Genomic DNA, 211,383 nt, shown 5'->3' with positions numbered 1-211,383 from the left:
AGGTAGCTCGTCAGGCTCATAACCTGAAGGTCGCAGGTTCAAATCCTGCTCCCGCAACCAGAGATACAGACCAAGCCTCCGCAAAAAGCGGGGGCTTCTTCGATTCCGACGCCCCCAAAGCCATCAGACCAGCCAATTCCCCAACAAGTTCAAGCTGATGGCCCCCGGGTGCGTCTGCGTCCGGAACCATCCGCACTTCCGAAATCAGCGCCCGCAGCGATGCTGTCGCCTCCCGCTTCACCTCCGGCGCATTCAGGGACCCGGCCAGGTCCCCGATCAGCTCCCGGTACCGGGATGACAGGCTGGGATGAAGCCGCAGGGGCGCGCGCGCTGGTTCAGATGCACCTGGCGCCGGGCGCAACAGTCCGGCCAGATCCCCCTCCAGCGTAAGATCCAGGCCAACGCCCTCCGCCGCAGGCGTCAGCACGATCCGCTCCACCAATGCGCGCAGCGCTTCCCACCGCACTCCCGGAGCGATCAGGGATACGCCAACGCCCAAATCAGACGCCACTTGTTTGCGCCTAAGTCCGCTAGTTAACGCGAGCCGTATTGCATCAGCGCGGAATTCGTCCGTCCGTTTGGTTCCCATAGCGCGTCTCCTTTGCTGCAATAAATGCTATCAAAGGAGCGGCAACAAACCGCGACACGTCCAGTTCCCGGTGCGAAGTAGGTCCGTCGCCCGTTGCCGGATTTTGCCGTGCAGCCCGGCCAAGAAGCCGGCCCGTCAGCTCAACCCGGTAATCACGTTCGTCTGCGGGAGGCTAGAACTCCGGACTCCTGTATGATCTCAGAGACCTGATGCTCCTTTCGGTACGCCATGACATGCACGCCGGACACGCCGGCGATGTCACGCATCTGCTGGATAAGCTCGACGCAGATTCTCTTGCCTTCCTGCCCGGGTTTACCGGCTTTCTCCATCCGGTCGATAACTGCATCCGGAATATGGATGCCTGGCACGTTCGAGCGCATCCAGCGCGCCGCCCGCGCCGACGCCAGCGGGCCGACACCAGCCAGAATGAAGACCTTCTTGTCCAAGCCCATATCCCGCACCCGGGCCATGAACTTTTCGAACAGGGGCACGTCGTAGATATAGTTAGTCTGAATGTATTCCGCTCCGGCCTCGACCTTTTTGGCCAGGCGTTCCGGGCGCCACTCATAAGGCGGGATACAGGGGTTTTCAGCCGCGCCCAGAAATAGCAGCGGCGGATTGGTAATGGTGCGCCCTGACAGGAACTTCCGCTCATCCCGCATGGTCCTGATAGTGCGCAGAAGCGACAGCGAATCGAAATCGAATACCGGCTTGGCGCCGGGCTGGTCGCCCACGCCGACACCATCACCCGTCAGGCACAAAACATTGCTGACCCCCATGGCAGCGGCACCCAGCACATCGCCCTGAATGGCGATCCGGTTCCGGTCCCGGCAGGAGATCTGGTAAACAGGCGAATATCCCGCCCGTGTCAGCAGCGCGCTGATCCCTATGGAGGACATATGGCAGTTCGCCCCTGACGCGTCTGTTGCATTGATGGCATCGGCAACCTCCCCCAGCGGCCGCGCGGCGTCATAGACATCCGCAGGGTCCGCGCTGTCGGGCGGGTTCAGCTCTGCCGTGATAGCAAAGCGGCCGGACCGCAGCACCCGTTCCAGCCGACTGTGCGAAACATGGCCTGCGGGCGGCGGAGAGTAGGGTTGGGGTAAACTGTGGTCCATCATTTTGACCCTTTCTGAGCCTGTGCGGGCTCCTCCGCCAGCGGTGCCGAAGAGGGCTCATTCCTGCGGGCGCCGGGAAAGGCGTCGGCGATGACCGTGCGGCGTTTTTCTCTGGCTTCACGCAGATGGGCTGCTTTTTCACGGCTCACCCGCAGCCAGGACGATGACCCTTCGAGGTTGCGTTCGACCGGCGGCAGCACAGTTGCGATCTGCGCACCCCCCTTCATCCGCGACGCACCGTCCCAGGCCAGCGCCCAAACGCATTTCATCTCCGGTTTGACCTCACAAAACCCGCCTGGCCGCACCCCGCCGCACGGGCCGTTGCGCAGCTGCTTGGGGCAATTCATCGGGCAGGACATTCCGGTCGAGGACAGCACGCACTGCCCGCACATCTTGCAGTCAAAGAGAACCGTCTTCACGCACTTCTCGACGAAGGCGATGGGGCGCTCGACCCGGTCATAGCCGATTTTTCCGAGGACTGGGTCGAGGGTGATCATGACTTGCTCCACCCGCTTGTATATCCACTCAAAGCTGCGGGAGTGACGAATAGCGAACAGGCGAATCCGGTACATTGATTTTTCCCTTTCTCCAAGCGTTTACAACGCCTTGTCCATTTGTGCAGGCCGCACTGACATCAAAATAATCTGTGCGCCCCCGGTCTTGGTGTTTTGTCCTGTACCCGGATCGGTCAGGCCCGCAGGATCTCACTGTTACGCCTCCGCTGCCGCGGACCGCTGCAAGCCAAGCCTGCGGCTGTATTGGAAAGACTTGAATAATTGTTAGGGCATGAACGGCCTTCGGTCCATCGCGGCGATGGACCAGGCCGTCCCGGCTTGACTGGCAAGGGCCGTCGCCTGCTGCCGCGTCTGAACTTCCTGTTGAGGGCTATGGAATTGGCAGACGTCTTCCCTGGTCAGGACTGTGGGGCCGCGCGGCAGTACTAAAACAGCACTGCATTGACATGAATAATGATTCATGTTTCATATTAGGCAGGGAGTAACCAGGGAGGAGCCCTTATGTTGCGCGTGTTTGCGTTGATGGCTGCTGGTGCGCTGATGGCGTCCGCAGCCTCTGCCGATATCCGGATTGCCCATGTCTATGGCAAAACCGGGCCGTATGAGGCCTATGCGGCCCAGTCGCATAACGGCCTGAAATTGGGGCTGGAATATGCCACCGGCGGCACCATGGAGATCAATGGTGAGAAGATCGTCGTGATCGAGAAGGATACCCAGCTGAAGCCAGATATCGGCCGTGCCCAGCTGGAAGAAGCCTTTGGCGATGACGGTGCGCATATTGCCGTTGGCCCGGTGAGTTCCGGCGTTGCGCTGGCAATGCTGCCTGTGGCCGAGGAATACGAGCGTGTGCTGATCGTCGAGCCGGCGGTAGCGGATTCGATCACCGGCGCTAACTGGAACCCCTATATCTTCCGCACCGGCCGCAATTCCTCGCAGGACGCGATTGCAAACGCCGTTGCACTGGGCGGCGAGGGTGTGACCATCGCAACCCTGGCGCAGGACTATGCCTTCGGCCGGGACGGGGTGGCCGCGTTCAAGGAGGCGCTGGAAGCCACCGGCGCAACCATTGCCCACGAGGAATATGTGCCCACCGATACCACCGACTTCACCGCCGCGGCGGAGCGGATCTTCACCAGGATGGGCGAAGTTGAGGGCGACAAGAAGCTCTTCATCATCTGGGCCGGCGGCGGCAATCCGATGGGCAAGATCAACGCCATGGAGCCTGAACGCTTCGGCATTGAGATCGCGACTGGCGGCAACATCCTGGCTGCGCTGAAGTCTTACAAAGAACTGCCCGGCATGGAAGGCGCCACCTATTACTACTACGAGATACCGCAAAACCCGGTGAATGAATGGCTGGTGAAAACCCATTTCGAACGTTTTGACAGTCCGCCGGACTTCTTTACCGCAGGCGGCATGGCCTCCGGGTTGGCGATTGTCGAGGCGATCAGGAAGGCCGGCGGGGCAGAAGACACCGATGCGCTGATCAAGGCGATGGAAGGCATGACCTGGGAGACACCCAAAGGTGCCATGCAGTTCCGTGCCGAAGACCATCAGGCGCTGCAGACGATGTACCACTTCCGGACCGAGATCCAGGATGGCAAGGATTACGGCGTGCCGGTTCTGGTGCGCGAGATCGGCATGGATGAAATGACCATCCCGGTCCGCAACAACTAAGCGGCGGAGTGTTTCCCGCCACTTCCGGGATGGCCTTGGCCGTCCCGGAGAGGAAAGAGACCAATGACCCAGACACTTCTAGAAACAGAAACGCTGACCGTGCGTTTTGGCGGCCATGTGGCGGTTGACGCGGTGTCCTGCAGCTTCCGCGCGGGTGAACTGACGGCCATCGTTGGCCCCAACGGTGCCGGCAAGACCACCTATTTCAACCTGATTTCGGGCCAGATCCCGGCCAGCGCCGGCAGGGTGAAGCTTATGGGCGAGGACATCAGCCGAATTGGCGTGGCAGGCCGCTGCCGCCGCGGTCTGGGCCGGGCTTTCCAGCTCACCAACCTGTTTCCCAGCCTCCCGGTGCTGGAAAACATTCGCCTTGTGATCCAGTCGCGCCGGCACAAGGGGTTCGGGTTGTTCTCGATGGCAGACAGCCATACCGAATTGACGGTCGCAGCGATGGCCATTTTGGAACGGGTCCGTCTGGACAGTCAGAAAGATCAGCTGGTGTCAGAACTGTCGCACGGGGATCAGCGTAAGCTGGAGGTGGCACTGCTGATCGGCCTCGATCCCATGGTCTACATGTTCGACGAGCCTACGGCGGGGATGAGCGTGGATGAAGCGCCAGTGATCCTGGACCTAATCGCCGAGATCAAGGCCGACCGTGAGCGAACAGTTCTGCTGGTAGAGCACAAGATGGATGTGATCCGCAGCCTCGCTGACCGCATCATCGTCCTGCACAATGGCGCACTGGCTGCTGACGGCCCGCCGGCTGAGGTCATGACCTCAGCCGTGGTGCAGGAGGCTTACATGGGCAAGGAGCTGGATCATGTCTGAACCGATCCTGTCGCTGAAGGCGGTGCATACCGACATCGGACAATATCACATTCTTCAGGGTGTCGACCTTGCCGTGCCGCGCGGTCAGGTGACCATGCTGCTGGGCCGCAACGGCGTCGGCAAAACCACCACCCTGAAAACCATTATGGGTCAATGGACCGCCAAGGCAGGAGAGATCCTCTATGACGGTCGGGATGTTGCCCGGCTGCCGGTTTCGGCGCGGGCAAGGGCCGGCATCGGCTTTGTGCCTGAAGATATGGGGATCTTCAGCGACCTGACTGTCGAGGAGAACATGGTTCTGGGCTGCACCTCCGGCCCGCTGGATCCGAAACGCAAGGAATGGCTGCTGGGGGCATTTCCGGCCCTGGGCACCTTCTGGCACAGCGAGGCGGGCAACCTGTCTGGCGGGCAGAAGCAGATGCTGTCGATTGCCCGCGCAATGGTTGAGGACAGGAGACTCTACTTGATCGACGAGCCAACCAAGGGGCTGGCGCCAGCCATCGTCTCGACCATGGCGCAGGCGCTGCGGGAGCTGAAGGCACAGGGCGCCTCGATCCTGCTGGTGGAGCAGAACTTCTCGGTCGCCAAGGCGCTGGGAGACAGTGCCGCCGTGATGGATGACGGCCGGGTGATCTGGGCCGGTGCCATGGGTGAACTTGCGGAAAACAAGGACCTGCAGGAACGCCTGATGGGTCTCAGCATGGAGACGCATTGAGATGACGGCAGCCCCTGATCACAGGCCAACCTTCGCCAGCGTCAGCCTCGCGGAACGGCTGGACGCCGCAATGCCGCTGCTGCTGGTTCCAGCACTGGCTGTCCTCGGCTTCCTTGCCATCGGTGCGCCGTCGTCCTGGCTGACGCTGACCGTCTCCGGCCTCGCCATGGGAATGATGATCTTCATCATGGCCTCGGGCCTGACCCTGGTTTTCGGCCTGATGGACGTGATCAACTTCGGCCACGGGGCGTTTATCTCCGTCGGTGCTTTTGTCGGCATCTCAGTGCTCATCGCCCTGGGCGAGTGGACCGGCGCAACCTCCCTGCTGTTGAACATGTCCGCCGTGTTCCTTGCTGTTGTGGCCGCTATGGCCGTGACCGGCGCATTGGGCTGGGGGTTCGAGCGGGTGATAGTTAAACCTGTTTACGGCGCGCACCTGAAGCAGATCCTTGTGACCGTCGGCGGCCTGATAGTCATTGAACAGCTGATCCATGTGATCTGGGGACCGGATGAGATCTTCATCAACCGCCCTGAGACCCTGAAAGGCGCGGTGACATTTGCTGGTGCGGCGATGGAGAAATACCGCCTGCTGGCCGTCGGCATCGGGCTGATCCTGTTCCTTGCCATGCGGATGGTCCTGCGCCGCACCAAGGTCGGACTGATTGTGCGTGCAGGGGTGGATAACGGCCCGATGGTCGAGGCACTGGGCTACCGGCTGCGCCTGGTCTTTGTCGGCGTGTTCATCGCCGGATCCGCGCTGGCTGGGCTGGGTGGCGTGATGTGGGGGCTCTACCAGGAGGTCATCACCGCCGGTATGGGCGAAAAGTTGATGGTTATGGTTTTCATCGTTGCCATCATCGGCGGGCTGGGCTCGGTCGAAGGCGCCTTCATCGGCGCGCTGCTGGTCGGGCTGATGCAGAACTACGTGGCCTTCCTGGAACCGAAGCTGGCGCTGGTGTCGAACATTGCGCTGATGACTGCAATCCTGATGTGGCGGCCGCAAGGCATGCTGCCTGTTGTGAAGGCGAAATGAGATGATCGTCAAATTTCTGTCCGGGGATCAGCCGCGCTCGGCCGTTCTGACTGCCCTGCTGCTGGCGATCGTAATCTGCCTCGCCGGAGCGCCCTTTATCTTCGACGGCGTGCGTCCGCTGGATACCGCCGCGCGGATCTGCATCTTTATCTTGCTGGTGGCGAGCTATGATTTGCTGCTCGGCTATGCCGGCATCGTCAGCTTTGCCCATACCATGTTCTTCGGTCTCGGCGCCTATGGCGTGGCGCTGGCATCGACCCATATGGACCGCGGTTTTGGCGCGCTTTTGCTCGGGTCGGTGTCCGGCACACTGGCAGCCGTTGTCCTGGCACTTCTGATCGGCTTGTTCAGCCTGCGGGTGCGGGCGATTTTCTTCGCCATGATCACCCTGGCTGTGGCTTCGGCGGTGGCGGTGCTGGTCTCGCAGTTCTCCGGCCTCACCGGCGGCGAGGACGGGCTGACTTACAAGATTCCAAGGGTGCTGACCTCGGCCAACCGCATGGGCGAAGTTATGGGCACGAAGATCAGTGGCAAGATCCTGAACTATTACCTGGTGTTCACCGCGTCGCTGATCCTGTTCCTGCTGCTGCTTCGCATCGTCAATTCGCCTTTCGGCCGGGTGCTGCAGGCGATCCGCGAAAATGATTTCCGCGCTGAAGCGATCGGCTACCGCGTGATCTGGTACCGCACCGCCGCCACCTGCCTGTCGGCTGCCACCGCAGCATTTGCCGGCAGCCTGTTTGCGATTTGGCTGCGCTATGTCGGGCCGGATACCACGCTCAGCTTCGAGATCATGCTGGACATTCTCTTGATGGTGGTGATCGGCGGCATGGGCACGATGTATGGTGCGGTAATCGGGGCGACGCTGTTCATCCTGGCGCAGACCTACCTCCAGAACCTGATGGGCAGCGCATCCGAGGCAACTGCCGGCTTGCCGCTGATCCCCGATCTGCTGGATCCGGACCGCTGGCTGATGTGGCTGGGCATATTGTTCATCCTCAGCGTCTACTTCTTTCCGGCCGGCATTGTGGGCCGCCTGCGCGAGCGCCGCGCGTCATGAGCGTTCCTGTCCTTTTCCTGCATGGCTGGGCCATGAACGGGGCCATGTTTGATGACGTGGCAAGGCGGCTGGGGTCGGCGTTCGACTGCACTGCGCCTGACCTGCCCGGTCACGGCAGCCGGGTGAAGGATGAGCCAAGCCTAGACGCTTGTGCTGCACTGGCCAAGCGGAGGATCGACCGGCTGGACCGCCCTGTTCTTGTCGGCTGGTCCATGGGGGCTGCGGCCGCTTGGCGCTATGTGTCGCGCCACGGCACCTCCGCCCTGCGCGGGCTGGTCACCATAGACATGAGCCCCCGGATGCTGCCGGCCGCGGATTGGCATTTCGGGCTGACGGGGCAGAGCGCAGAGGCCATTCTGGCAACCTCAGCCAAGATCGTGCCGGAGTGGCCGCGCATGGCGGGCAGCATCGTGCGCAACATGTATGCCTGCTCCAGCGAGCCTGTCCCGAGCCGTGAGGCTGTGAAAGACCTGCTGCTGGCGCAAGATCCCGCACGCCTGCGCCCGCTTTGGGATGATCTGACTGCCATGGACGAGCGCGAGACGATTTCCAGGATCGATATCCCCTACCTTGTCTGCTCCGGTTTGCAGAGCAGGCTTTACAGCCAGGACGCGGCGCGATGGATCGCGTCGCAAGCCAAACAGGCACGCATGAAATGTTTCTGGCATTCGGGACACTCTCCCCATCTGGAAGAACCGGAGGCCTTCTGCGATGCCATCCGCCATTTTGTTACGGCAGAAGGGCTCGAAACTGCAATTCAAGATCAAGAAGCAACCTGATGACCAAGCCGACAACTGCCAAGCCCAAGACCAAGCGCGGAATGGAACGACGGGCCAAAATCCTTGCCGCAGCCGAACAGGTGATTGGCGAAAAGGGTTTTGCCGCCGCCTCCATCGCCGATATCACCCGCGCTGCTGACACCGCGCTGGGCACCTTTTACATTTATTTTTCCGGCAAGGACGAAGTCTTCCGCGAGCTGGTGCAAGAGATGGGCCACGCCACCCGGTCCCAGGCCGCGGAGCGGATCGCGGGGGCGGAAAACCGGCTAGAGGCCGAGCGCGCCGGTTTGGAAGCCTATCTGACCGTCGTGCGCGACCGGCCCTTGCAATACCGCATCGTGGAAGAAGCCCGCTTCGTCGATCCAGAAGCCTACCGCGAGTATTACACCGCCTTCGGCAAGGCCTATGCCGATCAGTTGGATCAGGCCGTTAAAAATGGAGAGATTTCACCTGGCGACGCCGAGGTGCGCGCCTGGGCTCTGATGGGCATCGCAAAGACCTTGGGCGAACGTTTTGTGCTCTGGGAAGGCGAGGCCGACCTCAAATGGGTGGTTGACGAGGCCCATAAGTTCATTTGCAACGGGCTGGCACCATGAGCGGCCTGGTCACCTGTGGCACGGCGGATCTGCCAAACGGGGAGTCCTGTTTCCGGATCGCAATGACGGCCCCGCGTGCCAATGCGCTGGAGCCCGGCCTTCTGGCGGAACTGCACCGGGGTTTTGACGCGCTGGAGCGGTCAGGCGTTCAAAAGGCCCTGATCACCAGCGGGCGGAATTTTTCAACCGGCGGAGATGTCGGACAGTTCTTCGAGGCGGCTCAACAAGGCCGCGCAGAGAAATACGCCGATCAGGTCGTCCCGGTACTGCAAGACCTGGTCATGCGGATGATCGAGGCGCCCGTTGTGATCGCTTCGGCGGTGCGCGGGGCTGCAACAGGCGGGTCGGCCGGGATTGTCTTTGCCTCGGATATGGCCGCCGCGGCTCCGGATGGTTTTGTGCAGCCTTACTACGGTGTCATGGGATTCGCTCCTGACGGCGGGTGGACCGCCCTTCTGCCCGAACTGATCGGGGCCGGGCCGGCGCAAAGCTGGCTGATGGCCAACCACCGGCACGAAGCGGCGGAATTGCAGCAGCTCGGTCTGGTTCAGGCGGTTGATGCAGACCCGGAAGCCCGCGCAGCTGCCCTGCTGGCCGACGTCGATGGGGGGGCTGCCCTGGCAGCCAAGTCTGTGATCTGGAACGGGGCGCGGCTGACCGCCGTCCGCGCGGGACTGGACGCGGAAACAGCTGCTTTCCGCGAATTGATCGGTCGGCAGGAAACCCTGTCGCGCATGGCAGGTTTTCTTCAATCAACCGGATAGATGCGATGTTTGATGTAGTCCCGGATATGGCGGCAAAACGGGCGGAATTGACCCCCGGCGCCCTGGCTTTTCATGATATTTCCACCGGGTGCGACTGGAGCTTTGCCCGGATCAACGACGCTGCAAACGCCGTTGCGGCGGGTTTCCAAGCGCAGGGGCTGAAAGAAGGCGATCGCGCTGCCATCATTTGTCAGAACCGGGTGGAGTTCTTTATCGCGCTGTTCGCCTGCCAGAAAACCGGGATCATTCTGTGCCCGCTGAACTGGCGGCAGCCTGCGCCCGAACTGGTGGAAACCCTGCAGCCGGTCGGCATTTCATTGCTGTTGACGGACGCGGAGTTTCAGGCCACGGCGCTCGAAACTGCCGCAGGCGTTGGTGCACCGGTCCTGAAAATCGAAGAAGACCTTGCCGGCTGGATCAAGGACGGCGGCCCGCCCCTGACAGCGCCCGTACCGGCCGAAAGGCCCTGGTATCTGCTGTTCACCTCCGGAACCACAGGCCTGCCGAAATCTGTGATCCAGACTGCCCGCATGGCCTGGGCCAACACGGTGAACATCGGGCAGGCCATTGACATAGCGTCAACCGACCGCGCGGTGTGCTTTCTGCCCCTGTTCCATACCGCGGGCATCAACCTCTACACCCTGCCGGTTTTCCTGTCCGGCGGCAGTTCCGCCATTCTGCCGAAGTTCGAGGCGGAAGCGGTGCATCGCCTGCTGGCCTCCGGGAGGATCAACCAGTTTTTCGCGGTGCCGGCGGTTTACCAGGCGCTTTCGCTGATGCCGGGCATCGGAGAGCTGGATTGGCAGTCGATCCGCTGCGGCTGCGGCGGCGCGCCGTTGCCCGAACCGCTGATCCGCTTCTTTGCCGGCAAGGGCGCGAAGGTGCTGAACGGTATGGGTATGACCGAAACCGGCCCAACCGTTTTCCTGATGGACCCTGCCCATGCTGATGAGAAAATCGGATCCGTTGGAAGGCCGCAGAGTCTGGTTAACGTGCGATTGGCAGGTGTGGCGGACAGCGTCGAAGGAGCGGGTGAGTTGCAGCTTCGCGGCCCGGGGGTCACGCCGGGGTATTTTGGCAATCCTGAAGCAACGGCCAAGACCTTCACTCTAGATGGCTGGCTGGCCACCGGCGATGTCGCGCGCCGGGACAAGGATGGCTACTACTACATTGTCGACCGTATCAAAGACATGTTCATTTCAGGCGGAGAAAACGTCTACCCCGCCGAGGTCGAGAGGGTGCTGAACACTCACCCCTCTATTCTCGAAGCCGCGGTTGTGGGAGTTCCCGATGCGAAATGGGGTGAAGCTGGGGCGGCTTTTGTGATGCTGCGCCCCGGCCAGACTGTTGAGCCGGAGACCTTGCGCCTGTGGTGCCGGGATCGGCTTGCCGGATATAAGGTGCCCGCCCATGTGCAAGTCGTCGAGGACTTCCCTCGCACGGCCGCCGGCAAAGTATGCAAACCCAAGCTGCGCGAGGAATTCAACAATGATTGACCTGGAGGAGCACTGGACCCCAACGCAAGCAGAGTTCGATGCCTTTGCGGAAGTGTCCGGCGACGGCAACGCGATCCACGTGGACCCCGGGTTTTGCGCCAAAACGGCCTTTGGACAGACGGTGAGTCACGGAATGCTGATCTATTCCAAGTTATGGGGAATGCTGAAGCGGCATGACGCTGGAATATCACAGGTTAGCCAAAGCCTCATGTTCCCGAATCCGGCTTTCGCCGGTGAGGAGCTTCGCTTGCGGATAGCGGAAGATGCGTCTGGCCGCGTCAAGATGTTGGTCACGCGGGTGGCGGATGGCGCAGAATGCTTAGTCGGAGAGGCAGAGATCAGATGCTGAAGGTCGGACAATCGGCGCGAATAATACGCAGCTACACCCGGGAAGATCTTGCGGCTTATGCGGCGTTGAGCGGGGCCAGTTCTGCAAGTGTGCCAGAACCGCTGATCGCAGCGTTGTTCTCCTATCTGCTCGGGGTGGAACTGCCGGGATCGGGTACCAACTATCTGAAACAGGATCTGGTGTTTAAATCGGCTGCACCGCTGAATGCTGCACTAGAGGCTAAAGTTGAAATCACCCGGCTGCGACCGGAGAAGCATCTTGTGGATCTTTGGGCCAGCTGCACCGCGGCAAACGGCGCAGTGATATGCGAAGGGCGCAGTCTGGTGAAAGCGAAGGACGGGCCGGGATCCCTTTTCGGTTGATCTTAACCGGATAATCCCGATTGGAGAGGCCCGCAATGATTACAGTTGCTTGGCAGCGGTTGCAACGAATGGCGGCCGACAGCGCACCCGAGATTTACCGGGCTAAAATGAAACAGTGTCCAAGTCCTGCTCCCGCAACCACCGTTTCCGACCAAGCCCTCGCCGCCAGCGGGGGCTTCTTCGATTCAGGCTGACTCAAAGACATGATCCCTGCCAGTTCCCCAACAAGTTCAAGCTGATGACAGCCCGGCGCATCCGCGTCCGGAACCATCCGCACTTCCGAAATCAGCGCCCGAGGCGACGCCGTCGCCTCCCGCCACACTTCCGCCGCGTTCAGGGCGCCAGCCAGGTCTTCGATCAGCTCCCGGTACCGCGACGACAGGCTCGGATGCAGCCCCAGGACAACCTGTCGCCGGAGAAGATCAGCTTCCGCAAGGCGGGTCTGATCACGTCAGTCTTTACGCTGGTGATCGGCGGCTTCCTGTTCGGGCTACAACTGGGTGATCGGCGCTATCCTTGGCGGTGCGATCTACCTCAGCCTTGCCAAGGACCAGGTGAAGGTCTGAAGGCAATCCAAAGAAGGCGGCCGGTGAAGCAAAGACTTCACTGGCCTTGATTTCGCCACGCTGAAAGAGATTCTTGGGAAAAACTTCTGAAGCCCGGTTCAAGGAGACGCGCCGTGGACTGGGCCAGAAGGAGAAGAGCTGCTCGCAACGGCGGGCTTGTGCGCTGGCCGGGATCGATCCGCGTGAGTACCGGCGGCGGCCGGCCAGCCCGGAAGATAGCGCAATGCGTCAGCGATTGAAGGAGTTTTCTGGCGAGCGCAGACGGTTTGGCTATCGGCGCTTGCACATTCTGCGGAAGCGGGAAGGCTGGGAGCTGAACTGGAAAAAGCTCTACCGGATCTACAGGGAAGAGGGGCTGACGGTGCGCAAACGGGGCGGCCGGAAGCGCGCAATCGGAACCAGGGCGCCTATGGCGATCCCGCAGGGGCCGAATCAGCGGTGGTCGCTGGACTTCGTCTCGGACAGCTTGTCCGATGGCCGCCGTTTCCGGGTGCTCTGCGTCATAGACGACTTCAGCCGGGAATGCCTGGCCATGGCCGTGGATGCATCACTGTCGGGCTTGCGGGCCGCCAGGGAACTGGGCAGGATCGCCGATCTGCGTGGCTATCCCTGCTTGGTGGTGTCCGATCGAGCCATTGGAACGCCATTGGTCCGAGAGACAATGGCGAGGGGCACCGAACTGACCAGCAACGCGATCCTGAAATGGCAGCAGGACCGGCAGGTCGAATGGCACTGCATCGCGCCCGGCAAACCGACGCGGAACGGCTTCGTGGAGAGCTTCAATGGCCGCCTTCGGGATGAGTGCCTGAACGAGCATTTGTTTGCGAGCCTGCGCCATGCCCGTCACCTGATCCAAGCCTGGCGCGAAGACTGCAATCACCACCGCCCGCATTCGAGCCTCGACGGGCTAACCCCGCGGGAGTGTCACAAACGGTCAAGAGAGGACCAAACCCTGAACAGAGCTAACTGAAAAACGCGGCCTCTTAGGGGAGCAAGTCACCGGCCGTGATTTCACCTGCGGGGAACTTCAAAAAATATGTTGCAACGAGGCCTGTGGATTTTCGCAAGGGAATGGACGGGCTGGCGGCTATGGTCATGAATGAGTTCGACCTGGATCCATTTACAGGAGCGATTTTCGTTTTCCGTTCCAAGCGGGCGGATCGAATGAAATTGATCGTCTGGGATGGAACGGGCCTCGTGCTCGTCTAAAAACGTATCGAGGGCAGTGGCTTCGTCTGGCCGAAGGCGCAAGATGGCATAGTCACTCTTAGCAAGGCTCAACTTGAGGCATTGTTCGAGGGATTGGATTGGAAGCGAATAGTGGCAGCCAGACACATAAAGCCAACTGTTGTCTGATCCCGCGCCATGGGGAGGATCAGTAAGCCTTCATAAAGGTCGCCGAACTGGTCGCGCTCGTCGGTAAACCATTGAAGCTTGTCGATCTGGTCAACTAGGTCCTTGAGGTTCGCTGGTTCACGCAGGAAAGTTGCCGAGTTGGCAAAATGGCCTGGACGGTACTCGGCAGCGGATCGGCCTTGTCATATGCCCTCTGGCGATTTTGTGCCTCGTCGCTGGTAATATCCTTCACTGGGGCTTCAACAATATTTCCCTCTTTGTTGACCCGTGTTCTGAGATTGCCGAGCACGGTGAGCATTTCGCGATAGAGCTGTAGCTGATCGAGCCCGTTTTCGCCAACGAGACCAGCCCAGCGCATGCCCTTGGGGATGCAAATGATTTTGCGGTCGTTGCGGACGTCTTCCTCCCTGCCTAGTTCCCTCATCATCTTGAGGAACAGGAGGTAGGTCAGTTCGGTGACATATTGCTGACTAGGTGATGCCGTCCTTGCGCAGGATGGAGCACATTCGCCAAAGCTTGCCGACAATGTCATTCGCGTTCATTTGCACACTCCCCGCCGAAACCTCAACGCCATAAGCGACGAAAGAACCACAGCATTTGCCAACAAATGCACAACTACAAGCTCGCCGTATATTTACCATTGAAAAGGATCGCAATCGCCATGTCGAGTGAGGACATGTCTAATCAAACGTAGGAAATATGAAGGCACCGCGTCGTCACGAGGTTATCGCTGTGTTTCGGCGGACTTGGTTGGCTTCTGCCAAATCTTGGTAGGGGTCGGTCACGGGAAGAAGCAGTCTATTTGGCGTCGAGGTGCAGATAAGCAACGAGAAGGCTCAGTAGCTTCAATCTGAAGTGACGTAATCTAAAGGCGGCTTTGAGCCGGGCAGGTTGGCACAGACCTCCTGCCGGTCCCAAATTCGCAAAGTTCGGAAAAACGCTTATCCGACATCAGTCGGTTAAACACGGCAGCAAAGCCGTGTTCTGCAACGGTGGTTGCGAGCTCGCGCAACCAAAATAAAAAAACAATTTTAGACGATAGCGCCCCAGGGGGCGCTTCTTGCGTGCGGCAACTGTGGAAGCACAAGGAGGGGAATGGGATTGGAAAACACGTTCTCCATAGAAAAATATTTGCCGAGGCGCTTCAGTCCTGGCGCGCCTATTTTGGTAGACGCGCCAGGCTTACGCTGCACCTGCGAATGCAGGCGCAGCGGGAGGAGACCTAGGCCCTGTTGTGGAAGATGAAGCCGATGAAGTTCAACAAGAGCTGCGCGGCCAGGATCTGGGTGCTCTCAGCCGGATCATAGGCCGGGGCGACCTCCACCAGGTCGATCCCCACCACATCGCCGCGCTTGGACAGGCCCTGCAGGATCTCCAGCACGTCATAATACTGGAAGCCGCCGTGGCTGGGGGTGCCGGTGCCGGGCGCAATCGAGGGGCAGAATGCGTCGATGTCAATGGTCACGTAATAGCGTGCGCCTTCGGGGATGCGCTCCAGCACGGCGTGCTTCCCCAGCTTGCGCACCTGGCGCACCGACAGGATGTCAGAGCCGCGCTCGCGGGCGTCGATGTAGCCTTCCTTGGCGGTCGAGGACACGTTGCGGATGCCCAGCTGGGTCATGCCGGAGACGTAGTCCTTCTCGATCGCGCGGCGCATCGGGTTGCCGTGGCCATCGGTGACGCCCTTGCGCTCGTCGACGAAGTCGAGATGCGCGTCGATTTGGATCACGTGGATCGGGCCGTTCTTTTCGCAGTCCTCGGCATAGGCGTTGATGCAGGGGATGTTGATCGAATGGTCGCCGCCGATGGTGACGGGCAGCGCGCCCGCGTCCAGGATCTTCTTCACGCCGTATTCGATATTGGCGTGGCTCTCCTCGGTCTTGGTGTGGATGATGTCAGCATCGCCCAGATCGACGATCCGCACGTCCGCGCCCAGATAGGTGGCGTCGTCCTCGTGGTCATAGGCGCCGGCGTGGCCGAAGCTGAACAGCGTCGAGGCCTCACGCACCGCCCGCGGGCCGAACCGCGCGCCGGAGCGGAACTGGCAGCCGAAGTCAAACGGCGCGCCCAGGATCGCAACGTCGGCGTCGATGTTGTCCCAATCCTCGACATAGGGTTTCTTGCCGAAGGTGGCGATGCCGACAAAGGGCAGGTTCAGGCGGCCGGATTCGTAACCGTGTGCAGACATGTTGATTCTCCGTTTTTCTTAACGATAGGCCAGTTCCGGCAGGAACAGGGCGATTTGCGGGAAGGCGACCAGCAGGCCGGTCACGAGCAAGAGGATGACGAGGAAGGGCGGCACGCCCCGCACCACCTCGACAAAGGGGCGGCGGAACACCGCGATGGCGGTGAACAGGTTGCAGCCAAACGGCGGGGTTGCGGCACCGATGGCGACCTGCAGGGTGATCAGCACACCGACCAGCACGGGGTCGAGGCCAGCCGCTTTGATCATCGGGGCAAAGATCGGCACCAGGATCAGGATCACCACGATCGAGTCGACGAACATGCAGCCGAGGAAGAAGGCGAGGTTCACCGCCACCAGCACCATCAGCGGCCCGGCCTCATCCAGCCCCAGCGAAGCGATGATCTGCTGCGGCACCTGGGCAAAGCTCAGTGTCCAGCTGAAGGCCGCACCCGCCGCAATCAGGATGAACACCACCGAGGTGATGGCGCCGGTCGACAGCGCAATGTCCCAGAGGTCGCGCAGTTTTACGGAACGGAAGATCAGCACCTCCAGCACCGCCGCATAAAGCACGCAGATCGCAGCCGCCTCGGTGGGTGAGAACACCCCGCCATAGATGCCGCCCACGATGATCGCCGGAAAGCCCATCGGCCACAGCGCCCGGCGCATGGCGGTGAAGCGCTGGCCCCAGCCCTCGCGCGGCAGCACCGGGATGTCGTGGCGGTAGGCGTAGACCATGCAATAGGCCGAGAACAGCACCACGATCAGCAGCCCCGGCACGATGCCCGCGATGAACAGCTGCGAGATCGAGGTGCCCGAGACCACGCCATAGATGATCATGCCGATGGACGGCGGGATCAGATAGGCCAGGTCCGCGGCATTGACGATCAGGCCGATGGCAAAGCTGTCCTTGTAGCCGGATTTCAGCATCCGCGGGCGCATCGCGCCGCCGATTGCCACCACGGTCGCCTGGGTCGAGCCGCAGACCGCGCCGAACAGCGCACAGGCCGAGGTCACGGAAATCGCCAGGCCGCCCTTGATATGGCCCATGAAGCTCATCACCACGTCGATAAGACGGTTGGCGGAATGGCCGCGGGTGATGATGTCGGCGGCCAGGATGAACATCGGCACCGCAATCAGCGCCGCGGGCTTCACCCCGCCGATCATCTGCTGGATCAGGATCTGCAGGCTCATGTCCGGGAAGTAGACGAGGAAGCCCAGCACCGCGGCCGAGATCAGCGGCATCTTCATCGGAAACCCTGACAGCAAGAGCAGGATCATCACGGCAAGCATCAGTTCGGTCATGGCTTTTTCTCCCCGCCGGCCTCTTCATAACGCTGGATGGCTGCGGCGGTTTCCGGGTCTTCGTAGCTGTCCACCTCCAGGTAGGAGACATAGATTTCCGCTTCTGAGAAGTTCATGTTGCGCAGCGCGGTCAGCAGGTACTGCAGCGCGGTCAGCGCCAGCCCGACCACCACCCAGACATAGGTGAGGTAAAGGGGCAGCTGCAGCGCCGGGGTGATACGGCCGCGGCTGGCGACCTTCTGCACATATTCCAGCGCGTACCAGGCCAGCAGTCCCATCATCACCGCGGTGGTGGAAGCGATCACCACCATCAACGCCTTGCGCATCTTCACCGGCAGCGCGTCATAGACCGCCGACATGCGGATATGGATGCCCTTGCGGGTGGCATAGCCCAGCCCCATGAAGGTGACGATGACAATCAGGAACTCGTTCAGCTCCTCGGAAAAATAGATCGACTGGTTGAACACGTAGCGGCCAAAGACATTGGCGATGGTGTTGCCGGCCATCAGGATGATCCCCCAGCCCAGGATCCAGACTTCGGCACGCCCGATGGCGCCATCAATCTTGCCCAGAAGGCCGAAGGGAGCGGGTTTGGCATGTAGCATGATATCCTCCCCTGGATTGGCCCCGCGCAAAGCGGTGCGGGGCCGGAAGCGGGCTCAGCTGCCCGCCAGTTCCGCCTGCAGCGCGTCCAGCAGCTTCTGGCCGCGGGTGCCTGCGGTCTCGACATAGGCCCCTGCGGTATCGCCCGAGCGGGCGCGGAAGGCGTCACGCTCTTCCTCGGTCAGCACCACCAGGCCGATGTCCGGCTTGGCGTCCTTGATCACGTCCAGACGCTGCTGGTTGAAGTCGGTGACCACACCGTTGATGTAGCCGGTCATGCCCGCCATGGTGTCGCGCACCAGTTGCTGGCGGTCGGGGCTCAGGGTGGCAAACCAGTCGGAGCCTGCGACCACGGTGGTCACCAGTTCCTGCTCGCCGGCCCAGATCAGATGGCTGGTGACTTCATAGAACTTCATTTCCTCGATGGTCGGGATCGGGTTCACCTGACCGTCCACCGCGCCAAGCTGCAGCGCGCCGAACACCTCGCCGAACGGCAGCGGGGTCGGGCTGGCGCCCATGTTCTTGTAGGTTTCCAGCAGGATCGGCGACACCATCACCCGCATTTTGAAGTTCTCGAAGTCCTCCGGCGTGCGGATCTCGCGGTTGGTGGTCCAGACCTGCGGGCCTTCGGAATACATGGTCATGATTTCCAGGCCGCGTTTCTGGAAATCTTCGTTCAGCGGGCCGTAGATGGTGTTCGAGTTGCTGAGGATCTTCGAAATCGCCGCCGGATCGGAGGGCAGCAGATAGGGCAGCAGGAACACCTGGCTTTCCGGCACGATGGTGCCGAGGTTGCCGATCGACACGTTGGTCAGCTGGATGATGCCATCGGCGGCTTGCTCCACCGTCTCGGTCGGGGTGCCGAGCGTGCCCATCGGATAGACGGTCACGGTCACATCGCCATCGGTCGCTGCCTCGATGCGCTTTTTGAACTCCTGCGCATAGGCGTCCATGATCGAGCCCGGAATCTCTTCGATGGCGAATTTCCAGTCCTCGGCAAAGACGGCGGCGGGCGCCAGGCTCAGCAGCGCGGCGGCGGCGGTGGTTTTCAGGTGTTTCAAGCTAAGGGCCATGCGGGTCTCCTCCCAGTTGGCATGGTTGACGGGAATGGAGGACACCTCAGCATGAGCCGAATGTTTGAAAAATATTACATTGATTATCTTCGCATAAGAAATTTTCATGTAAGCCAGCGTCAGCCACAAAAGAGCCGTGCCATGAAACTGTTGCGCAACACACTGCTGGAGACCTTTGTCACCGTCGTTGAGTGCGGCGGTTTTTCTGATGCGCAATACGCCCTTGGCGTCACCCAATCCGCTATCAGCATCCGTATCCGCGACCTGGAAACCTCGCTGGGCTACCGGATCTGCGAACGTGGCCGTGGTGGCTTCCGCCTGACGGAACGCGGCGAGATCGCCTATCAGAAAGCCCGCGACATTCTGCGCAGTGCGCGCGACTTCGACGCCGAGTTGCTGGAACTGAGGAATACCATCGCCGGAGATCTGAGGATCGGCATCGTGGATGCGATCGACAGCCTTCCCAGCCTGAAACTCGTGAATGCTTTGCAGCGTTTCCTCGCGCGCCCGAATGAAGTCAGGATCGAAATTGTTGTGGCGTCCCCCGCGGACCTGACACAGCAGCTGATCAGCGGTGAATTGAATGTTGCCGTGGCGCCATTCCGAAACCAGGTGCCAGAGCTGGAGTATTCAGAACTATGCAGTGAAGAGCACAGACTCTACTGCGCGCAGGGACATCCTTTGTTCGCCGAACCGGACAGTGAAATCGGTCTTGAAACCATCGGCCGGTATCAGCTTTGCCAGCGTTCATATGATATGCTGGTATCGCCGGAACTCGGATCGCCTGAACCGATGGCGGTCGTGGCCAACATGGAGGCCATGGCGATGCTCATCGAAACGGGTCATTTTCTGGGACCATTGCCAACACATTTCGCCCTCAGACGGGTTGCAGAAGGCAAGTTCCGGGAAATCAGGAACAGCCAAATGCGATGGAACTCGGCCTTTTATCTCGCAACCCGCCGGGTTCATGTTCTCAGGCACGCAGTGGACCTGTTTGCCCAAGATTTGCGGTACGCCTGCCTTGATGAAAGCAAACCTCTGGAGTAATGCGCTGCTGCGTACACCAGGTTGAAGCTGGACGGCAGCCCTGTTGCGAATACCACCGCGGCATCAGATGAAGGCCAATTGTTAAAAGGTAAGGCGCGAAGCAGATTTCCGAGACAGTCCAGGCCGCAAACGCAGCAAACGGCCGACCGGTCCCGCGTCTAGCTTCTTTGACCAAGCTGCCGCAAATTGGCGGTTTGAAATCCGCCCTTCAGCGTGGTTCCGAAGGACCGTTTGTAGTGAAACCCGCTGCGCCGCTGCCCAAGCTTGTCCAGGCCCTCACCAGCGCGAGCAATGCGAGCACCCTGATTGCCGAGGACGAAATCCGGCCTTCGAAAAGAAAGGCCCGGACCGGAAGCTGAACGAAATACAGTTGTTTGATCTCCCGCCTCACCTCCGGCGCGTATTGCGACCGGACGTGGTTCGCGATCAGCTCCCGGTAGCGCAGGGAGAGGCTGGGGGCAGCCGCGGGGCAGGCGCTTCAGGGGGATCCGCCAAACGGCAGGTTCGGGCCGGATGTGAAGGCGGCTCTGGTCCTTAGTTTTCTACTCAAGAAAATCAGGAAGTGGCGGCCAATAGAAGGCATTGCGCTATCAAGCCCTGGCACCCCAGCATAGTTGGCTGGGGCGCCGGTCGCATTCAGTTCCTTATGCGCGGTCACTGCGCATAGTCTGGGCTTTGCTTGTCGAGCATCCGGATCAACCCAGCCCATTCAGTCCGGCCGTCGTAGTTGTAGTGCTCGGATTTTGCCATCTGGTCCTGGTAGCGCGCGACCTTTTGCGGGTCGATGAGGTGCAGCTCCCGTCCCATGGACAGGGTCTTGATCTGCGTTGAACAGGTCTGGCGCAGGAAATACGCCCGGAAGAACGCTTCTGCTGCCGTGGTGCCAAGCGCGTAGTACCCGTGATTGCGGCTGATCAGGATCTGGTGCCGGCCGAGGGTCTCCACGAAATGCTCGCCGAAGGCATCGTCTTCGTCGAATTCGTACTCGATGTATCCCGTTAGGTTGCCTAGGTAAATCGCGGGCTGGTTCAGCGGCAGCAAGCCATCCTCGATGGAGCCGACTGCCATGACTTCTTCCTCATGGCCGTGGACAAAGAACATGGTTTCAGGGCGGGAGCCGAAGATCCACTGGCACAGGTTCTGCACCCCGTCGTTCAGCCATGGCCCGTCCGGGTCCACGGGCAGGCTATCCGGGCCGATCTTGATCATCGCCGATGCGGCCGCCTCTTCCCAGAACATGCCGTAGGGGTGGACGAGGCAGTGATCGGGCTGGTCTGGCACGCGGGCTGCGACGGCGCCATTGGCAAGGTCGGACATGCCGTAGCGGGCCAGGATGCGGAATGTGGCGGCAAGCTCCACGCGGGCCTGCCATTCGGCCTTGCTGCACGAGGCCGGGGTTACATTGGCTGCAATGTTCATGTTGTCTTTTCCTTGGAGAGTGAACGTTCAAGCGACCGGATGGCAGAAAGCAGATCGTCCCGGTCCGAGTAGATGCCCTCGATGAAGCGTGTGCCGCCGCGGGCGTCATAGCCGTTACGCCCGTGCAAAGCCCGGCGGTTGTCGAAGGCCAGGAGATCACCGGGCTTGTAAGCGAACTTCATCTGGTACTTCGGGTCCTGTGCCCGCGCTGTGAAGGCGCGGTAGCTGCGATAGGCCCGGTCCTGGTCTGCCAGCGAGGCAACCAGCGGCGCGCGCAGCCAGGTGTTGTAGCGGATACCGGTGATCCGGCCGGACTTGCTGCGCTCGATCACCGGACCGGTGGCCTTGTAACTGCTGGTCCTCGACCGGTTGTTGTAGGTCCAGCCGATTTCGCAGAGCGCCTTGAAATGCTGCGGCTCTTCCGCGGCAAGGTCGGCGGCAATGCGGTAGGCATCGGTATAGATGCCCTCACCGCCGCTGGTCGTGTTATCCCGGCAGAACAGGAACTGGACCCCATGCGGGCACTCCCGCGTCGGCATGTCGATATGCTGCATCAGGGCAGCGGAGGTGAAGGCATTGCTGTCAGGATCGTCCTTGATTTCCAGCGTGTACATGCGCCCGAAGTTCGATTCCCGCACCGGGCCGATGCGTTCGGCGATGCGCATTAGCAGCCCGTCCTCATTGGGGAGGTTTTCGAGCCGGGCCACACCGTAATCTCTCAGCGCAGTCAGCCAATCCAGCAATGCCGAGGGATCACGCAGGGCTTCCGGGCCGTCAAAGGTCGGCGGTTCGGGCTGATCTGCGGCGGTCCAGAGCACCTCTGTCACCGGCTCAGTTTCGTCGCCGAACCAGCCATTGCCGCGCAACCAGCCCGGATGGAACCGGCTGGCGGTCCGGCCGTGGGACCAATGCACCACGATTGCGCTATCCGGTTCGATTTCCGCGGAGAGGGCGGCCAGATCTGCGGGCAGGTCGAGCGGAGAGAGCGTGGTTTCCCGCGACAGCGGGTGCAGCGTTTCCGGCGAGGGATCATTCTCGGCCAGAAAAAACGGGTGATACCGGCTGACCTTACCGTCAGACCATTCCACCGCAAGAGCGCCGTTCTCTGGCCGGGCTGCCACGGGCGGGACCGTCACCGGCCAAACGTCGAAATCGGGTGTGATTGGATGCTGTTCCATGTCCTTCATGCACAAACCTCCCTTGCATGAATTGAGCATACGGGCTGCAGACCTCATCCGCTTGATACCAGATGACGTAAACCTCGCAGCAGATTACAGTTGCGCCATGGTCAAAGTTGCGCTCCTCCTGGCGGACAGGTTTCCGATCCTGTCACTCACGCTCATCACGGAGCCCTTGCGGGTCGCAAACCGGGAGCTTGGACGCCAAAGCTTTGAATGGCTGGCCGTTTCGGATAAGGGCGGCATCTGCCAGTCCTCCAGCGGCATCCCGTTGGACACCACCGCCCTTCCCGGGGAGGCCCCGGATGCCGCCATCCTCCTGTCCTCTTACAAGCCGGACCGGTCCTCGACGGTTGAGGCCCTGTCCTGGCTGCGCGGTCTGGACCGGAAAGGATGCCTGCTGGGCTGTGTCGATACAGGGGCGCTTGTCTTTGCCAGGGCCGGATTGCTCGGGGTCAGGCCCGCGGCCGCACATCCCGAAGCCATTGCCGGCTTTCACCGGCAGTTCCCAGACAGCCTGTTTGTGGACCGGATGTTCGATTTTTCCCCGCCGAGGTTCTCGAGCGCGGGCGGGGTCGCAACTCTGGATATGACGCTTGCCCTGATTGCGCATTTCACCAGCCAGCGCCTGGCGCAACGGGTTGCGCAGATCCTTACCTATGATCCTCCGGTGGCTGGCTGGATGCCGCAGGCGATCCCGCAGAGCATTCCGCAGGAGGCTCGCGACGCGGTGGCCATCATGCCGTCAAACCTGTCGCGGGGGATGCGCATCTCGGAAATTGCGCGCGAGTTGGAGATTCCGGTGTGGAAGCTCAACCGGCTGTTCAATAGGTATCTTCACAGCTCACCGACGTCATATTTCGTGCGGCTACGACTGGCTAAAGCCCGCGACATGCTTCGCAACACGACACTTCCTGTTGGGGACATCGCGACGGAGTGCGGCTATGACAATGCGGAGGTCTTCAGCCGCGCCTATCGGTCACGATACAGCCGATCGCCGAGCCAAGACAGAGATTTGTAGTGGTAGGAGATTTGAAGTCAGCCTCAATGCTGAGTCTTGAGTTCGGGCTTGTTAACACTGTCATTTCAGTACCCTAGCCTGCAACTGACTTTGGTCTCACGCCCAAGGATTGGCGGAATGCAGCTGCCGGGATCGCCCAGGTAAAAGAGCTGATTGCTGAGCTGCGAACCCAGGATCACCGGAGTGGACGCGCGCAATTCGGCTGCCTTGTCCCGCACTGATGTCACTTGATGACTGAGAGATCGCCGTGTGGACCAATGTCCTCTTCAAGCAACTGCAGCGCAGCATCGCGAGGTTAGGGCGAATGTCTGCTTGAGGCCGCAGGAGACCATAGTTCAAGCCAGGGTTAAGGACCTAACACTCTCAGTTCGCTGTTCACTACACCGTTCCAATAAACCATATACAGTTCATGCAGCACGACCTTGACCACTTTGAGAAGATCGCTCGCGCCACTTTAGCTTCTCTGCCCAGGGCATTCCGGCCTGCTGCAGAAAACGTCATTCTGCGCATAGCCGAGTGGCCTGAACCCGACATGCTGGACGATCTGGGTCTTGCGGATCCGTATGAACTGACAGGGCTCTACGAGGGCATTCCCATGACCGAGAAATCGGTTCTCGACATGGCGCCGCCTCCGGATGTTGTTTGGCTTTTCCGGCAGCCGATCCTGGCGGAATGGCAGGATCGCGGCAATGTCGAGCTGGACGATTTGATCGCGCATGTTGTTATTCACGAATTCGCCCATCATTTCGGGTGGACTGACGAGGAGATTGCAGCCATCGGCCAATGGTGGCTCTGAGCCTTTGTTCACTACCTATGGGGAGCTGCCGATTAGCGGAAGCGCATCAATCATTGTCAGGCAGGCTGGATGCCACAGGTGTAAACGGCAGAACGCAGCCCAAACCGGCCCCGGACTTATCGGTGGCGCTGCTAAGCACATCCGGCAGGAATGCGCGTAAGGCAGCCTTTCACGGCGTTCGCATGTGCAGCCCTGCGCAGGAAACATGGGAAACCGAATTGCATTGCCTCAGGTGATTTCAAGCATGCCCGGCTGTTCCCGGCCTAACCCGCATCAGGAGGCTGCGCGTCCTGGAGCAGGAGCACTGTGGCTATGGACATGGGCAGCGTCTGCGTCTTGGCCTCGCCATATGATAGAGCTTTATTAGGCGCTTCGTGCAGTTGAGCCCTTCGCACCGGCCGCAATCCGCAATAGCCCGGCCAAATCGCCAGCAAGCTCAAGGTTATGGCCACTAAAAGCATCCTGCAATCCAACGGGGGGGGCCGTGGGCAGAGAATGCCTGCAGGAGGCGGCTCGATACGAGGCTGCTCAGATCGGCAGCGCCATGCCCACCTTGGTTCGCTCCATCGCAACCGAGGTGCGGAACCGGCGGACATTTGAGTTCTCGAAGAACAGCCGGTGGGTCAGGGCCTCAAAGTCCTGCATGTCCTGGGCGGTGCAGATCAGAATGAAATCAGCGTCCCCGGTCACATAGTAGCATTGCTGCACCTGGGGGTCGGCCTTGGCACGCTTGCGGAAGTGATCCAGCTGATCCAGCGACTCCCGGTCCAGTTCGACCAGAACAACAAAGGTCATCTTGTAGCTGAAGCGGGCCGGGTTGAGGATTGCGACCTCCTGCTGGATCAGATCCGACTCCCGCAGTTTCTTCAGGCGGCGCTGCACGGAGGGGACCGACAGGGAACAATCCTGCGCCAGCTGTTCCAGCCCGATTCGGCAGTCTTTCTGGAGCAGGCGCAGGATGGTCAGGTCGGCGTCATCCAGATTGGTCGTCATGAGTCAAACCCGCCGTTGTTGCCATCCCATTAGAGAATTTTTCTCGACCATACCGCTGTTGATGAAAAATTCAAGCAATCGGCCTGTGGTAATTTCCTGGCTATGGAACATGCAGAAACTCTCAGCTTTTCTCCGGCCTTCGACCGCGCACTGGAATTTTTCCGGGCGCAGGAGAATTACGAAGTATCGCCGCTGCGCTCTTTGCGCGGCCCGAATGACGTCACCGTCCTGGCCAAGGACGAAACCGGCCGGATGGGGCTTGGCGCCTTCAAGGCGCTTGGTGCACCTTATGCCGTTGCACGGATCCTGGCGCAGGCCTGGCAGCAGAAGACAGGCGAGGCGCTGGCACTGGAACGTTTGAAGGACAGCGATGTCCGCGCCTTTGCCGCCGCTCATACCTTTGTCTGCGCAAGTGCCGGCAACCACGGCATGGGCGTTGCAGCAGGTGCGCGTGCGATGGGTGCCAAGGCGCGCATCCATCTGGCAAAGACCGTTCCGGACAGCTTTGCCGGGCGCCTGCGGGAACTGGGTGCCGAAGTGGTGCGCTCCGGTGATGTGTACGATGAAAGCGTTGCCGCGGCGATTGCCGACGCCGAGGAGAGCGGTGCGGTGCTTCTGGCTGACGGAACCTGGGAAGGCTACACCGAAATTCCGAAATGGGTGATGGAAGGCTATTGCGTCATCGCCGAGGAAATGCGGGCTGAGTTCGAAGCCTCCGGCAACTGGCCCACCCATGTCTATCTTCAGGCAGGTGTCGGCGGCCTGGCTGCGGCCATGGCCTATATGATCCGCCACAACTGGGCGCAGCAGCCCGAGCTAATCGTGGTCGAACCGGAAGCCGCATCCTGTCTTCAGACGAGCCACAAGGCCGGCGCGCCAACCCGTGCTGACGGCCCCGACTCCAATATGGGGCGGCTGGATTGCAAGGAACCCTCGATCGTGGCCTGGCAGGCGTTGGAAAAGGCCGGCGTGTCCTATGTGACGCTGTCGGAGGAAGAAGGCGAGGCGGCTGCCCGCGCGGTCACTGACCTCGGCATCGAAACCACCCCTTCGGGCGCTGCCGGATACGCCGCGCTGTGCAAGGCTGCACTCCCCGATACCCACGGCAAGGATTTCCGCCCCCTTGTCATCATCTCAGAAGGCGCCGCGTGAGCGGACATCAAAGGACCCCAATATGACCAATTTCACCCGCAAGCTGCTGTCCTCGGCAGTGCTGATTGCCGGCCTGGCAACCGCTGCTGCAGCAGACACCTGGAAATTCGCCTCCGAAGAGGACAAGGGCGACGTCCAGGATATCTTTGCCCAGGCCTTTGCCGACAGCATCAAGGAGCAGTCGGACGGCGACATCAAGGTGCGCATCTATTACTACGGCCAGCTGGGCACCGAAAATGACATCGTTGAGCTGACTTCCAAGGGCACCGTGCAGTTCGTGTCCGTCGGCACCGGCCACCTCGGCTCCTACGTCCCCGAGGCGCAGGTCCTGGATCTGCCCTATGTGCTGGGCGGCGACACCGATGTGATCCGCAAAGTGCTGACCACCAGCCCGACGATCTATGAAGGCCTGAGCGAGAAGTTCGAAAAGGTGAACCTCAAGCTGCTCACCATGATCTCCGAAGGCGAGATGGCCTGGGGCGCAAACAAGCCGATCCGCTCCCCGGAGGATTTCGACGGCCAGAAGATCCGCACCTTCACCTCAACCATTCCGGTGGAAACCTACAAGGCTTTCGGCGCCAACCCGACGCCGCTGTCCTGGGGCGAAGTCTATGGCGCGCTGCAGCTGAAAACCGTCGATGGCATGGTGAACCCTGTCTACTTCATCTACAACGCCAAATGGCACGAAGTGCAGGACTACCTGATCTTCCCGGGCCAGCAGCCATATGTTGGCACCGTGTCGACCAACAGCGAATGGTTCAGCGGTCTGCCGGCCGAGCAGCAGGAGATGGTCCGCACCGCGATTGCTGCAGCGGAACAGGCGGCGCATGACTACCAGATCTCCATCAACGCCGAGAACATGGAGAAGATCAAGGCAGAGCGCCCGGACCTGGAAGTTGTCGTGCTGACCGAGGAAGAGCGTGCAGTGTTCGAAGAGCTGAGCACCACGCTGCATGAAACCTTCTACACCGTTGTCGAAAACGCTTACGGCGACGCAGAGAAAGCCAGCGCCCGCGACGGCGCCAAGGCGATCCTGGAAGGCGTGCTCGCAGACGTCGCGGCCGCCAACTAATACGGTTTTCTGAAACTGGAGGGCGCGGCTTCCCGGGGAGGGAGGACCGCGCCTTTCCTTGGAGTGCGCGTCCCCGGCGGCGCGCGGGGGAGAGAGAAATGAAAACCCTGCTGCTTGCCCTGAGCAAAGGCACCGAACTCATCGAAAAGACCGTCATCATCCTGGCAATCCTGCTGATGATGCTGAATTCCACCGCCAACGCCATTGGCCGCTACGGCTTTGGCAAGAGCCTGTTCTTCTCGGAGGAGCTGAATCAGTTCCTGATTGTCGCGGTGACCTTTGTCGGGTTCGCCTATGCGGTGCGCAAGGGGCGCAACATCCGGATGACCGCGGCCTACGACACCTTGCCGCCGCGCGGGCGCAAGATGCTGATGATGCTGATCACCTTCACCACCAGTGCGCTCCTGCTGTTCCTGGCGTACCAGGCGGTGTTCTATGTTCTGGAAATCAAGGCGGTGAACCGGCTGAGCCCGGCGCTGCAGTTCCCGGTTTACATCATTTATGCGGTGATCCCCGTCGGCCTGGCGATGGCAGGGCTGCAGTACCTGATCGCGTTCCTGATGAACCTCACCCACGAGGGCACCTGGCTTTCATACGAAATCAAAGACGGCGAAGCCGAAGAAATCGGGGTCTGATATGGACTTTCTGAACGATATCCTTGCGGGTGAGCTGGATACCTATGTCATCACCGCGGCGCTGGTGGCGCCGATGGTTCTGCTGCTGTTCCTCAGCTACCCGATGGTGGTGCCGCTGGTGGCGGCGACGCTGATCGGTCTGGTCCATTTCTCGCAAAGCGACACAGGTGTGGTGATCCAGCAGATGGTGACGGGGATTTCCCCCAATGCGCTGATTGCGGTGCCGATGTTCATCCTGGCCGCCGACATCATGGCGCGGGGCCATACTGCCAACAACCTCCTGGGGCTGATCCAGGCTTATGTGGGCCACCGCCGCGCAGGGCTGCCGATCACCGCCTGTATTGCCTGCACGCTGTTCGGCTCGGTCTCCGGATCGACCCAGGCCACCGTAGTGTCGATCGGCCAGATCATGCGGCCGCGGCTGCTCAAGGCCGGCTACAAGGACAGTTTTGTCATGGCGCTGATCATCAACGCCAGCGACATCGCCTTTCTGATCCCGCCCAGCATCGGCATGATCCTTTATGGCACTCTGGCCAATACCAGTGTCGGCGAGCTGTTCATCGCGGGCATCGGCCCTGGCATCGTGCTGGCGCTGCTGTTCTCGGTCTACTGTTACTTTTACAGCGTTTGGCAGGGCGACCTGATCTCGCTGGTTCCCAAAGCCTCTGGCGCTGAGCGGCGGGCGGCGATCAAGAAGGCGATCCTGCCGCTTGGCTTTCCCGTTCTGATCGTCGGCGGCATTTATTCCGGCGCGGTGACGCCAACCGAGGCGGCGTCCTTCTCGGTGCTTTATGCGTTGATCGTGGAATGCGTGATCTACCGGGAGCTGAAGCTGAATGACGTGCTGGATTCCGCTCTCAGCACCGGTCTGATTACCGCTGTTGTCTTCATCCTGGTGGGCGCAGGGCAGGCTTTCTCCTGGTACATCTCCTTTGAGCAGGTGCCGCAGGGGCTGCTGGAGCCGCTCAATCTCGACGGCGCTTCGCACGAGTACATCCTGTTCATCATTGCGCTGTGCTTCTTCGTTGGCTGCATGTTCGTCGACTCGCTGGTGGTGCTGGTTATCCTGACGCCGATTTTCGTGCCGATCATCGACGCCTCCGGCCTGGATCCGGTGCTGGTGGGGGTCATGATCACGCTGCAGATGGCGATCGGATCGGCAACGCCGCCGTTCGGATGCGATATCTTCACCGCGATTGCGATCTTCAACAAACCCTACTTGCAGGTAATCCGCGGCACGCTGCCTTTCTTCCTGATCCTGGCGCTGATGACTGCGCTGCTGATCTACGTGCCCGGGATTGCCCTGTTCCTGAGGGACCTTGCGGCCTTGTAGAACCGGGATACAAGCCTTCCAAAAAGGCGGAGCGTTTGCTCCGCCTTTTTTGCTGTGCCCGGATAATGTCAATGCGGGCAGGACCGGCACTGCGCAGGGAACTGCACAGAAGCCGGTTAAGCCGTCTGTACCGGTTACTAGTGCATAGCCGGGCTGCCTCGAACCGGCCCGCGGGTATCGGGAAGGAAAGTCTGCTTGCGGTCTTGAACCGGTGTGACGCCGTAGAACTTGCGGTAGTGCAGCGTCAGCGTCGAAGAGCTGGCATAGCCGACAGCATGGGCGATGTCTGAAATGCTGTCCCAGGAGTACTGCACCATTTGCCGGGCCGCTTTCAGGCGCTGGCGGCGGTAGTATTCGCCCGGGCTGAGACCGGTGGCGGTGCGGAAGCTGCGCTCCAACTGCCGGGGTGAGATTCCGGCCATGCGGGCGACGTCGCGGATGCCGACAGGTGTTTCGACGTTTTCCGAGAATATCGACATCGCCTGTTTGACCGCTGGCGGCATCTGATCGACGGTGCGGCCGCTTTGCAGAACCGGGACTTTCTGCCGGACGCTGCCGCTGCGGATGACAGGGTGCTGGAACAGGCAGGCAACCTCATTCATTGCCGCCTCGCCCAATGCTTGGCAGATCAGTTCCAAGCAGAGGTCGAACATCGCCGAAGCTCCGGAAACCGTGTGAACCGCACCGTCGCGCACGGCCAGCCGGTCCACCGCAGTGCAATCCGGAAAGGCAGTTTCAAAGGCAGTCCGGTAGCACCAGTGGACAGCGCAGCGCCGCCCGGACAGAACTCCGCTTCGGGCCAGCGGGAAGACACCGCCGGACACCCCGCCGAGCGTGACGCCGTGGCGGGCCAAATAGCGCAACCGGCCGGGGCTTGAGACCGGGTCTTCAAATTCCGCTTCCGGGCCGGACAGCAGGAACAGGCAGTCCAGCCCATCAGTGTCTGCCAGGCTGGAGTCTGCGACAAACGGCATGCCTGCGGAAGCCGCTGTCTGCGCGCCGGTCTCAGTCACCAGGGCCCAGGAGAACACCTGGTGCCCAGCGATTTCATTGGCAGCCCGAAGGGGCTCCACGGCTGCGGTCAGGCAAGCCATTGGAAAGCCGGGGAACAGCAGGAAGCCGATGCGGCGGAGCGGGGCGGGGCCGAAGTCGCTGGAATGAACGGTCATGACCTTACTCCAGTCCCAGCGCTTCTTTCTTGGACCGCGCCCAAGTGGTCACCAAGTGGTCCACCATCAGCCCCATAAAGGCGACGGCCAGCCCCAGCACCAAGCCTTTGCCCACATCGGTTGAGGACAGCGCCCGCTGCATTTCCTGGCCCAGATCCTGGGTGCCGATGAAGGCGGCGATGATCACCATGAACAGCGAGAACATCACCGACTGGTTGACACCGACCATGATGGTCGGCAGCGCCATCGGCAACCGCACCTTCCACAGGGTCTGCATCCGGGTGGCACCGGACATGTCGGCAGCCTCGATCAGGGTTCCCGGCACCTGCCGCAGCCCTTCGATGGTGTAGCGCACCAGGGGCACCGCGGCGAACAGGACGACTGCGCCGACCACGGCCACGTCATTGACGCCGAACAGCATGACCACAGGGATCAGGTAGATGAAGCTGGGGAAGGTCTGCAGCGTATCGCAGATCAGCAGCGCGATGCTTGCGCGCTTCTCGTTGAAGGAGCCCCAGACCCCCAGCGGGAAGCCCATCACCGCGGCGATCGAGACCGCGACCACCACGGTGTAGACGGTGATCATGGCGCGGTCCCACCAGCCAGAGATGGCGATGAGCCCAAAGAAGGTCAGGCACACCAGCGCCGAGCGCAGGCCGCCAATGGCCCAGCCGGCCGCCGCCAGCAGCGCCAGCACGGCGGCATAGGGCATCCACAGGAAGGCATCGCGGATCGGGATCAGCACCCAGGTGATCAGAAACCAGCGCAGCCACTGGGTAACCGGGTCGATCAGCACGATGAACCAGTCCGCAACCGCGTCGATCGGTTTGGAAATGGTGAAGGCATCCCGGCGGCCGATCTGGTCCATCAGCGGGATGAACTGTGCCAGCACCAGGCAGGCCAGCGACAGGCCCGCGCCGATCAGCAGGAACTTGTTGCGGACGGCAAAGGAGGTGCCCTTCTCGAAATGCTCGGGCTGTTTGGTCGCCCAGGCCTTGGTGCAGCGGTCGAGCATGACGGCCAGCAGCACGATGGTGATGCCGATCTCGACGGAGCGGCCGATCTTCAGGGCTTGTAAGAGCTGAAGCAGCTTCTGGCCGAGGCCGGGCATGCCGATGAAACTGGCCAGCACCACCATGGCGAGGCACTGCATGATGACTTGGTTCACACCAACCAGGATCTCGGTTCGGGCGGTGGGGATACGGACGTGTCGCAAAAGCTGCCAGCGTGTGGAGCCGCACATATGGCCGCTTTCGATCACCTCGTGCGGGACTTTGCGCAGGCCGAGCAGCGACATGCGGATCATCGGCGGCACCGAGAAGATGATTGTGACAATCGCGCCTGCCTTGGGGCCGACGCCGATGAAGACCACGACCGGGATCATATAGGCGAAATGCGGCAGGCTTTGCGCGATGTTGAGGACCGGATTCAGGATCCGCTCGAAGGTCTTGGAACGCCACGCGAGGATGCCCATGATCAGTCCGAACAAGATCGAGAAAGGCGCGGCGACGACGATCACGGAAAGGGTCTCCATCGCCCATTTCCACTGCCCCATGACGGCAATCCAGACAAAGGTGCCGCCGGTAAGCAGTGACAGGCGCCAGCCCTGCAGGGCATAGCCGATGACGAAGCCGATGCTGGCAATCGCGGTCCACGGAATGGGGCCGACGCGGGGCCAGCGGTTCTTGCCATAAAGCAGGTTGGCGGTCACATCGAGCAGCCATTCGACCCCATCTGCAAAGGCGCGGGTCAGGTAAAGAAGGCCCAGATCATCGCGGACAAAAACAAAGATCGCGTTTATCCAGTCTGCGAAGGGCAGGATCAGCCACTCCGGCGGACGCACCAGCCCTGCGGGCAGAATAGAATTGCCGAGGGCCAGCAGGCAGGCAGTGGCGAAGATAACCCAGCCCGTCCTCGCCCGTGTCCAGGTCTGGGGCTTGCCCGCGAGTATCATCGTCTGGTCTGTCATGATCCTTCTCCCAGCAGCACGTCGAGTGCTTCCTGCCGGTTCATGGCGCCGACCAGGGCACCCGCATTGTTGGCCACGGGAAGGAAGTCGCGGCTGTCATTGACCAGTAGCCGCGCGAGTTCGGAAATCGTCTGCTTGTCGCCGACCGGTGCGCCTGTCAGGCTGTGGCCGTTCACCTCGCGCGCCAGCACGCCAGCGTGAACCACGCGGGATTTCTCAATTTCCTCGGTGAACTTGGCGACATATTCCGTGGCCGGGTTCAGAACGATTTGGTCGGGGGTATCGCATTGCTCGACAACACCGTCCTTCATGATGGCGATGCGGTCGGCAAGGCGCAGCGCCTCATCGAAATCATGGGTGATGAACACAATGGTCTTGCCCAGCATCTCTTGCAGACGCAGGAATTCGTCCTGCATCTCGCGGCGGATCAGCGGGTCCAGCGCCGAGAAGGGCTCGTCCAGGAACCAGATATCGGGTTCGATCGCCAGGCTGCGGGCGATGCCGACGCGCTGCTGCTGACCGCCTGACAGCTCGCGCGGGAAATAGTCCTCGCGCCCGGACAAGCCGACCAGCTCAATCACTTCCAGTGCGCGGGCACGGCGTGCATGCCGGTCCTGTCCGCGCATTTCCAGCGGGAAGGCGACATTATCCAGCACAGTGCGGTGCGGCAGCAGCCCAAAGCTTTGAAACACCATGCCCATTTTGTTGCGGCGCAGGTCGATCAGCTCTTTTTCGGTCATCTCGCCAATGTTCTGGCCTTCGACCTTGACCACGCCGCCGGTGATGTCGATGAGCCGCGAAAGACAGCGTACAAAAGTCGACTTGCCGGAGCCGGACAGCCCCATGATTACCAGCATCTCCCCCTTGGCAATATCCAGGGAAACGTCCCGCACCGCGGCGATGTAGCCGGCCTGGCGGATTTCATCAAAACCCGGGTTGCCGGTCAGAGACTTCAGGTACTGTTCCGGGTTGGCGCCAAACAGCTTCCAGACGTTCTTGCAGGAAATGACAGGGGTGGCGGCGGTCATGGCTTAACTTTCTTTAGCAAAGACGCCGGGGCAGCAGACCGCCCCGGCACACAGGAGGAAGGTGAGGGGCTTATTCGGTCCAGGGCTTCCAGACGTCTTCGTTGGCTTCCAGCCATTCAGCGGCGGCGTCCTCCGGCTCCATCTCGTCAATATCGACCAGCTTGGCCATTTCGGCGATCTGCGGATTGGTGAAGCTGATTTCGGTCAGGGTTTCATAGGCGGCCGGCCATTTGTCCTTCATGCCGTCCCAAGCGGCCTTCTTGAGGTAGCCGTTTGCCGGGTTGCCGCAGTCATAGGTGGCATCCGGGTTCGGCCCGACGGCTGGATCCTTGTCGCAGCCGTCTTCCCATGCCGGGAACTCGACAAATTCGCCGGGCCAGACGGCTTCAGCAAAATTCGGGGTCCAGTTGAAGATCACCACCGGTTTCTGGGTCTTTTCGGCCGCAGCGACTTCAGCCCACAGGGCCGATGCGGAGCCCGCATTCACCACGGTGAAGTTCATGTCCAGCGCTTCGACACGCTCGGCGTCATGTTTGAGCCAGTCGACGGGACCGCCCAGGAAGCGGCCCTTGTCACCGGTTTCCGGAGTGGCAAAGGCGGCGGCGCAGTCGTTCAGCGCTTCCCAGCTCGGCAGGCCGGGGCAGGCTTCCTTGGTCCAGGCCGGATACCACCAGTCCTCGCGGGTGACGGCGTTGTGATCACCGGCGTCGTGGATGCCGCCCTTCGACAGGGCTTCGTTGAAGGATTTGCCGAAGGCGCCTTCCCAGACTTCCAGTTCCAGAGTGACGTCGCCCAGACGCACCGATTCATAGACCGCCTGACTGTCGGTCGAAACGTATTCGACGCTATTGCCCATCGATTCGAAGATCTGGCCGACAACGTGGCTCATCACGATCTGGCTCGACCAGTTGTGGATGGGAATGATGATGGGATCAGAGGAATCCTCAGCCATCGCCATCGGAGCTGCCATCGCCATGGCTGCCGCACTGGCCATCAGGTGTTTCCGAAATTTCATGTGTGTCTCCCTGTTTTCGCAGCCCCGGTCCAGGTGGCCTGAGCCTCTTTGCTGTTTGAAAGCCGTGCTTTCGGGAACGGAGGCTAGGCAGCAGATGTGAACAGGTCAGCCCGGAGGGATGAACAGGCTGGCTATTTATGTTAAAATTTGTTAACTGGCGGGAAAATTGACAGGGCGGGGCCTGCATGGCGCATATTCTGATAATCGAGGACGAACCGGTTACCCGGAGCACCCTCGCCAGCTACCTGGATGCGCAAGGCTATTCAGTTTCCCAGGCTGAAACCGCCGAGGAGGCGGAACGGATACTGCAAGCAAGGGACGTTGACCTGCTACTGGTCGACATCAACCTGCCCGGCAAAGACGGGTTGCAGATTACCCGGGAACAGCGGGCCAAATCCGAGATGGGGATCATTCTGGTGACCGGCCGGGATGACGAAGTCGACAGAATAGTCGGGCTGGAGCTTGGCGCGGACGACTATGTCTGCAAACCGTTCAACCGGCGCGAACTTCTGGCCCGGCTGAAGAATCTGCTGCGCCGCACGCAAGAGGCGCGGCGCTTGGCGCGACGGGTTTATACGTTCGGCAATTTCCGGTTCGACGTTGCCGCGCGGCACCTGCAAACCGTAGAGGGTGACAGCGTCCCGCTGACCCGGGCGGAGTTCGAAGTGCTGGACATGCTGATCAGCCGGGCGGGCGAGGTCGCGTCGCGCGACGCCTTGATGAGCCGGGTCACCCATCGGCAATACGGCGCCAACCCGCGAACCGTGGATGTGCTGATCCGGCGCCTGCGCGGTAAACTGGAAGAGGAGCCGGCAAACCCGCGGATCATCACCACGGTGCATGGCGAAGGTTACGTGTTTACAGCCCCCTTGGGCTGATGGCCGCAATCGCGCAAGACGCCAGACAGGACCTCCAGCACTTGCGGAGCCAGTGTGTTCAACTCGCGCATGCACTCCGCGGCGGCTGACCGGTGGCCATTGGCGGCAGCTTCCTCCAGTTTTGCAAGGAGACTGGCCAGGTCCTGCTGCCCGAAGCTACTGGCGGCTCCTTTTGCACGGTGGGCTTCCTTCGCCAAACGGGCAAGATCCTGCGCCGCCTGGCCCGCGTTCATCTTCTCGACGCTCCTGGGCAGTTCCTGCTGGAAGAGTGCGGCTATTTCTAAGGCCCGCTCCGCACCCAGGTCCTGTATGTTCTCCTGCATCTGCCGCAGCAGGCTGGCGTGCCTGTCCTGTTCGGGAGGCGCCTGGCGGGCTGACAGGTAGACCGCGCCTTCGCGCCCCTGGATGACGCTTTGCAGCGAGTTAGCGAGGCGTTCCGGGGAGACCGGCTTGGCCACAAAACCATTCATCCCAGCCTGCAGGTGGGTTTCGATTTGCTCTTCCTGCACATGCGCAGAGATTCCGATGACAGGCAGTTTGGACAGCCGCGGGTCCGGCATTGCGCGCAAGCGGCGGGTGGCTTCGGTGCCGCTGATGCCGGGCAGATTCACGTCCATCAGCACCAGGTCGAACTGGTTATCCGGCAGCAGCGCCAGTGCCTCTTCCGCGCTCCCCGCGCATTGGCAGCTGTGGCCCATACGCTCCAGATACCCGCGCGCGACCATCTGGTTGATCTCATTGTCCTCCACGACAAGGACCGACAGCGAGTTCCCGGAGTGTCTGATCGGAGCCGGCGGATCCTCCGGCGTCAGATCCGCAGGGTTGCCGGGGGTCAGCTCAACTGCCAGGGTAAACACGGAGCCGACATTCTTGGTGCTTTCCAACGACAGGCGGGCGCCGATGGCCTGAGCGAAATGCCTGCTGATCGCCAGGCCCAGCCCGGTGCCTCCGAACTTGCGGGCGGTTTCCGTGTCCTCCTGCTCAAATGCCTCGAAGATGCGCGTCTTGGCTTCTTCCGAGATACCCTTGCCGGTGTCGCTCACTTCAAAGGTCACCCGGTGGTGTCCGCCGGCATCGCCATTTGTGCGAAGCCGCAGGATGACCTCGCCTTCATCGGTGAATTTCAACGCGTTGGACAGGAGGTTGAAGAGGATTTGCCGCAGCTTGGCAGCATCACCCTCCACCACGTCGGGCACCTCTTCCGGTGCGTCGAGCCATAAGGGGACGCCCTTGGCATCAGCGCCGGGCCGCAACAGCACGACGATGTCGCTCACCAGTTCGCGCAGCGAAAAAGTTGTGATCTCAGGCTTCAGCGCACCGCTTTCGATCTTCGAATAGTCCAGGATGTCGTTCAGGATTTTCAGCAGGTTCTGGCCGGAAGTCAGCGCCGCCCGCAGACGCTCCATCTGCTTGGGCGGCAGGCCCTCGTCCGAAAGGCTGCGCAGCATGCCCAGCACGCCGTTCATCGGCGTGCGGATTTCGTGGCTCATCATGGCGAGGAATTCGGACTTCGCCTGATCAGCCGCTTCCGCCTTTTGCCGCGCTTCGTCATGGGCTTCGACCTCCTCCTGCAGACGCTCGGTCTGCTCATTCACAAGGGTCTGCAGGTTGTTGCGGTGCTCCCTGAGCTCCTGTTCGTTGCGGTCCCGCACCCGTTCCAGTTCCAGTTTTTCGATTGCTTGCTGGCGGAAGACTTCGACGGCTTCTTCCATGCGGGCGATTTCATCCTGGCCCCGGGGGCGCACCGGATGGTCCAGCTGGCCGCGCATCAGCGCTGCCATGGTTCCTGCCAGCTGGTTGAGGCGGCGGGTGAGGCTGCCGCGCACATAGAACCACAGGACGGCCAGCGACAGCAGGAACCCGGTGATGGCAGCAAACCCGTTGCGCAGCTGTGCCCGCTGAATGTCCGCGGCGGCGGCATTGCCCGAGCTGATCGCCCGCGCCTGCGCCTGATCGGCGACGGCAGAGGCCTCGTCTCCTAGCCGCAGCGCGGTGTTTTGCAGTTCCCGCTTAAGCGCGGTGATGCGGGCCTCAGTGGTCAGAATTCGGGCACGCAGGCCGAATAGGCCGGCGTCGCCTTCCGGCACGGTCTGCAGTTGTGTGGCATAGCCTCCTGCCTGCTGGCGGCGGCCGGGATCGCGGATCGCCTTGATCCGCCGGGCAACGATGTCCAGGCGGCTGGTCAGCGCAGACTCAATCTCCTTCAGATCAATTTCGGTACCGGCCTCTTCGATCCGGTTGATCAGCAGCCCGATTTCCGCGGTCTGCGACCTGAGTTCGAACATCAGGCCTAGCTGGAACAGGTCAACTTCGATCAGCTTATCGAGCAAGTCGGTGCGGGCCTGCTCTTCAACAGTTGAGCGGCCCGGGCTGTACAGGCTTGAGATGACAGCCGTTGTTCCCATTTCGGCGTTGGCAACCAGGGTGTCAGCCATGCTCAACAGGTTGTTCGCGGCGGTCAGGTTGCGCTCTGTCAGCTGTTTGAGCCGGCTGTGCAGCGCGATGCGGGTTTCCACCAGTTCATCGAGCAGCGCAAGCACCCGTGCCGCATCTTTCACCGTATCCCGCAGACGGCTGGACCCGGCAATGCCGCCGCGCTCCAGCGCGTCCAGCCGCCGGGTGAGCGCTTCGACCTGATCGGAGAGAAACTGCGCCCGGTTCGCCCGTTCCGCCTGGGTTGTGACTGCGGCTAGTTCCGGGGCGATGGCAATGATACGGGTGCTTTCCTCTGCCATGCCGCGTACTTCGGCAATGGCCGGTATGGTTTGGCTGATCACCTCTGCCTGGCGGCGCGCTAGCACCCGCAATTCGACCAGGCCAAGAATGCCGGCAAGGGTCGGCAACCCCGCAATGACAATGAATGCGAGACTCAATTTTCCGCCAAGGCCGAGCTTTCCCAACATCTGGGAACTTTCGCCCGCATTTGCGGATTTCGCAAATTTGAATTTCCCTTTTACGCCCCGCTGCCTATCCTCCGTGCCGGGAAAAGGGGTCTTCATGCGCGCATTCTGGCTACTGCTATTCACGTGTTTCAGCACGCCAGCAGCTGCGGACAGCTGGCAGGTGCAGGTGCCGCGGACCGCCTTTGACTACGGCAGCGGGCTGGAGGCCGTGGAATACACTCCGCTCGAACAGGCAGCGCAGGAATGGCGGCTGTGCGTCGCCTATCCGCACTTGAAGGACGCCTACTGGCTGAGTGTGAACTACGGGATGGTGGCAGAAGCGGCCCGGCTGGGGGTGTCGTTCAAGCTGGTCGAAGCTGGCGGTTATCCCAACCTGCAGCGGCAAATTCAGCAGACAGAGGCATGTGTTGCCGAAGGGGCCGACGCGCTGATCCTTGGCACCGTATCTTTTACCGGGCTCACCAGCACGGTGGAACGGATTTCGGCCTCTGTTCCGGTGATTGCGGCAATAAATGATATTTCTGATGCCGGTGTCACCGCCAAGGTGGGGGTGTCCTGGACGGAAATGGGCGCCGAGGCGGGCAGGATCATTGCCGCGCGCCACCCCATGGGCACTCCTGCGGTCAAGGTTGCCTGGTTTCCGGGTCCTGAGAATGCGGGCTGGGTTACCTTTGTCGAGCAAGGCTTCCGGGCCGCGCTTGCGGAAAGCTCTGCCGTGATTGCAGTGACTAAATACGGCGATACCGGACGCGAAATCCAGGTGCGGCTGGTCGAAGAAGCGCTGGATGAGGTGCCGGACCTGGATTACATCGCCGGGTCTGCGCCCGCTGCAGAGGCCGCGGTGTCGGTGCTGCGTGCCCGAGGATTGCAGGGACAGGTTCAGGTCGTGTCAGACTATATGACCCATGCGGTCTACCGCGGGGTTCTACGCGACCGCATCATTGCTGCGCCGACGGATTTTCCCGTGCTGCAGGGTCGGCTGGCGGTTGAAATGGCAGTGCGAGCAATAGAAGGCAGTCTGCTTGTCAAACATGCAGGACCAGCCATCAGAATATTCGACCGCAGCACATTAACGGAGGACCTGCTGGATCAGACCCTAGCGCCGGCAAGTTTTGTCCCGGTTTTCGATTTCCAGCCGCAGCAGTAGACGTAAAAGGCGCTGGGCGGTGTCCATGGGGCTGCCATGTTATTGACCGCCAGTCCGCGGCCGGCCATCCTTTGGGCATGTCCGTCCGCTGCCGTCTGGCCGTGGCGGGCGTCCCGTGGCGGTCATGACAGTGAGGCCAGCCAGATGCCCAAGGCACAGAAGAAAGGCTATCTGCACGACACTCACCGGCTGTGTGATCCAGCGCAGACGCTGGCTGCCGTGGGTCCGCTTTTGGCGGACATGGGCATCACCCGGATTGCCAATCTGACCGGGCTGGACAGGGTCGGACTGCCCACGGTTATGGTCACGCGCCCCAATTCCCGGTCTGTTTCCGTATCTCTAGGAAAGGGGCTGACTCTGGAAGCGGCCCAGGCCTCCGGCGTGATGGAGGCCATCGAGTCCTGGCATGCGGAGCGGATCACCCTGCCGCTGAGATCAGCCAGCTTCCACGATCTGCAGAGGGAGGCGCTGGTTGCAGATGTGGGGCGGCTGCCGCGTGTGACCGGCGCCAGTTTTAACCCGCAACGCCGGATGCTGTGGATTGAAGGCACCGACCTGGCAACCGGCAGGCAGCATTGGCTGCCCTATGAAATGGTGGACACCGATTATACCGCCCCACCCAATGGTGGTCAGGGAGCGTTCCCGCGCACCACCAACGGGCTGGCGTCTGGCAACAGCCTGGCGGAGGCCGCCTGCCACGCGGTTTGCGAGTTGATCGAACGGGATGCGATCACTCTGTGGCACCACGCCCCGCCAGGCCCGCGGGTTGACCCGGTCACCATTGATGATCCCCGCTGCCGGGCAGCGTTGGACCGGTTTGCCGCGGCCGGGCTTGAGGCCGGGGTATGGAACATCACCTCCGACATCGGCGTCCCGGCGTTTCATTGCATGATCTGCGACGCAGGCAGCCGTCCCGGCCATATCGGCATTGGCAGCGGCTGCCATCCGGACCGGGGAATTGCCTTGCTGCGGGCGCTGACGGAGGCAGCGCAGACCCGGCTGACCTATATCTCCGGAGCGCGCGATGATCTGGACCCGGACGAATTCACCCCTTCTGCCGCGGCAGAGCGCGCGCATTACGTCCGCCGCCTGCTCTCCCGCACCAGGGCGGCCGCCCGGTTTAAGGATTGCCCGTCTTTTTCCTCTGCGTCTTTCGAAGAGGATCAGGCCTGGCTGCTGAACCAGCTGGAAGCGGCTGGAATGGGGCAGGTTCTGGCCGTCGATCTGTCGCGCCCCGGTTTGGGAATATCCGTGGTGCGCGCGGTGATCCCGGGGTTGGAAGCACCGCATGACGATCCTGATTTCGTTGCTGGCGAGCGGGCAAACAAGGCAGCGGAGGCAAGCGTTTGACAGCGGTGGTGTTTGCCGGGCCGACGATCGCAGCGGAGGGCGTGCAAGCCTTGCTGCCGGGTGCCATCGTTCTGCCGCCTGCCGGTCAGGGAGATATCTATCAGGCGGCCCGCCGGGGCGCCAACGCCATCGGGCTGATCGACGGCTATTTCGACGGGGTGCCCTCAGTCTGGCACAAGGAAATCCTCTGGGCGATGGAGCAGGGGATCGCCGTTTTCGGAAGTGCCAGCATGGGGGCCTTGCGGGCGGCAGAGCTGTCCGGGTTTGGCATGATTGGCGTTGGCCGGATTTACGATTCCTATGCGTCAGGCATGATCATCGACGATGACGAGGTCGCTGTTCTGCATGGTCCTGCCGAATTGGGTTATGCACCGCTGAGCGAACCGATGGTTTCGATCCGCGCGACGGTGGAGCGCGCGGTCAGCAGCGCGGTTCTGGACGCAGCGCAGGCGGCGGCGGTCCTGGAGGCCGCCAAGGCGCGGTTCTATCAGCAGCGGACCTGGAAGCAGATACTGGCGGATATTTCCGAGGCGTCCTGGCTGGACCGGTTTTCGGCATGGCTGAAGACGGGGGCGGTGGATGCCAAACGCGATGACGCGCAAGAGATGCTGGCACGGATGGCCACGTTTCTTAGCGCTGAGGGGAGGGATGCCACCCAAGCGCGTGGCGTGATGGAGCACACGCTGGCCTGGCAAGGACTTGTGCGCCGGGCCGAAGCGCAGGACCGCAGTCTGCAGGATACGGACCGGCGGGTGCTGGACGAATTGCGGCTCGAACCGGAGCGCTTTGCCGCATTCCAGGACCGCGCGGTGCTGCGTTTTCTGGCGCTGCAAGAGGCGCGCAGGTCAGGTGCGCAGGCCGGGCGCGAAGCCACGCTGGCACAGCTCAACAGCCACCGGCAGGCGCATAACCTGTTACGCAGCAAGGACCTGCAGGCGTGGCTGCAGGCCAACGGTCTGACAGCTGCGCAATATGAGGCGGACCTGGGTGAGGCGGCCCAAACCGCCGCGGCTGTAAGCAGTGTGCAGGATGAGCTGGGGCCCTACCTTCTGGCGGAGCTCCGATTTTCAGGCGATTTTGCCGCGCTGAAAGCACGGGCCGATGCAAAGCATATGCAGATCGACGGGCATGCGCAGCGAGACGGCCCCATGCAACAGGCGGAACGGTTGCGAATGACGGCCTGGTATTTCGGAAACTGCCTGCAACAGGAAATTCCGGATGATGTGGAGGCCCATGCCGCGGCCATCGGGATCGGGGTAGAAGAATTCTTTGAGCTGATCCGGCGTGAATTCATGTATCATCAGGGGTGCAAAACACGGCCCGCGCCGGGCGGCAGGGACGAGGCAGGACAAGACGGGTGAAACCTCCGCAGGATTGGAGGCCCTATGGACGATCCAAACGAGGCGGCTGAGGAAGCTCCGGGAACGCGGTTCCTGCTGTTTCCGCAATCGCCGTTCAGAACTGAAGATCCGGTGCTGGAGCTGGTCGAGATTTCCGCGCCGCCGGGCACGATTGGCCCGGGGCCGTCGGGACCGCGGATGTATACAGTCAATGCGCTGGGCAAGGTGATCCCCTATGGCGCGATTGTGCAGGGGCCTGCCGGGCCGGGCATGTATCTGCCGCCCTGGCAGGGAGAGCTGCATGCGCCGCCGGAGCCGGATGACGATGGTCATTTCCTTCATATCCGGCCTTTTGATCCGGGTTTCGAAGCCGCGCATTTGTTTGCTGCGGCGCATTTCACCCTGGATGTGTGGGAGGCCTATTTCGGCCATGAGATCCCGTGGCATTTCGCCCGCGATTACGACCGGCTAGAACTGTCGCTGCTGCCAAGCCTCGATAACGCCCATATCGGATGGGGGTTTCTTGAGACCGGCGGCACCAGCGAACACGGCGGAGAGTACCGCGCCTACAGCCTGAACTTCGACGTGGTCGCCCATGAGATCGGCCATGCCATTATCTACAGCGTCGCGGGAATGCCTGTTTCCGATGAAGTCCCTGGCGAATATTACGGTTTTCACGAGTCCGCGGCGGACATGGTTGCGCTGATTGCCTCCCTGCATTTCGGTTCGGTGGTTGAGGAGCTGCTGGAAAACACCAAGGGCAATCTTTACACCTTCAACCAGCTGAACCGCTTTGCAGAACTTGCCGGGAACGCGCAAATCCGAATGGCGGCGAATACCCGTACACTTCAGGATTTTGCACGTGGCTGGAGCAGCGAGCACGCGCTGTCGGAACCCTTGACCGGGGCGATGTTCGACATCCTGGTAGACATCTTCCATGAGCGGTTGCTGGTTCATGACCTGATCACGCCGGAAATGGAGGATCTGTCCGACCAGCTGGAAGAAAGCCCCTATTATGGCGAGGTTATGCAGGCCCTGTTCGATACCCGCTATGATGCTGATCCTGAAGGATTCCGCGTGGCGCTGCTGGAAGCGAGGGATATCCTGGGCTCTTATCTGGCAGCGGCGTGGAGCATGCTGGATGCAGAAACCCTGACCTATGCGGCGGTGGAGCAGGCGCTGCTGCTGGTCGACCGCAAATCAACCGGCGGTGCGTTTCACTCGATCATCGAGGGCAACTTCAGGATGCGTGGCATCGGCCTGGTTCAGGCCGGGCCGCGTCTGGGTGATGCAGGCGAGGACAGCCATGCCCATTCCGTGCGGACACGGGTGCCGGACGGTTAGGCTGCGTATTGGCTGTGAATTTTTTCCATTTTGTGATACTTTCATCCTGAGGGAGAGTTTTGTGGAAACTGGCAGTTGCAGTTTGCTGCCAGGACCGCTGCAAAAAGATCTTCTGGTGTTTGGTTCCATAGCCACAGGAGTGAGTAAGGTGGCAGAAACGTTACTCAGTTTTTCAGAAGTGTTACTGTTCGGACGACAGGTTGAAGACCTGAAAATCAGGGATGTAAAACGCGGGGATAGGCGGGGCGCCAACGGGCTTCTGGCCAAGCAGCTTCAGGACAAGAGATCTCCCAGGTTCGCCCGCATCTACGGGTTCTCTTACGAAGGTGAGTTTTTTCAACTGCCGGAGCCAATAATACTTCTGGTGCATGGCAAAGGCGAGAAAGCCTTCGCAAAGAGCGGGGCATTTGCAAGAGCTCCGCTGGAGCCGTCGGTATCCGGCGTTGCGGCGGCGGATTTCCAGATGTCCGATGACATTAGAGTCTGGGAATACGACAAGGCCGATTACACGATCCGCATGGATCTGATGACCGGAATGTTCGAGCAAGTTCTGCTGGATGTCTATTTTGGCGGCGGTCCCGGTGTCAGTGGCGCAAAGGTCAGAGGTGCTAAAGTCAGCGGAGCAAAAGTCAGCGGCGCGAAGGTAAGCGGTGCCAAGGTCAGCGGAGCAAAGGCGCGCGGCTCCGGCGACTGAACCGGCTGATACGAGAATGGCAGAAGAGCGCTGGCGGGGATGAACACCCTCCGCCGCCGCTCCGTTTCAGAACCCCGCCTTCTTCAACCCTTCAACAAAATGCTGCGTGTCTTCGACCAGACGGTCGGGCTGCACCTTGGCCCAGCGGTCCAGTGAGAAATTCGGGTGGGCCTCGCGGTGCTGCGCGGCCATGTCCCGCGCCAGTTCCATCTTGCCGAGTTGGGCATAACTGGCGGCCAGCATGCGCTGACCCTCGGTCGGGTTGTTCATCTTCGTCAGCGTGTCGATCACCGCATCATATTCCTTGAGATTGTAATAGGCGCCGCCCAGGTGCCACAGATACTGATCCGGGAAGTAGGGGTTGAGCCGCATGGCCTGCTTCAGGTTGCTGATCGCGGTTTCATTGTCGCCGGAGTGTGCCAGCGCATCAGCGTAGTCAGACAGCAGATCGGCGTCATTCGGGTTGAGCGCAAGGGCGCGCTGGTAGGCGCCGATCGCGGCATCGTGCTCCTTGCGGTACAGGTGAACGAAGCCCAATTCGCCAAAGCCGCGGGCGTCTGTCGGGTCCAGTTCCACCGCTCTTTGCGCAAACGCCAGGGCCGTATCCAGCGCGTGGTCCGCATCCTTGGCCCAGGAATACCGCCAATCGATATTCATCGTTCGGGAGATAGCCGCCGATGCCCGGGCATAGTCCTGATCCCGGGCCAAGGCCCTTTCGTATAGCGTTTGCGCTTCGTGATTGTCTTGCCGCGTGTAGCGGAAGATGTACTGCTGCCCGCGCAGAACATAGCCATAGGCGGCAAGGTCGGCAGGCGCCGCTTGCGACATCCGCTTGCGCTCCTGCGCTTCGATCAGCACGGCGGTAGCAGCGACAATGGCGTCGGTGACTTCATCCTGGATGGCAAAGATGTCATCGATATCCCGGTCGTAACGCTCGCCCCAAATGGTACGGCCGGAGTCCGCGTCGATCAGCTCAATGGCGATCCGGATACGGGACGCCGCCCGCCGGACGCTTCCCCGCGCTACATAGCGCACTCCCAATTCGCGCGCGGCTTCCTGCGGCGGCATGGAACGCGCCTTGAAGAAGAAGGCGGAGTTTCGTGCGATGACAAAGAGATTCTTGAACTTGGACAGGTTCAGGATGATGTCTTCGGTCAGCCCGTCCGCAAACCAGCTGTCGGATTGGTCCCCGCCCAGGCTTGCAAATGGCAGAACGGCAACAGAAGGGATGTCCGGCTGTTGCGGGAGAGCGGGCTGGTTTGCCGGGCGCAGGGTGGCAGCCATCGCCGCCCCCTCGATCTCGCTGCGGACGCAATAGACCGGAACCGGTTCGGAAATGTTCTTGAGCCGCTGCGGGCCCAGAAATTCGAAGCCAAAGCGCAGCCGGTTGCGGATCTGCTCATAAACGGAGGCACTGACATACACGCGGCCCGGCTCAGCGATTTCCTGCAAACGGGCGGCTATGTTGACGTTGTCGCCGTGAATGCCGCGGTCGTCGATCAGGATTTCGCCCATGTGCACGCCGGCGCGGAACCGCAACTGCTGGTCTTCCGCCCGGGAGTTGTTGTTCTGCTCCGCGATCCGGTGCAACTCGACACCGAATTTCACAGCGTCGGTGGCCGTCTCGAACAAGGCCAGGACGCCATCACCGCGGACTGCAACGACTTGTCCGTCATGCGCCTGGCAAGCCGCTTCGAGCTGCTCCAAGAGCGATTTGAGGGCGCTGTAGGTATCAATTTCATCATTGCCCATCAGCCGCGCATAGCCGACCACGTCGGCAAACAGCACCGCTCCAAGCTGCCGCCGGACCGTCGATGTCTTGTCTTGGCCGCTCACAAGCTGTCCTCCTCCTGTGAGAATGGCTGAAACCGGCTGCGGCCCGGATCGGTGCCGTGCGGTGCCGGGCAGGCTGACTATGCTCAGCCTTCTGGCGGATCCTGCGGGCCGGGCGGCCAGGCCCAGCCAGAAACGGCGGCGCCGCGGAAACTGGCGCTGCAGGCCGCATCCAGGTCCCCTGCCAGTGTCTTGCGCCGGGTCTCCCATTCACGGCGTAAAAGCCCGACGCTGACCATGTCGTAGTACCGGCCTTCAGCGAACCATGCTTCCCTCATCCTGCCTTCAGTGGTAAATCCGGCGCGTGACGTCATCTGCTGGCTGCGCGTGTTGTCGGCCCGGTAGAAGGATGTAACGCGATTTAGCCCGATCTGGCGGAAGGCAAAGTCCAGAACCAGCGCCATTGACCGGATTCCGATGCCTTGCCTGCGCCAGTGTTCGTCAATGAACAGCGCGATAACGGCATCACGGTTCACGGCTGAAATGCTCTCCAAACCGGAAACTCCGCATAGCTCGCCAGATTCTGCATTGATGGCGAACCAGCACTTGGTGGGGTTTATCGCCGCATCCGCGGCCGGCTCCCAAGTGGCTTGCACGCGCGTGGCATTGAACGGCGCCCTGGCGGAACGGTCAAAACGGGCTAGGTCAGCCACATTTTCGAACCAGCCTGCCATTTGGGTGAAGTCACCCGGTTCCAGCGGCCGGAGCCGGAATACTGCTGACTGGCTCTCAGGCATCCGCCGCCTCCCTTGCCTAGACGTGTTGCCGTTCCGGTGTTTTTTGCAGCCGGAAGAAGAATGCTTCACTGACAATACCACATTTTCCGGCGGTTTGGGGTGCCCGCAGTCACCGCCTTTGCTAGAGGTTTTGGTACCGGGCCCCCAGACAGGCGGGGAGAGAGCACCGGGTAGAATGCTGCTGGTTCTGACCCAGGCACGCTTTGATGGCGGATGCAGGGCAAGAATCTTTGAACGCAGCATCTTTTGGGGTTGCGGCCTTGTGGCAGTATGAGTAAACCCCGCCGCAGTGGACCGATAGCTCAGCTGGATAGAGTACTTGACTACGAATCAAGGGGTCGGGGGTTCGAATCCTCCTCGGTCCGCCACTTTCCAAATTGTCGGGCGACACATAGTTTTGCCATTTTCGACAGAACCTTTCCTTTTTCGTGTCTCCAACATCCCCGTTCGCGCCTCCTGTTCCGCCAATGGCGAAGCCTTCCCTGATTTTCACTTCGGAAGACCTCGTGTCTTCCGGAGGGCAGGCGGGCCAATCAAACGGAAAATGCCGGGCACGCTAGAGCGGAGGCGCGGCTGACTTCTGTGCAAGTGATCGCGGTCTCGTCCGCGATCACCATTTGCGGAAAAGGAAGGCTGGCCAGTCAGGATCAGCAGCTACGCGCGGAAGGCACCGTACTTCAAAGTTCTCTACGGCTGCTTCACGCACAAGACACCCCTGGCAATGTCGCGTTGGTTGCAGCGTTCCCGCGGGCAAGCTCGGCCTTAACCGGACAATTACTTTGGGCACCGATGCCGCCCCGCAGCTTCACTGAACCGGACGTTGCTGGATCCCGCAGCGTTTGAAGGGCACCGATTGACCAAAGCGCGGACATTGCTGCCGGCCGCTGCCGCTGCGGTTTGGCCGGTCCAAACGGTGTTAATTCGCAGTGCGCGCTGCCACCCGCTGAGCGGCAGTCCGACCGGCTGACCTCCTTTCTACGCGATCGCGCGCAATGTGCTATATTATCTTTGGGCGTCTCAAGATTTTGCCCTCAGGGAGCGAAAGATGATGCAAAGGGAGGTTTGTCATGAACATTTCCGAAACCGCAGGACCCGAGCCGGTTAACGTTGCGGTGGACCTCGAGTGGCAGGATCTGCGTGCGGCAATCAAGGCAGGCTGGGCCGATTTCAAGGCGATGCCGGTTTACGGTCTTTTCTTTGCCCTTTTCTACATGCTGGGCGGGATTGCGCTCTACTTTGGCTTGGTGTCGAAAGGGCAGCTCCTCTGGTTCATCGCCGCAGCCGCCGGCTTTCCGTTGTTCGCGCCATTTGCAGCCATCGGGATTTACGAGGTCAGCCGGCGCCGTGAAGCGGGAGAAAGCGTAAGCTGGCCAGCTGTCCTGGGGGCGCTGCGTGGCCGGGGCAATGGCCAGCTCTCAGCAATGGCCGTGACGGTGCTGATCGTCTTTGGTTTCTGGGTGGTTCTTGCGCGCGGAATCTTCGCAATATTCTTCTCACAGTCCGGGATCGGGCAGGAAACGGCCGGCATGCTGCTTTCGGGGCAGGGGCTAGCCATGCTGGCGGTCGGAACTGTTGTCGGCGCGTTGATTGCACTTGCGCTGTTTTCGGTCACTGTCGTCAGCTTGCCGATGCTGCTTGACCGGGACGTGGATTTCGTGACGGCAATGATTGCCAGCCTTGAAGTGGTGCGCCAAAACCGGAAGGCGATGATGAAATGGGCGGCATTGATCGCGGTGGTGCTGTTCGTGTCGATGCTTCCGGTCTTTGTCGGGCTTCTGATTACATTGCCGGTGCTGGGGCATTCAACATGGCACTTGTACCGGCGCGCTGTACCAGCAGACGGTTAAGAAAAGGCGGGGCCCGCGGCGATTAGGTGCAGCCAAGGGGCGAACCTGACCTTTTGCTGACGGCGCTGAAACGGAAAGGATCTCGCGGACTGTTGGCAAAGAGCCGTTGTCAGCCGAAAACACTTGCAACATCAGGGGAAGCTGCAATTTTCCTAAGCTGGCCGAACGGCCCGTTCCTGCCGTGCGACGAGCGTAGGAAATGCTGCTGCGCGGCCCGTCAAACCTGCCGCTGACTCTCAGCGCAGCATTTCCTCAGCAGGAGTGACTGCGTCGCAGGACTTTCCGGACATTCGCTGCAGTAGCGAGAGCTCAGCGGTTGCCAGCACTGCCATTCCTCGCAAAGGGCGGGAAGTGTGAATTCACTGCATCTGCTGGTACGGCCCTTCCATCTGCGAAAGCTGTCATTCACAGTCCCGAACGCAATATTTGCAATACTTCAGTTATCACCAAGATCAACAATGCTAGAAGGAATGCCAACTTGTTTTGACCAAATTGAACAGCGTGGCCCATCCAGCCTGTCAGGCCGCCATTCCCGACAGCCATAGCCGTTCCAAAAGTGCGAAAGCACCAGCTCAGGAGTAGCGCTATGAGATGGCGGAGAACCGGTTTCGGCGGGGGCAGTAGCAAGTATTGATCTGGTCATGCGCGGCGAGAAACCTCTGCGCCTGCTGGGGGGGGCATCGCCCCAAGATCTTTCGCCCTCGGGTTGGCCTGTGTGATCCTTCAATCCAATTGTCGAAAAATTTTAGAGCACAGTGACCAGTGCCGGGTGCAAACCTAGGATCGGTTCAAAATAGCTCCGAAACTGGCGCCGTGACCATCTTGCGCCCAACAAGGCTTCGGCCAGGTTCTTCTTTACGGAGCCCCCCAAGAACCTCGACCGGCGAAATCCAGAAATTTGCCCTGAGAGAGCAAGCAAGGGGTATTGCGTCTGCCTGTCGGCGCTAGATTCGGACAGGTGCCTTCAATACTCTACAGGGAGCGGCTTGCACTGGCGCCTCCCTGTACCAGAACCCTGTTCAGGGTTCGATGCGGCTGCCGTCCCAGGCTATGCAGCGCCCGCTGTCAGAGGGTTTCAGCCTTTCGATCACAGAGATCATCCGGGTGACGGAAGATTGTGGCGAAAACAACTGCCCGGAGGCGAGGTTCCGTTGAAACGGGAGTGACAGCTTGCTGTCCACGGTGCCCGGATGCAGCCCCGCGGCAATGGCCTGCGGATATTTGCGGCGTATTTCGATTGCGGCATTTCGGATTATCATGTTGAGCGCCGCCTTGGACGCCCGATAGGAATACCAGCCGCCAAGGCGGTTGTCTGTAATGCTGCCAACGCGGGCGGAAAGGGCAACAAAGACTGCGCGCCTGTCACTCGGCAGCAAAGGCAGAAAATGCTTTGCGGCCAGGGCCGGAGCGACCGTGTTGGCCGAGAATAGCGCCAGAAGTTTCTCAGCACTTACGTCTCTTAGCGACTTTTCCGGCGTGATTGGCCCTTGATGCAAAATGCCGCCCGCCAGGACTACCAATTCAACGGCCCCTTTCCCGGCGATCTGCTCAGCAGCAGCTTGCAAGCTTTCCTCGTCAAAATAATCCACCTTAACCGGGTGAACGCCGGCAGGGGCTTGGGCAGCCGGGCTGCGGGACAGGCTGTGGATGCTGGCTTGCGGGTACTTCCGAGCCAGTTCACTCACGAAGGCTGAACCTATTGCTCCGGACCCGCCGCTGACAATAATATTCTGCATGTCTGGTCTCTTTCTTGCCGGGGGTCTTATGTGTTACGGCCCGCAACCGGACTTGGATCAGTTCTTAGCGCCCTAGCCATTTGGCGGGACTTCCTAGCGGCGCAAAAAATAGCGGTTGCCCATGATCCAACTTCCACACCGGTCCGTAACCGGACTATGCTGACACTAAATTTGGACAGGCCGCCCGATAAAAACACCGTGCTTCGGGCATCCCCTGAGGGCAAAGCAGTAGTGTCAAGAGAGCAAACCTATTCGCAGCTCACCGTCTGGCTGCTCGCTGTGCGCAATCAACGGGACCGCGCGGCGTTCGGTGAAATGTTCGACTACCTGGCACCGCGCCTGAAGGGGTTTGTCATTCGCTGCGGCGCGCGGCCGGCGCTGGCAGAGGAGATTGTCCAGGACGTCATGCTGACGATCTGGCGCAAGGCGGCGATGTTCGATCCGCACAAGGCGCAGGCGTCGGCCTGGATCTACCAGATCGCCCGCAACCGCCATATCGATATCGTCCGCAAGGAAAACCGCCCCGTTCCCGATGAGCTGGGAGAGGCTCCTGGAACCGAGCCCGACGCCAGCCAGATCCTGGCTCTGGAGCAGGAGACCCTGCACTTGAAACAGGCGATCGAGCAACTGCAACCCGATCAGAAGGAGATGATCGAAAAGGCTTATATCGGCGATCTGACCCACCAGGAGATCAGCACCCAGACGGGCTTGCCCTTGGGAACCGTAAAGTCGCGTATCCGCCTTGGCCTGGGGCGGCTGCGCAAGGAACTAAAAGGATTGCGTTGAATGCCTGCAATCACACATCACATCCCCGATCCGATGATCGCGGCCTATGCGGCGGGCAGCCTGCCGCACGCCTTTTCGATGGTTGTCGCCAGCCACCTGTCGCTGTGCCGCGACTGCCAGGCAGCACTTGGCGCGCATCAGGCCGTCGGCGGTGCGCTGCTGGAGGAGACCGCCGGCGTGGCAATGTCGCTGGATGCGAAATCAAACCTGATGGCGCAGCTGGATCGGCCTGCAGCGCCGGAGCCGGTCTATGACTCCAAGGGGATCTACCCGGGGCCGGTGATGCAGTCCCTGAAAGGTCAGCCGCCGCGCTGGAAAACGCTGGGCATGGGGGTCAAGCAAAACATCCTATTCGAGGATGACTTCGGCTCTGCCCGGCTGCTGTACATTCCTGCAGGTCAGGCGGTGCCGGATCACAGCCACAACGGCCTGGAGCTGACCCTGGTGCTGCAGGGCAGTTTCAGCGACGAGACCGGGCGGTTTGGTGTCGGGGATGTCGAAATCGGCGATGAAACCCTGGAGCACACACCGGTTGCGGATGCCGGCGATCCCTGCATTTGCCTGGCCGCCACCGATGCGCCGCTGCGTTTCAAGGCGTTCATGCCGCGTCTGCTGCAGCCCTTGTTCCGGATTTGACCACGGCGGCAACGGGCTGCCGGCCTTACTTGCCGCGGTAAACCAGCCAATCGGGCAGAAGGTTAAACGCCTTGATCGCGTAGGAAAAAGGACGGGGGAAATCCGTTCGTAACCGGCGCGATTGCATCGCCGCAACCACATGTCCGGCAGCGTCCTCCGGGTCCATCAGCTGCGGCATCTGAAAGCTGTTCTTGTCCGTCAGCCGGGTTTTGATGAACCCCGGGTTGACCATGCGCACGGTGACGCCGCTGTCCTTCAGATCATGCCGCATGGTTTCCGCAAGGCTGATCAGCGCCGCCTTGCTGGCGCCATAGCCGATGGATGCGGGCAGCCCGCGGTATCCGGCCAGGGAACCGACCAGCGTGATATCGCCCCGGCCCGCCTTGACGAATCCGGGCACCACTTGCCCGAGAACCCGCAGCGCGCCGGTGAAGTTCACATCGCTCATCCCCAGCACCGCGCTGCTGTCCCAGTCCTGGGTGCGCATCGGCTCATAGGCGCCTGCGTTGTAGACGACGCCATCCAGCGGCCCGGCAAGACGGGCGGCCTTTCTGACAGAGTCCATATCGGTGACATCCACAGGCACCGGCTTTGCCCGGCGCAGCTCATGTGCCAACGCGTCCAGCGCATCCTCTGACCGCGCCGACAAGACCAGCCTGGCGCCAGACTGGTCCAGCTGCCGGGCAACTTCGCGCCCCAGCCCGTGGCTCGCCCCGACCAGCCAGAAGGTCTTGCCTGCAAACTGCGTCACGCTTTGCCCCCCGAAAATGTCGAGCTGTCGGAAATCAGCGGTTCCGGCGGTTCCGGCTTCTTCAGAAACGGTGCGCGCTTGATCCAGAGCTTGAGCGCCTGCCAATAGATCAGCGCCACCACGCGGGCGGCGCCCAGCGGCCTGCGCAGGGCAGTCCGCAGCAGACCGCCGGTGGTCACCGGGCGGCGGAGACCATTCAGCGTCGCCAGCACGCCCTCGCGTCCGTTGGTGTAGGAAATCCGGATGTTGAAGGCGCGCTCTGTCATCTCGAAATTGAATCGGTAGCGCCCGGCCACCTGCTGAAACGGGGAGACATGCATCAGCTTCTCCGCTTCGATCACCTCGCTGCGCTGGACCGGGCGGAAATCAGGATGGGCCGCGAAATAACAGTGGCGGTGGCCGAAGGTGTTGTTCACCTCGGCAATGAAGGCACGAGGGCTGCCATCCTTGACCGCGATCCAGAAGCTGACCGGGTTGAAATGGAACCACAGGAAACTTGGCTGTGTCAGCAGCAGCAGCTGTGTGCCCTCCAAGGGAAACCCGCGCCGCTCCAGCTCCTCGCGAAACCAGGCAACGCCGCGCCCGTTGCCGCGGGGGCCGCCGTGGCGGCGGTCATGGATCGAGAACAGGTTGAAGCGGTTGCGCGACAGCAGCGGCGGCGCGCCATCAGTCATGTCGGTCAGAATGTAGTCCACGCCGTAACGGAAGGCGTTCTTCAGCCGCCCCCGGCGCGCGTGAAAAGTCTGTGCTGCAATATGTTCGATCATGCACCGATTACGCAGCCGCAGTCCCCCCGGATCACCCGCAAGCACAGTTTTATCGGGAAAGAAGTGATCCGCATTCTTGCCTGCGGCGTATCCGCTCCAAACAACAGCAAGGGAAAACCGACGCATGCTGGATCAAACTCAGGGGCCGCGCCGCAAGATTGCCATCGTGGGAGGCGGTATTTCCGGGCTGTCCGCGGCGTATTATCTGGCTGGCAGCCATGACGTCACACTGTTTGAAGCCGCCCCCCGGCTGGGGGGACATGCGCGCACCGTTCTGGCCGGAAAGAACGGCGATCAGCCGGTGGATACTGGATTCATTGTCTTCAATTATGTCACCTACCCCTACCTCACGCGGCTGTTCCGCGAGCTGGATGTGCCTGTGATCAAAAGCGAGATGAGCTTTTGCGCCAGCATAGACGACGGCCGCCTGGAATACGGGCTGAAAAGCCTGCGCATGCTGGCGGCTCAGAAGCGCAATCTGATGCGCCCGCAGTTCCACAAGATGGTGGCCGATATCGTGCGCTTCGGCAAACGGGCCGAGGCCGCCGCCACCGATGATGACAAGACCATCGGCGAATTGGTTGATGAGCTGGGCCTCGGCAGCTGGTTCCGCAACCACTACCTGATGCCGATGTGCGGCGCGATCTGGTCGACACCGGTCAGCGACGTCGATGCCTTTCCGGCAAAATCGCTGGTCCGCTTCTTCCGCAACCACGCGCTGCTGGCGGGCACCGGCAAGCATCAGTGGTGGACGGTCAAGGGCGGCAGCGTCGAATACGTCCGCCGCCTGGAGGCGGCGCTGATTGCCCGCGGCTGCGAGATCCGCACCGGCAGCCCCATCCGGCACGTCACCCGGCAGGCGGGCGGTGTTTCGGTGCGGGCAGAGGGCGAAGACGCGCGCCTGTTCGAAGACATCATCCTCGCCTGCCACTCCGATCAGGCGCTGGTCATTCTGGGGGCAGATGTCACACCTGCCGAGGCCGCGGCACTGGGGGCAATCCGTTATCAGCCGAACACGGCAGTTCTGCACTGCGATGAAGGCCAGATGCCCAGACGGCGCAGCTGCTGGTCCAGCTGGGCCTACCGCAGCCAGGACGGCGGCGTCGGGGTCACCTACTGGATGAACCGGCTGCAAAGCATTCCGGAAAGCGATCCGCTGTTCGTGACCCTGAACCCGTCCCGGCCCATCCCTGCGGACAAGGTCTATGACCGGGTGAAGTTTTCTCACCCGGTTTTCGACAAGGCGGCCCTTCACGCCCAGCGCCAGATCCGGGCGATACAGGGGCAGAACAACACCTGGTTCGCGGGCGCCTACAACCGCCACGGCTTTCACGAAGACGGCATCGCCAGCGCCATGCGGATTGTCCGCATGATGAATTCTCTCACCCCTTACCCGGCCAAAGGAACAGATCATGGCATTCACGGACAAAGCCCTTCAGTCGGAATTTCTGACGGTCTGCGCGCGACTGCGTGAGGGCCGACTGACGCTGCGCACCCCGGATGGCGCGCGCTACGAATTCGGCGACCGTGGCCCCGAGGCGGAAATGCAGATCAACGACTGGGCCGCAGTCTCCGCAATGGCGGCGCACGGCCAGGTCGGGCTGGGCGAGGCCTATGTGCAGGGCCTGTGGGACACGCCGTCGGTCGACGGGCTGATGCAGCTGGCAATGCGCAACCGCGAGCATCTGGGCAGCTACGACCAGGCCAGCCCGCTGAACCGCGCCAAGTTCCGCATTGTCGACACCCTGCTGCGGGCGAATTCCAAACGCGGCGCCCGCAAGAATATCCGCGCCCATTATGATGTCGGCAATGAATTTTACCAGCTGTGGCTGGATGACGGCATGACCTATTCCTCGGGGCTGTTTGGCCCGGAGGGCGACGATCTTGCCCAGGCGCAAACCCGCAAGAACGCCCGCATCCTGTCGCGTCTGGGGGACGGCGAGCGGGTGCTGGAGATCGGCTGCGGCTGGGGCGGCTTTGCGGAACAAGCCAGCGCCGAAGGCCGCGATGTGACTGGCGTTACCATCTCGCGCAACCAGCACAGCTATGCCGAAAGCCGCCTAGACGGGCGCGCCGACATCCAGCTGCGCGACTACCGCGATATCGAGGGCAAGTTCTCCAGCATCGTCTCCATCGAGATGATCGAGGCCGTGGGCGAGCGGTATTGGCCCAGCTATTTCGCCAAGCTCAAAAGCAGCCTTGCCGAAGGCGGACGGGTGCTGCTGCAGGCGATCACGGTGCGGGATGACTTCTTCCCGACCTACCGGATCTCCTCCGACTACATACGCCAGTATGTCTTTCCCGGTGGCATGCTGCTGTCCGATCAAGTGATTGCGCAGCAGGCAAAAACCGCCGGTCTGCATGTCGCGGACAGTTTCGCCTTCGGCCAGGATTATGCCCGCACCTGCCGGATCTGGGCGCGTCGTCTGGCCGCGCAGAAGCGCCGGATCATGGATCTGGGATATGGCGAGGCCTTCTTCCGCAACTGGCAGTATTACCTGGAGATCTGCGCCGCCTCCTTTGCCATCGGCCACACCAATGTTGTGCAGGTGGAGCTCGCTCATGCGTAGGCTGCTCCTGACCCTCTGCCTGCTAGCAGTCCCAGCGGTCGGCTTTGCCTCTCCGGTTCAATCCCTGCTGCCGGGGGCCGAACAGCGTGGCGCGGCGACGTTCCGGCTGCTTGGCCTGCCAGTTTACCAGGCCCGGCTCTTCACCAAGGGTGCCGCGCCTTTGGACTGGTCGCAGGATTTCGGAATCGAACTGACCTATCAGCGAAAACTGAGCCAGGATGACTTGGTCGACGCAACGCTGCGCGAGATGCGGCGCCTTGGGTATTCCGCGCCCGGCCGCACCCGGTTCGAGGCCTGTTTCAAAGGCGTCTCCCCCGGCGACCGTTATCTGGCCGTGAGCCAGGGTCCGGACCGGGTCAGGTTTCTGCGCAATGGACGCACCGCCTGCACGCTGAACCAAGCGGGTATCAAGCGCAGCTTCATGTCGATCTTTGTGGGCGAAAACACCCGCTCCGCCCGATTCACCCGCGCGCTTCTGGGCTAATGATGCTGTATCCCCGAGTCAGCCTCTATGCGATGATGCTCGCCTCGGCGGGAATCCCTCTCTACATCCACCTGCCGCAGTTTGCCTCGGTGAATTTGGGGATCGGCCTGGGGGCGCTTGGCGGCATCCTGTTGGGGATCCGCCTGTTCGACCTGTTGCAGGACCCGCTGATCGGCTGGGCCATCGACCGCTGGCCCGGGGCGCAGCTTTGGTTCGCGCTGATGGCAGCGGGTGGTCTGGCAATAGGCTTTCCGCTGCTGTTCGGCCTGACGGCAGGCCCCCTGGTGGTGCCTAAGCTTGTGCTGATCCTGCTGCTGCTGTTCTCGGCCTACAGCCTGGGCATGATCCTGCTCTATGGCCGCAGCGCCACTTTAACCAAACGCGCTGCCCCGCGTGAACTGCTGACGCTGGCGGCCTTCCGCGAAGCGGGCATGCTGAGCGGTGTGATCTTTGCCGCCATCGCACCCGGCGTTCTGGTGGCGCTTGGAGCCGCGGGTCAAGGCTATGCGGCCTTTGGCCTTGTGCTGGGAGGCTTTGCCCTGTTCACCGCGGCTGCAACCCGGCCGGTCTGGATGCGTCCGGCAGTCACCGGCCAGCCGCTGTCGGCGATGGCCCTGACACAGGCTGGCGCGCTGCGCCTCCTGTGCTTGGCGGTGCTCAACAGTCTGCCGGTGGCGCTGACCTCCACCCTATTCCTGTTTTTTGTCGAGGACCGGTTGCTGCTTCCGGGCTATGCCGGGCCATTGCTGGTGCTGTTTTTCCTCTGCGCCGGACTCAGCGTGCCGCTGTGGGCGAGCCTCAGCCAGCGGATCGGACCGAAACAGACATTGCTGATCGCCATGCCGCTGGCCATTGCCAGTTTTGCAGGCGCTGCTGTCCTGGGACCGGGCAGCCTGCTGGGCTTTGCGGTGATCTGCGCGGTCTCGGGCGCCACACTGGGCGCCGACATGGTGCTGCTGCCCGCCATGTTCAGCATCGCGTTGACCCGCGCGGGCCTCAACGCCTCCGCCGCCTTCGGCATCTGGTCCTTTGCCGGCAAGCTGGCGCTAGCGCTGGCCGCCGCCCTGGCGCTGCCGCTGCTGGAGCAGCAGGGCTTCCGGCCCGGAACGGACAACAGCCAGCAGGCGCTCAGCGCCCTTGCCCTGGCCTATGCCGTCCTGCCCTGCGTTCTGAAAACCGCTGCCTTCGCCTTTGCCCTGACCCTGCCATCAGAAAGAGCAACCGCATGAAACTCCTGACCCTCGTCCTCGCCCTCATCGTGCTTGTGATGATCGCGAAAACCTACCTGTTCAGCTTCCGCTTCCAGTCGCCGCAGGATTATGCGGACACCGGTCCGCAGTTCATCCTGACCGAACACCTGTCCGGTGAGATCCTGTCCGAAGGCGTGATCTTTGGCCCTACCGGTAAGATGGCCAACAGCTTTACCGCCAGGATGGTGGGCGAATGGGACGGCAGCACCGGCACGCTGAGCGAAGAGTTCACCTATTCCAACGGCGTCACCCAAAACCGCAAGTGGTTCCTGACCCTTGGCCCCGGCAACACATTCACCGCCACAGCCGATGACCTGGTGGGGGAGGCTCAGGGCATCGTGTCCGGCTCAACGGTGCAGCTCCAATATAAAATCATCCTGCCCGAAAGCGCCGGCGGGCACACCCTGAAAGCCACCGATTGGCTGTACCTGACCGCTGACGGGGTGATCATGAACAAGTCCGAAATGCGCAAATTCGGCCTCAAGGTTGCGGAACTGGTCGCCACCATGCGGCCTGCCAGTTAAACCCTGAAGGTGACATCCGATGCCCACCTGTGACGATGAATCCGGCGAACGCAACCTTATCCTTATTCTGGGCGATCAGCTCAGTCGGAATATCGCCTCTCTTCAACAGGCTGACCGGTCACGTGATATCGTTCTGATGGCGGAAGTTGCGGAGGAGGCCGGTTATGTCCAGCACCACAAGAAGAAGATCGCCTTTCTTTTCTCAGCCATGCGCCACTTTGCCCTGGAGCTGCAGGCGAACGGTTGGCAGGTACGCTATGTGCAATTGGACGACCCAGAAAACTCCGGCAGCCTGACCGGCGAAATCGACCGGCTGCGCGCGGAGCATCCGACGGCCCGCGTGGTGGTCACCGAACCCGGCGAATACAGGCTCAAGTCCGCGCTTCTTGACTGGGCGGAAGAGGCGGGCGCCGCTTTGGACATGCGGCAGGACAGCCGCTTTCTCTGTTCCCATGAGCGGTTCCGCACCTGGGCGGAGGGGCGCAAGCAGCTGCGCATGGAGTATTTCTACCGCGAGATGCGCCGCGAAACCGGGCTGCTGATGGCCGGCGGTCTGCCCGTGGGCGGCAAGTGGAATTTCGACCACGAAAACCGCAAGTCAGCCGAGGGCGGGCTGTTCCTGCCGCGCCCGCTGGAAACCCGCCCGGATGCCATCACGGAGGAAGTGCTGGAGCTGGTCGAAGCCCGGTTCGGCAACCATTTCGGCTCCCTGCGGCCGTTCTGGTTTGCGGTCACCCGGGACGGCGCGCTGCAGGCTTTGGAGAATTTCGTAAAGCTGGCTCTGCCAGGTTTCGGAGACTATCAGGACGCGATGCTGGAGGGGGAGCGGTTTCTCTATCATTCGGTCCTATCGCAATATATCAACGCTGGGCTTTTGGAACCGCTGGAGGTCTGCCGCCGGGTGGAACGGGCCTTTTACGAGGGGCACGCGCCGCTCAATGCGGCCGAAGGCTTCATTCGCCAGATCATCGGCTGGCGCGAATTTGTGCGCGGGATCTATTGGCTCAATATGCCGGGATACACAGCACAGAACTTCTTTGAGGCCTCCCGCCCGCTGCCCGGCTTCTACTGGACCGGCGAGACGGATATGGCCTGCCTTGCGGCTGCCATCGCCCAGACCCGGGACGAGGCGTATGCGCACCACATTCAGCGCCTGATGGTGACCGGCAACTTCGCCATGCTGGCGGGCGTCGACCCGCGCGAGGTGCATGAATGGTATCTGGCGGTTTATGCCGATGCCTATGAATGGGTTGAGGCACCCAACGTGATCGGGATGAGCCAGTTCGCCGATGGCGGCCTTCTGGGATCAAAACCCTATGCTGCCAGCGGCAATTACATCAATAAGATGTCGGACCATTGCGCGGGCTGTATCTATGAGGTGAAACGCAAGACCGGTGCTGGGGCTTGCCCGTTCAATCCGCTCTATTGGGACTTCCTGGCACGCAACGCGGACAAGCTGCGCGAAAACCCGCGTCTGCGTCAGGTCTACCGCACCTGGGACAGAATGAGTACCGGACAGCAAGTCAAATATCGGGAAACTGCCCGGCAGATCCTGGGGCGGCTTTTTGAAGAATAACTTTGCCGCATGTCACTGTGCCTTTAGGCCCGGGAATGATGGACCGCGTGCCGATCTGAAACTCAGAAAGTATTGGGGAAATGACCTTCTAGCTATTCAGTCAAAATACTCGCGTCTTGAATGCTGACACTGCCAGGGGCGAGTTTTTCGTCAAATCCTCCGGGTCGTGGCAAGGACTGATTGTCAACGTTATTTCGATCCCGGAAACTGACTGGTCCGCAGAGCTTATTGGCTTGCAGGCGCGCAACAAACCACCGATCCATCAATGATTAGCCAAGCGGTTCCCCGTATTAAACACTTCAGTTCCGGGCACCCTGAACAATACCGGAAGGGCCACAGGTGATATCTTTGCAGATGCGTCCCTTCCATGCGCCGCCTTCGGCGCATGACCGCCTAGCATCGCCGGAACTGCCGGACGCAGCTTGAAGCTCCGGCAGCCTTTCATATAACGCGCGTCATGCCTGCTAAGATTTTTTTGATGGAGGCGCGGGAGGATGGCGGTGCCCGGCTCGCGCTCAATTTAAAGCACGCCAGCCGCAGCGGCATCCAGCGTATTTCCTGTGATCTGCCGCTGGCCGGCCTTCAGCAACTGGTGATCTTTGCGGAAGCTCTCAGCCTGCGCAAGCGCTTAGGTCATTTGGTTGAGACGGATGTGTCCATCGATGGGCTGGAGATGTCCTATGATCCGGCACAGCGGGAACTGCAAGTCGCGCGGCAGGCCGGTTACTCAAGGCAGACCGCACGCATGCCGGTTGAGATGTTTCTGACCGAAATGGCGGAGATGACAGACATCTGCATTGTCCGGGCCGAGGCATCAAAGCACGGGCCTGCCCTGAAGTGCCTTCTGGCCGCGTGCGCGGCACCTGCAGAGCTTGAAGGGCTGCTGAGGGAGGATGAGGCCGATCTGGCCATGCATCAGCTGCGGGAAATCGCGTTTTTGCTGCTGGTGCAGGAAGCCTCCGCCCGCGGGTCTGCGCTAGCCCGAATGCTGCGCGGGAAGAAATCGCAGGATCAAGCCCGGGAGGCCGTCAGCGGTCTTGTGCTGGATCTTGCCGCTGAACTCGTTCCAGTTTCTGCCTAAACATGCTGTCCTTCGTGGCTAGCCTGAGCGACGGTTGCACGGAGCGAAGTTTGCCAGTCATTCGATAGGCGTGCGCAACCTTGCTTCGCCTAATCGAAGGTGTCCCTTGCGACGGTCGAAATATGAAGCCGTTCGTGAAACCGCTCCAGACAAAGATATTCCGTTTCAAGCGTCAGCGGCTCTTCCATCCATCGCCGGATTGATTTGCGAGTACCTCCGGTGATTGCGAAACGCAGCAGGCTTTCGGTTATGCTCCGGATGTTCGAAGCCCTTTCTTAAACCTGGCCTGAGGCGAAGGTATCTGAAACTTTCAGCATCACCAGATCGCAACCGCGATGTTTGCGATCGATAACCCGATTGAATAGCGCCAGGTCACGATGGGTTTTGGCGATTTCGAGTCTAACCCAGTCTGCCCAAATATGTTTTTGGCTTCCTGGGATGCTTTCGCCAGACGACGCATCCCTTGTTCCAGTCGGGGCAGCAAGCAGGAATGGCGGGCAGTTTTTCAAAAGCCCTGATGTTTTCTCCCTTCCACCACGATCCGCCACTGCGCCATCCGGACGTCGGCAAAAGTGGATCGCATACTCACGTTCAGTCGCGGAGAAATTCGGTAAGAGCCCTTTGCAGTCATTGCTGTTTTCCGCAAAGCCGCAGGGGCGGCTGGTCGCTCGCAGCGCAAACGCGACGTTCGGAGACTGTGCGCCTAGAGTGAGCCCCAAGAACCGAAGGTCGGAAAGCGGAACTTCGCTGCGAGTGCTAGCTGCTGAGGCATCAAGTCAAAAGCAGGCATCGATCAGAATCGGGCAGCGCCAAGCTTGTGTGCTGAAGTAGAATTGGCGTGTTTAAGGAGAGCTCCCGGGAACAGTCGCCCGGTTCAGCCTGTTCGTGATCTCAGAAAGCCGCGACCAGGTTTGCAGGGTGACTGGCAGGCTTAGCGAGGCTTCCGCAAAATCCCAGGAGTAGGCGACAATCGAAAACACCGCACCGGCGGTGACCGTCATCATCGCGGCGGCGAACCAGAGATTAAACAGGACCAGCGCCAGCAGCAGCGCGAAGACCGCGCCATAGAGGACGGCTTCGGCGTCGGAGAGTTGCACCTCGAAGCGGCGCAGGCGCCGCAGATGGGCCAGCGTAGCCTGCGGCGCCCGTTTCTCCAGCACGCCGACCTGGCGCTCGGCCTGCTGGTTGAGCTGGCCGTTGAGGCGGAAGAAACGGCGGTGGAAGAGGGCATATACGGCGGCCATGCCAAAGGCGGCAGCCAGGGCGGCGAGGGCCAGCTGCTGCGCAAAGGCAAAAAGCACCGTGATGGAGACGGCGAATTGCACGCCTGCGGCCATCGCGGAGGGCAGGGTGTCTTCCAGGAAATCCACCAGCTCGCGCCCCATGTCCAGCCGGGCGTTCAGGGCTGAGACCGGCAGGGCGGCGGATCGCGCCGCCTGTGCCTTGCCCAGTTCGACGCGGATGGTGCCATAGGCGCGGGTATCATAGAGCCTGCGGGTGACGCCAAGCGCAACCAGCGCGGCCAGCAGGCCCGCAAGATGCCACAGGGCGCGGGGATTTTCGCCTAGCAGGCCGTCGATGGCAAAGCCGATGAACAGCGGAACAAGCGCGGTCAGGGCGGCCTCGCCCAGCGTCAACGCCCAGGTCAGCGCAATACGGCCCTTGAACACCGTCAGCAGTGATAGAAGGGTCAGACCCCGGTCAGCCAGCATCGCAGTCACCCGCCGTAAAACACATGGATCGTGGTATTGCCCGGGCCAACCGAGGCTTCGGCGAAACCGGGTTCGTCCTGCGGGCTGCGGGCGCCTGAAACACCGATGCCTTCGAGCGGCCGGCCGCCGTTGAAGTTCAGGTCCTCGTCGCCGTTTTCGTCATGGAACAGCACTACTGCATAGGGGCCTGCGGTCAGTTCCGGGAAGGCATGCGCGGTGCTGCCAGGCCGGGCGGGGACCGCGGCAAAGGCTTCGGCCTGCCAGAAGTCCAGCGTTTCGTAGGCCTTGGCCTCGCTGAAGACGGCGATCAGGATATTGCCTTGGCTGTTGCGGATGCCGTCGATGGTGAGGCGCAGACCCTCGGCCGAGGCGGGGGAGGAGAGGACTGTCAGAACGGCGGCGAGGGTGAGGAAGCGGGTCATGCGGGTTTCCTGTGTTCAGGCTGCGGGGAAGGGGGGAGGCGGAAGAGGGCGATAATGTCTTCTGCGATGGCGATCAGCACCGGCACCAGGATGAGCATCAGGGCGGTGCCGAACAGTTCGCCAAAGGCCAGGGAGACCGCGGCGGGGATCAGGTATTGCGCCTGTTCCGACGTTTCCGACAGCAGCGGCAGCAGGCCGGTCACCGTGGTGGCGGTGGTCAGGAAGATCGCCTGGAAGCGGCCAATACCCGCCTGATGCAGGGCGCCGGCAACCGTTTCGCCCCTTTCGCGGGCCTGATTGTAGCGGGTGATCATCACCAGGCTGTCGTTCACAATCACACCGGTGAGCGCGAGCATTCCGAAGAATGACAAGAGCGACAGCGGCACATCCATGATCAGATGCCCGACGGCGGCGGCGACAAAGCCGAAGGGCACGATGGCCAGGATCACGAAGGGCTGCCAGTAGCTTTGGAGCGGCACCGCCATCAGCACATAGATCAGCACCGCCGCGAGGAGCAGCGCCCGGAGCAGCCCGCCGCGGATTTCGCCCGTCTCCTCGAGCTCGCCTGCGGCGGCGACCTGGACGCTGGGGTATTTGGCGGCCAGCTGCGGCACCAGCTGTTCGAAGACGGCCTGGCCGACCTCGCCGGGCGCGGCCACTGCGCGGTCGATTGCTGCCGCCACGGTGTTGACCCGCCGCCCGTCGCGGCGGTGGATCACGCCGGAGACATAGCTGCCCTCGATATCGGCGACGGTCCCCAGCGGCACCCAGGCGCCAGTGTTGCTGCGCAGGCGCAGCTGCATCAGGTCGCTGATGGTGTCGCGGGCCGCGCGGTTGTTCTGCACCAGCACCCGGATCTCTGATCCGTCGCGGCGGATGCGGGCAACTTCGGCACCGCCGAAACCGTTGCCGATCTGGCTGGCAAGGGTTTCCGCAGTGAAACCGAGATTGCGGGCGTCAGGGCGCAGGCGCAGCTTCAGTTCGGGCTGGCCGCCGGCCATCCCGTCGCGGATGCTGGACACGCCTTCGATGCCGCCCAGAAAGGCGCGCATCTCAGCGCTGGCCTGGCGCAGCAGGTCTTCGTCCTTGGACATCAGGCGGATGCGGAAGCCGCCTGCCAGCTCCTCGGAGCCGGTGAAATCCAGCTCGGTTGCGCCCTCGACCACGCCGGTGCGTTCGCGCCACAGGCGGACCACCTCCAGGATCGGCACCTGCGGACGGTCTGCCACCGGCAGCATCTCGGCATAGATCTGAGCACTGCCTGCGCTGCTGATGATGGTGAAGAAGGTTTTGACCGGCGGGGTTTCCATGCCGGTCTGTTCCGCCAGCTCCCGGTTCAGCGCATGGCCTGCTGCCTCGATCCGGTCCACATTTGCGCGGGTCAGGGAAAAGGGCGCGCGGGCGTCCATTTCCAGGTTCACGGTGATCACCTGGCCCGGGACCTCAGGGAAGAAGACGGTGCGGACCTTGCCCTTCACCATCAGCCCCAGCCCTAGACAGGCCGTGGCGATGAACAACACGAGCACGGCGTAACGGTAGGCTACGGAGACCACCAGAAGCGGCTGATAGATCCGGTCGCGGACCCAGCAGAGCCCGCCCCGCGCCCCGTCCTGGATGCGGCCCCACAGGCGGCTGAGCAGATAGCGGCGGCGCGGCTGCAGCGGCACATGGGCCAGATGCGCGGGCAGGATGAACTTGCTTTCGATCAGGGAGAAGATCAGGGCCAGGATCACGATGCCGGAGAAACCGGCCAGCGCCTTGCCCAGCGGGTTGTCAATCAGCAGCATCGGGAAGAAGGCGGCGATGGTGGTCAGCACACCAAAGACGGTTGCGACGGCGACCTTGTGCACGCCTTTTTCGGTGCCTTCCACCGGGTCTTTCACCTTGCGGCGTTCCTCGAACACGCTTTCGCCGACCACCACCGCGTCGTCGACCAGGATCCCCAAGGCGAGGATCAGGCCGAAGGTGGTCACGTCGTTCAGCGAGTAGTCCACCCATTTCGACCCGGCCACCGCGATGGCGCCCATGACCGAGATCGGGATGCCCATTGCCACCCAGAAGGCGAGCCGCACGTTCAGGAAAACCGAGAGCATCAGCGCCACCAGGATCAGCCCCTGCACGCCGTTGGATTTGAGCAGGGCCAGCCGGTCGGCGATGTAGCCGGCACTGTCGCCCCAGACCTCAATTTGGACCGAGGGCGGCAGCTGGCGTTCGAAGTCCGCCGCCACGCTGCGGACAACGCGGCTGATTTCCAGCAGGTTTTCCTTTTGCCCGACCAGCACCTCCATGCCGACAGTGGGGCTGCCGTTGAGGCGGAACAGGAAGTCGCCCTCCAGGTGGCCGTCCTCGATTGTGGCGATGTCGCGCAGCGGCACATGCGAGCCGTCTTCGCGTTCGATCACCGGCAGGGCGCCGAATTCCGGCGCGTAGCGGGCCCGGTTGTCGGCGCGCAGGTGGATGGTGCCATCCTGGGTGCGCAGCTGGCCAGCCTGGTAGGTCAGCGAGTTGGATTGGATCGCGGTAGCCACATCGCCGGCCGTCAGCCCATACTGGCGCAGCCGTTCCGGGTCCGCCTCAATCCGCAGCTCGCGCGGGATCAGGCCCCAGATCTTGAGCCGCGACAGTTCCGGCTGGGCCAGCAGCTCCTCCTTCAGCCGTTGGGCCAGGGTTTGCAGGGTGGCCGGGTCGGCTTGGCCGTGCAGGTTCACGTACAGCGCCGGGAAGTCGAAGCCTGACGCCTCGATCACCGGGCGGCGGGCCTTGTCCGGCAGATCGCCCAGCCCGTCGATGCGGATGCGGACCCGGTCCAGCACCGCCTGCAGTTTCTCGCCGCCCGCGCGGCGGACCGAGATGGTGCTGAGGCCGTTGGCCGACAGCGAGGTGATGCTGCGCACACCCTCCAGGCCTTCGAGCGCCTGTTCGGCTTTTTGCGTCACCAGCTCATCAACCTGGGCCGCAGTGGCGCCTGGGTATTCGATGGAAATTTCGACGCTTTCCGGCGGGATGCGCGGGAAGCCTTCGATCCGGATCGACATCAGGGTCTGCACCCCAAGGAACAGGATCAGTGCCATCATCAGGTTGGCGGCGACGGGGTTGCGGATGAACCAGGCGGTCAGGGCGTGCATGGCTCAGCCATCCGCCGGTTTCGGGCTGACGCGCTGGCCGGGCAGAAAGGAGGCCAGCGGTGTCCGGGCCACCTGCCAGGGGCCGGTGCCGTCAGGCGCGGCGATGGTGATGTTCCCGCCGTGCCGGAACAGCACCCTGGGGGTGATGCGCTGGAGGAGGCCGGCGCCGTCGACCAGCCAGATATGTCCGGCCCGGGTCAATGTGCCTTCGGGAAGGGTGAGGGTGTTGGAAAGCTCCCGCCCGCGGAAGGCAACGCGCAGGAAGTCGCCCGCCAGCACCGCCTGTTGCGGGTCAGTGATCTCCAGAAAGATGCGCATCTGGCGGGTTTTCTGATCGAGGAATCCGCCGCCCTGGCGGATCCGGGCCTGGCCGAGGGGCTGCCCGTTGCGATGGTAAAGGTCCGCCATCTGGCCGGTGACGGGCTGTTGCAGCAGCTTCCAGTCCTCCTGGCTCAGCCCGGCGGTGATTTCGAACTGGCGGTCGTCGGCCAGCTGCAGCAGGGGATCGCCCGCGTTTACGGTCTGGCCCAGGCTGGCCAGGCGGCGGGTGACAAACCCGGAGAAGGGGGCCGTGACCTCGCAATCCGCCAGATCGCGCTGCGCGGTCTGCAGCTGCGCCTTGGCGGCGGCCACGTTGCGTTCGGCGATCCGCAGCTGCGGCAGGTGAAGCGCCAGGTCATTGGGCGGGCTGGCGCCGTCGCGGGCAAACTGCCGCTGGGCGACGGTCACCTTGTTCCGGGCCTGAAGCAAAGACAGCCTGGCCTGTTCCAGAGACAGTTCAGCCGCGGCAACGGCGGTCTTATAGCGGGTTTTCTCAATGGAAAACAACGACGTGCCTTCGGCAGCCCGGGAGCCGGCCAAGGCGCCGGCGTGCACGGAGAGGATCCGCCCGGACACGGCTGAGCGCAGCTCTGCGTCCCAGCGCGGGCGGAGCTCGGCGTAGGCGGAGACCACTGCCCGGGCCGGACCGGGCGAAACCGCGATGACCGAAACCGCCGGGGCAGGCGGCGGCGCTGCCGTGCGGGTCACATCGGCGGTGTCCTCGGTCTCAAACAGCAGCAGGACAACCGTGGCCAGGACCGCCACCGAAACGGCCAGGCACAGCCATTGCCTGCCGCGCCGTGCCGGGGCCTTGGGTGTTGTGTTTGCCATGTGCAGCCTTTCCCGCCGAAACCAGAATCACTGCCCCTTGCGGGGCGGTGTAATCTGGCATATACGGTGAACGATCGTTCGTTCAAGGAGTGTTCAGAAAAAATGCCTGCCGGAGAAGAAAAGGCCGCATCGAAACGGGAAAAGGCAATTGCACAGCGCCGGACGCAGATCCTGGAGGCGGCGCTGGAATGCTTTCTGGAGAACGGCTATCACCAGACCGGGGTGCGGGATATTGCAAAGAAGGCCGGGGTGAGTCTGGGCAATCTTTATAATCACTTCCCGGGCAAGCATGACGTGCTGGCAGAAATCGCGGCGCTGGAGCGGCTGGAGCTGGCGCCGTTTCTGAAGATGCTGGCCGGCCCGGCCCCGGCGCCGAAGGTCCTGAAAAAGTTTGTGGCGGCCTATGCCAAATACCTGGCGGATCCGGATACCGTGATCCTGACGCTGGAGATTTCCGGCGAGGCCATTCGCAAGCCCGACATTGCCGCGATGTTCATGGACAACCGGGAGCAGCTGGCCGCCGCGCTGACGGCTGTGCTGGAGCGCGGTATTGCCGAAGGGTACCTGCGCCGTCTGCCCGATCCGCGGGAGACGGCACAGCTGATCATTGAACTGGCCGAAGGCAGCGCCTACCGCTGCGTTCTGAGCAACGCCTCCTTGCGTAAGGCTCTGAAAGGGCTGTGGGATTTCGTTTCAGCGGCGGTTCTCGCCCACTGAGTTCCAGCATGCCGATGAGTGCCTACCGCACTTTCGATGAGCGCTTTTTTTTTGCCGAAGAGCGAAAGGTTGCTGGACCTCGGAAGACCTCGAGTCTTCCTGAGAGCAAGGCAAACTGGGCTGCGGCCGGGCGGTAATCTGACAGCCATGAAAACGGGTGCGCTGGAGCGGTGGAAACGGGAGCGGGACTTCGCGGGCCAGGAGAGAGATGCGGCCGCTATTTTCCCTTTGGGCGCGTAGAGGCCTGGCAAGGGTCGTGCCGGGACCAGCCAGACGCCAACTTCACAAGCCGCAGCAAGGCAAAGCGGATGTTGCACGTGACCGGCTTCATCTCTTCACCGTAAAAAATGGCGGGCAGCCCGGAGAAACTGCCCGCCGAAGCCGTTGGGAGCTCAAGTTACAGCAGCCAGGTTTTCACCAATGCGCCGTCGTACATCATGCCGCCGCCCGGATCGTTCTCCCAGCCGCCGATTTGCTCGCTGACGCCGTCAATGAAGTCGTTGAACATCGGGATGATGGCGCCGCCCTCGTCGCGCACCATAAGGCCCATTTCGCGGTATAGCGCAGTGCGCTTGGCGGTGTCGAGCTCCCCCTTGGCCTGCAGCAGCAGCGCGTCGTAATCCTCCCGCTTGAACCGGGTGTCGTTCCAGTCGGCATCGGACTTGTATGCAGTCGAAAACATCTGGTCCTGCACCGGACGCCCGCCCCAGTAGGAGGCGCAGAAGGGTTCCTTGTTCCAGACCTCGGACCAGTATCCGTCACTGGGGACGCGCTCGATCTGCAGCGGTATGCCTGCCTTGGCTGCGCTCTGCTGGAACAGCGCCGCAGCATCCACCGCGCCGGGGAAGGCGTTGTCCGAAACCTTCAGGACAACCGGGCCGTCGTGGCCGGACTTCTGGTAGTAGTGGCGGGCCTGATCCGGGTCATAGCTGCGCTGCTCGATATCGCCGGAGAACAGCGGGTATGCGGCGTTGATCGGCATGTCGTTGCCCACACTGCCGAAGCCGCGAAGCACCTTGTCGATCATCTCCTGCCGGTCCACCGTCAGCTTCAGCGCCATCCGCAGGTCGTTGCTGGCGAAGGGCGCGGTGTCGCAATGCATGAGGAAGCAATAGTGGCCGCGGCCCGAAATGCTCTCGATCCGCAGGCCCGGCGCACGGCCCAGCAGATTGGCGATTTTTGGCGACACCCGGTTGATGAAATGCACCTGGCCGCTTTGCAGCGCTGCGGTGCGGGCGGTGTCATCGTTCAGCACCAGGATCTCGATCTCATCGGCGTGGCCGCGGCCTGCGTCCCAGTAGTTGGCAAATTTTTTGAAGGCATGGCGGGCGCCGGGCTCGTTGACTTCAACCGTGTAGGGGCCTGTACCAATGCCCGCAGCGGGCGCATCCATGCCGCCATCAGGCTGCACCACCAGGTGATAATCCGACATCAGATAGGGCAGGTCGGCATTCGGCGTTTCCAGGGTGACGCTGAAATAGCCGCCATCCGCCTTCATCGACTCGATGCCGCGCATGATGCCCAGGGCACCGGACTGGCTGTCGTCGTTTGAGTGGCGCTGCATGGTCTTCAGCACGTCCACCGGTGTCAGCGTCTTGCCGTTGTGAAACTCCACTCCTTCGCGGATCTTGAAGGTCCAGGTCTTGGCGTCGGCGCTGGCTTCAACCGTTTCCGCCAAGCGCGGCACGATTTCTCCTTGCGGGCTGACTTCGACCAGCAGATCGCCATAGGCGGTCAGCACGTTGTTGGCGACCGAACTGGCTGCCAGTGCCGGGTCCAGGCTGTCGGTGCTGGCGCCGCCCTGCAGGCCGGACCGGATCAGCCCGCCTTTCTTCGGGCCTTCGTCCCGAGCGGCAGAGGCCAGCAGGCTGTTGGCGCTGGCGGCGGCAACCCCCAGCGCGCCGAGGCGGCCGATGAATTCGCGGCGGGTCATGAAGCCTTTGACCGCCCGTTCCACGTAGTGGCTGATGATGTCGGACATGTTGTTTCCCTGCTGGCTGCACCACGGCCCGGACAGGGCAAGACAGCCTGTTTCTGTTCACCCCCCAATCAGGGCAGGTCAGGATGTGGTGGCAGAAAATGGTTTTGCCCGCTACGTCCATTTTGGTTAAATGATGCAAACCATTTAGGGGCCGCCAGTGCCGGAGCAGACCAAGCATTTTGCCCCGCTGCCGTTTTTGCAGCTGGACCGCACATCGGCCACGCCGCTTTATTTGCAGCTGGTCCAGCAGCTGCGCCGGATGATCCAGGACGGCGGCATCAAACCCGGACAGAAATTGCCGTCGACCCGCTGGCTGAAGGAGCATCACGGGATTGCCCGCAGCACCCTGGTCGCCGCGTTCGAACAGCTGGCCAGCGAAGGCTACCTGCAAAGCCGCACCGGCTCCGGCACCTTCGTGAACCCGGAATTTCCCGGCCTGCATCCCGGCACCGGCATTGCCGCAGAGCAACCGCAGCCGCCCAAACTGTCGCAGCGCGGCGCCGCGGCAGCCGGGGGGCTGGATCTTTCCTATTTCGACCCGGTCCGGGTGCGCCCGTTTCTGGCCAATGTGCCTGCTATCGACCTGTTTCCGCACAAGATCTGGGGCCGCATCGAAAACCGCATCCGCAACCGGCTGGACAGCACCATGATGGCCTATGGCCAGCCCGGCGGCTACGCGCCGCTGCGCGTGGCAATCTGCGATCATGTGCTGAACCGGCGCGGCCTGAAATGCAGCCCCGCTCAGGTGATTGTCACCAACGGCTCGCAGCAGTCGCTGAACCTGATTGCCGCGCTGCTGCTCGACCCCGGCGGCAAGGTGCTGATGGAGGACCCCTCCAGCCCGGTGGTGCGGCTGAGCTTTCTGGCTCAGGGCGGAACCGTCGTGCCGGTGCCGGTGACAGAGACCGGCGCCGCGGTTCCGCCGGACGGCCCGCGAACCGATGGCGCGCGGCTGGCCTATCTGACGCCGTCCTGTCAGTATCCGCTGGGCACGGTGATGCCGATTGCACAGCGGCTGGAGTGGATGGACTGGGCTCGCCGTAATGACTCCTGGCTGATCGAGGACGACCTGGACAATGAGTTCATGTTCGGCGGCCGGCCGGATCCGGCGATTTATTGCGACGACCACTAGGCGCGCACGATCTATGTCTCCAGCTTCAACAACGCGCTGTTCCCGTCGCTGAGGCTGGGTTTCATCATTGCGCCGCCTGCGCTGGCCAGGCCGCTGATGGCGCTGAGCGCGATCACCGACCGAGGCCCCAACACCTGGCTGCAGGCGGTGCTGGCGGAATTCATCGGCCAGGGCCACCTGAGCACCCACATGCGCCGCATGCACAGTGCCTATGTGCGCCGCCGCAGGGCGATGATCAGCAGCTTTGACCGCATTGCCAGCCCGCATGTGTCGCTGCGCCAGAACACCAGCGGTCTGCGCGTGATTGCTAATCTGCCGCCGGGCACGCGGGATTTGGACGTGCTTGACAGGCTGGACGCGCGCGGGCTGTCGGCCTACGCGCTGTCCTATTACTGCATGCAGCGTCAGGACCTGAACGGGCTGCTGCTGGGCTTCGGCTGCACCCATGAGGATGACATCCCTGCCGCAGTTGAAGACCTGTGCACATGTTTGGCATCACTGGCTTAGGCGATTGCCGCAAGCACAGGCTCTGAAGGGGCGAGGCAGCGGCAATTGCGGCTTTCAGCAGTTCCCGGGGACTGGCTGACCCTGCGCGGGCACACCCCGCCGGCCGGACTGCAGCTCTGATCATCCCAATCCCTGCCTGTTTCAAGGCAGGGAAGTCAGGTTTGCGGGTTTCAGGCGTTCTGGCCGGAACGGTCGCCCAAGGTCACGTTCAGGATCACTTCCTTGCCTTTGCGCAGTACCTCGATTTTGGCTTCCTCGCCTGGCGTGTTCACCGCTACAGCGGCAGTCAGGTCGCGGAGCTCATTGATTTCAGTCTCGTCGAACCGCAGCACCACGTCGCCGGGATTGAGACCGGCCTCAGCCGCCGGGCTTTCGGCCATTACGCTTTCAATCACCACGCCCTTGCCGGTCTCGCGGCCAAGCACGTTGGCAGCATCCTCAGACAGCGGCTTGATCTGAACGCCCAGCCAGCCGCGGGCGATTTCGCCATCGTCTTCCAGGTCGGCGACGATCTTCTGCACCATGTCCGAGGGCACCGCAAAGCCGATCCCGACAGAACCGCCGCCCGGCGAGTAAATCATGGTGTTGACGCCAACGACTTCGCCTTCGGCATTGAACAGCGGCCCGCCGGAATTGCCCTTGTTGATCGCAGCATCGGTTTGGATGAAGTCGTCGAAGGGGCCGGAGTTGATGTTGCGCGAGGTGGCCGAGACGATGCCTGAGGTCACGGTGCCGGCGAGGCCGAAGGGGCTGCCCATGGCGATCACCTCGTCGCCAACGCGCAATTCGTCAGAGGAGCCGAACTCCACTGCCGTCAGCGGCGCATCCGCCTCGACTTTCAAAAGCGCGATATCGGTCAGCGGGTCGGCACCGATCACGGTGGCGTCATGCTTGCTGCCGTCGGCGAGGGTGACCGAAACGGTTTGCGCATTGTCGATCACATGGTGGTTGGTGACGATCAGCCCCTCCTCGGAGATTACGAAGCCCGAGCCTGCGCCCTTGACCGCGCGGTCGTTTCCGAATTCCGGAATCCGACCGCCAAAACGGCGCATGAACTCCTCCATGAACTTGTCGTTGGGCATCGCCTGCCGGTCAGCTGCGGGCTGTGTCTTGCCAGTGACTTCGACAAAAACAACGGCGGGAGAAATGGTTTCGACCAAGTCCGCGTAACCGCCGGCGGGCACGGCCAGAGCAGGCGCTGGCGCCAAGGCCAACATGGCAGCGGCCGAGGCGGCGGCGGTCAGGGCAAAGGTGAACCGTTTGGGGGCGGGATTTTTGGACATCTGCGTTTCCTTGCGTTCGAAGTGATGCAAGGCAGATGGCAGGCCAGGATTTCAATCATCTGACGCTTTCTATACAGATCTGTAATGTGTGCTGGGGTCCGGCCCGGTGTATAGCGGGCAGACGCTGAAACGGGGAATGCCTTGAAGATCCTGGTGATAGAAGACGACGCAACGACGGGCCCCTACGTGGCTTCGGGCCTGCGCGAGGAAGGGCATACCGCAGACCTGGTCACGGATGGCCGCGCGGGGTTGCTGCAGGCGACCGCGTCCGACTACGACATTCTGATCATCGACCGGATGCTGCCCAGCCTCGACGGGCTGAGCCTGATCAAGACCCTGCGCGGGGCCGGGGTGCGGACACCTGCCCTCATGCTGACCGCCCTTAGCGGCGTGAATGACCGGATTGAGGGCCTCGAGGCCGGGGCTGATGATTATCTCGTGAAACCCTTCGCCTTCGGCGAACTGGCTGCCCGCGTGGCGGCGCTGGCCCGCCGTCCTGGCCTGCAGGCACAGGAATCCGTGCTGCGCGCGGGCAACCTGGAGATGGATCTGATCCGCCGCAAGGTGACGCGCGCAGGCCAGGAGATCGAGCTGCTGCCCCGCGAATTCCGTCTGCTGGAGCATCTGTTGCGCCGCAAGGGCCGGGTGCAGACCCGCACCATGCTGCTGGAGGCGGTCTGGGACATCAGCTTTGACCCGCAGACCAATGTGGTGGAGACCCATATATCGCGCCTGCGAGCCAAGGTCGACAAGCCCTTTGACAGCGAATTGATCGAAACCGTGCGCGGCGCGGGGTACCGGATTGCCGAATGATCTGAAAGACCGTGCGCGCACTTTGCTGCGCTCTTCGCCCATGCGCCAGTCGCTGTGGCTGTCGCTGCTGTTCGTGGCAGCCAGCGCGTTCAGCCTCGGCATCACCTACTATGTTGCCCATGGCGCCCAGCGGCAGGCGATCGAGGACAGCCTGACACAGGATATGGCAGGCTTCCGCGCCACGCCTTCCGCCGCGGCGCTGGCGGCGCTGGTCAACGCTGAAACCGCTGAGACCGATCCGCAGCGCCGCCTGCTCAGCTACCGCCGGCCCGGGGGGCGGGTGGTGGCCGGGAATGCCGCGATCATGCAGCAGCAGGCAGGGTTCCGGGTGGTGGCGCTGGGACAGGAGCCGGTGGAGATCACCGGCCGCTTCATATCGCTAAGCGCATACATTCATGGCGGTCTGCTGACGGTTGCGCAAAGTGCCAAACCGCTGGACGATCTGCGCCAGACATACCTCCGCGTAGTTCTGTTCAGCCTGCTTCCTGCGATTGCCGTTGCTGTATTTGGCGGTGTGCTTCTGGCGCGGCGCTCGGCCCGGTCGCTTGCAGGAATTGAATCCACGCTGTCGGCGCTGACTTCTGGCGATCTGAGCGCCCGGGTGCCGCAGACCGTGGGGCGGGAACAGGATCTCGCCCGCATCGGCCGCAGCGTGAACCGCATGGCCGAGGCGCAGCAGCAGTCGACCGACGCCCTGCGGCAGGTCTCGGCGGATATTGCCCATGATTTGAAAACACCGATCCAGAGGGTGGCGGTGCAGCTAGCGCGCCTGCAGGATACCCAGGGCTTACCGGAACAGGCTCAGGCCCTGGCGGATCAAGCGTTGGAGGAAACCCGGGGCATCACAAGCACCTTCCAGGCGCTGTTGCAGATCGCCCAGCTGGAGGATGGCGCGCCGCGGTCCCGGTTCGAGCCAGTGGACCTGTGCGGAGTCGCCGCCACCTTTGCCGAGATTTATGAACCCGCGGCTGAGGAGCAGGGCCGCAAGCTGGCGCTCGATCTGCCTGGGGTTCCGGTGACGGTCGTTGGTGACAAGGCGCTCATCGGCCAGATGCTTGCCAATCTGATCGAAAATGCCCTGCGTCATACACCGGAGGGAACGGATATTGCTGTTTCTGTGCGGCGGCAGGCAGCAAAGGCAATTCTGACGGTCCGCGACCACGGTCCCGGCATCCCTGAGGGTGAGCACCAGAATGTGCTGCGCCGCCTTTACCGGCTGGAGCAGAGCCGTACCACTCCGGGCAGCGGCCTTGGTCTCAGTTTGGTGGCGGCCATCGCCGATTTGCACGGGGCGGATTTGTCCCTGTCCGAAGCAAACCCCGGCTTGCGGGTGAGCGTGGGGTTCGGCGGTTAACCGGCTTCTGCCAAGTTCCTCAGCACCTCTGCCAAACGCTTGACCAGCCGCGGAATGAGCCGCTCATCCGCACCGGAAAACCCCAGCACCAGCGCGGGCCGCCCAAGCGGTTCGATGCAATAGACCGAGATCGGCAGCGAGTCGATGCCCGCCTCCAGCAGCGCTTCGTGGGCGACCTGGTCATCAATCCTATGCTTCAGCCAGGCCACCATATGCATCCCGGCATCGGTGCGCTGCGGCTCCAGCCACTCCGCGCAGTCTTGGCTGAGCGCCTCGAACAGCACATCCCGGCGGGTCCGGTACAATCGGCGCATCTTGCGAATATGTTCATTGAACCGCCCGTCCTCCATGAAGCGTGCCATCGCTTCTTCCACCACGGCAGAGGAGTTCTGCCCGAGCAGATTCCGCGCGGTGGCAAAGGTGCTGGCGAATTCCGGCGGAACTACCACATAACCCAGCCGCATCGCGGCAAACATCGACTTGGAGAAGGTGCCCGCATAGAACACCCGCCGTGAACTGTCCAAGGCGCTGAGCGCAGGCAGCGGCCGGCCGCGGTAGCGGAACTCGCTGTCGTAATCGTCCTCGATGATCCAGGCGCTGTTTTCCTGCGCATAAGCCAGCAGCGCCAGCCGCCGCCCCAGGCTCATGGTGGTGCCCAAGGGCTGCTGGTGCGACGGCGTGGTGAAAATCAGCGCAGGGCTAGGGTGGCGGGCGATGGCATGGTCCAGGTCCAGCCCTTCGGCATCGACGGGCACCGGGGCCACACTGGCGCCCATGATCTGCATCACGTCGCGCCCGGCGATATGGCCGGGGCTCTCATACCAGACCGTATCGCCCTGATTGAGCAGCACAAAGGCAATCAGAACAAAGGCCTGCTGCGCGCCGGAGGTGATGATGATCCGCTCCGCCTCCACCTTCATGCCGCGCGCATCCGCCAGATGGCGGGCAATCGCCGCGCGCAGATCCGCGTTGCCGTTCACCTGCCCGTAACCGAGGCTGCGGCGCGCGTCCCGGGCCATCGCCTCAGCCATGTATTTCTGCCAGAGTTTGGCCGGGAACTGGTCCAGCGCCGGAACACCGGGCCGGAACGGCGCCGTCTCGCCATAGCGCGCGACGGATTTCGAGGCTGCGATGGCCCGTGCCCGGTCCGAAATCCCGACGCCCGCAGGCTTCTCCCGGCGGCGCGGGGTGCGGACCTTGGGGAAGGCCTCGGTATCCAGCCCGTCCGCAACAAAGGTGCCCGCCCCGGTCTTCCCCTGGGCATAGCCTTCGGCGATGATCTGTTCATAGACGGTCTTGACCGTGATCCGCGATATCCCCAGCTCCTGCGCCAGTTCCCGGGTCGAAGGCAGCTTTTGCCCCGGCGCCAAGGACCCGTCCAGGATCAGCCGCCGCAGCGAGGCATCCAGCTGCCGGTAGATCGGCACCTTGGACTCGCGTTCGATTGTGAAACCCTGCAGCAGCGCGCCGCCCGGTGATTTCGGCATCTCAAAATGGGCCTATAACTGGATCAATAACGGGTATATTTGATGTGCCCATTTCTGGATAGCCTCAATCCCATCCGGCGCGGCCGCGCCACGGGTTCACAGTGCTTGAGGCGGATCCATGACCAGACTAGAAGACTACGCATTTCCCAAGGGGCTGGAGCTTCTGCGGGCCTGGCAAGCGGGCGGCGTCGAGGCCAAGGCAGAGATGACCCGGGTGTTCGACGCTGCCATCGCCGGAGAGTTTGATGCGAACTTCGCCCAAAAGGCCGACCCGGGCCGCGTCAATTGCGTCGCCTCGGTGCATATGCTGGCGCTGGCGGTGCTGAATGACCTCTACGGTATCGAGACCCGCGAATACTACCACGAGGACCCCTACCGCTATGTCCGCGCCAACCTCGCGGTCAGCCGTCTGCTGGGAGTGAACAAGTTCTACATCACCTGGGCGCTTTATGCCTGGACCTGCGAACCGCTGGGCCAGACCATGATGTACCCGGACAAATACCCGCCGGGCGCCGACCCGGACGATATGCTGATCAACAAGTACAACTGGCGCGACCTGAAGACGCCTGATTTCACCACCGGCGTGCCGCTGGCGATCACCAACATCTTGCGGGTGCATGAGGAGCTGACCGGGCTGCCGCCGCTGCTGCAGATCACCGCGCCCTACAGCCTGGCTGCCGACATTTACGGGCAGGAGCCGCTGTTGTCGGACGTGGTGAACGACCCGGATGAGGTGAACGCGCTGCTGGATCACCTCGGCGATACGGTGCTCGGCCCGTGGATGGATCACCATATCGCCACCTTCCCGAACGGATGGATCGAACTGTCCGACGCCTCCGGCTCGCCCTTCTTTATCGGGGCGGAGAATTGCAAGAACATGTCGATCCGCGCGATCCGGCACATGCTGCGGGACAAACCCTATGCGGACCGGGTGTTTGACAACAACTACCGCGGCGACCACGTGACGCTGGCCAGTAAGAAGGACCGCCGCTCCCGCCGCCGCGGTGCAGAGGCAGGCGCCGCCGCCGCGCCAGACTGCACGCCCTCGGAGAACCCGGCATTGCTGGAGCTGACCGAAGCCAAGGTCAGCGTGAACCCGGTCTTCATCATGCGGCTGGCCGCGGACAAGGTGGATATTTCGTTTTACGAACAGCAGGCGATTGCCCGGAATTTGCCGCTGACGTCGGGGGTCGGTTCGCCGGAGATCGACCGCAACAGCCTCGAGGACCTGGAGGCCGTCAAGGACGAAACCCGGCAGATGGCGCGCACCCATGTTGCGGCAATCCGCAATGTCTGCGCGCATGTTGATCTGCCGGAGGACAACCACGTTGGCCAAGCCTGGCCAAGCCATATCTATTTCGAGGACGTGAACCTGCACTCGGAATTCGACCTGGTTGAAATCATTCTGGAGGAGGTCTATGGCGCGGACCCTATCCGGCGAAAGGCTTGAGAGGTTTCTGTTTCTGCCGTGCTCTTTGCCAATCGCGTGAACCCGTTGGTCTGGCAGCGCAAAAGGGCACCGTTGTGCCACGTCAGATGCGCCAGTTTCTGCAGCTGGGCCCAAGCCTGCGGGGTGGCATCACCCGTGTCAGCTCCTAGGGCAATGTGCCGGCACCGGACGGCGCAGACTGAAAAACGTCCGTGACTTCCACCGTCAAACAGTGTTGCCGCTCCAGTCTGTGCGGAAACAGAAACCGATGCTCGGGCCTGGTAGCCCTGCGCCGCTGCTGCGTGCCATTTTTGTATCTGTTGCACGAACGGTGAAATCAGCGGGTTTGACGGTCTGGAGAGCACGGGAAAATTGGGGTAGCTTTTCCCGGAGCGGTTAGAAACCTGCTGGCGGATCCTTGTTTTGGGCAAAACGCCGGTAAAGAGCGGGTTTGACCCGGACGTAAATTAGACACCAGCTATGTTTTTGATGAGGCCGCGATGGCGACGATTACATTTTATGAACCCTTTGCTATCGGCACTGAAATTGAAGCTGAGTTCTTTGTCTCCTCCGAGAGGATACTGTTTGTAGGGGCAGACGGCTTTCGCGCGGAATACAGGTCGGCACAGGGAGCGGAGTTCCAATTTATTGTCGGCGAGAACAATAGTTTCACTGTTACTGGCACAATCGAATCCTACTACCAGTACCAGCCTTACAGCACGACGGAGATGGTGTATGCCGTGACGGGCCTGGAGCTGGACGCAAATAGCGTTGTTGCAGACCCGGACATTACATCCGAGGAATTTCTTCAGCTGTTTTACGGCGGTTCTGACACTTTCAACGGCTCGGGTTTGAACGACAGCATCAGCGGCCTGTCCGGGGCGGACGTGATCAGCGGCAACGGCGGTCAGGATCAGCTGTTTGGCGGCATTGGTGCGGATACCTTGTACGGTGGGGCTGGCAACGATGAATTGGACGGCGGCTTCGGGACGGACAGGCTCGGGGGCGGCAACGGACAGGATACATTGTCCGGGCAGGAGGGCGCAGATTTCCTGTTTGGGGGGGCAGGCCATGACTGGCTTTCCGGCGGCGGCGGTGTTGATACGCTGAATGGCGGCGATGATGACGACACACTTGACGGCGGCGCGGGCAACGACAGTCTGACTGGAGGCCGCGGCGATGACGGTTTGAGCGGCGGGACAGGGCGTGACACTCTGGCCGGGCAAAGCGGTGCTGATACTCTGGACGGCGGTGCCGGGGGCGATGATCTTGATGGCGGTGCCGGGAATGACAGCCTGTCCGGAGGGGCCGGGTATGACGTGCTGAACGGAGGCGCCGGCGACGATAGCCTGGAAGGCGGTGACGAAACCGACAGGCTGACGGGACATACGGGTAATGACACCCTGCTGGGTGATGGCGGGGCGGATGCACTTGGCGGCGGCGGCGGCTCGGATCTGCTGCAAGGCGGCACCGGCAGCGACACGCTGCTGGGCGGTTCTGGTGATGACACGCTGCAGGGCGGGTCGGGTGACGACTCGCTGCAGGGCGGTTCCGGTGACGACATGCTGCTAGGCGGTTCCGGCAATGATACGCTGAATGGCAGCCTGGACGGGGATCAGCTGTTTGGAAGCGCCGGAGACGATTTTCTGTTTGGCGGCTACGGGGCTGATTTTCTGGCGGGCGGGGACGATGAAGATAGTCTGGCAGGCGGTTCCGGCGATGACACGCTGAAAGGCGGCTCAGGTGATGACACTCTCAGCGGCGGTGCCGGAAATGACACCCTGCAAGGCAATTCGGACAATGACCAGCTGTTGGGAAATGCGGGGACGGATGAGCTGGATGGCGGCGGCGGGGCTGATCTGCTTGATGGCGGCGCAGGGGATGACGCGCTGGCGGGGGGAGACGGTGCAGATACTCTGACTGGCGGGCTGGGAACCGATACGCTCAGCGGCGGTGCGGGTGCGGATGTCTTTGTCTTCAGCAGTTTCGATGAAAGCAGTGCAGGGGACGACTCTCTGGACGTGATCACGGACTTCGACGATACGCGGGACCAGATCGATTTCAGCTCTCTCACTTCGGGGGATGCCTATATCGGCATATCTCTCGACGACGGTGACTTTGAACTGACGCCGTCCAATGGGGCCATGTTCTTTGACATCACTCTCTACATTGATGAGCACCCGGATGGCCTGTACATCGGAGCCTTTGACAGCAGTGAAACAGAGTTGGACTTCGAACTCCTTCTGCTCGACGCCACAGGGTTGACGTCTGAGCACATCATCGGAATTTCCGGCGGTCCTTTGGGAGCGTAGTCAAGGCCGGTTCGGGCTGGGTTCCCTGTCTGAGGGGGGCGCACCGGCAAGAAACCCTGCATTTGCGGGGCAAAGTTAAGAGGGTTCAATGAACAGCAGTAATAACAAGGCGGTCTATACATTGCCCTTGGCGGCCGCACTATTGCTTTCGCCGGCACTGGCTGAGGCCGCCGCGGTGACTGGCAGGACAGCTTTGCAGAAAAACGCTGCGGTTTACGTGCACAAGGCGCAGGTGCGAGGAGCCCCTTCGGCTTCGCAATTTGGCGGCGATGGCGAAACTGGCGGCGATGCAGCGGAAAGCGATGGTGTAAGAAGCTCAAGCACCAGCACGTCGGCCCCGGTTGGGCCGGCGTCGGTGACAAATTCCGTCACCAGCACGGTTGTCGCGCAGATCAGCACCTCGTCGGCGGCCTGCGAGGCGGTTGGCGCGGCTTACCGGACTGACTGTCTGGCCAAAGAGCTGAAAGCGCTTGTCAAGAAACTGCCTGCTCATGGCGAATATGCTGTCGCCCGTGAGGCGCTGGCCACGGCCTCGGATGAGCTGACCAGCCTGTCCCGGCAGAACCGTGACTACAGCCAGCCGCGGCTGCGGATCACCGTTCAGGCGGACAGCGAAACTGTGCGCCGCCCGGTTTCAGCGGTTAAGCAGGAAAGGGTGGCCGAAACCAACGCCAAGGCGCTGGCCGTTCTGGAAGAGACGACCACGGTGCTGCTGCGTTCGGCTGAAGGCAACAACGATGTGGCGCTGCATTACCAGCGGATTGCCCAGGCGCTGAATTCCAGCAAGGTGCTGCTGCGCTCCTTGTGACGCCGCAGCCCCAGGGGCCAGTCAGCCGGGCTGATCCGGGTAGGCGGCGGCAAAGGCCGGGTGGGCGGCGCAAGCCGCCTCTACAGCGCATATCCGCGGCAAGCCGGAGAAATCGGTCTCCCAGCGGCGGGCATTGTAAAGCTGGGGCATCAGGCAGATGTCCGCCAGCCCAGGCGTTTCACCGATGCAGAAGGGAGCTTGGGCGAAATCACCCAGCAAAACCTCAAATGCCTGCAGCCCCGGGCGGATGAAATGCTGCATCCAGGCTTTGGGCATGTCCTCTGCCCCGCCGCTCAGGCTTGTGGCGTGTTTGGCAACCTGGAGATTGCAGACCGGATGCACGTCCACCGCCACCGAATGCGCCAGAGCCCTCGCCTTGGCGCGCTGGCCTGGATCCGCGGGCAGCAGGCCGAGGTTCCGGGTTTCGTCCAGGTAATCGAGGATCGCCAGAGATTGGGTGAGGCGCAACCCGTCGATCTCCAGCACAGGTACAAAGCCCTGCGGGTTGCGGGCCAGGTGCTCCGGGCTCCTGTGCTCGCCCTTGACCAGGTCAACCGGGACTGAGGTGTATTCAATCCCGGCCAGGTTCAGCGCGATGCGCAGCCGGTAGCTGGCCGATGAGCGCCAGTAGTCATAAAGGATGGTGCTGCCCATCGGCATGCTCCCCGTGCTGAGAAGGCAGCCCACCGGGCTGCCTTGGCGGCTTGTGCAATTCAGGCCTTGTTCAATTCCTTGGCGTGCAGCCACTCGGCGTGCTTGGGGGCTTTCTTGGTCTTAGACCATTCATCCAGCATCTCCCATTTCACCGAGTCCAGCTTTTTAAGCAGCGCCTCTTCCTCCGGATCGGGGCAGGCCAGTTCCACCCGGTGCCCGTTCGGATCGAAGAAGTAAATCGAGTGGAAGATCGAGTGGTCGGTGACGCCCAGCACTTCGACGCCGTTGGCTTCCAGATGCTCCTTGAATTGGATCAGCGTCTCGCGGTCCTTCACCTTGAACGCAATGTGCTGCACCCACACCGGCGTGTTGCGGTCGCGGTCCATCTCCGGCTTTGTCGGGAGCTCAAAGAAAGCCAGGACGTTGCCGTTCCCTGCATCCATGAAGATATGCATGTAGGGATCAGGCTCATGGGTAGATGGGACGTGATCCTCGGCAATCGCCAGGACGAAGTCCATGTTCAGCATCTTGTTGTACCACTCGACCGTCTCTTTGGCGTCCTTGCAGCGGTAGGCGACGTGGTGGATCTGTTCGATTTTCAAGCGGAGTCCTCCCCGGGTTTCAGCGCGGCAGCCGCCAGCGCCTGTTTCAGGATCGCGCGTTTTCCAATGTGATTTGCCAGCACCAGCACCAGGCGCGCATTCAGCGCATCGCTTTCGGCCTTGCTCAGATCCTCATGCGCACTCAGCAGATCGGCATAGAAATCGTCGGCGCGCTCGAGGTTGGCGGTCAGGATCAGTTCGTCTTCGGTCATCTTGATTACTCCTTCCCGATAGCCCGGCGGATCGCGTGCCGGATCAGGTTTTCGTCAAAGCTGGGGCGGCGGGCGGCGACATGCTGGTCCGGGCGGATCAGGTAAACACCGCTTTCAAGCTTGCCCAGGTAGCGCTCCTGCAGCGCCAGTGTCTTGTCATCCTTGATCGACAGCGCCAGGCGGGTGACCTCGATACCTTCCTCCTCGATCACATCGGGGGCATCGGCGTCTATGGTCAGCAGCACGAATTTATCGCCTAGCTTGTCCAGCAGGAACTCGTCGCCAAGCGGCACATCGGGGCAGGGGGAGCCGGGGCGGGTGCGCTCGGGCCCGTTCAGCGCGTCTGCCGAATTCAGCGGCGAGCCATCATAGGTGCAGGGCACCGACAGGCGGCCGGAGTTCACCAAGGGACGCGCGAATTCATACTGTTCCGACAAGTCCAGAACCGCGTCGCGCAGCACCCGGCTCATCTCCGATTTCGGGGTGATGAAGTCGGTGGAGCGCGAGGAGTTCAGGATGTTCTCGTCGGCGCCGTGGATGCGTTCGATATCGTAGCTGTCGAGCAGGCTTTCCGGTGCCTTGCCGTCCATCACCAGCTGCAGCTTCCAGCACAGGTTGTCGGTGTCCTGCAGGCCAGAGTTGGCGCCGCGGGCGCCAAACGGCGACACCTGATGCGCGGAATCGCCGGCAAAGATTACCCGGCCGTGGCGGAATTTTTCCATGCGGCGGCACTGGAAAGTGTAAATCGAGACCCATTCAAGCTCGAACTTCACATCCTGGCCCAGCATTGCCTGAAGCCGCGGGATCACGTTTTCGGGGCGCTTTTCGCGCTCCTTGTCGATGTCCCAGCCGAGCTGCAGGTCAATCCGCCAGACGCCATCCGGCTGCTTGTGCAGCAAGGCCGACTGACCCTTGTTGAAAGGCGGATCGAACCAGAACCAGCGCTCCGTCGGGAAGTCCGCCTCCATGATCACATCGGCGATCAGGAAGTTGTCCTCGAACACCCGGCCGACAAAATCCAGCCCCAGCATCTGCCGTGTGGGGGAGCCGGCGCCGTCGCAGGCGATCAGCCATTCGGCTTCCAGGTTGTAGGGGCCTTCTGGTGTATCGACTTCCAGCGTCACATGGCTGGGATGGGTGCCGATGGCCGAAACCTTGTTGCGGCCGCGGATCTCGATCGGCGTACCCTGCTCCTGCAGTTCGCGGACCCGGTTCACCAGGTATTCCTCGAAGTAATACTGCTGCAGATTGATGAAGGCGGGGCGCTTGTGACCCTCTTCCGGCAGCAGGTTGAAGTCATAGACCTGACGGTCGTCAAAGAACACCTTGCCGACATTCCACTGCACGCCCTTGTCCACCATCGGCTGGCCGCAGCCCAGCCGGTCGAGGATTTCCAGCGGCCGCTTGGCAAAGCAGATCGCGCGGGAGCCGAAGCTCACCTTGTCGTTGTCATCCAGAACCACCACTTCGGTGCCCTGCTGGGCCAGGTCGATGGCCGCTGCCAGGCCGATGGGGCCTGCCCCGATCACCACCACCTTACGGCGTACGGGGGCAGGGGCATCCTGATCCGCGTGGCGCGCGTAGGGGTACAACGGGACTTCAAAGATCTTGTTCATCAGGTCTCCTCCCAATATCCGGGTGCCGTCAGGCACAGCTCAACCCTTTCCCGGCAGGGGGCAGCCGGGAGCATGGTCTAGCGTCTCACAGGTTCTGCCGGGGCGATACGATCTGGATCAAACCGCCCCGGTTGCAATTTCTGCCCGGGGCTCAGCCCTGCAGGGCCTCCCACATCTCCAGATCGCGCTGGGCGGTCCAGATCCGCGGGGTGTCGATGCCGCGGGCCTCGTCATACGCACGGGCAACGTTGAAGGGCAGGCAGTGCTCGTAGATCGCATAGTCTGCGAACTTCGGATCGCATTCGGCGCGCACCGCGTCCCAAGCCTCCTTCAGGGTGCCGTTGCGGGCCGCTACTTTGGCCGCCGGGCGGTAGGTGCTCTCGACGAAGTCGCGGGTGTTCTCGATGGCGGCGTTGACCATCTTCTTGCCCACCAGCGCATCGCCGCGGCCCGGCGCGATGGCGTCAACGTCATAGGCCTTGATGTTGTCCAGCGTCCGGCCCCAGTCGCCGAAATGCCCGTCGCCGCAGTAGCAGGCAGAGTGGTATTCGACGATGTCGCCGGTGAACATCACGTTCTGATCCGGCACATGGATCACCGCGTCGCCTGCGGTATGAGCGCGGCCAACGTGCTTGATGTCGACGCGGCGGTTGCCGAGGTAGACGGTCATCGAGTCGCTGAAGGTGGTGGTCGGCCAAGTCAGGCCGGGAATGCTCTCATGGCCTTCGAAAAGGCGCGGGAATCGCTGGAACTCGCTGTCCCAGTCCTCCTGGCCGCGCTCCACCACCATCGAGCGCGCCTTGTCCGACATGATGATGTTCTGCGCGCCGAAGGCGGAGGCGCCCAGCACCCGCACAGCATGATAATGGGTTAGCACCACATGGGTGATCGGCTTGTCGGTCACGGACCGCACGCATTCGATCACCTTGTTTGCCAGCCGCGGGGTCGCCTGTGCCTCGACGATCATCACGCTGTCATCGCCGATGATCACGCCGGAGTTCGGGTCGCCCTCGGCGGTGAAGGCATAGAGCCCCTCGCCGATCTCATCAAAGGTGATCTTCTTTTCGGTCATGTCCCCTTGGGACGCAAAAGCCTTTGCCATGGTGGTCTTCCTTATCTTGCGTAGGGGTCTTCAAGCGCGGGCAGGACGGTGCCGGTGCAGTCGCCGAAGCCGATGGTGTAGCCGTCGCCCTTGGCCGCGCCTTTCAGGGTCAGGGTGTCGCCATCGGCGATAAAGGAGCGCTCCTCGCCGCTGTCCAGCGTCAGCGGCTCCTTGCCGCCCCAGCTCAGCTCCAGCAGCGAGCCGCGGCTTTCCTTGACCGGGCCGGAGATGGTGCCGGAACCCAGCAGGTCGCCTGCGTTCATCGGGCAGCCAGAGGTGGTGTGATGCGCCAGCTGCTGCGCGGCGGAGTAATACATTTCCTTGTAGTTGGTCCGCGCGATGGTGGTCGCCGCCTTGCCTTCCGGCGCCAGGGTCACTTCGAGGTCGATGTCATAGAGCATCGGGCCGCAGTCCTTCAGGTGGTCCAGCAGTTCCACCTCACGCTCCGGGGTGTCGCAGCGGAACGGCTCCAGCGCCGGCTTGGTCACGATCCAGGGGGAGATCGTGTTGGCAGTGGCCTTGGCCTGGAACGGGCCAAGCGGCTGGTACTCCCAGGCCTGGATATCGCGCGCCGACCAGTCGTTCAGCAGCACATAGCCAAAGATATTGTCGTCCGCTTCCTGCACGGTGATCGGTCCGTCGGACGGGGTGCCAACAATCGCGCCCATCTCCAGCTCGATATCGAAGCGTGCGCAGGGAGCCCAGCGGGGGCCGTCGTCATTCGGGCCTTTCAGCTGACCCCAGGGACGGCGCACATCGGTGCCGGACACCACCACAGAGGACGCGCGCCCGTTATAGCCGATCGGGATGTGCAGCCAGTTCGGCGGCAGCGCGTTTTCCGGGCCGCGGAACATGGTGCCGACGTTGAACGCGTGGTTCTTGCCCGCGTAGAAGTCGGTGTATTCGCTGACCGCAAAGGGCATGTGCAGCTCGGCATCCGCGGCCGGGACCAGCAGGGGCTCCACCTTGTCCTGCTCCGCTGCCCCTTCGGACAGCAGCGCGGTCAGACGGTCGCGCAGCGCCGCCCACACGGCCGGACCTTCTTCCATCAGGTCGTTCCAGTAGGGAACGTCGAACAGCGGCGCATCGGCCAGCTGGACCAGACCGGCCTCCTCGGCGGCCTGCATGTCCAGGATCATGTCGCCGATCGCAACACCGCAGCGCGGGTCATCGCCCTCAACGGAAAATACACCATAAGGCAGGTTGTTCAGCGGGAACGGGTGGTTCGCATCATTGGCCGAGGCCACCCAGGATTTCAGCAGAGGCATCGTGTCTCCAGTTTCCGGATCCGAAGATCCTTTTCATCTTTCCGGAAATACTCCGGGGGTGAATGGGCCGGTAAGGCCCAGAGGGGGCAGCGCCCCCTCACCGTTTCATTTCAGGCCGGGCGTGCCGTCGAACTTCTTCTCGATGTCGCTCCAGCAATCGATGTAGTCATCCTGCAGCGGCGCGTCCTTGGCTGCAAATGCGGTCAGATGCTGGGGGAAGCGGGTCTCGAACATGAAGGACATGGTGTTGTCCAGCTTCTCCGGGCCAAGGTTGGAATTCGACGCGCCTTCAAAGGCGTTCTTGTCCGGCCCGTGCGGCAGCATCATGTTGTGGAGGGACATGCCGCCCGGCACGAACCCTTGCGGTTTGGCGTCGTACTGACCGTAGATATTGCCCATCAGCTCCGACATGATGTTCTTATGATACCACGGCGGGCGGAAGGTGTTCTCGGCCACCATCCAGCGCTCGCGGAACAGCACAAAGTCTATATTCGCGGTGCCCGGCACGCCCGACGGTGCGGTTAGCACGGTAAAGATCGACGGATCCGGGTGGTCGAACAGGATGGCGCCGACCGGGCAATAGGTGCGCAAGTCGTATTTGAAGGGCGCGTAGTTGCCGTGCCAGGCGACCACATCCAGCGGAGAGTGGCCGATCCTGGTTTCATGGAACTGGCCGCACCACTTGATGGTCACGGTCGAGGGCGTCTCGCGGTCCTCGAACGCCGCCACCGGCGCCTTGAAGTCGCGCGGGTTGGCCATGCAGTTGGCACCGATCGGGCCGCGGCCCGGCAGTTCGAATTTCTGGCCATAGTTCTCGCAGACGAAACCGCGGCAGGGGCCTTCGAGCACTTCCACCCGGTACACCAGCCCGCGCGGGATGATCGCGATCTCCTGCGGCGCCAGGTCGATGATGCCCAGCTCGGTCGCAAAGCGCAGGCGGCCTTCCTGCGGTACCACCAGCAGCTCGGAATCGGCCGAAAAGAAATAGCTGTCCACCATCGACTCGGTGACCAGGTAGATGTGGCTTGCCATGCCGACCTGGGTATTCACGTCGCCTGCGGTGGTCATGGTGCGCATTCCGGTGAGCCAGGTCAGCCCCTCATCGCTATGCGGCACCGGGTCCCAGCGGTACTGGCCGAGGGAAATCACGTCGGGATCAACGCAGGGCGCCGACTTCCAATGCGGCAGGTCGATTTTCTCGTAACGGTGCGAATGCTTGACCGACGGGCGGATGCGGTAGCACCAAGTCCGCTCCGGCGGGTCGGCGGTAAAGGCGGTGCCGCTCAGCTGCTCGCCGTAAAGGCCATAGTTGCACTTCTGCGGGCTGTTCATGCCCTGCGGCAGCGCGCCGGGCAGCGCCTCGGTTTCAAAGTCGTTGGCAAATCCGGGCATGTAGCCCTCGTGCGGCCCCTGAAGAGAGGGGGCCTGGATCATTTCATGGGGATCGGCTGGCCGATTCATCGCGCGTTTCTCCTCTTGCTGCTTGCGGGATATTAGTTGTTTTTGTAACTAACAAGGGAAAGGGGACGAAAATGGACGAAAAAGATGATTTCGCTTTGCAGGATTTCCTGCCCTATCTGCTGAACCGCGCGGCAGAGGAAAGCTCGCTGGGGTTCCAGAAGCACTACAAGAACCGCTACGGAATGCTGCGCACTGAATGGCGGGTGCTGTTTCATCTGGGCAACTACGGCCAGATGACAGCCAAGGAAATCGGCAGCCGCGCCAAGATCCATAAGACCAAGATCAGCCGCGCGGTCGCCAAGCTCGCAGAGAAGCGGTTCGTGACCCGGACCCGCGATGAAAACGACCGCCGGTCCGAACATCTGGCGCTGACCCCGGCCGGCGAAGCGGCCTACAAGGATCTGCGCGAGCACGCATTGGAGTTCGACACAAGGATCTGTGCCCGCTTCACCACCGGCGAGGTTGCAATTTTGCGGTATATGCTGCGCAATTTAGCAGGGATCGAACCATAGACATTGTACGGCCCAGACCCCAGATAAAGCAGCGGGATTGAAGGTGAAGCGATGATACAGATTGATGTCAATTCAGGGCCGCTGATTGCCTGGCTGATGGAGCAGGGCCTGCACGGGGCGCCGCAGCAGGATCTTTTGCAGGGATATTGCCAGCGTCTGGTTGATGCAGGGGTGCCGCTGTGGCGCTTTCATGTGGCGCAGCGGGCGTTCCACCCGAAGTTCGGCGGCATCGGCTTCAACTGGACCCGGGCCGACGGCATCAGCCACCAGCATTACGAATATCAGGAGTCCCCGCGCGAGGAATGGCTGCGCAGCCCGTTCTTTCACATTCTGGAGCACAATCTGGAAGAGTTCCGTGAACGGCTGGAAGACGGCGCGCCGGAACAGTTCCCGTTGCTGCCGGAGCTCCGCCAGCGCGGGGCGACCGACTACTTCGCTAAGGGTGTGCGTTTTGCACCGCCGGATGACGAGCCCAACGATCCGCGCCATCCCAGTGAGGGGATGCTGGTCTCCTGGGCCTCGGACCGCCCCGGGGGGTTTTCCAGCCGCGAACTTGACCTGATCCGCACCACCCTGCCGCATCTGGGGCTGGCGCTGAAATCCTCCTCCAACCGGCAGATGGCCAGTGACCTGCTGCAGGTCTATCTGGGGCGCGACGCCGGCCGCCGTGTGCTGTCCGGCGAGATCCAGCGCGGCTCTTCGCAGCAGATCGCCGCGGTGATCTGCCTGTTCGACCTGAAGGGATTTACCCAGCTGTCAGAGAGGCTGCCCGGCACCGAGCTGATCGAGATGCTGAACGGCTATTTCGGCCTGGCGGTGGAAACTATCCAGGCGCATGGCGGCAATATCCTCAAGTTCATGGGCGATGGCATGCTGACCATGTTCAACCTGGGCAGCATTGAGGAAGACGCGCACGCAGCGCTGGCGGCAGCAAATGAGCTGTGCGGCAAGGTGCGGGCCTATAACAGCGAACGCGAGGAGCAGGGCCTGCCGACAGCAGGCTTCACCTTGGCGCTGCATGCGGGCGACATTCTCTATGGTAACATCGGGGCCGAGAACCGGCTGGATTTCACCGTGATCGGCCAGGCGGTGAACCAGACCGCCCGGATTGCCGGCATGCACCGCTCCGTCGGCCAGAACATCATCATGTCCGAAGATGTGAAGGCCGCGGCCAGGGGGACTAATCATGACCTGGTGTCCCTGGGCCGCTACATGCTGCGCGGTGTGGCAGAGCCGATGGAGCTGTACACGATCTACCGCGGCAATTGCGGCTGCGACAGCTAAGCAGCCGCACGGTCGGGGTCAGATGCTGATCTCGACCCCGGGCAGGTTCACCTCTTTCATCATGTCGCGCAGCTCCTGCCGGGCGGCGATGTTGGAGATGTTCAGCTGCTTGACGCCGATGTCCTTCAGATCCAGCAGCGTCAGCCCCCGCGGGAACAGTTCGCGGAAAATCACCCGTTCGGAAAAGCCCGGTGCGACGCGGAAGCCGATCCGCTTGGACAGCATCTTGATGGCGCGTTCCATCTTTTCCTTGTTGACCATGCGCTGGGTGCCGACCCGGTTGCGGATCACGATCCAGTCGATCGGCTTAAGCCCGGCCTGCGCCCGCAGCTGGCGGGCGTTCCAGACCATTTCCGAATAAACGGACGGCCCGGTGATGGTCTCACCCTTCTGGTCCACATGCGCCAGCAGGTCGAAATCGACAAAGCTGTCGTTCAGCGGAGTGATCAGGGTGTCCGCCAGCGAATGCGCCACCTGGCTGAGGCGCGTGTGCGAGCCGGGGCAGTCGATCAGGATGAAATCATGGCCCGGCTCCAGCGCGGAAACCGCTGCCGACAGGCGGTGGTCATAGATGTTCTCGCCCGGCTGCAGGCTGGCCGGATCAATCTCCGGCAGCTCGTGGATTTCCACCATCGGCAGGTCCAGGCCGGATTTGACGCAGAAATCCTTGCGGTTTTCCAGGTAACGCCCCATCGAGCGCTGCCGCAGATCCAGATCCAGGGCCGCGACCTTGTGGCCCAGCCGGGCCAGGGTGGTTGCGACATGCATGGAGACAGTGGATTTGCCCGCGCCGCCCTTCTCGTTGCCGACGACAATGATATGCGCCATGTACAGGTCCCTTCGCTCGTGCTTTCTCGCACGTCTTTCGCTTTGGGACCCTGTATAGGCTCTGGTTTCCGCCAAGAAAAGCCGCGCGGGCAGGCTGGTAAACTTAGTGTATCACCTGTGTTTTGCAGGACCCGCCGGCTTGCGCTTGGGGCGGGCGTCGCCGCCCTTGCCGCCTTTTGCAGTCAGGGCTGCTGCCGCACGCGCCTTGTTCTTCTTGCTGTTCGGCTTGCCGACCGGCGGCTTGGGGCCTTTTGCCTTGAACGGCTTGGCCGCGGGCGCGCCGGGGCGGGTCATCCGCTTGGAGGGATCCGATGCGCCCTTTGGCTTGGCGGTCACCGCCGGCTTCGGCTTGCTGGGGCGTGTGTCGCTGCGCGGCTCGCGGCGCTCTTCCCGGGCCGGTTTGTCTTTCCATTCCTTGCGCGGCGGACGGCTGTCCTCGGAGCGCTCGGATTTGGCGCGGTAGGGTTTGGAGCTTTCCTCTTTGGCGCGGTACGGCTTCGGGCCGTCGTCCTTGCCGCGGTGCGGCTTGGGCTTGCGGTCGCCCTTGAAGCCGTCCTTCGGCCCGCCCGGCCCGCGGCGCGGGGCAGGGGCCAGTTCCGGTGCTTCGGCCAGCTGCGTCAGAACGGCGCCCGGTTCCAGCTCGGTCTTGCCGTCCAACGCCTTCAGGAAGCCCTCAACCGCGCCTTCGCTGATTTCGGCAAAGGTCTCGTTGTCCTGCACCCGGATCGCGCCGATCGCGTCCCGGTCGATATTGCCGGCCTTGCAAAGCATCGGCAGCACCTTGCGCGGGTCAGCGCCGGCTTCGCGGCCGCCCGACAGGGAGAACCAGACGGAGGGGCCGAAGGCTTTGCGTTCCTTACGCTCCTTGCGCGGCTCCGGCGTGTCTGCCGGACGCAGGTCCTCAGGCGCCGAGTGGCGGCTGCGGAACAGGCGCAGATAAGTTGCTGCGATCTGTTCGGGTGTGAATGTGTCCAGCAGGGTCTGAACGCCTGCCTGCTCGTTTTCCGCAACCGGCTCCTGCCAGACCGGATCGGCCAGCATACGCTCTTCGTCGCGAGCCAGCACGTCATCGGCAGAGGGGGCTTCGCAATGCTCGGCGGTCAGCTTGGCCCATTTCAGCAGGCGCAGGGCCTTGGCTCGCGCTTTCGGCGGCGCGATCAGGGCGCTGACGCCCTTGCGGCCCGCGCGGCCGGTGCGGCCGGAGCGGTGCAGCAGGGTTTCGTGGTTCGAGGGCAGCTCCGCATGGACCACCAGTTCCAGCCCCGGCAGGTCGATACCGCGCGCCGCCACATCGGTGGCCACGCAAACCCGGGCACGCCCGTCACGCATTGCCTGCAGCGCATGGCTGCGTTCGGTCTGGGACAGCTCGCCCGACAGGGTCACCACCGGCAGGCCGCGGTTGGTCAGGCGCGCGGCCAGACGGTTCACCGCTGCGCGGGTGTTGGCAAAGACGATGGAGCTGGGCGCCTCATAGTAGCGCAGCACGTTGATGATGGCGTTTTCCGCGTCCGCTTGCGCCACGCTCATCAGCCGGTATTCGATATCCGCGTGCTGTTTGGTCTCGCCCGCGGTCTTGATCCGCATCGCATCGCGCTGGAAGGTCTCGGCCAGGCTGGCGATTGCCGGCGGCACGGTGGCGGAGAACAGCAGGGTGCGGCGGTCTTCGGGCGCTTCGCCCAGGATGAACTCCAGATCCTCGCGGAAGCCGAGGTCCAGCATCTCGTCGGCCTCGTCAAGCACCACGCCGCGCACTTGGCTGAGGTCGATGGAGCCGCGCGCGATGTGGTCGCGCAGACGGCCCGGAGTGGCCGCCACGATATGGGCGCCGCGTTCCAGCGCCCGGCGCTCGTCGCGCATGTCCATGCCGCCCACGCAGGAGGCAATTCGTGCACCTGCGCCGCGGTAAAGCCAGCCCAGCTCGTGTTTTACCTGCAGCGCCAGTTCGCGGGTGGGGGCAATCACCAGCGCCAGCGGCGCCGCGGCCTCGCCGAACTCCTCATCGTCACCCAGCAGATCCTGGGCCAGAGCCAGGCCGAAGCCGACGGTCTTGCCCGAGCCGGTCTGTGCAGACACCAGCAGGTCGCGCCCTTCCACGTCGGGCTGGGTCACAGCCTCCTGCACTTGGGTCAGGGTTTCATATCCGCGCTCTTGCAGTGCGTTGGCCAGGGCTTGTTTCACGAGTGGGGCTGTCTTTCCCGCGGGGCGCGCATCCGGCCCCAGCGTCAGGAGAAAAAGAAAGAAGGCTGCCCGTCCGGGGCAGCCTTCGGGAGTTCTGCAAAATACAGCAGGCGGCTTAGAAGCCCAGGCCTTCGTATTTCTTCTTGAACTTGGACACGCGGCCGCCGGCGTCCAGCAGGCGCGAGGTGCCGCCGGTCCAGGCCGGGTGCACCGTCGGGTCGATGTCCAGAGCCAGCTGATCACCCTCGGAGCCCCAGGTGGAGCGCATCTTGATGATGGTGCCGTCGGTCATTTTGACGTCGATGAAGTGGTAATCGGGATGGGTGTCTTTTTTCATGATACCGCTCCTCAGGCTTTCTTGGGCTTGTAGTTCGCATCTTCTGCGATACGGGCCGACTTACCGCGGCGGGCGCGCAGGTAGTACAGCTTGGCGCGGCGGACGCGGCCGCGGCGCACCACTTCGATCGAGTCGATGTTGGTCGAGAACAGCGGGAACACACGCTCCACGCCTTCGCCGAACGAAATCTTGCGGACGGTGAACGAACCGGCAATGCCCGAGCCGTTCTTGCGGCTGATGCAAACGCCTTCGTACATCTGCACGCGCGAACGCGAGCCTTCGGTCACCTTGTAGCCGACACGGATGGTGTCACCGGCTTTGAAGTCGGGGATCTCTTTCCCCAGGGCGGCGATCTGTTCCGCCTCCAGCTGTGCGATCAGGTCCATCGCAACTCTCCTAATCTGCCTGCGGTTCATTCCGCAGAGGTTTGTGCCGTCATGAGAGCTCCTGGTCTTCACCGGGTCCCGCCAAAGGCAGCCCGCCAGAGATCACGCCGTCTGTTCCTTGCTGCTGGCGGGTTGGATCTGGAAGGAAACCGAAGAAGATCTCCATGGCTGATCCAACAGCCAGCGGCCCGGGGCCGATTCCCGGCACCAGACGAGCGGCTTTTATGCCTGCCGGGCCAATGTTTCAAGGGAATTCTGCAGCGGCGGTCTGAACGCAGGCGGTGATTTCATTTTGATCGGGTGCCGATCTGCGGTTACCGTTCAAATACATTTATTTACGCAGCGTCAGCATATGCAGCCTGCCGGGCGCGCCTCACCAGGGAGGGGAGACAGCATGCCATTCAAAAAGATGGATATTTTCAACAGCGAACAGTCCTACAAGACGGAATTGAAGAAGGAGCTCAAGAAGCTGGATGCCACACCGGGCGATTTCTATTTCTATGATGAGGTCACGCTGAACGGTGCAGCCCAGTCCATCCTGATTGTCGGCGAGGCGGCGCCGCCTCTGCTGAAGGAGCTGAAGTCCAAAGCGAAACAGCGGGCGGTGGGGCAGTGTTCTGTCAAGGATGGCACTCTGCGGCTCAGCCTGGTGAAGGGCAGGATGCCTGAAAAGAAGCTGAAGCCGCTGATGAAGGGCACCCAGTTCGGCTACGAGCTTGTGGCCGCAGACCTTGACGCAGGCGGGGAGGTTGATCCGGACAAGCGTTTCCTGAAACGCCTTCAGGCAGTGGAAAGCCGGTTCGACAAGATCAAGGGCAGGATCACGGATGACGAGCGCAAGGAGCTGCGCATCCTGTTCGGGCAGATCGAAGAGCAGAAGGACACGGACCAGGCAAAAGCGGCCAAGACCCTGATCGCCCTCAACACCCGGATGGAGGAGCTGATTAAGCTGATCGGCGGCGGCAAGGAGGCCTCCAAAGAGGAAACCAACGCCAAGACCCGGCTCAAGGCCACGACCGCCCGGTTCGACAAGGTCAAAGGCAAGATCATGGATGACGAGCGCAAGGCGCTGCGCCAGCATTTCGGGGCTGTGGCCGAACATTTCGAGAAAGGCGAATGGAAGCAGGCCTATGCCCGGCTGGAAGTGCTCGACAAGGAAATGGTTGGCTACGTGAAAGCGGCGCTGGCGTCGGATGAACAGGACGCGGAAAAACGCAGCAAGGAGTTTGCGCAATCGGACTCTGGCAAGGCGGCCAGGATGCTGGCCAGCCGGATCAAGGAGGAAACCGAGCGGCTGGGCAAGCTGGAAGCGGCCGTGACCCGCGAGGCCGGGGTGCTGAAGGACTTGCAGGAAACCCTGTCAGGGCTGACCAAGGCCAAGGACATCAGCAAGAAGCAGCAGCAGGTCGATGCCAGTGCCGAGCGGCTGGAGAAGGCCAAGCAGGTGCTGGAGCAGTCCCGCGGCCAGCTGCTGAAGAATGTCGAGGAAATGAAGGCTGAGAAGCTGGAGAAGGAAAAAGCCTTTGTCACAGCCTTGGGCAACATCAAGTCCCGCATCACGGCGCTGGACGAAATGCTGGACAGCGTGCCGGTGGATCAGGCCCGCAGCCAGATCGAGGCGCTGATCAAGAAACAGGCCGAAGCGCAGCAATGGCAGGAAGAGCGCATCAAAGCGGAAGAGGGCGGCGAAGGCCACGGCACCGGCCGCCATGGCGCGCAAACAGGCATGGAGCGCCAGGCGATGCGGGCCTCGTCGCAGGACGGCAGAACTCCAGACCAGGACGGGAATTCCGCCGGCACAGCTCAGGTGACTGAGAAATGGAACCAGGTGAAAATCACCTACACAGAGGAGGACGGCAAACGCGTGATTGCCAACCGCGCGGAGGTTGAAAAGCAGATCGCAGCCAGCTTTGACCGCAAGCAGTACAGCGGCGGCAATGCCTCAATGTGGGCAACGCCGGTTCTTGAAAAGGAAGCCGTCGACCGGGCCACCTCCATCGCCGCAAAGTTCAAAGGCTTCACGCATTACGCCACCGGCAAAAAGACCCAGGCCAATCAGGTGACGGACGAACTGACCTCGCTGACCTTGAAGATGGGGCCGCCGGCTTCGGCACCGGGCTGGGGCTATGCGCTCAAGCGTGATGGGGCCGCGGTTCCGCTCAATGATATCAAGTCCGCGGTTTCCGACTTTGAGCAGGGCAAGTCCAGCCTTGATGATATGTTCAAGGCCCTGAACGTGAAACTGGTTGAAAAGTCCGGCGGCGGCGGTGTGAAAATGGTGCCGCATTGCCTGGTTGTCCTGACCCGCTCGTCCACGGCCGGCGACTGGAAGTTCAAGACCCACTTCCCGGATGACAGGCTTGGCAGCAGCGACGTTGGCTGGGAAACGGAACGCAATCAGTCCAAGGGCGATGTCACCTTCAAGCAGGGAACAACGCTGACGGTCTGGAAAAACAACAAGATGCCGAGCTAGCCGGCTGCGGCCGGGCCCGGACAGGGCCCGGTGCTGCTTCAGGCGGTCTGGTCGTCCAGCGCCGCGTCCGCCGCGTTCTTCTTGACCGACTCGATGCCGCCATCGCGGCCGGATGCGCTGGCATAGCTCTGCGAGGTGCCGATCACCTGGCCGTTGGTGGCCTTGAGGTTGAACATGTGCTTGCCGGCCGCGGTCTCCTTGCGCTCATAACGCGCGTCGTCGCCGGCATTCTTGCGGACCGATTCAATACCGTTCTCCGCGCTGGCCTTCTGCTTGTAGCCTTCGCTGGCCAGAATGTTCTCGCCGTTGCCTGCCTTCAGGCGGAAGCGGAATTCGCCTGCATTGTCGGTGTAGAGTTCAAATTTCCCGGCCACCCTGTTCACTCCTGTCAATTAACTTATGCAGGATGAGTAAAACACGGGTTTCGCATTGCGGCAACGGCTTGCACCGGGGAAAAGCCGGGCTGCCGCGTCACTTGCGCTATGGCTTGCCGCTGTCCTTGGAGCGGCAGTAAGCCTCCCACAGGTCGGGGCGGCGGGCCTTGGTGATCTCTTCGCTCATTTCGTGGCGCCATTCGGCGATCCTGCCGTGATGGCCGGACATCAGCACGTCCGGGATTTCCCGCCCCATCCATTCGGCGGGGCGGGTGTATTGCGGATGTTCCAGCAAGCCGGAGGAAAAGCTCTCCTCTTCGGTCGAGGCCTGGTTGCCCAGCACCCCTGGGATCAGCCGCACGGTGGCATCGATCAGCGCCTGCGCCGCCAGCTCGCCGCCGGTCATCACGAAGTCCCCCAGCGAGACCTCCTGAATGCCGTAGTGCTCCAGCACCCGTTCGTCGACGCCCTCGAACCGGCCGCACAACAGGGTGATGCCATCGCATTGCGCAAAATTATGCATCATTTGCTGGTTCATCGGCCGTCCGCGCGGGGTCAGGTAGACCAGAGGCCAGTTGCCGCGGGTATCCGCCATCGTGTGTTCGATTGCCTCGCCCAGCACATCGGCGCGCAGCACCATGCCGGCCCCGCCGCCTGCCGGCGTGTCATCGACATTGCGGTGCTTGCCCACGCCAAACTCGCGCAAGTCCGTTGTTTCCAGCTGCCACAGCCCCTCCTGCAGCGCCTTGCCGGTCAGGCTTTCGCCCAGGACGCCGGGAAAGGCCGCGGGAAACAGAGTGATGATCTTGGCTTTCCACACGCCTGCCAGGTCCGGCGTCGGCGTCATCAGCTCGCGCGGCTTCAGCGTGGGGCGGATGGCTTTGCGGCCATGGGAGCGGGAGGGCGTGTCTGTCATGGCGTCCTCTTAGGCCAAGGCGGGGCGTGAAGAAAGCGCTGTCTTGCGAGGCTCTGCCTCGCGCTCCGGAATATTTGCGGCCGGATGAAGAGAAGATCCTGTTCCTCTGGCTAAATGCGCCCTGGCCGAAGCGCCCGCGGCGCAGGAGGGGAGCTGCCAGGGAGCAGTTTCAGAACAGCCCCTCAGGCGGGTCGGCAATGATACGGCCCTGGGTCAGGTCCACGGTCGGCACTGCCTCCAGGGTGAAGGGCAGCAGCACCGTGGCCTTGAGGCCGGGGCCGTGGACCTCCAGCAGATCGGAGGCGCCGTGGTTCTGCACCGATTTCACCGTGCCCAGCAGGGTGCCGCCGGTGTCATAAACCTCCAGCCCGATCAGATCGGCGTGGTAGAACTCGTCATCCGGCAGCTGCGGCAGCTGATCGCGGCGGGCAAACAGGCGCAGGCCCTTGATGGCATCCGCGTCCTCTTTGGTTTCCACGCCGCCCAGCAGCGCGGCAAAGCCGTTCTTGATCGGGCGGGTGATGGTCAGGGAGTAGGTCTTGGACCCGTCCTCATTGCTGAGCGGCGAGTAATCCTCGATCTCTTCGGGGACCGCGCAGAAGCTCTTGAGCCGCACCTCGCCGCGCACCCCGAAGGATCCGGCAATTGCGCCTACGCAGATCAGATCGCTCATGGTGTCAGTCCTTTGCACAGAACCCCGCCCGCAGCCATTGGCCGCCCGATTGTTCGCAGAGCTCCACTTGGTGGTTGCGTTCAAAGAAGATGCCAGCGGTAAAGGCCACTGCAACAAAAAACACAAGCCTTATCAACCGTCCCATCGGCGGTCTCAGCGGGATTCGAGCGGCAGGTCCGCCATCCGGCTTTCCCAGCCGGTTTCCTCCAGTTCCGGCGTGTCCGACAGCCGTTCCGGGTAGCCGATGCAGAAATAGCCGATCAGCTGCCAGCCTTCGGGGGCGTTCAGGTCGCGGTTCAGCTGGTCCGGGTCGAGCACCGAAACCCAGCCCAGCCCCAGCCCCTCGGCGCGCAGGGCGAGCCAGAACAGGGTGATGGCGGTGACTACCGAATAGCGGCGCATCTCCGGCATGGTCGCGGCACCCAAGCCGTGGCCTTGGGCGGTCTCGTCGTCGCAATAGAAGGCGAGTTGCACGGGGGCTTCGCGCATGCCGGACAGCTTCAGTTCCGCATAGCGTTCGGCCTTTTCACCGGAGTATCCGGTCAGCGCCTGGGCATTGGCGGCTTCGAAATTCTTCAAGGCGGCGGCGCGGGCGGTTTCGCTCTCCACCCGCAGGATGCGCCAGGGTTCGCTCAAGCCCACCGAAGGGGCGAGCGGAATGGCAGAGAGGCAGCGCATCAGCACTGCCTCCTCCACCGGATCGCTGCGGAACCGGCGCACGTCGCGCCGGAGCCGCATCAGCAGATCAAGCTGGCTGCGGAACTCCTCGGGAAAAGCGCCCCGCAGCTCCACGGAATTATTCCGCGTCTGCAGCTGCTTCGGCAGCTTCAGCAGCCTTTGCAGCTTTCTCTTCGGCGCGCTCCTGGGCTTTCTTGCCCGGGGTGCCTTTTTTCGGGTTGCTGCGCTCGGCCTTGGCGCGGACGCCTGCAGCTTCCAGCATGCGGGCGATACGGTCGGTCGGCTGCGCGCCCTGGTCCAGCCAGTGCTGCACGCGCTCCAGGTCCATTTTCACGCGGTCTTCCGAGTCTTTCGGCAGCAGCGGGTTGTAGGTGCCCAGCTTCTCGATGAAGCGGCCGTCGCGCGGCATGCGGCTGTCAGCAGCCACGATGCGGTAGAAGGGGCGTTTTTTGGAGCCGCCGCGGGCCAAACGGATTTTCATTGCCATGGGTACATCTCCTTTGATGGCGTTGTCCGGGGTATGCCCCGGTTGTCCTGTTGTCGTTGTTATTCTTGGTGTTTCTTATGGTGGCGGATGACTTCATCGATGATGAAGTTCAAAAATGCCTTGGCGAATTCAGGGTCCAGATCGGCCTGCTCCGCCAGGTCTTCGAGCCGTGCGATCTGCGCCGCTTCGCGGGCGGGATCGGACGGGGGAAGGTCGTGTTCGGCCTTGAGCCGGCCCACCGCCTGGGTGTGCTTGAAGCGCTCGCCCAGGGTGTAGACGAGGATCGCATCCAGACGGTCGATGCTTTCACGGTGGCCCTTCAGCAGCTGGGCTGCGCGGGCGACGGGATCTTGGGTTTCGGTCGTCATCGGGGTCTCCGCACTGCAGCAGGGCCGGGTGTCATCAAGGGGGTGCCGCGCGTGCACCGGCTGTGCACCACCTGTGCACCGCCGCAGCGCAGCGTCGGGGAGTTCACACGAAAATCAGTCAATGGCCCAGCCCTCCGGTTTGAAGAGCGGATCGGCGTAATGGCTGATTTCCATTTCGATCCCATGTCCAATCTGGCTGTCCTTCAGGGCGTCCGGTGCGGGGTGGCGGTAGACGGCATCGTTGCCGTCAATGGTGTCGGCACCGTGGTCCTTCCGGGCGCCGAGCCGTTCCGCGAGCCGGATCGAGTCGAGATTCTTCGGGTCGATATAGCTGACCGCAGTCTCCCAGCCCAGATTTGAATAGAAATGCTGGCGGGCGGCATGGGCTGCCTCCAGCGCATAGCCCTTGCCAGCGGCACCGGGCCAGATGATCCAGGCAATCTCGCGCTCCGGCCAGCCCGCGGGCTGCCAGCCGCCGGCCATGCCGTAGGTCTCGTTGCTGTCCTTGTCGTGGATCATCCACATGCCGAAGCCGCGCACCTGCCAGTGGCCGATCTCGGCGGCATAGAGCATCCAGACCTCGTAGGGGTTCAGCGGCCCGCCCATGAAGCGGGAGCGGTAGGAGCTGAAGGTGGCTTTGAAGTCGGGGTAGTCCTGCGCCTCTGGGCCGCGCAGCACCAGGCGGCGGGTTTCGATCACCGGGATGTCAAACGGCATCAGCGCGCTCCTTCCAGGGGAAGGGCGCGGCAAGGCCGGGATATGACCCAGTGCAGGCGCATCAGTGCAGCAGCCCCTGTGCAGCGCCGGGGCTGGCCGGACGGGACGAGGGCATATGGCGCCAGGCGCGGATGTTGGGCGCAGGCTGCAGCCGGAAAGATGCCAGCCGTTCCGGCTGGGCGCCGACGCGGCGGGCCAGCGCGATGGAGGCCTCGTTTTCCTCCGGCACGTAAGAGACGATGCTGTCCCAGCCGGCCTGGGCAAACAGCCAGTCCAGCACGCAATGCACCGCTTCGCTGGCATAGCCCTTGCCCCCGCCGGTCTCCATCAGGTGCCAGGACAGTTCCGGTTCCGGCCAGCCCTTGGGGAACCAGGGGCCGACCAGGCCCACGGTGCTGCCGGTGCTGCGCTCCACCACGGCAAACAGGCCGTAGCCGTGCAGGTGCCAGTGGCCGATGATGGTGGCGATCGACCACCACAGGGAATCGGAATCATCCGCCGCATTGATGAAACGCGGCGCGCCCGGTGCCAGGAAGGCGGCCTGGGCGTCGAACTCCGGGTCCGCCGGAGAAATCAGCATCAGCCGCTTGGAAAGCAGCCGCGGATACCGCTGTTGCGCGTCTTTCATGTCATACCCCATTGCGCGGGCGGCGGGCCGCCCGGCGTCTTTTTCACCCATCCGGTGAAGGAGTATCGGAGAGACTGCGTAATATTCCGTTAAACGGCTGCGGCCTGCGGCGGTCCGGACAGCGCGGATCTGGCGGGAGGTCATGCGTAGGCCTCCATCCCGCCGTCGCAGGGCGCGTTGGGGGCGGGGTGGCGGTAAACCAGCTCGCGCCCGTGTTTCGGGTTGTCGATTTCTTTTTCGAATACGGCACCCAGCCGCTCGGCCAAAGCCACCGAGCGTGTATTGCCGGGGAAGATATTGGAGCTCAGCGCCGGCAGGCCCATGACTTCATAGGCGTGGGTGCGCGCCGCCAGGGCCGCCTCGGCCATGATGCCGCGGCCTTCTCCCGCCGGGAAGGCAACCCACCCCAGTTCCGGTTCCGTCCAGCCTTCGGGCTGCCAGATGCCGGTGATGCCAAGCGCCTCGCCGCTGTCTTTGCAGGTGATGGTCCAGAAGCCGAAGCCGCGCATCGCCCAGTGGCCCACCGACATGGTGAACCAGCGCCAGGCCTCGTTGCGGACGAGCGGCCCGCCGAACCCCCAGGAGCGTGCTTCATCAGCGAAGAACGCAGCCATCGGGCCGAAATCCGCCGCCTCCGGTCCGCGCAGGACCAGGCGTTCGGTTTCAAGCTGAGGGATGGCGGGGAGCTGCATGCTTACTTCTTCTTGCCGAAGCCGCTGAGGCCCGCGGGCAGGCCCATGCCGCCGCCAAGACCGGGGAGGCCGCCGGGCAGGCCGCCTTTGCCGCCCATTGCCTTGGCCGCCGCTTCCAGCGCCTTGGGGTCCATCTGGCTGGGATCCATGCCGCCCATATCCGGCATTCCACCTTTGCCGAACATGCCCTTCATGGCCTGTTTCAGCATCTTGCCTTTGCCCATCTTGCCCATCTTCTTCATCACATCGGCCATCTGCCGGTGCATCTTCAGAAGCTTGTTGAGGTCGGAGACCTCCATGCCGGAGCCGGCCGCGATGCGCTTCTTGCGGGAGGCCTGCAGCAGCGCGGGGTTGGCGCGCTCTTTCTTGGTCATCGACTGGATCATGGCGATCTGGCGCTTCAGCACCTTGTCGTCCATGCCGGCGTCCTGCACCTGCTTGGCCATTTTGCCCATGCCGGGCATCATCTGCATCATGCCCTCCATGCCGCCCATCTGGAGCATCTGTTCAAGCTGCATCTTCAGGTCGTTCATGTTGAACTGACCTTTCATCATGCGCTTCATCATCTTCTCGGCCTGTTCGGCCTCGATGGTTTCCTGGGCCTTCTCGACCAGCGCCACGATGTCGCCCATGCCCAGGATGCGGCCGGCGATGCGGTCTGCCTCGAAGGTTTCGAGCGCGTCCATTTTCTCGCCCAGGCCGACAAAGCGGATCGGCTTGCCGGTGACGGCGCGCATCGAGAGCGCCGCACCGCCGCGGCCGTCGCCGTCCATCCGGGTCAGCACTACGCCGGAGATGCCGATCTTGGCGTCGAATTCCTCGGCCACCTCGACGGCGACCTGGCCGGTCAGGCCGTCAACCACCAGCAGGGTCTCGCGCGGGGAGACCACGTTGCGGACGTCCTCGACCTCCTGCATCAGGGTCTCGTCGATGTGCAGGCGGCCGGCGGTGTCCAGCATGTAGACGTCATAGCCGCCCAGGGTCGCCTGCTGCTTGGCGCGTTTGGCGATGTCGACGGGTTTCTGGCCGGGCACGATCGGCAGGGTGTCGACGCCGATCTGGGTGCCGAGGACGGCCAGCTGGTCCATCGCCGCCGGGCGGTAGACGTCGAGCGAGGCCATCAGGACCTTCTTGCCCTCTTTCTCCTTGAGCCGTTTTGCCAGCTTGCCGGTGGTGGTGGTCTTACCGGAGCCCTGCAGGCCGACCATCAGGACGGGGGCGGGCGGGTTGTCGACCTTGAGCTTGCCGGGGTCCTCGTCGCCGCGCAGCACATCGACCAGCGCGTCATGCACGATCTTCACCACCTGCTGGCCCGGGGTCACCGATTTGGTGACCGCCTGGCCGGTGGCCTGTTCCTGCACCTTCTTGACGAAGTCGCGGGCAACCGGCAGCGAGACGTCGGCTTCCAAGAGCGCGACGCGCACCTCGCGCAGGGCGGACTTGACGTCTTCCTCGTTCAGGGCGCCCTGTTTGGTCAGCCGGTCAAAGACGCCGGAAAGGCGTTCGGATAGATTTTCAAACATGCCTGCGGCCTCCTAATGCCGGTTTCAATGTGTGGCGCCCCCGTATGTAGGGGACAAGCGAACCATGCGCAAATGCCCCCACGGGCGTAACACGCTGGTGGGGGGCGATCCCTGGCACGGGCAGGGACCGGAAGACTCATATCTCCCGGATGTTTGGGCGGGGGTTACGCGGAATGGGGGCCGGAGTCAACCTTTGCCGGGCTTTCGGCGGGGAGCCATGCGTTTATCGCATCACTCAGGCGCTCGGCGCCGCGGCCGCTGGTGTAGGCCTCGACCACCGGGTGGCGGCCGGCGCTCATGCCGCCGTCCAGCACCAGGACGGGGCGGTAGAGGGTGCGGGTGCCGCCCTTGCCGTGGCTGGTGGTGCTTTCCACCTCGGCGTGGGACAGGTCGGCGAGGCGGTGCTCCACCCGGCTGTATCCGAACACCGACTGGCGCCGGATCAGGATGCTGCCGCCAGGGCGGTCGAGGATCACCTGCACCCGGCGCACGAACAGGCAGAAGGCCAGCGCCCCCATGCCGCCGCCAACCAGGGCAAAGACGAGGCCGGGCAGGACCAGGTCACCGCCCTGGCTGAGCATGCCGAGGCCGGCGCCTGCAAAGACCAGAATGAAAACCGCTAGCATGATGCCGATCAGCCAGGGCGTGTCGGACAGGATCAGCTGCTCAGGCGTGTTGCGGGTGATTTTCATGACGTCAGCTTACTTGAGGGCCGCGCCGGGGAGAGGGGAAAGTGGCGCCCAAAACGTCAAAACCGTGCGCGCGCCGCCGCCGCTACGCCCTCTGCGCGCTTGACTCGGAGGGCGACGCTTGGCCAACATCGAAAACGGCCCCTTGCTGTCCACTCATCGGCACGGGGCGCTCAGAAGAGCACCGAGGCAGATCTTTGGCACAGGCAAGCTGCACGCCCTTGGCGGCTGCGGTCCTAGGCGGGCATTCGCATCAGCTAAGGGAGGATCTGAGAACATGCGCGTTTTCACTATTCTGGGACCGTCGCAGTCCGGCAAATCAACGCTGGCCTCGGCGCTGGCCAATCTGGACGGCGCTGCGGGCAAGCGGCAGGAGGTTGCAGGCGTCGCCGCTTTGCAGCCTTTTTCATTTATGGGCGAGGACTGGGCTGCGATCGACATCGCGGGCGGGGCCGACAATCTGGCGCAGGCGGGGCCGGCCTTGGCCGCCAGTGACGCTGCCGTCCTCTGCGTTCCGGCTGACGCCGGCGCTGCGGTGCTGAGCGCGCCGTATCTGCGCAAGCTGGAGGAGGCGGGCATTCCCGCCTTTATTTTTGTCAACCGCATGGACCAGGCGGCGGACCGGGTGGCGGAGATCGTTGCCGCGCTTCAGGCCTATTGCAGCCACAACATCATCCTGCGGCAGGTGCCGATCCGCGAGGGTGGCCAGGTTGTGGGTGCTGTGGATCTGATTTCCGAACGGGCCTGGCAGTATCAGGAGGGCAAGCCTTCGGCGCTGATCGAGCTGCCGGTGGCGATGTATGCGCGCGAGCAGGAAGCGCGCACCGAGCTTTTGGAGGCGCTGGCGGATTTCGACGACACGCTGCTGGAGGAGCTGATCGAGGATCAGCAGGTGATGGCGGAGGAGGCCTATGAGGTGGCCACCAAGGTGCTGCAGCACAACGACCTGATCCCGGCGCTGATGGGATCGGCGGAGCACAAGAACGGGATCATGCGGCTGATGAAGTCGCTGCGCCATGAGGCGCCGGATGTGGGTGCGGCGCTGGAGCGGCTGTCGCCGGACGGCAGCGTTGTGGCGGTCGGCTGCATGGCGGATCTGGTCAAGCATCTGGGCAAGACGGTGATGGTGCGCGCATTGGACGGCAGCGTTGGCAATGGCACCCCGGTCGGGGGTGCGGCGCTGGGGTCTCTGACCGGTGTCGGATCGGCCGCAAACACCAGCCTGACGCCGGGCGATATGGGGCAAGCGGTGAAGTCGGACCATCTGAACCTGGGCTTTGCCTATGGCCGCGATGGCGCGGCGCCGCTGCCGGACTGGGCGCAGCCGCGGCCCTCGACCTTCCGTCGGGTGATCACTCCGGTGCATGAGAAAGACGACGCCCGGCTGTCGGGCGCTCTGGAGCGGCTGGCGGAAATCGACCCGGCGCTGGTGGTGGGGCAGGACGAGGCCAGCGGCCATGTGCTGCTGAACCTGCAGGGGCCGCTGCACATGCGCCGGATCAAGCAGGCGCTGAAGGATGAATTCGGCGTCGAGGTGGAGGAAGGGCCGGTGCCGCCGGCTCTGCGCGAGACCATCAAGAAACCGGTGCAGGTGCATCACCGCCACCGCAAGCAGTCCGGCGGCGCCGGGCAATTTGCTGATGTGGTCATAGAGGTGAAGCCTTTGCCGCGCGGCAGCGGCTTTGTGTTCGAGGAAACGGTGAAGGGCGGCGCGGTGCCCAAGAACTACATTCCCTCGGTCGAGGCAGGCGCGCGCGAGGCGCTGGCGCAGGGCCTGAACGGCCACCCGGTGGTGGATGTCTGCGTGACCCTCAAGGACGGCAAGCATCACTCGGTCGACAGTTCCGACTATGCCTTCCGCACCGCAGGCAAGAATGCGGTGCGTGAGGCGCTGACGGAGGCTGGCGCGGTGCTGCTGCAGCCGATCATGCGGGTGCATATCCATGTGCCATCGGTGTTCACCGGCGGGCTGGTGCCTGTGGTGAGCGGCATGAAGGGGCAGATCCTGGGCTTTGAGGCCGAAGACGGCGTCGCCGGCTGGGATGTTTTCGAGACGCTGCTGCCGATGTCGGCGCAGGACGATCTGTGCAGCACGCTGGCCAGCGCCACCCGTGGCACCGGCTGGTTCAGCACCGATTTTGACCACTACGAGGAAGCGCGGCGGGCCGATTTCGCCGAGGCGTAATGCGGCAAGGAATGGCGGGAGGACAGCCGTGACCGGAGCGGTGGGCGGAATCGCCCACCCTGCGGCGTGGATTGGTAGGGTGGGCGATATGCCCACCACCCGGCGCGAGGTCTGCCCGCCCGCTTGAATTGGCGCAAAACGGGGCGCAGGGGGCGGAACAGCTCTTGCGCCCTGCGGCCGTTTTTTGTGATCTGCGCAGCAACTCGACACTGGCTTGCGGAGAAAGATCATGGATGCCTCATCGGCCTATCAGGACAGCCTGCCCATTTCCTCGGATGCGCTGCTGAAGCAGCTGGACGATTGGGGCATCGCCTACCGGCTGCATACCCATGTGCCGCTGCGCACGGTGGAGGATGCCAAGGGCGTCGAGGAACAGTTCATGGTGCCGGGCGAAAACGCGCTGCGGCTGAAGAACCTGTACCTGCGGGACAAGAAGAAGCGGAACTATCTGGTGACGCTGCAGCAGGACCGCGAGATCGACCTGAAAGGCCTGGGCGCGGAGATCGGCGTGGGCAACCTGTCATTCGGCTCGGCGGACCGGCTGCTGGAAAACCTCGGCATCCGCCCGGGCGCGGTCAGCCCGCTGGCGATGATCACCGGCGCACAGAAGGGCGTGACCTTCTACATGGACGCGCAGGCGCAGGAGGCGGATGTCATCTATATGCATCCGCTGGTCAATGACCGCACCGTGGCAATGAAGCGCGATGATGTGATGTCGTTCTTTGAAAAGACCGGCGTCGAGGTGAACTGGGTCTAACCGCCCCTTTCCTCCGCCAGCGCGAGGTCCAGCGCCGCGGCCACATGGGCGGCGGAGGGGTTCACGAACAGGAAACCGCCGGCCTCGAAGCTGACATCGTCTATATGATCGGGGAAGGCCAGCGGCAGCTCGGTGCAGGCCAGCAGGATGGCGGTGCTGGGCTGCGCGTGTTTCTGGCAGAACCGCAGCAGGCGGTTCTGTGCGGTGGCGGAAGCGCCGCCGTAGAAATCCTCGTCGATCATCGCCTGCATCTCTGCGATTTCCGTGTCCGGCAGGGTATCGTTCGAACTGACCCCGTGTGCGGCAAGCACATTGGCATAGTTGCGGGCCTGCATGGTGACCGCCGTGCCCAGCACCAGCGCCTGAGTGGCGCCGGTTGCGGTGGTGGCCCTGGCGGCAGCGTCGAAGAGGCTGAGGATCGGCATCATCACGCCTTCGCGGATCGCATGCAGCCGGGCGTGCGGGGTGTTGGAGGCGATCAGGGCGAAATCGCAGCCTGCGCGCTCCAGCGTCAGCATCGCCTCGCGGAAGACGGCGTCGAAGGCGGCCCAGCTGCCCTCATCCCCCGGGCGGCCGCGCAAGGACCGTGTCTGGGCCTGCACCACGGATTCGATGGTGACCGGCGGCACCGGCAGCGGCGAGCTGGCGCCGCGGTCCGCAAAGAACCTTCCGGCGCCTTCGCAGATGGCGCGGTAATAGTCGATGGTGGAGGCCCAGCCGACGCCGCCCAGAATGCCGATCTTCTTCATGGGAATGCCTGTGCTTTGAAATGCTGATGCGGGCAGACTGGCACATCGGAGCGCTGGCCGCCAAACGCAAAAATGCCGCCAGCCGGAACGGCTGGCGGCAGTTGCGCCGGGCAGTGCAGGGGTTCAGGCTGCCAGCGCTTCGATCTGGGTTTGTGCTTTGGCCAGGGCGCCCTCGGCGTCGATCGACATGGCGTCTGCCGCCACGATCTCAACGTCGGTGATGCCGATGAAGCCCAGCACATGGCGCAAGTAGGTGGTGGCAAAGTCGATGTCGGAACCCGCCTGGGTGCCGCCGGAGGCCACCGCGACAATGGCGCGCTTGCCTTCCAGCAGGCCGATGGGGCCGGATTCCGTGTAGCGGAAAGTGACGCCGACGCGGGCCACCAGGTCGATCCAGGCCTTCAGCGTGGAGGGCACCGAGAAGTTGTAGATCGGCGTGCCGATCACGATGGTGTCGGCCTGCTTCAGCTCCGCAATCAGGGAGTCGGAGAGGGCGAGCAGCTGTTTCTGCTCGTCGCTGCGCTGGTCTGCCGGGGTGAAGTTGGCCCCGATCCAGGCGCCGTCCAGCAGCGGCAGCGGCGCGGCCAGGTCGCGGCGGACCACATTACCGGCGCCAAGGCGGCTGACGATCTGTGCGGAGAGGTCCCGGGTGACCGAACCTTCGGTACGGGCGGAGGAGTCGATATGCAGAACGGTGCGGGTCATTTTGGTGTTCCTGTGCTTGTTGCTGACAGGAATTTGGGGTATTGCAAATTCGAACGCAACGCCGCAAAACTCACAGCGAGTGTGCATTTGCGCGCATGATGCGCGGAGCGGCAAGGAGGCTGCCATGGAGAATTGGGATGAAGTCCGCACCGCCTATCAGGTGGCCCGGATGGGGACCGTGAGCGGCGCCGCCGAGGTGCTGGGCGTGCACCATGCCACGGTGATCCGGCACATCGACGCGATCGAGGCGCGGCTGGGGGTAAAGCTGTTCCAGCGCCATGCCCGCGGCTACACCCCGACCGAGGCGGGCCAGGATCTGTTGCGGGTGGCTCAGGCGACCGATGATCAGTTCAGCCAGCTGGTGGGCAGGCTGAAGGGGCACGGGGACGACGTCTCCGGCGAGCTGGTGGTGACCTCGCTGGCCTCTTTTGCACCGATGCTGGTGCCGGCACTGAAGGACTTTCAGGACATGCACCCGGACCTGATCATCCGGTATTTGACTGGCGACCGTCTGTTCCGGCTGGAATACGGCGAGGCGCATGTGGCGATCCGGGCGGGCAATGCGCCGGACCAGCCGGACAATGTGGTGCAGCCCTTCATGAAGCAGCAGATCGGGCTGTATGCGTCCAAGGCTTACGTGGAGAAGTACGGCGTGCTGAAAGGGGTGGAGGACATGCCCAACCACCGGTTCATCGGCAATGACGATGAAAACAGCCGCGCGCCGTTTTCGCGCTGGCTGCGGGCGAATGCGCCGGCGGAGGCGATCTCCTTCCGCTGCTCGAACGGGTTCACCATGCAGAATGCGGTGCGCAGCGGCGCGGGTATCGGGTTCATGGCGGCCTGGGAGGCGCGGCAGCAGCCGGACATGGTGGAGATGATGGCGCCGGAGGAAGAATGGGAAGGCACCCTGTGGCTGGTGACCCATGTGGACCTGCACCGCACCACCAAGGTGCAGGCGTTTCTGAAATTCCTCAAGGAGCAGGCCAAGGAATGGCAGCTGTGAGCGAGGCGCTGCGCGGGCATCTGGCGATGCTGCTGTTCTCGGCGCTGGTGGCGGGATCGTTCTCGCTGGGTGTGATGGTGGCAAACGAGATCGCGCCGGCGGCGCTGAACGCGGCGCGGTTCGGCATCGCCGCGGTGGTGATCGGCGCCGCGGCGCTGGCAACCACCGGGATGCGGCGGGTGCATTTCCAGGCGCCCTGGCGGTTCGCGGTGCTGGGCGGGCTGTTCGGCGGCTATTTCGTGCTGATGTTCTACGGGCTGCAAACCGCGGCGCCGGTCAGCGCGGCGGCGGTGTTCACGCTGGTGCCGGTGATGAGCGCGGGCTTCGGCTGGCTGCTCTTGCGGCAGGTGACCACCCGCTGGATGGCGCTGGCGCTGTCGATCGGGGCTGCGGGCGCGGTCTGGGTGATTGTGCGAGGCGATCTGAACGCGCTGGCGGCGTTCCAGATCGGCCAGGGCGAGATCATCTATTTCTGGGGCTGCGTGCTGCATGCGATCTACACGCCGATGGTGCGCAAGCTGAACCGGGGCGAGCCTGCGGTGGTGTTTACCTTCGGGATGCTGCTGGCGGGCGGCGGGCTGCTGGCGGCGTTCGGCTGGCAGGACATTCTGGGAACCGATTGGATGCAGCTGCCGGGCATCGTCTGGATCGGCCTGTTCTATCTGGCACTCTTTGCCAGTGCCGCCACTTTTGTGCTGCTGCAGTACGCCACCCTGCGGCTGCCCTCTGCCAAGGTGATGGCCTATACCTACCTGACCCCCAGCTGGGTGATCCTGTGGGAGATCGCGCTGGGCCGCGGCGCGCCGCCGGGCATGGTGCTGATCGGGGTGGTGATGTCGGTGGCGGCGCTGGTGATGCTGCTGGAAGGCGACGCCAAGCCGGTGCGGGCCTGAGCGCTTGCGGTGAGTCAACAAAGATCCCTTGTTTTCCGCTATACTGGTCCTGAGGGACGCGCCAGGAGAAGGAGGGAGAAATGTTCAAGCATATCATGGTGCCCGTCGACCTGCACATGCCCCCGGCGGTCAAGAAAGCCCTGAACGTGGCTGCGGATTTTGCCAAGAACCACGGCTCGCGGGTGACGCTGGTGCACGTGACGGATCAGCAGGTTGAGGGCGCCCACACCCTGGGGCCGTCCGGCGAGGAACTGGCAGCACTTGCCAGCAAGCTGGCAGAGAGCAGCGGCACAAGGGTCGAAGCGCTGCCGATCCATTCCGTGGATGTCGGATCAGAGATCGACTCCATCCTGGCCCGGACCGCGAAGGAACTGGAGGTGGACCTGGTCGTGATCGCGACGCATATGCCCGGTATCCTGGACTATGTGTTCTCGTCCCACGCCAGCCACCTGGTGCTGCATTCCGAAATTTCGGTGTTCGTCGTCCGCTAGTTCAGACCCCTAGGTTTCGGACGGGGCATCCTCTGACAGGTGCTCCGCCTCCAGGAAGCGTTCAAAGGCATCCAGGTTCACCGGCTCGAACTGGCCGAAGCCTTGCATCCAGACAGAGGCTGCCCGCATCGCGTCGGGCTGCAGTTTGCACCATTTGACCCGGCCGCGCTTCTCCTGCGCGATGAGGCCTGCGCGGGTCAGGATTGTCAGATGCTTGGAAATTGCCGCCAGCGACATCTCGAACGGCTCCGCCACGTCGGTCACGGCCATGTCGTCCTCTAGCAGCATGGTGAGGATCGCCCGGCGGGTCGGGTCGGCCAGGGCCGCAAAGACGGTGTCGAGGGTGTCGCTCATGCCTCCACTCCTATCCACAGACCGGGGATTTGACAATCTGTCCCGAGCCGTCATGGTAGCGCCTTTCAGGCGCGGAGATTGATGGCATGGCATTGAAGTACTGGCTGGTGATCTTCATCCTCGGCATCGGCTGGGGCATGTCCTTCATGTTCAACGCCATCCTGCTGCGAGAGCTGGGGCCGCTGTCGGTCTCGATGGGGCGGGTCGGGTTCGGCGCGCTGGGCTGCTGGGTCTATGTGCTGGCGGCGCGCAAGAGGGTGCCGGCGGGCATGGGGCGCTGGCTGGCGCTGTTCGGGTTCGGCGCGCTCAGCTATGCCGGCCCCTTTGCCTTCTACGCTCTGGGACAGCAGCATATCGCCAGCGGCGTCGCCGGGATCGTCAATGCAACCACGCCGGCGCTGGCGGTGGTGGTGTCGCATTTCTGGCCGGGGGGCGAGCGGGCGACGGTTCTGAAGTCGCTGGGGGTGATCTGCGGTTTCCTGGGCATCGTGCTCCTGTCGCTGCCATTGCTGCAGGGCGGCCAACCGTCGGAGGTCTGGGCGGTGCTGATCACCCTGTGCGCGCCGCTGTGCTATGCCTTCTCGGTCAATATCGCCCGCAGCTTCCGGGACATGGAGCCGGTGGTGCTGGTGGCGATTGCGCTGACCGGCTCCACGGTGGCGATTGCCCCGCTGGCCATCTGGAGCGAAGGGCTTCCCCATATCACCCGGATGGAAACCTGGGCGTCGCTGTTCGTGATCGGCTTTGTGCTGACTTCGGCGGCCTTCATTGCCTTCTACTGGGTCTTGCCCAAGGTAGGGCCGACCAACATCACCATGCCGACGCTGATCGCGCCGGTCTCGGCCCTGTTTCTGGGAACGTACATTCTGGGCGAGACGCTGCTGGCGGAGCATCTGTGGGGCATGGCGGCGATCCTGCTGGGGCTGTTGCTGATCGACGGGCGGATTGTGCCCTGGCGCCTGGCAAAGCGGCCTGTCCGCTAAAATCAACCTTTCGGTTGAATATGGATTCCGGACGGGTTTGGCGCTAACGGCGGCTGCGGCAGAGCGGCGCGGCGCGCGCAGATTGAGGTAAGTTCATTCTAAAACAACATGTTAGGCGCAATCTGAATCTTCAATCCTTGTAATTGACTCCTAGGCCCCGTGGCCTTAGCACCCTGCATAGAAATTCGCGTGAGGATGGCGCCCGTGACCGACGACGACCAAAAGCAGCGCATGGCGCAGCTGGAGGAGAAGCTCGCGGCGGCGCGTAAGGCCCAGGAGCCCAAGCCGCGCGCGGATGAGCACTATTCTCTGGCCAATCAGGCCTGGCGGATGGTGATCGAATTGGTGGCCGGTCTCGCGATCGGCTTTGGCATCGGATACGGGCTGGACCACCTGTTTGGAACCCTGCCCATCTTCATGGTGCTGTTTATTATGCTGGGCCTGGCGGCTGGGGTGAAAACGATGCTTCGCACCGCGCAAGAGATCCAGGAACAGAAACTGGCCGATGAGGCCGAAAAAAATACGCAAGACCGGGACTGATCCGACGGGATCGGCGACCGGCGACAGGAGAAGCGGACCGATGGGCAAAATTTTCTTTTTCGCAGCTCTGGCACTGGTAGTCGTGTCGGGTCTGATTTTCGCTCCGGCGGAAGCAAAGCTGGCGATCCACCCGATGGACCAGTTCATCGTGCAGCCGCTGTTCGGCGGTGACCACATCTCCTGGTACACCCCGACCAACGTGACCCTGTGGATGGCGCTGGCGGTTGCCGCTGTGTTCGCGCTGCTGGTGCTGGGTTCCTCGCGCCGCGCCATCGTGCCGGGCCGCACCCAGTCGGTTGCAGAGCTGGCCTATGGCTTCATCTACAAGATGGTCGAAGACGTGGCCGGCAAGGACGGCGTCAAATTCTTCCCCTACATCATGACCCTGTTCATGTTCATCGTGATGGCCAACTTCCTGGGCCTGATCCCCGGCTCCTTCACCACCACCTCGCATATCGCGGTGACCGCGGTGCTGGCGGCGCTGGTGTTCCTGACCGTGACCATCCTGGGCTTCGTCAAGAACGGCGCCGGCTTCCTGGGCCTGTTCTGGGTGTCGAGCGCGCCGCTGGCGCTCCGCCCGATCCTGGCCATCATCGAACTGATTTCCTACTTCGTGCGCCCGGTCAGCCATTCCATCCGTCTTGCCGGTAACGTGATGGCGGGCCACGCGGTTCTGAAAGTGTTCGCAGGCTTTGCCGCAGCACTGGGCATGTTCAGCTTCCTGCCGATCTTTGCCATCACCGCGGTTTACGCCCTCGAAGTTCTGGTGGCCTTCATCCAGGCCTACGTGTTCACCATCCTGACCTGCGTGTACCTGAAGGACGCACTGCACCCGAGCCACTAAGGCCAGGAACTGAAAGCTAAGCGGGCGGCGCCCTGACCGGGCGCGCCCACCCTAGAAATCACCACATTCCATCGTAAGGAGAGAAATCATGGAAGGCGATATCGCACAACTCGGTCAGTTCGTCGGCGCAGGCCTGGCAGCAATCGGTTCCGGCGCAGCCGCAATCGGTGTGGGCCACGTGGCTGGCAACTTCCTGGCAGGCGCTCTGCGCAACCCGTCGGCAGCCGCCGGCCAGACCGCAACCCTGTTCATCGGCATCGCGTTTGCAGAAGCACTGGGCATCTTCTCGTTCCTGGTCGCTCTGCTGCTGATGTTCGCCGTCTAAGACCTTAGGAACCTATTTCCTTACGGCCGGGCAGTGCGGCATAACCCTGCACTGCCCGGTGTAACGGCAAGTTCCCAAGGAGGACGACATGGCATCTAATACGCAAGACGCAGCACACGGCGCCGCAGACGCAGCGCACGGGTCTGCTCCGGGCATGCCGCAGCTGGACTTCTCGACCTTCGGGAACCAGATCTTCTGGCTCGTGGTCGCCCTGGTCGTGATCTACCTCATTCTGTCGCGCGTCGCGCTGCCCCGCATTGCTGCGGTGCTGGCCGAGCGTCAGGGGACCATCACCAACGACCTCGCCGCGGCTGAAGACCTGAAAGCCAAGGCTGTCGAGGCCGAAGACGCATATAACAAAGCTCTGGCGGACGCCCGTGCCGAGGCTCAGCGCATCGCCGCCGAGACCCGCGCCGAGATCCAGGCCGGGCTGGATGAGGCCATCGCCAAAGCAGACGAGCAGATCGCTGCCAAGGCCGCCGAATCCGAAAAGGCGATCGCCGAAATCAAGGCCGGCGCGCTGGAAAGCGTGAAGTCGGTTGCAACCGATACTGCAGAGGCGCTGGTCGCTGCACTGGGCGGTTCGGCAGACAAAGACGCAATTGCCGCGGCAGTTGCCGAGCGGACGAAAGGATAAGGACATGCGCAATATTCTCGCTCTTGCCCTGACCCTTGGCGCGGCTTCCCCCGCATTTGCGGCCGGCGGCGGCATGGACCTGTCCAACACCAACCTGGTTGTTGCACTGGCGTTCATCCTGTTCATCGGCATTCTGCTGTTTGCCAAGGTGCCCTCGCTGATCGCCGCTCAGCTGGACAACCGCGCCGAAGGCATCCAGAAGGAACTGGACGAAGCCCGCGCGCTGCGCGAAGAGGCCCAGACCGTTCTGGCCTCCTACGAGCGCAAGCAGCAGGAAGTTCAGGCCCAGGCCGACCAGATCGTGGCTGCCGCCCGTGACGAAGCTGCCCGCGCAGCCGAGCAGGCGAAAGCCGACCTGGAGGTTTCCATCGCCCGCCGTCTGGCAGCTGCCCAGGAGCAGATCGCTTCGGCAGAGGCGTCGGCAGTGAAGGAAGTGCGTGATCAGGCGATCACCATCGCTGTTGCCGCCGCGGATCAGGTGATCTCCAAACAGATGACCGCGACCGAGGCCAACAAACTGATCGACGCGGCCATCGCGGATGTGGACGCCAAGCTGCACTAAGCTGGGCTGATACAGACAAGTTAAAAGAACCCGGTCCGAGCGGCCGGGTTTTTTTGTGAAGGAAGCTGTTTGGAGTAAGATTCTGTCAGCACAGCCTTGCGGGTACAAACCTATCCGCGCCAACTTGCTTGGAGCCGAATTTAGTGGATTACTGGCGCGGGAAAATTCAAACCCAGCACATGCTAAGTGAAGCAATTTTCAACACGGTTTTTTTGAGATGAAACATTTCCGATTTTGGGCAGTGCGGATCTTGGGGGCTTATCTGCTAGTTTTGCTAGCAACATTTTTGTTTGCCCTTGGATCTATGAAGTTCAACAGCTTGGCGATTTGGGAACGTAAACTAAACCCATCGACTTTCGTGTTTTGGCAAGGTGGTGAATACTATTCAAATCCTCCGCTGTTTTCGCAAACGATGTCCGATACACAGGGGCAACTGGCAGTACGGGAGCCGCAGAGTTTTGAAGATGTAGATATTTGGGTACTGCTTCTGGATGACTTCGCAGAGATTACAAACGTCGAAGTAGCTTTGCAGTTGGGGATCGAGACGGAAAAAACCGCGAGAAACCTGCCAAGTCACACGACAGAGTTTTCAGGAGTCAGCCTAAGCATGCGGCTGCACCCTGTTCCGTTTTACGTTGAGCGCAAAAGAGTACTCATCATGAATGCTGAGTTTCTGAGAGAGAACTACAAAGTTCAGTGTCTGGACGAGATGGTTTACGGCGCAATGATCGGGCAACGAGATCAAGCACTTTGGGATAGATGCGAGGTTAGTTAATCTTCGTCTTAACGCGTTGGGTAATTGCTACCCTCGGTTTCACCCCTTCCCGGTCTCATGCTCCAGCCGCTGCTTTGCCACCTCTGCGTTGCGCTCGGCGCGCTGGTGGTCGGTGAGGGCCTGTTTGACATAGTCCAGGTGCGCCTCCACCGCGGTGCGGGCGGCCTGCGGGTCGCGGGCCTGCAGAGCGGCGTTGATGGCGCGGTGCTGCTCTAGGAGTGCCTCATAGGTGGTGTGCTGCTGGAACATGATGCGGCGGTTGTAGAACACACCTTCGCGCAGCAGATCAAACATCGAGCGCATCATGTGCAGCATGATCACGTTGTGGCTGGCGTCCATGATGGCGGAGTGGAACTGGGCGTCGAGCTTGGCCGCTTCCTCGGACACGGCAGGATTGCCGGCTGCCTCCATCTTGTCGAAGATCGCCTGGATCACCTGCAGGTCATAGTCCGACCCGAACCGGGCGGCGCGTTCTGCTGCCAGCCCCTCCATGTCGCGGCGGAAGTTGAGGTAGTCGAACACCGCCTCGTCATGGGTGGCGAACAGCTGGATCAGGGCGGGGGAGAAAGCGGAGCCCAGAACATCTGCCACAAACACGCCGGAACCGGCCTTGGAGGCCAGCAGCCCACGGGCCTGCAGTTCGCCAATGGCGTCGCGCAAGGAGGGGCGGGAAACGCCGAGCCGCTCAGCCAGTTCCCGTTCGGCGGGCAGCCGTTCGCCCGGCGAAAGAATGCCGCGCAGGATCAGCTGCTCGATCTGCTTGACGACGGAGGCGGAGAGTTTCTCGGGCTGGACTTTCTGGAAGGGCATCTGGTCGCTCTGGCGGATTGGTCAATTTATATGACCACGCAGGGCGGGTAGCTGCAAGAGCGGACCGCATCACGAAGGCTGTAACAATAGGTCAGCATTGTTGACTTTAATTTGGAGCTTCCTACCGTGGTCCTAGATGTTCAGCGAGGAGAGAGCCATGCAACTGGACCAGATCTTTGCCACCCGCAACAGCCGGATGAAGGCGTCGGAAATCCGCGAGCTGCTGAAGCTGCTGGACCAGCCGGATATCATCTCCTTTGCCGGCGGAATTCCGGATCCGGCGCTGTTCCCGGCCGACGAGTTTGCCGATGCTTTCAAGGCGGCGCTGAGACCGGAGCGGCAGGCGCAGGCGCTGCAGTATTCGGTGAGCGAGGGCTATCTGCCGCTGCGCCAGTGGATCGTGGCGGAGATGGCGAAGATCGGTATTGCCTGTGAGGCGGAGAACGTGCTGATCACCTCTGGTTCGCAGCAGGCGCTGGATTACCTGGGCAAACTGTTCCTGTCGCCGGGCGACACCGCGCTGGTCGGCTGGCCGACCTACCTCGGGGCGCTGGCGGCCTTCAACGCTTATGAGCCGCGCTATGACCGGCTGTCGCTGAACGGGAACCGCACCGCGGAAAGCTACGCCGAGGGCGCTGCAGAGGCGGGCAGTGCGGTGAAGTTCGCCTATCTGTCGCCGGACTTTGCCAACCCGACCGGAGAGACGCTGGACCGCGCAGGGCGGTTGCGGCTGCTGGACATCGCGGACGCGCTGGACTGTGCGGTCATCGAAGACGCGGCCTATCAGTCGCTGCGCTATGACGGGGCGCCGGTGCCGCCGGTGCTGGCGCTGGAGATTGAACAGAAGGGCACGATCGAGGACTGCCGGACGATCTATTGCGGCACCTTCAGCAAGACGCTGGCACCGGGGGTGCGGATCGGCTGGGCGGTGGCGGCCAAACCGGTGATCTCGCAGATGGTGCTGCTGAAACAGGCGGCAGACCTGCATACCTCGTCGATAAATCAAATGGCGGTGCATGGCGTTGCAGAAGCCTGTTTCGATGATCACGTGGAGCAGCTGCGCGCGGTCTATCAGCGCCGCCGGGACGTGATGCTGTCGGCCCTGGAGGAACACATGCCGGAGGGCGTGGACTGGACCCGGCCGGAGGGCGGCATGTTCATCTGGGTGACCCTGCCGGAAGAGTTGGACGGTGCGCAGCTGCTGGCCCGGTCGCTGGAGACAGAGCGGGTTGCCTTTGTCCCCGGTAAGGCGTTTTTTGCCGATGGCAGCGGGGGCAACACGATCCGGCTGAGCTTCTCAAACTCCAACCATGCAGCCATTGAGGAAGGGATTGCCCGGCTGGGACGGCTGCTCGGTTCCGCCTGAGGGCGGAAAACGCCGGGTTGAGCAAAAGACCGCTTGAACCTTCGGGTTATCCACAAGATATGGTGTGATTTGCCGGAAATTCGCCCCGATTTGGGGGTGCGGAGCGTTGACTCAACGGGTAGGAACCGCTGAACTTTCTCGATACGGAATCACGAAGGGGCAGCTTTGCGGTTTTCCAAGCTCAGGCTGAACGGCTTCAAAAGCTTTGTTGATCCTACCGAACTGGTCATTGCCGATGGGCTGACAGGGGTTGTGGGTCCAAACGGTTGCGGCAAATCCAATCTTCTCGAGGCATTGCGCTGGGTGATGGGGGAAACCCGCGCCAAGGCGATGCGCGGCGGCGGCATGGAGGATGTGATCTTTGCCGGCACCTCGTCGCGGCCCGCGCGCAACTTTGCCGAGGTGAGCCTCAACATCGACAACTCGGAGCGGCTGGCGCCTTCGGGGTTCAATGATGCCGACGGGCTGGAGATCGTGCGCCGCATCACCCGCGATGTGGGAAGTGCCTATAAATCCAATGGCAAGGACGTGCGGGCGCGCGATGTGCAGATGCTGTTTGCCGATGCCTCCACCGGTGCGCATTCGCCGGCGCTGGTGCGGCAGGGGCAGATCGCGGAGCTGATCAACGCCAAGCCCAAGGCGCGCCGCCGCATTCTGGAAGAGGCGGCGGGGATCTCCGGCCTTTATCAGCGCCGTCACGAGGCTGAGCTGAAGCTGAAGAACACCGAGGCCAACCTGCTGCGCGTCGACGACGTGATCGAGCAGCTGGCGGCGCAGCTGGCGCAGCTGGCCAAGCAGGCGCGGCAGGCGCAGCGCTACCGCGAGATCGGTGAGAAGCTGCGGCTGGCCGAAGGCATGCTGCTGTACCGGCGCTGGCGCGAGGCGGATGAGGCGCGGCTGGCCTCAGAGGATGAGCTGCGGGTGCGGGTCGAGCAGGCTGCCAAGGCGGAGGCGCTGGTGCGTGCCGCCGCCGCGCAGCGCAGCACGTTTGAGGAAAAACTGCCGCCCCTCCGCGAGGAAGAGGCCATTGCGGCGGCCATCCTGCAGCGGCTGGTGGTGCAGCGCGACTCGCTGGGCGACCAGGAGGCGCAAGCGCGCCAGACCATCGAGCGGCTCAGCAGCCGGATTGTGCAGCTGGGCAATGATATCGAGCGTGAGGCGGGCCTGAACAAGGACGCGGGCGAGACCATCGAGCGGCTGGAGTGGGAACAGCGGGAGCTGTCCAAGGCCGGTGATGGCCATGACGGCAAGCTGGCCGAGGCCGCGGAACTGGCGCGCGACGCGGGCTCGATCCTGCAGGCGCGCGAGGATCACCTGGCGCAGGTGACTGAGGATGTGGCCCGTCTGGCGGCCCGTCACCAGTCGGCGCGGCGCGCGGTCGAGGACTGCCAGCGTGCGTTGGGCCGTTCTGAGGGCGAAGCTGAGAAAGCCCGCGCGGCCCAGGGCGAGGCGCAGGAGGCGCTGGAACTGGCGGCGGAGAAGTTTGAGGCGGCAGTCACGGCTGAGGAGGAGGCGCGTGAAGCCTCTGAGATGGCGGAGGAAGCGCTGGAAGCGGCGGATGAGGCGCGGACCGAGACCCAAGCCCGTGAGGCCGAGGCGCGCTCGCAGCGCTCTGAAGCTGAGGGCGAGCTGGGTGCGTTGCGCGCTGAAGTGACCGCGCTGGCCAAACTGGTGGAGCGCGACACTGCCGAGGGCGGTCAGGTGCTGGATGAGCTGACTGTCTCGCCCGGCTATGAGAAGGCCCTGGGCGCGGCGCTGGCGGATGACCTGCGCGCGCCGCTGGCGGATGCGGACGGGCCGACCGGCTGGCTGTCTCTGCCGGGCTATGACCGTGACGCGGCACTGCCAGAGGGTGCGCAGCCCTTGGCGCTGTTCGTCTCCGGCCCTGAGGCCCTGTCGCGCCGGGTGGCGCAGATCGGCCTGGTGGATGGCGATGCAGCAGCGGGCCTGCAGGCGCAGCTGCTGCCGGGCCAGCGGTTGGTGACGCTGGAAGGCGACTTGTGGCGCTGGGACGGCTACCGCGCCTGGGCCGAAGATGCGCCGAGTGCCGCAGCCCTGCGTCTGGAGCAGCTCAATAAGCTGGAAGCGCTGAAGCAGGAGATGGAGCGTGTCAGCGCCACGGCTGATGGCGCCCGGGCTGCGCATGAGATGCTGCTGCAAAGGCTGGAAGAGGTGACGCTGGCCGACCAAAACGCCCGGCAGGCGCGGCGGGTGGCGGATCAGCGGGTGGCCGATGCCGCCCGTGCCCTCAGCCGGGCCGAGGCCGACCGCAATCTGGCCGAGGGCAAGCTGGAGACCCTGGGCATTGCGGTGTCGCGCCACGAGGAAGACGCGCTGAATGCCAGCCTGCAGCTGAAAGAGGCTGAAAAGGCGCTGGGGGAACTTGGTGATTTGGACCAGGCCCGCACCGCGGTCGAGGACATCAAGCAATCGGTCGAGGCGGCACGGATCACCATGCTGACCCACCGCTCGAGCCATGACGAGCTGCGCCGTGAGGGCGAGGCCCGCACTAAGCGCGGGCAGGAGGTGACCAAAGAGCTGTCCGGCTGGCGGCATCGTCTGGAAAGCGCCGAGGCGCGGATCGAGGAACTGGCGGAGCGCCGTGAAGCCTCGCAGGAGGAGCTGGAAGAGGCCAACGCGGTTCCGGCGGAAATCGCTGAGAAGCGGGAAGAGCTGAACGAGGCGATCTCCGAGGCCGAAGCGCGTAAGTCCGCAGCCACCGAAGCACTGATCGCCGCTGAGGCCGAACTGCGCGAGGCGGTCCACAAGGAGCGTGAATGCGAGCGGCTGGCCTCCGAGGCGCGCGAAGCGCGGGCCCGGTCCGAGGCACGCAGCGACGCGGCCAAGGAGGCGGTGACCCAGGCCGCGGGCCGGATCATTGAGGCGCAGCAGATCACTCCGCAGGCGCTGCTGGAAAAACTGGGCGTGTCACCGGACGAAATGCCTGCCTCGGATGATCTGGAGCACGACGTGGACCGCTACAAGCGGCAGCGCGATGCCCTGGGCGCGGTCAACCTGCGCGCCGAGGAAGACGCCCGCGGCGTGCAGAACGAGCACGACACGCTGGTGGCTGAAAAGCTGGACCTGGAAGGCGCGGTGAAGACCCTGCGCGATGGGATTTCCAGCCTCAACCGCGAGGGCCGCGAGCGGCTGCTGACCGCGTTCGAGCAGGTGAACAACAGCTTTGCCATGCTATTCACCCATCTGTTCGGCGGCGGCGAGGCCAACCTCGTGATGGTTGAGAGCGACGACCCGCTGGATGCGGGCCTTGAGATCATGTGCCAGCCGCCGGGCAAGAAGCTGTCGACCCTGTCGCTGCTCTCCGGCGGCGAGCAGACGCTGACCGCGATGGCGCTGATCTTTGCGGTGTTCCTGTCGAACCCGGCGCCGATCTGTGTGCTGGACGAGGTCGACGCGCCGCTGGATGACGCCAACGTCACCCGTTTCTGCGATCTGCTGGACGAGATGTGCCGCCAGACCGACACCCGTTTCCTGATCATCACCCACCACGCGGTGACAATGGCGCGGATGGACCGGCTTTTTGGTGTCACTATGCAGGAAAAGGGCGTCAGCCAGCTGGTTTCGGTTGACCTCAAGAAAGCAGAGGCGATGGTGGCTTGAGTTCCGGTGCGGCGGGGATCTGTGCCGGAGGCTGTTTGCAAAGACAAAGTTTTGTGGAGTGACAGATGAATATGCTCAAGACCTTTGCCGCCGCTGCGGCGCTGATGGTGCCTGCTGCCGCGATGGCGGAAAACGTGGTTGCCAAGACCGGCGACAGCGTCGCCAATTTCTTCAAGGATGAGGGCGCCAATGTTGAGGTGACCACCGACAGCGTCGGCGACCCGAACCTGAAGGTCGAATACTACGGCAATGATTTCTCGGTTTACTATTACGGCTGCGACAACAACACCAACTGTGAGGCGATCCAGTTCTTCTCCGGCTATCAGACCGACGGCAGCGTGCGCTTGTCCAAGATCAACGAATGGAACACCAACAACCGTTTCGCCCGCGCCTATGTCTCTGCGGAAGGTTCTGCCCGGATCGAGATGGATGTGCTGCTGGGCAACAAGGGCATGAGCCCGGATGATTTTGCCGATGCGGTGGGGATCTGGAACCGCGCGGTGCAGGACTTCGAGGAATTCATCGACTGGTAACCCGGCCTGTCACCGGAACGTGACTCCGGGCCGCAAGATCAAACGCTAGGGTGGGGGCATGAGATGGATCATGCCCCTTTTCCTTTGCCTGATCGCAGGCGGTGCCGCGGCGGACAGCTGGCAGCTGCGTCCCGGCGACACGCCCTTTGCGCAAGCGGAACTGGAGGCGCTGCCGGGCCGGGCCTTCCGCTTTTTTGACGGCGGCGAGTCGCAATACGGCAGCGATGGCGCCTATGCCTATACCTACTCCGCCGAAAACGGCGGCGGCACCGCCTGGGGCACCTACCGGATTGCCGATGACGGCAGCATCTGTGTGGATTTCACAAATGGGTTCGGGCGCTGCGACCTGTTTGTCCGCAACGGCAGCCGGATCATTCTGATTACCGAAAAGGGCGAGAGGTTCCCGGTGCGTTAAAGCTTCTTGAGCAGTGCTGGCGTCGGCCAGGCGTCTGCGGGCAGGCCGAGGCGTTTCTGCTCTTTCTGAACCGCTACCCGGGTTCGGGCGCCGAGAATGCCGTCGATGTCGCCGACATTGTGGCCGCGGGCCTGCAGTTTCTGCTGCAGCTGCTTCATCTGGGCGCCGTTCAGCCCGCTGTCGGGTTTGCCGGCCTCATAGACGTCAGCGCCTTGCAGCCGGTTGGCGAAATACGCCGCCGTCAGCACATAGGTGAAGCTCTGGTTCCACTCGAAATAGACGTCGAAGTTCGGATAGGCGAGGAAGGCCGGCCCCTTGTGGCCTTGCGGCAGCAGCAGCGACGCGCGCAAGGAAGGCTCCGGCAGATTGCCATCGCGCGCGGCAACGCCCAGCTTGCGCCACTGGGCCACGGATTTCTTGTGCGCCGTGCCGCTATTGGACAGGTCCAGGCCTTCGGGGATGGTGACCTCTTGCAGCCATGGCTGGCCCGGCTGCCATCCCATGTGCGACAGCATCCGCGCGCCGGACATCAGCGCGTCAGGGGCGGAGGTCTTCAGGCTGACCTTGCCGTCGCCATCGGCATCGACGCCGTGCTGCAGGATATCGCCGGGCAGCATCTGCACCATGCCGATCTCGCCCGCCCAGGCGCCGGTGGTGTGTTTGGGGTCGAAATTACCCTGTTTGAACAGCTCCAGCGCGGAAAACACCTGCGGCCGGAACAGTTCCGGGCGGCGGCAGTCATGCGCCAGGGTGACCAGCGCGTCGCGGGTGTTGAAGTCGCCCTGATAGCCGCCGTAGTCGGTCTCAAACGCCCAGAAGGCCAGCAGAACGCCGCGGTCGATGCCATAGGTGCTCTCGATCCGCTGGAAGGTGGCGTCGTGCTTCTGCGCCATCTGACGGCCGAGTTTCAGCCGGTTCTGCGAGATCAGGCGGCGGGAGAAGTCGATGAAGGGCTTCTGGAACACGCCCTGGCCGCGGTCGGCCTTGAGCACGCGGGAATCCTGGCGGGTGCCGACAAAGAACGCATTGACCGTGGCGGTGTCATAGCCGGCCTGAACGGCCTCGTCCTTCATCAGTTTCACGAAGTTCTGAAAACCGCCGCCGCATTGGGCTGATGCTGCCGCAGGCAGCAGGGCCGCTGCGAGGACAAAGGGCAAAAGGCGCATGGTTCTGGCGCTCCTTGGTCTTACCGCTCCCACAGGGTCTTATGTGCTAGAAAACCGCGGCAATGGCAACCGTCAGGGCCAGCGCAAGCGCCCAGGCCTGCCAAAGGAGCGTAACGGAACGGGTGATGGTTTCGGCGCTGGCGCTTTTGGTGCCCTGTGCGTGGACCCAGGCGAAATCGCGCAACTCGCCGTCATAAGACCGCGGTCCGGCCAAGGAGGTGTCCAGCGCCCGCGCCATTGCAGCCTCCGGCCAGCCGGCATTGGGCGAGCGGTGCTTGCGGGCATCCCCGGCGATGGCGCGCCAGTGGCGCAGCTGGCCGCCGGCCGCCGCGATCAGCAGGCCGGTCAGCCGGGCCGGGATCAGGTTCAGCAGATCGTCCAGACGGGCAGAGGCCCAGCCGAAGTCTTCATAACGGTCGTTGCGGTAGCCGATCATGCTATCGGCGGTGTTGACCATCTTGTAAATGATCAGCCCCGGTAGCCCGGCGATGAGGAACCAGAAGGCAGGTGCAATGACCCCGTCCGACAGGTTCTCGGCGCCGCTTTCGATGGCGGAACGCGCGGCCTGCGGTGCGGTCATCGCGCCGGTGTCGCGGCTGACGATCATTGCCACGGCCTCGCGGCCTTCCTCCAGGCTGCTGCGCAGACCCTTGGCAACCGCGGCGACATGTTCGGTCAGGGACCGCTGGGCGATCAGGATTGCCGCCACCAGGATTTCCACCAGGGTGCCGGGCAGGGCCAGAAGTTTGCCAGCGAAGAAGCCGGCCAGAACCAGCGCCGATGCTGCCAGCACGCCATTGATGCGGCGGCTGGAGCCGGTGTTGAGCTTGCGGTCCAGAAAGCCGACCAGCTTTCCCATCAGCACTGCCGGGTGGGTCAGGCGCGACCACAGCCATTTCGGCTCCCCCAGGACAGCGTCCAGCAGCAGGGCAACGGCGAGCATTCCGGCAGTGGTCATAGCGCGGCCTCCAGCCGGTCCCAGCCGTCCGCGGGCGGCAGGCCAAGACGCAGGTAGGTTTTAGAGTAGGGAAAGATGCGGCTCCAGATATGGGCGCGGGCCAGTTTCCGCTGCCAGGCTTCGGCGTCATCCACATTGTAGAGCCGGAACAGATCGGTGCCGCCTGCCAGGCTGGCGCCCTTGGCAAGCACCAGCTCATCCAGCCGGACCGCATCCTGATGCAGCCGGGTGCGGGCTGCCTCTGCCCAGGCGTGATCCTGCAAGGCAAGCGCGCCTGTGCGCAGGGCCGGGCCGGACACCGCCCAGGGGCCCTGCCAGGTGGACAGCTGCGCAATCAGCTTGGGGTCGCCGATGGCAAAGCCCAGCCGCAGCCCGGCGAGGCCCCAGAACTTGCCAAAGCTCTTCAGTACCACCACGCCGGGACGGGCGGCCATGCGGATCAGGCTTTGACCGGGGCAGACATCGCAGAAGCTCTCGTCGATGACTGTCAGAGGCGCCTGCAGCTCATCCTCGCGCCACATGCGGCCATCCGGGTTGTTGGGGTGCACCGCAACCTTGGCTTCTGCCGGCCCATGCACCCTGACGATCCAGCCGCGGGCCTCGAAGGCGGCGGCGTGTTCATTGTAAGTGGGTTTGGTGATCTGCACCCAGCGCGGTTCGGCCAGGGCGGGCAATGCGGCAATCAGGGCCGAGGCGCCGGGCGCCGCCAGAACCGCAGCCTGATCCGGGATGTTCCAGAAGCTGCGGGCGGCTTGTTCCAGATCCGCCAGCGCGTCCGCATCCGGCAGCGCGCCCCAGTCGCCGGCGGAGAACTCCGGCAGAGTGTAGGGGTGCGGGTTGATGCCGGTGGACAGGTCCATCCAGCCGTCGCGGCCGCCGCCGAATTCGGCGATGGCGGCGCTCAGGTTGCCGCCATGATCGCGGGGCTGGGCTGCGGGGTCGTGAGAGAGGTCATGCATCGCGGTCGCCACCGGTGAGAGTTCATTCCGGCCCGGGCCGGATGCCGTCTGAGGCACTGCGCGTATTAACCTATGCTGCGCGGGGCGTGAACTCCCTATTTACGGCGGGGCAACGCCGCGGTGCGGCGTCAGCCGCGCCCGTGCGGCTCTTGCCAGTTGATCTCCGGGTTGATCGGGATGATCCGGTGCGGATTGATGGTGTCGTGGCTGTAGTGGTAGTGGCGCACGATATGCTGCATCCCCACAGTGCCGGCCACCCCTGGCCACTGGTACAGCTCGCGGGTGTAGGCCCAGAGGTTCGGGTAGTCCATCAGCCGCTTGCGGTTGCATTTGAAATGGGTGTGATAGACCGGATCGAAGCGCAGCAGGGTGGTGAACAGACGCCAGTCGGCCTCGGTAATGCGCTCGCCCAGCAGGTAGCGGTGCTGCGACAGCAGGTCCTCCAGCCAGTCCAGGCTTTCGAACAGCGGCTCTACCGCAGCGTCGTACGCCTCCTGCGAGGTAGCAAACCCGCATTTGTAGACGCCGTTGTTGATGGTGCTGTAGATGCGGGCGTTCACCGCCTCGATCGGCTCGCGCAGCTCTTCGGGCCAGTAATCATCGCTGTTGCCGGTGATCCCGTCGAAGGCCGAGTTGAACATGCGGATGATCTCGGCGCTTTCGTTGGAGACGATGGTGTTCTGCGCCTTGTCCCACAGCACCGGTACCGTCACCCGGCCGGTATATTCCGCATCCGCGCGGGTATAGACCTGATGCATATGCGAGCTGCCGAACAGGCTGTCGCCGGTGGCGCCGTGCTCGTCTGTTTCGAACGTCCAGCCCTCCCCCAGCATGTCCGGGTGCACGACGGAGACGGAGATGTGAGCCTCCAGCCCTTTCAACTGGCGGAAGATGAGCGTGCGGTGGGCCCAGGGGCAGGCCAGCGACACATAGAGGTGGTAGCGCCCGCTTTCCGCCTTGAAGCCGCCCTTGCCCGACGGGCCTGCGCTGCCGTCCGCGGTGATCCAGTTGCGGAACTGCGATTCGCTCCGCTTGAAGGCGCCGCCGGTGGATTCGGTGTCATACCACTGGTCGTGCCAATTTCCGCCGATCAAAAGGCCCATCGCGTCTGCTCCTGCTTCTGTGCAGGGCAAACATATGCAGACAAGGCGCGTGCGCCTATGCAAGCCAGCGCGCAGGCTGTCTGCACACCTGCACAGGAGCAACAAAATTGCGCGACCGTCAAATTTTCGAAAATGTTCACTTGATTTTATATATTTGTGACGCACCGTTGAAAGAAGGACCCGTGTAGACCCAAGCATTTGGAAGGCCGCTGATATGAACACCTACGTACCCAAAGCCGTGCAGGAAGCGCTGGACACCGCCCGCCTGCAGGGAATGCGGCGCAAGAGCCGTTTGCGGGTGATGGCGGATAATGAGCTGTATCCGGTGCTGCGGCTGTGGAAGACCGGTTTCTCGGTCGAAGCGGAAACCGCGCCGATGCTGCGCGGGCTGGTCGATATCTACGACGGTGCCCGCCATGTGTCGCAATGCCTGATCGTGGCCGGCGAGGAAGAGGGCGGCGAGATGCGCTATGAGTTCAAGCGCTCCACCCCGGCGGCGGATCAGGCGCCCCTGGATTTCTACAAGTCGCCGGACGGGCCGGCGGGGCTGATCCCCTTCGACCAGTCGCAGGGCAAGATCTGATCCGGCGCCCTAGGGCCGGATCTCCACTTCTGTCCCGATCTCTGCAAGGCGCCACAGCGTTTGCATCTGTTCATTGCTGACAGCAATGCAGCCGGCGGTCCAGTCGCCGGGCAGAGTGATCACATTGCCCACCGAATTGGGCTGTCCGTGAATGAAGATATCGCCGCCGGGGCTGACCCCTGCGGCCTTGGCGCGGGCGCGGTCCTCGGGTTGCGGATAGTTGATTCCCAGCGACAGGTGATAGGCGCTGTTGGGGTTGCGCCGGTCGATCCGGAAGATGCCCTCCGGCGTCTTGCCGTCGCCTTCCTGCTGTTTGTCGCCTGCAGGCGCAAAGCCCAATGCGATGGGGAACTCCAGCACCGTTTCTCCATCCCGGCTGGCGGTGAGGCGGCGGGCGGATTTCTCGATCAGGATGCGGTCGATACGGTCCACCGCCGCGGATAGCGGCGGAGGTGCGGGACGGGGGGCAAACGCCTGCCAGGCTATCCAGGCGGCGCCGGTCAGGACAACCAGCGCCAGCAGGCGCAGCAGGCGCTTCATGGTTACTGCAGGTCCGAGAAGGCAGCGGTCAGGCGGCGGCAGGCGTCCTCCACCCGCGACCGCTGAGTGGCGAGGTTGAAGCGCTCCATGAATTCGCCGCCGGTGCCGAAGCCGTCGCCGGGCGAGGTGGCGATTTTGGCGTCTTCGCGCAGCCGCTTGATGAATTCCTCGCGGCTCATGCCGGTGCCGGAGAAATCGACCCAGGCCAGATACGTCGACTGCAACGGCAGCGACTTCAGCCCCGGCAGCGCGTTCACGGTCTCGTCAAACAGTTTCCGGTTGCCCTCCAGATGGGCGATCTGGGCATCGACCCATTCGGCGCCTTCGGGCGAATAGGCGGCAGTGATCATCGCCACGCCAAGCGCGCTGGGGTCATAGTCCAGCGTGTTCTGGCGGTGCCGCATCGCCGCCCGCAGGTCCGGGTCCGGGATGATCATGTTGCCGGTGCGCTGGCCTGCGATGTTGAAGGTCTTGGAGGGCGCCGTCAGGGTGACGGTCCAGGGGCGCGCATCCGGCGCGGCGGCGTCCATCGGCACAAAGGTGCTGCCCGGGTAGACCAGGTCATGGTGGATCTCATCCGCGACCAGGATCAGCCCGTTGCGCTTGGCGAATTCCGCCACTGCGCGCAGCTCCTCCGGCGTCCAGACCCGGCCCGAGGGGTTCTGCGGCGAGCACCACAGCAGCAGCTTCTCTGTCCCGTTCAGGCGCGATTGCGCATCGTCCAGGTCCAGATTGTAGGTGTCGCCGTCGCGCGCCAGCGGGCATTCGGTCACCTTGCGCCCGGATTTATTCACCTTGTGGGCGAACTCATGGTAGACGGGCGAAAAGATGACGACGCCGTCGCCCGGTTCGCTCCAGACATCCAGGCAGAGCGCAATGGCATTGCCCAGACCTTGGGAGGTCAGCACCCAATCGGTTTCGATGTCCCAGCTGTGGCGGTTTTTCATCCACCATTGCACCGCCTTCAAATACTCCGGGTGCTGCCAGGAATAGCCGAACACGCCATGCTCTGCGGCTTGTTTGACCGCCTCGATCACGCAGGGCGCGGTCTCATAGTCTGAGTCCGCCGTCCACATCGCCAGACCGTCCTCGGGGGAGACGCCGAACAGCTGCTCCATCTTGTCCCATTTCGAACTGTGGGTGCCGCGGCGGTCTGTGGGTTTGTCAAAATTCATGTGGTGAACTCCCGTGTCGTTGGCAGCGAAGCTAACCGTTGCGGCGGCGCGTGCAAGGGGGGCGTTGCGATGGGGCTGCTGATCGCATACATGAAGCACATGAAAAGACCGATCCTGATCCATCCCGATCCCCGCCTGAAAAAGGTCTGCGTGCCTGTGCCGGACTTGAGCGATGAGTTGCGCGCGCTGGCGGATGATATGCTGGAAACCATGTATGCCGCGCCCGGCATTGGCCTGGCAGCGCCGCAGATCGGCATCCTGCAGCGGCTGATCGTGCTGGATTGCGTCAAGGAAGAGGATGGCGACCCGCGCCCTCTGGTGATGTTCAACCCCGAAATCATCTCTTCTTCGGACGAAACCAACGTCTATGAGGAAGGCTGCCTGTCGATCCCGGATCAATACGCCGAAGTGACCCGCCCCAAGGTGGTGGAGGTCGAATGGATGGACCGCGACGGCAAGGCGCAGCGGGAAACCTTTGACGGCTTGTGGGCGACCTGCGTGCAGCATGAGATCGACCATCTGAACGGCAAGCTGTTCATCGATTACCTGAAGCCGCTGAAGCGCCAGATGATCACCCGCAAGATGCAGAAGCTGAAGCGCGAACGCGCCCGCGCCTGAGGGAACACCAGACATGACCGTCCGCACCTGCCTGCCCTGGCCCGACAAGCGCCTGCGCACCAAGGCTGATGAAGTGACAGAGATCACCGACGAGATCCGCGAAATCTGGAAAGACATGGTCGACACGATGGAGGCGATGCCAGGCGTGGGTCTGGCGGCCAATCAGATCGGCGTGATGCTGCGGCTGGCCGTCGTGGACGGCTCCACCGAGCGCGGCCGCGCGGTGAAGCTGGCGAACCCGGAGATCCTGCACGCCTCTGTTGAGCTGCGCGAGCATGACGAGGCCAGCCCGAACCTGCCCGGCGTCTCCGCCAAGATCAAACGTCCGCGTGCGGTGACCGTCCGCTTCATCAATGAGCAGGGTACGGTGGACCGCAAGGATTTCGTCGGGATCGAGGCGACCTCGATCCAGCACCAGATCGACCACCTGAATGGCAGGATGTATTTCGACCATCTGAGCAAGGTGAAGCGCGACATGCTGATCCGCAAGGCGAAGAAGCTGAACGGCTGAGGCTGATCTAAATTCCCGGATCGCCTGCGGTCCGGTTCGCGCCCTGGCAGCAGGCTGCCGGGCAATCGGGGCAGGGATTTGCGGGCAGATTGCCCACCCTACGGAGGCATTGATGCGCATTATCTTCATGGGAACGCCTGACTTCTCAGTGCCGGTGCTGGATGCGCTGGTGGAGGCCGGGCACGAGATTGCCGCCGTTTATTGCCAGCCGCCCCGGCCTGCGGGCCGTGGCAAGAAGGACCGGCCCACCCCTGTCCACGCCCGCGCCGCGGCCTTGGGGCTGGAGGTGCGCCACCCGGTCTCGCTGAAAGGCGCGGAAGAGCAGGAGGCCTTTACCGCTTTGAATGCAGATGTGGCGGTGGTCGTGGCCTATGGCTTGATCCTGCCGCAGGCGGTGCTGGACGCGCCCGCGCATGGCTGCCTCAACATCCACGCGAGCCTTTTGCCGCGCTGGCGCGGCGCGGCGCCAATCCACCGGGCGATCATGGCAGGCGATGCCGAAACCGGCGTCTGCATCATGCAGATGGAGGCAGGGCTGGACACCGGCCCGGTGCTGCTGCGAGAGGCCACCGCGATCGGTGCAGAGGAAACCACCGCCCAACTGCATGACCGGCTTTCGGGGATGGGGGCCGGACTGATCGTTGAGGCCTTGCGGCGCCTGCCGGGGCTGACACCGGAAGTGCAGCCCGAAGAAGGCGTCACCTACGCGGAGAAGATCGACAAGGCGGAGGCTCAGATCGACTGGTCCCGTCCGGCGGCGGAAGTGGACCGCAAGATCCGCGGATTGTCACCCTTTCCTGGCGCCTGGTGCGAGATCGAAGGCCAGCGGGTCAAGCTGCTGGCGTCACGGATTGCGGAGGGGCAGGGCGTGCCCGGCGAGGTGGTGGACGACGCCCTGACCGTTGCCTGCGGGACCGGCGCGGTGCAGCTCTTGCGCTTGCAACGGGCGGGCAAAAGCGCGCAGGATCCGGATGTATTCCTGCGCGGCTTCCCGGTTCCGAAGGGTAGCCGCCTGTAACCGGAGGGTCTGATGCCCATAATAGCCCTGATCATCATCGGTGCCGCGGCGGGTTTCCTGGCAACCCGGCTGATGAAACTGGAAACCGACATCATCACCACGGTCTGCATCGGCATGGCCGGGGCGCTGGTCGGCGGCCTGGTGCTGCGCGCGCTGCTGGCGGTGATGGGCTTCATGGCAGGTTTCGTGGGCGCGGTGCTGGGCGCTCTGCTGCTGATCTGGCTTTGGCAGAAATACATACAGCGCTAGCAGCCCCGTCTAGCTGCGCGGCGGGCGGCTCTTGTAAACCGGCAGGTGCCAGCCGAATGTGATCGAGCCCGCGCGCAGGGTCCAGCAGACGATGGCGCAGGCGAGCAGGGCAAACCTCAGCTCTAGCCCTGCCGAGATTGCCAGCACGGCGGTGATTGCGCCGGCCATGGCGCAGGTGATGTACAGCTCGCCCTGTTTCAGGACCAGTGGCACCTCGTTGCAGACCACATCGCGCATCAGCCCGCCCAGCGAACCGGTGGCCATGCCCATCAGCACCACGATCACCGGCCCCTTTCCCAGCGCAATCGCGGCGCCCGTGCCGGCGGGCACGGCAACCGCCAGGGCAAAGCTGTCCAGCCAGATCACCCAGCGCAACCTGCTTTCCACCAGATGCGCGGTAAAGAACACTGCCACCGCGGCAGCCGCCGCGAGCAGGATGTAATTCGGGTCGCCGACCCAGAAAACCGGATCGCGATTCAGCAGCAGATCCCGGACCGTGCCGCCGCCGACGGCTGTCAGGCAGGCGACGAAGGCAAAGCCGACAATGTCGAGCTGCGCCCGGCTGGCGACCAGCGCCCCGGTCAGGGCAAAGACAAGCACCGAGGCGTAGTCGAGCAGGGTCAGAAAGCTCATGCGCAGGCCCTGCGCATCAGGCGCTTTTCTTCTTGAAGGGGGCCATGCCGGCCCGGGCCAGCTCATCCGCGCGCTCGTTTTCGGGGTGGCCCGCGTGTCCCTTGACCCATTCCCAGGTCACCTTGTGGCGGGCTTGCGCCTCGTCCAGCCGCTGCCACAGCTCGACATTCTTCACGGGCTTCTTGCTGGACGTCTTCCAGCCGTTCTTCTTCCAGCTGAAGATCCAGCCGGTGACGCCGTTCTTCACGTAGGTCGAGTCGGTCACCACGGTGATCGTGGACGGCCGCGCCAGGCTCTCCAGCGCGTTGATTGCGGCCAGCAGCTCCATCCGGTTGTTGGTGGTCTCGGCTTCGCCGCCGCTCAGTTCTTTTTCTTTGACGATGGTGTCACCGTCCATGGCGCGCAGCAGAACGCCCCAGCCGCCGGGGCCGGGGTTTCCAGAGCAGGCGCCGTCGGTATAAGCAAATAATTCAGGCATGCGCCGTCAGTACTACGAACTTTTGGGCAGTGCCAGCCAGACCTTTGTCCTCGCCGCGGCGGCTGCCAAGGACCGTGAAACCGGCGGTTTCGAGTTTTCCGCGCAGTTCTTCCTCGCTGTAGTAGGCATAGAACCGGCCCAGTTCATCGCGGCCCTCGCTCTCGCCCAGTTTCATCGCCAGGCATAGTGTCCCGCCAGCAGTCAGGGCCCGGTGCGCGGCGGACAGGTGAATGGCCAGCTCTGCCCGCGGCACATGCAGCAGGCTGAAACAAGCCCAGATGCCGTCAAAGACCGCCTCTGCGTCCAAGGCCTCAAACCCTGCGACCGTAACTTCGACCCCATAGGCGGCGCGGGCGGCTTCCGCCATTTCCGGCGAGGCGTCCAGCGCCGCCACCCGGTAGCCCGCATCCCGGAACCGCGCTGCCCAATGGCCGGGTCCGCAGCCGAGGTCCAGCACTGTGCCGTCCTCGGGGAGCCGGGCGGTGAAAGCGAGATAATCAGCTTCCTCGCCTTCATCCCCGCGGCCCGTAAAGCACTCGGCGTAGTCCGCGGCACGGTCGTCGTAGACGCTGATGGTTCTGTCGTCGCTCATCCGGTTTTCTCCGGCAGATGCATTCAGGCGCGTTCCGCGGCCAGCCGGGCGGCAAGGCCGGCAAAGACGGCGGCAAAGCCGCGGCTCATCCATTTCAGCACCCGCTCGCTGTTCAGCAGATACGTGCGGGCCTGGGCGGCAAACAGCCCGTAGAGCACGAAGATGGCAAAGGTCATCACCATGAACACCAGCCCCAGAACGGACATCTCCAGCGTGGCGCTGGCGGGATTGCCGCTCAGGAACGGCGGCAGCAGTGCCAGGAAGAACACCGACAGCTTGGGGTTCAGGATATTGATCAGCGCCCCGCGCCAGGCGATTTTCCAGCCGGGCTGGCTGGTGCGTTTCGAGGAAACTGCCAGCGCGCCGCCGCTGCGCAGCGCCTGCCAGGCGAGGTACAGGAGATAGGCAACACCCGCGGCCTTGACGATCTGGAACAGCAGGGCGGAGCTGTGCAGCACCGCCGCCAGCCCCAGCGTGGCAGCGGCCAGATGCGGAACAATGCCGAAGGTGCAGCCGATTGCGGCCCAGATGGAAGCGCGCCAGCCTTGGCCGAGGCCAAGCGCGAGCGTGTAGATGACACCCGTGCCGGGCGCGAGGACGACAACAAAGGCGGTAATCAGAAAGTGCAGCGTGATCATCAATATGGCTCCAGAAATAATGCCCGGGGACTAATGCGTAACACGGTTAACCCGAAGCGGGTGCAATTTCTGTAACCTGGGTTGCCTTCAGCGGGCTTTCAATCACGCAGGCTGCCGCAACGCGCGGGGCACCTTGAACTCGACGGTCTCAACCGCGGTTTCCACCACTTCGACCGTGACGTCATAACGCTCGCGGAAGGCGTCGATTACCTCGTTGACCAGCAGTTCGGGTGCAGAGGCGCCGGCAGTGATGGCGACCGAGCGGATACCCTCCAGCGCGCGCCAGTCGATGTTTTCGGCGCGCTGCACCAGTTGGGCGTAGCCGCAGCCGTTCTTGGCCCCGACCTCCACCAGGCGGCGGGAGTTCGAGGAGTTTGGCGCGCCGACCACCAAGAGGGCATCCGCCTTGGGCGCCACCGATTTCACCGCCTCTTGGCGGTTGGTGGTGGCATAGCAGATGTCTTCCTTGTGCGGGCCGATGATGTTGGGGAAACGCTCTTCCAGCGCCGCAACGATGCCCTTGGTGTCATCGACCGACAGGGTGGTCTGGGTGACATAGGCCAAACGGTCCGGGTCGCGCACCTCAACCGTCGCCACATCAGCCGCGGTTTCCACCAGCAGCACCTCGCCCTCGGGCAGCTGGCCCATGGTGCCGATGGTCTCCGGGTGGCCCTTGTGGCCGATCATGATCATCTGCAGCCCGGCCTCGGCGTGGCGCTGGGCCTCGATATGCACCTTGGAGACCAGCGGGCAGGTGGCATCGACATAGATCATTTCACGCGCTTCGGCCGCGGCGGGCACTGATTTCGGTACGCCATGCGCGGAGAAGATCACCGGCCGGTCATCAGGGCATTCGTCCAGCTCCTCGACAAACACCGCGCCTTTTTCGCGCAGGCTGTCGACCACGAATTTGTTGTGCACGATCTCATGGCGCACATAGACCGGCGCCCCCCATTTTCCGATCGCCATCTCGACAATCTTGATGGCGCGGTCCACTCCGGCGCAAAAGCCGCGCGGTGCGGCGAGGTAGAGGGTCAGGGCTGGCTTGGTCATGGGCGTCTCCTTGCGCGCCAGAGGTAAGCACTTCAGACCGCGAGGTCCAGTGCCGCGGGCGCCTCACGCGGATGTGATTTCAGCTTCCAGCGCCGGAAGGCGGCAGGGAGTGCTATCGCAAATCAGAACGGGAGGCGGAATTGATGGGGGCAATCACAAGGGCTGCGGCCTTGGTGCTGGCGGGCGGGGGCGGCGTCGGGCTTGCAGCTGTGCAGGGTCAGGCAGCAGGCATCCTGCCGTATGACAAACCGGCTGCCGTCGAAGCGGGCAGGGCGGTCTATGATGAAAATTGCGCCAGCTGCCACGGTAATACCCTGCAGGGGGAGCCGGACTGGCAGTCAAGGGACGGCGAGGGGTATCTGCCTGCGCCGCCTCTGGATGAGACCGGCCATGCGTGGCACCATCCGGATGAGCAGTTGCTGGAAGTGGTCAGGAAAGGCGTGGCGGCAATTGCCGGCAATGGCTACAAAAGCCGCATGACCGGCTTTGGCGGCGTGCTGAGCGAAGAGGAAATGCTTCAGGCGCTCGCCTATGTCAAAAGCAGCTGGCCTGCGGCCACCGTTGCCCGCCACAATCAGATCAACAGCCAAGAGCACGCGCACAACTGAGTTGTTCCGGAACAGGCGCCACCCCATCTGGCGTCTGTTCCGGGCTGTTTTCCAGCGTCTCCGATCAGCCGTGGGCGGCTGTCGCGGAGCGCGGCTCGCTCTGCTCGCGCGGCGGGCGGCCGATCACGTCGCGTAGCTCCTCCAGCTCAATGAAGTTGTCGGCCTGGCGGCGCAGGTCGTCAGAGATCATCGGCGGCTGGCTGCGGATGGTCGACACCACCGAAACCCGAACGCCTTGGCGCTGCAGGCTGGCAATCAGCGGGCGGAAGTCCCCATCGCCCGAGAACAGCACGATATGGTCCACCCGCGGCGCCAGCTCCATGGCATCGACCGTCAGTTCGATGTCCATGTTGCCCTTGACTTTGCGGCGGCCCATGCTGTCGGTGTATTCCTTGGCCGGTTTGGTGACCATGGTGAAGCCGTTGTAATGCAGCCAGTCGACAAGCGGCCGGATCGGCGAATACTCGTCGTTCTCGAGCAGAGCGGTGTAATAAAAGGCCCGCAGAAGCTTGCCGCGGCGCATGAATTCCTGCCGCAGAAGCTTGTAGTCGATATCAAACCCAAGCGCCTTCGCTGCGGCGTATAGGTTTGATCCGTCTATGAACAGCGCGAGCCGTTCGTCCTTGTAAAACATCAAATTTTCCTTCCGGTATATCCGCTTCGGCCGGGGAGTCCGTGAGTGAATGCCTGAAATCGGCGAAACGGGTAGACTTAATGTAAGTTATTTGTCATTTGCCGCAAGTATGCTGTCCGTTGAATGGGGTCAAAGATGGCCGCAAACCGTAAAACAGCGCTGATTGCTCTTGGCGGCAACCTGCCGGCTGACGCTGATGCGCCTCAGATCACGCTGTCAAAGGCCATCCGCGCGCTGCAGTCGGAGGATATTGCCCTGCGCTGCGTGTCCAGGTTCTTCCAGACGCCTTGTTTCCCGGCGGGGGCGGGGCCGGACTACGTGAACGCCGCGGTTTCGGTGGAAACCGGGCTGTCCGCGGGCGATCTTCTGGCACGGCTGCACCAGGTCGAGGCGCAGTTTGCGAGGGTGCGGGAACAGCGCTGGGGGATGCGGACGCTGGATCTGGACCTGGTGGACTATGGTGGCGCGGTGCTGCCGGACGAGGCTGGATACGCGCGCTGGCAGGGGCTGCCTTTGGACCAGCAGATGCAGGAGGCGCCGGGGCAGCTGATCCTGCCGCATCCGCGCATTCAGGACCGCGCCTTTGTGCTGGTGCCGCTGGCTGACATTGCACCGCGCTGGCGCCACCCGGTCCTGCAGAAATCCGTAACGGAGATGCTGGCCGAACTGCCGCCGCAGGACGTGGCTGAGGTGGCACCGCTCTGAGCCGCGCAATGCGTTGTTTTCCGCCCTTGTCAAGAGAAAGATATGGGCGTAAATGTCTGCCTTCTGGACCAGGAATGAAATGGAGAGTCGCTGATGGCCCGCGTGACGGTTGAAGATTGCGTCGATAAAGTGCCGAACCGCTTTGAGCTGGTGATGCTGGCTGCGCACCGTGCCCGCGAAATCTCGGCTGGTGCCCCGATCACCGTCGAGCGCGACAACGACAAGAACCCGGTTGTTTCCCTGCGCGAGATTGCCGACGAGACCCAGAGCGCCGATGAGCTGCGCGAGCGCCTGATCGAGAGCAACCAGACCCAGATTGAAGTGGACGAGCCGGAAGAAGATTCCATGGCTCTGCTGATGGGCGCGGACAACGACAAGCCGGCCGACGACGACATGTCGGAAGAGAAACTGCTGCGCGCGCTGATGGAGGCCCAGGGCCAGGGCTGAGGCGCGCGTCTGGATTTTTGAGGCTGCGGACCGGACATGATTTCCCCTGACGACCTGATTGCTCTGGTCCGCAACTACAATCCCAAAACCAACGCGGACAGGATCGCCGAAGCCTATGCCTTTGGCGAGCAGATGCATGAGGGGCAATTCCGCCATTCGGGCGAGCCCTATTTCACGCATCCGGTGGCGGTGGCCGCCATCCTTACCGAACAGCGCCTGGATGATGCAACCATCATCACCGCGCTGCTGCACGACACCATCGAAGACACCAAGGCCAACTACGAAGAAGTCGCCCGCCGCTTCGGCGATGAGGTGGCGATGCTGGTCGATGGCGTCACCAAGCTGACCAACCTGCAGCTGTCCAGCCGTGAAACCAAGCAGGCGGAGAACTTCCGCAAGCTGTTCATGGCGATGTCCAAGGACCTGCGGGTGATTCTGGTGAAGCTCGCCGACCGTCTGCACAACATGCGCACCATCAAGGCGATGCGCCCGGAGAAGCAGGCCCAGAAGGCACGCGAGACGATGGATATCTATGCGCCGCTGGCTGGCCGCATGGGTATGCAGTGGATGCGCGAGGAGCTGGAGGACTTGGCCTTCCGCGTGCTGAACCCGGAAGGGCGCCAGTCGATCATCCGCCGCTTTGTGACCCTGCAACGCGAAACCGGCGACGTGATCCACCGGATTACCGGCGATATGCGGCTGGAACTGGAAAAAGCGGGCATTGAAGCAGAGGTCTTTGGCCGCGCCAAGAAACCCTATTCGATCTGGCGCAAGATGCAGGCCAAGGATCAGGGCTTTTCGCGGCTTTCGGACATATATGGCTTCCGGGTGATTACCCTGTCCGAAGAAGACGCCTACCGCGCGCTGGGCGCCATCCACCAGCGCTGGCGGGCAGTGCCGGGGCGGTTCAAGGACTACATCAGCCAGCCGAAGTCGAACGGCTACCGGTCGATCCACACCACCGTTTCGGGCCGTGACGGCAAACGGGTGGAGGTGCAGATCCGCACCCGCCAGATGCATGATGTGGCGGAAACCGGGGTTGCAGCGCATTGGTCCTACCGGGACGGGGTGCGCACCGAGAACCCCTTTGCGGTGGATCCGGCCAAGTGGATCGCCTCGCTGACCGAACAGTTCGACGCAGAGGACGACCACGACGAATTCCTCGAGGCCGTAAAGCTCGAGATGTATTCGGACCAGGTGTTCTGCTTCACGCCCAAGGGCGATGTGATCAAGCTTCCCAAGGGCGCCACGCCGATCGATTTCGCCTATGCCATCCACACCCGTATCGGCCACGCCTGCGTCGGTGCCAAGGTGGACGGCATCCGGGTGCCGCTGTGGACCCGGCTCAGGAACGGCCAGTCGGTGGATGTGATCACCGCCGAGGGCCAGACCCCGCAGGTCAGCTGGCTGGAAATCGCCACCACCGGCAAGGCCCGCACCGCCATCCGCCGCGCCCTGCGCGAGGCGGACCGGGCACGGTTCGTGAAGCTGGGCCACGAACTGGCACGTTCGGCGTTTGAACACGTCGGCAAGAAGGCCACGGATAAGGCATTGGAAACTGCTGCCCGCGCCCTCCGCGCTAGCGGGGTGAATGAGCTGCTGGCGCGGCTGGGTGCGGCAGAAATCACTGCGCATGATGTGGTGCAGTCAGTCTACCCGGAACTGACCACCACCGGCGACAGCGACGAAATTTCCCCGCGCCGCGCGGTGATCGGTCTTGAGCCGGGCCAGAGCTTTGAGCGTGCGGCCTGCTGCCAGCCGCTGCCGGGCGAGCGCATCATCGGCATCACCTACCGCGGCCGCGGGGTGGTGGTGCACGCCGCCGATTGCGACAAGCTGGGCGAATTCGAGGACCAGCCGGAGCGCTGGATGGACGTGCATTGGCACAGCGGCACCCACCCGGCGGTCTATGGCACCACGCTGGAGCTGACCATCGGCAATGACGCCGGGGTGCTGGGACGCATTTGCACATTGATCGGCGAGAAAAAGGCCAATATCTCGGACCTTGAATTTGTAGACAGGAAACCAGACTTTTACCGGCTCATGATCAATGTGGAGCTGCGGGATGTGGAGCAGCTGCACTCGCTGATGCTGACGCTCGAGGCGGAAAGCGATGTTGCCGCGGTGGCGCGGTTCCGGGAGCGGCCGGAAGAGCGCCACTTTCCGGGGTAAGCCGCTGAAATTCTGAGCCGGAAACTGGGAAGGACGGACAGCTTTGGTATTCAGGCGCCGGGACAGACGTCCGCCCCTCCGGGTGCTGGCGGACTTTCTCTGGCCGCGCGGCGGCTGGGGCCGGGCGTTCCTGTATGTGAAGCACCGGGTGCGCCGCCTGCCTGATTCGCCCGAACGCATCGCCCGCGGCATCTGGGCCGGGGTGTTCACCACCTTCACACCGTTTTACGGGCTGCATTTCTTTATCGCTGCATTCATTGCCCGGCTGATGAACGGCAATATCCTGGCCTCGCTCAGCGCCACCTTCTTCGGCAACCCGCTGACCTATGTGCCGATTGGCGTCGCCTCCCTGCAGACCGGGCACTGGCTTTTGGGAACCGAGTTCGACCAGGAGGTCGACAAATCCCTGGTGGGCAAGTTCCTGGCGGCCGGCGGCGATCTGAAGGACAACCTGATTGCCCTTTTCATGGACCGGCCCGCCGATTGGCAGGGGTTGCACCTGTTCTATAATGAGGTGTTCTATCCCTACCTGATCGGCGGCATCATTCCGGGCGTTATCGCCGCCACGGTCTGCTATCTGCTCAGCCTGCCGGTGATCCGGGTTTACCAGCAGCGCCGCCGGGCCAAGATCAAGGCCAAGTTCGAGGCGATCAAGAAACGCGCCGAGGTCGACACCGGCGTCTGAGCCAGGCGCCGGGATTGTACCAATATTGCCTGCAAGCTTGCTCTTGCCCGTTCTGTGCCTAGTCTTTGTGCCAAGCCTTTGACTTCAGACGGATGAGATACCTCTCATGACAGATAACAAGCTGCGCCTGGGCGTGAATATCGACCATGTGGCCACCGTGCGCAACGCCCGCGGCGGCGCCTATCCGGATCCGGTCCGCGCCGCAAAACTGGCCGAGGAAGCCGGCGCCGACGGCATTACCGCGCATCTGCGAGAAGACCGCCGCCACATCACCGACACCGATATTGATGCGCTGATGGAGGCGCTGAACGTGCCGCTGAACTTTGAGATGGCCGCGACCGAGGAAATGCAGAAGATCGCCCTGCGCCACAAACCGCACGCGGTCTGCATCGTGCCGGAGAAACGCGAGGAGCGCACCACCGAGGGCGGACTGGAAGTGGCGCGCGAGGAAAACCGCCTAGCCCATTTCATCGCGCCGCTGCGGGATGCGGGCTGCCGGGTGTCGATCTTCATCGCAGCTGACCGGAAGCAGATCGATGCCGCCCACCGTATTGGGGCGGAGGTGATCGAACTGCACACCGGTGCCTATTGCGACTACTACGCCGAGGGCCGGTTCGAGGACCGCGACCGCGAGTTGGAGGCGCTGCGGGACATGTCTGCCTATGCCCATTCTCTGGGATTGGAAGTGCACGCGGGCCACGGCCTTACCTATGACACAGTGCAGCCGGTTGCGGCCTTTCCGGAAGTGCGCGAACTGAACATCGGCCACTTCCTGATCGGCGAGGCGATCTTCCGCGGCCTGACCCCGGCAATGCAGGAAATGCGCCGCCTGATGGACGCCGCCCGCGGCTGACAGCCGCCTGACGGATCAGGGCCGGGGCAAGGCTTCACCGCCGCCCCGGCCGGTTTTCACACGCGCATGGTGCGGGTCATTCCAGCTTGCCGGGCAGGCTCAGGTCGCCCGACGCAATGTCGAACACATCGGTCACACACAGCAGCGGCGCGTGGATGTTCGCGTTGACCTGCAGCCCGGCCGTCACCCCGTCAAACGCCAGGGCCTTTGCCGCAAGCGGCACCGTCAGGCTGACCTCCTTGCCGTTCAGGACCGGAGAGTAGCCTGGGCTGTCGATGTAGAGCGGCAGTCCCGGCCAGGTCGCGGGCAGCGCGGGAGTTGCGCCTTCGGGAATGTCCTTGACCGACAGCATCCCCTCGCCGCAGCCGTCGTTGGCGGTCAGCACGACCCAGTGGCTGTGCCAGCCGGCCCCGTCATTGGCCAGATCGCCATCTCCGTTCTCGTCGAACAGCGGCGTGTCGTCAAAATCCGGATGCGCGGTGGCGACCAGCGCCAGCGTGCCGCTGCCGGCTTCAAAGCCAGCGACTGAGGGATCCAGCGACAGCGGCCAGACGTAGGCCTGCACCCCGGCACCACCCAAGGAACCAGTGGCGGTCGGCACCGTGCTGCCAGCCTCGCCGCCGGTTTCCATCCGGAAGGTGACATGCCCGCCGCTGCGGCTGGCATGCACGCTGCGGATGTCGGTGTCCGGCGCAATCCCTTCTTTGGCTTCTGACAGCAGTTCAGCATGCGCAGCGGCGTGGCTGCCGCCCGCCTGTGCGGCTTGCCCGGACGCCAGCGCGGCAAGTGCCACTGCGTAAATCGCAAGTTTCATTTCGATCTCCTTAATTTCGACTCGATGTCATATCGATAGTATCGAGTCGAAAGTATTGCAATGATAATTTTGACTCGCTATCAAGCTTGCATGACAGCGGCATATGAAATCGCCAGCCTGCTTGACCGGCTCTCGCGCCTGCATGGCACCGGGCGCCGGGCTGCCGGGCTGAACCCGGCGCAGGCTTCGGCTCTGGACTATCTTGCGCGGGCCAACCGGTTCTCCAGGACGCCGTCGGCGGTGGCCGACTACCTGTCGGCGACCCGCGGCACGGTTTCCCAGACACTGAAGTCGCTGGCCGCCAAGGGTTTGGCGCAAGAAGGGCCGGGCGGCAGCGACCGGCGCTCCCGGCGCTATGACCTCACGCCGCAGGGGCAAGCCGTGGCAGAAGCACTGGACGCAGTACCGCCAGCGGACTTGACGGACCGCCAGATGGAGGACGTGCGGGATGCGCTGCGGCAGCTGGTCAGGGGCATGATCGAGGCCCGCGGCGGGCGCAGTTTCGGCCTCTGCCGCAGCTGCCGCCATCACCGTGCATCAGTGCAGGGCGCCCATTGCGCTCTGCTGGACGTGCCGCTGCGGGATGAGGAAACAACGCAGATCTGCCAGGAGCATGAGCCAGGCATTGCGAAAAATGCGCGGCCGGATGGCTGCACTGGGAGAGGGTGAAAATGCAAGTCAATCTGATCCGGTACGGGCTTTGGTGGATGGGGGCCTCAGTTGCGATGCTGCTGGCAGGCCTCCTGTTGGCGCAGTTCGGCATCGGCATGCCGGCCGGGCTGGCAACGGTGCTGCCGCCGATGGTGGCTTCGGTTGCCGAAGGCATGCGCATTGCCCGGGCCACCCGCGCGCCTTTGCCGGGCAGGGACGCCTGGGTCTGCGCAGCGGCAATGACCGGGGTGGTGGCGGTGCTGACCGTCATCCAGCTGCCGCTCTACTGGAACAGCCCGATGGTGACCGAGGCGCGGCAGACAATTCCCTTTGTCTATCTCGCCGGGATCTTCCTGCTCCTGCTGGCCGTCATCCTGATGGTCAACCGGCTGTTCCTGGGCCACGGCATCAAACTGGGCCTCAAGCGGCTGGAAGAATGATCCTGGGCATCGGAACCGACCTCGCCAATATCGAGCGCATCCAGCGCACGCTGGACCGCTTCGGCGACCGCTTCCGCAACCGCGTGTTCACCGACGTGGAGCAACGCAAAGCCGAGCGCCGCCGCGATGTGGCCGGCACCTACGCCAAGCGCTGGGCGGCCAAGGAAGCCTGTTCCAAGGCGCTGGGCACCGGCCTGCGCATGGGCATCGCGTGGAAGGACATGGCGGTCAGCAATTTGCGGACCGGCCAGCCGGTGATGCATGTGACCGGCTGGGCCGCCGAGCGGCTGCAACAGATGACCCCGCTCGGCCATGAGGCGGTGATTCACGTGACATTGACCGATGACCACCCCTGGGCGCAGGCCTTTGTGCTGATCGAAGCCCGCCCCATTGAGCCGAACCCGGCGGAATTGCCCGCCGGAACTTGACTTGCCCCCTTCAGGCCCGCATGTAGCCCCGGACCCTGTTTTCAAACCGGAGAGCCTGATGACGGCCAAAGCAAAGACCAGCAGTTCGATCATCGAGACGATCAAGACCGTCGTCTACGCGCTGCTGATCGCCGGTGTCTTCCGCACCCTGTTCTTCCAGCCCTTCTGGATTCCGTCCGGTTCGATGAAGGAAACCCTGCTGATCGGGGATTTCCTGTTCGTGAACAAGATGGCCTATGGCTATTCCTATGCCTCCTGCCCCAGCCTCCGCTTCCCGGCAATCGGGGTGAACATCGATGCCAAGAAGATCTGCGCTTTCCTGGACGGCGACAATACCCGCCTGATCGGCAGCGAGCCGGAGCGCGGCGACGTGGCAGTGTTCCGCCACCCCGTGAACGGCAACGACTTCATCAAGCGTCTGGTCGGCCTGCCGGGCGACAAGATCCAGATGAAGAACGGCGTGCTGTTCATCAACGGCGAGCCGGTCAAGCTGCAGGACGCAGGCGAGTTCGAGGAAGTGATGGAACGCCAGGGGCCGCAAGGTTCGATGCCGCGCTGCGAAAACCCGCCGGTAGGCCAGGGCGCCGTCTGCAAGAAGTCGCGCCAGGTCGAAACCCTGCCGGGCGGCACCGAGCATACCGTGCTAAACATCACCAACCAGGGCGTTGACCACACCAGCGTCTACCAGGTGCCCGAAGGCCACTACTTCTTCATGGGCGACAACCGCGACAACTCCTCGGACAGCCGCCTGCCGCAGTCCGCGGGCGGGGTTGGTTTCGTGCCTTACGAAAACCTGATCGGCCGCGCCGACCGGATCATGTTCTCTTCCGCCGGGCGCTCCATGCTCTATTTCTGGACCTGGCGCGGCGACCGTTTCTTCAAGGGGATCCAGTGAAGCTGTCCAAGGAACTGCGCGCGTTCGAGGAACGGATCGGGCACAAGTTCGCCCGCCCCGACCTGCTGCAGCGCGCCGTGACCCATGCCTCGGTGTCCTCCTCCACCCGCAAGGACAACCAGCGGCTGGAGTTTCTGGGCGACCGGGTTCTGGGGCTGGTAATGGCCACTGCGCTGCTGGAGCATGACAAGACCGCCACCGAGGGCCAGCTGGCGCCGCGCTTCAACGCGCTGGTGCGCAAGGAAGCCTGCGCCGACGTTGCCAAGGAGATCGATCTCGGCGCAGTGCTGAAGCTGGGCCGCTCCGAGATGATGTCCGGCGGCCGCCGCAAGCAGGCGCTGCTGGGCGACGCGATGGAGGCGGTGATCGCCGCGGTCTACAAGGACGCGGGCTTTGACGCCGCCGCCGAGGTGATTCTGCGTCTTTGGGGCAGCCGTATCCACCAGGTGGAAACCGACGCGCGCGACGCCAAGACCTCTTTGCAGGAATGGGCGCAGGCGCGCGGGCAGAAGCCGCCGTCCTATCTCGAGGTCTCCCGCAGCGGCCCGGACCACGCGCCAGTGTTCACCATCGCCGCGCGGCTGCAGGACGGCACCGAGGCGCAGGCCACCGCAGGTTCCAAGCGGCAGGCCGAACAGGCCGCTGCCAAGGCGCTGCTGGAACAACTCGGCTGATCCGTCAGACCACCCGGATATATCCGGCCAGCCCAGTCTTCTGATGCTCGATCACATGACAGTGGAACGCCCAGTCGCCGGGATTGTCTGCGACCAGTGCGATTTCGGCCACCTCGTCCTTCAACAGCAGCATGGTGTCGGTGACCAGAGGTGGCAGCTTGCGCAGGTTTGAGTTGATGGGCACAAACGCCAGCCCGTGCAGGTGGATCGGATGCAGGTTCGGCGACTCATTCCTCAGCCGCAGCACATAACTTTTGCCGCGCTCCAGCGTGGCCAGCGGCCCGGTTCCCTTGACCGCATCCCCGGCCCAAGGCGTGCGGTTGATAGACCAGAAGCTGTAGCCCATGGAGCCGCAATAGCCATCATTCGGCGGCCCGCCCTCCGGCGTCCAGCCGAAGACAAAGTCATGCACCTCCGCGTTCGAGAGGTCAGGACGTGAAACCGGGTTCGGCGGCAGCGGTTTCAACTCCCGCAGGTCCCGCTTGCGGTCTGCTCCAACCGAACGCAGCTGCGCCATGGTGCGGGCGGGCTGTCCCGGCAGCTCCGCCAGAAGATCCGCCGTTTGCCCTTCTCCCGCAGGCATTTGCACCGCAAAATCCACCCGCTGGCCCGGGCCGACCAGCAAAGGCTCCTCCCCTGAGGGCAGGGGCAGCTCAATCGCCACCGGATGCCCGTCCCAGGCAATGATCCGGGCCTGCTCCGTGCTCAGGTGCAGCTTGTAAATCCGCGTGGTGTCAGAATTCACCACCCTGAGCCGCACCAGCCCGCCCGCCGGATGGTCGTAAACCGGCGCCTGCAGCCAGTTCGCGGTCAGCACATTGCCATGCGTCCCGCCGCGGGCCGCGCCGCGCGCCGTGTAATAGGGCAGGAAGGTGCCGTCATCATTCAGCCGGAAATCCCGCAAGTTGACCGCCTGGTCGCCGTCGAACCCGGGATTCTCCGCCTCCTTGATCACCATCACGCCGGTCAGCCCATGCGCCATCTGCGCCATGGTCATGCAATGCGGGTGATACCAGTAAGTGCCGGCATCGGGCGGGGTGAACTCGTACTGTAAACTCTCCCCGCCTGCGATCGGCATCTGGGTCAGATAGGGCACCCCGTCCATCGCATTGGCAATCCGCAGCCCGTGCCAGTGCATCGCGGTGTAGTCTTCGGTGCCATTGGCCACCCGCAGCCGCATGGGTTTGCCCTGGGTGCCATAGAGGACCGGCGGCGGAGCATCCGGCGACAGGCTCACCAGCCCCTCAGTCGGTGTTTCACGGAAAGCGAAACGCGCAGGCTGTATGGTCAGCTGCTGCGTTTCCGCTGTGCCCGCCAGACTCCACCCGCTTGCGCCAACCATTCCGGCAGTTGCAGCAGTCCCAAGCAGAAAATCACGGCGGTTCATCAGGCAGGCCCCTTTATGTGTACTCAAAGAAAGGCCTGGCTTGCTGAACTGGCTCGGCGCTGCGGTATTGACACGGGATCTGCCACAGGTCTTTGACATAGGGCAAGCCTGTGCGGCTGTGCCTGAAACGCCGTTTCAAAACGCCTCTGGCCCCTGTGGGTAAAATCCTGTAGAGGCACTGATCTGCAAACAGGACCAGTTGAAATGACCACACGCGCCGGATTCGTTGCCCTGATCGGAGAGCCCAACGCGGGCAAATCCACCTTGTTGAACCGCATGGTCGGGGCCAAGGTCTCAATCGTGACCCACAAGGTGCAAACCACCCGCGCCCGCATCCGTGGCGTGGCGATGGAGGGCGACGCGCAGCTGGTGTTTGTTGACACGCCGGGGCTGTTCAAACCCCGCCGCCGATTGGACCGGGCGATGGTGGCTGCCGCCTGGGGCGGTGCCGCGGACGCTGACGTCGTCGTGCTGATGGTCGAGGCCCACCGCGGCATCACCGAAGGCGTCGAAACCATCCTCGAGGGCCTTGGCGAAATCGGCGAGGGCCGCACCGTGGCGCTGGCGATCAACAAGATCGACAAGGTGCCGGCTGAAAAACTGCTGGGCCTCACCCAGGACCTGAACAGCCGCTATGAATTTGCCGAAACTTTCATGATCTCGGCAGAGCGCGGCCATGGCGTCGACGACCTGCGCCAGTGGCTGGCGGGCAAGCTGCCGGAAAGCCCCTGGCTCTACCCTGAGGACCAGATCGCCGACCTGCCGATGCGGATGATCGCGGCGGAAATGACCCGCGAGAAGCTGACCCTGCGCCTGCACCAGGAACTGCCTTACCAGCTGACCGTCGAGACCGAGAAGTGGGAAGAGCGCAAGGACGGCTCGGCCCGCGTCGACCAGATGATCTATGTGGTCCGTGACGGCCACAAGGGCATCGTGCTGGGCAAGCGCGGCGAGACCATCAAATCCGTCTCCCAGGCTGCCCGCGCCGAGCTGGAGGAATTCCTGGGCCGCAAGGTGCACCTGTTCCTGCAGGTGAAGGTGCGCCCGAACTGGCTGGAAGAAGCTGAGCGCTACTCGGAAATGGGCCTCGACTTCAAGGACGGCAACTGAAGCGCCCCATGCTTTTCACCTTTGTGAAAATACTCCCGCCGGAGGCTCCCGCACTACCGGCAGGCGCTGTCACAGGCGGGCGCGCGGCATGACCCGCCTCACCGCCCGGTTCTGGGTCGACGCCTATCTGGCCCGCCTGCGGTTCCAGGACATCCCGGCCTTCATCACGTCGCACGGCGACGACACCGCCGGCGCGGTTCTGGTCAAGCTCAACTCGCTCGACGGCCAGGCCCGGGCCTTCCACCGCACCTATGATCTGATGAGCGGTGACCGCAAATGGGATGAACTGGCCGCCGGGGCAGAAACGGAGGTTGATGCCTCGATCCGCCGCCAGCGGGAGTTCGACCCCGACCTCTGGGTGATTGAGGTCGAGGATCGGCAGGGCCGCCACCTGCTGGGCGAACCCGGCCTGGAATGACCCTGCGGCTTGCAGCCCGCCCGGCAATGCGTTCTGGTAGGGCGGACCGCAGGACAGGGAGGCCCGGAGTTGGAGTGGCGTGATCACGGCATATTGCTTTCGGTGCGCCGCCATGGCGAAAGCTCGGCCATCATCGACGTCTTCACCGAAGAGCACGGCCGCCACGCGGGTGTGGTGCGCGGCGGCGCCGGCCGCCGGATGGCCCCGGTCCTGCAGCCCGGTGCGCAGCTGGACGTGACCTGGCGGGCACGGCTGGAGGATCACCTGGGCAGCTACCACGCCGAACCCCTGCGCAGCCGGGCTGCTGCGGCGCTCTCCGGGCGGCTGGCGCTGGCCGGGCTCAACACAGTCACGGCGCTGTTGTCCTTCTGCCTGCCGGAGCGCGAGCCGCACGCCGATCTTTATACCCGCAGCGAACGGCTGCTGGACCTGCTGGGGAATGAGGCGCTCTGGCCGCTCGCCTACTTGCGCTGGGAGATGGCGCTCTTGGAGGAGATGGGCTTTGGACTGGACCTGTCGGCTTGTGCAGTCACCGGCAGCCGCTTCGAGCTGGCCTATGTCTCGCCGAAAACGGGGCGGGCTGTTTCACGTGAAGGCGCCGGCGGCTGGGCGGACCGGCTGCTGCCGCTGCCGCCAGTGATGCTTGGCCAGGGCAATGCTGACGATAGCGAAATCGTCCAAGCCCTGCGCACCACGGGTCATTTCCTGGAGGCGCATCTGGCCCCGTCGCTGGGCAATCACCCGCCGCCAGAGGCGCGCGCCCGGCTCATGGACCTGCTCAGCCGCCGTCTTTGAAGAGCATCTCGCGGCCTGCCTCATTGCTGAGGATCAGCACATCGCCCGTGACTTCCGCCAGCGTCATCTGCTGCAGCGCTTGCAGGAACGCAGCCTCAGCCTCCAGCTTCGGACAGGCCATGCGCGTCACCGCCAGCGGCCCGGTTTCAAACCAGGGATAGGGCGCGTCCTGGCTGCCCAGGAAATTGTTGCAGGGTCCCCGCCCGGCGATCTTGCCCGGCTCCGGAAACATCAGGGTGGCAGCGGCGGGAAAGGCAGCGCCGTCAATGACTTGCAGCTGCCATTCGGTGCCTGCGGCGCCATAGGCCGACAGGGTTTCATCGCGCGCGCAGGCGGTCAGCAGCAGGGAAGTGATCAGAACAGCACGCAGCATGAAAACCTCCGGTAACACTTTTTCAGCCACATTGAATGCCAGCTGCGGACCGCGCAAGAGCACAGCCGGCCTTTGGGCTCCTGCCCGTCAGTTGCTCCGGATGATCTCCGCGACCTTGCGGCCGATCTCGCTGCTGGCCTTGACCGACGGATGGATCATGTCCAGTGCGTGGTAGGAGCGGTCGCCGTATGGCACCAGGTCCTTGTTCGACAGGAAGAAGATTCCGTCATCCTGGGCCGCCAGCTGCCCGATACGGTCTTCCAGCTCGTTGCCCTCATCCCGGCAATGCTCGATCAGCGATCCCACCCCGGGGCTGCGCAAGTAGCCGACGTAAATGACCTTGGCGCCGGTCGCGCGCAGCTCCGACAGCATGCCGGGAATGGCGCCCTCGCGCCCGTCAGCTGAGATCAGCTTGTCCATCTTGCGACTGCAGGCAATGCAGCCGCAGCCGAGCCACAGGTCATTGCCGCCGCCGTTGACGATCACCCAGTCCCATTCGCCGGGCAGGTACTGCTTGCGGATGTTCATCCCGGCGGCACCGGAAATGGGCAGCTTGTAAATGATCCGCGCGGCAGAGACTGAGCGGTCCACCACCGGTTCCTGCAATTCCCGCGCCACCGTGTCCGAAATGGATTTGCCCGCGAGGCCGTGCCAGGCCAGCAGTGAATCCCCCATTGCCAGAATGCGGGAGGGCTGGTCCGCGGGCACCGTATCGCCGCAGGCGGACAGCAGAAACAGTAACGGCAGAAGGAGGCGGCGCAAGAGTGTCATACCCCTTGTTAAACACGTTTCACCCGGGAGCGAATAACCAGGATCGGAAACAGTATTTTTTTACGCTGCGGTTGCAGGCCGGACGCATCCAAAGCGGTTCCGGGCTCGGCAAAAAAAGCCCGGCGCGAACGCCGGGCAAGAAGGGGATTGCTCCCCTGCGGTGGTCACTGGCGGGGCTCAGCCCAGCAGGCGGCGGGCGATGACCTGCGCCTGAATTTCCGCGGCACCCTCGAAGATGTTGAGGATGCGGGCATCGCACAGCACCCGGGAGATCTTGTATTCCATCGCAAAGCCGTTGCCGCCGTGGATCTGCAGCCCGTTGTCGGCTGCCGCCCAGGCAACCCGCGCGCCCAAGAGCTTGGCCATGCCGGCTTCCAGGTCGCAGCGGTGGCCGTGGTCCTTTTCCCAGGCCGAGAAATAGGTCAGCTGGCGGGCAATCATGATCTCCACCGCCATCATCGCCAGCTTGCCGGAGACCCGCGGGAAGTTGATCAGCGATTTGCCGAACTGCTTGCGCTCCTGCGCGTACTGCATGGCGATGTCCAGCGCCGACTGCGCCACGCCGATGGCACGGGCCGCGGTCTGGATACGGGCCGATTCAAAGGTTTCCATCAGCTGCTTGAAGCCCTTGTTCTCCTCGCCGCCCAGCAGGTTTTCCTGCTTCACGTGGAAATTGTCGAAGCCGAGCTCGTATTCCTTCATGCCGCGGTAGCCCAGCACCTCGATCTCGCCGCCGGTCATGCCGGGGGTGGGGAAGGGGGCCTCGTCGGTGCCCGGGGTCTTCTCCGCCAGGAACATCGACAGCCCGCGGTGGTCGGTGGTGTTCGGATCGGTGCGCGCCAGCAGGGTCATCACATGGGTGCGGGCGGCGTGGGTGATCCAGGTCTTGTTGCCGGTGATCTTGTAATCGCCGTTTTCGTCCTTCACCGCGCGGGTGCGCAGGGAGCCGAGGTCGGAGCCGGTATTCGGCTCGGTGAAAACGGCGGTGGGCAGGATTTCGGCACTGGCCAGTTTCGGCAGCCAGTTGGCCTTCTGCTCGTCGGTGCCGCCGCACAGGATCAGCTCCGCCGCGATTTCCGAGCGGGTGCCCAGAGAGCCGACACCGATATAGCCGCGCGACAGTTCTTCGGAAACCACCACCATGGAGGCCTTCGAGAGGCCGAAGCCGCCGTATTCCTCCGGGATGGTCAGGCCGAAGACGCCCATCTCGGCCAGCTCCTCGATCACCTCCATCGGGATTAGCTCGTCCTTCAGGTGCCACTCATGGGCGTTCGGCTCGACCTTCTCCACAGCATAACGGCGGAACTGGTCGCGGATCATCTCCAGCTCTTCCTCCAAACCTGAGGCGCCGAACATGGTGGAACCAGCCTGTTCCTCCATCAGCTCCACCAGACGGGTGCGGGCGGACTGGCTGTTGCCCTTCTCGCAGAGCGTCATCACCGCAGGCACCATCAGCGCACGCTGGGCGTCCTGGCTCAGGCCCAGGTCCTGCAGGCGGATGATCTCGCCCTGGTTCATCTGGATGCCGCCGTAGACCTGCCACAGGTATTCGCCAAAGCCGATCTGGTGGAGCAGCTGCTCCATCTCGCCGAACTTGCCTTCGCCGTCCAGCTTCTCAGCCCATTTCTGCATCTGGCGCAGCGAGTAGACGTAAGTTGCAAGCCAGGACAGCCCGTGCGCTGCGACCTGGTTTTCCTCGATCAGCTTGCCGGAAACGCGGCCGTCGCTGCTCACCATGTCCTTGACGGAGGCGCGCGCGGCCTCAAGCAGCTGGTCCAGCGGTTCCAGCGCTGCGCCGGTCAGCGCCAGCAGGTCGGGAATGAGAGTCGGTTTCATATGCAAGTCCTGTCCGTCGTGGGCCATGAATCAGATCCTTCTTCGGTCGCCCGGTGGTAAATCATTTTGCAGGTGCAGCGCAACAAAAATACTAACGAGTGCGTCATTTGGATCAAATCTTGCGTGTTGATTTTGCCCGTGCAGCACGCTGCGGATGTGATAGAGCGGAAGGATGACCGCATTGTTTTCGCTTCTTTCCCCGGCAGAGCTGGCAGCGGCCTTTGGCATCGCGCTACTGGCAGGCACGGTCAAAGGCCTGGTTGGCTTTGCCATGCCGATGATCTTCATCTCCGGCCTCAGCATGTTCCTGGCACCGGACCTGGCGCTGGCCGGGCTGATTCTGCCCACCTTGGTGACAAACGGCATGCAGGCACTGCGGCAGGGGCCCCGGGCGGCGATGGCCTCGATCCGCAAGTTCCGGGTGTTCCTGCTGATCGGTCTGGTCTGCCTGCTTCTCAGCGCCCAGTCCGTGCGGTTGCTGCCGCAACAGGCACTGCTGCTGGTGATCGGTCTGCCGGTCACGGTCTTTGCCTGCATCCAGCTGATGGGAAAGGTCTTCAGCATAGCCAACCCCACCCGCCGCAGCGAGGCCCTGGTGGGCGGCATTGCGGGCCTGATCGGCGGTGTCTCCGGCGTCTGGGGGCCGCCGACGGTGGCCTATCTCACCGCCCTGAATACCGAAAAGACAGAACAGATCCGGGTGCAGGGCGTGATCTACGGCCTTGGTGCGGTGGCGCTGCTGGTGGCGCACATCGGGTCCGGTGTGATCCGGGCTGAGACCGCGCCGTTCTCGCTGGCGCTGATCGTGCCGGCCGTGGCGGGCATGTGGATCGGCGGGCAGCTGCATGACCGCATCGACCAGGTGTTGTTCCGCCGCGCGACGCTGGTGGTGCTGCTGATCGCCGGGCTGAACCTGCTGCGCCGCGGCGTGCTGATGTAGCGGGGGCAGGGCGCCATGCAGCAACGGCTCAGCGCAGAACAACTGGCAACCGGCTCCATCCTGATTGCGCTGGCGGTGATGGCGCTGAAGGTTGCTGCCTGGACGATGACAGGTTCCGTGGCGCTGCTGTCGGATGCACTGGAATCGCTGGTGAACATCGGCGGCGCGGTAATGGCCTGGTTTGCGGTGCGCTATGCCCAGCGGCCCCCGGACGCCGGTCACCCCTACGGCCACCACAAGGCCGAATATTTCTCGGCAGTGATCGAGGGTATTCTGATCGTGATTGCCGCCCTTGTGATCCTTCACGAGGCCATCAGTGCGCTGACCCGCCCTTCAATGGCTGACTGGGGCGTTGCCGGCATGATTGTGAACGCTCTGGCGATGCTGGTGAACCTTGCCTGGGCGCGGGTGCTGCTGCGCGCGGGCACGCGTCTCAGCTCTCCGGCCCTGTCGGCTGGCGGCCGCCACCTGATGAGCGACGTCTGGACCTCTGCCGGGGTGCTGGCTGGGCTGGGTCTGGCGCTTGCCACCGGCTGGGCTGTGCTCGACCCGCTCTTGGCGCTGCTGGTCGGCGTCAACATCCTGCGCGAGGGCTGGCTGGTGATCGCCGCGTCCGTGAACGGCCTGATGGACACCGCCGCCCCGGAGGAGGAACGCGCCCGGATCGAGGAGATCATCCACCGCACCGCCAATGGCGCGATGCAGGTCCATGGCCTCAAAACCCGCCGCGCCGGCCGCGCCCTGTTTGTCGAATTCCACATGGTGGTTGACGGCGCCATGTCTGTCCGAGCCGCCCATGACATCTGCGACCGGGTGGAGGCAGCCCTGCGTTCCGCCATCCCTGACGTGCAGCCGGTGATTCACGTGGAGCCGGAGCACAAGCTGGAGCCCGCCGGGATCGAACCGCGCTGAAGCGTTTGCATTTCCCCGCCGCCTCCCGTTTAACCGCGCTTAAATCAGGCAAAGGAGCAGGCATATGGCAATGGAGTGGAACAGGCTGCTGAACCCGGGGCGGCTCTGCCGGCCGGAATACCCCGAGGCCCCGGGGCGCGAAGCTTACCTGCAGGACTATGACCGTATCCTGTTCTCCGAGCCGTTCCGGCGGCTGGCGCAGAAAACCCAGGTGCATCCGCTTTACAGCCATGACCACGTCCACCACCGGATGATCCACAGCATGGAGACCTGCAGCGTCGGCCGCTCACTGGGCTCCGGCGTCGGCCAGGCGCTGCTGGCAGCAGGCCGCATCACCCCGGATCAGGTGCTGCGCATCGCCGGCCACGTTCAGGCCGCCTGCCTGCTGCATGACATCGGCAACCCGCCCTTCGGCCACTCCGGCGAGGACAGCATCGGCGGCTGGTTCGCCGCACAGTTCAAGGCGGGCGCAGGCCTGGCCGCGCAAGTGCCGACAGACCAGCAGGCCGAATTCGCCCATTTCGAGGGCAACGCGCAAGGTTTGCGCATCGCCGGGCGGCTGGAAATGGCCCGCCGTGAAGGTGGCATGCGGCTCAGCTACGCGACCTTGGGCGCCTTCCTGAAATACCCCTGCACCCGGCAGATCCGCGATGCGGTCTGCAGCGCAGGCCCGGCACCCTACGCAGGCCTCAAGAAATTCGGCGTTTTTGCCGCCGACACGGGCTTGCTCGACGAAATCTGCGCCGCCACCGGCATGATCCGCGAAGATGCAGGCTGGTACCGCCGCCACCCGCTCGCCTTCCTGGTCGAGGCCGCAGACGACATCTGCTACCGCATCATGGATATCGAGGACGCAGGCGCGGTGGGCGACCTGGACCGGGGTGATGTGGCCGCGGTGCTGGAGGACATCACAGGCAAACCCAACCGCGAGGAAGACGCCGCAATGCCGCTGGGCGAACGTGTCGCCCTGCTGCGGGCGCTGTCCATCGGTGCCGCCACCAGCGCCGCGGTGCAGGCCTTCCTGGACAACTACGACGCCATCATGAGCGGCGAATTCGACGGCGACCTGATCGGTGCCTCCGCCAAGGCGGATGCCTTTGCGGAGCTGCAGCGGCTGTCGGTGGAACGGATTTTTGCCGCCCGCCGCAAGACAGAACTGGAGGTCGCGGGCCGCCAGGTGCTGCACCGCATCCTCGACCACTTCCACGGGCTCTACACCGATCTGGCCGCATGTGGCTGGGACCCGGTCAGGCTGGGCAAGGAGCATTCCCACTGGACGCAGCTGATCCGCGCCGTGGATCTCGACCTGCGCGGCGTGGAAGACGCCTATACCGCCATGCACTCTCTGGCGGATTTCGTCTCCGGCATGACCGACCGCTACGCGGTCAAGGTGCGGGACATGGTGACTGGCAGCCTTCAGGTCTGATCGGTTTCCCGTGCGCGCATGATATTTTCCCGGGCCGTGCTGTCGCGGCCCGCCATCTGGTCGGTGATCCGGTTTGCCCAGGCGTTGTTCTCGTCCGCCAATGCCTTGATCTCCCGCGCCAGAAAGGCAAAGCCCTGGCCGGCCTTCCCGGCCCGTGCTGCCTCGATCCCTGCGTTGATCGCCAGGATCGAAAGCTTCTGCACTGACCGCAGAATGTTCTCCGCCAGTTTCAGGATTTCTGCATTGTCCGCTTCGGTCTTCTGCAGGGTAACTTCCAGCTCCTTGCGCAGGCTGACTTCAGCCGAAGCATCCACCACCAGCCCTTCAAGAAAGACCATCTCTCCGCTGTCGTCATAGACCGCGTTGCCGCGCTCGCGGACCCATGCGGCTGTGCCGTCAGGCCGGTGCAGCCGGTAGGCCACGTCCCAGTTTTCCCCGGCTGCAATGGCGGCATCCACGTCGGCAAAGACACGGTCAATGTCATCAGCATGGGTCAAACCGACGTAGGACACCTTGGCATTGCCAAGGATGTCGGACTTCGGGCAGCCGCAGAGTTTCTCAACCTGGCCGGCCATGAATTTCATTGTGAAATTCTCGTCATTGGCACAGCGGTACACAAAGGCGCTGCCGGTGCTGAAAATGCTGTTGAAAACGGTCAATGCCTGTTGGTCCATCCCGCCCCTCCCTGGGTGTGGCGCAAAACTCAGTAAAACAGCCGTAAAGCTGCGATCACGGAAGGTTTGCGGCGGAACGGTTAAGGAAGTGTTTATTGGAAAATTAATTTCCCGAAATGAAAAACCCCGGCGCGGAACCGGGGTTTTCTTTACTCGGAGGAATTTGAAAGGCGTCAGCCGATGGCGGCGGCCTTCACGTCCTCGTCGATGAACGGCAGGTACTGCTCGAAGTTGTCGGAGAACATCTGCACCAGCTTGGCCGCCTGGGTGTCATAGGCGTCCTTGTCGTCCCAGGTGCGGCGCGGGTCCAGCAGCAGTTCCGGCACGCCCGGCACGTTAACCGGCACATCAAAGCCGAAGTTCGCGTCCTTGCGGAATTCCGCATCCGCCAGCGAGCCGTCCAGCGCAGCGGTCAGCAGCGCGCGGGTGGCCTTGATCGGCATCCGCGAGCCGGTGCCGTAGGCACCGCCGGTCCAGCCGGTGTTCACCAGCCAGCAGGTTGCGCCGTGCTGGGCGATCTTCTCGCGCAGCAGGTTGCCGTAAACCTCCGGGCGGCGCGGCATGAAGGGGGCGCCGAAGCAGGTGGAGAAGGTCGGCTCCGGCTCGGTCACGCCGCGCTCGGTGCCCGCCACCTTGGAGGTGAAGCCGGACAGGAAGTGGTACATCGCCTGCGCCGGGGTCAACCGCGCGATCGGAGGCAGCACGCCGAAGGCATCGCAGGTCAGCATGATGATGTTCTTCGGGTGGCCGCCGCGGGCGCTGGACGATGCATTGGAGATGTAATGCAGCGGGTAGGCGCAGCGCATGTTGGCGGTCAGGCTGTCGTCGTTGAAATCCAGCTCCTTGGTTTCCGGATCGAACACCATGTTCTCGATCACGGTGCCGAACTTGGAGGTGGTGGCGTAGATTTCCGGCTCTGCCTCGGCATTCAGGTTGATGGTCTTGGCGTAGCAGCCGCCCTCGAAGTTGAAGGTGCCGTTGTCGGCCCAGCCGTGCTCGTCGTCGCCGATCAGCACCCGGTCGGGGTCGGCGGACAGGGTGGTCTTGCCGGTGCCGCTGAGGCCGAAGAACACGGCGGTGTCGACCGGGTTGCCCTTGGCGTGGTTGGCGGAGCAGTGCATCGGCATGATGCCTTTTTCCGGCAGCAGGTAGTTCAGCAGGGTGAACACGGATTTCTTGTTCTCGCCTGCGTATTCGGTGCCGCCGATCAGGATCATCTTGCGGTCGAAGTTCATCGCAATGATGGTTTCGCTGCGGCAGTCGTGCTTCTTGGGGTCGGCCTGGAAGCTGGGGCAGTTGATGACGGTGAAATCGGCGGTGAAATCATCCAGGTCTTCGCGGTCGGGGCGGCGCAGCATGGTGCGGATGAACAGGTTGTGCCAGGCCAGCTCGGTCACCATGCGGACGTTGATCGCATGCGCCGGGTCTGCCCCGCCCACCAGGTCCTGGACGTAGTAGTCCTTGCCCTTCATGTGCTTCAGCATGTCGGCGTAGAGCGCGTCAAAGCCCTCGGCGCTCATCGCGGCGTTGTTGTCCCACCAGATGGTGTCGCGCACGCTGTCGGTTTTCACGACATGTTTGTCCTTGGGCGAACGGCCGGTGAATTTGCCGGTGGTGACAAGGAAGGCGCCGCCATTGCCCAGCGTGCCTTCGCCGCGCTTCAGCGCGGCCTCGATCAGCGCCGGCTCCATGAAGTTGTAATAGACATTGCCCAGACCCTCGATGCCCTGATCCTCGAGGCGGAATTGCGGGTTAACCCGTCCAGATGTCATGCGTTTTTTCTCCTGTGGCGGCGCGGCGGCACGCAGGCTGCGCGGCTGCGCCATTGGGGCAATAGAAACGGCATCGCTGCCGGTGGCGCGGTCTTAACATGGCGTTTTGGGGGGTGAACAGGCCGGTTTCAACCAGTTAGCGCCATCAAGGCGATGTTTAGCGCAACCATTGTTCTGCACCGCGGCATGTGCCCGGTCATTCAGCATACGCTAAGGTATTTTTGCCCCAATTGTGTCCAAAGATCGTCCCGATTCTTCAAATGGGATTGATTCGGCGCACCAGAACAGCGATGAAAGTGGTAAAAATAAACTAGAACAGAGCAGATTAGGGGCAATTCCGATGTCAAAGATTGCTTTGGTGGACGATGACAGGAACATCCTGACATCGGTTTCCATGACGCTTGAGGCCGAGGGCTTTGAGGTCGAAACCTATAACGACGGCCAGGCCGCGCTGGACGCTTTCAACAAGAAGCTGCCGGACATGGCGGTGCTGGATATCAAGATGCCGCGCATGGACGGCATGGATCTGTTGCAGCGGCTGCGCCAGAAATCCCAGATGCCGGTGATCTTCCTCACCTCCAAGGATGATGAGATCGACGAGGTCCTAGGCCTGCGCATGGGCGCCGACGACTACGTCAAGAAGCCGTTCTCGCAGCGCCTGCTGGTCGAACGGATCCGGGCACTGCTGCGCCGTCAGGAGGCGATCAGCAGCGATGCCGCCGGAGCCGCCACGCCCGAAGCCAAGGTCATGGAGCGCGGCAACCTGCGGATGGACCCGCTGCGCCACGCGGTCAGCTGGAAGGGCAAGGACGTGTCTCTTACGGTGACCGAATTCCTGCTGCTGCAGGCGCTGGCTCAGCGGCCCGGCTTTGTGAAAAGCCGCGACCAGCTGATGGATGTGGCTTATGACGACCAGGTCTATGTGGACGACCGCACCATCGACAGCCACATCAAGCGCCTGCGCAAGAAGATGCGCAGCGCGGATTCGGATTTTGCGGCAATCGAGACCCTTTATGGAATCGGTTACCGTTATAATGAAGAATAAGCGGCACATCTAAGCGGGGCCTTGTGCCCCCGGCCAAGGGAGTGGCGCGGATGCGCGATACCAGCATAGTGCAACGCCAGCAGGACGGTGATGTGGTTCTGGGGGAGGACTGGGTCACCCCCGACCAGTCGGTCACGCGGGAAATGCAGGTCAAGCGCGCCCGCCGCGGTCTCTTGCCGCTCAAGGGGTCGCCGCTGACCCGCCGGATCATCACCTTCAACCTGATTGCGCTGACCATCCTGGTCACCGGCATCCTCTACCTGAACTCCTCCCGCCAGAGCCTGGTGCAGCAGCGGGCCGGTGCGCTGGTCTCTGAGGCGATGCTGGCCGCCGATGTGTTCGAGGCCGAAATGCCCGCGGCTGGCGCTGTCAGCTTTGCCGCCGGCGACGGCATCCAGGTGGAGGACACGCTGGCCCGGCTCAGCCTGCGCGGCGGTGTCGAGGCCTTTGTGTTCGACACCACCGGCAACCTGATTTCCAGCATCAAGGGCGTGGACCGCAGCGATGCGCTGAATGTGCTCAACGACAGCGGCCGCAGCCGCACCCTGATCAGCGATGCGCTGTCCCGCCTCTGGGGGCTGGCTGATGGCGGTGAACCGCCCGCCGCTTCCGGCCCGTCGCTGGAGGAGCGGCTCAGCGGGCTGGTGGACCAGGCGATGAATGGCGGCACCGGGGTTGAAACGGTGGCGGACACCGGCGGCAGCCGGGTGATTTCCGCGGCCACCCCGATTATGCACAACGGCGCCGCCGTGGGGGTGATCGCGCTGACTTCGCCCACCGGCGAGGTGGACGCGCTGGTCCGCGGCGAGCAGGAGCGGGTGCTGCAGATGTTCGTGGTGGCGCTGCTGGTCTCTGTCGGCCTCAGCCTGGTGCTGGCCTCGACCATTGCCAACCCGCTGGCTGATCTGGCTGAGGCGGCAGAGTTGGGCCGCGACCGCGGCAGCCGCAAATCCAATCCGGGACGGATCCGCATCCCGGACTTGTCCGCCCGCCCTGATGAGATCGGCCGTCTCAGCCGGGCCCTGCGCGGCATGGTCAAGGCGCTCTATTCCCGCATCGACAGCAATGAACAATTCGCCGCCGATGTGGCGCATGAGATCAAGAACCCGCTCGCCAGCCTGCAATCCGCGGTCGGCACCCTGCGCATGGTCAAGCGCGACGACCAGCGGCAAAAGCTGATGGATGTGATCGAACACGACGTGCGCCGCCTCGACCGCTTGGTCAGTGACATCTCCAACGCTTCGCGGCTGGATGCCGAACTGGTCAAGGAGGAGGAAGAGGAATTCGACCTGCTGGCCATGCTGGGCAACCTGAACCAGTACCTGGGCGAGGATGCCCGCGCCAAGGGCATCGACTATATCACCGACCTGCCGGCGCAGCCGATCCAGCTGCAAGGGCTGGAGGCCCGGCTGGCGCAGGTCTTTGTCAACCTGATCACCAACGCGATTTCCTTCTGCGAGGAGGGCGATGCCATCCGCGTCTGGGCGCGGCGCCGCGCCAACCGGGTGCTGGTGGTGGTCGAGGACACCGGCCCCGGCATTCCCGACCAGGCGCTCTCCAAGATTTTCAAACGCTTCTACTCGCAGCGCCCGGTGGAGCATTTCGGCAACAACTCCGGCCTTGGCCTGGCGATCTCCAAGCAGATCGTCGAGGCGCATGGCGGCGTGATCTGGGCCGAGAACATCCGCCCGACAGAGGCCGATGTAACTTCTGAGCCGCTTGGCGCGCGTTTTGTGGTAGGCTTGCCTGTCTGAAGCCGGTGAAAGCCCATGTCTGAACCGCAAAGCCTCATCCTGCATGCCTCCTGCGTCGCGCTGGAGGGGCGGGGGCTTTTGATCACCGGCACCTCCGGGCAGGGCAAATCCGCGCTGGCGCTGCAGCTGATGGCCTTTGGCGCCCAGCTGGTGGCCGACGACCGGGTGCTGGTGCAGGTCTTGCACGGGCAGCTGGTCGCCAGCGCCCCGGAACCGATCCGCGGTCTGATTGAGGCCCGCTACATGGGCCTGCTGCAGGCGCAGATCCGCAGCCCGGTGCCGGTGACCGTGCTGGTCGATCTGGACGAGACCGAAACCGAACGCCTGCCTGTGCACCACACAACGCAGCTGCTGGGGCAGGAGGTCGCACGGGTCAAACGGGTGGATGGCGCCCATTTCGCCCCGGCCCTGATGCAATACCTCAGATGCGGGGCGCTGGATCCGGATGCCTGATCAGAAAAAACAGGCGGTGCCGGCGGTTCTGGTCACCGGCCCTTCCGGCGCGGGCCGGACCACCGCGATCAACGTGCTGGAGGATCTCGGTTTCGAGGCGATCGACAACCTGCCGCTCCGCCTTCTGCCCGGCCTGTTCGACGCCGCCGCCGCTCCGCGCCCGATGGCCTTGGGGCTGGACAGCCGCAACCGGGATTTCTCGCCGCGCGCGCTGCTCGATGTGATCGACATGCTGTCGGGCCGCCGCGAGCTGGACCTGACTGTACTTTACCTCGATTCGCAGCCCGACGTGCTGCTGCGCCGCTACTCGGAAACCCGCCGCCGCCACCCGCTGGCACCCGCGGAATCCCCGGGTGAGGGCGTACGCCGCGAGCTGGACCTGATGGGCCCGATCCGCGACCGGGCCGATATCCTGCTCGACACCTCCGACATGAACGTCCACCAGCTGAAGGCAGAGATCGAGCGCTGGTTCGCCCCCGGCGGCCGCACCCTGGCGCTGTCGGTGCAGAGCTTCTCCTACAAGCGCGGCATGCCGCACGGTATCGACATGGTGTTCGACTGCCGCTTTCTGGCAAACCCTTACTGGGACCCGGGCCTGCGCGCACTGAACGGCCGGGACCCCGCGGTGCAGGACTATGTCCGTGCCGACGCCCGGTTCCAGCCCTTCTTCGACCGGGTGCTGGACCTCACCCGGCTGCTGCTGCCGGCCTACCGGGACGAGGGCAAGTCGCATTTTTCCATCGCCTTCGGCTGCACCGGCGGCCAGCACCGCTCGGTCACAATGGCGGAAACCCTGGCCAAGGCCCTTGCAGAGGACGGCCTGCAAGTGTCAATTAGACACCGCGAGCTGCAAGGCCAGCAAAAGAAGTGAGAGGCCGGGTTGATCGGGATTGTGATCGTAGCGCATGGCGGACTGGCAAAGGAATACCTTGCCGCAGTGGAACACGTTGTGGGTCCGCAGCCCAGCCTGGTGGCCATTGGCATCGGCCCGGAAGATGACCGCAGTGCCAAGCAGAAAGAAATTGCCGCCGCAGCCGACAAGGTTGACAGCGGCGGCGGCGTGGTTGTGGTCGTGGACCTGTTCGGCGGCTCGCCCTCCAACCTCAGTCTCAAGGCCTGCGCGCCTGCGGACCGCCGGATTCTCTATGGCGCCAACCTGCCGATGCTGATCAAACTGGCGAAATCCCGCCACCTGCCGGTTGCCGACGCGGTCCGCCAGGCGATGGAGGCCGGGCGCAAGTATATCAACGCCCAAAACGTAAACCCTGACGGGGAGCAGGCACATTAAATGGCTCTGAAGACGCTGAAAATCATCAATGAAAAGGGGCTGCACGCCCGCGCCTCCGCCAAACTGGTCGAGGTGGTCGAAGCGTTTGACGCCACGGCAGAGGTGCTGAAGGACGGAATGTCCGCCTCCGGCGACAGTATTATGGGGCTTTTGATGTTGGCAGCCTCGAAAGGAACGACTATTGACGTCGAGACTTCGGGGCCTGATGCTGACGCGCTGGCGCATGCGCTGGAGGCTCTGGTGGCCGACAAGTTCGGCGAGGGCTACTAGGCCCGCGCCGGCGACGGGACGGGAATAGGCACATTGGCGGATACCGCACAAGACAGGAATACCGGCATCGCGCCGGACACCGCTGAGCAGACAACGGGCGAGGTCTATGACCGCCGCACGCTGACCTATGCCAACTCCTTCGATGACCGCTGGACCTCGCTGGCGATCAAGACCATCGAATGGCTGACCGGCAAGCTGACGATCCTGCGCATGGTCAACAAGTTCGAGAAGCAGAACGCCGAATACCGCGGCCAGAAATTCTGGCGCGGCGCGCTCAACACCATGGGCATCGACCTGCAGACCCCGCAGGAGCAGATCGACAACATCCCCGCCGACGGCCCGGTAGTGATCGTCGCCAACCACCCGCACGGGATGGTCGACGGCATGATCTTTGCGGACCTCATTGGCCGCCGCCGTCTCGACTACCGCATCCTGACCCGCTCGGTGCTGACCGGCCTGGACGAGGCCGCGACCTCCTTCATGATCCCGGTGCCCTTCCCGCACGATCCCGAAGCGCAGCGCAAGATGGTGGACATGCGCGCCAAGACCATGGCCTTCCTCAAGGACGGCGGCGCCGTGGCCCTGTTCCCCTCGGGCGTGGTGATGTCGTCGGACAGCTGGTTCGGCCCCGCGGTCGAGCGTGAATGGAACGTCTTCACCGCCCAGCTGATCCGCCGCTCCGGTGCCCGGGTGGTGCCGATCTACTTCCCCGGTTCGAACTCGCGCTGGTATCAGATCGCCTGCCAGATCTCCCCGATCCTGCGCCAGGGCCTGCTGCTGCACGAGATTGTCCGCTCCTGCAACAAGCCGCAGGCGCCGGTGGTCGGCAAGCCGCTGACCGATGAACAGATGGCGCAGCTGCAAACCGATCCGCGCGGCTTCATGGCCTGGCTCCGCGAGCACACGCTGAGCCTCGGCAAGCAGGGCTGAGCCCGCCTGATTCATACGGCTGGAAACGAAAAAGCGCCCCGCGGGGCGCTTCTTTGCTTGTGCCGTCTGTTACCGGGTCGGCACCGGGGTTTCGCCGCGGTAGTCATAGAACCCGCGCTGGGTCTTGCGGCCCAGCCAGCCCGCCTCGACGTATTTGGTCAGCAGCGGGCAGGGGCGGTACTTGGTATCCGCTAGGCCGTCGTGCAGCACGTTCATGATCGCCAGACAGGTGTCCAGGCCGATGAAATCCGCCAGCTCCAGCGGCCCCATCGGGTGGTTGGCACCCAGCTTCATCGATTCGTCGATCGACTTCACCGACCCCACGCCTTCATAAAGCGTATAAACCGCCTCGTTGATCATCGGCATCAGGATCCGGTTGACGATGAAGGCCGGGAAATCCTCGGCGCTGGCAGAGGTCTTGCCCAGCCGCGCCACCACGTCCTGGCACGCCTTGAAGGTCGGCTCATCCGTTGCGATGCCGCGGATCAGCTCCACCAGCTGCATCACGGGCACCGGATTCATGAAATGGAACCCCATGAAGCGCTCGGGGCGGTCGGTGCGGCTGGCCAGCCGGGTGATCGAGATCGACGAGGTGTTGGAGGTCAGGATCGTATGCGGCTGCAGATGCGGCTGCAGGTCCTCAAAGATCGCCTGCTTCACGGTCTCGCGCTCGGTCGCGGCCTCGATCACCAGATCGGTTGCGCCCACGTCTGCCAGCTTCAGCGACGGCACGATCCGCGCCAGCGCGCCCTTCACATCGGCTTCGGAAATCTTCCCTTTGCTGGCCTGGCGCTCCATGTTCTTGTGGATGAGGCTCAGCGCGCCGTCCAGCGCCTGCTGGCTGACGTCATTCAGCACGACCTCGTATCCGGCCAGCGCCATGACATGGGCAATGCCATTGCCCATCTGACCTGCGCCGATCACACCAACCTTCTGAATTTCCATGCCTCAGGCTCCTGAAATATCTGCGGCAACCTTACTGGCCGGGCACGGGCAGGCACAAGGGCAGCTGACCCGGATTTGAGGCAAATTCTCACTTTAGGGAAATTGCAATGCTTGCCCGCCAAGGTGAGTCTCGGGTGAAAAATTGGTGGTACTATGAGCTATGAACTCAAAAGCGCGGGGGCGCTTGCGGGGGAACCATGCAGATATGGTCAATCCAGACTGCTGGTACGGGGGCCGCGAAGGTCTCTGGAAGACCCTTATGTTGCCTTCCTGGGCGGAACCGAAGTCTACGGGCGATTCGTTGAATTTCCCTTTGTCGACTCGCTGCAGACCCGGCTGGGCATGGATTGCGTCAACCTAGGCAGCGTGAATGCGGGCCTGGACAGCTTTGCGCAGGACGACACCCTGATCGAGGTGGCCCGCAAGGCCCGCCTGACCGTGGTGCAGATGCTGGGGGCGCAGAATATATCCAACCCCTATTACCGGGTGCATCCGCGCCGCAATGACCGTTTCCTGGCGGCCCAGCCCGCGCTCAAGTCTCTGTATCCTGAGGTCGACTTCACCGAATTCCATTTCAACAAGCATCTCTTGTGCACCCTGCGCGACATCTCCGCCCAGCGGTTCGAGCAGGTGCGCGAACAGCTGCAGCGCAGCTGGGTCGACCGGATGAGCAGGCTGGTGGATGATCTGGACGGCCGCGTCCTGCTTCTGTGGCTGCGCTATGCGCTGGACGCCGGTGCCGGCTTCCCGGAGGAGCCGGTGCTTGTTGACCGCGCCATGGCTGATGCGCTGCGCCCCAAGGTGCAGGGCATCCTCGAGATCAAGGCCGCCTCCGCCGCCGCGGCGCAGGATATCTCCGGCATGATCTTCGGCCCGATGGAGCTGCCCGCAGCCCGCCACATGATCGGGCCCAAGGAACACCTGAAAATCGCAGAGGCGCTGGCCGGTGACCTGAAACCGCTGCTGCAGGCCTAGGGGCCAGGCCCAAAAACAGCCCGCGCTCCCGGAACGGAAAAAGGCCCGCCAAATGGCGGGCCTTTCCTTTGGTCAGCTGTCCGGCTGGGCTCAGCCCAGTTTCTCGGTCAGGGCCGGGACGGCGTCGAACAGGTCGGCAACCAGGCCGAAGTCCGCAACCTGGAAGATCGGTGCTTCCTCGTCCTTGTTGATCGCCACGATGACCTTGGAGTCCTTCATGCCGGCCAGGTGCTGAATGGCGCCGGAGATGCCGATGGCGACATACAGGTCCGGTGCAACAACCTTGCCGGTCTGACCCACCTGCCAGTCGTTCGGGGCATAGCCCGAGTCGACGGCGGCGCGGGAGGCGCCAACAGCGGCGCCCAGCTTGTCGGCCAGGTTTTCGATCAGTTTGAAGTCTTCCTCGGAGCCGACGCCGCGGCCGCCGGAGACAACGATGCCGGCCGAGGTCAGCTCGGGACGGTCGCTTGCGGCAACCTTGTCTTCGACCCACTCGGACAGGCCCGGGTTTGCGGCAGCCGAGATGGTCTCAACCGATGCCGAGCCGCCTTCGCCAGCTGCGTCAAAGGACGCGGTGCGGAAGGAGACGACTTTCTTGGCGTCGCTGGATTTCACGGTCTGGATCGCGTTGCCGGCATAGATCGGGCGCTCGAAGGTGTTGCCGTCGACAACGCCGGAGACGTCCGAGATCACCATCACGTCCAGCAGCGCGGCAACGCGCGGCAGAACGTTCTTGGCGTCGGTGGTGGCCGGAGCAACGATGTGCTCGAAGTCGGAGGCCAGGCCTGCGATCAGCGCCGCGGTCGGCTCCGCCAGGCGGTGGCCCAGCGATGCGTCTTCGGCGACCAGCACCTTGGACACGCCTGCGATCTTGGCAGCTTCTTCGCCGGCCGCAGCAGCAGATGCGCCAGCGGCCAGAACGGTCACGTCGCCCAGCTTGGAGGCAGCGGCAACGGCTTTTGCGGTCGCGTCCAGCGCCAGCGCGCCGTCGGTCACTTCAGCAAGGAGAAGAACAGCCATTACACAGCCCCCGCTTCTTTGAGTTTCTCAACCAGCTCGTCGACGGAGCCGACCACGATGCCTGCGGCGCGTGCCGGCGGCTCTTCGGTTTTGACGATTTCCAGGCGCGGCGTGACGTCGACGCCGTAGTCGGCGGCGGTTTTCTCGTCCAGCGGCTTCTTCTTCGCCTTCATGATGTTCGGCAGCGACGCATAGCGCGGCTCGTTCAGGCGCAGGTCCACGGTGATGATGGCGGGCATCTTCACGGAAATGGTCTGCAGGCCGCCGTCGACCTCACGGGTCACCTTGGCGCTGTCGCCTTCGATGTCCAGCTCGGAGGCAAAGGTGCCCTGGGACCAGCCCAGCAGCGCCGACAGCATCTGGCCGGTTGCGTTCATGTCGTTGTCGATTGCCTGCTTGCCGCAGAGCACGACGCCCGGCTGCTCTTCCTCGACCACTTTGGCCAGGATCTTGGCGACCGCCAGCGGCTCGATGTCGGAGTGCACGTCGTCGGCAGCAACCACCAGGATGGCGCGGTCTGCGCCCATGGCCAGCGCGGTGCGCAGGGTTTCCTGGGCCTGCTTCACGCCGATGGAAACCGCAACCACCTCATCAGCCTTGCCGGCTTCTTTCAGGCGGATGGCTTCTTCGACAGCGATTTCGTCGAAGGGGTTCATCGACATTTTCACGTTGGCGAGATCGACACCGCTGCCGTCCGCTTTGACGCGGACCTTCACGTTGTAGTCAATCACGCGTTTGACAGGCACGAGTACCTTCATTTTGCGTTCTCTCCTTAACAAACGGCAAGCCGCCCCAGGGCGACTCCCCCTCTATGCTCTCGCAGCGTTGATACCGGCTGGTGCGGGCGCGCAACAGGGCAAAATCGTCACGTTAGCGCACGCCGACGTCGCGTTTGCTCATTTGGAACATCATTTTTGCAAGAATGTTTCCGGTGGGAAATCCGCCTGCCGCAACGGCAGGGCGCGGGAGCCCCGCATGACGTGTTTGGCGCCGGATTCGCAAGAATCCGGCGCCAAAGTGCGAATCAGACCGGGGCAGGGGGCCTCAGCGGTTGGCGCCGGGCACCCACAGGACGTCGTCCTTACCGCCGTTGTTGGCGGTGCGAGCGGCGACAAAGAACCAGTCGGAAAGGCGGTTCAGGTATTTCACCGCCGCCGGGTTCACGTCTTCCGTTGTGCTGAGGTCGGTGGCCAGCCGTTCGGCGCGGCGCGCCACGGTGCGGCAGACATGCAGATGCGCCGCCAGTTTTGACCCGCCCGGCAGGATGAAGCTGCGCAGCGACTCCAGATCCTTGTTCATCACGTCGATCTCGGCTTCCAGCCGCTCGACCTGCGCCACTGCAATCCGCAGCGGCGGGTACTCGGCGTCCGCATCCTTATCCATCTCCGGCCGGCACAGGTCTGCGCCCAGATCGAACAGGTCGTTCTGGATCCGCGCCAGCGCCGCATCCATCTCGCCGTCCGCTTCCAGCCGGGCGACGCCGACAAAGGAATTCAGCTCATCCGAAGTGCCATAGGCATTGACCCGCGCCGAATGCTTGGCCACCCGCTCGCCGTTGCCGAGCGCGGTTTCGCCCTTGTCGCCGGTGCGGGTGTAAATCTTGTTCAGAACGACCATCGCCGCTTATCCTCCCTGGTTGCGCAGGTAGACGTACGTCAGCACCAGCACCACCGCAATGAATTGAAACAGGATGCGCAGCCGCATCATTTTGTTGGCATTGCGGCGGTTGAACTCGCCGCCCTTGCCGAAACCGCCAATGCCGATGACCAGCGCCACAACCACGGCCGCCACGGCTGCCAGTGCCAGATAATACAGCGGATCGCTCATCCTGTCCCCCAAGACCATCTATTCTGCTGGCAACCGTCTACCCTGCACGGGCGCCGATGGCGACCCTATCCGAGCTTCACAAGGATGCGGTCAATTGCCCGTGTCGGCAGGATGCGCCGCAGGAAGCCGGCGATATGCGTGGGCGTGGTGACATAATAGCGCGGATGCGGCCGCCTGGATTCGCAGGCATGCGCCAGCTTGGCGGTGACGGCTGAGGCCGGCAGCTCGAACCGGTCAGGTCCGGTGCCTTCGTAAAGCCGCTTCAGCAGCCGCGATTCGTACAGCTCGCGCAGCGGCGACGCCTTCCAGTCAATGAAGCGCTCGAAATGCGGGATCGATTTCTCGCGGATTTTCGACGTCACCGGCCCCGGCTCGATCAGCACCATGTGAATACCGGTCCCGCGCAGCTCCACCCGCAGGGTGTCCGTCAGCCCCTCCAGCGCGTATTTCGTCGCCACATAGGCACCGCGCCAGGGAAAGGTCACAAACCCCAGGATCGAGGAATTCTGCACGATCCGCCCGTGCCCCTGCTTGCGCATCACCGGAATCACCTGCCGGGTCAGCTCGTGCCAGCCAAAGAAATTGGCCTCGAAGATCGCGCGCAGCCCTTCGGTCGGCAGATCCTCCACCGCGCCCGGCAGCCCGTGCGCGCCATTGTTGAACAGCGCATCCAGGGTGCCGCCGGTGGCCTCCAGCACTTCCGCCAGTCCTGCGGTGATGCTTTCCGGGTCGGTGTAATCAATGCGCGGGCTCTCGAAACCTTCGGCCCGCATCCGGTCGCAGTCGCGCTGCTGCCGGCAGGAGGCAAACACCCGCCAGCCGCGCGCCCGCATGCCGCGGGCCGCATCCAGGCCGATTCCTGAGGAGCAGCCTGTGATCAGGATAGTCTTTTTCAAGTGATCGCCCTTTTGCCGGAAATCTCCGGAGCACTTATGGGCGTTTCTTGCTCACCAGGGAAGCGGCAATCCAGCCCACCTTGCCCTTGCCGGGCGCGCGCAGGTGCAGCCAGCCGGTGCCGCTGTCCTCGAACACGATCACCTCATCCCCGCCCAAGAGGCGGGCAATCACCGGGTAATTGGTGCCCGGCCCCTGCCGCATGTTCACCCGCGAGGCGCGGATGCGGCGGCGGTCAACATAGGTTTCGGGCGCGGGCGAGGCGGGTGCCGCAGTTTCCTCCGCTGCCAGCGCAACCGGTGTTGCGCTGACCGCCGCCAGCCCGCCTTCCAGCGAGGCCAGCTGCAGGGTTGCCGCTTCCGGCTCCGCCGAGAACGCCGTTTGGGTCGAAGCCAGCACGCCGGATGCACTCGCAAGATGCTGGGCCGCCACGCGCTGGCGCAGATTGGGATCGGCTGCGGGACGGGCGGGTGGCACGGTTTCGCTGCGCCGGGTCAGGACCGGCTGCGCACTCAATGCGGCAGTGGTGATTCTCTCGGGCCCCGGCGCCGCTGCGGCTGGTTTGGCTTCAGCCACAGGCTCCGGACGTTTCGGCGGCTCAAAATCCGCCCCTCCGCTGAGTTCGTAGAACCCCCAGCCCAAAAATGCGAAAGACACAAAAATAAATCGCGACATAACCTAGTCCCCCTCGTACCACCACACAGGCAGCTGCACGGAATAGCATTGGTTTGAAAAAGAAACGCACGGCGCGGCTGCCTGGTTCCATTTAACCTAGGGCAAGTTAACAGCGGGGAAACAGGGGAGAGTCAGACTTCTTCTCCCCCCGGAATCCGTTGGTGCGCCGCAGCAGCCTGCGAATTTCGCGCGCGCCCGCTTTACCAATTCCAGCGGCGGCAGTATCACGATTTCATGACCGACCTGGTAGAAGATCCCGACATGCCGTCTGCCCCCGAACAGGGTGAAATCCTGGAACCGCTGCGCCGCGCCATTGGCGAGCGCTATTTGACCTATGCGCTCAGCACCATCATGCACCGGGCACTGCCCGACGCGCGCGACGGGCTGAAGCCGGTGCACCGGCGCATCCTTTATGCGATGAACCGCCTGCGCCTCAGTTCCACCGGCGGCTTCCTGAAATCGGCCAAGATCTCTGGCGACACCATGGGCGACTTCCACCCCCACGGCGACGCCGCGATCTATGACGCGATGGCGCGCCTGGCGCAGGATTTCAACGTCCGCTACCCGCTGGTCGACGGCCAGGGCAACTTCGGCAACATCGACGGCGATAACCCGGCGGCCTCCCGCTACACCGAGGCGCGGATGACCTTCGTGGCTGAGGCGATGCTGGAAGGACTGAACGAGGATTCGGTCGATTTCCGCGACAACTACGACGGCCGCCTGACCGAACCGGCGGTGCTGCCCGCGACCTTCCCGAACATCCTGGCCAACGGCGCCGCAGGCATCGCGGTGGGCATGGCCACTAACATCCCGCCGCACAACATTGCCGAGCTGATCGACGCCTGCCTGCATCTGATCCGGACGCCGGATGCCCGCGACGACACCCTGCTGAACTACGTGCCCGGCCCGGACTTCCCCACCGGCGGCATCATCGTCGAGCCCAAGGAAAACATCGCCAAGGCCTACAGCACCGGCCGCGGTTCCTTCCGCCTGCGCTGCAAGCACGAGGTCGAGGATCTTGGCCGGGGCCAATGGCAGGTCGTCGTCACCGAGATCCCCTATCAGGTCCAGAAATCCAAGCTGATCGAGAAGATCGCCGAGCTGATCCAGACCAAGAAGGTGCCGATCCTCGCCGACGTGCGCGACGAATCGGCGGACGACATCCGCATCATCCTGGAACCCAAGTCCAAGAACGTGGACCCCGAGGTTCTGATGAACATGATGTTCCGCAACTCGGACCTGGAAATCCGCTTCAGCCTCAACATGAACGTGCTGATCGACGGTGTGACCCCCAAAGTCTGCTCCATGAAGGAGGTGCTGCGCGCCTTCCTCGACCACCGCCGCGACGTGCTGCAGCGCCGCTCGCGCCACCGGATGGAAAAGATCGACCACCGGCTGGAAGTGCTCGAAGGCTTCATCATTGCCTTCCTCAACCTCGACCGGGTGATCGACATCATCCGCTATGACGAGGACCCCAAGGCGGCCCTGATCCGCGAGGACTGGAGCAAGGACCACCCCCGCGCCTTCACCGAGGCCGAGTATGTCACCCCGGCCCCCGGCGCGGGTGAGCTGACAGAGGTGCAGGCTGAGGCGATCCTCAACATGCGCCTGCGGTCTTTGCGCAAACTGGAAGAAATCGAGCTGGTCCGCGAACGCGATGCCCTGCGCGAGGAACGCGCCGGACTGGTCGAACTGCTGGCCTCCGAAGACCTGCAATGGTCCCGCATCTCCGAGCAGCTGAAAGAAACCAAGAAGCAGTTCGGCAAGGATTACGCAGGCGGCGCCCGCCGCACCCTCTTTGCCGAGGCGGGCGAGGTCGAAGACGTGCCGCTGGAGGCGATGATCGACCGCGAACCGATCACCGTGGTCTGCTCGCAAATGGGCTGGATCCGCGCCATGACCGGCCACATCGACCTGAACCGCGAGCTGAAGTTCAAGGACGGCGACGGCCCGCGCTTCATTTTCCATGCGGAAACCACCGACCGCCTCTTGGTGTTCGGCTCCAACGGCCGTTTCTACACCCTGTCGGCCGCCAACCTGCCCGGCGGGCGCGGCATGGGCGAACCCTTGCGCCTGATGGTCGACCTGCCGAACGAGGCAGAGATCGTTGACCTGATGATCCACAACCCCGACGGCCGCCTGCTGGTTGCCTCTGACGCGGGCAACGGCTTCATCTGCGCCGAGAAGGAAATCGTCGCCCAGACCCGCAGCGGCAAGCAGGTGCTGAACGTCAAGGACGACGAGCGTGCCAAGATTTGTATCCCGGTCGACGGCGATCACGTCGCCGTGGTCTCGGAGAACGGCAAGTTCCTGGTCTTCGCGGTCGAGGAGATGCCCGAGCTCACCCGCGGCAAGGGCGTGCGCCTGCAGAAATACAACATGGCCCGCGGCAAGCAGGGCTCGCTGGAACTGGACGGCGGCCTCTCCGACATCACCACTTTCAACTGGGAAGAGGGCCTCAAGTGGGAAATGGGCGGCGGCAAGACCCGCCACGAGGCCGACCTCACCCAGTGGCTCGGCAAGCGCGCCGGGGTGGGCAAACGCCCGCCGCACGGCTTCCCGCGCAACTACAAGTTCAAGTAAGGCGGCAGAAACCTGCCGCCTGCCTGTGCCCCCCGCGCCACCCGCGCGGGGGCTGCTGAATCCGGGCCTTTACCCTGTATGCTGCGCCCGGCTATCTGGGCAGGACCGATTTACCGTGGGGGACTTCCATGATCCGCATTCTTTCCATGCTGGCTGCGCTGGCCCTGCTTGCCGCCTGCGGCGAAACCCGCCTGGATGAGGCGCCGGAGGATCTGGGCGCCTTCCAGGCCCGCGTGACCCATGTCTACACTGAGAAAGCGCTGCAATGGCCGCTGTCGCGCGACGCCGAGCACAGCGAATGGACCGCACCGATAGAAAACGCGCTGAACACCCGCCTGCGCCGCTACCAGGGCGCGCAGGAATATGACGTCGCGGTGACCCTCGAAGGGTTCATGCTGGCGCCGCCCGGCGTGCCGGTGCTGTTCTCCCCCAAAAGCGCGGTGGTTGTGAACGTCTTTGTCTATGACGTGGCGCAGAAGAAATTCCTCGCCAAGAAGCATCAGATGGAGATCTTCGAAAGCACCACCGGCGAAAGCGCCTTCCTGGGCTCCGGCCATGCCCGCACCAAGCAGGAGCAGATCCAGGGGCTGGCGGTCAATATCGCCGACAAGGTCGAGGAATGGATGGCCGAGCAGCACCAGGAGGAGGGCTGGTTTGCCCCGCGCGCCGCGGCGGAATCGGGCAGCAGCGCAGAGGCCGCTGCGGCAGAGACGCAACCGGCTGGCTGAGCCTTGTGAAAACCGCCCCTGTCAAGCAGGAACGGGTTGATTTTTGCCGGCAAACCAAATAATCCGCCGGCGCAGAGGAAACCGGGTCGCGATGAGACCCCTCATTTCAAAAGGGCGCCTAAGCAATGGCTAAGGAAAAGTTTGAACGTAATAAACCGCACGTCAACATCGGCACCGTTGGCCACGTTGACCACGGCAAGACCACTCTGACCGCGGCTATCACCAAATACTTCGGTGACTTCAAAGCCTACGACCAGATCGACGGCGCACCGGAAGAAAAAGCCCGCGGCATCACCATCTCGACCGCCCACGTCGAGTATGAAACCGACGCCCGCCACTATGCGCACGTCGACTGCCCCGGCCACGCCGACTACGTCAAGAACATGATCACCGGCGCGGCCCAGATGGACGGCGCGATCCTGGTTGTGAACGCTGCTGACGGCCCGATGCCGCAGACCCGCGAGCACATCCTGCTGGCCCGCCAGGTCGGCGTGCCTGCGCTGGTCGTGTTCATGAACAAGGTTGACCAGGTCGACGACGAAGAGCTGCTGGAGCTCGTCGAAATGGAAATCCGCGAGCTGCTGTCCTCCTACGAGTTCCCGGGCGACGATATCCCGATCGTTGCAGGTTCCGCTCTGGCCGCAATGGAAGGCCGCGATCCGGAAATCGGCGAAAACAAGATCAAAGAGCTGATGGCGGCCGTGGACGAGTACATCCCGACCCCCGAGCGTGCGGTTGACCAGCCGTTCCTGATGCCGATCGAAGACGTGTTCTCGATCTCCGGCCGCGGCACCGTTGTGACCGGCCGTGTGGAGCGCGGTGTGATCAACGTCGGCGACGAGATCGAAATCGTCGGCATCCACGACACCAAGAAAACCACCTGCACCGGCGTGGAAATGTTCCGCAAGCTGCTGGACCGCGGTGAAGCCGGCGACAACATCGGCGCCCTGCTGCGCGGTGTCGACCGTGACGGTGTTGAGCGCGGCCAGGTGCTGTGCAAGCCGGGTTCCGTGACCCCGCACACCAAGTTCGAAGCCGAAGCCTACATCCTGACCAAGGAAGAAGGCGGCCGCCACACCCCGTTCTTCGCGAACTACCGTCCGCAGTTCTACTTCCGCACCACCGACGTGACCGGCACCGTGACCCTGCCGGAAGGCACCGAGATGGTGATGCCGGGCGACAACCTGAAGTTCTCGGTAGAGCTGATCGCGCCGATCGCGATGGAAGACGGCCTGCGCTTCGCCATCCGCGAAGGCGGCCGCACCGTCGGCGCCGGCGTTGTTTCCAAAATCATCGAGTAATTCGTAGGGTGGGCAATCTGCCCACCACAACGGATTGATCTAAGAGAGGGCCGCCTTCGGGCGGCCCTTTTCTGTTTCGCCAGCCAAACCGCCCGGAATCAAGCCGCAGGCGCCGGGCCGGTCCCCGCCCGGGTGCTAGTTTCACGCTAGCTGAATGGGAATTCCGCCGGCCTCCGGAAACCGCGCCGGAAAGCTGCGATCACCCCGCCTGCGTCTTCGGGTCTTCGCTATCGCGCCCGGCCGCTGTATCCGCGGCATCGGTAATGGCATCCAGCGACGCCTCCAGGCTCAACCGCAGCGCCTCCACTTGCTCGTCGCTCGGCTTCTTCGGCACCTCGTCCGTCCATTCCCGGCACATCAGCACGCCGCGCGAAAACGGCAGCGGCAGCATCTGCTGGTCCCAGGTCGGCAGCTTCATCACCTTCTTTTCGGCAAAGGCCACGGTAAACACCCGGCAGCCGGTCATCCGGGCCCAGACCACCGGCACCGTTGAAGACACCCGCGCAGGCCCGCGGGGGCCGTCGGCGGCGATGCCGATGGAGCAGCCCTCGCGGGTGCGGCGCAGCACCTCGCGCGACAGGGCAACATGGCGCTTGTGGCTCGACATTGGGATGGTCTCGAACCCCAGCCGCACCAGGATTTGCCCGGCCAGCCGTCCGGCGCGGGCGGCTGAGGTCAGGGCGCAGATGCGGCCCAGCGAGGTGTCGAACAGATAAGGCGCCATGATCAGCCGCTGGTGCCACAGGACGAAGATCACCGGCTCGCCGCGGCGCACGCAGGCGTCCATCTCCTCGAAACCGGTGCGGCGCCAGCGCGAGGTGCGGAAGGCGAATCGCACATAGGCGGCAAACAGCCCCTCCACGGCGCGGTTGACCCTTGGGCTGTCGGCGATTTTCTTTCTCAGGCTCACGGGGCTACGGCTCATTCCTGCAAGGGGCACAGGGCCTTGGCCCCGGTATTTTCCCCGTCATACTGCATGGCTGCGCCGGGGCAAAGCCCGCGGCCCGCAAACCGCGCGGGCGGCGCAAGAAAATCCGCTTTTCCCTCTTGCCTCTGCGGCGCGGCTGCCGTAGGACATGCCGCACCACAGGGGTATAGCTCAGTTGGTAGAGCGACGGTCTCCAAAACCGTAGGTCGCGGGTTCGAACCCTGCTGCCCCTGCCATTTTCCCGCACATCGCTGGTACAGCGCTGCCCTTTCGGGCAGGCCGTTTGTTTTGGCCGGTCACTCCAGGTCGATGTGGCCCGGCGCCTGCCCCTGCAGCTGCCGCTCGCAGGCGGCGTCAAAGGCGCGCTCCACCTGACGGGCCAGCCGCCCCGGGCTGAACAGCGCGGCGGTCTGCTGCTGCGCACGGAGCCGGCCGCGCAGGCCGGCGGCGGCCTTATCGTCCGCAGCCAATTCAGCGGCTTTGGCCTCATACTCCTCCGCGCTGGCGGCGATCATGTCCGGCAGGCCGGCGGCCTGCAGCAGGCTGGCCGAGGTGCGGGCGGCGAATTGCTGGCCGGGCAGGGTGAGGACCGGCAGGCCGGCGGACAGGGCGTCGCGGGCGGTGGCGGTGGCGTTGACGGTGAAGCTGTCCAGGAACAGATCCGCCAGCGGCAGGCGGGCCAGGTGATCCGCACGGCCGGCCGCCGGGGCAAAGGCCAGCCGGTCCGGGTCAACCCCGCGGGCAGCGGCAGCGCGGCGCAGGTTGGATACGGCATGTTCGCCGTTGTCAGCCAGCCACAACGCGCTGTCCGGGGCGCCTTGCAGCAGCCGCATCCAGATATCAAATTCCTGCGGTGTGATCCGGCTGCCGCTGGCAAAGCTGCAGAACACGAAGCCCTCCGCGGGCAGGCCGCAGGCGGCGCGGCCGGGGGTGCCGGACGGCGCCGCGGGCACGGCAGCCTGGTGGCCGCCGGCCAGGCGCAACAGGTGTTCGTTGTGGTAGCGCTCGCTGCCGGGCGGGCAGGCGGCCGCATCGCTGATCAGGTAATCATAGGCGGCAGAGCCCATGGTGCCGGGGTAGCCGGGGAAGGCGATGTGCAGCGGCGCCAGCCGGGCGGCGAACAGCGGCAGCGCACCGCCGCCGTAATAGCCGGAGAGATCCACCGCGGCATCAAGCCGGTCTGCCTTCACCGCCTCAGCCATCTGTTCCGGAGCGCTGGCATCCAGAACCTTGAGACTGCTGAATTGCTGAGCCACGCTGTCCGGCAGGCCTGCGCCAACCGCATAAATACGGATGTCAAAGCGGCCATAATCGTGGGCGGCAAGCATTCCGCCGTGCTGGTCCAGCACCGCCGCGGCGTCGCGGGCGGCGAAGAAATAGCCGATCCGCAGCCGGCCGGGCCGCTGCCCGGCGGGCGGGGTGCTGTTCAGCTCCGCAGCCCCGAACAGATCGCTGGCATAGGACTGGGCGCGGGCGCGCAGGAGGTCGGGATTGTCCTCCATCAGCATCAGGGCGCTGGGGTCGCAGCCGCTGCCGCGCAGGCCCAGCTGGCGGCGGTGACCGGCATATTCCGGCAGCCAGCGCCAGTCATTCAGCTCTGCCAGCATGTGCAGACGCTGGGTGCGGGCGCGGTCGTCCGAGGGGTCAGCCTCCAGCACCTTGTCGAAACACGGCAGCGCATCGGCAAAGGCGCCCTCAGCTTTCAGCAGCAGGCCCAGCTGGTACTGCGCTTCTGTCAGGGCGGGGTTCAGCTTGACCGCTTGGGTGTAATGCGCCTTGGCATCCTCAGCCGCGCCCTGCTGGGTCAGGAGACCCGCCAGCGTGACATGCAGCGCCGCGTCATGCGGAGCTAGAGCCACCGCCTTGCGCAGCATGGCGGCCGCCTTCTGGCTCTGGCCGCGCTTGATCAGCACCTCTGCCTTGCCGTGCAGCGCGGGCAGGCAGCCGGCGTTGAGGGTCAGCGACTTCTCAAACAGCGCCATGGCGTTGTCCAGCTCGCCGCGGGCGGTTTTCACGCGGCCCATGGCGGCATAGGTCGACGGGGCGCGGGGATTGAGGCCGATCGCCTTGTTCAGGCAGGTGGCGGCATTGTCCAGATGGCCGGCGGCCAGGTGGCAGCGGCCCAGGAAATCCCACAGGAAATGCGATTCGCGGAAGGTCTTGAGCAGCGCGCCGCAGCTTTCAGCGGCCTCGAAATGGCGGCCCTCCGCCAGCGCCTCCTCCAGCCCGGCCTGATGCACCGGCGACGGGTCGGTCTGCGAGTCCAGCCGTTTGCGCAGCCCCTCCAGCGCCGATTGCGCGCGCTTGTTACGGGGATTGCGGGACAGGATGCCGGCATAGGCCATGGCGGCATCTTCAAACTTGGCGTCGCGTTCGAACTGTTCGGCCTCGGACAGGGAATTGGCTGGTGTCATGGCTTCCGATCTCAATAATTCACACGGTCCGGCCCCGGGCGGCGCGATGGGCCGCAGGGAACCTCTGGAGTCAATTTTGCCAGTAGTGGATTAAAATTGGATTGACCTGGCGTTCGCTGCCTGCGCAACACCCGCAACGGGCCGGGCAGAAGGGCCGCAGGGCTTGAATTCACGGGCCGCTCCGGTTACATCGCCCTGACTGCTAGCAGAGAGACACCCCCAGTATGGCAACTATCAACCCCGTTCAGTTCATCCAGCAGGTTCGCGCCGAAGTATCCAAGGTCGTCTGGCCGACCCGCCGCGAAGTGCTGCTGACCACGGTCATGGTGTTCATCATGGCGGCGCTGACGGCGCTGTTCTTTGCGCTGGTCGACCTGCTGATCCGCTTTGGCCTGCAAGGGCTTCTGGGGATGTTCGGGTAAGCCCGCAGCGGTTTTCAGGCGTCCCCTGCCGCGCAGGCCATTATCTTGGCGGCCCTTGATCTTGGCAGCAATGGGCGGTAGGTGATCCGGAACTATTGAGGCGGGCGTGCAGCGATTCGGTTTGCACGCCGCTTTTTGTTGGAGAGCGCAGCGTTAGGGCTGCAGCGGGATGATCAGGCAGCGGCGCGGCACAGGCCCGCCCGGCAGAACAAGGACAACGGTTCATGGCGAAACGGTGGTATTCGGTCAGCGTTCTTTCGAACTTCGAAAAGAAAATCGCAGAGCAGATCCGCACCTCGGTCGCAGAACAGGGCCTTGAGGACGAGATCGACGAGGTTCTGGTCCCCACCGAAGAGGTGATCGAGATCCGCCGCGGCAAGAAGGTCTCGACCGAGCGCCGCTTCATGCCCGGCTACGTGCTGGTGCATATGGAAATGTCCGACCGCGGCTATCACCTGATCTCCTCGATCAACCGGGTCACCGGCTTCCTCGGCCCGCAGGGCCGCCCGATGCCGATGCGCGACGCAGAGGTGCAGGGCATCCTGGGCCGCGTCGAGGAGGGCGTCGAGGCGCCGCGCACCCTGATCCACTACGAAGTGGGCGAGAAGGTGAAAGTGAACGACGGCCCGTTCGAGGATTTCGACGGCATGGTCGAAGAGGTCGACGAGGACAACCAGAAGCTCAAAGTCACCGTGTCGATCTTCGGCCGCGAGACCCCGGTGGAGCTGGACTTCACCCAGGTGACCAAGCAGGGGTGATAGATCCCTCAGTGGAATTTGAGGCGCCGCGCTGGGTTCAGCGCGGCGTTTTTTGTGTGTGGCAGGGATGCTTCTGATGCTGTTTCAGTCTGATAGAGTGCTTGTGCAAGTCAGCTTGCCGCCGTTTTTTACTTAAGTCAGCCAGACCGGGTAATGAAGTTCTCATACCCGGTGTTGGGCAGATTGGAATTCCATCTGATGCGCCCGCTGCGGCGGTCAAACGATCCGATGATCAATCCAAGGGCAGTCGGGCCTGCCTGGCACAAAAGAGTAGCACCTATCAAAAAGCCGATAACAAATGCGATGTCGCTCCAAGATCCGATGCCCGCAGCCACGTCCCTAAAGATGGATCGCGACATGTCTGATGCACTCAAAATGCAGAGAAGGGCAGCCCAGAGAACTGCCCGGCCGGAATGGCGTAGGATCAAGCTGCTCTTCACTCCCTGCTGTGCAAGCCCTCTGAAGAACCTGAAGTTTGCGCGTGGCCTGAGCGCCAGCATTGTGATTTGCAAAAGAGGGCCGATGACAGGAATTTTTTGCGCCCCTTGCAACGGCCCCGATTGGTAGTCGAAGGAAGTGCGTTTCCCGGCGTCAACAAATTTTGCAATGTTCGCTTGGTTTGCTGCCCTTGAAGCATCTATGTTTTTCTTGCCGGGAAGGGATGCAAACAATTCTTCAGAAGGCCAAGCTTCCACCTCTACTGCGCCGTCATGGTTTAGGGGGTAATAGGGAGTGGCCAGAGGTCCCTTGTTGGTTTGCCATAGCTGCCGCGGTGAGTTTTGGCCATCTTCGGTTTGAAACTTGAAAAGGTCAAAGCACCAAAGCACCCCCTGTTTTTCAAGTTCTCTAACTTGCTCAGGGGCAAAACCATTGCCGAAGGTTTTATCAGCTTGGGCAGCAGAAAGTGTCTCTTGGTAGGCATCAGATTGGGTCAAAAGGCTGATCCAATAACTGATGGCCTCCTTGTGAGGCAGGAGCTGAAAGCCATAAGATTTGATCGCAGCAGGTACGATTAAATCAAGCGGGATCTGTTCGGCGGCTGCAGTCATACGGACGTGAAGTTCATCCAGTTCAGGTTGAAGTCCGGCCAAATTTTCTGTCGATAGGTCCGGGTAGTCAGCTGCGCTTTCAGAAACGCGGACCACCAGATCCACATAGTCCTGAAAAACATTTGCTGCTTGGTCAAATCCCATCCGGCGAAAGCAAACGGCTCTTTGGCGGTTCCAGATGACGTCGTCGCCTTCGCAACCGGCTCTCAGATCATTTGCCGCGTAAGCAAAGGTCATCAAGTCTTGCAGAAGGTAATCTTCGTGAATGTCTTCCGCTAGGCTAAGTTCTTCTAGAACGGCTTTGATTTTGTCGCATTTGATAAAGCGGTCATTTATGTCGGTTAAACTGCCGAGATGAGATTTTAGAGTTTTGAAGGATTTTTGGGAGCTGTTCGGCACCACGATTTTCATATCAATCACTTCAAAGCTCCGTAAGTATGAAGTCTGTTAGGTTTGAATGCGCCGCAAATCTCCCATATGAGGGTGCGGAATCCAAGCTTGCAGCTTTCTGCCCCTGTCGGCTTGCCAACCCCCGCATTCCCCTGTAAACGCCGCCTCTATCGTCTTCGGGCGAGATTCTCTCGTGGGAGATGGACGGATCGCGATCCTGAAATCCGACCACGCAACATTCTCCGGGCGGAACGCGTTCCGTCCTCGTTGAAAGGAAAACCAAATGGCTAAGAAGCTTGTTGGTTCGATGAAGCTGCAGGTTCCTGCAGGTCAGGCAAACCCCTCTCCGCCCGTCGGCCCGGCCCTGGGTCAGCGCGGCATCAACATCATGGAATTCTGCAAGGCGTTCAACGCCAAGACCGCAGACATGGAGCCCGGTGCGCCGTGCCCAACCGTGATCACCTACTATCAGGACAAGTCCTTCACCATGGACATCAAGACGCCGCCCGCGTCTTACTACCTGAAGAAGGCGGCCAAGGTGAAATCCGGTGCGAACAACCCGAGCCGGGAAACCGTCGGCACCGTGACCGTGGCCCAGGTGAAAGAAATCGCCGAAGCCAAGATGAAAGATCTGAACGCCAACGACATCGACGCGGCAATGCAGATCATCCTGGGCTCCGCCCGCTCCATGGGCATCGAGGTGAAGTAAGATGGCAAAGCTCGGTAAACGCACCCGCGCCGCGCGCGAAGCTTTCGCAGGCAAAGAAAACCTGTCCGTGGAAGAAGCTGTTGCCCTGGTGAAAGCCAACGCAACCTCGAAGTTCGACGAGACCGTCGAGATCGCCCTGAACCTGGGCGTCGACACCCGCCACGCAGACCAGATGGTCCGCGGCGTGGTCGGCCTGCCGAACGGCACCGGCAAAGCCATGCGCGTTGCTGTGTTCGCCCGCGGCCCCAAGGCTGACGAAGCGACCGCAGCCGGTGCAGACATCGTCGGCGCCGAAGACCTGATGGAAGCGATCCAAGGCGGCAAGATCGACTTTGACCGCTGCATCGCCACCCCGGACATGATGCCCGTCGTCGGCCGTCTGGGCAAAATCCTGGGCCCGCGCAACCTGATGCCGAACCCGAAAGTCGGCACCGTGACCATGGACGTGAAAGCGGCCGTGGAAGCAGCCAAGGGCGGCGAAGTCCAGTTCAAAGCTGAAAAAGGCGGTGTTGTGCACGCCGGCGTCGGCAAAGCGTCCTTCGACGAAGCCAAGCTGGTCGAGAACGTCCGTGCCTTCGTGTCGGCCGTGGCCAAAGCCAAGCCGTCGGGCGCCAAAGGCGCTTACATGAAAAAGATCAACCTGTCCTCGACCATGGGTCCGGGCATCACGGTTGACGTGGACAACGCTGTTACCGAGTAATCGGAGACACAGCTGATGTCAGAAGGCCCGGCGGATCTGATCCTGCCGGGCCTTTTCTTTGTCCGGGGCCGTTTGACGGGCGCTCAGCGCAGGCCGCGGCGGCAGGGGCCGTAGTGCTGCTCCAGCAGCAGCCGCAGCCGCCGCGGCTTGCCCGCGGCCGCCAGCTGCACGATGCGGGGCAAGAGGCCTTGATCCTTCAGCCCGGCGACCAGGTTGTGGCCGGTGCCCTTCAGGACATAGTGGTGGATCCTGCGGTGGGCCGGGAAGCGGCGCCAGTGGATTTCCTCCTCCGCCGCATCGCCGTGAAAGATGAAATGCCCGCATCGCTCCGGGTCGAGGCTGCCGACCGTCTCGAACCGGTAGGGCGGGAAGCGGCGGCGCCAGTACTGCCAGCGGGTTTCCTCCGGCACGTGATCGGGGTGCATGGAGAACTGCGGCGAGAAGGCGATGGCGCGGTCGATCCGGGTCAGCTGCGGCAGAACCAGCGCCATGAAACCGCCCATGCTGTTGCCGAGGGTGATCACCTCGGTGATCGCGAACTGCGCCCGGATGCGTTCGATCTCCTGGACGATGAGGGCGGTGAGGTCCGGGTCGTTCATCCAGCTGCGGCGCTTGTCGGAGACCATCAGCAGGTGGTTCCGCCCGCCGTCCGAGGCGGTGCCGGGAAATTCGAACGGCGGCATTTCATGCCGCTGGGTGCCGACGCCGCTGAGGCAGACGAACAGCCGGCTGCCGGTGCCGTGCTGGTGGATGATGCTGTGATCCCCGTTGCGGGCGATGGGATCGGTGATAAGCTGCATGCAAGGGGCCTGGAGCGCTGCGGGTGGTCTGTTCCGGTATGAAGCGGACGGCACGCGCTTGTCGAGGCGGCGGCAGGAGCGGCGCGGAAGCTGTGCCTTGCCCGGCACACCCCGGCCTGCAAGGGGCAGCTGGCGCCGGCCGCGGCCGGGCTGCGGCCAAACTTGGCCTGCGGCGCGGATTTGCCCTTGGAAATCCCCTCAAATGCGACTAACTACGGCCTTGAGATAAAGCGTGCGATTCGTCGTGCGCTTTATTTCATTTCGTCCAAGATGGTGGGTGGCCTCCGATCGGGCCTTAATTTCCCTCCTGAGACGGGTACAGACCAAGAAGATCGGGGGTTTTCAATCCCTCGGGCGGATTTGGCTCATCCCGTAAAACGGACCTGAACGCCGGTTCCTTTGCGGGCCGGCAAATATGAGCCGGGATGTGCAAGCATCCCTAACTTGGAGAGAACTGTGGATAGAGCCCAGAAAGAGAAAGTGGTCGAGGAACTCGGCCAGATCTTCGAAAGCTCTGGCGTCGTGGTGGTAGCTCACTACGCCGGTCTGACAGTTGCCGAGATGCAGGATCTGCGCGCGCGTGCAAGCGACGCGAACAGCTCCGTGCGTGTTGCCAAGAACAGGCTCGCCAAAATCGCCCTCGAGGGTAAGCCGTGTGCAAGCATGGCCGGCCTGCTGACAGGGATGACCGTTCTGACCTACTCCGAAGATCCCGTGTCCGCTGCAAAAGTGGCCGAGGATTTCGCCAAGGATAACAAAAAGTTTGAGATCCTCGGCGGCGCAATGGGTGAGAACGCTCTGGACCGTGCCGGTGTCGAAGCCGTGTCGAAAATGCCGTCCCGCGACGAGCTTATTGCTCAGATCGCAAGCTGCATTGGCGCACCCGCTTCCAACATCGCCGGCGCGATTGGCGCACCTGCAAGCAACATCGCAAGCATCCTTTCGACCATCGAAGAGAAGGCGGAAGCTGCGTAAGCGGTTGGCACTGAATGGCTGGCGTGGGGCACAAGCCCGCACGTTGGAACACACATACTGTAAACGGAAAGAGCTGATACAATGGCTGATCTGAAAGCACTCGCAGAAAGCATCGTGGGTCTGACCCTGCTGGAAGCACAAGAACTGAAAACCATCCTGAAAGACGAATACGGCATCGAGCCCGCAGCTGGCGGCGCAGTTGTCATGGCAGCTGGCGGCGACGCCGGCGGTGCAGCTGAAGAAGAAAAGACCGAATTCGACGTCGTTCTGAAGAACGCCGGCGCTTCCAAGATCAACGTGATCAAAGAAGTCCGCGGCATCACCGGCCTGGGCCTGAAAGAAGCCAAAGAGCTGGTCGAAGCTGGCGGCAAAATCAAAGAAGGCATCGACAAAGCCGAAGCAGAAGACATCAAAGCCAAGCTGGAAGCAGCTGGCGCCGAAGTCGAGCTGGCCTAAGTCCTGCCTCTGGTGCATCTCCGGTGCATCGGAAATTTGGCTGGGTCCGGAATTTTCCGGGCCCAGCCGAACCTGTCTTAAAAAGGGCCTCATCCGAGGGGCGCTTTTTCAGGCGAGGTTCAAGGGATCGGGAGGCTGCCTTCGGGACGGTGGCCATGAATTGATCCGAACACGCTGTCTCGTATGGGCAAGGAGCCGGGGCCCGGCGGCCTCCTTGACCGGTGAGAACTCGAAAGGTGACATCTGACATGGCTCAATCGTTCCTTGGCCAGAAACGTCTACGCAAATATTACGGCAAAATCCGCGAAGTGCTGGAGATGCCGAACCTCATCGAGGTGCAGAAATCTTCTTATGACCTTTTCCTGCGCTCCGGCGATGCAGCAGAGCCGCTGGACGGCGAAGGCATCAAAGGTGTGTTCCAGTCGGTTTTCCCGATCAAGGATTTCAACGAAACCTCCGTGCTGGAGTTCGTGAAATACGCGTTTGAAAAGCCGAAGTACGACGTCGAAGAGTGCATGCAGCGCGATATGACCTATTCGGCGCCGCTGAAGGTCACCCTGCGCCTGATCGTGTTTGATGTCGATGAGGACACTGGCGCCAAGTCGGTGAAGGACATCAAGGAGCAGGACGTCTTCATGGGCGACATGCCCCTGATGACCCCGAACGGCACCTTCATCGTGAACGGCACCGAGCGTGTGATCGTGTCCCAGATGCACCGCTCGCCGGGCGTGTTCTTCGACCACGACAAGGGCAAGACCCACTCCTCGGGCAAGCTGCTGTTTGCCTGCCGCATCATCCCGTACCGCGGCTCCTGGCTGGACTTCGAGTTCGACGCCAAGGACATCGTCTTTGCCCGTATCGACCGCCGCCGCAAACTGCCGGTGACCACCCTGCTGTACGCCCTGGGCCTGGACCAGGAAGGCATCATGGATGCCTATTACAACACCGTGCAGTTCAAGCTGGAGAAATCCCGCGGCTGGGTCACCCCGTTCTTCCCGGAACGCGTGCGCGGCACCCGCCCGACCTATGACCTGGTGGACGCTGCCACCGGCGAGATCATCTGCGAAGCCGGCAAGAAGGTCACTCCGCGCGCCGTCAAGAAGATGATCGAAGAAGGCACCATCACCGAGCTGCTGGTTCCCTTCGAGCACATCGTCGGCAAGTTCGTCTCCAAGGACATCATCAACGAAGACAACGGCGCGATCTATGTCGAGGCCGGTGATGAGCTGACCCTGGAATACGACAAGGACGGCGAGCTGATCGGCGGTTCCCTGAAGGAACTGCTGGATGCGGGCATCACCGACATTCCGGTGCTGGACATCGACAACGTCAACGTCGGCCCGTACATGCGCAACACCATGGCGCAAGACAAGAACATGGACCGCAACAGCGCGCTGATGGACATCTACCGCGTGATGCGTCCGGGCGAGCCGCCCACCGTCGAAGCCGCCTCGGCGCTGTTCGACACCCTGTTCTTCGATTCCGAGCGTTACGACCTGTCCGCCGTTGGCCGCGTGAAGATGAACATGCGCCTGGCTCTGGACGCCGAAGACACCCAGCGCACCCTGCGCAAGGAAGACATCGTCGCCTGTATCAAGGCGCTGGTCGACCTGCGTGACGGCCGCGGCGATGTCGACGACATCGACCACCTGGGCAACCGCCGCGTGCGCTCCGTCGGCGAGCTGATGGAAAACCAGTACCGCGTCGGCCTGCTGCGCATGGAGCGTGCGATCAAGGAGCGGATGTCCTCCGTCGAGATCGACACCGTGATGCCGCAGGACCTGATCAACGCGAAACCGGCTGCTGCTGCTGTGCGTGAATTCTTTGGCTCCTCGCAGCTGTCGCAGTTCATGGACCAGACCAACCCGCTGTCGGAAGTCACCCACAAACGCCGCCTGTCGGCGCTTGGCCCGGGCGGCCTGACCCGCGAGCGCGCCGGCTTTGAGGTCCGCGACGTGCACCCGACCCACTATGGCCGGATGTGCCCGATTGAGACCCCGGAAGGCCCGAACATCGGTCTGATCAACTCGCTGGCGACCTTCGCGCGCGTCAACAAATACGGCTTCATCGAAACCCCCTACCGGGTGGTGAACGAAGGCCAGGTGACCGACGAAGTGCACTACATGTCGGCGACCGAGGAAATGCGCCACACCGTGGCGCAGGCGAACGCGACCCTGGACGAGAGCGGCAAGTTCATCAACGACCTGGTGTCGACCCGCCAGTCCGGCGACTACACCCTGGCGCCGCGCGAAAGCGTGGACCTGATCGACGTGTCGCCGAAGCAGCTGGTCTCCGTCGCTGCCTCGCTGATCCCGTTCCTGGAAAACGACGACGCCAACCGCGCTCTGATGGGCTCGAACATGCAGCGTCAGGCGGTTCCGCTGCTGCGTGCAGAGGCGCCGCTGGTCGGCACCGGCATCGAGGAAAAGGTTGCGATCGACTCCGGCGCGGCCATCCAGGCGAAACGTGCGGGCATCATCGACCAGGTGGATGCGCAGCGTATCGTGATCCGGGCCACCGAGGACCTGGAGCTGGGCGATGCGGGCGTTGACATCTACCGTCTGCGCAAGTTCCAGCGGTCCAACCAGAACACCACCATCAACCAGAAGCCTCTGGTCAAGGTGGGCGACACCGTTGCCAAGGGCGAAGTGATCGCCGACGGCCCGTCGACCGATATGGGCGAACTGGCACTGGGCAAAAACGTGGTCGTCGCGTTCATGCCGTGGAACGGCTACAACTACGAAGACTCGATCCTGATCTCCGAGCGCATCGCGCGCGACGACGTCTTCACCTCGGTCCACATCGAGGAGTTCGAAGTCGCCGCCCGTGACACCAAGCTCGGGCCGGAAGAAATCACCCGCGACATCCCCAACGTCGGCGAGGAAGCCCTGCGCAACCTCGACGAGGCAGGCATCGTCTACATCGGTGCCGATGTCGAGCCGGGCGACATTCTGGTCGGCAAGATCACTCCGAAGGGCGAAAGCCCGATGACCCCGGAAGAGAAGCTGCTGCGCGCCATCTTCGGCGAGAAGGCTTCCGACGTGCGCGACACCTCGCTGCGCGTGAAGCCGGGCGACTACGGTACTGTGGTCGAGGTGCGCGTCTTCAACCGCCACGGCGTGGAAAAAGACGAGCGTGCGCTGCAGATCGAGCGTGAGGAAGTCGAGCGTCTGGCCCGTGACCGGGACGACGAGCTGGCGATCCTGGACCGCAACATCTATGCCCGCCTGCGCGGCATGCTGCTGGGCAAAGTGGCCGTCAAAGGCCCGAAAGGCGTGCGTGCCGGTTCCCCGATCGACGAGGAGCTGCTGGATTCGCTGTCCCGCGGCCAGTGGTGGATGCTTGCCCTCGAGGATGAGCAGGACGCCCAGATCGTCGAGGCCCTGAACGAGCAGTACGAGGCGCAGAAGCGTGCCCTGGACGCCCGTTTCGAGGACAAGGTCGAGAAGGTCCGCCGCGGCGACGACCTGCCGCCGGGCGTGATGAAGATGGTCAAGGTCTTCATCGCGGTGAAGCGCAAGCTGCAGCCGGGCGACAAGATGGCCGGCCGTCACGGCAACAAAGGTGTGATCTCGAAAGTGGTGCCGATGGAGGACATGCCGTTCCTCGCCGACGGCACCCCGGTCGACTTCTGCCTCAACCCGCTGGGCGTGCCGTCGCGCATGAACGTCGGTCAGATCCTGGAGACCCACATGGGCTGGGCCGCGCGCGGCCTCGGCATCAAGGTGGACGAAGCGCTGCAGGAATACCGCCGCTCGGGCGACCTGACCCCGGTCCGTGAAGCGATGCACCACGCCTATGGCGACGATGTCTACGACGAAGGCATCGCCAGCATGGACGAGGACACGCTGATCGAAGCCGCAGGCAACGTGACCCGCGGTGTGCCGATTGCGACCCCGGTCTTCGACGGCGCCAAGGAAGACGATGTGAACAACGCCCTGGTGCGTGCGGGCTTTGACCAGTCCGGCCAGTCGATCCTGTTCGACGGCCGCACCGGCGAGCAGTTCGCGCGTCCGGTCACCGTTGGCATCAAGTACCTGCTGAAGCTGCACCACCTGGTGGACGACAAGATCCACGCGCGTTCCACCGGCCCGTACTCGCTGGTCACCCAGCAGCCGCTGGGCGGTAAGGCGCAGTTCGGCGGTCAGCGCTTCGGTGAGATGGAAGTCTGGGCTCTGGAAGCCTATGGCGCCGCCTACACCCTGCAGGAGATGCTCACCGTCAAATCGGATGACGTCGCCGGCCGGACCAAGGTCTATGAGTCGATCGTCAAGGGCGAGGATAACTTCGAGGCGGGCGTGCCGGAATCGTTCAACGTTCTGGTTAAAGAAGTCCGCGGCCTCGGCCTGAACATGGAACTCCTGGATGCGGAGGTTGAGGAGTAAGGGCCCCGCGCCCTTCTCCCGCTCCCCCCTTCCGCAAGATTTGAGGTATCAAAATGAACCAGGAAATCACCAACAACCCGTTCAACCCGCTGACCCCGCCGAAGGTCTTTGATGAAATCAAAGTCTCGCTGGCCAGCCCGGAACGGATCCTGTCTTGGTCCTACGGCGAAATCAAAAAGCCCGAGACCATCAACTACCGGACCTTCAAGCCGGAGCGCGACGGCCTGTTCTGTGCCCGGATCTTTGGCCCGATCAAAGACTACGAATGCCTGTGCGGCAAATATAAGCGGATGAAGTACCGCGGCGTCGTCTGCGAAAAATGCGGCGTCGAGGTCACCCTGCAGAAAGTGCGCCGCGAGCGCATGGGCCACATCGAACTGGCGGCGCCGGTTGCGCATATCTGGTTCCTGAAGTCGCTGCCCAGCCGCATCGGCCTGATGCTGGACATGACCCTGCGCGACCTGGAACGGGTTCTGTACTTTGAAAACTACGTCGTCATCGAGCCGGGTCTGACCGACCTGACCTATGGTCAGATGATGACCGAAGAAGAGTACATGGACGCCCAGGACGCCTATGGCATGGACGCCTTCACCGCCAACATCGGCGCCGAAGCGATCCGTGACATGCTGGCCCAGATCGACCTGGAATCGGAAGCCGAAACGCTGCGCGCCGAACTGGCCGAAGCGACCGGCGAACTGAAGCCCAAGAAGATCATCAAGCGTCTGAAAGTCGTTGAATCCTTCCTGGAGTCGGGCAACCGTCCGGAATGGATGATCATGACCGTGATCCCGGTCATTCCGCCGGAACTGCGCCCGCTGGTTCCGCTGGACGGCGGCCGCTTTGCGACCTCCGACCTGAACGACCTGTACCGCCGCGTGATCAACCGGAACAACCGCCTGAAGCGGCTGATCGAACTGCGCGCGCCGGACATCATCGTCCGCAACGAAAAGCGGATGCTGCAGGAGTCTGTTGACGCGCTGTTCGACAACGGCCGCCGCGGCCGCGTCATCACCGGCGCCAACAAGCGCCCGCTGAAGTCGCTGTCCGACATGCTGAAAGGCAAGCAGGGCCGCTTCCGCCAGAACCTTCTGGGTAAGCGCGTCGACTTCTCCGGCCGTTCGGTGATTGTGACCGGTCCCGAGCTGAAGCTGCACCAGTGCGGCCTGCCCAAGAAGATGGCGCTGGAGCTGTTCAAGCCCTTCATCTACTCGCGTCTGGAGGCCAAGGGCCTGTCCAGCACCGTGAAGCAGGCGAAGAAGCTGGTCGAGAAAGAGCGTCCCGAGGTTTGGGATATCCTGGATGAGGTGATCCGCGAGCACCCGGTGATGCTGAACCGCGCACCGACGCTGCACCGTCTTGGTATCCAGGCGTTTGAGCCCACGCTGATCGAAGGCAAGGCGATCCAGCTGCACCCGCTGGTCTGCTCGGCGTTCAACGCGGACTTCGACGGCGACCAGATGGCTGTGCACGTCCCGCTGAGCCTCGAGGCCCAGCTGGAAGCGCGCGTCCTGATGATGTCGACCAACAACGTTCTGTCGCCTGCCAACGGCGCGCCGATCATCGTTCCCTCGCAGGATATGATCCTGGGTCTCTACTATGTGACCCTGGAGCGCGAAGGCATGCCCGGCGAAGGCAAGATCTTCGGCACCATCGACGAGGTTCAGCACGCGCTGGACGCCGGCGAAGTGCATCTGCACTCCAAGATCACCGCGCGGATCACCCAGATCGACGAGGAAGGCAACGAGGTTCTCAAGCGCTTTGAGACCACCCCGGGCCGTGTCCGTCTGGGCGCGCTGCTGCCGAAGAACGCCAAGGCGCCGTTTGAACTGGTCAACCGCCTGCTGCGGAAGAAAGAGGTTCAGCAGGTCATCGACACCGTCTACCGCTACTGCGGCCAGAAGGAATCGGTCATCTTCTGCGACCAGATCATGACCATGGGCTTCCGCGAAGCGTTCAAGGCCGGCATCTCCTTCGGCAAGGACGACATGGTGATCCCGGACACCAAGTGGACCATCGTCGACGACACCCGCGAGCAGGTGAAAGACTTCGAACAGCAGTACATGGACGGCCTGATCACCCAGGGCGAAAAGTACAACAAAGTTGTCGATGCCTGGTCGAAGTGTAACGACAAGGTCACCGAAGCGATGATGGGCACCATCTCCGCGGACAAGCGGGACGAGAACGGCGCCGTGATGGAGCCGAACTCGGTCTACATGATGGCCCACTCGGGTGCGCGTGGCTCGGTTACTCAGATGAAACAGCTGGGCGGCATGCGCGGCCTGATGGCCAAGCCGAACGGCGACATCATCGAGACCCCGATCATCTCGAACTTTAAAGAAGGCCTGACCGTGCTCGAGTACTTCAACTCGACCCACGGCGCCCGTAAGGGTCTGTCGGATACCGCGCTTAAGACGGCGAACTCGGGTTACCTGACCCGCCGTCTGGTGGACGTGGCGCAGGACTGCATCGTGCGCGAGCACGACTGCGGCACCGAGCGTGCGATCACCGCAGAAGCGGCTGTGAACGACGGCGAGGTCGTGGCGTCGCTGGGCGAGCGCATCCTGGGCCGTGTGGCTGCGGATGACATCAAGAAGCCCGGCACCGAAGAGATCATCGTGGCCGCCGGCCAGCTGATCGACGAGCGCATGGCCGACGCAGTGGAAGAGGCCGGCGTGCAGTCGACCCGCATCCGCTCGCCGCTGACCTGTGAAAGCGAAGAGGGCGTCTGCGCCATGTGCTACGGCCGTGACCTGGCCCGCGGCACGCAGGTGAACACCGGCGAGGCCGTCGGCATCATCGCGGCGCAGTCGATCGGTGAACCCGGCACCCAGCTGACCATGCGGACCTTCCACATCGGCGGCGTTGCCCAGGGCGGCCAGCAGTCGTTCCTGGAAGCCAGCCAGGAAGGCAAGATCGTCTTCGAGATGCCGCAGACCTTGGAGAACGCCAACGGCGAGACCCTGGTTGTCGGCCGCAACATGAAGCTGATCATCCAGGACGAGCACGGCGAAGAGCGCGCCAGCCACAAGCTGGGCTACGGCTCCAAGCTGTTCGTCAAGGAAGGCCAGATGGTTGCCCGCGGCGACAAGCTGTTCGAATGGGACCCCTATACCCTGCCGATCATCGCCGAGAAGCCGGGTACCGCCAAGTATGTCGACCTGATCTCGGGCCTGGCTGTCCGCGACGAGACCGACGAAGCCACCGGCATGACCCAGAAGATCGTGATCGACTGGCGTGCGGCTCCGAAGGGCTCCGACCTGAAGCCGGAAATCATTCTGGTCGACGGCAACGGCGAGCCGGTGCGTAACGACGCCGGCAACCCGCTGACCTACCCGATGTCCGTGGATGCCATCCTGTCGGTCGAAGACGGCCAGCAGATCCTGGCCGGTGACGTGGTCGCGCGGATCCCGCGTGAAGGCGCCAAGACCAAGGACATCACCGGTGGTCTTCCGCGCGTTGCGGAACTGTTCGAAGCCCGCCGTCCGAAAGATCACGCGATCATCGCCGAAATCGATGGTTACGTGCGCTTCGGCCGCGACTACAAGAACAAGCGCCGCATCGCGATCGAGCCGTCGGACGAGTCGATGGAAGCCGTCGAATACATGGTGCCCAAGGGCAAGCACATTCCGGTCCAGGAAGGTGACTATGTCCAGAAGGGCGACTACATCATGGACGGCAACCCGGCGCCGCATGACATCCTGTCCATCATGGGTGTCGAGGCACTGGCGAACTACATGATCGACGAGGTCCAGGACGTCTACCGCCTGCAGGGTGTGAAGATCAACGACAAGCACATCGAGGTGATCGTCCGCCAGATGCTGCAGAAGTGGGAGATCTCCGACTCCGGCGACACCACGCTGCTGAAAGGCGAGCACGTGGACAAGCAGGAGTTCGACGCCGCCAACGAGAAGGCGCTGGCCCGCGGCAAGCGTCCGGCTCAGGGTGAACCGATCCTGCTCGGCATCACCAAGGCGTCTCTGCAGACCCGCTCCTTCATCTCGGCGGCCTCCTTCCAGGAGACCACCCGGGTTCTCACCGAGGCTTCGGTGCAGGGCAAGAAGGACAAGCTGGTCGGCCTCAAGGAGAACGTCATCGTGGGCCGCCTGATCCCGGCCGGCACCGGCGGTGCCACCCAGCGGGTGCGCCAGATCGCCCAGGGCCGCGACAACGTGGTTCTGGAAGCCCGCCGCGAGGAAGCCGAAGCCGCTGCAGCCCTGGCTGCGCCGGTGATGGACGAGGACGCGATGGACACCGATCTGGACAACCTGGTCGATACCCCGGAAAGCCGCGACTAAGCCTTGGCAGCAGACAAACGGAAAAGCCCCCGCATGGATGCATGCGGGGGCTTTTCCGTTTGTCTGCCGCCAAGGCTATCTGTTGCAGGGCAGGGAGGGCACAGGAATGGATGACGGTCTGCGGATGATCCCAGCAGCGGTGCGGCGATGACACCGAACCAGACGGGCGCGCTGCTGATGATGGGCGCCATGGCGGCCTATACCTTCAACGATGCGCTGGTAAAGCTGATCGGCGGCACGCTGCCGCTGCCGCAGATCCTGACCGTCCGCGGCCTGGCGGCCAGCGTGCTGATCTACCTGCTGGTGCGGCGGATGGGCGGGCTGCAACTGCGGCTGCCGCCCCGCGCCTGGGGCATGATCGCCCTGCGCTGCGCAGGCGAGGTGTCGGCCACCTATCTGTTCCTGACCGCGCTGATGGTGATGCCGATTGCCAATGTCACCGCGGTGCTGCAGGTGCTGCCGCTGGCGGTGACGCTGAGTGCTGCGCTGTTCCTGCAAGAGCCGGTGGGCTGGCGGCGGATGGCAGCGATTGCCGCGGGCTTCTGCGGCATGCTGCTGATTGTGCGGCCGGGGCCGGAGGGGTTCAGCGAGGGGGCGCTTTTTGCGCTGGCGTCGGTGGCCTGCATCACCGCCCGTGACCTGGTCACCCGGCGGATGCCGCCGGAGGTGCCGTCGATGACGGTGACGCTGATGTCCTCGCTGTCGGTGCTGGCGTTCGGCATTGCCACCTCTGCCGCGGTGGAGTGGCAGCCGATGGGCGCGGGCGAGCTTCTGATCCTGGGCGGTGCGGCCCTGTTCATCTTTGCGGGCTACCTGTGCTCAGTCATGACCATGCGGGTGGGGGAGATCGCGGTGATTGCGCCGCTGCGCTACAGCGGATTGCTGTGGGCGCTGCTGCTGGGCTGGCTGGTGTTCGGCGAATGGCCGGATGCAGTGACCCTGCTGGGCGCGGCCATCGTGGCTGGAGCCGGCGTCTTCACCTTCTACCGGGAGCGCCAGGCCGCCCGCAAACGCCGCCCGGTCATGCGCTGAACGCCGCGCGCACCCGGTCTGCCCTGATGCCGAATACGCTTGCGAATTCGCGTTCCTGCTTGGGCGTCAGCGGCGTTACCTCAACCGGCTTGGCCCGTTCCTGGCGGGAATCGTTGAACCGGTTGTGGCTGCGCACCCACATCGGCACATCGGTCACGGTCACCGTCGGCATGTGGTGGTGGATGCGGTTATGGGCGAAGTTCATGATCGTCTTGCGGCAGCCGCCTGCCGCATACATCGCCAGTGCCGCGGTGAAATAGGGCCGCACAGCAGGTTCCGAGGCGGCGATCCCATCGGCGCTGAATTCGGCGATATAGCCGCGGTTGAAATCAATCGCGGCGGTGTCCGTCTTGGCCAGGAGCGGCGCGCAGTCCGCCGCGGTCTCCCGCAGCCGCTCGATGAACTCACCGGCCACCGCGTCGTCGTCGTCAAACCGGAACTGCAGGCAGGGCTGCTCCGGGTCGCGCCGGGCGCGGTTCAGCAGTTCCTTCATCACCTCCCGGTGGCGGCGCGGCGGCTCCGCCGTGATCTGCACCTGCGGCATGTCCGCGGTCAGGTCGTGCAGCCGGTCGCGGTGCTGCCGGGGCAGGCTGTCTCCGGTCACCAGCAGCAGGTCGAATTCCTGGTCCGTCTGCTGGCGCAGAGAGGGCAGGGCGACGGTCTCGAACAGCCGGAACCGCTCCTCCATCCGCGCGTCAGAGTAGAGATAGGCGATCCGCTCCGTCATTGTCTCATGCTCGACCTGAAACCCGCCGATGGCCGGGTAGGAGAACCGGCACAGCCCGATGACCTGCATACTGAAATCCGTTTGTTGCAAATGACTGCGCCGGCGACTATGGCGGGCCGGCAGCCCGCTGGCAACCGCCGCGCCAGTGCTGCCCGGCCCGCAGCGCCCGGCTGCTGTTGACAACCCCCGCGACTCCCCATATACGCGCGCCTATCCGGCACCCGGAGTGTATGCTTCGAAAGCCGAATTCAGAATTGCAGTGGCTCAAGGTCCGGGCACTTTTACCACCCGGATCCTCTGTAAACACACCGCGTCGTCTCACCTCGGAATGGGAGCGATTGCGGTTTTTGCGCTTGTGGACGCACAGGTGCAGCGAAATCACCCGCACGCGCCGGCGTGCATGACAAGTTGCTAAACGGGGAATACCTGAATGCCAACGATCCAGCAGCTGATCCGCAAGCCGCGTCAGCCGAAGCGTAAAGTTTCGAAGTCCCAGCACCTCGAGCAGTGCCCGCAAAAGCGCGGCGTCTGCACCCGCGTGTACACCACCACTCCGAAGAAACCGAACTCCGCTATGCGGAAAGTTGCGAAGGTCCGCCTGACCAACGGTTACGAAGTGATCTCCTACATCCCCGGTGAAAGCCACAACCTTCAGGAACACTCCGTGGTTCTGATCCGCGGCGGCCGGGTGAAAGACCTTCCGGGTGTCCGTTACCACATCCTGCGCGGTGTTCTGGATACCCAGGGCGTCAAAGACCGTAAGCAGCGCCGCTCGAAGTACGGCGCGAAGCGTCCTAAGTAAGAAGGAGAGAGCGAGATGTCCCGTCGTCACGCCGCAGAGAAGCGCGAAGTCCTGCCCGACGCCAAGTTCGGCGACCGCGTTCTGACCAAATTCATGAACAACCTGATGATCGACGGCAAGAAGTCGGTCGCAGAGCGCATCGTCTACAACGCCTTCGACCGCGTTGAGACCAAGATCAAGCGCGCTCCGGTTGAAGTCTTCCACGAAGCGCTGGACAACATCAAACCGTCCGTCGAGGTCCGCTCCCGCCGTGTTGGCGGCGCGACCTACCAGGTTCCGGTTGAAGTCCGCCCCGAGCGCCGCGAAGCGCTGGCCATCCGCTGGCTGATCGCTGCTGCCCGCAACCGCAACGAAAACACCATGGAAGAGCGCCTTGCAGGCGAGCTGCTGGACGCCGTCCAGTCCCGTGGCACCGCGGTCAAGAAGCGCGAAGACACCCACAAGATGGCAGAGGCCAACAAAGCCTTCTCCCATTATCGCTGGTAAGCTAGAGGACATAGACCTATGGCACGCGAATATCCCCTCGAACTGTACCGTAACTTCGGTATCATGGCGCACATCGATGCAGGTAAAACCACCTGCTCCGAGCGCATCCTGTATTACACCGGCAAATCCCACAACATCGGTGAGGTGCACGACGGTGCAGCCACCATGGACTGGATGGAGCAGGAGCAGGAACGCGGCATCACCATCACCTCGGCTGCGACCACCACCTTCTGGGAACGCACCGAAGACGGCAAAACCGCTGACTCTCCGAAGCACCGCCTGAACATCATCGACACCCCCGGCCACGTTGACTTCACCATCGAAGTTGAGCGTTCGCTGGCGGTTCTCGACGGTGCTGTCTGTGTTCTGGACGCCAACGCCGGCGTTGAGCCGCAGACCGAAACCGTGTGGCGTCAGGCTGACCGCTACAAGGTTCCGCGCATGGTGTTCGTCAACAAGATGGACAAGATCGGCGCTGACTTCTTCAACTGTGTCAACATGATCGAAGACCGCACCGGCGCCCGCGCGGTTCCGGTTGGTGTGCCGATCGGCGCCGAGAACGAGCTGGAAGGCCTGGTTGACCTGGTCAACATGGAAGAATGGCTGTGGCAGGGCGAAGACCTGGGCGCATCCTGGGTCAAGGCGCCGATCCGCGACAGCCTGAAAGACATGGCTGACGAGTGGCGCGGCAAGATGATCGAAGCGGCCGTCGAAATGGACGACGACGCGATGGAAGCCTACCTGGAAGGCGAAGAGCCCGACGTTCCGACCCTGCGCAAACTGCTGCGCAAGGGCACCCTGGAACTGGCCTTCGTTCCGGTTCTGGGCGGTTCCGCGTTCAAGAACAAAGGCGTTCAGCCGCTGCTCAACGCTGTGATCGACTACCTGCCCAGCCCGCTGGACGTTGTCGACTACATGGGCTTCAAACCCGGTGACGAAGAAGAAGTCCGTAACATTGCCCGCCGCGCGGACGATGACATGGCGTTCTCCGGCCTGGCGTTCAAGATCATGAACGACCCGTTCGTCGGCTCCCTGACCTTCACCCGGATCTACTCCGGCGTGCTGAACAAGGGCGACACCCTGCTGAACTCGACCAAGGGCAAGAAAGAGCGCGTTGGCCGGATGATGATGATGCACTCGAACAACCGTGAGGAAATCACGGAAGCGTTCGCAGGCGACATCATTGCGCTGGCAGGCCTGAAGGACACCACCACCGGTGACACCCTCTGCGCCGTCAACGACCCGGTTGTTCTGGAAACCATGACCTTCCCCGATCCGGTGATCGAGATCGCGGTTGAGCCGAAAACCAAGGCCGACCAGGAGAAGATGTCCCAGGGTCTGGCCCGTCTGGCCGCCGAAGACCCGTCCTTCCGCGTCGAGACCGACCTCGAGTCCGGTCAGACCATCATGAAGGGCATGGGCGAACTTCACCTGGACATCCTGGTGGACCGCCTCAAGCGCGAGTTCAAGGTTGAGGCGAACATCGGTGCGCCGCAGGTGGCCTACCGCGAGACCATCTCCAAAGAGGTCGAGCACTCCTACACCCACAAGAAACAGTCGGGTGGTTCGGGCCAGTTCGCCGAGGTGAAGCTGATCATCTCGCCGACAGAAGCAGGCGAAGGCTACTCCTTCGAATCCCGTATCGTCGGCGGTGCGGTTCCGAAGGAATACATCCCGGGCGTCGAAAAAGGCATCCAGTCCGTCATGGACAGCGGCCCGCTGGCCGGCTTCCCCGTGATCGACTTCAAGGTTGCCCTGATCGACGGTAAGTTCCACGACGTGGACTCCTCGGTTCTGGCCTTTGAAATCGCCGCCCGCATGGGCATGCGTGAAGGCATGCGCAAAGCTGGCGCGAAACTGCTCGAGCCGGTGATGAAGGTCGAAGTGATCACCCCGGAAGAATACACCGGCGGCATCATCGGCGACCTGACGTCCCGCCGCGGCCAGGTGTCCGGCCAGGAGAACCGCGGCAACGCAATCGCGATCGACGCGTTTGTGCCGCTGGCGAACATGTTCGGCTACATCAACACCCTGCGTTCGATGAGCTCGGGCCGCGCCCAGTTCACCATGCAGTTCGATCACTACGAGCCGGTTCCGCAGAACATCTCGGAAGAGATCCAGGCGAAATACGCGTAAGCGTCAGAAAATACGGGGGCTCGCAGGCAGTGCGGGCCTCCCTCGAAGCAAAAGGAGGCCATCATGGCTAAGGAAAAGTTTGAACGTAATAAACCGCACGTCAACATCGGCACCGTTGGCCACGTTGACCACGGCAAGACCACTCTGACCGCGGCTATCACCAAATACTTCGGTGACTTCAAAGCCTACGACCAGATCGACGGCGCACCGGAAGAAAAAGCCCGCGGCATCACCATCTCGACCGCCCACGTCGAGTATGAAACCGACGCCCGCCACTATGCGCACGTCGACTGCCCCGGCCACGCCGACTACGTCAAGAACATGATCACCGGCGCGGCCCAGATGGACGGCGCGATCCTGGTTGTGAACGCTGCTGACGGCCCGATGCCGCAGACCCGCGAGCACATCCTGCTGGCCCGCCAGGTCGGCGTGCCTGCGCTGGTCGTGTTCATGAACAAGGTTGACCAGGTCGACGACGAAGAGCTGCTGGAGCTCGTCGAAATGGAAATCCGCGAGCTGCTGTCCTCCTACGAGTTCCCGGGCGACGATATCCCGATCGTTGCAGGTTCCGCTCTGGCCGCAATGGAAGGCCGCGATCCGGAAATCGGCGAAAACAAGATCAAAGAGCTGATGGCGGCCGTGGACGAGTACATCCCGACCCCCGAGCGTGCGGTTGACCAGCCGTTCCTGATGCCGATCGAAGACGTGTTCTCGATCTCCGGCCGCGGCACCGTTGTGACCGGCCGTGTGGAGCGCGGTGTGATCAACGTCGGCGACGAGATCGAAATCGTCGGCATCCACGACACCAAGAAAACCACCTGCACCGGCGTGGAAATGTTCCGCAAGCTGCTGGACCGCGGTGAAGCCGGCGACAACATCGGCGCCCTGCTGCGCGGTGTCGACCGTGACGGTGTTGAGCGCGGCCAGGTGCTGTGCAAGCCGGGTTCCGTGACCCCGCACACCAAGTTCGAAGCCGAAGCCTACATCCTGACCAAGGAAGAAGGCGGCCGCCACACCCCGTTCTTCGCGAACTACCGTCCGCAGTTCTACTTCCGCACCACCGACGTGACCGGCACCGTGACCCTGCCGGAAGGCACCGAGATGGTGATGCCGGGCGACAACCTGAAGTTCTCGGTAGAGCTGATCGCGCCGATCGCGATGGAAGACGGCCTGCGCTTCGCCATCCGCGAAGGCGGCCGCACCGTCGGCGCCGGCGTCGTGTCGAAGATCATCGAGTAATCAGGTCTCCTGATTGATCTCAGAGAGGGCCTCCTTCGGGAGGCCCTTTTTCTATGCGCCGCACGTCCCCGTAGGGTGGGCAATCTGCCCACCATTCCGGAACACCGGACGCCCCCAACCTCCGCATTTTTTACAACCGGCCTCCGAACAGGGCAGGGACCGGCCTGGGGCCGGAGGCCGTCCTGCAGTAGCTCTTGAGGCTACAGGGAGCGCCAGCTCCGGGTGCGATGCAATAACGCCCGCCCGTTTTGCCGGAGGCCGGGCGCGACCCGAACGCGGGGCGTCCGGGCGGGTGTTCAAAACCTAGTGGTTTGCCGGGGGAGATAATCATTGGGTTCCGTCGAAACGCTCAGGTACCGTACAAGTCCCTGCAAATGCTCATAAGTTGTACTGCAAAAAGAGTTGGGATAACTCTTCCCGGGTAGAAATGAGGATTTGAAAAGTGAAACTTAGAAACATTTTTGCAGCTGGCTGTTTGTTGCTCAGCAGTCCGCTTCTGGCGAACGCACAAGAACAAGAAGGCGTTTGGGTTACCTATTACCTTAAGGCCGAGACAAACGCGGTGACCGGGCTGATGCAGATTGCTGTGAAAGACGGGAAAGAGGCGATCCCCGCAAGTTACTCAATGAACCGCATCGAGAGGTTCATTTCTGAAGATTGCGCGGGCGGCAAGGTCGGCCCGATCACACTTGGCAAGCAAAAAACCAAGCGCAAATGGAAGTTCATTCGGCAGGAATTTGAGACAACATGCTCGGGAGGTCCCCATTCCAGCATACCGACTACCACCGGCCGGGTTCAGGTCCAGGTCAAGCGCCAAGCTGATGGGCGTGACCTCGCCGAGTACTTCTATGGCCAGAATGGTAACATGGTGACTACTACCAGGTACCGTTAAGACACAACTGGGGTCGCTGAGGCGGGGCAATCTGCCCTCAGCAACCTCCCCTTAACCTCCCTTAGCAAACCCCAAACGCACCGTGCGCCGCAAACGCAACCGTTTCGCGGCGAAACCCCTTGCCTCATGGGGCCATAGGGCGTATAGGGCGCGAGTTCGCCGAGTGCGAATAGGGGCGGGATGATTCCCGCCTTTTGGGTTCGATGAGGGGTTGCGGTGGTCGCAGGCCCTCCTCTCAACCCCAACGCCTGAATAAAAGGCTGTACGATGCAAAGCCAAAACATCCGTATCCGGCTGAAGGCATTTGACTATCGCGTGCTGGATGCGTCCACGCAAGAGATCGTCAACACTGCCAAGCGGACCGGCGCGCAAGTGCGCGGCCCGATCCCGATGCCGAACAAGATCGAGAAATTCACTGTTCTGCGTGGCCCCCACGTTGACAAGAAATCCCGCGACCAGTTCGAGATCCGCACCCACAAGCGCCTTCTCGACATCGTCGACCCGACCCCGCAGACCGTGGACGCGCTGATGAAGCTCGACCTGGCTGCCGGCGTCGACGTCGAAATCAAGCTGCAGTCGTAAGTTCGGAGGGTATAGATTATGCGTTCCGGAATTATCGCTAAGAAAGTGGGCATGACCCGCCTGTTCATGGAAGACGGCAAGCAGATCCCTGTCACCGTTCTGTCCCTGGACGGCCTGCAGGTCGTTGCTCAGCGCACCGAGGAAAAAGACGGCTACACCGCCGTTCAGCTGGGTGCAGGCTCCGCCAAGGCAAAGCGCACCTCGCAAGCCATGCGCGGCCACTTCGCAGCTGCCAAGGTTGAACCCAAGCGCAAGCTGGTCGAATTCCGCGTTCCCGCGGACGGCCTGATCGAAGTCGGCGCCGAGATCTCGGCCGAACACTTCCTGGCTGGCCAGAAAGTGGACGTCACCGGCACCTCGATCGGTAAAGGTTTCGCCGGTGCCATGAAGCGGCACAACTTCGGCGGCCTGCGCGCCTCGCACGGTGTGTCGATCTCGCACCGTTCGCACGGTTCGACCGGTCAGTGTCAGGACCCGGGCAAGGTCTTCAAAGGCAAGAAAATGGCCGGCCACATGGGCGCAGCCCGCGTGACCACCCAGAACCTGGAAGTGGTGAAAACCGACGCCGAGCGCGGCCTGGTCTTCATCAAGGGCGCCGTACCGGGCCCGAAATCCGGCTGGGTTACCGTCAAGGACGCCGTGAAGAAGAAAGCCCCCGAGGGTCTGCCTTTCCCGGCCGCTCTGAAAACTGCGGAAGCTTCCGCGGAAGGTGGTGAAGCATGAAACTTGACGTGATCAAACTGGACGGCGGCAAAGCGGGCGACATCGAACTGTCCGAAGACCTGTTCGGCCTGGAGCCGCGTGCGGACATCCTGCACCGCGTGGTCCGCTGGCAGCGCAACAACGCGCAGGCCGGCACCCACAAGGTGAAGACCCGCTCCGAGACCTCCTACTCGACCAAGAAGATCTACCGCCAGAAGGGCACCGGCGGCGCACGCCACGGTGACCGCAACGCGCCGATCTTCCGCAAGGGTGGTATCTACAAGGGTCCGACCCCGCGTTCGCACGGCCACGAGCTGACCAAGAAGTTCCGCAAGCTGGGCCTGCGCCACGCGCTGTCCGCCAAAGCCAAAGCGGGCGAGCTGGTCATCATCGAGGACGCTGCTTCCGAAGGCAAGACCGCAGCTCTGGCCAAGCAGGTGAAAAACCTGGGCTGGAAGCGCGCGCTGATCATCGACGGCGCATCGGTCAACGAAGGCTTCCTGCAAGCGTCGCGCAACATCGAAGGTCTGGACATCCTGCCGACCATCGGTGCCAACGTCTATGACATCCTGAAGCGTGACACCCTGGTGATCACCAAGGCGGGTGTCGAAGCACTGGAGGCTCGTCTGAAATGAGCGTGAAGGCAGAACACTACGACGTGATCCGCAAGCCGATCATCACCGAGAAATCCACTATGGCGTCCGAAAACGGCGCAGTGGTTTTCGAAGTGGCAATCGACTCCAACAAGCCGATGATCAAGGAAGCCGTCGAGGCTCTCTTTGGCGTCAAGGTGAAAGCGGTCAACACCACCGTCACCAAGGGTAAGGTCAAGCGTTTCCGCGGCCAGCTGGGCAAGCGTAAAGACGTGAAAAAAGCCTATGTGACCCTGGAAGAAGGCAACACCATCGACGTGTCCACCGGACTCTGAGATTTGCCTCTCTGACAAATTGGAAGGCCCTCGCGCAAGCGGGGGCCTTTTTCTTTGGGGCCATCATTGACGGGGGAGAGGGCGGCGGGTGCGAGAGCGGGCATGGCGGGGTCCTTTCTGGAGGTGTCCGGTCCTGTATAGCGGCTGTCGGTTAAGATCCGGGAAGTGCGGCGTACGGTGGGGGCGCAACGGGTGGCTTGGGCGGACCCAAATGACCGGCGAGCCAAGTTCCAATGGCGGAAAATAGGCGGCTGGACCCCGGCGCGGAATCAAGGGCGCAGCCCGCCGCGCCAGCGCCGTCCCGCCCCCATGGGGCGGCGCTTTTGGCCGGTGTTGCGGGTGTCGGTGGGGGCATACGGACGTGGCCGGAATAAACTGCCAAACGCAACGTTGCGAGCGCCCCCCCCGCGGGACGGCGCTGGCGTAGCTACCTATGGCAGTAAGTCTTTCTCATCTGGAAGGCTTCTAACTTCGATGCAGCGACGAAGCAGCTTACAAAGAAGTTGAGCAGATTCCTCTACTTCGTTGTTGATCGCTGTTTTTGTTTTAGAACCGTGCACAGCTTTGGACCGAGTGTTGTACAATCGTTTCACGTCATTGAACGTAGCGGTCCGTGCATCTGAATCGTCGGGGTGGAGGAAGCGAGCAGCGCAAACGCTGAGGCGAAACCTGATTTCAGAAGTTGCCCCGAAAAGACCTTCTATTCCTGCCCAAAGGATCGCCATCCTGACCCTTGGCGCTGTGTGCCATCTGTAAGATGACAAGCAATGAACAGCATTCCGAAAGCTCTCCTTGCTTAGAAGTTCGTGAGCATTGCCATAGTTGTTCGTCAGCCAATTGGCGTCAGATGCCGTAATCAGGCGTGGCTCTTGGTTGGAAAGGCCAAACATTTTGAGGCTAGTAGCGCGTAATGTGCTTTGCCTTGAAATGCGTTCGGCGCTGGTATTTGAGTCCAGATTGAAACTAATTTCTGCAAGAAAGACTGCGCTCAAGAGAAGGGCATCCCAAGAAGAGTTCCAAGCATGAGTTGCGAGTTCCTCAGGTGAACTAGCAGTTATTCTAAACTGAGCGGTGACTCGTGGAATAAATGCAGCAACGACTGCAATGTCATCTGGCCCGCCACAAGCTGAAAGAGCAGTTGGAAAGTCAAGGTGCGATGTATCCGCCGGCAAGAGTGCAACGTGTTTGTCCAGTTGAATGCTCTGGGTGACACTTATTCCTGTTAAAAGCCTGTAGGTAACACCGCTAGAGTTTTCTGTTTCCATGTGAGCACTGATTGCCTTTGAAAATGTTAGACTGTGAAATCGAGCCCTTATCGGTGACACTGTGCGACGCTAAAACAACAACGGCAATGGGCAAGAATTTGGAGATTTTGAGGGGCGTTGTCAGGGTATTGAGGGGGCAAGCGTCTTATTCTCATCTTCTGCTACGCGTCAGGCAGCCAATCAGCCAATCGAAAAGGCCCCGGATCACCTCCGGGGCCTTCTGCATTTGTCAGGACAGCTTCCGCCTCAATTCAGCGCGCACCCCTCCCGCAGGTCCTCCGGCAGCAGGGCGGCGGGGATGTTCTGGTAGCAGACGGGGCGCAGGAAGCGGCGGATGGACAGGGTGCCCACCGATGTCGCGCCGAAGTTGGTGGAGGCCGGGTAGGGGCCGCCGTGGACCATGGTGTCGGAGACTTCAACCCCGGTGGGGAAGCCGTTGGCCAGCACCCGGCCTGCCTTGCGCTCCAGCACCGGCAGCAGGGTCTGGCCCTGGGCGGTGTCAGCCTCGTCCAGATGCAGGGTGCAGGTCAGCTGGCCCTGCAATGCGCGGGCGATCTCCAGCATTTCGGCGTCGCTCCCGGCGGTGATCACCAGACCCAGCGGGCCAAAGACCTCTTCTGCCAGGATCTCGTTATCGAGCCAGGTGCGGGCCCCGGTGACATAGAGGTAGGGCGCGGCGGTGCGGGTGTTGCAGCTGGTGGTCAGCAGCTCGCGCACGCCGGCGGTGGCGGCGACGCGGCGCTGGCCGTCCTGGTAGGCGCTGGCGATGCCCTCGGTCAGCATGGTCTGGGGGGCGACCGCTGACAGGGCGGCGGTGGCGGTGTCGATGAAACGGTCGGCCTCGGCGCCTGCGCGCAGCACGGCGATGCCGGGGTTGGTGCAGAACTGGCCCGCGCCCATGGTCAGCGAGGCGGCCCAGCCGGTGGCGATCTCCGCGCCGCGGCTGGCGAGGGCGGCGGCGAGGATGAACATCGGGTTCACGGACCCCAGCTCACCGAAGAAGGGGATAGGTTCGGGGCGCGCGGCGCAGAGGTCGAACAGGGCGCGGCCGCCGGCAAGGGAACCGGTGAAGCCCACGGCCTTGATCAGCGGGTGCTGCACCAGGGCCGCGCCGACCTCGCGGTTGCCGCCCTGTATCAGGCTGAAGACGCCAGGGTGGAGGCCGCATCTGGTGATCGCGGCAAGGATGGCTTCGGCGACGATCTCGCCGGTGCCGGGGTGGGCGCTGTGGCCCTTGACCACCACCGGGCAGCCCGCCGCCAGTGCCGCGGCGGTGTCGCCGCCGGCGGTGGAGAAGGCGAGCGGGAAGTTGGAGGCGCCAAAGACCGCGACCGGCCCCAGCGGGCGCTGCATCATGCGCATATCGGGCCGGGGCAGGGGGGCGCGGTCCGGCAGCGCCGCGTCATAGCGGCGGTCGAGGTAATCGCCCTTCAGGATATGTTCGGCAAAGGTGCGCAGCTGTCCGGTGGTGCGTCCGCGCTCGCCCTGCAGGCGGGCCTCCGGCAGGCCGGTTTCCTGGGTGCCGATGGCGGTGATGTCTTCCGCGCGGGCCTCAATCTCATCCGCGATGGCGTTGAGGAAGGCGGCGCGCTCTGCGCGGCTGGTGCTGCCGTAGCTGGCAAAGGCGTCCTCTGCCGCCTCCACCGCGGCATTCACGTCGCTGATGCGGCCAACGGAGAAGTCGTGGCTGGGGCCGCTGGCGGGGGCGGAGGGGAAGCGGGTGTCGCCGGGCACCCAGGCGCCAGCGATCAGGTGGTTTCCGTGCGGTGTGAACATGGGCGGGCCTCTGTCTCGTGGGGTTGTGAATCTTGATACAGGATAATGGATACAAAATACGAGTCATGCAAGATGCTGGCCGGAAAAATCCGGGCGTCAGCAGTCAGGTGAGCGGGAAAGGCGGCGGCTCAGCCGTCCGTGGCGGCGCGATGCTCTGCGACCAGCGACAGCAGTTCTTCCTTGGTGCGGGAAATGTGATGGGTCAGCGCGGCGCAGGCGCCCTCGACATCGCGGGCCTGGGCCAGGTCCAAGAGGTCGTGGTGCTCCTTCTTGGCCGGCTCGCGCTGTTGCATGACGCTCAGGTGCATCCGGATGAAGCGGTCGCAATGCAGGCTGATGCCCTGCAGCACCTCGTTGGTTAGCTTGCGGTCGGCGGCGGCATAAAGCGCCGAGTGGTATTTGTGGTTGAGCGCCCCCCATTTGGCCACGTCATTGGCATCGTAAGAGGCGTCCATGTCGTCGAGGATCCGGGTGCAGCGGGTGAAATCCTCCGTCGTCATCGCCGGGATCGCGCGGCGGAACAGGTCCACCTCCAGCAGGATGCGCAGGTCGAAGATTTCGGCAATCTCGCGCAGCGAATGCTTGGTGACGGAGGCGCCGCGGTTGTTGGTGAATTGCACCAGGCCCTCGGCGTCCAGCCGCTTCAGCGCTTCGCGGATCGGCATGCGGGAGACGGCGTATTCCTCGGCCAGCGCCTCCTGCCGGATGGTCTCGCCCTCTGCCAGCTCGCCGCTCAGGATGCGCTCGCGCAGGTCGTTGGCAATCACTTCCGGGAGGGAGCTGCGGGTAACGGCGCGTTTTCCTGCCATGGGGGCCTCGTGAAATCAGTTGATCGTATTTTGGATACGCTAGATGGTCTGCCCCATTTCTTCAAGCAATTGGCCCGGTTTTGCACCGGCGGCGGGCACTGCTGCCCCGAGTCCGGTTTTTGTATCCAGAACCCGGGGTGTCAGGCACCCCAGGTGTCGCTGAGGCGGTAGCCGCCGGGCCAGGGGTCGTCCGGGTCCAGCATGTGCTGGTGGATGCCGGTGATCCAGCCGCGGCCGCTGAGTTCCGGTACGATGGCCGGGCGGGTGCCGACCGTGGTCTGTTCGACGATGCGTCCGGTGAAGGGGGAGCCGATGATGGACACGGCCTCAAACGTCTGGTCCGGTGTCATCTGCCCCTTGGCCAGCATCAGCGCCATCCGGGCGGAGACCGCGGTGCCGGTGGGGGAGCGGTCAACCTTGCCCGGCTGGATGGCCACGGCGGAGCGGCTGCTGAGGCCGGTTTCCGTCTGTTCCAGCGGACCGCAGAAGGCGCAGAAGGAGATGTGGTTCCAGTCCGGGTTCTCCGGGTGGGTGAAACCCAGCTGCGCGTTGGCGGCCTCCAGAATGCGGGTGCCGAGCTGGGCGATCTGCTTGGCGTTTGCCTCTGTGATCTCCAGCCCCAGATCGGCGGCCTGCACCACCACGAAACTGTCGCCGCCATAGGCGGTGTCGACGGTCAGGTTGCCAGTGCCGGGCACCTCCAGCGCCACACCGATCTCCCCAGCGAAGCTGGGCACGTTCTGCACGAAGATCCGCTCAGCCTTGCCGTTCCTGCATTCGGCGCGCACCCGCACCAGCCCGCCGGGGGCCTCCAGCACCAGACGGGTTTCCGGCTCCTGCATCGGCAGGATGCCCCCGTCCAGGAGCACGGTGGAGACGCAGATAGAATTGGAGCCGGACATTGGCGGGGTGTATTCCGGCTCCATGATGATGAAGCCCATGTCGGCCTCCGGGTGCTTGGGCGGCACCAGCAGGTTCACATGGCGGAACACGCCGCCGCGGGGTTCGTTCAGGACGAAGTTCCGCAGGGTCTGGTCGCGGTCGATGAAGGCGCGCTGCTCCCACAGGGTGTCGCCCGGCGGCGGTGCGACGCCGCCGACGATCACGTCGCCCACCTCGCCCTCTGCATGGGCGGAAATCACATGGATGGTCTTGCTGCTGCGCATCCGCAGGCCTCCTCAGGAATAGCGGGCAACCGGTTCGCCCAGGGCCTCGAAGATCGGGGTCACGCCCAGGCCGGGCAAGTCCGAAGCGGTCATCCGCCCGTTCACACGCTTGGGCGCGCCGCGGGCAATGTCAACGGTGCCATAGCTGTTGAAGTCGGTGGCGGAGAAGGTGAACTCCGCCGGGGTGGAGCGGGCCAGGTGGGCGATGGCGGCGGTGGTAATGTCGCCGCCCCAGGTGTCCTCGATGGTCATCGGAATGCCATGCGCCACACAGAGATCGCGCATCAGACGTGCGCGGCTCAGGCCGCCGACCTTGGAGATCTTGAGGTTGATCACATCCATCGCATCCTCGGCAATGCCGCGCACCAGCGTGTTGGGGGTGTCGATCACCTCGTCCATCACAAAGGGCAGCGCGGTGCGGCGGCGGATCGAAACGCTTTCCTCATAGGTCAGGCAGGGCTGCTCCACATAGACGTCGAGGCCCGCGATGGCGCCTACCACCCGTGCGGCCTCGTGCCGGGTCCAGCCGGTGTTGGCATCGGCCACCAGCAGGTCGGATTTCTTCAGCACCGCGCGGGTGGCATGTATGCGGTCGATATCGTCATTGGCCTCGCCGCCGACCTTGAGCTGGAACTTGGTATAGCCCTCGGCGGCATAGCCCTCGATCTTGCGGGCCATGGCGTCCGGTTCCTCCTGGCTGATGGCGCGGTAGAGCACCACATCGTCCTGCGCGGCGCCGCCCAGCAGGGTATAGACCGGCTGGCCGGTGGCCTTGCCCAAGATATCCCAGCAGGCGATATCGACCGGCGCCTTGGCATAGGGATGGCCGCGCAGTGCGGCGTCCATGGTGCGGTTGATGCCGCCGATATTCAGCGGGTCCTGGCCGATCAGATGCGGCGCCAGTTCCGCCAGCCCGGCACGCACGCCGCGGGCAAAGGAGGGCAGGTAAGCGGAGCCCAGCGGGCAGCATTCGGCATAGCCGGTCAGGCCTTCGTCGGTGGAGATTTCCAGAACGGTGCTGTCGAACACATCAACGTAATTGCCGTTCGACCAGCTGTAGCGGCCTTCCTTCAGCGGCAGATCGACCTGGTAGACGGCGAGCTGGGTGATCTTCATGGTGCGGCTCCTTTCAGGGGCAGGTCAAAAACGGGTGGCGGAATAGGGCTGCATCGGCACCGGCGGTTCGGTGTTTGCGGCGAGCGCCGCAACCAGCTCGGCGGTGCCGGCGGCCTGGGTCAGGCCCAGGTGGCCGTGGCCGAAGGCATAGATCACGCCCGGCGCGCAGGCGGAGCGGCTGATCACCGGCAGGCTGTCGGGCATCGAGGGGCGGAAGCCCATCCATTGAGTGCCGCCCGCCGTGTTGAGATCCGGCAGGAATTGCTTGGCCTTCTGCAGCAGGATATCCGCGCGGCGGTAGTTTGGCGGCAGTTTCAACCCGCCCAGCTCCACCGCGCCGCCGACCCGCACGCCGCCGCTGATCCGGGTGACGACAAAGCCGTGCGCCGGGAAGGTCAGATGGGTTTTCAGGCCAAAGGCGCCGGGGGGCAGGGTGGTGTTGTAGCCGCGCTCGGTTTCCAGCGGGATGTGTTCGTCCAGGGTGCGGGCGAGGTGGTGCGACCAGGCCCCGCAGGCGACCACGATTTGGGCAGCAGCGACAGGGCCGTCCTTGGTCTGGGCTATGGTCTGCCCGCCCTCGCTGCGCAGAGCCGTCACCTCCGCGGTGTCTATGCGGCCGCCGCGGGCCACAAAGGCCTGCGCCAGATGTTCCGCCCAGGTCTTGGGGTTCACCGTGTTCATCCAGTCGGGGGTGAATGCGGCATGGGTGAAGCGCGGCGCCAGACCGGGCTGAACCTCGGCAATCGCCTCCGGGCTGCGCAACAGGTCAAAGCGGATACCGTGTTGGCGGCGCAGCTGCCAGTCGGGCAGGGCGGCGCGGAAGGCGCTCTCGCCCTCGTAGAGCTGCAACTGCCCCTCGCGCTGCATCAGCGGCTCGCCGTCCACGTCTGCGATCTGGCGCTCCAGCGAGGCGCGGGAATGCGCCATCAGCTGTACCTGCGCCGCCAGCGCCGCCTGGTAGCGGCTGCGCCAGCTGGCGCGCCAGAACCGTAGCATCCAGGGGGCGATCCGCAGCGCGTAGGCGGGCGGCACCGACAGCGGGCCCAGCGGGTCCAGCAGCCATTTCGGCGCCTTCCGCATGATGCCGGGCGTCGCCAGCGGCACGATGTCGGTGAAGGCAAAGGCGCCGGCGCTGGCCGCCGAGGCCTCTGCCGCGACGCCCTTGCGGTCGAGGATACGCACGCGGCGGCCCTGTTTCTGCAGCTCCAGCGCAGCGCTGAGGCCGATGATGCCGGCGCCGATGACGAGGATATCGTCTGTGTCTTTCGCGGTCATGTCAGGTCCTATCACAGTCCGACCAGCAGGGAGGGTAGCCAGGTGGCCAGCTCCGGAACCAGCAGGAGCGCCACCAGAACCAGGCCTTGCGCCGCCACAAAAGGCAGAACCCCGCGGTACATGTGGCCGTAGGTCATGTCCTTGGGCGCGATCGAGCGCAGGTAGAAGATCGAGGGCGCCATCGGCGGTGTCAGATAGGAGGTCTGGATCACCACCAGCACCAGCATCGCAAACCACACCGGATCAATCCCGGCGCTGCGCACCAACGGGGCGAAGATCGGCACAAAGATCAGCACGATAGACACCCAGTCCAGCACAAAGCCCGCAAAGAACACCACCAAGAGCAGGAAGGTGATGAGGCCCGCGTTGCCATAGCCGATGACCTCCACCGTATCGCGCACCAGCCCGCCGCCGCCGGTGACGGCAAAGATCGAGGTGAACATTGTGCCGCCCGCCACGATCAGCATGATCATCGCAGTGATGCGCAGAGTGACGCCCAGGGCCTCGCGCAGCATGGTGAAGGTGAGTTCGCGGAACAGAAGCGTCAGGACCAGCGTGCCGGCGGCCCCCACAGCGGCGGCCTCGGTTGCCGATGCGGCCCCGGCCAGCAGCGAGCCCAGCACCATGGCAATCAGCAAGAGCGGCGGCACCAGCGCGGTGACGGTGATCTTCAGCTTCTGCCCCATCGGCATGGCGCGGCCCTCCGGCGGCAATACCGGCGCGTCCTCAGGGCGGCGCAGGCTGCGCAGCAGAACGTAGCCGACGAAGAACACCACCATCAGCACGCCGGGCAGGATCGAGGCGGCAAACAGCTGGCCGATCGACAGCTGCGCGATGGAGGCATAGACCACCACGATCACGGAAGGCGGGATGATGGTGCCGAGCGAGCCACCGGCGCAGATGGTGCCAGCAATCAGGTCGTTCTTGTAGCCCGCCGCGCGCATGGCGGGGATAGCCATCAGGCCCACCACGATCTCCACCGCGCCGACGACGCCGGAGGCGGCGGCAAAGATCGCGCACATGGCGATGGTCGACAGCGCCAGCCCGCCCGGCAGGCCGCCGAGCCAGATCTGCAGCGCATGGAACAGCCGCTTGGCGATGCCGGAGCGTTCCAGCACTGCGCCCATGAAGATGAACAGGGGGATCGCCGCCAGCACGAAATTGGACGCGGTGTGCAGGAGCGGTCCGTAAAGCTGCAGGAACAGCATGTCGCCAAAGACCGAATAGCCAAAGCCGACTGCCACGATCATCATCGAAAACGCCACCGGAATACCGGCAAAGACCAGCGCGAAAAGCGCCGCAAACATCAGAAGGGGGATCATAAATCAGCTCTCCGGCGCAGCGTGTGGGTCATCGGGGGTCTGCCCCGGTGTCTTCTCGCCGCGCAAGTAAAGGAGCGCCTCCAGCAGGAACTGCAGGCAGAAGGCAAAAAGGCCGAGCGCAATCACCGAATAAAACGGCCACATCAGCGGCGCCCAGGGGCTGACGGTCTCGACCTCGCCGGTTTGAAACGCCTTCAGCGCCTTGGACGCGGCCACCCAGGTCAGCGCGCCGGTGATCGGCGCCATCAGCAGCGCATAGACCGCCGCATTCAGCAACTGCTGGACGCGCAGCGGGAATTTCTGCGACAGGAAGTCGATCCGCACATGCGCCTCTTTGCGCAGCGAATAAGCCGCGCCCAGGAAGACGATTGAGCCGTTCAGCATATAGGAAATGTCAAAGGCCCAGAGCGTCGGGGCGCCAAAGACGTAGCGGGCGGCGACCTCGTAAAGCATGGCCGCGATCATGGCGAGGATGGTCAGCTGGCCAACCGCGCCCAAGAGGGCCGACAACCCTTCAACGCCAGTTCTGAAAAAATGCATGGAAACCTCCGGGCAGGGAGGCGCGGGCCGGAGATCCCGGCCCGCGCAAAGGGTCATTCGGCGGCGTCACGCACCAGGTAGACGGAGTTCTCCGCCCAGCTGGCTTGGTAGGAGAGGTAGCTGTCCAGAACCTCCTGCATGCGGGCGTTGCCGCCTTCGGACAGCTCTGCAGCACGGGCGCGGGCCCAGTTGCGGCCGGCCTCGCGCAGCTTTTCGGACTCGGCGTGCTCCATCTGGACCATCTGCACCTTGGTTTTGCGGTAGTCGGCCATCGCCTTGATGTCGGCATCTCCAAAGCGGGTGTAGCCTTCATAAGTGGAGAGGCGCGCGGAGGCTTCGATCAGCCCCTGCAGGTCTGCGGGCAGCGCGTCCCAGGTTTCAGCCTTGACGAACACTTCCCACAGGAAGGAGGGCTGGTGCACGCCGGGCATGATCATGTAGGGCGCCACCTCGTGGAA

At 63.1% G+C, this 211,383-nt stretch carries 206 protein-coding genes, 2 tRNA genes and 3 pseudogenes (1 of these 211 cut by a window edge); 116 read left to right on the top strand and 95 right to left on the bottom strand.

Annotated elements, in window-relative coordinates; all coding sequences use genetic code 11:
• Positions 1 to 475: 475 nt before the first annotated feature.
• The 3 genes and pseudogenes from AB1A62_RS08120 to AB1A62_RS08110 all read right to left on the bottom strand — a co-directional run.
• Positions 476 to 589 (bottom strand): annotated as a pseudogene (locus tag AB1A62_RS08120) (IS3 family transposase); the annotation flags it as partial.
• A gap of 152 nt (positions 590 to 741) precedes the next feature.
• Positions 742 to 1,710 carry a methylenetetrahydrofolate reductase gene (locus tag AB1A62_RS08115; RefSeq protein WP_366661006.1) on the bottom strand — a complete coding sequence of 323 codons (969 nt, stop codon included), beginning with the start codon at positions 1,708 to 1,710 and terminating at the stop codon, positions 742 to 744.
• Positions 1,707 to 2,204 (bottom strand): methylenetetrahydrofolate reductase C-terminal domain-containing protein, encoded by a 498-nt coding sequence (locus AB1A62_RS08110; RefSeq protein WP_366661005.1) that lies wholly within the window; start codon positions 2,202 to 2,204, stop codon positions 1,707 to 1,709. The genes AB1A62_RS08115 and AB1A62_RS08110 overlap by 4 nt, the downstream gene beginning before the upstream one ends.
• Positions 2,205 to 2,723: 519 nt before the next feature.
• Between AB1A62_RS08110 and AB1A62_RS08105 the strand changes: the two genes are divergently transcribed.
• From AB1A62_RS08105 to tnpB, 13 genes and pseudogenes are all read left to right on the top strand, one after another.
• A complete protein-coding gene (locus AB1A62_RS08105; protein ID WP_366661004.1) occupies positions 2,724 to 3,899 on the top strand; it encodes a substrate-binding domain-containing protein in 1,176 nt (391 codons plus the stop codon).
• A 63-nt stretch (positions 3,900 to 3,962) separates the two neighbouring features.
• Positions 3,963 to 4,727: an ABC transporter ATP-binding protein gene (locus tag AB1A62_RS08100; protein WP_366661003.1), complete on the top strand. Its 765-nt coding sequence runs from the start codon at positions 3,963 to 3,965 to the stop codon at positions 4,725 to 4,727.
• A complete protein-coding gene (locus AB1A62_RS08095; RefSeq protein WP_366661002.1) occupies positions 4,720 to 5,442 on the top strand; it encodes an ABC transporter ATP-binding protein in 723 nt (240 codons plus the stop codon). The genes AB1A62_RS08100 and AB1A62_RS08095 overlap by 8 nt, the downstream gene beginning before the upstream one ends.
• Before the next feature lies 1 nt (position 5,443).
• Entirely contained in the window at positions 5,444 to 6,475 is a 1,032-nt protein-coding gene (locus tag AB1A62_RS08090; protein ID WP_366661001.1) for a branched-chain amino acid ABC transporter permease, read from the top strand.
• Position 6,476: 1 nt separating this feature from the next.
• Positions 6,477 to 7,535, top strand: a complete 1,059-nt coding sequence (locus AB1A62_RS08085) for a branched-chain amino acid ABC transporter permease (protein WP_366661000.1) — start codon at positions 6,477 to 6,479, stop codon at positions 7,533 to 7,535.
• Positions 7,532 to 8,314 carry an alpha/beta hydrolase gene (locus tag AB1A62_RS08080; protein ID WP_366660999.1) on the top strand — a complete coding sequence of 261 codons (783 nt, stop codon included), beginning with the start codon at positions 7,532 to 7,534 and terminating at the stop codon, positions 8,312 to 8,314. The genes AB1A62_RS08085 and AB1A62_RS08080 overlap by 4 nt, the downstream gene beginning before the upstream one ends.
• A complete protein-coding gene (locus AB1A62_RS08075; RefSeq protein ID WP_366660998.1) occupies positions 8,314 to 8,910 on the top strand; it encodes a TetR/AcrR family transcriptional regulator in 597 nt (198 codons plus the stop codon). Before AB1A62_RS08080 ends, AB1A62_RS08075 begins: the two co-directional genes overlap by 1 nt.
• Positions 8,907 to 9,674 (top strand): enoyl-CoA hydratase/isomerase family protein, encoded by a 768-nt coding sequence (locus AB1A62_RS08070; protein ID WP_366660997.1) that lies wholly within the window; start codon positions 8,907 to 8,909, stop codon positions 9,672 to 9,674. Before AB1A62_RS08075 ends, AB1A62_RS08070 begins: the two co-directional genes overlap by 4 nt.
• A 5-nt stretch (positions 9,675 to 9,679) precedes the next feature.
• A complete protein-coding gene (locus AB1A62_RS08065; RefSeq protein ID WP_366660996.1) occupies positions 9,680 to 11,170 on the top strand; it encodes an AMP-binding protein in 1,491 nt (496 codons plus the stop codon).
• Positions 11,163 to 11,519, top strand: a complete 357-nt coding sequence (locus AB1A62_RS08060) for a MaoC/PaaZ C-terminal domain-containing protein (protein WP_366660995.1) — start codon at positions 11,163 to 11,165, stop codon at positions 11,517 to 11,519. The genes AB1A62_RS08065 and AB1A62_RS08060 overlap by 8 nt, the downstream gene beginning before the upstream one ends.
• Positions 11,513 to 11,881: a phosphate acetyltransferase gene (locus AB1A62_RS08055; protein WP_366660994.1), complete on the top strand. Its 369-nt coding sequence runs from the start codon at positions 11,513 to 11,515 to the stop codon at positions 11,879 to 11,881. The genes AB1A62_RS08060 and AB1A62_RS08055 overlap by 7 nt, the downstream gene beginning before the upstream one ends.
• A gap of 611 nt (positions 11,882 to 12,492) precedes the next feature.
• Positions 12,493 to 13,417: pseudogene (locus tag AB1A62_RS08050) on the top strand (IS3 family transposase); the annotation flags it as partial.
• Between the two features lie 35 nt (positions 13,418 to 13,452).
• Positions 13,453 to 13,803: pseudogene (tnpB, locus tag AB1A62_RS08045) on the top strand (IS66 family insertion sequence element accessory protein TnpB).
• A gap of 94 nt (positions 13,804 to 13,897) precedes the next feature.
• Here tnpB and AB1A62_RS08040 read toward each other — a convergent pair.
• The 5 genes from AB1A62_RS08040 to dctP (AB1A62_RS08020) all read right to left on the bottom strand — a co-directional run bounded on the left by AB1A62_RS08040 (position 13,898) and on the right by dctP (AB1A62_RS08020) (position 18,966).
• A complete protein-coding gene (locus AB1A62_RS08040; protein ID WP_366660993.1) occupies positions 13,898 to 14,335 on the bottom strand; it encodes a hypothetical protein in 438 nt (145 codons plus the stop codon).
• Positions 14,336 to 15,025: 690 nt separating this feature from the next.
• Positions 15,026 to 15,991, bottom strand: a complete 966-nt coding sequence (gene speB, locus AB1A62_RS08035) for an agmatinase (RefSeq protein ID WP_366660992.1) — start codon at positions 15,989 to 15,991, stop codon at positions 15,026 to 15,028.
• A gap of 18 nt (positions 15,992 to 16,009) precedes the next feature.
• Positions 16,010 to 17,290, bottom strand: a complete 1,281-nt coding sequence (locus AB1A62_RS08030) for a TRAP transporter large permease (protein ID WP_366660991.1) — start codon at positions 17,288 to 17,290, stop codon at positions 16,010 to 16,012.
• Positions 17,287 to 17,895, bottom strand: coding sequence for a TRAP transporter small permease (locus AB1A62_RS08025; RefSeq protein WP_366660990.1), 609 nt, complete (start codon positions 17,893 to 17,895; stop codon positions 17,287 to 17,289). The genes AB1A62_RS08030 and AB1A62_RS08025 overlap by 4 nt, the downstream gene beginning before the upstream one ends.
• Before the next feature lie 54 nt (positions 17,896 to 17,949).
• Positions 17,950 to 18,966: a TRAP transporter substrate-binding protein DctP gene (gene dctP / locus AB1A62_RS08020; RefSeq protein ID WP_366660989.1), complete on the bottom strand. Its 1,017-nt coding sequence runs from the start codon at positions 18,964 to 18,966 to the stop codon at positions 17,950 to 17,952.
• A gap of 60 nt (positions 18,967 to 19,026) precedes the next feature.
• On the opposite strand from dctP (AB1A62_RS08020), the gene AB1A62_RS08015 reads away from it, so the two are divergent.
• A complete protein-coding gene (locus AB1A62_RS08015; protein WP_366660988.1) occupies positions 19,027 to 20,013 on the top strand; it encodes a LysR family transcriptional regulator in 987 nt (328 codons plus the stop codon).
• Between the two features lie 654 nt (positions 20,014 to 20,667).
• On the opposite strand, the gene AB1A62_RS08010 is transcribed toward AB1A62_RS08015, so the two are convergent.
• On the bottom strand, positions 20,668 to 21,432 hold the full coding sequence (locus AB1A62_RS08010; protein ID WP_366660987.1) for a class II aldolase/adducin family protein: 765 nt from the start codon (positions 21,430 to 21,432) through the stop codon (positions 20,668 to 20,670).
• Positions 21,429 to 22,619, bottom strand: coding sequence for a TauD/TfdA family dioxygenase (locus tag AB1A62_RS08005; RefSeq protein ID WP_366660986.1), 1,191 nt, complete (start codon positions 22,617 to 22,619; stop codon positions 21,429 to 21,431). The genes AB1A62_RS08010 and AB1A62_RS08005 overlap by 4 nt, the downstream gene beginning before the upstream one ends.
• 97 nt (positions 22,620 to 22,716) lie before the next feature.
• Between AB1A62_RS08005 and AB1A62_RS08000 the strand changes: the two genes are divergently transcribed.
• The gene (locus AB1A62_RS08000) at positions 22,717 to 23,631 is read left to right on the top strand and encodes a helix-turn-helix domain-containing protein (RefSeq protein WP_366660985.1); all 915 of its coding nucleotides are present in this window, start codon (positions 22,717 to 22,719) and stop codon (positions 23,629 to 23,631) included.
• Positions 23,632 to 24,040: 409 nt separating this feature from the next.
• Positions 24,041 to 24,427: a metallopeptidase family protein gene (locus AB1A62_RS07995; protein ID WP_366660984.1), complete on the top strand. Its 387-nt coding sequence runs from the start codon at positions 24,041 to 24,043 to the stop codon at positions 24,425 to 24,427.
• Positions 24,428 to 24,955: 528 nt separating this feature from the next.
• Here the strand turns inward: AB1A62_RS07995 and AB1A62_RS07990 are convergent.
• Positions 24,956 to 25,420: an Lrp/AsnC family transcriptional regulator gene (locus tag AB1A62_RS07990; RefSeq protein ID WP_366660983.1), complete on the bottom strand. Its 465-nt coding sequence runs from the start codon at positions 25,418 to 25,420 to the stop codon at positions 24,956 to 24,958.
• A 102-nt stretch (positions 25,421 to 25,522) separates the two neighbouring features.
• Between AB1A62_RS07990 and AB1A62_RS07985 the strand changes: the two genes are divergently transcribed.
• From AB1A62_RS07985 to AB1A62_RS07970, 4 genes are all read left to right on the top strand, one after another.
• A complete protein-coding gene (locus tag AB1A62_RS07985; protein ID WP_366660982.1) occupies positions 25,523 to 26,572 on the top strand; it encodes a diaminopropionate ammonia-lyase in 1,050 nt (349 codons plus the stop codon).
• A 22-nt stretch (positions 26,573 to 26,594) separates the two neighbouring features.
• Complete coding sequence (dctP, locus tag AB1A62_RS07980; RefSeq protein ID WP_366660981.1) at positions 26,595 to 27,644, top strand: TRAP transporter substrate-binding protein DctP; 1,050 nt, start codon at positions 26,595 to 26,597, stop codon at positions 27,642 to 27,644.
• A gap of 98 nt (positions 27,645 to 27,742) precedes the next feature.
• Positions 27,743 to 28,279: a TRAP transporter small permease gene (locus AB1A62_RS07975; RefSeq protein WP_366660980.1), complete on the top strand. Its 537-nt coding sequence runs from the start codon at positions 27,743 to 27,745 to the stop codon at positions 28,277 to 28,279.
• A gap of 1 nt (position 28,280) precedes the next feature.
• Positions 28,281 to 29,612 carry a TRAP transporter large permease gene (locus tag AB1A62_RS07970; protein ID WP_366660979.1) on the top strand — a complete coding sequence of 444 codons (1,332 nt, stop codon included), beginning with the start codon at positions 28,281 to 28,283 and terminating at the stop codon, positions 29,610 to 29,612.
• 137 nt (positions 29,613 to 29,749) lie between these two features.
• On the opposite strand, the gene AB1A62_RS07965 is transcribed toward AB1A62_RS07970, so the two are convergent.
• From AB1A62_RS07965 to AB1A62_RS07950, 4 genes are all read right to left on the bottom strand, one after another.
• The gene (locus AB1A62_RS07965) at positions 29,750 to 30,781 is read right to left on the bottom strand and encodes a GlxA family transcriptional regulator (RefSeq protein WP_366660978.1); all 1,032 of its coding nucleotides are present in this window, start codon (positions 30,779 to 30,781) and stop codon (positions 29,750 to 29,752) included.
• A 4-nt stretch (positions 30,782 to 30,785) separates the two neighbouring features.
• On the bottom strand, positions 30,786 to 32,750 hold the full coding sequence (locus AB1A62_RS07960; protein WP_366660977.1) for an ABC transporter permease subunit: 1,965 nt from the start codon (positions 32,748 to 32,750) through the stop codon (positions 30,786 to 30,788).
• The gene (locus AB1A62_RS07955) at positions 32,747 to 33,778 is read right to left on the bottom strand and encodes a glycine betaine/L-proline ABC transporter ATP-binding protein (protein WP_366660976.1); all 1,032 of its coding nucleotides are present in this window, start codon (positions 33,776 to 33,778) and stop codon (positions 32,747 to 32,749) included. Before AB1A62_RS07955 ends, AB1A62_RS07960 begins: the two co-directional genes overlap by 4 nt.
• Positions 33,779 to 33,848: 70 nt before the next feature.
• Entirely contained in the window at positions 33,849 to 34,793 is a 945-nt protein-coding gene (locus AB1A62_RS07950) for an ABC transporter substrate-binding protein (RefSeq protein WP_366660975.1), read from the bottom strand.
• Positions 34,794 to 34,978: 185 nt separating this feature from the next.
• Between AB1A62_RS07950 and AB1A62_RS07945 the strand changes: the two genes are divergently transcribed.
• Positions 34,979 to 35,671 (top strand): response regulator, encoded by a 693-nt coding sequence (locus AB1A62_RS07945; RefSeq protein ID WP_366660974.1) that lies wholly within the window; start codon positions 34,979 to 34,981, stop codon positions 35,669 to 35,671.
• Here the strand turns inward: AB1A62_RS07945 and torS are convergent.
• Entirely contained in the window at positions 35,644 to 38,574 is a 2,931-nt protein-coding gene (torS, locus tag AB1A62_RS07940; protein WP_366660973.1) for a TMAO reductase system sensor histidine kinase/response regulator TorS, read from the bottom strand. The two genes, AB1A62_RS07945 and torS, sit on opposite strands and share 28 nt — an antisense overlap.
• A gap of 94 nt (positions 38,575 to 38,668) precedes the next feature.
• Here torS and torT point away from each other — a divergent pair, with 94 nt between their 5' ends.
• From torT to AB1A62_RS07915, 5 genes are all read left to right on the top strand, one after another.
• Positions 38,669 to 39,721 (top strand): TMAO reductase system periplasmic protein TorT, encoded by a 1,053-nt coding sequence (gene torT, locus AB1A62_RS07935; RefSeq protein ID WP_366660972.1) that lies wholly within the window; start codon positions 38,669 to 38,671, stop codon positions 39,719 to 39,721.
• A gap of 144 nt (positions 39,722 to 39,865) precedes the next feature.
• Positions 39,866 to 41,071: a YcaO-like family protein gene (locus AB1A62_RS07930; RefSeq protein ID WP_366660971.1), complete on the top strand. Its 1,206-nt coding sequence runs from the start codon at positions 39,866 to 39,868 to the stop codon at positions 41,069 to 41,071.
• Positions 41,072 to 41,076: 5 nt separating this feature from the next.
• Entirely contained in the window at positions 41,077 to 42,432 is a 1,356-nt protein-coding gene (locus tag AB1A62_RS07925) for a TfuA-like protein (protein WP_366661011.1), read from the top strand.
• A gap of 24 nt (positions 42,433 to 42,456) precedes the next feature.
• Positions 42,457 to 43,755, top strand: coding sequence for a hypothetical protein (locus AB1A62_RS07920; protein WP_366660970.1), 1,299 nt, complete (start codon positions 42,457 to 42,459; stop codon positions 43,753 to 43,755).
• 61 nt (positions 43,756 to 43,816) lie between these two features.
• Positions 43,817 to 44,449, top strand: a complete 633-nt coding sequence (locus AB1A62_RS07915) for a hypothetical protein (RefSeq protein ID WP_366660969.1) — start codon at positions 43,817 to 43,819, stop codon at positions 44,447 to 44,449.
• A gap of 66 nt (positions 44,450 to 44,515) precedes the next feature.
• On the opposite strand, the gene AB1A62_RS07910 is transcribed toward AB1A62_RS07915, so the two are convergent.
• Complete coding sequence (locus tag AB1A62_RS07910; protein WP_366660968.1) at positions 44,516 to 46,285, bottom strand: adenylate/guanylate cyclase domain-containing protein; 1,770 nt, start codon at positions 46,283 to 46,285, stop codon at positions 44,516 to 44,518.
• Positions 46,286 to 46,368: 83 nt separating this feature from the next.
• A complete protein-coding gene (locus tag AB1A62_RS07905; protein WP_366660967.1) occupies positions 46,369 to 47,019 on the bottom strand; it encodes a GNAT family protein in 651 nt (216 codons plus the stop codon).
• A gap of 291 nt (positions 47,020 to 47,310) precedes the next feature.
• Between AB1A62_RS07905 and AB1A62_RS07900 the strand changes: the two genes are divergently transcribed.
• Positions 47,311 to 47,387, top strand: a tRNA-Arg gene (locus tag AB1A62_RS07900).
• 699 nt (positions 47,388 to 48,086) lie between these two features.
• Positions 48,087 to 48,866, top strand: a complete 780-nt coding sequence (locus AB1A62_RS07895; protein WP_366660966.1) for a DUF2189 domain-containing protein — start codon at positions 48,087 to 48,089, stop codon at positions 48,864 to 48,866.
• Positions 48,867 to 49,885: 1,019 nt separating this feature from the next.
• Here the strand turns inward: AB1A62_RS07895 and AB1A62_RS07890 are convergent.
• Positions 49,886 to 50,602 carry an SDR family NAD(P)-dependent oxidoreductase gene (locus tag AB1A62_RS07890; RefSeq protein WP_366660965.1) on the bottom strand — a complete coding sequence of 239 codons (717 nt, stop codon included), beginning with the start codon at positions 50,600 to 50,602 and terminating at the stop codon, positions 49,886 to 49,888.
• Between the two features lie 231 nt (positions 50,603 to 50,833).
• Here AB1A62_RS07890 and AB1A62_RS07885 point away from each other — a divergent pair, with 231 nt between their 5' ends.
• A complete protein-coding gene (locus AB1A62_RS07885) occupies positions 50,834 to 51,388 on the top strand; it encodes a sigma-70 family RNA polymerase sigma factor (protein ID WP_366661010.1) in 555 nt (184 codons plus the stop codon).
• Entirely contained in the window at positions 51,389 to 52,024 is a 636-nt protein-coding gene (locus tag AB1A62_RS07880) for a ChrR family anti-sigma-E factor (RefSeq protein ID WP_366660964.1), read from the top strand.
• A 25-nt stretch (positions 52,025 to 52,049) separates the two neighbouring features.
• On the opposite strand, the gene AB1A62_RS07875 is transcribed toward AB1A62_RS07880, so the two are convergent.
• Both AB1A62_RS07875 and AB1A62_RS07870 read right to left on the bottom strand, forming a co-directional pair.
• Entirely contained in the window at positions 52,050 to 52,775 is a 726-nt protein-coding gene (locus AB1A62_RS07875; RefSeq protein ID WP_366660963.1) for an SDR family NAD(P)-dependent oxidoreductase, read from the bottom strand.
• Positions 52,772 to 53,542, bottom strand: a complete 771-nt coding sequence (locus AB1A62_RS07870; RefSeq protein WP_366660962.1) for a DUF1365 domain-containing protein — start codon at positions 53,540 to 53,542, stop codon at positions 52,772 to 52,774. The genes AB1A62_RS07875 and AB1A62_RS07870 overlap by 4 nt, the downstream gene beginning before the upstream one ends.
• 124 nt (positions 53,543 to 53,666) lie before the next feature.
• Between AB1A62_RS07870 and AB1A62_RS07865 the strand changes: the two genes are divergently transcribed.
• The 7 genes from AB1A62_RS07865 (at position 53,667) to AB1A62_RS07835 (ending at position 61,027) form a co-directional block, all read left to right on the top strand.
• Positions 53,667 to 55,016 (top strand): FAD-dependent oxidoreductase, encoded by a 1,350-nt coding sequence (locus AB1A62_RS07865; RefSeq protein ID WP_366660961.1) that lies wholly within the window; start codon positions 53,667 to 53,669, stop codon positions 55,014 to 55,016.
• Positions 54,955 to 56,112 (top strand): cyclopropane-fatty-acyl-phospholipid synthase family protein, encoded by a 1,158-nt coding sequence (locus AB1A62_RS07860; protein WP_366660960.1) that lies wholly within the window; start codon positions 54,955 to 54,957, stop codon positions 56,110 to 56,112. Before AB1A62_RS07865 ends, AB1A62_RS07860 begins: the two co-directional genes overlap by 62 nt.
• The gene (locus AB1A62_RS07855; RefSeq protein ID WP_366660959.1) at positions 56,105 to 56,596 is read left to right on the top strand and encodes a hypothetical protein; all 492 of its coding nucleotides are present in this window, start codon (positions 56,105 to 56,107) and stop codon (positions 56,594 to 56,596) included. Before AB1A62_RS07860 ends, AB1A62_RS07855 begins: the two co-directional genes overlap by 8 nt.
• A gap of 2 nt (positions 56,597 to 56,598) precedes the next feature.
• Positions 56,599 to 57,825 (top strand): MFS transporter, encoded by a 1,227-nt coding sequence (locus AB1A62_RS07850; protein ID WP_366660958.1) that lies wholly within the window; start codon positions 56,599 to 56,601, stop codon positions 57,823 to 57,825.
• Positions 57,822 to 58,370: a DUF3833 family protein gene (locus AB1A62_RS07845; RefSeq protein ID WP_366660957.1), complete on the top strand. Its 549-nt coding sequence runs from the start codon at positions 57,822 to 57,824 to the stop codon at positions 58,368 to 58,370. Before AB1A62_RS07850 ends, AB1A62_RS07845 begins: the two co-directional genes overlap by 4 nt.
• A 19-nt stretch (positions 58,371 to 58,389) precedes the next feature.
• Complete coding sequence (locus tag AB1A62_RS07840; RefSeq protein WP_366660956.1) at positions 58,390 to 59,946, top strand: cryptochrome/photolyase family protein; 1,557 nt, start codon at positions 58,390 to 58,392, stop codon at positions 59,944 to 59,946.
• Between the two features lie 478 nt (positions 59,947 to 60,424).
• Complete coding sequence (locus tag AB1A62_RS07835) at positions 60,425 to 61,027, top strand: hypothetical protein (RefSeq protein WP_366660955.1); 603 nt, start codon at positions 60,425 to 60,427, stop codon at positions 61,025 to 61,027.
• Positions 61,028 to 61,302: 275 nt separating this feature from the next.
• Here the strand turns inward: AB1A62_RS07835 and AB1A62_RS07830 are convergent, their stop codons facing one another.
• The 5 genes from AB1A62_RS07830 to AB1A62_RS07810 all read right to left on the bottom strand — a co-directional run bounded on the left by AB1A62_RS07830 (position 61,303) and on the right by AB1A62_RS07810 (position 67,438).
• Positions 61,303 to 61,575: an integrase gene (locus AB1A62_RS07830; RefSeq protein ID WP_366660954.1), complete on the bottom strand. Its 273-nt coding sequence runs from the start codon at positions 61,573 to 61,575 to the stop codon at positions 61,303 to 61,305.
• 294 nt (positions 61,576 to 61,869) lie between these two features.
• Entirely contained in the window at positions 61,870 to 62,739 is an 870-nt protein-coding gene (locus AB1A62_RS07825) for an ABC transporter six-transmembrane domain-containing protein (RefSeq protein ID WP_366660953.1), read from the bottom strand.
• 5 nt (positions 62,740 to 62,744) lie between these two features.
• On the bottom strand, positions 62,745 to 63,161 hold the full coding sequence (locus AB1A62_RS07820; RefSeq protein ID WP_366660952.1) for a DUF2141 domain-containing protein: 417 nt from the start codon (positions 63,159 to 63,161) through the stop codon (positions 62,745 to 62,747).
• Positions 63,158 to 66,286: an efflux RND transporter permease subunit gene (locus AB1A62_RS07815; RefSeq protein ID WP_366660951.1), complete on the bottom strand. Its 3,129-nt coding sequence runs from the start codon at positions 66,284 to 66,286 to the stop codon at positions 63,158 to 63,160. The genes AB1A62_RS07820 and AB1A62_RS07815 overlap by 4 nt, the downstream gene beginning before the upstream one ends.
• Positions 66,287 to 66,289: 3 nt before the next feature.
• The gene (locus AB1A62_RS07810) at positions 66,290 to 67,438 is read right to left on the bottom strand and encodes an efflux RND transporter periplasmic adaptor subunit (protein ID WP_366660950.1); all 1,149 of its coding nucleotides are present in this window, start codon (positions 67,436 to 67,438) and stop codon (positions 66,290 to 66,292) included.
• Between the two features lie 102 nt (positions 67,439 to 67,540).
• Between AB1A62_RS07810 and AB1A62_RS07805 the strand changes: the two genes are divergently transcribed.
• Positions 67,541 to 68,155: a TetR/AcrR family transcriptional regulator gene (locus tag AB1A62_RS07805; RefSeq protein ID WP_366660949.1), complete on the top strand. Its 615-nt coding sequence runs from the start codon at positions 67,541 to 67,543 to the stop codon at positions 68,153 to 68,155.
• A gap of 397 nt (positions 68,156 to 68,552) precedes the next feature.
• On the opposite strand, the gene AB1A62_RS07800 is transcribed toward AB1A62_RS07805, so the two are convergent.
• Positions 68,553 to 70,136, bottom strand: a complete 1,584-nt coding sequence (locus AB1A62_RS07800) for an ABC transporter substrate-binding protein (protein ID WP_366660948.1) — start codon at positions 70,134 to 70,136, stop codon at positions 68,553 to 68,555.
• Between the two features lie 157 nt (positions 70,137 to 70,293).
• Here AB1A62_RS07800 and AB1A62_RS07795 point away from each other — a divergent pair, with 157 nt between their 5' ends.
• Positions 70,294 to 71,268, top strand: coding sequence for a PLP-dependent aminotransferase family protein (locus tag AB1A62_RS07795; RefSeq protein ID WP_366660947.1), 975 nt, complete (start codon positions 70,294 to 70,296; stop codon positions 71,266 to 71,268).
• A 96-nt stretch (positions 71,269 to 71,364) separates the two neighbouring features.
• Positions 71,365 to 71,775, top strand: coding sequence for a hypothetical protein (locus AB1A62_RS07790; RefSeq protein ID WP_366660946.1), 411 nt, complete (start codon positions 71,365 to 71,367; stop codon positions 71,773 to 71,775).
• Positions 71,776 to 71,945: 170 nt separating this feature from the next.
• On the opposite strand, the gene AB1A62_RS07785 is transcribed toward AB1A62_RS07790, so the two are convergent.
• The gene (locus AB1A62_RS07785) at positions 71,946 to 73,058 is read right to left on the bottom strand and encodes a trypsin-like peptidase domain-containing protein (RefSeq protein WP_366660945.1); all 1,113 of its coding nucleotides are present in this window, start codon (positions 73,056 to 73,058) and stop codon (positions 71,946 to 71,948) included.
• A gap of 141 nt (positions 73,059 to 73,199) precedes the next feature.
• On the opposite strand from AB1A62_RS07785, the gene AB1A62_RS07780 reads away from it, so the two are divergent.
• Positions 73,200 to 73,871, top strand: a complete 672-nt coding sequence (locus AB1A62_RS07780; RefSeq protein WP_366660944.1) for a response regulator transcription factor — start codon at positions 73,200 to 73,202, stop codon at positions 73,869 to 73,871.
• Positions 73,872 to 73,911: 40 nt separating this feature from the next.
• Positions 73,912 to 75,225, top strand: coding sequence for a HAMP domain-containing sensor histidine kinase (locus AB1A62_RS07775; protein WP_366660943.1), 1,314 nt, complete (start codon positions 73,912 to 73,914; stop codon positions 75,223 to 75,225).
• Here AB1A62_RS07775 and AB1A62_RS07770 read toward each other — a convergent pair.
• Positions 75,222 to 76,712 (bottom strand): PLP-dependent aminotransferase family protein, encoded by a 1,491-nt coding sequence (locus AB1A62_RS07770; protein WP_366660942.1) that lies wholly within the window; start codon positions 76,710 to 76,712, stop codon positions 75,222 to 75,224. The two genes, AB1A62_RS07775 and AB1A62_RS07770, sit on opposite strands and share 4 nt — an antisense overlap.
• A gap of 118 nt (positions 76,713 to 76,830) precedes the next feature.
• Here AB1A62_RS07770 and AB1A62_RS07765 point away from each other — a divergent pair, with 118 nt between their 5' ends.
• The 3 genes from AB1A62_RS07765 (at position 76,831) to AB1A62_RS07755 (ending at position 81,261) form a co-directional block, all read left to right on the top strand.
• The gene (locus AB1A62_RS07765) at positions 76,831 to 78,162 is read left to right on the top strand and encodes a uroporphyrinogen decarboxylase family protein (RefSeq protein ID WP_366660941.1); all 1,332 of its coding nucleotides are present in this window, start codon (positions 76,831 to 76,833) and stop codon (positions 78,160 to 78,162) included.
• A 479-nt stretch (positions 78,163 to 78,641) separates the two neighbouring features.
• The gene (locus AB1A62_RS07760) at positions 78,642 to 80,453 is read left to right on the top strand and encodes a calcium-binding protein (RefSeq protein WP_366660940.1); all 1,812 of its coding nucleotides are present in this window, start codon (positions 78,642 to 78,644) and stop codon (positions 80,451 to 80,453) included.
• An 88-nt stretch (positions 80,454 to 80,541) separates the two neighbouring features.
• Positions 80,542 to 81,261 (top strand): hypothetical protein, encoded by a 720-nt coding sequence (locus AB1A62_RS07755; RefSeq protein ID WP_366660939.1) that lies wholly within the window; start codon positions 80,542 to 80,544, stop codon positions 81,259 to 81,261.
• A gap of 21 nt (positions 81,262 to 81,282) precedes the next feature.
• Here the strand turns inward: AB1A62_RS07755 and maiA are convergent, their stop codons facing one another.
• The 7 genes from maiA to hmgA form a co-directional block, all read right to left on the bottom strand.
• Positions 81,283 to 81,915: a maleylacetoacetate isomerase gene (gene maiA / locus AB1A62_RS07750; protein WP_366660938.1), complete on the bottom strand. Its 633-nt coding sequence runs from the start codon at positions 81,913 to 81,915 to the stop codon at positions 81,283 to 81,285.
• A 59-nt stretch (positions 81,916 to 81,974) separates the two neighbouring features.
• Positions 81,975 to 82,517 carry a VOC family protein gene (locus tag AB1A62_RS07745; protein WP_366660937.1) on the bottom strand — a complete coding sequence of 181 codons (543 nt, stop codon included), beginning with the start codon at positions 82,515 to 82,517 and terminating at the stop codon, positions 81,975 to 81,977.
• Positions 82,514 to 82,729 carry a DUF2783 domain-containing protein gene (locus AB1A62_RS07740; protein WP_366660936.1) on the bottom strand — a complete coding sequence of 72 codons (216 nt, stop codon included), beginning with the start codon at positions 82,727 to 82,729 and terminating at the stop codon, positions 82,514 to 82,516. The genes AB1A62_RS07745 and AB1A62_RS07740 overlap by 4 nt, the downstream gene beginning before the upstream one ends.
• Positions 82,730 to 82,734: 5 nt before the next feature.
• Complete coding sequence (locus AB1A62_RS07735; RefSeq protein WP_366660935.1) at positions 82,735 to 84,345, bottom strand: FAD-dependent oxidoreductase; 1,611 nt, start codon at positions 84,343 to 84,345, stop codon at positions 82,735 to 82,737.
• A 151-nt stretch (positions 84,346 to 84,496) separates the two neighbouring features.
• Positions 84,497 to 85,447: an MBL fold metallo-hydrolase gene (locus AB1A62_RS07730; RefSeq protein ID WP_366660934.1), complete on the bottom strand. Its 951-nt coding sequence runs from the start codon at positions 85,445 to 85,447 to the stop codon at positions 84,497 to 84,499.
• Between the two features lie 11 nt (positions 85,448 to 85,458).
• Positions 85,459 to 86,715 (bottom strand): fumarylacetoacetase, encoded by a 1,257-nt coding sequence (gene fahA, locus AB1A62_RS07725; RefSeq protein ID WP_366660933.1) that lies wholly within the window; start codon positions 86,713 to 86,715, stop codon positions 85,459 to 85,461.
• Positions 86,716 to 86,820: 105 nt separating this feature from the next.
• A complete protein-coding gene (hmgA, locus tag AB1A62_RS07720) occupies positions 86,821 to 88,176 on the bottom strand; it encodes a homogentisate 1,2-dioxygenase (RefSeq protein ID WP_366660932.1) in 1,356 nt (451 codons plus the stop codon).
• Between the two features lie 71 nt (positions 88,177 to 88,247).
• Between hmgA and AB1A62_RS07715 the strand changes: the two genes are divergently transcribed.
• Both AB1A62_RS07715 and AB1A62_RS07710 read left to right on the top strand, forming a co-directional pair.
• Complete coding sequence (locus AB1A62_RS07715) at positions 88,248 to 88,688, top strand: MarR family transcriptional regulator (RefSeq protein ID WP_366660931.1); 441 nt, start codon at positions 88,248 to 88,250, stop codon at positions 88,686 to 88,688.
• 51 nt (positions 88,689 to 88,739) lie between these two features.
• Complete coding sequence (locus tag AB1A62_RS07710; protein WP_366660930.1) at positions 88,740 to 89,972, top strand: adenylate/guanylate cyclase domain-containing protein; 1,233 nt, start codon at positions 88,740 to 88,742, stop codon at positions 89,970 to 89,972.
• Positions 89,973 to 89,990: 18 nt separating this feature from the next.
• Here AB1A62_RS07710 and AB1A62_RS07705 read toward each other — a convergent pair whose 3' ends face one another.
• From AB1A62_RS07705 to rplS, 4 genes are all read right to left on the bottom strand, one after another.
• Positions 89,991 to 90,800 carry a division plane positioning ATPase MipZ gene (locus AB1A62_RS07705; RefSeq protein WP_366660929.1) on the bottom strand — a complete coding sequence of 270 codons (810 nt, stop codon included), beginning with the start codon at positions 90,798 to 90,800 and terminating at the stop codon, positions 89,991 to 89,993.
• Positions 90,801 to 90,911: 111 nt separating this feature from the next.
• Positions 90,912 to 92,978: a DEAD/DEAH box helicase gene (locus tag AB1A62_RS07700; RefSeq protein WP_366660928.1), complete on the bottom strand. Its 2,067-nt coding sequence runs from the start codon at positions 92,976 to 92,978 to the stop codon at positions 90,912 to 90,914.
• A 115-nt stretch (positions 92,979 to 93,093) separates the two neighbouring features.
• Positions 93,094 to 93,315 carry a 50S ribosomal protein L31 gene (rpmE, locus tag AB1A62_RS07695; RefSeq protein ID WP_039132115.1) on the bottom strand — a complete coding sequence of 74 codons (222 nt, stop codon included), beginning with the start codon at positions 93,313 to 93,315 and terminating at the stop codon, positions 93,094 to 93,096.
• An 11-nt stretch (positions 93,316 to 93,326) separates the two neighbouring features.
• Positions 93,327 to 93,701 carry a 50S ribosomal protein L19 gene (rplS, locus tag AB1A62_RS07690; RefSeq protein WP_019296661.1) on the bottom strand — a complete coding sequence of 125 codons (375 nt, stop codon included), beginning with the start codon at positions 93,699 to 93,701 and terminating at the stop codon, positions 93,327 to 93,329.
• 394 nt (positions 93,702 to 94,095) lie between these two features.
• Between rplS and AB1A62_RS07685 the strand changes: the two genes are divergently transcribed.
• Entirely contained in the window at positions 94,096 to 96,174 is a 2,079-nt protein-coding gene (locus AB1A62_RS07685) for a hypothetical protein (RefSeq protein ID WP_366660927.1), read from the top strand.
• A 38-nt stretch (positions 96,175 to 96,212) separates the two neighbouring features.
• Here AB1A62_RS07685 and AB1A62_RS07680 read toward each other — a convergent pair whose 3' ends face one another.
• The 11 genes from AB1A62_RS07680 to AB1A62_RS07630 all read right to left on the bottom strand — a co-directional run bounded on the left by AB1A62_RS07680 (position 96,213) and on the right by AB1A62_RS07630 (position 103,922).
• Positions 96,213 to 96,548, bottom strand: a complete 336-nt coding sequence (locus AB1A62_RS07680; protein WP_366660926.1) for a YegP family protein — start codon at positions 96,546 to 96,548, stop codon at positions 96,213 to 96,215.
• Positions 96,549 to 96,654: 106 nt separating this feature from the next.
• Complete coding sequence (gene trmD / locus AB1A62_RS07675; protein WP_366660925.1) at positions 96,655 to 97,464, bottom strand: tRNA (guanosine(37)-N1)-methyltransferase TrmD; 810 nt, start codon at positions 97,462 to 97,464, stop codon at positions 96,655 to 96,657.
• Between the two features lie 169 nt (positions 97,465 to 97,633).
• Positions 97,634 to 98,137 carry a ribosome maturation factor RimM gene (gene rimM / locus AB1A62_RS07670; RefSeq protein WP_366660924.1) on the bottom strand — a complete coding sequence of 168 codons (504 nt, stop codon included), beginning with the start codon at positions 98,135 to 98,137 and terminating at the stop codon, positions 97,634 to 97,636.
• Between the two features lie 153 nt (positions 98,138 to 98,290).
• On the bottom strand, positions 98,291 to 98,929 hold the full coding sequence (gene bluB / locus AB1A62_RS07665) for a 5,6-dimethylbenzimidazole synthase (RefSeq protein ID WP_366660923.1): 639 nt from the start codon (positions 98,927 to 98,929) through the stop codon (positions 98,291 to 98,293).
• Between the two features lie 4 nt (positions 98,930 to 98,933).
• Positions 98,934 to 99,302 carry a 30S ribosomal protein S16 gene (gene rpsP, locus AB1A62_RS07660; protein ID WP_019296654.1) on the bottom strand — a complete coding sequence of 123 codons (369 nt, stop codon included), beginning with the start codon at positions 99,300 to 99,302 and terminating at the stop codon, positions 98,934 to 98,936.
• A gap of 59 nt (positions 99,303 to 99,361) precedes the next feature.
• Positions 99,362 to 99,670, bottom strand: a complete 309-nt coding sequence (locus tag AB1A62_RS07655; RefSeq protein ID WP_366660922.1) for a chorismate mutase — start codon at positions 99,668 to 99,670, stop codon at positions 99,362 to 99,364.
• Between the two features lie 114 nt (positions 99,671 to 99,784).
• Positions 99,785 to 100,387 carry a GNAT family N-acetyltransferase gene (locus tag AB1A62_RS07650; RefSeq protein ID WP_366660921.1) on the bottom strand — a complete coding sequence of 201 codons (603 nt, stop codon included), beginning with the start codon at positions 100,385 to 100,387 and terminating at the stop codon, positions 99,785 to 99,787.
• Between the two features lie 61 nt (positions 100,388 to 100,448).
• On the bottom strand, positions 100,449 to 101,066 hold the full coding sequence (locus tag AB1A62_RS07645; protein WP_366660920.1) for a GNAT family N-acetyltransferase: 618 nt from the start codon (positions 101,064 to 101,066) through the stop codon (positions 100,449 to 100,451).
• An 89-nt stretch (positions 101,067 to 101,155) separates the two neighbouring features.
• On the bottom strand, positions 101,156 to 101,707 hold the full coding sequence (locus AB1A62_RS07640; protein ID WP_366660919.1) for a GNAT family N-acetyltransferase: 552 nt from the start codon (positions 101,705 to 101,707) through the stop codon (positions 101,156 to 101,158).
• 2 nt (positions 101,708 to 101,709) lie between these two features.
• Positions 101,710 to 103,230 carry a signal recognition particle protein gene (gene ffh / locus AB1A62_RS07635; protein ID WP_019296649.1) on the bottom strand — a complete coding sequence of 507 codons (1,521 nt, stop codon included), beginning with the start codon at positions 103,228 to 103,230 and terminating at the stop codon, positions 101,710 to 101,712.
• A gap of 164 nt (positions 103,231 to 103,394) precedes the next feature.
• Entirely contained in the window at positions 103,395 to 103,922 is a 528-nt protein-coding gene (locus AB1A62_RS07630) for a hypothetical protein (protein WP_366660918.1), read from the bottom strand.
• Positions 103,923 to 104,196: 274 nt separating this feature from the next.
• On the opposite strand from AB1A62_RS07630, the gene AB1A62_RS07625 reads away from it, so the two are divergent.
• Positions 104,197 to 106,104, top strand: a complete 1,908-nt coding sequence (locus tag AB1A62_RS07625) for an elongation factor G (protein WP_366660917.1) — start codon at positions 104,197 to 104,199, stop codon at positions 106,102 to 106,104.
• Positions 106,105 to 106,333: 229 nt separating this feature from the next.
• Complete coding sequence (locus AB1A62_RS07620; protein ID WP_366660916.1) at positions 106,334 to 106,861, top strand: prolyl-tRNA synthetase associated domain-containing protein; 528 nt, start codon at positions 106,334 to 106,336, stop codon at positions 106,859 to 106,861.
• Here the strand turns inward: AB1A62_RS07620 and AB1A62_RS07615 are convergent.
• Together AB1A62_RS07615 and AB1A62_RS07610 are read right to left on the bottom strand one after the other, a co-directional pair.
• A complete protein-coding gene (locus AB1A62_RS07615; protein WP_366660915.1) occupies positions 106,858 to 107,610 on the bottom strand; it encodes an aspartate/glutamate racemase family protein in 753 nt (250 codons plus the stop codon). The two genes, AB1A62_RS07620 and AB1A62_RS07615, sit on opposite strands and share 4 nt — an antisense overlap.
• 123 nt (positions 107,611 to 107,733) lie before the next feature.
• Positions 107,734 to 108,315 (bottom strand): NAD(P)H-dependent oxidoreductase, encoded by a 582-nt coding sequence (locus AB1A62_RS07610; protein WP_366660914.1) that lies wholly within the window; start codon positions 108,313 to 108,315, stop codon positions 107,734 to 107,736.
• Between the two features lie 124 nt (positions 108,316 to 108,439).
• Here AB1A62_RS07610 and AB1A62_RS07605 point away from each other — a divergent pair, with 124 nt between their 5' ends.
• The 3 genes from AB1A62_RS07605 (at position 108,440) to AB1A62_RS07595 (ending at position 110,702) form a co-directional block, all read left to right on the top strand.
• Complete coding sequence (locus AB1A62_RS07605) at positions 108,440 to 109,318, top strand: LysR family transcriptional regulator (protein WP_366660913.1); 879 nt, start codon at positions 108,440 to 108,442, stop codon at positions 109,316 to 109,318.
• Complete coding sequence (locus AB1A62_RS07600) at positions 109,315 to 110,211, top strand: DMT family transporter (RefSeq protein ID WP_366661009.1); 897 nt, start codon at positions 109,315 to 109,317, stop codon at positions 110,209 to 110,211. The genes AB1A62_RS07605 and AB1A62_RS07600 overlap by 4 nt, the downstream gene beginning before the upstream one ends.
• An 80-nt stretch (positions 110,212 to 110,291) precedes the next feature.
• The gene (locus AB1A62_RS07595) at positions 110,292 to 110,702 is read left to right on the top strand and encodes a universal stress protein (protein WP_366660912.1); all 411 of its coding nucleotides are present in this window, start codon (positions 110,292 to 110,294) and stop codon (positions 110,700 to 110,702) included.
• A gap of 9 nt (positions 110,703 to 110,711) precedes the next feature.
• Here the strand turns inward: AB1A62_RS07595 and AB1A62_RS07590 are convergent, their stop codons facing one another.
• A complete protein-coding gene (locus AB1A62_RS07590; protein WP_271907605.1) occupies positions 110,712 to 111,056 on the bottom strand; it encodes a metalloregulator ArsR/SmtB family transcription factor in 345 nt (114 codons plus the stop codon).
• Between the two features lie 86 nt (positions 111,057 to 111,142).
• On the opposite strand from AB1A62_RS07590, the gene AB1A62_RS07585 reads away from it, so the two are divergent.
• From AB1A62_RS07585 to AB1A62_RS07555, 7 genes are all read left to right on the top strand, one after another.
• A complete protein-coding gene (locus AB1A62_RS07585) occupies positions 111,143 to 112,039 on the top strand; it encodes a DMT family transporter (RefSeq protein ID WP_366660911.1) in 897 nt (298 codons plus the stop codon).
• Positions 112,040 to 112,243: 204 nt separating this feature from the next.
• Positions 112,244 to 112,579: an AtpZ/AtpI family protein gene (locus AB1A62_RS07580; RefSeq protein WP_366660910.1), complete on the top strand. Its 336-nt coding sequence runs from the start codon at positions 112,244 to 112,246 to the stop codon at positions 112,577 to 112,579.
• Between the two features lie 40 nt (positions 112,580 to 112,619).
• On the top strand, positions 112,620 to 113,423 hold the full coding sequence (locus AB1A62_RS07575; protein ID WP_366660909.1) for a F0F1 ATP synthase subunit A: 804 nt from the start codon (positions 112,620 to 112,622) through the stop codon (positions 113,421 to 113,423).
• 88 nt (positions 113,424 to 113,511) lie between these two features.
• Positions 113,512 to 113,748, top strand: a complete 237-nt coding sequence (locus AB1A62_RS07570) for a F0F1 ATP synthase subunit C (protein WP_008553903.1) — start codon at positions 113,512 to 113,514, stop codon at positions 113,746 to 113,748.
• 88 nt (positions 113,749 to 113,836) lie between these two features.
• Positions 113,837 to 114,385 carry a F0F1 ATP synthase subunit B' gene (locus AB1A62_RS07565; protein ID WP_366660908.1) on the top strand — a complete coding sequence of 183 codons (549 nt, stop codon included), beginning with the start codon at positions 113,837 to 113,839 and terminating at the stop codon, positions 114,383 to 114,385.
• Between the two features lie 4 nt (positions 114,386 to 114,389).
• Entirely contained in the window at positions 114,390 to 114,947 is a 558-nt protein-coding gene (locus tag AB1A62_RS07560) for a F0F1 ATP synthase subunit B (RefSeq protein WP_366660907.1), read from the top strand.
• Between the two features lie 217 nt (positions 114,948 to 115,164).
• On the top strand, positions 115,165 to 115,722 hold the full coding sequence (locus AB1A62_RS07555) for a hypothetical protein (RefSeq protein WP_366660906.1): 558 nt from the start codon (positions 115,165 to 115,167) through the stop codon (positions 115,720 to 115,722).
• A gap of 39 nt (positions 115,723 to 115,761) precedes the next feature.
• Here AB1A62_RS07555 and AB1A62_RS07550 read toward each other — a convergent pair whose 3' ends face one another.
• Entirely contained in the window at positions 115,762 to 116,532 is a 771-nt protein-coding gene (locus AB1A62_RS07550) for an FCD domain-containing protein (protein WP_366660905.1), read from the bottom strand.
• 157 nt (positions 116,533 to 116,689) lie between these two features.
• Between AB1A62_RS07550 and AB1A62_RS07545 the strand changes: the two genes are divergently transcribed.
• The 4 genes from AB1A62_RS07545 (at position 116,690) to AB1A62_RS07530 (ending at position 122,467) form a co-directional block, all read left to right on the top strand.
• Complete coding sequence (locus tag AB1A62_RS07545; RefSeq protein WP_366660904.1) at positions 116,690 to 117,898, top strand: PLP-dependent aminotransferase family protein; 1,209 nt, start codon at positions 116,690 to 116,692, stop codon at positions 117,896 to 117,898.
• Between the two features lie 165 nt (positions 117,899 to 118,063).
• The gene (locus AB1A62_RS07540; protein ID WP_366660903.1) at positions 118,064 to 121,519 is read left to right on the top strand and encodes an AAA family ATPase; all 3,456 of its coding nucleotides are present in this window, start codon (positions 118,064 to 118,066) and stop codon (positions 121,517 to 121,519) included.
• A gap of 65 nt (positions 121,520 to 121,584) precedes the next feature.
• On the top strand, positions 121,585 to 122,052 hold the full coding sequence (locus AB1A62_RS07535) for a YbjN domain-containing protein (RefSeq protein ID WP_366660902.1): 468 nt from the start codon (positions 121,585 to 121,587) through the stop codon (positions 122,050 to 122,052).
• Positions 122,053 to 122,122: 70 nt separating this feature from the next.
• The gene (locus AB1A62_RS07530) at positions 122,123 to 122,467 is read left to right on the top strand and encodes a hypothetical protein (protein WP_366660901.1); all 345 of its coding nucleotides are present in this window, start codon (positions 122,123 to 122,125) and stop codon (positions 122,465 to 122,467) included.
• Here AB1A62_RS07530 and AB1A62_RS07525 read toward each other — a convergent pair.
• The 4 genes from AB1A62_RS07525 to AB1A62_RS07510 all read right to left on the bottom strand — a co-directional run bounded on the left by AB1A62_RS07525 (position 122,464) and on the right by AB1A62_RS07510 (position 126,653).
• The gene (locus AB1A62_RS07525) at positions 122,464 to 123,633 is read right to left on the bottom strand and encodes a lytic murein transglycosylase (protein WP_366660900.1); all 1,170 of its coding nucleotides are present in this window, start codon (positions 123,631 to 123,633) and stop codon (positions 122,464 to 122,466) included. The two genes, AB1A62_RS07530 and AB1A62_RS07525, sit on opposite strands and share 4 nt — an antisense overlap.
• A gap of 46 nt (positions 123,634 to 123,679) precedes the next feature.
• Positions 123,680 to 124,591: an adenosylcobinamide-phosphate synthase CbiB gene (cbiB, locus tag AB1A62_RS07520; protein WP_366660899.1), complete on the bottom strand. Its 912-nt coding sequence runs from the start codon at positions 124,589 to 124,591 to the stop codon at positions 123,680 to 123,682.
• Positions 124,588 to 125,550, bottom strand: a complete 963-nt coding sequence (locus tag AB1A62_RS07515) for a threonine-phosphate decarboxylase (protein ID WP_366660898.1) — start codon at positions 125,548 to 125,550, stop codon at positions 124,588 to 124,590. The genes cbiB and AB1A62_RS07515 overlap by 4 nt, the downstream gene beginning before the upstream one ends.
• A 128-nt stretch (positions 125,551 to 125,678) precedes the next feature.
• Positions 125,679 to 126,653: a glutathione S-transferase family protein gene (locus AB1A62_RS07510; protein WP_366660897.1), complete on the bottom strand. Its 975-nt coding sequence runs from the start codon at positions 126,651 to 126,653 to the stop codon at positions 125,679 to 125,681.
• A 214-nt stretch (positions 126,654 to 126,867) separates the two neighbouring features.
• Between AB1A62_RS07510 and AB1A62_RS07505 the strand changes: the two genes are divergently transcribed.
• A complete protein-coding gene (locus tag AB1A62_RS07505) occupies positions 126,868 to 127,236 on the top strand; it encodes a hypothetical protein (protein WP_366660896.1) in 369 nt (122 codons plus the stop codon).
• A 9-nt stretch (positions 127,237 to 127,245) separates the two neighbouring features.
• Here AB1A62_RS07505 and AB1A62_RS07500 read toward each other — a convergent pair whose 3' ends face one another.
• A complete protein-coding gene (locus AB1A62_RS07500; protein ID WP_366660895.1) occupies positions 127,246 to 127,776 on the bottom strand; it encodes a L,D-transpeptidase family protein in 531 nt (176 codons plus the stop codon).
• 2 nt (positions 127,777 to 127,778) lie between these two features.
• Positions 127,779 to 128,951 carry a MalY/PatB family protein gene (locus AB1A62_RS07495; RefSeq protein WP_366660894.1) on the bottom strand — a complete coding sequence of 391 codons (1,173 nt, stop codon included), beginning with the start codon at positions 128,949 to 128,951 and terminating at the stop codon, positions 127,779 to 127,781.
• 99 nt (positions 128,952 to 129,050) lie between these two features.
• Here AB1A62_RS07495 and def (AB1A62_RS07490) point away from each other — a divergent pair, with 99 nt between their 5' ends.
• The 4 genes from def (AB1A62_RS07490) (at position 129,051) to AB1A62_RS07475 (ending at position 131,347) form a co-directional block, all read left to right on the top strand.
• The gene (def, locus tag AB1A62_RS07490; protein WP_366660893.1) at positions 129,051 to 129,569 is read left to right on the top strand and encodes a peptide deformylase; all 519 of its coding nucleotides are present in this window, start codon (positions 129,051 to 129,053) and stop codon (positions 129,567 to 129,569) included.
• A 13-nt stretch (positions 129,570 to 129,582) separates the two neighbouring features.
• Positions 129,583 to 130,080 (top strand): peptide deformylase, encoded by a 498-nt coding sequence (gene def / locus AB1A62_RS07485; RefSeq protein WP_366660892.1) that lies wholly within the window; start codon positions 129,583 to 129,585, stop codon positions 130,078 to 130,080.
• Between the two features lie 112 nt (positions 130,081 to 130,192).
• Complete coding sequence (gene fmt / locus AB1A62_RS07480; protein WP_366660891.1) at positions 130,193 to 131,098, top strand: methionyl-tRNA formyltransferase; 906 nt, start codon at positions 130,193 to 130,195, stop codon at positions 131,096 to 131,098.
• Between the two features lie 12 nt (positions 131,099 to 131,110).
• Positions 131,111 to 131,347 carry a GlsB/YeaQ/YmgE family stress response membrane protein gene (locus AB1A62_RS07475; RefSeq protein WP_366660890.1) on the top strand — a complete coding sequence of 79 codons (237 nt, stop codon included), beginning with the start codon at positions 131,111 to 131,113 and terminating at the stop codon, positions 131,345 to 131,347.
• Between the two features lie 9 nt (positions 131,348 to 131,356).
• Here AB1A62_RS07475 and AB1A62_RS07470 read toward each other — a convergent pair whose 3' ends face one another.
• The 5 genes from AB1A62_RS07470 to ispH form a co-directional block, all read right to left on the bottom strand.
• Complete coding sequence (locus AB1A62_RS07470) at positions 131,357 to 131,980, bottom strand: trimeric intracellular cation channel family protein (RefSeq protein ID WP_366660889.1); 624 nt, start codon at positions 131,978 to 131,980, stop codon at positions 131,357 to 131,359.
• Positions 131,981 to 131,996: 16 nt separating this feature from the next.
• On the bottom strand, positions 131,997 to 132,458 hold the full coding sequence (gene rnhA, locus AB1A62_RS07465) for a ribonuclease HI (RefSeq protein WP_366660888.1): 462 nt from the start codon (positions 132,456 to 132,458) through the stop codon (positions 131,997 to 131,999).
• Entirely contained in the window at positions 132,451 to 133,050 is a 600-nt protein-coding gene (locus tag AB1A62_RS07460; protein ID WP_366660887.1) for a class I SAM-dependent methyltransferase, read from the bottom strand. The genes rnhA and AB1A62_RS07460 overlap by 8 nt, the downstream gene beginning before the upstream one ends.
• 23 nt (positions 133,051 to 133,073) lie before the next feature.
• A complete protein-coding gene (locus tag AB1A62_RS07455) occupies positions 133,074 to 133,688 on the bottom strand; it encodes a LysE family translocator (protein ID WP_366660886.1) in 615 nt (204 codons plus the stop codon).
• Positions 133,689 to 133,790: 102 nt separating this feature from the next.
• Positions 133,791 to 134,741 (bottom strand): 4-hydroxy-3-methylbut-2-enyl diphosphate reductase, encoded by a 951-nt coding sequence (gene ispH, locus AB1A62_RS07450; RefSeq protein WP_366660885.1) that lies wholly within the window; start codon positions 134,739 to 134,741, stop codon positions 133,791 to 133,793.
• Between the two features lie 143 nt (positions 134,742 to 134,884).
• On the opposite strand from ispH, the gene AB1A62_RS07445 reads away from it, so the two are divergent.
• Positions 134,885 to 135,349, top strand: coding sequence for a cytochrome c (locus AB1A62_RS07445; protein WP_366660884.1), 465 nt, complete (start codon positions 134,885 to 134,887; stop codon positions 135,347 to 135,349).
• Between the two features lie 64 nt (positions 135,350 to 135,413).
• On the opposite strand, the gene AB1A62_RS07440 is transcribed toward AB1A62_RS07445, so the two are convergent.
• A complete protein-coding gene (locus tag AB1A62_RS07440; RefSeq protein WP_019296609.1) occupies positions 135,414 to 135,983 on the bottom strand; it encodes an NYN domain-containing protein in 570 nt (189 codons plus the stop codon).
• A gap of 123 nt (positions 135,984 to 136,106) precedes the next feature.
• Here AB1A62_RS07440 and folK point away from each other — a divergent pair, with 123 nt between their 5' ends.
• From folK to AB1A62_RS07415, 5 genes are all read left to right on the top strand, one after another.
• Entirely contained in the window at positions 136,107 to 136,688 is a 582-nt protein-coding gene (gene folK / locus AB1A62_RS07435; protein ID WP_366660883.1) for a 2-amino-4-hydroxy-6-hydroxymethyldihydropteridine diphosphokinase, read from the top strand.
• A 93-nt stretch (positions 136,689 to 136,781) separates the two neighbouring features.
• The gene (gene rpoZ / locus AB1A62_RS07430; RefSeq protein WP_039186722.1) at positions 136,782 to 137,135 is read left to right on the top strand and encodes a DNA-directed RNA polymerase subunit omega; all 354 of its coding nucleotides are present in this window, start codon (positions 136,782 to 136,784) and stop codon (positions 137,133 to 137,135) included.
• Between the two features lie 36 nt (positions 137,136 to 137,171).
• Positions 137,172 to 139,307 (top strand): bifunctional (p)ppGpp synthetase/guanosine-3',5'-bis(diphosphate) 3'-pyrophosphohydrolase, encoded by a 2,136-nt coding sequence (locus AB1A62_RS07425; RefSeq protein WP_366660882.1) that lies wholly within the window; start codon positions 137,172 to 137,174, stop codon positions 139,305 to 139,307.
• A gap of 43 nt (positions 139,308 to 139,350) precedes the next feature.
• Positions 139,351 to 139,992 carry a DUF2062 domain-containing protein gene (locus tag AB1A62_RS07420; protein ID WP_366660881.1) on the top strand — a complete coding sequence of 214 codons (642 nt, stop codon included), beginning with the start codon at positions 139,351 to 139,353 and terminating at the stop codon, positions 139,990 to 139,992.
• 106 nt (positions 139,993 to 140,098) lie between these two features.
• Positions 140,099 to 140,845 (top strand): pyridoxine 5'-phosphate synthase, encoded by a 747-nt coding sequence (locus AB1A62_RS07415; protein WP_366660880.1) that lies wholly within the window; start codon positions 140,099 to 140,101, stop codon positions 140,843 to 140,845.
• Positions 140,846 to 140,921: 76 nt separating this feature from the next.
• Here AB1A62_RS07415 and AB1A62_RS07410 read toward each other — a convergent pair whose 3' ends face one another.
• Positions 140,922 to 141,659, bottom strand: a complete 738-nt coding sequence (locus tag AB1A62_RS07410) for a hypothetical protein (RefSeq protein ID WP_366660879.1) — start codon at positions 141,657 to 141,659, stop codon at positions 140,922 to 140,924.
• A gap of 90 nt (positions 141,660 to 141,749) precedes the next feature.
• On the opposite strand from AB1A62_RS07410, the gene AB1A62_RS07405 reads away from it, so the two are divergent.
• Genes AB1A62_RS07405 through rnc form a run of 5 tightly spaced genes read left to right on the top strand, consistent with a single transcriptional unit; the run spans position 141,750 to position 144,747 of the window.
• Positions 141,750 to 142,328: a MarR family winged helix-turn-helix transcriptional regulator gene (locus AB1A62_RS07405; RefSeq protein WP_366660878.1), complete on the top strand. Its 579-nt coding sequence runs from the start codon at positions 141,750 to 141,752 to the stop codon at positions 142,326 to 142,328.
• A 2-nt stretch (positions 142,329 to 142,330) separates the two neighbouring features.
• Entirely contained in the window at positions 142,331 to 142,750 is a 420-nt protein-coding gene (locus AB1A62_RS07400) for an ABZJ_00895 family protein (protein WP_366660877.1), read from the top strand.
• Positions 142,747 to 143,178 carry a holo-ACP synthase gene (gene acpS, locus AB1A62_RS07395; RefSeq protein ID WP_366660876.1) on the top strand — a complete coding sequence of 144 codons (432 nt, stop codon included), beginning with the start codon at positions 142,747 to 142,749 and terminating at the stop codon, positions 143,176 to 143,178. The genes AB1A62_RS07400 and acpS overlap by 4 nt, the downstream gene beginning before the upstream one ends.
• Before the next feature lie 58 nt (positions 143,179 to 143,236).
• The gene (gene lepB, locus AB1A62_RS07390; protein ID WP_366660875.1) at positions 143,237 to 144,073 is read left to right on the top strand and encodes a signal peptidase I; all 837 of its coding nucleotides are present in this window, start codon (positions 143,237 to 143,239) and stop codon (positions 144,071 to 144,073) included.
• Positions 144,070 to 144,747 (top strand): ribonuclease III, encoded by a 678-nt coding sequence (gene rnc, locus AB1A62_RS07385; RefSeq protein ID WP_366660874.1) that lies wholly within the window; start codon positions 144,070 to 144,072, stop codon positions 144,745 to 144,747. Before lepB ends, rnc begins: the two co-directional genes overlap by 4 nt.
• Positions 144,748 to 144,751: 4 nt before the next feature.
• On the opposite strand, the gene AB1A62_RS07380 is transcribed toward rnc, so the two are convergent.
• Positions 144,752 to 146,134, bottom strand: coding sequence for a multicopper oxidase family protein (locus AB1A62_RS07380; protein ID WP_366660873.1), 1,383 nt, complete (start codon positions 146,132 to 146,134; stop codon positions 144,752 to 144,754).
• A 204-nt stretch (positions 146,135 to 146,338) separates the two neighbouring features.
• Here AB1A62_RS07380 and era point away from each other — a divergent pair, with 204 nt between their 5' ends.
• The 3 genes from era to recO all read left to right on the top strand — a co-directional run bounded on the left by era (position 146,339) and on the right by recO (position 148,457).
• Positions 146,339 to 147,244: a GTPase Era gene (era, locus tag AB1A62_RS07375; RefSeq protein WP_366660872.1), complete on the top strand. Its 906-nt coding sequence runs from the start codon at positions 146,339 to 146,341 to the stop codon at positions 147,242 to 147,244.
• 88 nt (positions 147,245 to 147,332) lie between these two features.
• A complete protein-coding gene (locus AB1A62_RS07370; RefSeq protein WP_366660871.1) occupies positions 147,333 to 147,662 on the top strand; it encodes a DUF1491 family protein in 330 nt (109 codons plus the stop codon).
• A gap of 69 nt (positions 147,663 to 147,731) precedes the next feature.
• On the top strand, positions 147,732 to 148,457 hold the full coding sequence (gene recO / locus AB1A62_RS07365; RefSeq protein ID WP_366660870.1) for a DNA repair protein RecO: 726 nt from the start codon (positions 147,732 to 147,734) through the stop codon (positions 148,455 to 148,457).
• On the opposite strand, the gene AB1A62_RS07360 is transcribed toward recO, so the two are convergent.
• The 3 genes from AB1A62_RS07360 to AB1A62_RS07350 all read right to left on the bottom strand — a co-directional run bounded on the left by AB1A62_RS07360 (position 148,441) and on the right by AB1A62_RS07350 (position 151,464).
• A complete protein-coding gene (locus AB1A62_RS07360; protein WP_366660869.1) occupies positions 148,441 to 148,830 on the bottom strand; it encodes an META domain-containing protein in 390 nt (129 codons plus the stop codon). The genes recO and AB1A62_RS07360 overlap by 17 nt on opposite strands.
• Before the next feature lie 87 nt (positions 148,831 to 148,917).
• Complete coding sequence (locus tag AB1A62_RS07355; RefSeq protein ID WP_366661008.1) at positions 148,918 to 149,592, bottom strand: SGNH/GDSL hydrolase family protein; 675 nt, start codon at positions 149,590 to 149,592, stop codon at positions 148,918 to 148,920.
• Between the two features lie 186 nt (positions 149,593 to 149,778).
• Positions 149,779 to 151,464 (bottom strand): acyl-CoA dehydrogenase family protein, encoded by a 1,686-nt coding sequence (locus tag AB1A62_RS07350; protein WP_366660868.1) that lies wholly within the window; start codon positions 151,462 to 151,464, stop codon positions 149,779 to 149,781.
• 145 nt (positions 151,465 to 151,609) lie between these two features.
• Between AB1A62_RS07350 and AB1A62_RS07345 the strand changes: the two genes are divergently transcribed.
• The 3 genes from AB1A62_RS07345 (at position 151,610) to dgt (ending at position 154,715) form a co-directional block, all read left to right on the top strand.
• Positions 151,610 to 152,377, top strand: coding sequence for a sulfite exporter TauE/SafE family protein (locus tag AB1A62_RS07345; RefSeq protein WP_366660867.1), 768 nt, complete (start codon positions 151,610 to 151,612; stop codon positions 152,375 to 152,377).
• Positions 152,378 to 152,392: 15 nt separating this feature from the next.
• Positions 152,393 to 153,289 carry a cation diffusion facilitator family transporter gene (locus tag AB1A62_RS07340; protein WP_366660866.1) on the top strand — a complete coding sequence of 299 codons (897 nt, stop codon included), beginning with the start codon at positions 152,393 to 152,395 and terminating at the stop codon, positions 153,287 to 153,289.
• A gap of 64 nt (positions 153,290 to 153,353) precedes the next feature.
• Entirely contained in the window at positions 153,354 to 154,715 is a 1,362-nt protein-coding gene (dgt, locus tag AB1A62_RS07335; protein WP_366660865.1) for a dGTP triphosphohydrolase, read from the top strand.
• On the opposite strand, the gene AB1A62_RS07330 is transcribed toward dgt, so the two are convergent.
• Both AB1A62_RS07330 and AB1A62_RS07325 read right to left on the bottom strand, forming a co-directional pair.
• Entirely contained in the window at positions 154,706 to 155,389 is a 684-nt protein-coding gene (locus tag AB1A62_RS07330) for a PAS domain-containing protein (RefSeq protein WP_366660864.1), read from the bottom strand. The two genes, dgt and AB1A62_RS07330, sit on opposite strands and share 10 nt — an antisense overlap.
• Positions 155,390 to 155,562: 173 nt before the next feature.
• Positions 155,563 to 157,161: a phosphoenolpyruvate carboxykinase gene (locus AB1A62_RS07325; RefSeq protein WP_366660863.1), complete on the bottom strand. Its 1,599-nt coding sequence runs from the start codon at positions 157,159 to 157,161 to the stop codon at positions 155,563 to 155,565.
• Positions 157,162 to 157,501: 340 nt separating this feature from the next.
• Here AB1A62_RS07325 and AB1A62_RS07320 point away from each other — a divergent pair, with 340 nt between their 5' ends.
• From AB1A62_RS07320 to AB1A62_RS07290, 7 genes are read left to right on the top strand one after another with little or no spacing between them, the layout of a single operon-like run.
• A complete protein-coding gene (locus AB1A62_RS07320; RefSeq protein WP_366660862.1) occupies positions 157,502 to 158,206 on the top strand; it encodes a response regulator transcription factor in 705 nt (234 codons plus the stop codon).
• A 50-nt stretch (positions 158,207 to 158,256) separates the two neighbouring features.
• A complete protein-coding gene (locus AB1A62_RS07315; protein WP_366660861.1) occupies positions 158,257 to 159,960 on the top strand; it encodes a sensor histidine kinase in 1,704 nt (567 codons plus the stop codon).
• Positions 159,961 to 159,975: 15 nt separating this feature from the next.
• Positions 159,976 to 160,413 (top strand): HPr kinase/phosphatase C-terminal domain-containing protein, encoded by a 438-nt coding sequence (locus AB1A62_RS07310; protein WP_366660860.1) that lies wholly within the window; start codon positions 159,976 to 159,978, stop codon positions 160,411 to 160,413.
• A complete protein-coding gene (rapZ, locus tag AB1A62_RS07305) occupies positions 160,406 to 161,284 on the top strand; it encodes an RNase adapter RapZ (RefSeq protein WP_366660859.1) in 879 nt (292 codons plus the stop codon). Before AB1A62_RS07310 ends, rapZ begins: the two co-directional genes overlap by 8 nt.
• 9 nt (positions 161,285 to 161,293) lie before the next feature.
• Complete coding sequence (locus tag AB1A62_RS07300) at positions 161,294 to 161,701, top strand: PTS sugar transporter subunit IIA (protein WP_019296581.1); 408 nt, start codon at positions 161,294 to 161,296, stop codon at positions 161,699 to 161,701.
• Positions 161,702 to 161,971 carry an HPr family phosphocarrier protein gene (locus tag AB1A62_RS07295; protein ID WP_019296580.1) on the top strand — a complete coding sequence of 90 codons (270 nt, stop codon included), beginning with the start codon at positions 161,702 to 161,704 and terminating at the stop codon, positions 161,969 to 161,971. It begins immediately after the preceding gene.
• Between the two features lie 33 nt (positions 161,972 to 162,004).
• Entirely contained in the window at positions 162,005 to 162,901 is an 897-nt protein-coding gene (locus AB1A62_RS07290; protein ID WP_366660858.1) for a lysophospholipid acyltransferase family protein, read from the top strand.
• A 69-nt stretch (positions 162,902 to 162,970) separates the two neighbouring features.
• Here the strand turns inward: AB1A62_RS07290 and AB1A62_RS07285 are convergent, their stop codons facing one another.
• Positions 162,971 to 163,846, bottom strand: a complete 876-nt coding sequence (locus AB1A62_RS07285) for a 3-hydroxybutyryl-CoA dehydrogenase (RefSeq protein WP_366660857.1) — start codon at positions 163,844 to 163,846, stop codon at positions 162,971 to 162,973.
• A gap of 153 nt (positions 163,847 to 163,999) precedes the next feature.
• Here AB1A62_RS07285 and AB1A62_RS07280 point away from each other — a divergent pair, with 153 nt between their 5' ends.
• Positions 164,000 to 164,821 carry a DUF6473 family protein gene (locus AB1A62_RS07280; RefSeq protein WP_366660856.1) on the top strand — a complete coding sequence of 274 codons (822 nt, stop codon included), beginning with the start codon at positions 164,000 to 164,002 and terminating at the stop codon, positions 164,819 to 164,821.
• A gap of 90 nt (positions 164,822 to 164,911) precedes the next feature.
• Here the strand turns inward: AB1A62_RS07280 and AB1A62_RS07275 are convergent, their stop codons facing one another.
• The 6 genes from AB1A62_RS07275 to AB1A62_RS07250 all read right to left on the bottom strand — a co-directional run bounded on the left by AB1A62_RS07275 (position 164,912) and on the right by AB1A62_RS07250 (position 169,237).
• Positions 164,912 to 165,841 (bottom strand): electron transfer flavoprotein subunit alpha/FixB family protein, encoded by a 930-nt coding sequence (locus AB1A62_RS07275; protein WP_366660855.1) that lies wholly within the window; start codon positions 165,839 to 165,841, stop codon positions 164,912 to 164,914.
• A complete protein-coding gene (locus tag AB1A62_RS07270; protein WP_366660854.1) occupies positions 165,841 to 166,599 on the bottom strand; it encodes an electron transfer flavoprotein subunit beta/FixA family protein in 759 nt (252 codons plus the stop codon). Before AB1A62_RS07270 ends, AB1A62_RS07275 begins: the two co-directional genes overlap by 1 nt.
• 286 nt (positions 166,600 to 166,885) lie before the next feature.
• The gene (locus tag AB1A62_RS07265; protein WP_366660853.1) at positions 166,886 to 167,458 is read right to left on the bottom strand and encodes a cob(I)yrinic acid a,c-diamide adenosyltransferase; all 573 of its coding nucleotides are present in this window, start codon (positions 167,456 to 167,458) and stop codon (positions 166,886 to 166,888) included.
• A 6-nt stretch (positions 167,459 to 167,464) separates the two neighbouring features.
• Positions 167,465 to 167,668: a twin transmembrane helix small protein gene (locus AB1A62_RS07260; protein ID WP_366660852.1), complete on the bottom strand. Its 204-nt coding sequence runs from the start codon at positions 167,666 to 167,668 to the stop codon at positions 167,465 to 167,467.
• A gap of 65 nt (positions 167,669 to 167,733) precedes the next feature.
• On the bottom strand, positions 167,734 to 168,564 hold the full coding sequence (locus tag AB1A62_RS07255) for an SDR family NAD(P)-dependent oxidoreductase (protein ID WP_366660851.1): 831 nt from the start codon (positions 168,562 to 168,564) through the stop codon (positions 167,734 to 167,736).
• A gap of 34 nt (positions 168,565 to 168,598) precedes the next feature.
• Entirely contained in the window at positions 168,599 to 169,237 is a 639-nt protein-coding gene (locus tag AB1A62_RS07250; RefSeq protein ID WP_366660850.1) for an SH3 domain-containing protein, read from the bottom strand.
• 234 nt (positions 169,238 to 169,471) lie between these two features.
• Here AB1A62_RS07250 and AB1A62_RS07245 point away from each other — a divergent pair, with 234 nt between their 5' ends.
• The 3 genes from AB1A62_RS07245 to tuf (AB1A62_RS07235) all read left to right on the top strand — a co-directional run bounded on the left by AB1A62_RS07245 (position 169,472) and on the right by tuf (AB1A62_RS07235) (position 173,849).
• Positions 169,472 to 171,820 (top strand): DNA topoisomerase IV subunit A, encoded by a 2,349-nt coding sequence (locus AB1A62_RS07245; protein ID WP_366660849.1) that lies wholly within the window; start codon positions 169,472 to 169,474, stop codon positions 171,818 to 171,820.
• A 128-nt stretch (positions 171,821 to 171,948) separates the two neighbouring features.
• On the top strand, positions 171,949 to 172,548 hold the full coding sequence (locus AB1A62_RS07240) for a hypothetical protein (protein WP_366660848.1): 600 nt from the start codon (positions 171,949 to 171,951) through the stop codon (positions 172,546 to 172,548).
• A gap of 125 nt (positions 172,549 to 172,673) precedes the next feature.
• Positions 172,674 to 173,849, top strand: coding sequence for an elongation factor Tu (tuf, locus tag AB1A62_RS07235; RefSeq protein ID WP_222482653.1), 1,176 nt, complete (start codon positions 172,674 to 172,676; stop codon positions 173,847 to 173,849).
• 199 nt (positions 173,850 to 174,048) lie between these two features.
• On the opposite strand, the gene AB1A62_RS07230 is transcribed toward tuf (AB1A62_RS07235), so the two are convergent.
• Positions 174,049 to 174,774, bottom strand: coding sequence for a DUF374 domain-containing protein (locus tag AB1A62_RS07230; RefSeq protein ID WP_366660847.1), 726 nt, complete (start codon positions 174,772 to 174,774; stop codon positions 174,049 to 174,051).
• A 163-nt stretch (positions 174,775 to 174,937) separates the two neighbouring features.
• Between AB1A62_RS07230 and AB1A62_RS07225 the strand changes: the two genes are divergently transcribed.
• Positions 174,938 to 175,013: transfer RNA gene (locus AB1A62_RS07225), tRNA-Trp, on the top strand.
• Between the two features lie 60 nt (positions 175,014 to 175,073).
• On the opposite strand, the gene AB1A62_RS07220 is transcribed toward AB1A62_RS07225, so the two are convergent.
• Entirely contained in the window at positions 175,074 to 177,191 is a 2,118-nt protein-coding gene (locus AB1A62_RS07220; RefSeq protein WP_366660846.1) for a tetratricopeptide repeat protein, read from the bottom strand.
• Positions 177,192 to 177,415: 224 nt separating this feature from the next.
• Here AB1A62_RS07220 and secE point away from each other — a divergent pair, with 224 nt between their 5' ends.
• The gene (gene secE, locus AB1A62_RS07215; RefSeq protein WP_019298606.1) at positions 177,416 to 177,613 is read left to right on the top strand and encodes a preprotein translocase subunit SecE; all 198 of its coding nucleotides are present in this window, start codon (positions 177,416 to 177,418) and stop codon (positions 177,611 to 177,613) included.
• A gap of 224 nt (positions 177,614 to 177,837) precedes the next feature.
• Entirely contained in the window at positions 177,838 to 178,371 is a 534-nt protein-coding gene (gene nusG, locus AB1A62_RS07210) for a transcription termination/antitermination protein NusG (protein WP_039150217.1), read from the top strand.
• Between the two features lie 137 nt (positions 178,372 to 178,508).
• Here nusG and AB1A62_RS07205 read toward each other — a convergent pair whose 3' ends face one another.
• Positions 178,509 to 179,840 (bottom strand): hypothetical protein, encoded by a 1,332-nt coding sequence (locus AB1A62_RS07205; protein WP_366660845.1) that lies wholly within the window; start codon positions 179,838 to 179,840, stop codon positions 178,509 to 178,511.
• A 253-nt stretch (positions 179,841 to 180,093) separates the two neighbouring features.
• On the opposite strand from AB1A62_RS07205, the gene rplK reads away from it, so the two are divergent.
• Together rplK and rplA are read left to right on the top strand one after the other, a co-directional pair.
• Complete coding sequence (gene rplK / locus AB1A62_RS07200) at positions 180,094 to 180,519, top strand: 50S ribosomal protein L11 (protein WP_019298608.1); 426 nt, start codon at positions 180,094 to 180,096, stop codon at positions 180,517 to 180,519.
• 1 nt (position 180,520) lies between these two features.
• The gene (gene rplA / locus AB1A62_RS07195; RefSeq protein WP_366660844.1) at positions 180,521 to 181,219 is read left to right on the top strand and encodes a 50S ribosomal protein L1; all 699 of its coding nucleotides are present in this window, start codon (positions 180,521 to 180,523) and stop codon (positions 181,217 to 181,219) included.
• Between the two features lie 83 nt (positions 181,220 to 181,302).
• Here the strand turns inward: rplA and AB1A62_RS07190 are convergent, their stop codons facing one another.
• The gene (locus tag AB1A62_RS07190) at positions 181,303 to 182,019 is read right to left on the bottom strand and encodes a hypothetical protein (RefSeq protein ID WP_366660843.1); all 717 of its coding nucleotides are present in this window, start codon (positions 182,017 to 182,019) and stop codon (positions 181,303 to 181,305) included.
• A 456-nt stretch (positions 182,020 to 182,475) separates the two neighbouring features.
• On the opposite strand from AB1A62_RS07190, the gene rplJ reads away from it, so the two are divergent.
• The 5 genes from rplJ (at position 182,476) to AB1A62_RS07165 (ending at position 193,162) form a co-directional block, all read left to right on the top strand.
• Entirely contained in the window at positions 182,476 to 182,994 is a 519-nt protein-coding gene (gene rplJ / locus AB1A62_RS07185; RefSeq protein ID WP_174149354.1) for a 50S ribosomal protein L10, read from the top strand.
• Positions 182,995 to 183,075: 81 nt separating this feature from the next.
• Entirely contained in the window at positions 183,076 to 183,450 is a 375-nt protein-coding gene (gene rplL, locus AB1A62_RS07180; RefSeq protein WP_027236232.1) for a 50S ribosomal protein L7/L12, read from the top strand.
• Positions 183,451 to 183,698: 248 nt separating this feature from the next.
• Positions 183,699 to 187,835: a DNA-directed RNA polymerase subunit beta gene (gene rpoB / locus AB1A62_RS07175; protein WP_366660842.1), complete on the top strand. Its 4,137-nt coding sequence runs from the start codon at positions 183,699 to 183,701 to the stop codon at positions 187,833 to 187,835.
• A 53-nt stretch (positions 187,836 to 187,888) separates the two neighbouring features.
• The gene (gene rpoC, locus AB1A62_RS07170; RefSeq protein ID WP_366660841.1) at positions 187,889 to 192,130 is read left to right on the top strand and encodes a DNA-directed RNA polymerase subunit beta'; all 4,242 of its coding nucleotides are present in this window, start codon (positions 187,889 to 187,891) and stop codon (positions 192,128 to 192,130) included.
• Between the two features lie 147 nt (positions 192,131 to 192,277).
• Complete coding sequence (locus AB1A62_RS07165) at positions 192,278 to 193,162, top strand: DMT family transporter (RefSeq protein WP_366660840.1); 885 nt, start codon at positions 192,278 to 192,280, stop codon at positions 193,160 to 193,162.
• Here AB1A62_RS07165 and AB1A62_RS07160 read toward each other — a convergent pair.
• Positions 193,152 to 193,958 carry a putative rhamnosyl transferase gene (locus tag AB1A62_RS07160; protein WP_366660839.1) on the bottom strand — a complete coding sequence of 269 codons (807 nt, stop codon included), beginning with the start codon at positions 193,956 to 193,958 and terminating at the stop codon, positions 193,152 to 193,154. The two genes, AB1A62_RS07165 and AB1A62_RS07160, sit on opposite strands and share 11 nt — an antisense overlap.
• Positions 193,959 to 194,319: 361 nt before the next feature.
• On the opposite strand from AB1A62_RS07160, the gene rpsL reads away from it, so the two are divergent.
• The 9 genes from rpsL (at position 194,320) to AB1A62_RS07115 (ending at position 201,656) form a co-directional block, all read left to right on the top strand.
• Complete coding sequence (gene rpsL, locus AB1A62_RS07155; protein WP_019298617.1) at positions 194,320 to 194,691, top strand: 30S ribosomal protein S12; 372 nt, start codon at positions 194,320 to 194,322, stop codon at positions 194,689 to 194,691.
• A 15-nt stretch (positions 194,692 to 194,706) separates the two neighbouring features.
• Entirely contained in the window at positions 194,707 to 195,177 is a 471-nt protein-coding gene (rpsG, locus tag AB1A62_RS07150) for a 30S ribosomal protein S7 (RefSeq protein ID WP_027236237.1), read from the top strand.
• Between the two features lie 18 nt (positions 195,178 to 195,195).
• Positions 195,196 to 197,313: an elongation factor G gene (gene fusA / locus AB1A62_RS07145; RefSeq protein WP_366660838.1), complete on the top strand. Its 2,118-nt coding sequence runs from the start codon at positions 195,196 to 195,198 to the stop codon at positions 197,311 to 197,313.
• Between the two features lie 63 nt (positions 197,314 to 197,376).
• Complete coding sequence (gene tuf, locus AB1A62_RS07140; protein WP_222482653.1) at positions 197,377 to 198,552, top strand: elongation factor Tu; 1,176 nt, start codon at positions 197,377 to 197,379, stop codon at positions 198,550 to 198,552.
• Between the two features lie 442 nt (positions 198,553 to 198,994).
• On the top strand, positions 198,995 to 199,444 hold the full coding sequence (locus tag AB1A62_RS07135) for a hypothetical protein (RefSeq protein WP_366660837.1): 450 nt from the start codon (positions 198,995 to 198,997) through the stop codon (positions 199,442 to 199,444).
• A gap of 267 nt (positions 199,445 to 199,711) precedes the next feature.
• Positions 199,712 to 200,026, top strand: coding sequence for a 30S ribosomal protein S10 (gene rpsJ / locus AB1A62_RS07130; RefSeq protein ID WP_019298501.1), 315 nt, complete (start codon positions 199,712 to 199,714; stop codon positions 200,024 to 200,026).
• An 18-nt stretch (positions 200,027 to 200,044) separates the two neighbouring features.
• The gene (rplC, locus tag AB1A62_RS07125; protein ID WP_366660836.1) at positions 200,045 to 200,749 is read left to right on the top strand and encodes a 50S ribosomal protein L3; all 705 of its coding nucleotides are present in this window, start codon (positions 200,045 to 200,047) and stop codon (positions 200,747 to 200,749) included.
• Positions 200,746 to 201,363, top strand: coding sequence for a 50S ribosomal protein L4 (gene rplD / locus AB1A62_RS07120; protein WP_366660835.1), 618 nt, complete (start codon positions 200,746 to 200,748; stop codon positions 201,361 to 201,363). Before rplC ends, rplD begins: the two co-directional genes overlap by 4 nt.
• A complete protein-coding gene (locus AB1A62_RS07115) occupies positions 201,360 to 201,656 on the top strand; it encodes a 50S ribosomal protein L23 (protein ID WP_019298498.1) in 297 nt (98 codons plus the stop codon). Before rplD ends, AB1A62_RS07115 begins: the two co-directional genes overlap by 4 nt.
• A gap of 431 nt (positions 201,657 to 202,087) precedes the next feature.
• On the opposite strand, the gene AB1A62_RS07110 is transcribed toward AB1A62_RS07115, so the two are convergent.
• The 9 genes from AB1A62_RS07110 to dctP (AB1A62_RS07070) form a co-directional block, all read right to left on the bottom strand.
• Positions 202,088 to 202,921 (bottom strand): hypothetical protein, encoded by an 834-nt coding sequence (locus tag AB1A62_RS07110; RefSeq protein WP_366660834.1) that lies wholly within the window; start codon positions 202,919 to 202,921, stop codon positions 202,088 to 202,090.
• Between the two features lie 246 nt (positions 202,922 to 203,167).
• Positions 203,168 to 204,697 carry an aldehyde dehydrogenase (NADP(+)) gene (locus AB1A62_RS07105; RefSeq protein ID WP_366660833.1) on the bottom strand — a complete coding sequence of 510 codons (1,530 nt, stop codon included), beginning with the start codon at positions 204,695 to 204,697 and terminating at the stop codon, positions 203,168 to 203,170.
• 128 nt (positions 204,698 to 204,825) lie between these two features.
• Positions 204,826 to 205,506, bottom strand: a complete 681-nt coding sequence (locus AB1A62_RS07100; RefSeq protein ID WP_366660832.1) for a GntR family transcriptional regulator — start codon at positions 205,504 to 205,506, stop codon at positions 204,826 to 204,828.
• A gap of 140 nt (positions 205,507 to 205,646) precedes the next feature.
• Positions 205,647 to 206,672, bottom strand: a complete 1,026-nt coding sequence (locus tag AB1A62_RS07095) for a proline racemase family protein (RefSeq protein WP_366660831.1) — start codon at positions 206,670 to 206,672, stop codon at positions 205,647 to 205,649.
• Between the two features lie 12 nt (positions 206,673 to 206,684).
• A complete protein-coding gene (locus tag AB1A62_RS07090; protein ID WP_366660830.1) occupies positions 206,685 to 207,788 on the bottom strand; it encodes a cis-3-hydroxy-L-proline dehydratase in 1,104 nt (367 codons plus the stop codon).
• 24 nt (positions 207,789 to 207,812) lie between these two features.
• Positions 207,813 to 209,063: an FAD-binding oxidoreductase gene (locus tag AB1A62_RS07085; RefSeq protein ID WP_366660829.1), complete on the bottom strand. Its 1,251-nt coding sequence runs from the start codon at positions 209,061 to 209,063 to the stop codon at positions 207,813 to 207,815.
• 11 nt (positions 209,064 to 209,074) lie between these two features.
• Positions 209,075 to 210,385 carry a TRAP transporter large permease subunit gene (locus AB1A62_RS07080; protein ID WP_366660828.1) on the bottom strand — a complete coding sequence of 437 codons (1,311 nt, stop codon included), beginning with the start codon at positions 210,383 to 210,385 and terminating at the stop codon, positions 209,075 to 209,077.
• 3 nt (positions 210,386 to 210,388) lie between these two features.
• Positions 210,389 to 210,925, bottom strand: coding sequence for a TRAP transporter small permease (locus AB1A62_RS07075; protein WP_366660827.1), 537 nt, complete (start codon positions 210,923 to 210,925; stop codon positions 210,389 to 210,391).
• Between the two features lie 53 nt (positions 210,926 to 210,978).
• A protein-coding gene (dctP, locus tag AB1A62_RS07070) for a TRAP transporter substrate-binding protein DctP (RefSeq protein ID WP_366660826.1) crosses the window boundary here: on the bottom strand, positions 210,979 to 211,383 show its end. It continues 657 nt past the right edge of the window; 405 of the gene's 1,062 nt are visible here — the last part of the coding sequence; its start codon lies beyond the right edge, outside the window; it ends in the stop codon at positions 210,979 to 210,981.

The organism is Leisingera sp. JC11 (assembly GCF_040704725.1).
In the GTDB taxonomy this organism is placed as follows: Bacteria; Pseudomonadota; Alphaproteobacteria; order Rhodobacterales; family Rhodobacteraceae; genus Leisingera.
Note: the sequence above shows the minus strand (reverse complement) of the source record. Positions and strands in the feature narration are given on the sequence as shown.

Excerpts from the sequence above, each read along its gene's own strand:
- AB1A62_RS07800 (WP_366660948.1), bottom strand. The coding sequence starts at position 70,136 with ATGTCCGACATCATCAGCCACTACGTGGAACGGGCGGTCAAAGGCTTC.
- rapZ (WP_366660859.1), top strand. The coding sequence starts at position 160,406 with ATGCCTGATCAGAAAAAACAGGCGGTGCCGGCGGTTCTGGTCACCGGC.
- AB1A62_RS07970 (WP_366660979.1), top strand. The coding sequence starts at position 28,281 with ATGGACTTTCTGAACGATATCCTTGCGGGTGAGCTGGATACCTATGTC.
- AB1A62_RS08005 (WP_366660986.1), bottom strand. The coding sequence starts at position 22,619 with ATGAAGGACATGGAACAGCATCCAATCACACCCGATTTCGACGTTTGG.
- folK (WP_366660883.1), top strand. The coding sequence starts at position 136,107 with ATGGGGTCAAAGATGGCCGCAAACCGTAAAACAGCGCTGATTGCTCTT.
- secE (WP_019298606.1), top strand. The coding sequence starts at position 177,416 with ATGGCAACTATCAACCCCGTTCAGTTCATCCAGCAGGTTCGCGCCGAA.
- AB1A62_RS07560 (WP_366660907.1), top strand. The coding sequence starts at position 114,390 with ATGCGCAATATTCTCGCTCTTGCCCTGACCCTTGGCGCGGCTTCCCCC.
- cbiB (WP_366660899.1), bottom strand. The coding sequence starts at position 124,591 with ATGACCACTGCCGGAATGCTCGCCGTTGCCCTGCTGCTGGACGCTGTC.
- AB1A62_RS07945 (WP_366660974.1), top strand. The coding sequence starts at position 34,979 with ATGGCGCATATTCTGATAATCGAGGACGAACCGGTTACCCGGAGCACC.
- AB1A62_RS08115 (WP_366661006.1), bottom strand. The coding sequence starts at position 1,710 with ATGATGGACCACAGTTTACCCCAACCCTACTCTCCGCCGCCCGCAGGC.
- AB1A62_RS07285 (WP_366660857.1), bottom strand. The coding sequence starts at position 163,846 with ATGGAAATTCAGAAGGTTGGTGTGATCGGCGCAGGTCAGATGGGCAAT.
- AB1A62_RS07840 (WP_366660956.1), top strand. The coding sequence starts at position 58,390 with ATGCCCACCTGTGACGATGAATCCGGCGAACGCAACCTTATCCTTATT.
- AB1A62_RS07475 (WP_366660890.1), top strand. The coding sequence starts at position 131,111 with ATGCCCATAATAGCCCTGATCATCATCGGTGCCGCGGCGGGTTTCCTG.
- AB1A62_RS07605 (WP_366660913.1), top strand. The coding sequence starts at position 108,440 with ATGGAGAATTGGGATGAAGTCCGCACCGCCTATCAGGTGGCCCGGATG.
- fmt (WP_366660891.1), top strand. The coding sequence starts at position 130,193 with ATGCGCATTATCTTCATGGGAACGCCTGACTTCTCAGTGCCGGTGCTG.
- fusA (WP_366660838.1), top strand. The coding sequence starts at position 195,196 with ATGGCACGCGAATATCCCCTCGAACTGTACCGTAACTTCGGTATCATG.
- trmD (WP_366660925.1), bottom strand. The coding sequence starts at position 97,464 with ATGACAGACACGCCCTCCCGCTCCCATGGCCGCAAAGCCATCCGCCCC.
- AB1A62_RS07220 (WP_366660846.1), bottom strand. The coding sequence starts at position 177,191 with ATGACACCAGCCAATTCCCTGTCCGAGGCCGAACAGTTCGAACGCGAC.
- maiA (WP_366660938.1), bottom strand. The coding sequence starts at position 81,915 with ATGGGCAGCACCATCCTTTATGACTACTGGCGCTCATCGGCCAGCTAC.
- AB1A62_RS08040 (WP_366660993.1), bottom strand. The coding sequence starts at position 14,335 with ATGACATTGTCGGCAAGCTTTGGCGAATGTGCTCCATCCTGCGCAAGG.
- AB1A62_RS07360 (WP_366660869.1), bottom strand. The coding sequence starts at position 148,830 with ATGCTGCGTGCTGTTCTGATCACTTCCCTGCTGCTGACCGCCTGCGCG.
- AB1A62_RS07410 (WP_366660879.1), bottom strand. The coding sequence starts at position 141,659 with ATGAAACTTGCGATTTACGCAGTGGCACTTGCCGCGCTGGCGTCCGGG.
- AB1A62_RS07080 (WP_366660828.1), bottom strand. The coding sequence starts at position 210,385 with ATGATCCCCCTTCTGATGTTTGCGGCGCTTTTCGCGCTGGTCTTTGCC.
- AB1A62_RS07965 (WP_366660978.1), bottom strand. The coding sequence starts at position 30,781 with ATGACCGTTCATTCCAGCGACTTCGGCCCCGCCCCGCTCCGCCGCATC.
- AB1A62_RS07850 (WP_366660958.1), top strand. The coding sequence starts at position 56,599 with ATGCTGTATCCCCGAGTCAGCCTCTATGCGATGATGCTCGCCTCGGCG.
- AB1A62_RS08030 (WP_366660991.1), bottom strand. The coding sequence starts at position 17,290 with ATGACCGAACTGATGCTTGCCGTGATGATCCTGCTCTTGCTGTCAGGG.
- AB1A62_RS07920 (WP_366660970.1), top strand. The coding sequence starts at position 42,457 with ATGGACGATCCAAACGAGGCGGCTGAGGAAGCTCCGGGAACGCGGTTC.
- AB1A62_RS07640 (WP_366660919.1), bottom strand. The coding sequence starts at position 101,707 with ATGCAGCTCCCCGCCATCCCTCAGCTTGAAACCGAACGCCTGGTCCTG.
- rplS (WP_019296661.1), bottom strand. The coding sequence starts at position 93,701 with ATGGACCTGATCGCACAGCTGGAGGCGGAACAGATCGCCGCCCTGGGG.
- lepB (WP_366660875.1), top strand. The coding sequence starts at position 143,237 with ATGACGGCCAAAGCAAAGACCAGCAGTTCGATCATCGAGACGATCAAG.
- AB1A62_RS07990 (WP_366660983.1), bottom strand. The coding sequence starts at position 25,420 with ATGACGACCAATCTGGATGACGCCGACCTGACCATCCTGCGCCTGCTC.
- AB1A62_RS07650 (WP_366660921.1), bottom strand. The coding sequence starts at position 100,387 with ATGCCGTTTGACATCCCGGTGATCGAAACCCGCCGCCTGGTGCTGCGC.
- AB1A62_RS07740 (WP_366660936.1), bottom strand. The coding sequence starts at position 82,729 with ATGACCGAAGACGAACTGATCCTGACCGCCAACCTCGAGCGCGCCGAC.
- AB1A62_RS07165 (WP_366660840.1), top strand. The coding sequence starts at position 192,278 with ATGACACCGAACCAGACGGGCGCGCTGCTGATGATGGGCGCCATGGCG.
- AB1A62_RS07370 (WP_366660871.1), top strand. The coding sequence starts at position 147,333 with ATGACCCGCCTCACCGCCCGGTTCTGGGTCGACGCCTATCTGGCCCGC.
- fahA (WP_366660933.1), bottom strand. The coding sequence starts at position 86,715 with ATGCCTCTGCTGAAATCCTGGGTGGCCTCGGCCAATGATGCGAACCAC.
- AB1A62_RS07470 (WP_366660889.1), bottom strand. The coding sequence starts at position 131,980 with ATGAGCTTTCTGACCCTGCTCGACTACGCCTCGGTGCTTGTCTTTGCC.
- AB1A62_RS07110 (WP_366660834.1), bottom strand. The coding sequence starts at position 202,921 with ATGGAAACAGAAAACTCTAGCGGTGTTACCTACAGGCTTTTAACAGGA.
- AB1A62_RS07835 (WP_366660955.1), top strand. The coding sequence starts at position 60,425 with ATGGAGGCGCGGGAGGATGGCGGTGCCCGGCTCGCGCTCAATTTAAAG.
- AB1A62_RS07960 (WP_366660977.1), bottom strand. The coding sequence starts at position 32,750 with ATGACAGACCAGACGATGATACTCGCGGGCAAGCCCCAGACCTGGACA.
- AB1A62_RS07315 (WP_366660861.1), top strand. The coding sequence starts at position 158,257 with ATGCGCGATACCAGCATAGTGCAACGCCAGCAGGACGGTGATGTGGTT.
- dctP (WP_366660989.1), bottom strand. The coding sequence starts at position 18,966 with ATGGCCCTTAGCTTGAAACACCTGAAAACCACCGCCGCCGCCGCGCTG.
- AB1A62_RS07265 (WP_366660853.1), bottom strand. The coding sequence starts at position 167,458 with ATGGTCGTTCTGAACAAGATTTACACCCGCACCGGCGACAAGGGCGAA.
- AB1A62_RS07820 (WP_366660952.1), bottom strand. The coding sequence starts at position 63,161 with ATGACCCGCTTCCTCACCCTCGCCGCCGTTCTGACAGTCCTCTCCTCC.
- rplC (WP_366660836.1), top strand. The coding sequence starts at position 200,045 with ATGCGTTCCGGAATTATCGCTAAGAAAGTGGGCATGACCCGCCTGTTC.
- AB1A62_RS07505 (WP_366660896.1), top strand. The coding sequence starts at position 126,868 with ATGAACACCTACGTACCCAAAGCCGTGCAGGAAGCGCTGGACACCGCC.
- AB1A62_RS07460 (WP_366660887.1), bottom strand. The coding sequence starts at position 133,050 with ATGAGCGACGACAGAACCATCAGCGTCTACGACGACCGTGCCGCGGAC.
- AB1A62_RS07760 (WP_366660940.1), top strand. The coding sequence starts at position 78,642 with ATGGCGACGATTACATTTTATGAACCCTTTGCTATCGGCACTGAAATT.
- AB1A62_RS07705 (WP_366660929.1), bottom strand. The coding sequence starts at position 90,800 with ATGGCGCATATCATTGTCGTCGGCAACGAGAAGGGCGGCGCGGGCAAA.
- AB1A62_RS07895 (WP_366660966.1), top strand. The coding sequence starts at position 48,087 with ATGAACATTTCCGAAACCGCAGGACCCGAGCCGGTTAACGTTGCGGTG.
- AB1A62_RS07685 (WP_366660927.1), top strand. The coding sequence starts at position 94,096 with ATGCCATTCAAAAAGATGGATATTTTCAACAGCGAACAGTCCTACAAG.
- AB1A62_RS08070 (WP_366660997.1), top strand. The coding sequence starts at position 8,907 with ATGAGCGGCCTGGTCACCTGTGGCACGGCGGATCTGCCAAACGGGGAG.
- AB1A62_RS08100 (WP_366661003.1), top strand. The coding sequence starts at position 3,963 with ATGACCCAGACACTTCTAGAAACAGAAACGCTGACCGTGCGTTTTGGC.
- rplK (WP_019298608.1), top strand. The coding sequence starts at position 180,094 with ATGGCTAAGAAGCTTGTTGGTTCGATGAAGCTGCAGGTTCCTGCAGGT.
- AB1A62_RS07880 (WP_366660964.1), top strand. The coding sequence starts at position 51,389 with ATGCCTGCAATCACACATCACATCCCCGATCCGATGATCGCGGCCTAT.
- nusG (WP_039150217.1), top strand. The coding sequence starts at position 177,838 with ATGGCGAAACGGTGGTATTCGGTCAGCGTTCTTTCGAACTTCGAAAAG.
- ffh (WP_019296649.1), bottom strand. The coding sequence starts at position 103,230 with ATGTTTGAAAATCTATCCGAACGCCTTTCCGGCGTCTTTGACCGGCTG.
- AB1A62_RS07735 (WP_366660935.1), bottom strand. The coding sequence starts at position 84,345 with ATGAACAAGATCTTTGAAGTCCCGTTGTACCCCTACGCGCGCCACGCG.
- AB1A62_RS07260 (WP_366660852.1), bottom strand. The coding sequence starts at position 167,668 with ATGAGCGATCCGCTGTATTATCTGGCACTGGCAGCCGTGGCGGCCGTG.
- AB1A62_RS07090 (WP_366660830.1), bottom strand. The coding sequence starts at position 207,788 with ATGAAGATCACCCAGCTCGCCGTCTACCAGGTCGATCTGCCGCTGAAG.
- torT (WP_366660972.1), top strand. The coding sequence starts at position 38,669 with ATGCGCGCATTCTGGCTACTGCTATTCACGTGTTTCAGCACGCCAGCA.
- AB1A62_RS07400 (WP_366660877.1), top strand. The coding sequence starts at position 142,331 with ATGCAAGTCAATCTGATCCGGTACGGGCTTTGGTGGATGGGGGCCTCA.
- AB1A62_RS07590 (WP_271907605.1), bottom strand. The coding sequence starts at position 111,056 with ATGAGCGACACCCTCGACACCGTCTTTGCGGCCCTGGCCGACCCGACC.
- rpsP (WP_019296654.1), bottom strand. The coding sequence starts at position 99,302 with ATGGCAATGAAAATCCGTTTGGCCCGCGGCGGCTCCAAAAAACGCCCC.
- torS (WP_366660973.1), bottom strand. The coding sequence starts at position 38,574 with ATGTTGGGAAAGCTCGGCCTTGGCGGAAAATTGAGTCTCGCATTCATT.
- hmgA (WP_366660932.1), bottom strand. The coding sequence starts at position 88,176 with ATGAATCGGCCAGCCGATCCCCATGAAATGATCCAGGCCCCCTCTCTT.
- AB1A62_RS07510 (WP_366660897.1), bottom strand. The coding sequence starts at position 126,653 with ATGGGCCTTTTGATCGGCGGAAATTGGCACGACCAGTGGTATGACACC.
- AB1A62_RS07890 (WP_366660965.1), bottom strand. The coding sequence starts at position 50,602 with ATGCAGAATATTATTGTCAGCGGCGGGTCCGGAGCAATAGGTTCAGCC.
- AB1A62_RS07955 (WP_366660976.1), bottom strand. The coding sequence starts at position 33,778 with ATGACCGCCGCCACCCCTGTCATTTCCTGCAAGAACGTCTGGAAGCTG.
- AB1A62_RS07825 (WP_366660953.1), bottom strand. The coding sequence starts at position 62,739 with ATGCTGGCTGACCGGGGTCTGACCCTTCTATCACTGCTGACGGTGTTC.
- AB1A62_RS07500 (WP_366660895.1), bottom strand. The coding sequence starts at position 127,776 with ATGAAGCGCCTGCTGCGCCTGCTGGCGCTGGTTGTCCTGACCGGCGCC.
- AB1A62_RS07380 (WP_366660873.1), bottom strand. The coding sequence starts at position 146,134 with ATGAACCGCCGTGATTTTCTGCTTGGGACTGCTGCAACTGCCGGAATG.
- AB1A62_RS07975 (WP_366660980.1), top strand. The coding sequence starts at position 27,743 with ATGAAAACCCTGCTGCTTGCCCTGAGCAAAGGCACCGAACTCATCGAA.
- ispH (WP_366660885.1), bottom strand. The coding sequence starts at position 134,741 with ATGACCAAGCCAGCCCTGACCCTCTACCTCGCCGCACCGCGCGGCTTT.
- AB1A62_RS07855 (WP_366660959.1), top strand. The coding sequence starts at position 56,105 with ATGCGTAGGCTGCTCCTGACCCTCTGCCTGCTAGCAGTCCCAGCGGTC.
- rpoC (WP_366660841.1), top strand. The coding sequence starts at position 187,889 with ATGAACCAGGAAATCACCAACAACCCGTTCAACCCGCTGACCCCGCCG.
- AB1A62_RS07250 (WP_366660850.1), bottom strand. The coding sequence starts at position 169,237 with ATGTCGCGATTTATTTTTGTGTCTTTCGCATTTTTGGGCTGGGGGTTC.
- AB1A62_RS07865 (WP_366660961.1), top strand. The coding sequence starts at position 53,667 with ATGCTGGATCAAACTCAGGGGCCGCGCCGCAAGATTGCCATCGTGGGA.
- rpsL (WP_019298617.1), top strand. The coding sequence starts at position 194,320 with ATGCCAACGATCCAGCAGCTGATCCGCAAGCCGCGTCAGCCGAAGCGT.
- AB1A62_RS07595 (WP_366660912.1), top strand. The coding sequence starts at position 110,292 with ATGTTCAAGCATATCATGGTGCCCGTCGACCTGCACATGCCCCCGGCG.
- AB1A62_RS07310 (WP_366660860.1), top strand. The coding sequence starts at position 159,976 with ATGTCTGAACCGCAAAGCCTCATCCTGCATGCCTCCTGCGTCGCGCTG.
- AB1A62_RS07555 (WP_366660906.1), top strand. The coding sequence starts at position 115,165 with ATGAAACATTTCCGATTTTGGGCAGTGCGGATCTTGGGGGCTTATCTG.
- AB1A62_RS07445 (WP_366660884.1), top strand. The coding sequence starts at position 134,885 with ATGGGGGCAATCACAAGGGCTGCGGCCTTGGTGCTGGCGGGCGGGGGC.
- AB1A62_RS08000 (WP_366660985.1), top strand. The coding sequence starts at position 22,717 with ATGGTCAAAGTTGCGCTCCTCCTGGCGGACAGGTTTCCGATCCTGTCA.
- AB1A62_RS07425 (WP_366660882.1), top strand. The coding sequence starts at position 137,172 with ATGATTTCCCCTGACGACCTGATTGCTCTGGTCCGCAACTACAATCCC.
- AB1A62_RS07295 (WP_019296580.1), top strand. The coding sequence starts at position 161,702 with ATGGCTCTGAAGACGCTGAAAATCATCAATGAAAAGGGGCTGCACGCC.
- AB1A62_RS07655 (WP_366660922.1), bottom strand. The coding sequence starts at position 99,670 with ATGACGACCGAAACCCAAGATCCCGTCGCCCGCGCAGCCCAGCTGCTG.
- AB1A62_RS07715 (WP_366660931.1), top strand. The coding sequence starts at position 88,248 with ATGGACGAAAAAGATGATTTCGCTTTGCAGGATTTCCTGCCCTATCTG.
- AB1A62_RS07860 (WP_366660960.1), top strand. The coding sequence starts at position 54,955 with ATGGCATTCACGGACAAAGCCCTTCAGTCGGAATTTCTGACGGTCTGC.
- AB1A62_RS07550 (WP_366660905.1), bottom strand. The coding sequence starts at position 116,532 with ATGCCCTTCCAGAAAGTCCAGCCCGAGAAACTCTCCGCCTCCGTCGTC.
- AB1A62_RS07095 (WP_366660831.1), bottom strand. The coding sequence starts at position 206,672 with ATGCGCAGCAGCAAGACCATCCATGTGATTTCCGCCCATGCAGAGGGC.
- AB1A62_RS07330 (WP_366660864.1), bottom strand. The coding sequence starts at position 155,389 with ATGGACCAACAGGCATTGACCGTTTTCAACAGCATTTTCAGCACCGGC.
- AB1A62_RS07280 (WP_366660856.1), top strand. The coding sequence starts at position 164,000 with ATGAGCTATGAACTCAAAAGCGCGGGGGCGCTTGCGGGGGAACCATGC.
- AB1A62_RS07160 (WP_366660839.1), bottom strand. The coding sequence starts at position 193,958 with ATGCAGGTCATCGGGCTGTGCCGGTTCTCCTACCCGGCCATCGGCGGG.
- AB1A62_RS07530 (WP_366660901.1), top strand. The coding sequence starts at position 122,123 with ATGCCCCTTTTCCTTTGCCTGATCGCAGGCGGTGCCGCGGCGGACAGC.
- AB1A62_RS07790 (WP_366660946.1), top strand. The coding sequence starts at position 71,365 with ATGGCGCTGAGCGCGATCACCGACCGAGGCCCCAACACCTGGCTGCAG.
- AB1A62_RS07805 (WP_366660949.1), top strand. The coding sequence starts at position 67,541 with ATGCCTGCCGGAGAAGAAAAGGCCGCATCGAAACGGGAAAAGGCAATT.
- dctP (WP_366660981.1), top strand. The coding sequence starts at position 26,595 with ATGACCAATTTCACCCGCAAGCTGCTGTCCTCGGCAGTGCTGATTGCC.
- AB1A62_RS07870 (WP_366660962.1), bottom strand. The coding sequence starts at position 53,542 with ATGATCGAACATATTGCAGCACAGACTTTTCACGCGCGCCGGGGGCGG.
- AB1A62_RS07345 (WP_366660867.1), top strand. The coding sequence starts at position 151,610 with ATGACCGCATTGTTTTCGCTTCTTTCCCCGGCAGAGCTGGCAGCGGCC.
- AB1A62_RS07585 (WP_366660911.1), top strand. The coding sequence starts at position 111,143 with ATGGCATTGAAGTACTGGCTGGTGATCTTCATCCTCGGCATCGGCTGG.
- rimM (WP_366660924.1), bottom strand. The coding sequence starts at position 98,137 with ATGAGCGATCTGATCTGCGTAGGCGCAATTGCCGGATCCTTCGGGGTG.
- acpS (WP_366660876.1), top strand. The coding sequence starts at position 142,747 with ATGATCCTGGGCATCGGAACCGACCTCGCCAATATCGAGCGCATCCAG.
- rnhA (WP_366660888.1), bottom strand. The coding sequence starts at position 132,458 with ATGCCTGAATTATTTGCTTATACCGACGGCGCCTGCTCTGGAAACCCC.
- rpoZ (WP_039186722.1), top strand. The coding sequence starts at position 136,782 with ATGGCCCGCGTGACGGTTGAAGATTGCGTCGATAAAGTGCCGAACCGC.
- AB1A62_RS07320 (WP_366660862.1), top strand. The coding sequence starts at position 157,502 with ATGTCAAAGATTGCTTTGGTGGACGATGACAGGAACATCCTGACATCG.
- speB (WP_366660992.1), bottom strand. The coding sequence starts at position 15,991 with ATGTCTGCACACGGTTACGAATCCGGCCGCCTGAACCTGCCCTTTGTC.
- AB1A62_RS07710 (WP_366660930.1), top strand. The coding sequence starts at position 88,740 with ATGATACAGATTGATGTCAATTCAGGGCCGCTGATTGCCTGGCTGATG.
- era (WP_366660872.1), top strand. The coding sequence starts at position 146,339 with ATGACCACACGCGCCGGATTCGTTGCCCTGATCGGAGAGCCCAACGCG.
- AB1A62_RS07455 (WP_366660886.1), bottom strand. The coding sequence starts at position 133,688 with ATGATCACGCTGCACTTTCTGATTACCGCCTTTGTTGTCGTCCTCGCG.
- AB1A62_RS07775 (WP_366660943.1), top strand. The coding sequence starts at position 73,912 with ATGCGCCAGTCGCTGTGGCTGTCGCTGCTGTTCGTGGCAGCCAGCGCG.
- def (WP_366660892.1), top strand. The coding sequence starts at position 129,583 with ATGACCGTCCGCACCTGCCTGCCCTGGCCCGACAAGCGCCTGCGCACC.
- AB1A62_RS08065 (WP_366660996.1), top strand. The coding sequence starts at position 9,680 with ATGTTTGATGTAGTCCCGGATATGGCGGCAAAACGGGCGGAATTGACC.
- rpmE (WP_039132115.1), bottom strand. The coding sequence starts at position 93,315 with ATGAAAAAAGACACCCATCCCGATTACCACTTCATCGACGTCAAAATG.
- AB1A62_RS07325 (WP_366660863.1), bottom strand. The coding sequence starts at position 157,161 with ATGACATCTGGACGGGTTAACCCGCAATTCCGCCTCGAGGATCAGGGC.
- AB1A62_RS08095 (WP_366661002.1), top strand. The coding sequence starts at position 4,720 with ATGTCTGAACCGATCCTGTCGCTGAAGGCGGTGCATACCGACATCGGA.
- AB1A62_RS08090 (WP_366661001.1), top strand. The coding sequence starts at position 5,444 with ATGACGGCAGCCCCTGATCACAGGCCAACCTTCGCCAGCGTCAGCCTC.
- AB1A62_RS07570 (WP_008553903.1), top strand. The coding sequence starts at position 113,512 with ATGGAAGGCGATATCGCACAACTCGGTCAGTTCGTCGGCGCAGGCCTG.
- AB1A62_RS07930 (WP_366660971.1), top strand. The coding sequence starts at position 39,866 with ATGCCCAAGGCACAGAAGAAAGGCTATCTGCACGACACTCACCGGCTG.
- AB1A62_RS07765 (WP_366660941.1), top strand. The coding sequence starts at position 76,831 with ATGACCAGACTAGAAGACTACGCATTTCCCAAGGGGCTGGAGCTTCTG.
- AB1A62_RS07515 (WP_366660898.1), bottom strand. The coding sequence starts at position 125,550 with ATGCATGACCTCTCTCACGACCCCGCAGCCCAGCCCCGCGATCATGGC.
- AB1A62_RS07730 (WP_366660934.1), bottom strand. The coding sequence starts at position 85,447 with ATGGCAAAGGCTTTTGCGTCCCAAGGGGACATGACCGAAAAGAAGATC.
- AB1A62_RS08075 (WP_366660998.1), top strand. The coding sequence starts at position 8,314 with ATGACCAAGCCGACAACTGCCAAGCCCAAGACCAAGCGCGGAATGGAA.
- AB1A62_RS07575 (WP_366660909.1), top strand. The coding sequence starts at position 112,620 with ATGGGCAAAATTTTCTTTTTCGCAGCTCTGGCACTGGTAGTCGTGTCG.
- AB1A62_RS07075 (WP_366660827.1), bottom strand. The coding sequence starts at position 210,925 with ATGCATTTTTTCAGAACTGGCGTTGAAGGGTTGTCGGCCCTCTTGGGC.
- AB1A62_RS07525 (WP_366660900.1), bottom strand. The coding sequence starts at position 123,633 with ATGCGCCTTTTGCCCTTTGTCCTCGCAGCGGCCCTGCTGCCTGCGGCA.
- AB1A62_RS08085 (WP_366661000.1), top strand. The coding sequence starts at position 6,477 with ATGATCGTCAAATTTCTGTCCGGGGATCAGCCGCGCTCGGCCGTTCTG.
- rpsG (WP_027236237.1), top strand. The coding sequence starts at position 194,707 with ATGTCCCGTCGTCACGCCGCAGAGAAGCGCGAAGTCCTGCCCGACGCC.
- AB1A62_RS07565 (WP_366660908.1), top strand. The coding sequence starts at position 113,837 with ATGGCATCTAATACGCAAGACGCAGCACACGGCGCCGCAGACGCAGCG.
- AB1A62_RS07350 (WP_366660868.1), bottom strand. The coding sequence starts at position 151,464 with ATGGCCCACGACGGACAGGACTTGCATATGAAACCGACTCTCATTCCC.
- AB1A62_RS08010 (WP_366660987.1), bottom strand. The coding sequence starts at position 21,432 with ATGAACATTGCAGCCAATGTAACCCCGGCCTCGTGCAGCAAGGCCGAA.
- AB1A62_RS07615 (WP_366660915.1), bottom strand. The coding sequence starts at position 107,610 with ATGAAGAAGATCGGCATTCTGGGCGGCGTCGGCTGGGCCTCCACCATC.
- AB1A62_RS07770 (WP_366660942.1), bottom strand. The coding sequence starts at position 76,712 with ATGCCGAAATCACCGGGCGGCGCGCTGCTGCAGGGTTTCACAATCGAA.
- def (WP_366660893.1), top strand. The coding sequence starts at position 129,051 with ATGAAAAGACCGATCCTGATCCATCCCGATCCCCGCCTGAAAAAGGTC.
- AB1A62_RS07230 (WP_366660847.1), bottom strand. The coding sequence starts at position 174,774 with ATGAGCCGTAGCCCCGTGAGCCTGAGAAAGAAAATCGCCGACAGCCCA.
- AB1A62_RS07240 (WP_366660848.1), top strand. The coding sequence starts at position 171,949 with ATGATCCGCATTCTTTCCATGCTGGCTGCGCTGGCCCTGCTTGCCGCC.
- tuf (WP_222482653.1), top strand. The coding sequence starts at position 172,674 with ATGGCTAAGGAAAAGTTTGAACGTAATAAACCGCACGTCAACATCGGC.
- AB1A62_RS07105 (WP_366660833.1), bottom strand. The coding sequence starts at position 204,697 with ATGTTCACACCGCACGGAAACCACCTGATCGCTGGCGCCTGGGTGCCC.
- AB1A62_RS07495 (WP_366660894.1), bottom strand. The coding sequence starts at position 128,951 with ATGAATTTTGACAAACCCACAGACCGCCGCGGCACCCACAGTTCGAAA.
- AB1A62_RS07810 (WP_366660950.1), bottom strand. The coding sequence starts at position 67,438 with ATGGCAAACACAACACCCAAGGCCCCGGCACGGCGCGGCAGGCAATGG.
- tuf (WP_222482653.1), top strand. The coding sequence starts at position 197,377 with ATGGCTAAGGAAAAGTTTGAACGTAATAAACCGCACGTCAACATCGGC.
- AB1A62_RS07245 (WP_366660849.1), top strand. The coding sequence starts at position 169,472 with ATGACCGACCTGGTAGAAGATCCCGACATGCCGTCTGCCCCCGAACAG.
- AB1A62_RS07645 (WP_366660920.1), bottom strand. The coding sequence starts at position 101,066 with ATGGGTGAAAAAGACGCCGGGCGGCCCGCCGCCCGCGCAATGGGGTAT.
- AB1A62_RS07535 (WP_366660902.1), top strand. The coding sequence starts at position 121,585 with ATGAATATGCTCAAGACCTTTGCCGCCGCTGCGGCGCTGATGGTGCCT.
- rplL (WP_027236232.1), top strand. The coding sequence starts at position 183,076 with ATGGCTGATCTGAAAGCACTCGCAGAAAGCATCGTGGGTCTGACCCTG.
- AB1A62_RS07995 (WP_366660984.1), top strand. The coding sequence starts at position 24,041 with ATGCAGCACGACCTTGACCACTTTGAGAAGATCGCTCGCGCCACTTTA.
- AB1A62_RS07630 (WP_366660918.1), bottom strand. The coding sequence starts at position 103,922 with ATGAAAATCACCCGCAACACGCCTGAGCAGCTGATCCTGTCCGACACG.
- rplD (WP_366660835.1), top strand. The coding sequence starts at position 200,746 with ATGAAACTTGACGTGATCAAACTGGACGGCGGCAAAGCGGGCGACATC.
- AB1A62_RS07440 (WP_019296609.1), bottom strand. The coding sequence starts at position 135,983 with ATGTTTTACAAGGACGAACGGCTCGCGCTGTTCATAGACGGATCAAAC.
- AB1A62_RS07815 (WP_366660951.1), bottom strand. The coding sequence starts at position 66,286 with ATGCACGCCCTGACCGCCTGGTTCATCCGCAACCCCGTCGCCGCCAAC.
- AB1A62_RS07905 (WP_366660967.1), bottom strand. The coding sequence starts at position 47,019 with ATGCCTGAGAGCCAGTCAGCAGTATTCCGGCTCCGGCCGCTGGAACCG.
- AB1A62_RS08025 (WP_366660990.1), bottom strand. The coding sequence starts at position 17,895 with ATGCTACATGCCAAACCCGCTCCCTTCGGCCTTCTGGGCAAGATTGAT.
- rpsJ (WP_019298501.1), top strand. The coding sequence starts at position 199,712 with ATGCAAAGCCAAAACATCCGTATCCGGCTGAAGGCATTTGACTATCGC.
- AB1A62_RS07625 (WP_366660917.1), top strand. The coding sequence starts at position 104,197 with ATGCGCGTTTTCACTATTCTGGGACCGTCGCAGTCCGGCAAATCAACG.
- AB1A62_RS07270 (WP_366660854.1), bottom strand. The coding sequence starts at position 166,599 with ATGAAGGTACTCGTGCCTGTCAAACGCGTGATTGACTACAACGTGAAG.
- AB1A62_RS08105 (WP_366661004.1), top strand. The coding sequence starts at position 2,724 with ATGTTGCGCGTGTTTGCGTTGATGGCTGCTGGTGCGCTGATGGCGTCC.
- AB1A62_RS07950 (WP_366660975.1), bottom strand. The coding sequence starts at position 34,793 with ATGAAATTTCGGAAACACCTGATGGCCAGTGCGGCAGCCATGGCGATG.
- AB1A62_RS08080 (WP_366660999.1), top strand. The coding sequence starts at position 7,532 with ATGAGCGTTCCTGTCCTTTTCCTGCATGGCTGGGCCATGAACGGGGCC.
- AB1A62_RS08110 (WP_366661005.1), bottom strand. The coding sequence starts at position 2,204 with ATGATCACCCTCGACCCAGTCCTCGGAAAAATCGGCTATGACCGGGTC.
- AB1A62_RS07845 (WP_366660957.1), top strand. The coding sequence starts at position 57,822 with ATGAAACTCCTGACCCTCGTCCTCGCCCTCATCGTGCTTGTGATGATC.
- AB1A62_RS07405 (WP_366660878.1), top strand. The coding sequence starts at position 141,750 with ATGACAGCGGCATATGAAATCGCCAGCCTGCTTGACCGGCTCTCGCGC.
- AB1A62_RS07985 (WP_366660982.1), top strand. The coding sequence starts at position 25,523 with ATGGAACATGCAGAAACTCTCAGCTTTTCTCCGGCCTTCGACCGCGCA.
- AB1A62_RS07115 (WP_019298498.1), top strand. The coding sequence starts at position 201,360 with ATGAGCGTGAAGGCAGAACACTACGACGTGATCCGCAAGCCGATCATC.
- AB1A62_RS07755 (WP_366660939.1), top strand. The coding sequence starts at position 80,542 with ATGAACAGCAGTAATAACAAGGCGGTCTATACATTGCCCTTGGCGGCC.
- AB1A62_RS08060 (WP_366660995.1), top strand. The coding sequence starts at position 11,163 with ATGATTGACCTGGAGGAGCACTGGACCCCAACGCAAGCAGAGTTCGAT.
- AB1A62_RS07785 (WP_366660945.1), bottom strand. The coding sequence starts at position 73,058 with ATGTCCAAAAATCCCGCCCCCAAACGGTTCACCTTTGCCCTGACCGCC.
- AB1A62_RS07190 (WP_366660843.1), bottom strand. The coding sequence starts at position 182,019 with ATGCAGCTTATCACCGATCCCATCGCCCGCAACGGGGATCACAGCATC.
- rplA (WP_366660844.1), top strand. The coding sequence starts at position 180,521 with ATGGCAAAGCTCGGTAAACGCACCCGCGCCGCGCGCGAAGCTTTCGCA.
- AB1A62_RS07085 (WP_366660829.1), bottom strand. The coding sequence starts at position 209,063 with ATGACCGCGAAAGACACAGACGATATCCTCGTCATCGGCGCCGGCATC.
- AB1A62_RS07620 (WP_366660916.1), top strand. The coding sequence starts at position 106,334 with ATGGATGCCTCATCGGCCTATCAGGACAGCCTGCCCATTTCCTCGGAT.
- AB1A62_RS07275 (WP_366660855.1), bottom strand. The coding sequence starts at position 165,841 with ATGGCTGTTCTTCTCCTTGCTGAAGTGACCGACGGCGCGCTGGCGCTG.
- dgt (WP_366660865.1), top strand. The coding sequence starts at position 153,354 with ATGGCAATGGAGTGGAACAGGCTGCTGAACCCGGGGCGGCTCTGCCGG.
- AB1A62_RS07545 (WP_366660904.1), top strand. The coding sequence starts at position 116,690 with ATGCAACTGGACCAGATCTTTGCCACCCGCAACAGCCGGATGAAGGCG.
- AB1A62_RS08055 (WP_366660994.1), top strand. The coding sequence starts at position 11,513 with ATGCTGAAGGTCGGACAATCGGCGCGAATAATACGCAGCTACACCCGG.
- AB1A62_RS07340 (WP_366660866.1), top strand. The coding sequence starts at position 152,393 with ATGCAGCAACGGCTCAGCGCAGAACAACTGGCAACCGGCTCCATCCTG.
- AB1A62_RS08015 (WP_366660988.1), top strand. The coding sequence starts at position 19,027 with ATGTTTGAAAAATATTACATTGATTATCTTCGCATAAGAAATTTTCAT.
- AB1A62_RS07610 (WP_366660914.1), bottom strand. The coding sequence starts at position 108,315 with ATGACCCGCACCGTTCTGCATATCGACTCCTCCGCCCGTACCGAAGGT.
- rpoB (WP_366660842.1), top strand. The coding sequence starts at position 183,699 with ATGGCTCAATCGTTCCTTGGCCAGAAACGTCTACGCAAATATTACGGC.
- AB1A62_RS07100 (WP_366660832.1), bottom strand. The coding sequence starts at position 205,506 with ATGGCAGGAAAACGCGCCGTTACCCGCAGCTCCCTCCCGGAAGTGATT.
- AB1A62_RS07415 (WP_366660880.1), top strand. The coding sequence starts at position 140,099 with ATGACAGATAACAAGCTGCGCCTGGGCGTGAATATCGACCATGTGGCC.